Source organism: Streptomyces sp. NPDC002884, assembly GCF_040295245.1.
Classification (GTDB): domain Bacteria; phylum Actinomycetota; class Actinomycetes; order Streptomycetales; family Streptomycetaceae; genus Streptomyces.
The window spans coordinates 114,107-343,712 of sequence record NZ_JBEOVB010000001.1; the positions used below are offsets into that span (position 1 = coordinate 114,107).

A 229,606-nucleotide genomic window follows, 5' to 3' on the forward strand; every position below is an offset into this window, starting at 1 on the left:
GGGCGCGGCCTTCCGGCCGTCCAGTTCCCTGAGCCGCCAGGCGAGTTCGACGTCGCCCCAGACCGGTACACCGGCCTCGTGGGCCGCCGTGAACAGGGGCTTGTCGGGCTTCCAGCCGGGTGCGGTGACGATGAGTTCGGTGCCCTCGGGCAGGGTCGCCCCGTCACCGAGGCGCACGGTGACGCCCAGCGCCTCCAGCTCGGCGGCCTGCTCACGGGCGCGGGCGTCGTCGCCGTCGTTGACGACGGTGACCTTCGCGCCGAGCCCGTGCAGCACCTTGGCCGCCGGGATGCCGGAGACGCCGAGCCCGGCGACGGTGACGTTCTTCCCCTGCCAGTCGGTCACTTGTCCGCTGCCCATCCCGCGTAGAAGATGCCCAGTCCGACGATCACACAGATGCCCTGGATGATCCAGAAACGGACCACCACCAGGACTTCGGACCAGCCCTTGAGTTCGAAGTGGTGCTGCAGTGGCGCCATCCGGAAGACGCGCTTGCCGGTGAGCTTGAAGGAGCCGACCTGGATGACCACCGACATGGTGATCAGCACGAACAGGCCGCCCAGCAGGGCGATCAGCAGCTCGGTGCGGGAGCAGATCGCGAGACCCGCGAGCACGCCGCCGAGCGCCAGCGAACCGGTGTCGCCCATGAAGATCTTGGCCGGCGAGGTGTTCCACCACAGGAAGCCGAGGCAGGCGCCCATCAGCGCGGAGGCGATGACCGCGAGGTCCAGCGGATCGCGTACCTCGTAACAGGCGCTGGGGTTGGTCAGGGTCTCGCCGTTGGCGCAGGACTCCTGGAACTGCCAGACACCGATGAACGTGTAGGCGCCGAAGACGAGGACGGAGGCGCCGGTGGCGAGGCCGTCCAGACCGTCCGTCAGGTTCACGCCGTTGGACATCGCGAGGATCATGAACAGCGCCCAGACGACGAACAGCACCGGGCCGATCGTCCAGCCGAAGTCCGTGATGAACGACAGCTTGGTGGAGGCCGGGGTGTTGCCGCGCGAGTCGGAGAACTGGAGCGAGAGCACCGCGAAGGCGATACCGACGATCAGCTGGCCGGCCATCTTCGCCTTGGCCCGCAGGCCCAGCGAGCGCCGCTTGACGATCTTGATGTAGTCGTCCAGGAAGCCGACCAGGCCCATGCCGCACATCAGGCCCAGCACCAGCAGACCGGAGTAGGTCGGGGGCTTGCCCGTGATGACCTTGGACAGGAAGTACGCGGCGACCGTCGCGAAGATGAAGGCGATGCCGCCCATGGTCGGCGTACCGCGCTTGCTGGCGTGCTCGCGCGGGCCGTCGTCGCGGATGTACTGGCCGTAGCCCTTGCGCGCCAGCAGCTTGATCAGCAGCGGCGTACCGCCCAGCGTCAGGAAGAGGCCGATCACACCCGCGAAGAGGATCTGATTCATCATCGGGCGGAGACCTCACCCTCGGTGCCGGTCGCGAGCAGCGCCTGCGCGACACTCTCGAGGCCGACCGAACGGGACGCCTTCACGAGCACGACGTCCCCCGGGCGCAACTCGCTGCGCAACAGGTCGACCGCCGCCTGTGCGTCGGACACGTGCACCGACTCCTCACCCCACGAACCCTCGTTATATGCGCCCAGTTGCAGCCAGGCGGCTTCCCTGCCCCCGACCGCGACGAGCTTGCCGACATTGAGCCGGACGGCGAGCCGTCCGACCGCGTCGTGCTCGACGAGCGCCTCGTCCCCGAGCTCGGCCATCTTGCCGAGCACCGCCCACGTCCGGCCCCCCTTGCCCATGGCCGCGAGCGCGCGCAGAGCGGCTCGCATGGACTCGGGGTTCGCGTTGTAGGCGTCGTTGACGATCGTCACGCCGTCCGGGCGCTCGGTGACCTCCATCCGCCAGCGGGAGAGGGAGCCCGCCTCGGAGAGCGCGGTGGCGATCTCTTCCGCGGACATGCCCAGCTCATGGGCGACGGCGGCCGCTGCGAGCGCGTTCGACACGTGGTGCTCACCGTACAGGCGCATGGTCACATCGCTGCACCCGGAGGGTGTGTGAAGGCTGAAGGCGGGCTGTCCGCTGTCCGTGAGTCGCACGTTCTCGGCCCGAACGTCCGCTTCGCCGGACTCTCCGAAAAAGACCACCTTCGCCTTCGTACGGGAGGCCATGGCCCGCACCAACGGGTCGTCGGCGTTGAGGATCGCGGCGCCGCCCGCACCGGCCGGCGGCAGGCTCTCGACGAGCTCGCCCTTTGCCTGTGCGATCTGTTCACGGCCGCCGAACTCACCGATGTGCGCGGTGCCGACGTTGAGCACGAGGCCGATCTTCGGGGGCGTCAGATCGGCGAGGTAGCGGATGTGGCCGATCCCGCGGGCGCCCATCTCGAGCACGAGGAACTTCGTCTCCTCGGTCGCGGACAGGGCGGTCAGGGGCAGCCCGATCTCGTTGTTGAGCGAGCCCGGTGTGAAGACGGTGGGCGCCTTGCGCCGCAGCACCTGCGCGATGAGGTCCTTGGTGCTGGTCTTGCCGGCCGAGCCGGTGAGCGCGACGAGGGTCGCGCCGAGCTTCTGCACGACGTGCCGGGCGAGGGCGCCCAGGGCCGTCTGGACGTCGTCCACGACGATCGCGGGGACGCCGACGGGGCGCGAGGCCAGTACGGCCGCCGCGCCCGCCTCGACGACCGCGGCCGCGTAGTCGTGGCCGTCCACGCGTTCGCCGACGAAGGCGACGAAGAGGCTGCCGGGCACCACTTCCCGGGAGTCCCGGACGACCGGTCCGGTGACTTCCGCGGACGGATCCGGTATGTCGTACGTCTGCCCGCCGACGACTGCTGCGATCTCGGCGAGGGAGAGGGCGATCACAAGTTCATCCCTGGGTCTGCTGGATAGCTTCGCGAAGCACCTGGCGGTCGTCGAACGGACGGACCACCCCGGCGATGTCCTGGCCCTGCTCGTGGCCCTTGCCCGCGACCAGCACGGTGTCCCCGGCGTGCGCGCGGGCCACGACCGCGGAGATCGCGGCGGCCCGGTCCTCGAACAGCAGGACGTCACCGCGCTCGTGCGCGGGCACGGACGCCGCGCCCTGGAGCATCGTCGCGAGGATCGCGAGCGGGTCCTCGGAGCGGGGGTTGTCGGAGGTCAGTACGGCGGTGTCGGCGAGCCGGGCCACGGCGGCGCCCATCGGGACGCGCTTGGTGCGGTCCCGGTCACCGCCGCAGCCGAGGACGACGTGCAACCGGCCCTTGGTGACCTTGCGCAGCGCCTTCAGGACCGACTCGACGGCGTCCGTCTTGTGGGCGTAGTCGACGACCGCGAGGAAGGCCTGCCCGGCGTCCACCCGCTCCAGCCGGCCCGGCACGCCCGGCACCGCGGCGACGCCGTCGGCGGCGGTCCGCGGGTCGATGCCGGCGACCGCGAGGGAGACGATCGCGGCGAGGGTGTTCGCGACGTTGAAGGAACCCGGCAGCGGCGCCCTGGCGGCGACCCGCACCCCGTCCGGGCCCACCACGGTGAACGTCGAGTCCATCGGACCGATCTCGACGTCGACCGCGCGCCAGTCGGCGTCCGGGTGGCCCTCGGCGGAGAAGCTGACGACCGGGACCTCGGCCTCCCGGATCAGCCGGCGGCCGTACTCGTCGTCGAAGTTGACCACGCCGAGTTTGCTGCGTTTCCGCGTGAACAGCTGCGCCTTGGCCTGGAAGTAGTCCTCCATGCCGGAGTGGAACTCCATGTGCTCCGGGCTGAGGTTGTTGAAGACGGCGATGTCGAAGACACAGCCGTCGACCCGGCCGAGGACCAGGGCGTGGCTGGAAACCTCCATGGCGACCGCCTCGACACCGCGCTCGCGCATGACCGCGAACAGCGCCTGGAGGTCGGTGGCTTCGGGGGTGGTGCGCTCGGACTTGATCCGCTCGTCGCCGATGCGCATCTCGACGGTGCCGATCAGCCCGGTGGACCTGACCGGCTTGAGGCCGCCCTCGATGAGATACGCGGTGGTGGTCTTGCCGGAGGTGCCGGTGATACCGATCTGGAGCAGGTCGCGGCCCGGGGCGCCGTAGATCGTGGCAGCCAGACCGCCCATCCGCGCGCGCGGGTCGTCGGCCACCAGGACCGGCAGGCCGGTCGCGGCGGCGCGTTCCGCGCCGGTGGGGTCGGTCAGGACGGCGACCGCGCCCAGGCCGGCGGCCTGGGTGACGAAGTCGGCGCCGTGCAGGCGGGCGCCCGGCAGGGCGGCGTACAGGTCGCCGGGGCGGACCGCGCGCGAGTCGTGGGTGATGCCCGTGACCTCGACGGCGGCGCTCTCCGGCTGCTCGGCACCCAGCTGATCGGCGAGCTCCGCAAGGGGTGTGGCGGAGACCTGGGCCGGTCGCGGCGGTCCCGGATATGTCACGGAAGCGCCCTTCTGGGTGGTTTGGGACTGATCAGCGTGTGGCACGGCGGTGAGCGTACCGGGCGCACCCGCCTGCGGGCGAAGCGAGGGCGGGGCCGCGGACGACGGTGCGGGCGGTGCGGGCTTCCCGGGCTCGGGAGTGATCATGGTCACGGGCTGGTTCCTGGCTTGTTCGGCGCTGAACAGTGACGGGACGGGGGTCGGAGGCGGGCGGGGCGGGACGGTCAGGGGGTGAAGGTGACCGGGAGGCTCGCGGCCTTGGCGCCGGTCGGTGGGATCTGGAGGGTCTTCAGGGCGAACTCCATGACCTGCTTGAAGACGGGACCGCAGATCTGGCCGCCGAAGTAGCTGCCCTTGGTGGCGTTCTGGATGGCGCAGTACACGGTGACCCGGGGGTTGTCGGCGGGCGCGAACCCGGCGAACGACGAGGTGTATCCCTTGTAGGTGCCGGTGGCCGGGTCCACCCGGTTGGCGGTACCGGTCTTGCCCGCGACGCGGTAGCCGGGGATACGCGCCTTGGCGCCCGTACCCTCCTCGTCGTCCACGACCGACTCCAGCATCCGGGCGAGGGTCTTCGCCGTCTTCTGGCTGACGACGCGGGACTTCGCGGGCGCCTCGGCGGGGCTGAAGCGCCCGTCCGGGCCCTTGGTGCCGCGCACCAGGGTGGGCTCTACGCGGACCCCGCCGTTGGCGATCGTCGAGTACACGGAGGCCGCCTGGAGCGCGTTGAGGGACATGCCCTGCCCGAAGGGGATCGTGTACTGCTGCGAGGTCGACCACTTGCCGGGCTGGGCCAGGATGCCCTTAGTCTCGCCGGGGAAGCCGAGCCCGGTCTGGCTGCCGATGCCGAACTTGCGCAGGTACGAGTAGAGCACCTGGTTGGCCTGGGCCTGCGTCTTGCCGAGCTGGCCGGTGGCCAGGATGGTGCCGATGTTGCTGGACTTGGCGAGCACGCCGTTGAGCGTGAGGGACCAGGTGGGGTGGTCGATGTCGTCCTGGAAGAGCCGGTCGCCGCGGTGCAGCCGGTTGGGCACGGTGACATGCGTCAGCGGTGTGGCGGCGTTCTCCTCCAGCACGGCGGCCATCGACATGACCTTGGCCGTGGAGCCGGGTTCGTAGGCGTCCTGGACGGAGGCGTTGCCCATGTCCGCGGAGTCGGCCTGCGCGAGGTCGCCCGGGTCGAAGCCGGGCGAGTTGGCCATGGCGAGGATCTCGCCGGTGCGGTTGTCCTGGACGATGACGTAGCCGCGGTCCGCCTCGGACTCCTCCACCTGCTCGGTGATGGCGTTCTGCGCGGCCCACTGGATGTCCCGGTCGATCGTCAGCTCGACGTCGGAACCGGGCACCGCCGGGGTCTCGGTGGAGCCCACGGTGGGCACCTGGCGGCCGCCGGACTGGGCGTAACGGATCTTGCCGTCCTCGCCGGCCAGGGTCGACTCCAGCTGCTGCTCGACCCCGCCGCCGCCCTTGCCGTCGGCGTTGACCCAGCCCAGTATCCCGGCGGCGAGGTTCCCGTTGGGGTACACGCGCTTGCTGCTGGGAACGGAGAAGACGCCGGCGAGGACGTTGACGGTGGAACCGTCCGTCTCCGCCTTGGTGGACAGGGCGGACCTCAGATCCTTGATCTGCTTCCAGACCTGCGGGGTCTGCCGGCCGGCCAGCTTGACGTAGCGCAGGCCCGCGTCCTTCGGCCGCAGCTTCTTGACGAGCGCGGACTGCTCCTGGCCGAGGATCGGCGCGAGGAGGGCGGCCGCCTGTTCGGGGGCGTCGCCGATCTTCAGCTGGCCGCGCGTGAACATCGTGGGGTCGGCCGTGATGTCGTAGGCGTCCACGCTGGTCGCGAAGGCCACGCCGGCGCGGTCGGTGATCTCGCCGCGCTCGGCGGCCAGCACCTGGCCGACGTACCGGTTCTGCTCGGCCTTGGCGGTGTAGGCGCTCGCGTCGACGGCCTGCACCTGGAGGAGACGGACGACGAAGGCGATCAGCACCAGGGCCAGCGCGAGGCCGACCATCCGCAGTCGGGGGCGCGGGTTGCCGAGCCGGATGGCACGCGCGGCCGCCGGGCGGGCGGGGGGTGCGGTCGGGCGGCGGGCGGGACGGGCGCCGGGGCCCGGGCGCCGCTGGGCGGACACGGGGCGGGAGGGCCGGGCGGGGCCGGGCACGCGCCGGCGCGGCGGTTCCCTGTCGGACACTTCCGTCACCTGCCGGGGGTCTCGGGGATGGCTTCGGTCGGGGCGGCGCTCGGGGCCGGGGGCTCACTCGGCTCGGAAGGGGTGCTCGGCGTGGGCGCCGCGGGGGACGGCGGCGCCTGGATCGTCCGGGAGAGCGGGAGGGCCTCCGGCGGCCGTACGGCGGCGGGCGCGTCCTCCAGGGACTGCTGGGCGGCGGGCGAGGGGACGCCCTTCACTGTGCCGTCGGGATTCAGGAAGGCCGGGTCCCCGCCGGGGACCATGCCGAGTTCACGCGCGCGGCGCTGGAGGGCGTCGGGGGCGGAGTAGGAGTCGATGTCCCGCTGGAGCGCCTGCTGCTCGTCGGTGAGGCTCTTGGTGTCCTTCTGGAGATCGTCCATCTTGAACGAGCCCTCGCTGAGCGCGGAGTTCAGCACGAGCAGTCCGATGAGACCGCCGCCCAGGAGGAGGACGACGAGGAGGACGAACGGGGTACGGGCCGCCTGCCGCGGGCCGGCCGGGAAAAGCCGTGCGAGCCGGGCAGCCCTCCCCTTCAGTTCGGGTTTCCTACTCACTCGGCCTCCCCCGGGTCGGAATTCCGAACCCTCGGCTCACGCCCGTCATTCGATGGACTCCCTGATCCGCTCGGCCCCGCGCAGGCGCGCCGGGGCGGCGCGCCGGTTCTCGGTGACCTCTTCCTCGGTGGGAAGTTCGGCACCGCGGGTGAGCAGCTTGAGCCGGGGCTGATAACGCTCGGGGACGACCGGCAGCCCGGGCGGCGCGGTGTTGGCGGCGCCGGCCGCGAACACCTGCTTCACGAGCCGGTCTTCGAGCGAGTGGTACGACAGGACGGCGATCCGACCGCCCACGTCGATCGCCTCCACCGCCGCCGGGATCGCCCGCTCCAGGACGGAGAGTTCGCCGTTGACCTCGATGCGCAGCGCCTGGAAGGTGCGCTTGGCGGGATTGCCGCCGGTGCGCTTGACGGCCTGGGGAAGGGCGTTGCGAATCAGCTCGACGAGCCGCGCGCTGTTGGTGAAGGGCTCCTTGTCGCGCTCGCGCACCACCGCGGAGACGATCCGCTTGGCCTGCTTCTCCTCGCCGTACGCCCGCAGGATCCGCACCAGTTCACCGGGCGGGTAGGTGTTGAGGACCTCGGCGGCGCTGACGCCGGTCGTCTGGTCCATCCGCATGTCGAGCGGGGCGTCCTGGGCGTAGGCGAAGCCGCGGTCGGCCTCGTCGAGTTGCATGGAGGAGACGCCGAGGTCGAACAGGACGCCCTGCACGCGCGCGATGCCGAGCCGGTCCAGCACCTCGGGCAGCTCGTCGTAGACGGCGTGCACGAGGGTGGCGCGGTCGCCGAACGGGGCGAGGCGCTCGCCGGACAGGCGCAGCGCCTCCTTGTCACGGTCGAGGGCGACGAGGCGGGCCTCGGGGAACCGGGTCAGCAGGGCCTCGCTGTGGCCGCCGAGGCCGAGCGTGCAGTCGACGACCACCGAGCCCGGCCGCTGGAGGGCGGGGGCCAACAGGTCCAGGCACCGCTGGAGCATCACCGGGACGTGTCGACTGTGACTCAAGGGGCCCTCTCAGATCCGGCGGGTGTACGCAGCGCCGGGTCCCCGCCCCCTGAGGAAGGGAAGGCCTGCCGGCGCCGCGGGGAGATCTCCGGCGGCCGGGCCGGGGTCTCACGGGTTCAGTCCAGCAGGGAGATCGTCGCCTCCCGCTTCGCGTCACTTTAGTCCACGGTGTCTCGCGGTCAATCAACCGGCCTGCGCGGCGCGGCCCGACGGGAGCCCTCCCCCCGCCTCCTCTGTGGCTTACCTCACAAAGAGCACGTGATGACACTCTTTTTCCGTTCTCACAGCAGGCCCGGAACGCACGTGACCAGTACCGTCATAGGTATGACGACCTCTGCATCGGTTCCCGCACGGCCCGCAGGTGCCATAACCGACGGCACCGTCACCGACCGCCTCGTCGAGGCGAACGAGCGGTACGCGGCCGCCTTCTCCGACCCCGGCATGGACGCCCGCCCCGTCCTGCACGTCGCGGTCGTGGCCTGCATGGACGCCCGTCTCGACCTGCACGCGGCGCTCGGTCTCGAACTCGGCGACTGCCACACGATCCGTAACGCCGGCGGCGTGGTCACCGACGACGTGATCCGCTCGCTCACCATCAGCCAGCGCAAGCTGGGCACGCGCAGCGTCGTGCTCATCCACCACACCGGCTGCGGCCTCGAGGCGATCACCGAGGACTTCCGCACCGAGCTGGAGATGGAGGTCGGCCAGCGTCCGGCCTGGGCGGTGGAGGCCTTCCGGGACGTCGACCAGGACGTACGGCAGTCGATGCAGCGGGTGCGCACCTCTCCGTTCCTGCTGCACGCCGATGACGTGCGCGGCTTCGTGTTCGACGTGAAGACGGGCCTGCTGCGCGAGATCGACCCCGCGTAAGCGCCTCCGCGGCCCTGTGCGACCGTTCACCGACGCCGTCGTTCGCTGTCGTTTCGCTGTTGATTTCCGTGCCTCGGACGCCCAAATAGTCATAACACCGACATATCGCGGACAGTTGTCCACAGGCGAGTGACACGAATCGGTAACGGCAGCAAGAATGCGGGTGTGACGTCACGCTGAGCAGTTCAGGCACGGCGTCCGTGATTCGGGGTGGGCCGGTTTGCCGCACAGAGCGTCGGCCCGGAGAAAGTTTGGGCCGAGGAGGGCCGGGTGACGACCTATGACGAGCGAGCGAGCCTCACAGATCTGACCGCCACTGTGGAGCGTGTCCGCAGTTCGGTGGAGGGAGTGATCGAGGGCAAGCCCGAGGTCGTACGGCTTTCGCTGACCGTGCTCCTCGCCGAGGGGCATCTGCTGATCGAGGACGTGCCGGGCGTCGGCAAGACGATGCTCGCCAAGGCGCTGGCGAAGTCCATCGACTGCACGGTGCGCCGTATCCAGTTCACGCCCGACCTGCTGCCCTCGGACATCACCGGGGTGTCCATCTGGGATCAGCAGCGCCGGGAGTTCGAGTTCAAGCCGGGCGCGATCTTCTCGCAGATCGTGATCGGCGACGAGATCAACCGCGCCTCGCCCAAGACGCAGTCGGCGCTCCTGGAGTCTCTGGAGGAGCGCCAGGTCACCATCGACGGGACGACGTACGAGCTGCCCAGCCCCTTCATGGTGGTGGCCACCCAGAACCCGGTCGAGATGGAGGGCACCTATCCGCTGCCCGAGGCCCAGCGCGACCGCTTCATGGCCCGTGTCTCCATCGGCTACCCGAGCCCGGAGGCCGAGCTCCAGATGCTCGACGTCCACGGCGGGGTCAGCCCGCTGGACGACCTCCAGCCGGTCGCGCACGCCCACGAGATCGTGAAGCTGATCGACGCCGTCCGCGGTGTCCACGTCGCCGACTCGGTCCGTCGCTACGCGGTCGACCTGGTCTCCGCCACGCGCAGTCACCCGGACCTCAGACTCGGCGCCTCCCCCCGCGCGACGCTGCACCTGGTGCGCGCGGCCAAGGCGACCGCCGCCCTCAGCGGCCGGGACTACGCGCTCCCGGACGACGTGCAGAACCTCGCCGTGGCCGTCCTGGCCCACCGTCTGCTGCCCACCGCGCAGGCACAGCTGAACCGCCGCACGGCGGAGCAGGTCGTCGAGGAGATCATCCAGCGCACCTCGGTGCCCGCGACCCCCCAGCAGCACGGGTACGGACTGGGCCACGGAACACAGGCGTACGGCCAGCAGCAGTCGCGGAGGCTGTGATGACCACCGGGGGTGCCGGGCAGCCGTCCGCGGGCCACGGGGAGAAGGGCGAGAAGGGCGGCGCACGCACGGCCCTGGCCGGTCTGACCACCCGCGGCCGCTCCTTCCTCGCCGCCGGCATCGCGGCCGCCATCTGCGCCTATGTGCTCGGACAGCCCGACCTGCTGCGGGTCGGACTGCTGCTGGCCGCACTGCCGCTGATCTGCGCGGCCGTCGTCTACCGCACCCGCTACCGGGTCGCCGGCAGCCGCCGGCTCTCTCCCGCGCGGGTGCCCGCCGGCAGCGAGGCCCGGGTCCATCTGCGGATGGACAACGTCTCGCGGCTGCCCACCGGTCTGCTGATGCTCCAGGACCGGGTGCCGTACGTGCTCGGACCGCGCCCCCGCTTCGTCCTGGACCGGGTCGAGGCGGGCGGCCGCCGCGAGGTGTCCTACCGGGTCCGCTCCGACCTGCGCGGCCGCTATCCGCTGGGCCCGCTCCAGCTGCGCCTGAGCGATCCCTTCGGCATGTGCGAACTCACCCGGGCCTTCTCCACCTACGACACGCTGACGGTGATCCCGCGGGTCGAGCCGCTGCCCCCGGTCCGCCTGAGCGGCGAGGCCAAGGGGTACGGCGACGGGCGGCAGCGCGCGCTGGCGCTGGCCGGCGAGGACGACGTGATCCCGCGCGGCTACCGCTACGGCGACGACCTGCGCCGGGTGCACTGGCGGCTGACCGCCCGCTACGGCGAGCTGATGGTGCGCCGCGAGGAGCAGCCGCAGCGCTCCCGCTGCACGGTGCTGCTGGACACCCGGGGTCTCGCCTACCAGGGCGCGGGCCCGGACTCCGCCTTCGAATGGGCGGTCTCGGGCGCCGCGTCCGTGCTGGTGCACATGCTGGAGCGGGGCTTCTCGGTGCGGCTGCTGACGGACACCGGCAACTCGGTGCCCGGTGAGGGCTCCGACGGGTTCGCCGGCGCGAGCCAGGAGTCGGCGGACGCGGCCGGACTGATGATGGACACCCTCGCGGTGGTCGACCACTCCGACGGCACGGGCCTGTCCCGGGCCTACGACGTGCTGCGCGGCGGCAACGAGGGACTGCTGGTGGCCTTCCTCGGCGATCTCGACGAGGAGCAGGCGGCGGTGGCCGCGAAGATGCGCCAGCGCAGCGGAGGCGCGGTCGCCTTCCTGCTGGACGGCGCCGGCTGGGCGGGTGAACCGAACGGCGCACCCGATCCGATGAACAGGCAGGAGGAGCGGCTGCGGATGCTGCGCGAGGCGGGCTGGACGGCCCTGAGCGTGCCGCGGGGCGCTCCGCTGAACGAGTTGTGGCGCCAGGCGGACCGCGAGCGGGCGGGCGTGATGACGGCGAGCGGGGCGAGCGGCGGGGAGGGACGGTCATGAGCGGGCGGGCTCGACTGACGCTGTGCTCGGCGGCGGCGACACTGCTGGCCTCGTGCGCCCTGCTGCCCCTGGTCACCCCGGCGACCTGGCTCCTCCAGGCGGCGTTCCTGCTGGCCGTCCAGTCCGGAGTGGGCGCGGCGACCCGGCGGGTGCCGCTGGCCCGGCCGTTGACCGCGGGTGCCCAGGCCCTGGTCACGCTGGTGCTGCTGACCCTGCTCTTCGCCCGGGAACACGCCCTGATCGGCCTGGTCCCCGGCCCGGAGGCCTTCCGCCACTTCGGCGACCTGCTCCAGACGGGCACCGACGACGTGAGCCGGTACGCGATCCCGGCCCCGCTCTCCGACGGCATCCGGCTGATGGTGATCGGCGGGGTGCTGGTCATCGGCCTGGCGGTGGACACCCTCGCGGTGACCTACCGCAACGCGGCCCCGGCCGGCCTGCCCCTGCTGGCGCTGTACTCGGTCGCCGCGGGCCTGTCCGAAGGCGTGACCGACTGGCTGTGGTTCCTGGTCGCCGCGGCCGGCTATCTGATGCTGCTGCTCGCCGAGGGCCGGGAACGGCTCTCGCAGTGGGGCCGCGTCTTCGGCGGGGCGCCGCGCGGTCCTGGCGGACAGCCCGGCCCGGTCGCGCCGGTGCGCACCGGCCGCCGCATCGGCATGGCCGCGCTGGGCGTCGCCCTCGTGGTGCCGCTCCTGCCGCTGCCCGCGATACAGGGCGGCCTGCTGGACGGGGCGGGCACCGGCGTGGGCGCGGGCAACGGCAGCGGGGGCACGATCTCCGCCGTCAACCCGCTCGTGTCGCTGCGCGACAGCCTGAACGTGGACGAGGACCGCACGGTCCTGACCCTGCGCACCACCACGAGCAACCTCTCGGACATGTACCTGCGGATCGTGTCGCTGGACGACTTCGACGGCACGACGTGGAAACCGGCGAAGCGTCACATCATCGCCGTGCCGGACGAGTTCCCCTCGCCCACCGGTCTGGGCCAGGACGTCAAGCGCACGGAGATCACGACCCGGATCGCGGCCGCCACCGGTTACGGCCAGGACTGGCTGCCGATGCCGTACCCGCCCAGCAGCGTGCAGATCAAGGGCAACTGGCGGTACGAGCCGGTCGGCATGACCCTGGTCGGCGACCACGGCCAGAAGACCAGCGGCAAGACGTACCAGGTGACGAGCCTCGACGTGCAGCCGACGGCGGAGCAGCTGGCCTCGGCGCCCGAGGCGCCCGGCTCGGTGAAGAGCACCTACACCAAGGTCCCGGACTCCCTCCCCGCGGTGGTGGCACAGCGGGCCCGGGAGATCACCAAGGGCGCCACCAGCGACTACGAGAAGGCCGTCGCGCTCCAGGACTACTTCGCGGTGACGGGCGGCTTCGAGTACGACACCGAGGTCGAGGTCGGCAGCGGCCCCAACGCGATCGCCCGCTTCCTGAAGGACAAGCAGGGCTTCTGCGTCCACTTCTCGTTCGCGATGGCCGCGATGGCACGCACGCTGGGGATACCGGCGCGGGTCGCGGTGGGCTTCGCTCCGGGTTCCCCGCAGGCGGACGGTTCGGTGGCGGTGGGTCTGAAGGACGCGCACGCCTGGCCGGAGCTGTACTTCGAGGGCGTCGGCTGGACCCGTTTCGAGCCGACCCCGACCCGGGGCAGCACGCCCACGTACACGCTGCCGGACAGCTCGGGCACGACCGTCCCCGACCTGCCGCAGGCCACCCGCTCGGCGGACGCGGCGCCTTCGACCGAGCCCTCGGCGAGCACCAGCTGCTCGGCCCAGGACAAGAAGCTCGAGGGCTGCGCCGCCGCGCTGCCGCTGGACCCGACGGAGCAGGACGGCGGCGGTACCCCCTGGTACGCGGTCGCCGGATGGACGCTGCTGGGGGCGGCGGCACTCGCCCTGCCGCTGCTGCCGATGCTGTGGCGGCTGAGACGGCGTTCGGTGCGGCTGGCGTCCGCCCAGCACTCCGCGTCCTCGCCCGCCGGTGCGCCCCCGCGCGGACGCGAGGACGGCGGCGACGGCCGGCGGCCGGGCGACCCCGCTCCCGCGGTGCTGTTGGACGTGCCGCCGCAGGAAGCCGGTGAGGCGGCCGTCGGGCATGTGCTGGCGGTGTGGCGCGAGCTCACCGACACGGCCTGGGACTACGGCATCGAGCCGGACGACGCGCTGACCCCGCGGCGGGCAGCCGCGCGGATCGTCCGGATCGCGGAGCTGGACGAGACGGTGGGCCGTTCGGTGCACCGGGTCGCGGGCGCGGTGGAGCAGGTGCTGTTCGCTCCGGAGCCGAGGGCCGAGGCCGGCCTGGCGGACGACGTGCGCACGGTGCGGGGGGCCCTGCGCGAGCAGGTCGGCTGGACCACGCGCGTGCGCGCCGTCGTGGCGCCGCGTTCGGCCATCCGCGCGGTCTGGGACGTCAACGACCGCTGGACGGCCCTCAAGGCGTCCTGGGCGGCCCGTCTGGCGACGCTCGTGCGGCGGCCGTCCGAGCGGCAGGGCCAGCAGCAGGGCGGCTGAGGCGGCGGGGCCGAGCCGGCGTCCAGGTGGCGCCGAGCTCGGCCCGAGCAAGGCCTGAGCAGCCAGCGAGTACGGGCTGAGTACGGGCCGGGCACCGGGCCGGGCACGGGCCCGGATTCGTGCCGAGGAGGAACTGTGCGGGGGCTCGTGGAAGCTCCGCGAAGGCCGGGGACGCGCGACGGTGAGGGCACGACGTTGAGGGGGCGACCACCCGGCCGGGTGGTCGCCCCCTCAACGTTTCTTCGCATGGGGGTGCTGCCGCGGTGTCAGTGACCGCCCTGCTCGTCACGGCGGCGCTGCCAGCGCTGCTCGATCCGGTCCATCATGGAGCGCTTCTGCCGGCCCTGGCCTCGACCCTGCGGGGTACCCGGGGCTCCTGCGGCTCCTGCCGCGGGCTGCTCGCCCGGCTTGGGCGCCTTGCGCCAGCCGGTCACGGCGAGAACCGCGCAGCCCAGCATGACGAGGAAGCCCACCACGCTCAGCCAGACCTGCTTGGCGACCATACCGGCCATGAGGAGCGCGATACCCACGAGGAAGCCTGCGACCGCCTGGTAGACCCGCCGCCGGGTGTACGTACGCAGCCCGCTTCCCTCGAGCGCCGACGCGAACTTGGGATCTTCGGCGTACAGCGCTCGCTCCATCTGCTCGAGCATGCGCTGCTCGTGCTCCGAGAGCGGCACGGAGTCCTCCTCATCGTGCAGTCGCCGGGGCGACCCGGGGGGTCCCTTCAGGATAGGCAGGGAATCGCCCCCGTGAAACCCGCCCCTCTACGCCAATTGGCCAACCGGAGCCCGTCATGGACGTCCCGGCCCGCTGAGGATTCCATTCCCCAGGAGCCGACCCGTCATGCCGGGCGGTCTCCCTCGATCATACGGCGCACTGCGCCCGAACGGGGGGCCTGTGGCGTACTCCATGCGCAGCCAAGCCCCTGATCAGCGGTGCACCACAGGAGGCGCTCAGGTCCCGTCGGCCCCCCGCGTCTCCCCCAGCACGTGAAGCTGGGTCGCCACGGAGTGGAAGGCGGCGAGTTCGGCGGCGGCCTCCTCGAGCTTCAGCAGGGCTTCGAGGGCGCCGGGCTCGGTGTCCACGAGCACACCCGGGACGAGGTCGGCGAAGACGCGCACGCCGTGCACCGACCCGACCCGCAGACCCGCGCCCTCGACCAGTGCCGTGAGCTGCTCGGCCGTGAAGCGGCGCGGCACGGGGTCGCCCTCGCCCCAGCGGCCGTCCGGATCGGTGAGGGCCTGCCGGGCCTCCTTGAAGCGGCCGGCGAGGGCGCGCGCGAGCACGGCTCCGCCGAGACCGGCGGCGAGCAGGCTGAGGACACCCTCGGAGCGCAGCGCGGCCACCACGTTGCGAACGCCCTCGGCCGGGTCGTCCACGTACTCCAGGACGCCGTGGCACAGGACCGCGTCGTAGCCGCCCCGTTCGACCACGTCGAAGAGCCCGTGGGCGTCGCCCTGGACGCCCTTCACCCGGTCGGCGACGCCGGCCTCGGCGGTGCGGCGCTCCAGGGCGAACAGCGCGTTGGGGCTGGGGTCGACGACGGTGACCCGGTGCCCGAGGAGTGCGACGGGCACCGCGAAGTTGCCGCTGCCGCCGCCGGTGTCGAGGACGTCGAGCGATGCACGCCCGGTCGCCTTGACCCGGCGCTCCAGTGCCTCCTGGAGGACCTCCCAGACCACGGCCGTACGGAGCGCGGCGCGGGGCCGAGGGGGGTCGGCGCGTGGCGGCGTCGGGTGCGGGCTGTGGGGGGAGACGGGCGGGCGCATCGGGTCCGACACGGCAGTTGACTCCTCGGCGCGGCACCGCCTCTTGCGCGGCGGGGCGAACGGGCTGCCTTCCCGGCCTGATCCGACCTGCCCGGTGGGCGGGCGGACGGGCGGAGGGAAGGCTTCAGGCGTCTTCCACCCTATTGCCTCCGGCGCGTTTGCCCGGTCACGGTGGTACGCCCCGGCGGCGGCGCATGTCAGCCCGCGTCCGGCAGGTCGCGCCCCGTACCGGGGCCGGCCGGATCGTCCCCCTCCTGGCGCGGCTGCGGGAGCACCGGCTGGAGCACCAGCATGCGTTCGACGAGGCGCAGGAACATCGCCACGTCGCGGATCAGGTCGTCGGCGTCCCGGCGGGTGGCCGCGCCCTGGATGCCCGCCTCGGCCCGGGCCCGGCGCGGGGCCCCGGAGGCGAACAGCGCGCTCCACTCGGTGAGTTCGGGCGCTATCTCGGGGAGCACTTCCCAGGCGCTCCGGATGCGGGCCCGGCGGCGCGGGGAGGGATCCGGGCGGCCCCGGGCTGCGAGCACGGCCGCCGCGGTGCGCAGGGCCGCCAGATGAGCCGTGGCGTAGCGCTCGTTGGGGGTTTCGAGGACGGCCACCTCGTCCAGCCCGGCGCGGGCCTGGGCGAGCAGGTCGAGGGCGGCGGGCGGGGCCGTGGTGCGGCGCAGCACGGGGTGCACGTCGTTCGCAGGGCCGTTCAGTGAGGGGGCAGGGCCGGTGGCGCGGCGCCGGTTTGCGGCGGCTGCGTGGTAGGTGGCCATGACGAACCTCCTGTCGTCTGTGTGACGGCACGCCCTGATACGGGCTGCCGTATGTGCCCATCGTGGGGTATGGCACTGACAATCCGTTCTGACCTGGGCTTTTGCTTCGATCGAAGGTTCGGGCTAGTTTTTGCACTGACCAGTCAGTTCAAATAGTTGTCAACCAGGGGGACCTGTGGACGGAGTCGGTGTCACCGCCGACGGCTTCGGGCTCCGAGGCCCACGCGGATGGGCGTTCCGGGGCATCGGCGTCGACGCGGAACCGGGCTCGCTGATCGCCGTCGAGGGGCCGTCCGGCTCCGGCCGGACCAGCCTGCTGCTCGCCCTCACCGGGCGGATGAAGGCCACCGAGGGGACGGCGGCCGTGGGCGGGGCGCGGCTGCCGAAGCAGTTGGCCGCCGTGCGGCGCGTCAGCGCGCTCGCGCACGTCGCCGGCGTGACCGACCTCGACCCGGCCCTGACCGTCGGGGAGCACCTGCGCGAACGCGCGCTGCTGGAGCGGCGGTTCGGCGGGCCCGTACGGGAGTTGCTGCGACCTCGCGCGGAGCGGGCTGCCGGGGTGGGGCTGCGGATCGACACCGCGCTCTCCGCCGCCGGGCTCGACCGGGAGGCCCTGCCCAAGGGGTCGCGGACCGCCGTCCGCGATCTGGAGCGCCTCGAAGCGCTGCGGCTGTCCGTGGCGCTGGCGCTCATCGGCCGCCCCGGGCTGCTCGGCGTCGACGACATCGACCTGAAGCTGACGGACGCCGAGCGGGAGGAGGTCTGGGCGCTGCTCAGGTCCCTCGCCGGGGCGGGGACGACCGTCCTCGCCGTGTGCGGGGAGGCCCCCGAGGGCACCGTCACGGTCTCCACGGGCCCGGAGACCGTCCCGCTCGGCCGGGAGGACGCCGTCGAGACCCCCGCCCGGGAGGACACCGCCGAGGACCCGGCCGAGCCCGCCGCCGGATCCGCCCAGGAGACAGCCGGGACCACGAAGCCCACCGAGGCCACCGAGCCCGCCGAGGCCACCCGGCCCACCGAGCCCACGAAGGCCACCGGGACGACCGGGACCACCGAGGCCACCGGGACCACCGGGACCGAGCAGGAAGAGGAGAAGGCGGATGCGATCGCCGAGACTGGCCGCGCTTGAGCTGCGGCGCTTCGGCCGGGGCAAACTCCCCCGGGCCGCCCTCGTCGCGCTCCTGCTGCTGCCCCTGCTGTACGGCGCCCTGTACCTGTGGTCCTTCTGGGACCCGTACGGCCGCCTCGACCGCATCCCCGTGGCGCTCGTGAACGACGACAAGGGGGCCACCGCCGACGGGAAGAGGATCAGCGCCGGGGACGACATCACCAAGGGCCTGCGCGACAGCGAGGTCTTCGACTGGCACGAGGTGAGTGCCGCCGAGGCACGCGCGGGCGTGGAGGACGGCAGGTACTACCTGTCGCTGACCATGCCGGCCGACTTCAGCGGGCGGATCGCGTCCAGCGCCGGCGACTCGCCCGAGACGAGCGCCCTCCAGGTGCGCACCAACGACGCCAACAACTACATCGTCGGGCAGATCTCGCGAACGGTGTTCAGCGAGGTGCGCACGGCCGCGTCCACGAAGACCTCTCGGTCCTTCCTGGACAAGATCTTCGTCTCCTTCTCCGACATCCACGGAGCGACCGCGAAGGCCGCCGACGGGGCCGACGACCTCACCGGCGGCATCGGGAAGGCCGAGAAGGGCTCCAAGGACCTCGCCGACGGGCTGAGCGACGCCAAGGACGGCAGCGGCGAGCTGGCGAAGGGCCTGAAGAAGCTCGACAAGGGCGCCGACAACCTGGAGGACGGTTCGCAGAAGGTCGCGGACGGCACCCAGACGCTCGCCGACAAGGTCAACGGGGTCGCCGACGCGCTGGGGCCCTTCGTCGAGGACAACGAGAAGACCATCGGCGACACCGCCCAACTGGTGGCCGACTCGGCCAAGGTGATCCGCGACAACCTCGCCACCCTGGTGAAGCTGGCGCCGACCGCCGCCGAGGGCGCCCACACGGCCTCGGACACCCTCGCCGCCGTCCACGAGGCACGCTGCGAGACGCCGGTACTGCCCGACCCCGCGTGCGCCGACCTGAAGAAGGCCAAGGACGCGGCCGCCGACGTGGTGAAGGTCGCCGACGACCTCGACACGCTGGTCGCCGACCAGGACGGCGACCTGAAGACGCTCCGCACGAACCTCGCCACCCTGCAGAAGCAGGCACAGTCGCTCGCCGACAGCGCCCCGCACCTCTCCGAGGACCTCGACGACGCCGTGACCAAGGTCAACGCGCTGAACACGGGCGCCTCGAAGGTGGCCAAGGGCGCCAAGAAGCTGCACACCGGGCTCGGCACGGCCAAGACGGGGTCGGTCGACCTCGACGAGGGCGTCACCAAGCTCGAGACGGGCGCCCAGGACCTCAACGGCGGCATCTTCAAGCTCTCCGACGGCTCCGGAAAGCTCGCCGACGGCCTGCACGACGGCGCCGCGCAGATCCCCGACTACGACGCACGGCAGCGCGACGCGCGCACCGCCGTCATGGCCGACCCCGTGCAGCTCGCCTCCCAGGACCTGCACAAGGCGCCCAACTACGGCACCGGCTTCGCCCCGTACTTCATCCCGCTGTCGCTGTGGGTGGGCGCGATGGTGGCGTACATGCTGATCGCGCCGATGAACCGGCGCGCGCTCGCCGCGGGCGCCCCGGCGTGGCGGATCGCGCTGGCGGGCTGGCTGCCGGTGGTCGCGATCGGGGTGCTCCAGACGACGGCCCTGATGGCCGTGCTGCACTGGGCGATCGGCCTGGAGATGGCGCGGGCGGCCGGCACGGTGGGCTTCCTGTTCCTGGTGACGGCGTGCTTCGCGGCCCTCGTGCAGTGGCTCAACGCGCGCTTCGGGGCAGCGGGCCGGATCCTCGTACTCGCCCTGCTCATGCTGCAGTTGACGTCGGCGGGCGGCACCTATCCCGTGCAGACCAGCCCCGGCTTCTTCAACGCGATCCACCCCTACCTGCCGATGAGTCACGTCGTCGAGGCGCTCCGGAGGCTGATCACCGGCGGCGGTCTGGCACCGGTGTGGCACGCGTGCGTGGTGCTCGTCGCCTTCACCGCGGGCGCCCTCGCGCTGACCGCGCTGTCGGCGCGCCGCCGCCAGGTGTGGACCCTGGACCGGCTGCACCCGGAGCTGAGCCTGTGAGGATCCGGCGTCCGGCGGGCCCGGTTCCTGTGACAATCAGGACCATGGAAAGCAGCACCACCCCGGGCGGCCGCACCCGCCGCGAGGCCACCCGGCAGAAGCTCTACGAAGCGGCCGTCACCCTCATCGCCGAGCAGGGCTTCTCCGCGACGACAGTGGACGAGATCGCCGAACGGGCCGGCGTCGCGAAGGGCACGGTCTACTACAACTTCGCGAGCAAGTCCGTCCTCTTCGAGGAACTGCTGAGGCACGGCGTGGGCCTCCTCACCGCCTCGCTGCGGGAGGCGGCCGAGCGCACCGCGCGGGACGGCGGCAGCAAGGTCGACGCCCTGGACGCGATGGTCCGCGCGGGCCTTGTCTTCATCGACCGCTACCCGTCCTTCACCCAGCTCTACGTGGCCGAACTGTGGCGCACCAACCGGGCCTGGCAGTCCACCCTCATGGTGGTCCGGCAGGAGGCGGTGGCCGTCGTCGAGGGGGTGCTGCGCGAGGGCGTCGAGAACGGCGAGTTCAGCGACGAGATCGATGTCCAGCTGACGGCGGCCGCCCTGGTGGGCATGGTGCTGGTGGCCGCGCTGGACTGGCAGGCCTTCCAGCCGGAGCGGTCCCTGGACGACGTCCACTCGGCGCTGTCCCGGCTGCTCCAGGGGCGGGTGAGCGGTCGCCGGTAGCGCGCACGCGCGGGTGCGGCACCGAACCGCGTCGCCGCTGCGCGCGTGGGCGCACGAAAGCGCCGGTCCGTGGTGGCCACGTCCCCCGTGGGCCGCCTCGAACCGGCGCTTCCTCGTGCTCCCCCGTTCCCCTGTTCCCCCGTTCCCTCCCCCGTTGTCCCCCGTTCGGTCGTTCCCCCGGGGTGCCCCCCGCGCCTCACTCCCGCCGAACCGGCCGGCGGAAGGAGCGGATCGAGGGCCGCTCCGTTCCGGCGCCCCGTGTCGCCGGTGCCGGAGCCGCGCCTCTTTCCGTGCCACCACTGTCTCGTTCGCGCAGGTCCGCCCCCATCCGCGCGCGTACTCAACTCACCCACTAGGTACGTGTACTCAGCTCTGCGTACTCATCCCCAGGACGCCGGGCGGCCGACTGGCTACGATCGCGTCCGTGTCCGTACTCCCCCTCGTGTTCACCAGCGGCTGGGCCAGCGGCATCAACGCGTACGCGGTGGTGCTGCTGCTCGGCGTGTTCGGCGCGACCGGCCTGAGCGACGACGTCCCCGAGACGCTCCAGCGTCCCGAGGTGCTCATCGCCGCGGGCGTCCTGTTCCTGTGCGAGGCGGTCGCCGACAAGATCCCCTACGTGGACTCGGCCTGGGACACCGTGCACACGGTCGTCCGGCCGGCGGCGGGTGCCTGGATCGGGGCGGTGCTCGCCGGGCAGAGCGGTTCGCTCTCCGACGCGGCGGCCGGCCTGCTCGGTGGTTCGACGGCGCTGGCCAGCCATGCCGTCAAAGCCGGCACCCGGATGGCGGTGAACTCCTCCCCCGAGCCGTTCAGCAACGTGCTCGTGAGCCTGGCCGAGGATCTCGGGGTCGCCGGGATCGTGACGTTCGCGATATTCCATCCGGTGGCCGCCTCGGTCATCGCGGGGGCGCTGCTGCTCGCCGGTCTGACGGTCCTCTTCCTCCTGGTCTCCCGGATCCGCCGGTTTCTGCGGCGCAGGGCCCAGCGACGGGAGGAACGCAGGCTCACACGGCTCCCCTGGCCGCCGCCACCGGGCTGACGGCGTGACTGTCGGTGGCGGCCGATAAAGTCGCGGGCATGGCACGGATTGCGGTGATCGGCGCCGGGACGGGCGCGCTGACGGCGGCCGCCCGGCTGGCCGTCGCGGGCCACCGGGTGACGGTGTACGAGCGTACGCAGACGTACGGCGGAGCGGTGCGCCGCTTCGAGCGGGACGGGTTCGGGTTCGACACCGGACCCGGTCTGCTGCCCCTCCCGGCCGTCTACCGCGACCTCTTCGTCAAGACCGGCAAGGAGCCGCTGGAGGCCTGCGTCGAGCTGGTCCAGGTCGATCCCAGCGCCCGGCACGTCTTCGCGGACGGCACCGAGGTGGCGCTGCCGAACGCCTCGCGCGCGGGGGTCGTCACGGCGCTGGACGAGGCGCTCGGGGCACCCGCCGGACAGCGCTGGGGCGACTTCCTGGTCCGGGCCCGCGAGGCCTGGGACCGCACCCGCCGTCCGCTCCTGGAGGAGCCCCTGTGGGACGACTGGTCGGTGCTGGCCGCCCGCGAGCCCTACCCGGCGGTCCCGCACAAGCGCCTGCTGCGCACCCGCCGGGCGGGCACCCTCGCCGAGGTCGGCGCCTGGGAGCTGCGCGACCCCCGGCTCACCGCGCTGCTCGAGGGCCACGCGCTCGCGTACGGCCTTGACCCGCGGGTCACCCCGGCGAGCGCGGCCGTGCTGCCGTACATGGAGCACGCCTTCGGCACCTGGTACGTGCGCGGGGGGATGCGGGAGCTGGCCCGCGCCCTCTACGAGCGGTGTCTGGCCCGCCGGGTGGAGTTCGTCTTCGGCGCCGAGGTCACCCGGGTCCTGGAGAAGGACGGCCGGGCGGTGGGCGTGGAACTCGCCGAGGGCACCGCCCAGGCCTTCGGCTCTGCGGCAGGTGCGGTGCGGGAGGCGGACTTCGTGGTCGCTCCCGGGAGCGCCGGCGGTCTGCCCGCCCGCGCGAACGGCGAGGTCGCGCCCCAGCGGGGCCTGCCGAGCCGGCTGACCGTACTGCTCGCGCTGCGCGGCGCCCGGCCGGACGGGACCGCGCACCGGACGGTGGTGCACACGGTGGACCGCGACGGCGAGTTGGAGAGCCTCTTCGGTACGGCGCCGTCCGTGCCCGCGCGGCCGACGGTGACGGTTCTGCGGCCCGGCGACCCGGCCCTGGTCCCGGACGGCGACCATGAGGCGGTCACGCTCGGTGCGGTGGTCCCCGCGGGGGCGGAGGTGCGCGGGGAGCACGTGGACGCGCTGGTCGCGGTCGCCGAGCGAGCCGTCCCCGGTCTGCGCGACCGCGTCCTGTGGCGCGAGGTGCGCACCCCGGCCGACATCGCGCGGGAGACCGGCGCGGCGGGCGGCGCGGTCCCGGCGCCGGCGCTGGCCGCGGCCGGGGGGCGGCTGCTGCATCCCGCCAACTCCACGCCTCTGCAAGGCCTGTTCACCGTCGGCGGCTGGTCGCACCCGGGCGGCGGACTGCCGCACGCGGGGATGTCGGGCGCGCTGGTCTCCGGGCTGATCGTGGAGGGCCCGCGGTTCCGGGGCTCACAGTGAGCGTCCGGTGCTCCAGGCGCCTCCGGCAGGAGGCGTGCCCGGGAAGACGCGGCCGTCAGAACCGATACTGCTCGTCGTAGCCCGTGCCCTGACCGTGCCCCTGCTGCTGCCCGTCGCCCTGGTACGGGTACTGCTGCTGCTCGGGCGGGAGTTCGCCGCCCAGCGGGTCGTCGGTGCTGCGCTGCTGCGGGACCCAGACGCCGCCGGCCGGGGTCTCCCCGTAGCCGCCGGTGCCGTACTGCTCCTGACCGTAGCCCTGCTGCCCGTACTGCTGCTGGCCGTAGCCGGCGTCGTAGGAGCCGCCGCCGTAGGTCTGGGTGCCGATGTACGGGTCGGAGTAGGCGGCGTACTGCTGCTCGCCGTTGGCGTCGTACCCGTACTGCTGCTGGTGGTAGCCGGAGTACGTGTCGTAGCCGTAGTTCTGGTCCGCGCCCTGGGCGGCCGTCGCGTACTGGTCCTGGGGCTGGCCCTGCGACTGGCCCTGGCCGGTCGCGGCCGCGTACGCGGTGTCGCTGTACACGCCGTAGGAGCCGGTGTCGTCGGGCAGGGGCTGCGGCTCGTACACGGACGTGGTCTCGGCGGCCGAGGGGTCGGCGGTGCGGGCCGCGGGGGTGAAGACGTCGTCGCGGTCGTAGTCGTCGTCGCCGTAGGCGCCCTTGTCGCCGAAGGCGTTCGTGTCGTGGCCGAACGCGACGCCGTCGGTGCCGTACTGCGGGTCGGCGCCGAAACCGGCCTCGCCCGCCTCGAGGCCGGAGACCTCGAGCGTCGGGTCCTTGCGCTCGGCCTTGCCGCGGCGGCGCTTGGGAACGGCCGCGCCCTCACCCTCCGTGTCCGCGTCCCCGCGCCGGAAGGCCCAGCCCTCGGCGAATCCGCGCCGGAACGACAGCGTGACGTAGGTCTGGCCGACCGCGAAGGCGGCAGCGCCCAGCGCGATGACGACGACCGACGGGATCAGGACACCGAGGACGACGCCGAGGAAGCCCACGAAGGCCAGCAGTCGCCAGCGCAGCCGCGCCTTGTACTGAAGCAGCACCTCGCCGAGCAGCCACAGCGCGACGATGCCGAACGCGATGTAGAGGACCGTCCAGCCCATGTACGCCCCTCTCCCAGTGGCCGCTACGCAGTGTGTCGTATGTGGATGCGACCGGTCTAGGCCTGCGGCGGATGGTGCAGGCCCAGGTTCTCGTAGATTTCCAGCGTCGCCGTGGAGTTGTTGAGCGTGATGAAGTGCAGTCCGGGCACTCCCTCGGCCAGCAGCCGTGCGCAGAACTCCGTGGCGAAGTCGATGCCAATGGAGCGTACAGCGGCCGGATCGTCTTTGGCTGTGAGGATCCGCTCTTTCAGGGCGGCCGGGAAGTGGGCGTTGCTGAGCCTGGGCAGGCTCTCCAGCATCTTCACACTCGTCACCGGCAGGACCTCGGGGATGACCGGAGTCACACAGCCGGCCGCCTCGACCCGGTCGCGCAGCCGCAGATAGGACTCGGGCTCGAAGAACATCTGCGTAATGGCGTAGTCGGCGCCGGCCCGGCACTTGTCGACGAAGTGCGCGACGTCCGTGTCCCAGTCGCCGGAGCGCGGGTGCATCTCGGGGAAGGCGGCGACGCCCACGCAGAAGTCGCCCGACTCCTTGATGAGTCGCACGAGTTCGGCGGCGTACGTCAGCCCCTTGGGGTGCGGTACCCACGCGCCCATGGGGTCGCCGGGCGGGTCTCCGCGCACGGCGAGCATGTTGCGGATCCCGGCGTCGGCGTACTGGCCGATGATGTTGCGCAGCTCGGCGATGGAGTGGTCCACGGCGGTGAGGTGCGCGACCGGCGTGAGGGTGGTGTCGACGACGATCTGCTGGGTCTCCCTGACCGTCGTCGCCCGGGTGGAGCCGCCGGCACCGTACGTCACCGAGACGAAGTCGGGGGCGACCGCCTCGACCCTGCGCAGCGCGTTCCACAGGCTCCGCTCACCCTTGGGCGTCTTCGGCGCGTAGAACTCGAACGAGTACGTCGTCTTGCCGGTCGCCAGGATGTCGCGCACGGTGCGCGCGCGGTCCGTCCTGGTGGATGCGGTTCCTAGGGCCATACCCGCAGGTTAGTCAGGGGCGGGCGGTCCCCCAACCGGATGCGGGAAATTTGCCCGCATTGTCGACTTGTTGTCCACCCCTTGGACGTCACGCCCCGCGCAGCCGCTCGGCGAACTCCGCGGCCGCGGCGCCCGGGTCGTCCGCCTCCGTGATCGCCCGGACGACGACGACCCGGCGGGCGCCCGCCGCCAGCACCTCGTCCAGGTTGCCGAGGTCGATGCCGCCGATGGCGAACCACGGGCGGTCGGTGCCCAGGGCGGCCGTGTGCCGGACCAGGTCGAGGCCGGGGGCGGACCGGCCGGGCTTGGTGGGGGTGGGCCAGCACGGGCCGGTGCAGAAGTAGTCGACCCCCTCCTGGACCGCGGCGGCCTCGGCTTCCGCCTCCGTGTGCGTGGAACGGCCGATGAGGACGTCCTCGCCGAGGATCGCGCGGGCCGCGGGGACCGGCAGGTCGCCCTGGCCGAGATGGAGCACGCCGGCGGCGGCCGCGTGCGCGACGTCCGCGCGGTCGTTGACCGCGAGCAGCCTGCCGTGCCGGGCGCAGGCGTCGGCGAACACCTCCAGGCGCTCCAGTTCCTCGGCCGCCTCGATGCCCTTGTCGCGCAGCTGGACGATGTCGACACCGCCCGCGAGGACCGCGTCGAGGAACTCCGGGAGGTCGCCCTGACGGGTACGGGCGTCCGTGCAGAGGTACAGCAGGGCGCCGGCCAGGCCGGTGCGGGCGGTGTCGGGCATACGAAGGTCCCCCCGGGGCGGTGGCGTACGGGAGCGAGCGCCCCCGTACGCCGGATGTGTCGGTTCGAATACGCGGTTCAGACGGCGAGCGCCTGGGCGCGGCGCTTCACCTCCGTGCCGCGATTCTCACTCAGGGCCTGCGCGGGCGTGCCGGGCAGGCTCGGGTCGGGGGTGAAGAGCCACTCGAGCATCTCTTCGTCCTTGAAGCCGTCGTCCCGCAGCAGCGTCAGGGTCCCGACCAGGCCCTTCACCACCTTGTCCTCGTCGATGAAGGCGGCGGGGATGTGCAGCGCACGGTTCTCCCCCCGGCGTACGGCGATGAGCTGGCCGTCCTTGATCAGCTGTCGCACGCGGATCACGTCGACATCGAGCATCTCCGCGATGTCCGGCACGGTGAGCCAGGCGGGGACGAGAGCATCGGTCTTTGCGTCAATCTCGGTCACGGGAACAAGCCTGCCATCTGCCACTGACAGTCGGAAGCCGGGCCGGTCCGACCAGGGAGTCAGGCCGCGGCCGTGGCCGCCTTCATCGGCCTCGCCGGGTCCGCGAGGAGCCGCGGGTTCATGGTCGTGCCGGCCAGGATCAGCCGCCTGCCCTGGGCGAGGTCGCGCGCCCGGCCCACGGCCAGCAGGGCGACCAGCCGGTCCTCGCGCAGCCAACACACCGACCAGGCCGGTCCCGAGGGGTCGCCGCGCCACAGGACGCGGTCGGCGTCGGCGTGGTGCCCGGCGTACTGGACGAAGCGGCCGAACTGCTCGGACCAGAAGTACGGGACGGGGTCGTAGACGGCCAGGGGTTCGTCGGTGGCGGCGCCGACGATGTTCGCCGCGACCGTGCGCGGCCCCTGGAGGGCGTTGTCCCAGTGGTGGACGAGGAGCCGCTCGCCGTACCGCCCCGAGGGGAAGGAGGCGCAGTCGCCGACCGCGTAGACATCCGCCACGGAGGTCCGCAGCTGGGCGTCGGCCACGACCTCGTGGTGGGCGCCGAGCGCGACGCCCGAGCCGGCCAGCCAGGCGGTGGCGGGGCGGGCGCCGATGCCCACCACGACCGCGCCCGCGGGCAGCCGGGAGCCGTCGTCCAGGACGACCGCGCCGGCCTCGACGCGCTCCACGCGCGCGTGGGTGCGCAGATCGATGCCGCTGTCGGCGTACCAGGCGGCCATCGGGGCGGCGACCTCGGCGGGCAGGGCCCCGGCCAGCGGCCGGTCGGCCGCCTCGACGACGGTGACCGCGCAGCCGGCCTCCCGCGCGGCCGTGGCGAACTCGGCGCCGATCCAGCCCGCGCCGACGACCACGACGTCGTGCTGCCGGGCGAGCACGGGCCGCAGCCGTTCGGCGTCGTCCAGGGTGCGCAGCAGATGCACGCCGGGCACGCCCTCGGCGCCGGGGAGCCGGATCGGTTCGGCGCCGGTGGCGAGGACGAGGACGTCGTACGGGACGGGCCCGGCCTCGGTGTCCAGCTCGTGGTCGGCGGGACGGAGGCCGCTGACCTCGCGGCCGAGCACCAGCTCGATGCCGAGGCCCTCGAAGTCGACGTCGAAGGCGGAGCCCTCGGCGTTGCCGAGCAGGACGGCCTTGGACAGCGGGGGCCGGTCGTAGGGCTGATGGGGCTCCGCGCCGATCAGCGTCACGGTGCCGTCGAAGCCCTGTTCCCGCAGCGCGACGGCGGTCTGCACCCCGGCCATGCCCGCGCCGACGACCACCACGCGCCGCCCGGCCGGGCCGCCTTCTTCCTGCCTCTGCTCACTCACCTGATCACCTTAGGCGGCTGACGAATCGTCAGTCAGTGGTCGTGCGCCGTGACCTGCTCCACAACGCTGGTGCCGCTGCCCTCCTGCGACTCCCACGCCCAGGTCTCCTCGAGCCGCACCCGTCCGTCCGCGAGCTCCACGACCGTCGAGACGCAGTGCCCCGAGGACGTCGTCCCGTCGTGCTTGAGCTGTACGTACCGGAAGTCGAGGCGGTTCCCTTCGCGGGTACCCACCAGATGCCCGCGTACGACGTCACCGCCCGTGTACTCCGCCCAGATCTCGCCGCCGCGCTCGTGGTACGTGAAGCGGGTGCGGGTGCCGACCTGGCCCGGGGCCTGGTCGGCGACGGGTGCGAGGACGAGGCCGTCCAACGAGCGGGGCATGACGAAAGGCTCCCTTACAGACGTGCCGGACCACGGGCTAGGGTGGCCAACCTAGAGCACACGCGGGAGTCCGGACGTACCGGGCTGAGAGGGAGGCTGGCGGCCTCCGACCGTCGAACCTGATCCGGGTCATGCCGGCGAAGGGAGGGGCTGGACGCCCATGTCGTCTCCACGTACGTCAGACGTCCTCGTCATCGGGGGCGGGATCATCGGCCTTGTCACGGCCTGGCGGGCCGCGCAGCGCGGCTTCACCACGGCGGTGGCCGACCCGGCGCCGGGCGGCGGGGCCGCCCAGGTGGCGGCCGGGATGCTGGCCGCCGTCACGGAACTGCACCACGGCGAGCAGACCCTGCTCGGCCTCAACCTGGCCTCCGCCCGCCGCTATCCGGACTTCGCGGCCGAGCTGACGGAGCTGACCGGGCACGACCTCGGCTACCGGCGCTGCGGCACGCTCGCGGTCGCGCTGGATTCCGACGACCGCGCCCACCTGCGCGAACTGCACGCCCTTCAGCAGCAGTCGGGGCTGGAGTCCGAGTGGCTGTCCGGGCGCGAGTGCCGCCGCCTGGAGCCGCTGCTGGCGCCCGGGGTGCGGGGCGGGCTGCGGGTGGACGGCGACCACCAGATCGACCCGCGGCGGCTGACCGGGGCGCTGGTGGCCGCGTGCGAGCGGGCCGGGGTGGTGTTCCACCGGGTGCGCGCCGAGCGGCTGTCCGTCGTGGGCCGGCGCGCCCGGGGGGTCGTCACGGGGGACGGTACGGCCCTGGAGGCGGGGCAGGTGGTGCTCGCCGGCGGCAGTCTGAGCGGACGGCTCGCGGGGGTGCCGCAGGACGTGCTGCCTCCCGTACGGCCGGTGAAGGGCCAGGTGCTGCGGCTGACCGTGCCGCCGCGGTACGCGCCGTTCCTGAGCCGGACCGTGCGGGCCGTGGTGCGCGGCAGCCAGGTCTACCTGGTCCCCAGGGAGAACGGCGAGCTGGTCGTGGGCGCGACCAGCGAGGAGCTGGGCTGGGACACGACGGTGACGGCGGGGGGCGTGTACGAGTTGCTGCGCGACGCCCATGAGCTGGTGCCGGGGATCACCGAGCTGCCGCTCACGGAGACGCGCGCGGGGCTGCGTCCCGGGTCCCCGGACAACGCGCCGCTGCTCGGGCCCACGGAGCTGGCGGGGCTGCTGCTGGCCACCGGGCACTACCGCAACGGCGTGCTGCTGACGCCGGTGACGGGTGACGCGATGGCGCACGCCCTGGCCACCGGGGAGCTCCCGGACGAGGCCCGTCCCTTCACGCCCCGGCGCTTCGCCGCCGCCGCACTCTCGGAGCAGCCCGCATGAACGCCCAGGCAAACGCACCGGGGAACGCCCCCGTGAGCGTCTCGGTGAACGGGGAGCGGCGCGAGTTCGCTCCCGGTACCGCGCTCGACAGCGTCGTACGGTCCCTGACGCCGGCGCCCTCCGGGGTGGCCGCCGCGCTCAACGAGACCGTCGTCCCGCGCACCCAGTGGCCGTCCACCGCGCTGCGCGACGGCGACCGGGTGGAAGTCCTCACCGCGGTCCAGGGAGGCTGAGCCATGGCCGACGATCCCTTCGTCCTCGGAGGCAGGTCCCTGTCGTCCCGTCTGATCATGGGTACGGGGGGTGCGCCCAGCCTGGAGGTGCTGGAGCGGGCACTGGTGGCGTCCGGGACCGAGCTGACGACGGTCGCGATGCGCCGGGTGGACCCCTCGGTGCACGGCTCCGTGCTGTCGGTGCTGGAGCGGCTCGGCATCCGGGTGCTGCCGAACACGGCGGGGTGCTTCACCGCCGGGGAGGCCGTGCTGACGGCCCGGCTGGCGCGGGAGGCGCTGGGCACCGACCTGATCAAGTTGGAGGTCATCGCCGACGAGCGCACGCTGCTGCCGGACCCGATCGAGCTGCTGGAGGCGGCGGAGACGCTGGTGGACGACGGGTTCACGGTGCTGCCGTACACGAACGACGATCCGGTGCTGGCCAGGAAGCTGGAGGACGTGGGGTGCGCGGCGGTGATGCCGCTGGGCTCTCCGATCGGCTCCGGCCTGGGCATCCGCAACCCGCACAACTTCCAGCTGATCGTCGAGCACGCGCGCGTGCCGGTGATTCTGGACGCGGGGGCGGGCACCGCGTCGGACGTGGCGCTGGCGATGGAGCTGGGGTGCGCGGGGGTGATGCTGGCGTCGGCGGTGACACGGGCGCGGGAACCCGAGCGGATGGCGTCGGCCATGCGGGCCGGCGTGGAGGCGGGGAGGCTGGCGAGGCTGGCCGGGCGGATCCCGCCCCGTTACTTCGCGGAGGCGTCCTCGCCCGTGGAGGGCCGGGCCGTGCTGGACCCCGAGCGCCCCGCGTTCTGACCGCCGCCCGCGCTACCGTCCGGTCTCCGGATACGGGAGTCGCGGGACCCGTGGGTTGCGTCACAGGTCGGCTCCAGTAGCGCTGCGATCGCGGCGGAACCGGCGGAGGTGTCAGCGGCGGCTCGTACACTCACCTGCGTGGACACGACCCTTCAGGACCCTCTGGTCGGGCAGCTGCTCGACGGCCGGTATCGCGTAGAGGCGCGGATCGCGGTCGGCGGGATGGCCACGGTCTACCGGGCCGTGGACACCCGCCTGGACCGCGTGCTCGCGCTCAAGGTGATGCACCCGGCGCTCGCCGCCGACGGGGCGTTCGTCGAGCGGTTCATCCGGGAGGCCAAGTCCGTCGCCCGGCTCGCACACCCGAACGTCGTTCAGGTGTTCGACCAGGGTGCCGACGGGTCGTACGTCTATCTCGCCATGGAGTACATCGCCGGGTGCACGCTGCGTGATGTGCTGCGGGAGCGCGGGGCGCTCCAGCCGCGGGCCGCGCTCGACATCCTGGAGCCCGTGCTGGCCGCGCTCGGCGCCGCGCACCGGGCCGGGTTCGTGCACCGGGACATGAAGCCCGAGAACGTGCTCATAGGGGACGACGGGCGGGTCAAGGTCGCCGACTTCGGACTGGTGCGGTCCGTCGACACCGTGACCAGCACCACGGGAGCCGTGCTCGGCACCGTCGCCTATCTCGCTCCCGAGCAGATCGAGCAGCCCGGCGCCGCCGACCCCCGCGTCGACGTGTACGCGTGCGGGGTGGTGCTCTACGAGATGCTCACCGGTGAGAAACCTCACGACGGCGACTCCCCCGCGATCGTGCTCTACAAGCACCTCCACGAGGACGTTCCGGCGCCGTCCGCCCTCGTTCCCGGGCTGCCGTTCGAACTGGACGAGCTCGTGGCGTCGGCCACCGCCCGCACCCCCGACGTCCGGCCGTACGACGCCGTCGCGCTGCTCGGGCGGGTGCGGGAGGCGCGCGCTCCGCTCAGCGTGGACCAGCTGGACGCGCTGCCGCCGCAGGCCGTCTCCGCGGCACACGACAACGCGGAGGACCGCACGAGCGTGATCCCGCGCTCGCTCACCGTGCCCCGCCCGCTGCCCGTCAACGAGGACGACCCCGCCGACGGCGAGGACCCGCTCAACCGCACCTCGCGCTTCCAGAGCGGGCCGCCCCTGCCGCCCCGGCGCCGTTCCGCGCGGCCCCGGCGCGGGGTGGTCGCGCTCATCGCCGCCGTCCTGCTGGTGTTCGGCGTGGGCGCCGGTGTCTGGTACATCAACTCCGGCCAGTTCACCAAGGTCCCCGCGGTGCTGACGCAGAAGGAGGCGGAGGCCAGGACCCGGCTGGAGGCCGCGGGGCTCGAGGTCGGCAAGGTGCGGCACCAGCACAGCGACACCGTGAAGCGCGGCACCGTCATGGACACCGACCCCGACCCGGGCGCCCGGATCCGCAAGCACGACTCCGTGACGCTCACCGTCTCCGACGGCCCGGAGATCGTGAAGGTGCCCGATGTGGCGGGCTCCCGGCTGGACAAGGCCGAGGAACTGCTGAAGACGGACGGCCTGGAGCCCGGTCTGGTCACCAAGGCGTTCAGCGACGATGTCATCAAGGGCTTCGTGATCAGCACCGACCCGGAGGCGGGCACGGAGCGCCGCGCGGGCACCGCGGTCGCGATCGTGGTCAGCAAGGGCAGCCCGGTCGACATCCCGGACGTCACCGGTGACGCCCTGAACGACGCCAGGGCCGAGCTGGAGGAGGCCGGCCTGAAGGTGAAGGTCGCCACCGGGCAGGTCAACTCCGAGTTCGACAAGGGCCTGGTCGCGACGCAGACCCCGGAGGAGGGCAGCGAGGCCGCCGAGGGCGACACGGTGACGCTGACGGTGTCCAAGGGGCCGGAGATGGTCGAGGTGCCGGACGTGGTCGGCGCGAGCGTCGACGACGCCAAGTCGCTCCTGGAGCAGTCCGGGTTCGAGGTCGACGAGGACCGGGGACTGCTCGGGATCTTCGGCGACACCGTGAAGAGCCAGTCCGTGGACGGCGGCGACACGGCCCCCAAGGGATCGACGATCACGATCACCATCAGGTGACCGGGCGGTGCGGGGCGGTGCGCGGGGCATGACACCCTGAACGGGTGAGTTCTCGAGCCCCCTTCCCCTCCCGCAACCCCGTCGGCGGTCACGTCCCCGTGGCCGGCGGTCTGCACGACGTGGGCATGTCGTACGCGCACGATCTCGGTGCCGAGACGGTCCAGGTCTTCGTCGCCAACCCGCGCGGCTGGGCCACCCCCGTCGGCAACCCGCGGCAGGACGAGGCCTTCCGGGAGGCGTGCGCGACGCGGTCGGTCCCGGCGTACGTCCACGCGCCGTACCTGATCAACTTCGGCTCGCACACCGAGGCCACGGCCGAGCGGTCGGTGGAGTCGATGCGGCACTCGCTGCGTCGCGGGCGGGAGATCGGCGCGCTGGGCGTGGTCGTGCACACGGGGAGCGCGACGGGCGGGCGGGACCGGTCCGTGGCGCTGAAGCAGGTGCGTGAGTACCTGCTGCCGCTGCTGGACGAGCTGACCCACGACGACGACCCGTTCCTGCTGCTCGAGTCCACCGCCGGACAGGGCGCCTCGCTCTGCTCCCGGACCTGGGACTTCGGGCCGTACTTCGAGGCGCTGGACGCCCATCCCAAGCTGGGCGTCTGCCTCGACACCTGCCACATCTTCGCGGCCGGGCACGATCTGACCGGCCCGGCCGGCATGCACCAGACCCTCGATCTGCTGGTGGACACGGTCGGCGAGGGGCGGCTGAAGCTGATCCACGCCAATGACTCCAAGGACGTGGTCGGCGCCCACAAGGACCGGCACGAGAACATCGGCGCGGGTCACATCGGCGAGGACCCGTTCCGGGCGCTGATGACCCACCCGGCAACCGCGGGCGTACCGCTGATCATCGAGACGCCCGGCGGCAAGGAGGGGCACGCGGCCGACGTGGAGCGGCTGAAGAAGCTCCGGGACGGCTGACGCTCCCGCCGTACCGGAGGGGGGATCAGAGCTCCGGGCCGTCGCCGGGCCCCTCCTGGTACGAGTAGCGCTGTTCCTTCCAGGGGTCGCCGAGGTTGTGGTAGCCGCGCTCCTCCCAGAAGCCACGGCGGTCGGCGGTCATGTACTCGACGCCGCGGACCCACTTGGGGCCCTTCCAGGCGTAGAGGTGCGGAACGACCAGCCGCAGCGGGAAGCCGTGCTCGGCGGTGAGCAGCTCGCCGTCCTTGTGGGTGGCGAAGATCGTGCGCTCGGCGGCGAAGTCGGACAGGCGCAGGTTCGAGCTGAAGCCGTACTCGGCCCACACCATCACATGGGTGACGTTCGGGGCGGGCGGGGCGCTCTCCAGGATGGTGCGGGCCGGGATCCCGCCCCACTCGGCGCCGAGCATGCTGAACTTCGTCACGCAGTGCAGATCGGCCACGACGGACGCGTACGGAAGGGCCGTGAACTCCTCGTGGTTCCAGCAGCGCTTCTCACCGTCGGCGGTGGCGCCGAAGACCCTGAACTCCCAGCGTTCGGGCCGGAACTTGGGCACCGGACCGTAGTGCGTGACGGGCCATCCGCGCTGGAGTCGCTGTCCCGGCGGAAGCTCGGACACTGCTTCTTCTCCAGATTCGCGCTCCACCGGCTGACCCATGACTCCATCCTGACAGACCCCGGACGGTGCACATGACCAGCGATGACCGGGCATATCCCGAATCGGGCAACTGCTACTAAGCATGCACTAACTTACTAAGTACGCACTTACTGGACGATCTTCGACACCGGTGCAATCATTCGGCGGCAGCCTCCCCGATTCCCCATCCTGATCCCCATGCGGAAGGAGCCTCTGCGATGCAGGGCGACCCCGAGGTCATCGAGTTCCTCAACGAGCAGCTCACCGGCGAGCTCACCGCGATCAACCAGTACTTCCTGCACGCCAAGATGCAGGAGAACTTCGGCTGGACGAAGCTCGCCAAGTACACCCGGCACGAGTCGTTCGACGAGATGAAGCACGCCGAGGTGCTCACCGACCGGATCCTGTTCCTGGACGGGCTGCCGAACTACCAGCGGCTCTTCCATGTGCGGGTCGGCCAGACGGTCAAGGAGATGTTCGAGGCCGACCGCCAGGTGGAGGTCGAGGCGATCGACCGGCTGAAGCGCGGGATCAAGGTGATGCGCGAGAAGGGTGACATCACGTCCGCGAACATCTTCGAGTCGATCCTCGAGGACGAGGAGCACCACATCGACTACCTCGACACACAGCTCGACCTGGTGGAGAAGCTCGGCGAGGCTCTGTACCTCGCGCAGCTGATCGAGCAGCCGGAGAGCTGAGGCCCTGCCTAGGCGGCTTCGTCGAGCTCTTCGAACTCCTCGAACCGCTCGATTCCGGCGAGGACCGTCCTGCCCTGGTCGGCCAGGTCCCGGCGCGAACCGGCGCCCCGGCCGAGGATCGCCTGGATGCGACGGACGCACGACCCGCAGTCCGTGCCCGCCTTGCAGGCGGAGGCTATCTGGCGGGGTGTGCAGGCTCCGTTGTCCGCGTGCTGCTGGACCTGCGCCTCGGTCACGCCGAAGCAGCTGCATACGAACACGCGGATTCACCTCCCGCCGAGATCAATAAGGCTAACCTAACCTTACCCGGCGACCGGTGGACGCAAAAGTGCGGTGGGGCGCGGATCGTATGTGATCCGCGCCCCACCGCCATGACCGAAGGTCACTGGTCCCGGTACATCTCCGCCACGAGGAAGGCCAGGTCCAGGGACTGGCTGCGGTTCAGGCGGGGGTCACAGGCCGTCTCGTAGCGCTGGTGCAGGTCGTCGACGAAGATCTCGTCGCCGCCGCCCACGCACTCGGTGACATCGTCACCGGTCAGCTCCACATGGATGCCGCCCGGGTGGGTGCCGAGGCCCTTGTGGACCTCGAAGAAGCCCTTGACCTCGTCGAGCACGTCGTCGAACCGGCGGGTCTTGTGACCGGAGGCCGCCTCGTAGGTGTTGCCGTGCATCGGGTCGGTGATCCAGGCCACGGTCGCGCCCGAGGCACTGACCTTCTCGACCAGCTCGGGCAGCTTGTCGCGGACCTTGTCGGCGCCCATACGGACGATGAAGGTCAGCCGGCCCGGCTCACGGTCGGGGTCGAGGCGCTCGATGTACTTCAGCGCCTCCTCGGCCGTGGTCGTCGGGCCGAGCTTGATGCCGATCGGGTTGCGGATCTTCGAGGCGAACTCGATGTGCGCGTGGTCCAGCTGCCGGGTGCGCTCGCCGATCCACACCATGTGCGCCGAGACGTCGTACAGCCGCCCCGTGCGGGAGTCGACCCTGGTCAGGGCGGACTCGTAGTCGAGCAGCAGCGCCTCGTGCGAGGAGAAGAACTCGACCGTCTTGAACTCCTCCGGGTCGGCCCCGCAGGCGTGCATGAAGTTCAGTGCCTGGTCGATCTCACGGGCGAGCTGCTCGTAGCGCTGACCGGACGGGGACTGCCTCACGAAGTCCTGGTTCCAGGCGTGCACCTGGCGCAGGTCGGCGTAGCCGCCGGTGGTGAAGGCACGCACCAGGTTGAGCGTGGAGGCGGACGCGTTGTACATCCGCTTCAGCCGCTCGGGGTCCGGGATACGGGACGCCTCGTCGAAGTCGAAGCCGTTGACCGAGTCGCCCCGGTACGTCGGCAGGGTCACGCCGTCGCGGGTCTCGGTGCCCTTGGAGCGCGGCTTGGAGTACTGGCCGGCGATCCGGCCGACCTTGACGACCGGCACCGAGGCCGCGTACGTCAGCACGGCGCCCATCTGGAGCAGCGTCTTGAGCTTGTTGCGGATGTGATCGGCGGACACGCCGTCGAAGGCCTCGGCACAGTCGCCGCCCTGGAGAAGGAACGCCTCTCCCTTGGCGACGGCCGCCATCCGGGCGCGCAGCTGGTCGCACTCGCCCGCGAAGACGAGCGGCGGATACGACTCGAGGTCCGCGATCACTGCGCGCAGAGCCTCGGTGTCGGGGTACTCGGGCTGCTGCGCCGCGGGAAGGTCTCGCCAGGTGTTGCCAGCGCTCGCGCTGGTCTTAGCGTTCACGGTCACGCCCTCAACATTACGGGGTCGTGTCGAGTCGTTTTCGCCCGGCTCGACAGGTGAGACGCCCTCCCGCTCAGGTGCGCGTGGGATAGGGTGCGTCGCATGTTCGCGCTTTCGACCCAGAACTGGTGGTGGACCGCTCATCCGGCGGCCCACTGAACTGCGCGTACGCAAGACTTCGCGAAGGCCGCCCGAGGGGCGGCCTTCGGCGTGTCCGGGGCCGTTCCTCACCGATACCGACATCGATCGTGACCGAGATCGACGGAAGAGGAACCCATGGACCTGGCACGGCTGCTCCACGACGACCGCCCGTTCGCCCTGCTCCGCCGCCGCACCCCCGGCCATGACGCGGACACGGTGGAGGTGCTGCTCGGCCCGGTCGGTACGTACGACCGGCTCGCCGACCTGCCCGAGGAGTGCCTGGCGCTCATCCCCTTCCGGCAGATCCGCGAACGCGGCTTCGACGTCCGCGACGACGGCACCCCGCTGGCGGTGCTGGTTCCCGAGGAGACACACGTCCTGCCCCTGGCGGATGCCCTGGCCCAGCTACCGGCCCGGGACGTACGCGTCGAGGACGGTGGCTTCGACGTGGCCGACGAGGAGTACGAGGAGATCGTCGGGCGGGTGCTGCGGGACGAGATCGGCCGGGGCGAGGGCGCGAACTTCGTGATCCGGCGCACGTACCAGGGGCGGATCCCGGGGTTCGGCCGGGCCGACGCGCTGGCCCTCTTCCGGCGGCTCCTCGAGGGCGAGCGGGGCGCCTACTGGACGTTCGTCGTGCACACCGGGGACCGGACGCTGGTGGGAGCCAGCCCCGAGGTGCATGTGCGGATGTCCGGCGGCACGGTCGTGATGAACCCGATCAGCGGGACCTACCGGTATCCCGCGGAGGGTCCGACGCCCGAGCGGCTGCTGGACTTCCTCGCCGACGGCAAGGAGATCGAGGAGCTGTCGATGGTCGTCGACGAGGAGCTCAAGATGATGTGCACCGTCGGTGACATGGGCGGGGTGGTGATCGGCCCCCGGCTGAAGGAGATGGCGCATCTCGCGCACACGGAGTACGAGCTGCGCGGCAGGTCCTCGCTGGATGTGCGGGAGGTGCTGAAGGAGACGATGTTCGCGGCGACCGTCACCGGCTCGCCCGTGCAGAACGCCTGCCGGGTCATCGAGCGGTACGAGCCCCTCGGGCGGGACGGTGTCGGGCGGGGTTACTACGCCGGCGCGCTGGCGCTGCTGGGCCGGGACCCGGGCGGGGCGCAGACCCTCGACTCCCCCATTCTCATCCGCACCGCCGACATCGACGCGGCCGGACGGCTGCGGGTGCCGGTGGGCGCCACGCTCGTCCGTGGGTCGGATCCGGCGGGCGAGGTCGCGGAGACGCACGCGAAGGCGGCGGGCGTCCTGGCCGCGCTCGGTGTCCGGCCGGGCAGGCCGCGCACGGACGACGCGCGGCCCCGGCTGGCCGACGACCCCCGGGTGCGGGCGGCACTGGACGGACGGCGGTCCTCGCTGGCGCCGTTCTGGCTGCGGATGCAGGAGCGGACGGAGGAGCTGACCGGTCACGCGCTCGTCGTGGACGGCGAGGACACCTTCACCGCGATGCTCGCCCATGTGCTGCGGTCGAGCGGTCTCGAGGTGAGCGTCCGGCGCTACGACGAGCCCGGGCTGACCGAGTCGGTGCTCGCGCACGAGGGGCCGGTCGTGCTGGGCCCCGGCCCCGGTGACCCCCGCGACCTGACCGATCCGAAGATGCGGTTGCTGCGGGACCTGACCGCGCGGGTGATCCGGGAGCACCGGCACGGTGTCCTCGGGGTCTGCCTCGGGCACGAGCTGATCGCGGCGGAGCTGGGGCTGGACATCGTACGGAAGGAGGTGCCGTACCAGGGGGCGCAGACGACCGTGGACCTGTTCGGGCGGCCGGAGACCGTCGGGTTCTACAACAGCTTCGTGGCGCTGTGCGACGACGAGGCGTTCCGGGAGCTGGCCGCGCACGGCGTGGAGGTGAGCCGGGCCGCGAACGGTGAGGTGCACGCGCTGCGCGGGCCGCGGCACGCCGAGGGCGCCCCCCTCAACGCGGTCGCCGGGGTGCAGTTCCATCCGGAGTCCGTGCTGACGCTGAACGGGGCGTCCGTGGTGCGGGAGCTGGTGGCCCGGGTGTGCGCCGAGCCGCGGCCGGCCCGCTAGCGGTCCGTCAGCCGAAGAACACGCCGACCTCCGTGTACAGCTCCGGGTTCACCGTCTTCAGTCTCGCGGTGGCCTCGGCGATCGGTACGCGGACGATGTCCGTGCCGCGCAGGGCGACCATCTTGCCGAAGTCGCCCTCGTGGACGGCGTCGATGGCGTGCAGGCCGAAGCGGGTGGCGAGCCAGCGGTCGAAGGCGCTCGGCGTGCCGCCGCGCTGGACATGACCGAGGACCGTCGTACGGGCCTCCTTGCCCGTACGGCGCTCGATCTCCTTGGCGAGCCACTCGCCGACGCCGGACAGCCGGACGTGTCCGAAGGAGTCCAGCGACCCGTCCTTCAGCACCGCGTCGCCGTCCCTGGGCATCGCGCCCTCGGCGACGACCACGATCGGGGCGTACGAGGCCCGGAAGCGGGAGGTCACCCAGGCGCAGACCTGCTCGATGTCGAAGCGCTGTTCGGGGATGAGGATGACGTTGGCGCCGCCGGCCAGGCCCGAGTGCAGGGCGATCCAGCCGGCGTGACGGCCCATCACCTCGACGACGAGGACGCGCATATGGGACTCGGCGGTGGTGTGCAGCCGGTCGATGGCCTCGGTCGCGATGCCCACGGCGGTGTCGAAGCCGAAGGTGTAGTCGGTGGCGGACAGGTCGTTGTCTATCGTCTTCGGGACCCCGACGCAGGGCACCTGGTACTCGTCGCAGAGACGGGCGGCGACCCCGAGGGTGTCCTCGCCGCCGATGGTGATGAGGGCCCCGATCCCCTGCCGGGCGAGGGTGTCCTTGATCCGGCGGATGCCGTCCTCCTCCTTGAGGGGGTTGGTCCGCGAGGATCCGAGGATCGTGCCGCCGCGGGGCAGGATGCCGCGCACGGCACGGATGTCGAGGCGGATCGACCTCCCCTCCAGGGGGCCCCGCCAGCCGTCGCGAAACCCGACGAACTCATGGCCGTACTCCTGGACGCCCTTGCGGACGACCGCCCTGATGACGGCGTTGAGGCCGGGGCAGTCCCCGCCTCCGGTCAGTACTCCGACGCGCATGGAAGTGTCCCTTCGCCGCGGTTGGCCGACGAAGGTCACGGTAATGGTGATCCAGGTCACACAGATATGGCTGGGCGGGTCCAATTCCGCTGAATCACCCGGGGATTGACCGCGGCGCCCTCACTCGTCGTCGAGGCCGCGCTCTATCGCGTACCGGACCAGTTCCACCCGGTTGTGGAGCTGGAGCTTGCCGAGGGTGTTCTGGACGTGGTTCTGGACCGTGCGGTGGGAGATGACGAGGCGTTCGGCGATCTGCTTGTAGCTCAGACCCTTGGCGACCAGCCGCAGCACCTCGGTCTCCCGGTCGGTCAGCCGGGGCGCGTCGGGTTCGCCGGCGCCGCCGGCGGCGGGGCCGGGGTCGGAGGCCAGCCGGCGGTACTCGCCGAGGACCAGTCCGGCCAGGCCCGGGGTGAACACCGGGTCGCCGACGGCCGTGCGGCGCACCGCGTCCAGCAGCTCCTCCGTGGACGCCGACTTCAGCAGGTAGCCGGTCGCGCCGGACTTCACCGCCTCCAGCACGTCGGCGTGCTCACCGCTCGCCGACAGCACCAGGACCCGCAGGGCCGGGTTCGCGGCGACGACCTCCTTGCAGACCTGGACGCCGGGCTTGGCCGGCAGGTTCAGGTCCAGCACCAGCACATCGGGCATGGTGGCCTTGGCCCGGCGCACGGCCTGCTCGCCGTCGCCCGCGGTGGCGATGACGTCGAGGCCGGCCTCGGCGAGGTCCCGGGCGACGGCGTCGCGCCACATGGGGTGGTCGTCGACCACCATGACCCTGATCGGATCCTGCTGCCTGCTCATCGCTGTCCCGCCTTCCCCCGTCGCACGTTCTTCTCCTTCGGCACCGTCAGTTCGACCTCCGTGCCCTGCCCCGGGGTGGAGATCAGCTCGGCGCTGCCGCCGAGGTCACGCAGCCGGCCCCGGATCGACTGGGCGACCCCGAGCCGCCCCTCGCCCTCGGCCTGCGCGAGCCGCCCCTCGGGGATGCCGGGCCCGTCGTCCCGCACGGTGATGATCACCTCGTCGGGCTCGTCCTCCACCAGGATCCAGGCCCGGGCGTCCTCCCCGGCGTGTCTGCGTACGTTGTCCAGGGCGGCCCCGACCGCCGCGGCCAGCTCCTTCGCCGCGGGCGCGGGCAGCAGCACCGGGGCGCCCGGCTCGGCGAGATGGACGCGGGCGGCGGCGAACGAGGCGAGCAGCGAGCGCAGGTCGACCGGACCGGTCTGTTCCGCCGGCTCCTCCACCACCCGTACGACGGCGCCCTCGGCCGCGTCCTGCGACACCCGCGAGACGGGCACGAGACCGCCGGCGACCAGGGTGCGCAGCGCGACCTCCTGCTCGCCGGCCATCCGGCCCAGTTCGGCCGCCTCACCGCCGAGGACCGCGCCGCGCCGCTGCACCATGGCCAGCACCTGGAGCACACCGTCGTGGATGTCCCGGGCGAGTCGCTCCCGCTCCCGGGTCGCGGCCTCGATCTCCAGCGCGCGGGCGAGAGTGCGCTCGGAGGCACGGGCGACCTCGACTACGTAGCCGATGGCGATGGAGGCGACCCAGACCAGGATCACGTTGTGGATGGTGTCGCGGGCCGGGGTGCCGCGCTCGACCAGGTTGGCGACCGCTACGGCCGTGGACGCGAACGCGGCCCAGCGCCAGCCGCCCTTGATGGCGAACGCCAGGACGGAGCCGGCCGTCCATATCGACGGCAGCGTCGGGCCGCCCGACTGGATGCGCTCGTGGGTGTCGGCCACGGTCGTGAGCATGATGCCGGTCAGCGCGATGGTGAGGTCGGCGGCGAGGAAGCGCTTGGTGCAGCTCGCCGCGCTCGCGACCTTGGGCAGGGTGGCCACGGTCCAGACGAACAGGACGCAGTAGTAGCCGACGGCCACCCAGGGCCGGGCGAACCCGTCGTAGGCGGTGGCGAAGAAGCCCACCGCGTACAGCATGGTGAGCACCCGGTAGCCGGCGAGCGCACGCCACAGCGGCAGCTCCACCGACATCGTCATGACTCTCTCGCGCCTGGCCATCCGTCCCCCGCCCCCGGGCCCCGCCTGCTGACCGCCACCCACCGACCTACTGCTCTTTGTCCTTCTTCGCCTGGTCCTTCTCGGCCTGCGCGAGCGCCGCCTTCGCGGCCTTCTCCGCTTCCTTGTCGGCCTTCGCCGCCTCCGTGATCTGCCGCTTGGCAGCGGTGGCGTAGATGTCGACGTACTCCTGGCCGGAGAGCTTCATGATCTCGTACATGACCTCGTCGGTCACGGCGCGCAGCACGAAGCGGTCGTGGTCCATGCCCTGGTACCGGGCGAACTCCAGCGGCCTGCCGATGCGGATGCCGGGCCGCATGACCTTCGGCAGCACCTTCCCGGGCGGCTGGATCTTCTCGGTGTCGATCATCGCGACCGGGATCACGGGCGCGCCGGTGGCGAGCGCCACGCGCGCGAGACCGCCCGGCTTGCCTCGGTAGAGCCGGCCGTCGGGCGACCGTGTGCCCTCCGGGTAGATCCCGAACAGCTCGCCCCGCTCGAGCACCTCTATGCCGCTCCGGATCGCCGCCTCGCCGGCCCCGCGACCGCCGGAGCGGTCCACCGGGAGCTGGCCGACGCCCTTGAAGAAGGCCGCCGTCAGCCGGCCCTTCACACCGGGCGTGGTGAAGTACTCGGCCTTCGCGATGAAGGTCACCTTGCGGTCGAGGACAGCGGGCAGGAAGAACGAGTCCGAGAAGGACAGGTGGTTGCTCGCCAGGATCGCGGGGCCCTCGGCGGGAATGTTCTCGAGGCCTTCCACCCAGGGCCTGAAGGTGACCTTCAGCGGTCCCCCGATAGCGACCTTCATCGCGCCGTACAACAAGCGAGTGCCTCCTGTTTGTGTCGCACAGACCTTAACCCGGAGTGGCCGCAAAGGCTCCGACGACCCTGGTCGGTGTCAGTGCGGTCGCGTACGGTGAAGCAGACGTCCCTCCCACGAAGAACAGACGAAGACAGGAGACCGAAGGTGCCGGTCCTTCCTGGAGCCGAGCCGTACCGCCATGAGGGCGGAGAGGTCGGGGTGCTCCTCTGTCACGGCTTCACCGGTTCCCCGCAGTCGCTGCGCCCCTGGGCGCGGTACCTGGCCGGGCAGGGCCTGACCGTCTCGCTGCCGCTGCTGCCCGGACACGGCACGCGCTGGGAGGACATGGCGCTGACCGGCTGGCCGGACTGGTACGCGGAGGTGGACCGCGAGCTGCGCGCCCTGCGCGACCGCTGTTCCCGGGTGTTCGTGGCCGGTCTGTCCATGGGCGGCGCGCTGGCCCTGCGGCTCGCCGCGAAGCACGGCGAAGGGGTGGACGGCGTCATCGTCGTCAACCCGGCGAACAAGGTGCACGGCCTGTCCGCGTACGCCCTTCCGGTGGCCCGCCATCTCGTCCGCACGACGAAGGGGATCGCCAGCGACATCGCGAAGGAGGGCGTGCTGGAGAACGGGTACGACCGGGTGCCGCTGCACTCGGCGCACTCCCTGCGCACCTTCCTGGCGAAGGTCGACGGTGAACTGCCGCAGGTCACGCAGCCGCTGCTGCTTCTGCACAGCACCCAGGACCATGTCGTGCCGCCCGCCGACTCGGCCCGGGTCCTCGGCCGGGTCTCGTCGGCGGACGTGACCGAGATCCTGCTGGAACAGAGCTACCACGTGGCAACGTTGGACCACGATGCGGACCGGATCTTCGAGGAGAGCTACGCGTTCATCGCCCGGATCGCGCCCAGTGTCGGCAAGGAAGGGACGGCCGTAGGTGGCTGAGCACGACTCCGACCGTGAGGACCGGGAGAACCGGGACGAACGGGACGGCCCGGAGGGCCGCGCGCCGGAGGAGCAGAGCGTGCCCTTCGACGAGGCCGCCGCGTGGGCGGCGATCGTCGCGGGATACGGCGAGGAGCCGGCGGACCCGCCGGGCGCCAAGCCGTTCAAGTCGGTCGAGGACCTGGCGCTCCTCGAGGTCGAGACGAACGACGGGGAGTCCGTCGCGGAGTCCGGGGCCCGGTCCGGCGCGGAATCCGGCAAGGAACCCGCGAAGGACGCCGCCGAGGAGCCCGACGAGGAGAAGGAACCGGCCAAGCCGCTGGGCAGCTCGATCGCCTTCGCGCCCGGGGTCGGCCCGCGTGACTACAAGGCGCCCGAGCCGACGGAGGAGGACTTCGACGGGGACGACGAGGGCCACTTCGTCCCGCCGGAGCCGCCGCCGCTGCCCGCCGCCGACACCACGGCCAAGTTCGCCTGGCTCGGGGTGATCGGCGGGCCGTTGCTGCTCCTGCTCGCGGTGCTGCTGGGCTGGGAGATGACGTGGTGGCTGTCCACCGTCGGCATCGGCGGTTTCCTCGGCGGCTTCGCCACGCTGGTGATGCGGATGCGCACGGAGGACGAGGAGGACGGGGATCCGGGGCGGGGAGCGGTCGTCTAGGGCCTGTTCCTGCGGATCACACCGCGGACGCGGGGATCCTGAGGGCGGCGAGGACCGGAAGGTGGTCCGTGGCCGCCCTCAAGTCGCTCCCGGTGACTCCGGGAAGCCCGATCGGCACCCCGCAGCCCAGCACCTCCACGGACTTCGTCACGAAGATCCCGTCGATCCGGCGGTTCGGCCCGGTGGAGGGGAAGCTGTCCTCGGCGCCCCAGGGGGCGGCGGTGCGGCAGTCCCGGAGGGCGGTGGTCAGCCGGCCGAAAGTACGGCCGCCGGGGCTCTCGTTGATGTCGCCGCCGGCGACCGCGTGCTCCACACCCATCCCGGCGAGGCGGTCGAGCAGCATGCCCGCCTGCTCGTAACGCTCGGCTGCCGTCAGACCGAGGTGGCAGCCGGCCACGCCGAGCCGGGCGCCCCCGAAGCGGACCACGGCGGTCGCGAACCCCCGGCGGTGCTCACCGGGGGTGAGCGGCAACAGGACGTCCTCGGTGCGCTCGACGGTCGCCCGCAGCGAGCACAGGACGGCCGGACCGGCCGCCGTGCCGCCGCCGGTGAGGATCACCTGGCCGGAGGCGGCCGCGAGTCGGGCGAGCTTCTTGCGCCAGCGGAAGAAGCGGGGGGCCTCCTGGACGAGGGTCAGGTCGGGGGCGCAGGCCGTGATGACCCTGGCCAGGGCACCGGTGTCGTCCCGCAGGGAGCGGATGTTGTAGCTGAGGACCCGGATGACGGCCGAACCGTCGGGCTCGGTGCGGGAGTTGGGTAGCGGCGAGGTCGTCGGCATAGCGATCAAGATACGCCGCTCCGTCCCCTACGTCCGGAAAAGCGAACGGGGGCCGCGAACGGCCCCCGTGTTGACGCCATGTGCAGTACGACCGGCCGTACAAGGAGCAGTACGACCAGCCGTACGAGATGTGCGATACATACGAGATGTGCGAGATGTGCGAGATATGAGCAGTACAAGCAGTGCGAGCAGTACGACTACATGATCGGGTCGGGTTCTCTCGCCAGGTCCGCCGCCCCCACCAGGCCCGCCTTGTTGCCCAGCCGGGCCGCGATGACATCGGCCACCGGGCGCCAGTTGCCGCCGACCAGCCAGCGCTTGTAGGACTTCCGGATCGGGTCGAGGACCAGCTCGCCCTCGTCCGAGAGACCGCCGCCGACGATGAACGCGGACGGGTCGAACAGGGACGCCAGGTCGGCGAGGCCGGCGCCGGCCCAGCGGGCGAGCTCGCGGTAGGAGTCGACGGCGACCGGGTCGCCCTGGCGGGCGGCCATCGAGATGTGCTTGCCCTCGATGCCGTCGGGGTTGCCGTCACCCAGCGACAGCAGGATCTCGGCGTTCTCGGGGGTGGCGTTGGCGCGCTGCTTGGCGTAGCGCACGAGGGCGCGGCCGGAGGCGTACTGCTCCCAGCAGCCCTGCGAGCCGCAGCCGCACAGCAGGCCGTCCGGCACCATGCGGATGTGGCCGAACTCGGCGGCGACGCCGAAGTGGCCGCGGCGCAGCTTGTTGCCGATGATGATGCCGCCGCCGAGGCCGGTGCCGAGGGTGATGCAGATGACGTTGCGGTGGCCCTTGCCCGCGCCGAACTTGTACTCGCCCCACGCCGCGGCGTTGGCGTCGTTCTCCACCACGACGGGGAGACCCACGCGGGCCTCTACCTCGTTCTTCAGCGGCTCCTGGCGCCAGTCGATGTTGGGCGCGAAGTAGACCGTCGAGCGCTGGCGGTTGACATAGCCGGCGGCGCCGATGCCCACACCGACGATGTCGTGCCCGGCACGCGCTCCCTCCACGGCGGAGGCGATGGCGTCCACGATGCCCTCGGGCGTGCCCGGGGTCGGCACCTTGTGGGTCGAGAGGATGTTGCCTTCCTCGTCGACCACGCCGGCCGCGATCTTCGTGCCGCCGATGTCGACGCCGATGGTGAGTCCCATGAATCCCTCAGTTTCGGTCGAGCCCCGCTACGGCCAACCGTACCCGAGGCCCTGCCCCCGGAGGGCTTCAGTCCAAGTCGATGCGCTGGCCGGGACCGGTGTCGTCGCCGTCGCGGCCCGGGTCGCGCGGGGTGTTCCCCGGGTCGTTCGCTCCGGTCGTCCAGCGTTGTTCCTGGGCCTGGACGGCGGAGCGGTACGCGGCGAGGAGTTCGGTGCCGGCGGCCGCGAGGTGGTCGAAGACATCCGGGTTGCGCTCGATGACGGGTTCCACGGCGGCCTTGGCCTGCTGGACGACCTGGCGGACCACCTGCTGGGCGGCGGGTCCGGCGACCGCCCCGAGCAGCGGGGACTGGAGCGAGGACAGCTTGTCGCCGACGGCGTCGACGAGCTTGCGCAGTTCCTCGGCGGCCGAGCCCGGCGGCCGGTCGTCCTGGGCACGGCGGCGGGCCTTCTCCGCCGCCAGGTCCTCGGCGGCGGCGGTGGCCCAGGCGTCGGCGTCGGTCGCGCGGGGCTGCTCGTCGAAGCCTGCTGTCCCGGCGGGCTCCCCGGCGGCGTCGGGCGTGGGGCGCTCTTCGCTCATGACGGACTCCTGATGACTCCTGGTCGACGACGCCTGATGACGGCTCGTCCCTACGACGGTACCCGAACGGCGGAACGTCGTTCAGTGGCTCCGTGGCCAGAGCCCGGGATCCGGCGCGAACCGCACGCACAGCTCGCCGTCGCGCAGCGCGGCGCCGTCGACGGTGCAGCGGCGCAGCACGGAGGGCAGCGCGACGATACGACGGAACGGTCCGGCGGTGACCACCAGTTCGTCGCCGCGCCGGACGAGGTCGAGCTCGTCGCGTATGGCGCCGGGCAGCGGGAGGTGCCAGACGAGCACGCCGTCCTGCGCGAGCCGGTCGGCCACGGGCCACTCGACCGGGGAGGTCGCCGGGTTGACGGCGGGCACGGCGAGCGCGGCGAGGTCGTCGGCGCCGCGGGGGTCGTGCCCGAGGTGGGCGACGGGGCGGGCCCCCTCGTCCCACTCCCCCAGGGCCTTGCGCTGCTGGGTGACGAGCCGGCCGAGCAGACCGTCGTCGTCGCCGGCCGCCTCCGGCAGGACGCGGTTGGCGACGAGCGACTCGACGGGCAGGGCACGCAGGGCCAGGCCGAGGCGGGCGTCGCGGACGGCGTCGGCACCGGCCGGTCCCGGCTCGGCGACCAGGCGTACGGCGGTGCCGGGGTCGGCGAGGACGGCCTCGACGGCGGCGAGCTCCATGTCCCAGCGGGCGGTCGTCTCGTACAGCCACTCGGCGGGCATCGGCACCCCGGCGAGACGGCCGAGCATCGGGCGCAGGGCGCGGGCCGCCTGCCGTTCCGGCGGGAGCAGGCGGCGCAGGTAGCGGCGCAGTTCCTCCGGGAGGGCCAGCAGGGCGAGGGCCTGCGGGACGGGCGGCAGGTCGACGACGAGGAGTTCGTGCAGCTCACCGCCGTCGGCGAGGGCGGCGTCCCGCAGCGCGCGCAGCAGGGTCAGTTCCTCGGCGCCGGGGAGCGGGGTGACCTCCTCCGGGTCGAGCCGGGAGGCGCCGAGCAGGTCGAGGACGGTGGAGGCACGGTCCTGGAAACCGGTGAGGTCGTCCCGGAAGCCGGCGGTGGCGTCGGGACGCCAGGCGGTCAGGCGCGGGGCGACCGGGACGGGGCTCGCGCCGGTCCGCACTCCGAGCGCCGCGCCGAGGGTGTCGGTGCGGTCGGCGCTGAGGACGAGGGTGCGGGTGCCTTCCGCTGCCGCGCGCTGTGCGGTGGCGGCCGCCACGGTCGTGCGTCCGCTGCCGCCAGGGCCGGTGATCAGGATGGTGCGCATGAGGGTGAACCGTAACGGAGGTCGGAGCAGCGCCCCGACCTCCTCACCCCGCCCCCGGACCTGCCGGCTCCCGGGACCCGCGGCCGGCGCTACTTCTCGGGCGCCTCGATACCGGCCTCGCCCGACTCCACGCGCTTCTTCAGGCCGGCCAGTGCGCGGTCGATGATGACCTTCTCGGCCTTGCGCTTGATCATGCCCAGCATGGGGATCTTGACGTCCACGGTCAGCTGGTAGGTGACCTCGGTCGCGCCGGCGCCGGCCGGCTTGAGGAGGTAGGAGCCGTCGAGCTGGCGCAGCATCTGGGACTTGACCAGCGTCCAGGACACCTCGTGCGCGCCGGTCCAGGTGTAGCCGAGGACCTGGTCGTCCTTGATGGCGCCGGCGTCCATGACCAGGCGGACCTGTTCGGCCCTGCCCTGTCCGTCCGTCCCGAGGACCTCCGCCTGCTTCACCTCTCCGGTCCAGTCCGGGTAGCGGGCGAAGTCGGCGATCACCGCCATGACCTCGTCCGGTGCCGCCTCGATCGTGATGCTCGAGCTGGTGTGTTCCGCCATCGCCGTGGCTCCTCCAGATGCGGGCCGGTAAAGGTAGAGAAGAGGACACCGTGCGCCAGCCGCCGCGCACGTGTGTGCAGCGTGAAGGCTACCCCGCGCCCGACCTGCCGCCTTCACCCGGAGTCGGGCCGCCGTCCGGACGGCACCGGGTCACCACTCCAGCGCCCACGGCTTCCCGCTTCCGGCGAAGTGCCCCACGTTGACGCACTCGGTCGCGCCGACCCGCATCCGGCGGGCGAGCGGCTGGTGTACGTGCCCGAAGAGCGCGTAGCGGGGCCGGGTGCGGCGGATGGCGTCCAGCAGCGCCCGGCTGCCCCGCTCGAAGCGGCGGGCGACGGTGTCGTAGACGAGTTCCGGCACCTCCGGCGGGATGTGGGTGCACAGCACGTCCACCTCGCCCACGGCCTCGATCTTCGCCGCGTACTCCTCGTCGCTGATCTCGTACGGCGTGCGCATGGGGGTCTTCAGGCCGCCGCCGACGAAGCCGAAGACCCGGCCGCCGATCTCCACCCGTTCCCCGTCCAGGACGGTGGTGCCGGGTCCGGCGAACTCGGGCCACAGCCTCGGCATGTCGACGTTGCCGTAGGTGGCGTACGTCGGGTTCGGGAACGCCGGGAACAGCTCGGCGTACTGCTTGCGGACCGCCTGCTCGATCAGCGCGGCCCGGTCGCCGCCGATGCCGCCCCACAGGCGGGCGCCGAGCTCACGGGCCTCGTCGAAGCGGCGGGCGGTGCGCAGTTCGACGATGAGGTCGGCGTTCTCCACGCCAAAGAGGTCGGGGAAGATCCCGCGGGAGTGGTCCGCGTAGTCCAGGAACAGGACCAGGTCGCCCAGACAGATCAGTGCGTCCGCGCCCTCTCCGGCCCGGGCCAGGTCGCGCGCGTTGCCGTGCACGTCGCTGACCACGTGGATGCGTGTCCGGCGGTTTCCGGGCGGTGTGGATGCCATGTCGATCAAGGGTAGGCGTGTGCGGCATACGTGAACAGTGGCGACCGGGATACCGGTTACTGGCCAGTCAGTAAAGCGGTGGACTACTGTCGGCCGGGAAACACCAATCTGTGTGACGCAGCGAACATCTCGTCGGACCCCCCTGTCGAAGACGCCATACCGACGGGTAACGTCCGGGCAGTCCAGTCGTGCTCAGGATTTCAACCATCGAGATCCACCGAGGTCCCGAGCACAGTCCCGAGCCTTGGACCGCATCGTCGCAGCACACAACGTCGTGGCGCCGGCGCCCTATGAGGAGCAGCAGTCTTGCGCGAGTTCAGCCTTCCGGCTTTGTACGAGGTCCCTGCGGACGGCAACCTGACCGACATCGTCCGCAGAAACGCCGCGCAGCATCCCGACGTCGCCGTCATCGCCCGCAAGGTGGGCGGCGCCTGGCAGGACGTGACGGCCACCGCCTTCCTGGCCGAGGTGCACGCCGCGGCCAAGGGCCTCATCGCCTCCGGCGTCCAGCCCGGCGACCGGGTCGGCCTGATGTCGCGCACCCGCTACGAGTGGACGCTGCTCGACTTCGCGATCTGGTGCGCGGGCGCGGTCACGGTGCCGGTGTACGAGACCAGCTCCCCCGAGCAGGTGCAGTGGATCCTCTCCGACTCGGGCGCGACCGCCGTCGTCGTCGAACTGGACGGCCACGCGGCGGCCGTGGAGTCGGTGCGCGAGTCGCTGCCGGCGCTGAAACACGTCTGGCAGATCGAGGCCGGGGGTGTCGAGGAGCTCGGGCGGCTCGGCAAGGACGTCTCCGACCAGACGGTCGAGGAGCGCGGCTCGCAGGCCAAGGCCGACGACCCGGCGACCATCGTGTACACGTCCGGTACGACCGGCCGCCCCAAGGGCTGTGTGCTGACCCACCGCAGCTTCTTCGCCGAGTGCGGGAACGTCGTGGAGCGGCTGCGGCCGCTGTTCCGCACGGGCGAGTGCAGCGTGCTGCTCTTCCTCCCGCTCGCGCACGTCTTCGGCCGGCTGGTGCAGATCGCCCCGATGATGGCGCCGATCAAGCTGGGCACCGTCCCGGACATCAAGAACCTCACCGATGAGCTGGCCGCCTTCCGGCCGACGCTCATCCTGGGCGTGCCGCGGGTCTTCGAGAAGGTCTACAACTCGGCGCGCGCCAAGGCGCAGGCGGACGGCAAGGGCGCGATCTTCGACAAGGCGGCCGACACCGCGATCGCCTACAGCAAGGCGCTGGAGCTCCCGGCGGGCCCGCCGCTCGGTCTGAAGATCAAGCACAAGGTCTTCGACCGGCTGGTCTACAGCAAGCTGCGCGCGGTGCTGGGCGGCAAGGGCGAGTACGCGATCTCCGGCGGCGCCCCGCTGGGCGAGCGCCTCGGCCACTTCTTCCGCGGCATCGGCTTCACCGTCCTGGAGGGCTACGGCCTGACGGAGTCCTGTGCCGCCACCGCCTTCAACCCGTGGGACCGGCAGAAGATCGGCACGGTCGGTCAGCCGCTGCCCGGCTCGGTCGTGCGGATCGCGGACGACGGGGAGGTGCTGCTGCACGGCGAGCACCTGTTCAAGGAGTACTGGAACAACCCGGCCGCGACCGCCGAGGCGCTGGCCGACGGCTGGTTCCACACCGGTGACATCGGCACCCTCGACGAGGACGGCTACCTCCGGATCACCGGGCGCAAGAAGGAGATCATCGTCACCGCGGGCGGCAAGAACGTCGCGCCGGCCGTGATCGAGGACCGGATCCGGGCGCACGCGCTGGTCGCGGAGTGCATGGTGGTGGGCGACGGGCGGCCGTTCGTGGGCGCGCTGGTCACCATCGACGAGGAGTTCCTGGGCCGTTGGGCTTCCGACCACGGCAAGCCGACGGGCTCGACCGCGGCGTCGCTGCGCGGTGACGCCGACCTTCAGGCCGCCATCCAGTCGGCGATCGACGACGGCAACGCCGCGGTCTCGAAGGCGGAGTCGGTGCGGAAGTTCCGCATTCTCTCCGCCCAGTTCACGGAGGACTCGGGCCACCTCACGCCGTCGCTGAAGCTCAAGCGCAACGTCGTGGCGAAGGACTACGCGGGCGAGATCGAGGCGATCTACGCCAAGTAGCTGCTGCGACAGCGGCGTTGACAGCTGCTGCGCAAAGCCGAAGCCTCCTGACGGAGCGTCATGGCGCGGAGTCCTCCACGAGGACCCGCGCCATCGTGCGTTCGGCGAGCGCGGCGATGGTGACGAACGGGCTCACCCCGATACCGCCGGGCGTCGGGCGCCGGCGAGCCGTCGGCGAAGACGGGCGCGGCCGCCGTGCGGAGTGCCGCCCCGCCCGGGATGTGACGCCCCGGCAGCAGGCCACCAGCCACCGGCCATCGGCGATCGGCCATCGGTCACCGGCCACCGGCCGCTCCATCGGTTCCGGAAAGCTAGAGCAGCGTCTTCAACTTCTCCGCCAGCAGGTCCCAGCGCCACTTCTCCTCCACCCAGGCCCGCCCCCGCTCCCCCATCCGGCGGCGCAGCTCCGCGTCACCGAGGAGGGCGATGATGCGTTCGGCCGCGTCGGCCGGGGAACCGCCCGGCACGACCCACCCCGTCTCCCCGTCGAGCACCGCGTCGGGCGCCCCTCCCGAGTCCCCGGCGACGACGGGCAGCCCGGTCGCCGACGCCTCCAGGTAGACGATCCCGAGCCCCTCGACGTCGAGTCCGCCCCGCCGCGTCCGGCACGGCATCGCGAAGACGTCCCCGGCGCCGTAGTGGGCGGGCAGCTCCGACCAGGGCACCGACCCGGTGAAGCGCACCGCGTCCGCCACCCCGCGCTCATGGGCGAGCCTGCGCAGGTCCTTCTCGTACGGCCCGCCCCCGACGACCAGCAGGACCGCCTCCGGCTCGGCGGCCAGGATCCGCGGCATGGCGTGGATCAGCGTGTCCTGGCCCTTGCGCGGCACGAGCCGCGAGACGCACACCACCACCGGCCGGTCGGTCAGCCCGAGCCGCGCCCGTACCTCCTCGCCGCCCGATCCCGGGTGGAAGGTCTTCTCGTCGACGCCCGGCGGCAGCTGCACCATCCGCCCGGCCGCCCCGGCGCTCAGCGCGGTCGCGATCCGCGAGCGGGTGTACTCGCCCAGGTAGGTGATCGTGTCCGTGCTCTCGCCGATCCGGCCGAGGAGCTGCCGGGCGGCGGGCAGCTGCGCCCATCCGGCCTCGTGCCCGTGGGTGGTGGCCACCAGCCGCTCGGCGCCCGCCTTCCGCAGCGCCGGAGCCATCAGTCCGAGCGGCGCGGCCGCCCCGAACCACACCGACGTGCACCCGTGCTCCCGCAGCAGCCCGACGGCCCGGCGGGTCGCCCCGGGGGTCGGCAGCAGCATCGTCGTGGAGTCCCGTACGACGGTGAAGGGCTGCTCGGCGTCGAAGGCGGCCGTCGCCTCGGCACCCTCGCGGGAACGCTTCCAGGTGGACGCGTAGACGACGAGCCGGTCGGGGTCGAGCCGGAGTGCCATGTTGTGCAGGAACGCCTGGATGCCGCCCGGGCGGGGCGGGAAGTCGTTCGTCACGATCAGGGTCTTGTGCATCGCAGCCGACCCTATCCAAACGCCATTCACAGCCGCGTCCGGCCGCGCCTCACAGCCCGGCGGGAGAACATGTGGGCCATGGAGACGACGCCCGCGGGACGGCCCCTGACCTGCCTGCTGACGACCTGGGGCGTGACCCGGCTCGTGCTGCTGCTCTTCGTCTTCAAGGTGTTCCTCTTCCCCGGCCCGGACGTCACCAGCGACATCTGGGTCACCTACCAGGGGTGGTACGAGGTGCTGCGCACCGGCACGTTCCCGGCCGCCGACGTCACCTGGCAGTACCCGCCCGCCGCCGCCCTCGCCGTCCTCTCCCCCGGCCTGCTGCCCTTCCTCGACTACGCGTCGGCCTTCTTCGTCCTGGCCTTCCTCGCCGACCTGGCCGTCCTCATGCTGCTGCTGAACACGGGCCTGCGCCCCGGCCGGTCGCTGCGCGGCGCCTGGATGTGGGTGGCGGGCGTGCCGCTGCTCGGTCCCACGGTCTACTCCCGCTACGACGTGATGGTGACGGCGGTCGCGGTCGCCGCGCTGGTCGCCGGCGTCCGGCGGCCCCGGGTGATGGGCGCGCTGACGGGGTTCGCGGTGCTGCTGAAGGTGTGGCCCGTGCTGCTGCTGGCGGGCGCCGTGCGCAGGCGGGCCTGGGGCGCGGCGGCGGTGACCGTCGGCGCCCTGGCCGCGCTGTTCGCCCTGGCCATGCCCGGCGCCTTCGCCTTCCTGACCTTCCAGCGCGACCGGGGTACGGAGGTGGAGTCGGTGGGCGCCCTCGCCCTGCATGTGGCCCGGCAGTTCGGCTGGCAGGGCCAAGTGCGGATGAACTACGGCTCGCTGGAGTTCCTCGGCCCGTACGTCGGCGTGGTGAGCGACGTGGCCCTGGGGCTGACGGCGGTCGCGTTCGGCTGGCTGCTGCTGTGGCGGCTGACGGCGAGGCGGTTCGCGCCGCAGACGCTCGCGGAGGCGGCCTTCACGGCGGTCCTGCTGTTCACCGTCACCAGCCGGGTGATCAGCCCGCAGTACCTCGTGTGGCTGATCGGCCTCGCGTCGGTCTGCCTGTGCTTCCGCGCCGGCCGGATGGCCCTGCCCGCGGTCCTGGTCCTGGCCGCTTCCTTCGTGACCGTGCTGGAGTTCCCCGTCTTCTTCGCGGACGTCGTCGCGAGCAGCCCGCTCGGCGTCACCCTCCTGTTCCTGCGCAACGGCCTGCTGGTGGCCGCCGCGCTCACCGCGGCCGTCCGGCTGTGGCGTTCGACGGTGCCGAGGACCGCCCCCGCTCCCCCGGCCGGTCGGGCCGCCCGCACCCACGAGCCCGCGGTCTCTCCCTGACGCCTGGTGCGGGAACAGAGCAACGCCACTCGAAGGAGTGATCCATTCAGGCGAACCGATCTCAGGCGAAGTGATCCGTTCAGGCGAGCCGCTCCTTCAGATACCCCTGCCAGTCCGCCGTGAACTCCGCGAGGGAGAGGCCCAGCACGCTCTTCAGCGCGCCCTCCACCGCGCCCGGCCGCTTCCGGTGCTCCCCCACCGCCCGGTAGAACGCGTCCAGCTTCACCTCGCCCCACCGCTCGGCGATCATCCGGCAGGCCAGCCAGCCGCCCTCGTACGCCTGGGCCAGCCGGTCGGCGTCGCCGGAGAAGCCGAAGTCGCCGTCGGCCGGCAGCGCGGCCGGCACGGCGCCGTCGGTGACGGCGTGCTGGAGCTCGGGGGCGACCTCGGAGGGGGTGCGGCCGGTGCCGCGGTAGCCCACCCAGTCGGCGTACCCCTCGGACAGCCACAGCGGGGTGGCCGCGTTGGTGTGGGCGCGCGTGGCGACATGGGTGGCCTCGTGGGTGAGGACCACCTGCCGGCCGACCCGGCCGAGCATGCCGTACGAGTCCGGGTTGACGATGATCCGGTCCGCGGGCGTCCTGGCCCCGCCGCCCGTCTCACCCGTGGTGACGGCGGCGATCCCCCGGTAGGAGGAGGCGGGCGAGCCCAGCAGCCCCGCCATGCCCTCCAGCGACTTCGGCACGAGGACGACGAGGCGCCCCGCCCAGTCGGTGCCCCAGGCCGCCGAGACCTCGGGGACGGCGTCGTCGGCCAGCTCGGCGAAGGACCGCAGCCGCGTGTCGGACTGCCCGACCCCCAGCACGAGACTGTGCGCGCCCCGTACGACGCTCACCGTGCCCTGGTCCCACAGCTGCTCGCCGGCCTTCGTCGCGGGCCTGTCGGAGGTCACCGACCACCGGCCGGACCCGTCACGGGTCAGGCGCAGGACGCGGGCCGTGGTCACCGGGGCCATGTCGTGGCCGTCGACGCGGTAGCTCAGCTCGGCGTCGGCGATGGCGGTGTCCCCGCTGCGATGGAGGGCGGTCACGCGGTAGGACCAGGCCGCCAGCGGAACCGCCCGTACCGCGGCGTACCCGGTGGCGGCGCCGGTGGCCGCGTAGGCGCCCTGGTCGTGACCGAGGACCGCGGCGGCCCGCCGGTCGAGGACCCGTTGCACAGCGGCCTTCGCGTCGTCCGCCGTGGCCCGCCCGCCGCAGCCGACCAGACAGCCCAGCAGCGATACGAGCAGCAGACAGAGCCCCAGCACCCCGGGTCCGCGCGCCCGCCCTCGACCAGCCATCCTCCCGATCCTACGGCTGCGGCCCCGCACGGGCTCCGCTCAAGGCCTGGTGACGGACGAGACCGGCATCATCCCGACCGGGTCGTAGCGCACCGGCGCGCCCGGATAGGGGGCGTGGACGACCTGACCGTTGCCGACGTACATGCCGACATGGCTGGCGTCCGAGCGATAGGTGACGATGTCGCCGGGCCGGGCCTGGGAGAGCGGCACCCGCCGGCCCGCGTGCGCCTGGGCCTGCGAGGTCCGCGGCAACGAGATCCCGGCCTGCGCGTACGACCACTGCACGAGGCCCGAACAGTCGAAGCCGGTGGGCCCGTTGGCGCCCCAGACGTACGGCATGCCGAGCGCGGAACGCACGGCGGCCACGGCGGCGGCCGCGCGGCCGGAGGCCGGCACGGCGCCCGAGGAGAGGTCGGCCATGGCGCCGCGGCCGGAGCGGGAGGCCCGGTCGAAGGCGGCGCGCTCGGCGGACGGCAGGGCGTTGAGCAGTTCCCGCGCCCTGGCGAGCTTCTCCTCCACGGTCCGCTTGTGCCGCACCACGGCCTTGCGGCTCTTCTCCAGCTCGGCGAGCCTGTCCGCGGCCTCGGCGCGCTCCTGGGTGAGTTCCCGCATGGCGCTCTGGAGCTCCCTCAGCTCACCGGCCTGGTGGGCGGTGATCCGGTCGAGGACGGACGCCTTGGCGAGGTAGTCCTCCGGGTCGTCGGAGAACAGCAGCGCCAGGGAGGGGTCGAGGCCGCCGGAGCGGTACTGGGCGCCGGCCAGCGAACCGAGCTGCTCGCGCAGCCCGTTGATGCGCTCCTGCTGCCGGGCGATGTGGTCCTGGGCCACGCCGGCCTGCCCCCGCAGGGTGTCGGCGCGCTCGTCGGCCGTGTTGTAGGCCTCGGTGGCCTTCTCCGCCTCCTCGTAGAGACGGTCCACCTCGGCGCGGGTGTCGTCGTGCGGAGCGGCCGTGGCCGGTACGGCGGACACGGCGCCGAGTGCGGCGGCCGCGACGGACAGCACGCTCAGGGCGCTGCCGGCGCCCCGGTCGAACCCGGACTGTGCAAGGCGGCGATGGGACCCCACGGGAAGCCGCGCTCCTTCCACTGGCGGACAGGGAAACGCGGCAGACAGTAGCCCCGTGACAGGGGGTGGGCCAAAGACCTCGGCGGCAACGCACAGTGACGCCCCACCGCTGACGCAGGTCACCGGCGGGGCGTGGGGTCACTTTTGGTTGTCACGATTCGCCCGTTCGGGCGGCGTGGTGTCCCGATCTTGAGACGGATCAGATCCGGACGCCGAACTGGAACGGCATGTTGTTGATCGACTCGTAGCGCACGACGGTGCCGGTGCGCGGGGCGTGCAGCACCTGGCCGTTGCCCGCGTAGAAGCCGACGTGGTGCTGGTCGCCGTAGAAGATGACCAGGTCGCCGACCTTGAGGGCGCTCTGGGAGTAGATGCGCGTGCCGGCGTTGGCCTGGGCCTGCGAGGTGCGCGGGATGGAGACGCCGGCCTGGGCGTAGGCCCAGGAGGTCAGACCCGAGCAGTCGTACGTGGCGGTGCCGGTGGCGCCGTACTGGTACGGCTTGCCGAGCTGGCTCTGCGCGGCCTGGAAGGCGGCCATGGCACGGCCGGAGCCGGTCGGCGAGTCGCCCAGGTCCACGCGGTCGCCGGCGTCGCGGCTGGCGCGGGCGTCGGCGGCGGAGAGGGCCGCCTGCTCCTTGGCCGTCAGCGTGTTGAGGAGCTTGCGCGCCTCGGTGAGCTTGCCCTGGACTTCCTTCTTCTTCTTGCCCAGTTCGGTACGGGTGGTGGCGAGGTCCTTGAGCTTGGTGGAGGCCTCGCTGCGCTCCTGGGCGAGCTCGCGCTGCTTCTCCTGGATCTTCTTCAGCGCCTCGACCTGCTGGGCGCTGAGCTGGTCGGCGGCGGACGCCTTGTCCAGGTAGTCGTCCGGGTTCGAGGAGAGCAGCAGCTGCAGGGAGGGGTCTATGGACCCGGTGCGGTACTGGGCCGCGGCCGCCAGACCCATGGAGTCACGCAGCTCGTTGAGGTCGGCCTGACCCCGGGCGACGTTGTCCTGGATGGTGGAGATCTCCTTCTGGAGCTTCTCCTGCTTCTCCTTGGCGCCGTTGTACGTCTCGGTGGCCTGCTCCGCCTCTTCGTAGAGCTTGTCGACCTTGGTCTTGACCTCGTCCTTGGTGAGCTTCTCGCTGGGCGCCGCGTTGGCGGCCTGCGAGCTCAGAACAACGGCAGCGGCGGCTGCGGTGGTCAGCACGGTCACGCGCGCGCGACTCGGCTGCTTCGGTCGACGGTGGGACGCCACGGAGACGGGCTCCTTCTTTTGAGTGATCACCCGTTTGGAGATACGAGCCCTGACCTTAGTGACCTCGCCGTGATCAGTTCAAATCCTCAGAAGAAAAAAACACATCACGCAACGCAGTTTTTTCATACAACTCACGTGCAGTCATGCTCGATTGACGCTACGTTGCGTGACGATCCCGCCAATTCGGTCATTAAACCCGCAACTTCTACGTTCAGGACAGTCGCTTCAGAAGTACCGCGGAAGCCACCGGTCGGGCACCCGCCTTGGCGATCCCGTCGGCCACCTCGCGGTCCGTCGAGGCGACGATGACCGGCCGGCCCGGCGGCTCGGCACGCACCAGCTGACGGATCAGCTCGTCGGCCGTGACACCCGGCTTCGAGAACAGCACCCGCACCCCGCGCGGCGGCGCGAGCAGCACCGGAGCGGCCAGTTCGGCCCCGTCGAAGACACAGGTGACCTCGGCGCCGGTCTGCGCGGCGAGTTGCGAGAGCTGCCCGAGAAGCCTGAGCCTCTGCTTCTCCAACGGCATCTGCGGATAGCCGGTCTTGGTGACGTTGTAGCCGTCGACCACGAGATGGGCCTGGGGCAGCGCGAGCAGCTGGTCGAGAATGGCCGGATCGTTCTCCGACAGGGCACGCGTGGCGATGTCCTTCGGCGTCATCCGTCCCGGTTCGACCGCGTCGACGGTCTCCGCCGGACGCACCGACACCGGCGGCAACGCCAGCTCCCGCCGCAGCCCTTGGGCCGCGTCGAGCACCGTGTCCAGCAGCAGCCGCACCCGCATGTCCTCGACGCTGCGGCCCTCGCGCGCCGCCCGCCGGGTGGCCTCGAGCGACGCCTCCACCTCGCCGAGCCGCCCCTTCAGACGCCGGGCCTCGCTCTCCGCGGCGGACACCTGGGCCTGCCCCTCGGCGCGCACGGTCTCCAGCTCGCCGCGCACCTTGCGCAGCGCGGCCTCGCCCCGCTTGACGTCGCTGAGGGCCGAACGCAGCTTGCGGTGGAGCGACTCGGCTTCCTTCCGCGCCGCGTCCAGTTCGGTGCGCAGCCCCTCGGTGCCCGCCCGGGTCTGCTCACGGGCCCGGTCGAGCTCCTCGCGCAGCCGCTCCAGTTCGGCCCGGCTCTCCTCGCCGGCGCGCTCGGCGTCCGCCCGCTGGGCCTCCTCGCCGGCCGCGGTGACGAGCTTCACCCAGCCGGTGGGCCGCAGTACGTAGGCCGCGGCCGCAACTTCGTGCGGGTCCGCGGCCGGGGTCGGCGAGCCGGAGTCGAGGGCGCCGGCGAGTTCCGGCTGGGTCTCTCTGAACTTCTCGGCGATGCGCTGCCGGAAGAGCGGATCGGTCTCCAGCGCGGCCGCCATCGCGTTGCCCGCGAACTTGGCCCGCCGGTTCGGCGCGAACCGGGCGTACTGCCGCAACTGGGCGGGCAGTTCGCCGACGGTCAGTCCGCCGAAGCCGTCGGAGACGATCTGTACGACCCTGCGCCGCACGCCGTCCGGCAGCGGACGGTCGAGCATCTCGGCGGCGCCGTCGCCCGGCCCCCCGCCTGCGCTCTCCACCATCCGTCACACCCCAATACTGTGCGAGGTCCGCCCCGCCCTCGACTTCGCTCGAGCGGGGGGACCCCCGTCGTCAGGAACCGGCGCCCGGCCGATCCACGAGTTCCACCTGGTCCACGGCGTTGCACCAGCGGCACCGCACCGACTCGATGGTCTCACTGACCACCTCGCGCTCCTCGACCTTCGGCTCACCGGCGAGGTCGAGGTGCACGTACTCGACGACCTTCGACGAGCGCGTCACGTCGAACCGCGTCAGGTTGCCGCAGAGCGTGCAGCGCCACCGCGTCGCGGCGGTCGGCAGGGGAACCGTCATCGTGGCTTTCCGCTTCCTTCTAGTGTCGTGCTTCCGGTTGTGGGGGTCGGGCCGGAGGCTCCCCCGCGCGTATGGCTCGTAACCCTACGGCCTGGCGGGTACTCGCCGCCCACCCGTCCGCGGCGGCGAGGCGGTCCGGGCGAGTGCGTCCGGTTACGTCATGCTTTGTTCCCGTGATCGGCAACTGGAACGGGACGGTAGGCAGGGCGGTCCGCGACCGCCCTGCGCCGGTGATCTACGCACTGATCGCCCTGTGCTGCCTGATCTTCCTGATCGGGCCCGCCTCGGGCTTCAATCCGGCGTACGGCTCCGGCGACGAGCTGCTGGCCGCGCAGCGCGCCTACTTCCGGCGCTGGGGCGTGGTGCCCGGCGAGCTCTTCGAGGGCGCGCCACGAGCCGCCCTGACCCCGGCCACGGCCCTCTTCGTCCACGGCAGCTGGGTGCATCTGCTGGGCAACATGCTCTTCCTCTACGTCTTCGGGACGATGGCCGAGGACCGGATGGGCCGTGTCGAGTTCACGCTCTTCTACCTCGGCTGCGGCTACCTGGCCCTGCTGGGCTACGCCGCCGCCAACGCCGAGTCGTCGCAGTCCCTGGTGGGCGCCTCCGGGGCGATCTCCGCGGTCCTCGGCGCGTTTCTGTACCTGTTCCCCCGAGCGCGGGTGACCAGCCTCCTGCCGTTCCTGTTCTTTCTGCCGCTGCGCTTCCCCGCGTGGGTCGTGCTGCCCTTCTGGGCGGCTCTGCAGTGGGTGGCGGCGGGGCAGGCCGCCCAGGGGCCCGGGGTGGCCTATCTGGCGCACCTGGTGGGCTTCGGCCTGGGGCTCCTCTACGCGTGGGCCCGTTTCGGGAGCAGGCGGGGCCGGAAGGGCGGCCCCGGGAGGGCGGCGGTGCGAGACGGGCGGGCGGCTAGAGTGAAGCCCGCCCCAGCTCCGGCTCCCGAGGGAGAGAACCAGCCGTGATCACCGCGATCGTCCTCATCAAGACCAGCGTGGACCGGATTCCCGAGATCGCGGAGCGGATCGCTTCGCTGGACTCCGTCAGCGAGGTCTTCTCCGTCACCGGGACGTACGACCTGATCGCCATGGTGCGGGTGAAGGAGCACGAGGACCTGGCGGAGGTCATCCCGGGCAGCATCAGCAAGATCCCCGGGGTGGAGGGCACGGACACGCACGTCGCCTTCCGTACCTACTCGCAGCACGACCTGGAGGCGGCGTTCGCGATCGGGCTGGACTCCTGACCGCCTGACCACCGCCTCCGGCGGGACCGTCGCTCAGACCGCGGGCACGCAGCGGCCGTCCTCCGTCCGGTACTGCCACTGCGCGCCCTCGCTGACCAGCTCGCGCACCGCGTTCACGAAGCGCTCCACGTGCTCGTCCGGGGTTCCCGCGCCGAAGCTCACCCGGATCGCGTTGAGGGACTTCTCTCCGGGAGCCGCCTCCGGGGCGCCGCACTCGCCCTGGGTCTGGGGGTCGCTGCCCAGCAGGGTGCGGACCAGCGGGTGGGCGCAGAAGAGGCCGTCGCGGACCCCGATGCCGTACTCGGCGGAGAGGGCGGCGGCGAAGTGGGAGCTGTTCCAGCCCTCGACGACGAAGGAGATCACTCCGACCCGCGGGGCGTCGTCGCCGAACAGGGAGAGCACCTTCACCTGCGGGACCTCGGCCAGACCGTCCCGCACCTTCGCGATCAGGTACTCCTCCCGGGCGACCAGGCTGTCGAAGCCCGCCTCGGTGAGGGCCTTGCACGCCGAGGCGATGGAGTAGGCGCCGATCACGTTCGGGGAGCCGGCCTCGTGGCGGGCGGCGTTCTCGTGCCACTCCACGTCCACTCCCCCGTCCTCGCGCCGCGTGACCTTGCGGCTGGCGCCGCCGCCCGCGAGGTACGGGTCGGCCGCCACCAGCCAGTCGGCGCGGCCGGCCAGCACACCGGCGCCGAAGGGCGCGTACAGCTTGTGCCCGGAGAAGGCCACCCAGTCGACGTCGAGCTCCTGGACGGAGACCGGGTGGTGCGGGGCCAGCTGGGCCGCGTCCAGGACGATCCGGGCGCCGTGCGCGTGCGCGGCGGCCGCCAGTTCGCGTACCGGCCACAGCTCGCCGGTGACGTTCGAGGCGCCGGTGACGCAGACCAGGGCAGGACCGTAGGGGTCACGCCCGGCGAGGGCCCGCTCCAGCGTCTCGACGGCCTGGCGCGGGGTGCGCGGGGCGTTGAGGTAGGTGACCCGGGCGTCCTTCCACGGCAGCAGCGAGGCGTGGTGCTCGGTCTCGAAGACGAAGACCTGGCAGCCGGCGGGCAGGGCGCGCGCCAGCAGGTTGAGGGAGTCCGTCGTCGAGCGGGTGAAGACCAGCTGGTCGTCGGGACGGCAGTCCAGGAACTCGGCCACCGTCCTGCGGGCGTTCTCGAAGAGGTCCGTGGACAGCTGCGAGAGGTAGCCGGCGCCCCGGTGGACGCTGCCGTAGTACGGGGCGTAGGCCGCCACGTCGTCCCAGACCCGCTGGAGGGCGGGGGCGCTGGCCGCGTAGTCGAGCGCCGCGTAGCTGACCTCGCCGCCCGTCACGAGCGGGACCGTCACATCCCGGCCGAGAACGGGCAGCTGTGCACAAACGGTACGGGCGGCGGCAGCGGTGGGGACAGACATGGCGAACTCCCGTGAGAGGCAAGGGGGAACCGCCGTGCGAGCGGATACGGCTCGAGCACGGAGGAAAGTGAAAGGGGTACGCGGAGGCGGGGCTCTACGCCCTATCGCATTCGCTTGCTCACGGAAGGCTCCCTCGACGACCAGGACCCCTGGCGGTACTCACTCAGAAGAGTGCGAGGGGTCCGCGCTTGCCGTAGACCTCGCTGCCTACGGCCTGGTCTTCACCCGGGGCACCCCGCCACGGACGGAGGGTTGCCGGACAGTCGGCCGGGGCCTCATGACTGTCACTCATGACCTGACACAGGAAAGTACGTGAAGTGATCGCCGTCCCGCAACCCGTGTCCGGATCGCGGGACGGTCGTCGGGGACGGCGCTACGCGTTGCTGGCGGCCACCCAGCGCTCCAGGGCCCGCTTGGCGGCGCCCGAGTCGATCGACTCCGCCGCCCTGTCCATCCCGGCCCGCAGCTGCTCCGCCAGCGTCCCGGTGCCCGGCTCCAGCGCCACGAGCGCCGCCGCCGAGTTCAGCAGCACGGCCTCGCGCACCGGGCCCGCCTCGCCCTCCAGGAGCCGGCGGGCGACCTCCGCGTTGTACGACGGGTCCCCGCCCCGCAGGGCCTCGACCGGGACCAGCTCCAGCCCGACGTCACGCGGGTCGAAGGACTCCTCGGTGACCTTGCCGTCGCGGACGACCCACACGCGGGACGTGGCCGTCGTGGTCAGCTCGTCGAGGCCGTCGTCGCCCCGGAAGACCAGGGACGAGTTGCCGCGCTCGGCGAAGACGCCCGCCACGACCGGCGCCATGCGCGGGTCGGCGACCCCGACCGCCTGGGCCCGCACCTTGGCGGGGTTGGTCAGCGGGCCGAGCACGTTGAACACCGTGCGGATGCCCAACTGACCGCGCGCTGCGCCCACATGACGCAGCGCCGGGTGGAACTTGACCGCGAAGCAGAAGGTGATCCCGGCCTCCTGGGCCACCTCGGCCACCCGCCGCGGGGTCAGCTCCAGATTGACGCCGAGCTTCTCCAGGACGTCCGAGGCGCCGGACGCGGAGGACGCGGCCCGGTTGCCGTGCTTGACGACCGTGGCACCCGAGCCGGCCACGACGATCGCCGACATCGTGGAGATGTTGACCGTCTTCGCGCCGTCGCCGCCCGTGCCGACGATGTCGACGGTCGGGCCGGGCACCTCGATCAGATTGGCGTGCTCGTACATCGCCCGGACGAGCCCGTTGATCTCCGCGACGGTCTCGCCCTTGGCCCGCAGCGCCACCACGAACCCGGCGATCTGCGCGTCGGTCGCCTCGCCGCGCATGATCCGGTCGAGCGCCCAGAACGTGGCGTCGGCGTCTTGGTCACGGCCGTACAGCAGACCGTTCAGCACCTCGGGCCAGGAACGGCCCGCCGCGGTGTCGCCTCCAGCGGGGGTCACAGCGCTCATAGCCGCTCCTGCGTGTGTCGTCGTGTGCGTCGTATGCCGTCGTGCGCCTCGTGACAAGGCGCCACCCCACCCTATCCAGCCTGTGGGCACGGCAAAGGACCCCGTCCGAAGACCGGACGGGGCCCTTTCCTGTGGCGTGGCGACGCCTCAGCGATCAGTGGTGGCCGTGGCCGCTCGTGATCTCCTTGTACTCCTCCACGGTGGGCTTCGGAATCTGCTGGTCCTCACCGAAGTACGCCCCGCTGATCTTGGCGCGCAGCTTCTCCTTGCTCTTCACCTTGCGCTCGACACCGTTCTCGTCGACAGCGGCGCCGATCGCGGCCGGCTCGTACTGCTCGTGCGACGTGAGGGTGTGCAGCTGCTCCTGGCTGAGCGGCTCGTGGATCTCGATGAACTCACCGTGCGGCAGGCGCTTGATGGTGCCGGTCTCACGACCGTGCAGCACCTTGTCCCGGTCCCGGCGCTGGAGGCCGAGGCAGATCCGCTTGGTGAAGACGTACGCGATGACCGGTCCGACGAAGAAGAAGATCCGGACGAACCAGGTGATCGCGTTGATCGACAGGTGCAGGTGCGTGGCCCACAGGTCGTTGCCACCACCGACCAGCGTGATCATGTACATCGTGACCCAGGCGACGCCCAGCGCCGTACGCGTGGGCGCGTTGCGCGGACGGTCCAGGATGTGGTGCTCGCGCTTGTCGCCGGTGAGCCAGGCCTCGATGAAGGGGTACGCCGCCAGCGCCGCGAGGACCACACCGAAGAGCACCAGCGGGATGAACACGCCCAGGACCAGCGTGTGACCCCAGTAGTTGATCTCCCAGCCCGGCATGAAGCGGATCAGGCCCTCGGCGAAGCCCATGTACCAGTCGGGCTGGGCGCCGGTGGACACCTGGTCCGGACGGTAGGGGCCGATGGCCCAGATCGGGTTGATCTGCGCGATGCCCGCGATGGCCGCGATCACGCCGAAGACCAGGAAGAAGAAGCCTCCGGCCTTCGCCATGTAGACCGGCAGCAGCGGCATGCCGACGACGTTCTTGTTGCTCTTGCCGGGGCCCGCGAACTGCGTGTGCTTGTGGTAGAAGACCAGGATCAGGTGGCCGACCACCAGCCCGAGCATGATGCCCGGCAGCAGCAGGATGTGGATCGAGTAGAACCGCGCCACGAAGTCGTGGCCCGGGAACTCCCCGCCGAAGAGGAAGAACGAGATGTAGGTGCCGACGATCGGCATCGACAGGATCGCGCCCTGGGTGAAGCGGACACCGGTGCCGGAGAGCAGGTCGTCCGGGAGCGAGTAACCGGTGAAACCGGTGAACATGCCCAGGACGAACAGCAGGAAGCCGAACAGCCAGTTGACCTCACGCGGCTTGCGGAACGCGCCCGTGAAGAACACCCGCATCATGTGCACGAACATGCCGGCGAGGAAGATCAGCGCCGCCCAGTGGTGGATCTGCCGGATCAGCAGACCGCCGCGCACGTCGAAGGAGATGTGCAGGGTCGAGCTGAACGCCTCCGACATCAGCTGTCCCTGGAGCGGGACATAGGTGCCGTGGTACTCCACCTCGTTCATCGACGGGTGGAAGAACAGCGTCAGGTACACACCCGTGAGGATGATGATGATGAAGCTGTAGAGGCAGATCTCACCCAGCATGAACGACCAGTGGTCGGGGAAGATCTTGCGCATGTTGGCCTTGGCGAGGGAGTAGATCCCCAGCCGGCCGTCGGCCCAGTCGGCGATCCGCTCGCCGGCCGGAGCCTTCCCGCGGTCACGGGACTCGTTGCTCTCGGTGTACTCGTTCGTGCTCATCCGCGCTCCCAGAAAGCAGGACCGACGGGCTCTTCGAAGTCGCCGAGCGCCTCGAGATAGCCCTCGTCGTTCACACCGATGCGCAGCTGCGGCAGGGCGTGGCCGGCGGGACCGAAGATCACTCGGGCACCGTCGGAGAGGTCGAAGGTGGACTGGTGGCAGGGGCACAGCACGTGGTGCGTCTGCTGCTCGTACAGCGAGATCGGGCAACCGACGTGGGTGCAGATCTTCGAGTACGCCACGATGCCCTGGTAGGACCAGTCGAGTTCCTGCTTGTCCTTGATGTTGTCCGGCTGGAGCCGGACGATCATCAGGGCCGCCTTGGCGATCTCGTTCTGGAACTCCTCGTCGTGCTCCTCCAGGCCCTCGGGCTTGGCGAAGGTGAGCGAACCGACGGCGACGTCCGAGGGACGCAGCGGCTCGTTCGTGTTCATGTTGACGAGCAGCTTGCCCTTGGCCCACAGCGTGTGACGCAGCTTGTCCTCGGGCAGCGGGCCGAGGTCGCGCAGCAGCACGACACCCGACAGCGGCACCAGGGCGAGCGCGCCGAACATCGTGTTGCGGATCAGCTTGCGACGGCCGAGCGCGGACTCCTGGGCACCCTGCTTGAAGTCCGCGTGGACCTTCGCACGGACCTCGGGGGGCGCGGCGATCGCGTGCCGCTCGTCGGCGACCTCCACGTCGGACATCAGGGTGCGGGCCCAGTGGACCGCGCCGGCGCCGATGGTGAACAGCGCCGTGCCCAGCGTCAGACCCAGCGCGAAGTTCAGCGCGCTGAGGTGGCCGATCGGGAACACGAAGATCGACTTGTCGGCGGGGATCGCCACGTACGCGGCGATGAAGCCGACCGTGGCGAGCATCGACAGCGTGAACAGGAAGGCGACCGCACGCTCGGACCGCTTGGCGGCCCGCTCGTCGATGTCCTGGATGCGGTGCTCGTGGGGCGGCAGCCCCGGGTCCGCGAACGGGTTCTGCTCGTCCGCGACGCCTACGGCGCTGCCGTGTGCGTGGCCCTGCTCAGCGGGCAGGTTCTCTTCTGGAGTGTCTTGGCTACTCATGACTTCTTGGCCTTTGCGGTCCGAGCGGCGACCCAGACGGCGACCGCGATCAGGGCACCGAGACCGAAGATCCAGGCGAAAAGTCCCTCACTGACCGGCCCGAGGCCGCCCAGTTCCAGACCACCGGGGTTGTTCGTATCGTCGCTGTTGACCGCGTGCAGGTACGCGATGATGTCCTTCTTGTTCTGCTCCGACAGGGTGGTGTCGGGGAAGGAAGGCATGTTCTGCGGGCCGGTCTGCATGGCCTCGTAGATGTGCTTCGGGTCCACGTCCTCGAGGGTCGGGGCGTACTTGCCCTTGGTGAGGGCGCCGCCCTTGCCGGTGAAGTTGTGGCACTGCGCGCAGTTGGTGCGGAACAGTTCGCCACCCTTGGCGATGTCCGCGCCTTCCGGGCCGTACTCGGCGTCGGTCGGGACGGACGGGCCGGCGCCCAGGGAGGAGATGAACGCGGCGAGCTGGTCGATCTCGGCCTGCGTGTAGATGACCTTCTTCGCGGGCACCTGGGCGCCCTGGGAGGTCGCCGCGGGCATACGCCCGGTGCCGACCTGGAAGTCGACGGCCGCGGCGCCCACGCCGACCAGGCTCGGACCGTCGGAGGTCCCCTGACCGCCGGTGCCATGGCAGCTGGCGCAGCCGACGGCGTAGAGCTTCTTGCCCTCGTCGATGGCGAGGGACTGGGCGGTGTCGTCTGCCTGCGCCTTGCTCGCGGGCGCGAACGCGGCGTACAGCCCCCCGGTAGCCGCCAGCGCGAGGAGTAGGACGACGAGCGCCGCCAGCGGATGGCGTCGTCGTGCGGAGAGCTTTTTCACGGATTACCCCGGTGTCAGGATCTTCTGCGTCGATGCGTGGGATGTGCGGGAGCGAGCGTGCCCGGCTACTTGATCATGTAGATCGTGGCGAAGAGGCCGATCCAGACGACGTCGACGAAGTGCCAGTAGTAGGACACGACGATGGCCGCGGTCGCCTGCTCGTGGGTGAACCTCTTGGCCGCGTAGGTGCGCCCGAGGACGAACAGGAAGGCGATGAGGCCGCCCGTCACGTGCATGCCGTGGAAGCCGGTGGTCAGGTAGAACACCGAGCCGTACGGATCGGAGGAGAGCGAGAGCCCGTCCTTCTTCACCAGCTCCGTGTACTCGAAGATCTGACCGCCGATGAAGATCGCACCCATGATGAAGGTGACGATGAACCACATCCTGAGCTTCTTCACATCACCGCGCTCGGCGGCAAAGACGCCGAGCTGGCAGGTGAGGGAGGAGAGCACCAGGATCGTGGTGTTGGTGGCCGAGAACGGGAAGTTCAGGGCCTCGGCCATTTCCTTCCAGTGATCAGGACCCGTCACTGATCGCAGGGTGAAGTACATCGCGAAGAGGGCCGCGAAGAACATCAGCTCGGAGCTCAGCCAGATGATGGTTCCGACGCTGGTGAGGTTCGGCCGATTGACCGACGGGTGCGCGTGCCCGGTTTCTACTGTCGTTGCTGTCGCCACGACCGACATTATGTCGGTCCCTTATCCCGCCCTCACTCCGGGGGGTGCCGTTCGGAGTGTTCGCACCGTGTGTACTGCCCGTATGGCCCATCGAAGTGGTGTTCCAAGCGGTGTTGACGACGTGTCCGAGGGAGTAGCATCCGCGACATCGGTTCTGTCCGTACGACGCTGATGTCACGGAGGAAGCATGCAGGCGACCGCCACGGTGCTGGTCTACAGCGACGACGCCAACCACCGCGAGCAGGTCCGGCTCGCGACCGGGCGCAGGCCCGCGCCGGACGTCCCCGTGGTGGAGTTCCTGGAGTGCGCGACGCCTGCGGCGGTGCTGCGGGAGCTGGACAGGGGCGGCGTCGACGTCGTCGTCCTGGACGGCGAGGCCGCGCCCATGGGCGGCATGGGGCTGTGCCGGCAGATCAAGGACGAGGTGTTCCAGTGCCCGCCGGTGCTGCTGCTCATCGGGCGGCCCCAGGACGCCTGGCTCGCCACCTGGAGCCGCGCTGAAGCGGCTGTGACGCTGCCTGTGGAGCCCGTGGAGTTCGCTGCGGCCCTGGCGTCCCTGCTGCGGCGCAAGAGCCTTCAGCAGAGCGCCTAGCGGGGGCGGAGGGGCGTGGGGTTCCCCCGCGCCCCCGGTCGTGCCTAGACGGCCGCGGGCCGCAGCCTCGACGTGTCCTGCTCCGCCTTCTGCTTGCCGCCGGTCAGCGCGCTGCCCTTGCTCCACTTCTTCCAGTCCAGGTTCCAGTCGCCGAAGCCGTTGCCGAAGGTCTCCATCGTGTCGCCGTAGCTGTTGACGACCTGGACGACGTCGCCCTGGCGGATGTTGTCGAAGAACCACTCGGCGTTGGACGTGCTCATGCCGGTGCAGCCGTGGCTGACGTTCGCGTACCCCTGTGAGCCCACGGACCAGGGGGCCGCGTGGACGTACTCGCCGCTCCAGGTGACGCGGGTGGCGTAGTACACGGGCAGGTCGTAGGACTCCGAGGAGCCTTCCGCGATGCCGACGCTGGTGCCGCGCATCCGTACGAAGTACTCCTTGCCCAGGACGACCTTGACGCCGTTGCGGGTCTCGAAGCCGGGCTTGCCGGTGGTGACCGGGATCTGGTTGATCTCCTCGTTGTTCTTGAAGACCGTCATGGAGTGCGACGACGCGTCCGTGACGGCGATGACCCGGTCGCCGATCGTGAGCTTGAGGTCCTTCGTGGGACCGCCCCACAGCCGGTCGCTGATCTTGATGCCGTCCAGGTTGCTGTGCACCCGCAAGGTGGCGTGGGCGGGCCAGTACTCCTGGGGCCGGTAGTGGAGTTCCTTGTCGTCCACCCAGTGCCAGCCGCCCTGCACGGACGGTGTGGAGTCGACCTTGAGGGCGCGTTCGACGACGGCCCGCTGGGCGGGGTCCTTGATGGGCTGGTCCAGCTTGGCGGTGACGGGCTGGCCGACGCCGTACTCGCCCGCGTCGGGGCCGAACTCGACCGCCAGGCGCTTCTTCGAGGTGGGCTTGCCGGTGTCGAAGGTGAGCACCCGGCGGCCGGGGGCGCCGTCGTCGTCCTCGGTGCTCACGCGGACCGTGTAGTGGGCGTTCGCGGCCAGCGGCTCGGTGCTGTGCCAGCGGCTGCCGTCGGCGGCGAGTTCGCCCGCCACGTAGCGGCCCGCGCCGTCCACGGCGGTGACGTCCGTGATGCGGTCGTCGTCCTCCGCCGTGACCTCCAGGGGCTTGTCCGGGTCGGTCTTCTTTCCGTCGCCGGCGAGGTTGTTGAAGGAGATCTGGTCCGTCGCGTCGTAGGGGCGCGCGGAGAGCGGGTTGCCGTCCGAGCCGCAGGCGCTGGCGACCGCGCCCAGGGCGATCACCAGCAGGGTGCAGCCGACGACGGTGCGAGGGCGGGGTTGGTGGCTCATGGCTTCACGCTAGGGAGCCGTGTCGGCGGCGGCGCGCTGAGTGACACGGACGGAGGAGCCTCGTTGCGGCAAAAGCGTGAGCCCGGACGCTCCTGACGGAGTGTCCGGGCTCAGCCTGCGTCCGGCGCGTGCTACTGGGTGCGGCTCTCACCGCGGTAGTACTCGAAGACCCAGCCCCAGAGACCGATGAGGATCAGCGGCAGGGAGAAGTACAGCAGCCACCAGCCGACAGCGACCCCCAGGAAGGCGAGGGCGCCGCCGATGCCCAGCGACAGCGGCTGCCAGCTGTGCGGGCTGAAGAAGCCCAGCTCGCCGGCGTCGTCCGCGACGTCCGCCTCCTTGTTGTCCTGCGCGCCCGCGTCGACCCGCCGGGCGGTGAAGCCCAGGTAGAAGCCGATCATGATGCACAGGCCGAAGGCCAGGAAGAGGGCCGTGGTACCGGCCGGCTCCTTCGACCACACGCCATAGACGATCGCCATGACGAGGACGAAGACGCTCAGCCAGACGAACATCTTGCCCTGGATCTTCACTTGCCGGCCTCCTTGCTGCCCGAGATGGCACTGGCACCGTGGCCGGCGTGCTCCAGCTGCTCGAGCGCGGCGATCTCGGGGTGGTGCAGGTCGAACGCCGGGGATTCACTGCGGATCCGCGGCAGGGTGAGGAAGTTGTGGCGCGGCGGCGGGCAGGAGGTCGCCCACTCCAGGGAGCGGCCGTAGCCCCACGGGTCGTCGACGCCGACCGGCTTGCCGTACTTGGCGGTCTTCCACACGTTGTAGAGGAACGGCAGGACGGACAGACCGAGGACGAACGAGCTGATCGTCGAGATCGTGTTCAGGGCGGTGAAGCCGTCGGCCGCCAGATAGTCGGCGTACCGGCGCGGCATGCCCTCGGCGCCCAGCCAGTGCTGGACCAGGAAGGTGCCGTGGAAGCCGACGAACAGCGTCCAGAAGGTGATCTTGCCGAGGCGCTCGTCGAGCATCTTGCCGGTGAACTTCGGCCACCAGAAGTGGAAGCCGGAGAACATCGCGAAGACGACGGTGCCGAAGACGACGTAGTGGAAGTGCGCCACCACGAAGTACGAGTCGGACACATGGAAGTCCATCGGCGGCGAGGCCAGGATGACGCCGGTCAGACCACCGAAGGTGAAGGTGATGAGGAAGCCCGTCGCCCACAGCATCGGTGTCTCGAAGGACAGTGAGCCCTTCCACATCGTGCCGATCCAGTTGAAGAACTTCACGCCCGTCGGGACGGCGATGAGGAACGTCATGAAGGAGAAGAACGGCAGCAGTACGCCACCCGTGACGTACATGTGGTGAGCCCACACCGTCACGGAGAGACCGGCGATCGAGATGGTCGCGGCGATGAGGCCCATGTAGCCGAACATCGGCTTGCGGGAGAACACCGGGATCACTTCGGAAATGATCCCGAAGAACGGCAAGGCGATGATGTACACCTCTGGATGGCCGAAGAACCAGAAGAGGTGTTGCCACAGCAACGCGCCGCCGTTGGCCGCGTCGAAGACATGGGCACCGAACTTGCGGTCCGCCTCCAGGGCGAACAGCGCGGCCGCGAGGACCGGGAAGGCCAGCAGGACCAGGACACCGGTCAGCAGGACGTTCCACGTGAAGATCGGCATCCGGAACATCGTCATGCCGGGCGCGCGCATGCAGATGATCGTGGTGATGAAGTTGACCGAGCCGAGGATGGTGCCGAAGCCGGAGAAGGCCAGACCCATGATCCACATGTCGGCGCCGATGCCCGGGCTGCGGACCGCGTCCGACAGCGGGGCGTAGGCGAACCAGCCGAAGTCGGCGGCACCCTGCGGGGTGAGGAAGCCGGCGACGGCGATGAGCGAGCCGAACAGGTAGAGCCAGTAGGCGAACATGTTCAGCCGCGGGAAGGCGACGTCCGGCGCGCCGATCTGGAGCGGCATGATCCAGTTCGTGAAGCCGGCGAACAGCGGCGTCGCGAACATCAGCAGCATGATCGTGCCGTGCATCGTGAACGCCTGGTTGAACTGCTCGTTCGACATGATCTGCAAGCCCGGCCGGGCGAGCTCGGCGCGCATGAGGAGCGCCATCACGCCACCGATGCAGAAGAACGCGAACGACGTGACCAGGTACAACGTACCGATGGTCTTGTGGTCGGTGGTCGTCAGCCACTTCACCACGACGTTGCCGGGTTGCTTGCGCCTGACCGGCAGCTCGTTCTCGTACGAGTCCTCAGCTGCGGCGGCACCCTGGGGTTCGTTGAGGATGCTCACAGGTTGTTCGTCTCCCGGTTCTTCTCGTGGCTCGTCTGCTCGATGCCCGCGGGAACGTAACCGGTCTGCCCCTTCTTCACGAGGTCCTTGAGGTGCTGCTCGTAGCGCTCCTGGGAGACGACCTTCACGTTGAAGAGCATCCGCGAGTGGTCGACGCCGCAGAGCTCGGCGCACTTGCCCAGGTAGGTGCCCTCCTTGTTGGGGGTCACCTGGAAGGAGTTGGTGTGGCCCGGGATGACGTCCTGCTTCATCAGGAACGGCACCACCCAGAAGGAGTGGATGACGTCACGCGAGGTGAGGACGAAGCGGACCGTCTTGCCCTCAGGGAGCCAGAGGGTCGGGCCGGGGTTGTTGGTCTGCGGGTTCCGCTCACCGGGAGTACCGCAGGTGTAGACGCCGCCGGCGTTGTCGGGGAAGTCCGTCTTGAACCGGTCCGGGATCGCGGCCAGGTTCTTGTCGGTCTTCGCGTCCCCGTCGGAACCGTCGACGTTCTCGATGTAGTTGAAGCACCAGCTCCACTGGAAGCCGACCACGTTCACCGTGACATCGGGCTTCTTGTCGAGGCTGAGCAGCTTCGATTCGTCACGGGCCGTGAAGTAGAACAGCACCGAGACGATGATGATCGGAACCACCGTGTACAGCGCCTCGATGGGCATGTTGTACCGGGTCTGCGGAGGAACTTCGACCTTTGTGCGGCTGCGCCGGTGGAAGAAAGCACTCCACAGGATCAGGCCCCACACCAGCACGCCGGTGGCCAGCGCGGCTGCCCAGGAGCCCTGCCACAGGGAGAGGATCCGCGGAGCCTCTTCTGTGACGGGGGTGGGCATACCAAGGCGGGGGAAGTCCTTGTATGTGCAACCGGTGGCGGTCGCCAGGACCAGGCCCGCGGTCATTGCCTGGAGCAGCTTCCGCCGCATCGGGCGCCGCGGCGAGCGGTCGGAGCCGTTGGGACTCACGTAGCGCCTTCCCGAGAGTCTCGCCCGCGCGGTTGGCTGCGGCCTGCCTTCTCGCGGGTCGGTCGCCGCCCTGCGTCGGGCAGGGGTTTGGATGTTTATGCGGACCAAACCCTAGCCGACGCCCTCCGGGGGTTCGCGGGGAGGGTGGCATACGCGCCGCGGGTCACCCCGAAGGGGTGGGGAGAGCGCCTGATAGCGCCTAATAGCTCGTCAATGCGGCTTGTATGGCGGCTACCGGCCCCCTGCGGCTGTCGCGCAGATCCCGCGCCCCCGGGCTGCTCGCCCCACCGTCGCCTTACCGTTGGCGTGTGTCCTACTTCGACGCTGCATCCGCCGCTCCCCTGCATCCCGTCGCCCGTCAGGCGTTGTTGGCCTCGCTCGACGAGGGGTGGGCCGATCCCGCCCGGCTGTACCGGGAGGGGCGGCGGGCGCGGATGCTGCTGGACGCCGCCCGGGAGGCGGCCGCCGAGGCGGCCGGTTGCCGACCGGACGAACTGGTCTTCACCTCCTCGGGCACCCGGGCCGTGCACTCCGGGATCGCGGGCGCGCTGGTCGGGCGCCGGCGGGTCGGACGTCACCTGATCGTGTCAGCCGTCGAACACTCCTCGGTACTCCATTCGGCCGAGGCGTTCGAGGCGGAGGGCGGGACGGTGACCCGGGTGCCGGTGGTCAGGACCGGCGCGGTCACCGTCGAGTCGTACGCCGACGCCCTGCGGCCGGACACCGCGCTCGCCTGTCTCCAGTCGGCCAACCACGAGGTGGGGACCGAGCAGCCGGTGGGCGCCGTGGCCGAGCTGTGCCGGGAGGCGGGGGTGCCGCTGCTGGTGGACGCGGCCCAGTCGCTGGGGTGGGGGCCCGTGGAGGGTCCCTGGTCGGTGCTGGCGGCGAGCGCGCACAAGTGGGGCGGGCCGTCGGGCGTCGGTCTGCTCGCGGTGCGCAAGGGGGTGCGGTTCGCCGTCCAAGGGCCGGTGGACGAGCGGGAGTCGGGGCGCGCGGCCGGGTTCGAGAACCTTCCGGCCATCGTGGCCGCGGCGGCCTCCTTGCGGGCGGTGCGGGCGGAGGCGGCGGCCGAGGCGGTACGGCTGCGGGAGCTGACGGCGCGGATCCGGGCGCGGGTGGGGGCCGTCGTACCGGATGTGGAGGTCGTCGGGGATCCGCTGCGGCGGCTGCCGGGGATCGTCACCTTCTCCTGTCTGTACGTCGACGGGGAGGCGCTGCTGCACGAGTTGGACCGGGAGGGCTTCTCCGTCTCCTCCGGCTCGTCCTGCACCAGCAGCACGCTGACGCCCAGCCATGTGCTGAAGGCGATGGGGGTGCTGAGTGAGGGCAACGTGCGGGTTTCGTTGCCGATGGGGGTCGCCGAGGAGGACGTCGAGCGGTTCCTCGCCGTGCTGCCGGGGGCGGTGGCGGGGGTGCGGGAGAAGCTCGGGGCGCCCGTCGCGGTGGCCGATGCCGCCGTACGCGGCGACGCGCTCGTCGTGGACGCGCTGGGCAAGCGGTGTCCGATTCCCGTCATCGAGCTGGCGAAGGTCATCGGGGAGGTGCCGGTCGGGGGCACCGTGCGGGTGCTGTCCGACGACGAGGCGGCCCGCCTGGACATCCCCGCGTGGTGCGAGATGCGGGAGCAGGAGTACGTGGGTGAGGAGCCGGCGGACCGGGGCTCGGCCTATGTGGTCCGCCGGCTCTCCTGAGTCACGCCAGGTGCTTGCGGACCTCGGTGGCGGCCTCGTCGCCGTAGGCCTTGGTGAAGCGGTCCATGAAGTGGGCGCGGCGCAGCTGGTACTCCTGGGTGCCGACCGTCTCGATCACGAGGGTGGCGAGCATGCAGCCGATCTGCGCGGCACGCTCGTGGGAGACGCCCCAGGCCAGGCCGGAGAGGAAGCCGGCGCGGAAGGCGTCACCGACGCCCGTCGGCTCGACCTTGGCCTCCTCCTCCGGGCAGCCGACCTCGATCGGGTCCTCGCCGGCCCGCTCGATACGGACGCCGCGTGAGCCGAGGGTGGTGACGCGGTGGCCGACCTTGGAGAGGATCTCGGCGTCGCTCCAGCCCGTCTTGGACTCGATGAGGCCCTTCTCGTACTCGTTGGAGAACAGGTAGGTCGCGCCCTCCAGCAGTATCCGGATCTCGTCGCCGTTCATACGGGCGATCTGCTGGGAGAAGTCGGCCGCGAAGGCGATCGAGCGGGTGCGGCACTCCTCCGTGTGGCGGAGCATCGCCTCCGGGTCGTCGGCGCCGATCAGGACCAGGTCCAGGCCGCCCACGCGGTCGGCGACCGTCTTCAGCTCGATGAGGCGGGCCTCGCTCATCGCGCCGGTGTAGAAGGAGCCGATCTGGTTGTGGTCGGCGTCGGTGGTGCACACGAAGCGGGCCGTGTGCAGGGTCTCGGAGATGCGGACCGACCCGGTGTCGACGCCGTGCCGGTCCAGCCAGGCCCGGTACTCGTCGAAGTCCGCGCCGGCTGCGCCGACCAGGATGGGGTCGGTTCCCAGCTGTCCCATGCCGAAGGCGATGTTCGCGCCCACGCCGCCCCGGCGCACGTCCAGGTTGTCGACCAGGAAGGAGAGCGAGACCGTGTGCAGCTGGTCCGCGACGAGCTGGTCGGCGAAGCGGCCGGGGAACGTCATGAGGTGGTCGGTGGCGATGGAGCCGGTGACTGCGATGCGCACGGCGTGGACTCTCCTGTGGGGAGGGGGATTGACAGTTCACGCTACCCGGTGGACCCGCGCCACTGAAGCAGTGGAAACTACCCGATAGTAGATCTTTCTTCGCGGGCTCAGGCGTGCATACGGTTCGGCTATGACGAACCTCAAGGTCCACGCCCCCTCTCCGGCCGACCTCGACGGCGACCTGGCGTCGCTGCGTGGTGACTGCGCCCGGATGGCGCGGCACTGGGCCGCCCCGGAGAAGATCACTTCCCGCCCTGTCTCCCCGTCACTCATCCTCGGCGTGACCGTCCCGGCGGCGTCGGCGCGGCTGCTGGAGGCGATGCCGGACTACGGCAACTAGGGGTAATCCCTTCGATTTCCTTCGGACGGCGCTCGGGAGGGAACCGTGCGCTCCCCCGTCGCGTCCCATCGCCGTCCCCCGTAAAGGGGACGTGAGGTACGCCACCAGGGCAGCCGAAGGAGCGATGCGGTGAACACCGAGCGACCCGAGAACGACGACGCCGCGCGCGAGCCGGAGGAGACGGGTTCGGAGACGGCCGAGGCCGAAGAGGCCGAGGGCCGGAAGACGCGGGCCGAGGACGCGCGGGCCGAGGACGCGCCGGTCAAGGACGCGCCGGCCGGCGAGGCCGGCGTCCCGGAGAAGGAGGCCGGCCTGCCCGGCACTCCCGTGGGCTCCGACGCCGCGGCTCCCGCCGTTTCCGAGACCGACGCCACCGCCGACGCCGGTCCGCGGGCCGCCGCGGCCGAGGCCGACGCCCCCGTCGACACCACCGCCGGCACCGACGAGGCGCCCGCCGATCCCGACTCCGGGGCGGACGAGCACCTCGTCGCGCCGGTGGCCGAGGACGCGCCCCCGGCCCACCCGCGGCGCCGCTCCCCCGTGCTCATCGCCTCCGTCGCGGCCGCCGTGCTGCTGGTGGGCGGGGGCGGGGCCTATCTGACCTCCAGTGCGGTCGGCGGCTCCGGCGGGGGTGCGGGCTCCGGGTCTCCGTCCGGGGGCGGCACGCCCGCGGCGCTCCCGCTGGACGACTACGCCGGGGGTACGGGTACCCCCGAGGGCGGTACGAGCGGCATCGCGCCCGGTGAGCCGAACCCCTACGGGGTGACCTACACGGCCGACGGCGCCCTCCCCGACGGTCCCGGCTCCGCGCCCGTCTACTGGGCGAAGGGCGAGGTCACGAAGGACGAGGTGGCCCGGCTGGCGAAGGCGCTGGGGGCCGAGGGGACGCCGGTCGTCGACGGGGAGGCCTGGAAGGTCGGCGCCGGGAACGACGGCTCGGGCCCGGTGCTGCGGGTGAACCGGCAGGCGCCGGGCATGTGGACGTTCACCCGGTACGCGCCCGGCACCGACAACTGCACGGCCGGCACCGACAAGTGTGCCGTGGAACCCGCGACCCCGGCCGCCGTCCCGGTGAGCGAGGCGGCCGCGAAGAAGGCGGCGGCGCCGGTCCTGAAGGCCGTCGGACTGGACGGTGCCCAGACGGACGCGAGCCAGGTCATGGGCAGCCAGCGGATGGTGAACGCCGACCCGGTGTTCGGCGATCTGCCCACCTACGGCTGGACGACCGGGATCGGCGTCGGCGCCCAGGGCGAGGTCGTCGCCGGGAACGGGCAGCTGGAAACGCCGGTGAAGGGCGACACGTACCCCCTGCTGAGCGCGCGCGAGGCGCTGGACGCGTTGAACGCGGCGGCGGGGACGGACCACCGGATGGGCATCGGCGGCTGCGCCAGTCCGGTGCCGCTGAAGGACCGGCTGGAGAGCCCGTGCGGTGCGTCCACGACCGCTTCCCAGGCGCAGACGGCGACCGTCGAGGACGCGGTGCTCGGGCTCGCCCCGCACACCTCCGGCGGACGGCAGGTGCTCGTACCTTCCTGGCTGTTCGACGTGAAGGCCGCAGGGGTCGCGGGCGGCTGGACGGTGACGCAGCCGGCCGTCGAGCCGGCGTACCTGAAGTCCGCCACGACACCCACGCCGACGCCGAGCGCCTCCTCGGGAACGCGTGACGTGAAGGTGGACGGCTACAGCGTCGCGGGCGAGGAGCTGACCGTGAGCTTCACCGGCGGGGTGTGCGGCGACTACAAGGCCACGGCGGCGGAGAGCGGCGACGAGGTGAAGGTCACCGTGACCGAGACGCCCTGGCCGGACAAGATCTGCATCCTGATCGCCAAGGAGTACCACCAGACCGTGCACCTGGACGAGTCCCTGGGCAGCCGGAAGGTGGTCGGGTCGGACGGCGGCGCGATCCCGCTGGAGAAGCCGGGGGCGCGGCTGCCGCAGGCCCGGTAACGCCCGGCGGCAGCGGTTCGCGCGGCGCGAACGCGAAGGCGGCGGCCCCCTTGGAGGGGACCGCCGCCTTCGTGTCGTTCAGCGGTGCGAACGGGCGACCCAGGGCCTCTCCGGCAGATCATGCCGCAGACGCGGGACCCGTCACGCCGATCTGTGGCGTTGTCGTCGGTTGCCAACGCTCCGCGTTGACGCCCTCCTCCGCCTTGCAGCTCGACGCACCGAGCCCCGCTCACCCGCGATGATGAGGCGCCGTCGATTCCCTGCAACCTGATCCGCCGGACAGGCCCTAGCTGAAGGAGTCGCCGCAGGCGCAGGAGCCCGTCGCGTTCGGGTTGTCGATCGTGAAGCCCTGCTTCTCGATGGTGTCGACGAAGTCGATGGAGGCGCCGCCCAGGTACGGGGCGCTCATGCGGTCGGTGACGACCTTGACGCCGTCGAAGTCCTTCAGCACGTCGCCGTCGAGCGAACGCTCGTCGAAGAAGAGCTGGTAGCGCAGGCCGGAGCAACCGCCGGGCTGAACGGCGACGCGCAGCGCCAGGTCCTCGCGGCCTTCCTGGTCGAGCAGGGCCTTGACCTTCGCCGCGGCGGCGTCGGACAGGAGGATGCCGTCGCTGACAGTGGTCTTCTCGTCCGATACGGACATCTACATCTCTCCCGGGTTGTACGGAGACTGCTTGCCGACGTTTCCAACCGTCGGGGCCGCGGATTCATTCCGGGCCGAGGAGTCGTGTTTCCAATTCTTCCTCTTCTTGCCTTTCATGCTCGCACACGTGCGATGCGGCGAACAGCGGCCTTCGAAGCGGCGCCGGTCGGGCGGCGGGATTCACGTCACATCGACGCGATGACCATCGTCAAAGTGACATGAAGCGGGTTATGATAGATAACGTCAGATCGACGAAAAGTAGAAAGGGTGCGTGCCGTGACCACCGCCCAGACCACGGAGCTCGACGTACAGCCGACTCCGCTCGCCCTGTTGCTGCTCGGCCGTGAGGCCGACCCGAAGAGCGAGCGGGGCGTCGAGTGCCCCGGCGACCTGCCCTCGCCCTCGGACCCGGACCTGGTCGCGCGCGCCCGCGCCGCCAAGGAGAAGCTCGGTGACAAGGTCTTCGTGCTCGGCCACCACTACCAGCGCGACGAGGTCATCCAGTTCGCCGATGTCACGGGCGACTCCTTCAAGCTGGCCAAGGACGCGGCCGCCCGCCCGGAGGCCGAGTACATCGTGTTCTGCGGTGTGCACTTCATGGCCGAGTCCGCGGACATCCTGACGTCCGACGACCAGAAGGTGGTCCTCCCCGACCTCGCCGCCGGGTGCTCGATGGCCGACATGGCCACCGCCGAGCAGGTCGCCGAGTGCTGGGACGTGCTGACCGAGGCCGGCATAGCCGAGCAGGTCGTGCCCGTCTCGTACATGAACTCGTCCGCGGACATCAAGGCGTTCACGGGCAAGCACGGCGGCACGATCTGCACCTCCTCCAACGCCCAGCGGGCCCTGGAGTGGGCGTTCGAGCAGGGCGAGAAGATCCTGTTCCTGCCCGACCAGCACCTCGGCCGCAACACCGCCGTCCGGGACATGGGCCTGTCCCTGGAGGACTGCGTCCTGTACAACCCGCACAAGCCCAACGGCGGGCTGACCGCCGAGCAGCTGCGCGACGCGAAGATGATCCTGTGGCGGGGCCACTGCTCGGTGCACGGCCGGTTCAGCCTGGAGTCGGTCGAGGACGTCCGCGCCCGGATCCCCGGCGTGAACGTGCTCGTGCACCCCGAGTGCCGGCACGAGGTCGTGGCCGCGGCGGACTACGTCGGCTCGACCGAGTACATCATCAAGGCGCTGGAGGCGGCCCCGGCCGGCTCGAAGTGGGCCATCGGCACCGAGCTGAACCTGGTGCGCCGGCTGGCGAACCGCTTCGCGCCGGAGGGCAAGGAGATCGTCTTCCTCGACAAGACGGTCTGCTTCTGCTCGACGATGAACCGCATCGACCTGCCCCACCTGGTCTGGACCCTGGAGTCCCTCGCCGAGGGCAAGCTGGTCAACCGGATCGAGGTCGACCAGGAGACCGAGGCGTTCGCGAAGCTGGCCCTGGAGCGGATGCTGGCGCTGCCGTAGCAGCACCCGCCCTGGCCCGCCGGCACCCGACGTCGCCGGACGCCGTGGGCCCGGATCACCCCGACAGCGGCTCCTGGTCGGGGTGGGCCGGGTCCAGCGTGAAGACGGTCCCGTCGGGGGCGAGCACCACCAGGGCGCCCTCGTCGCGGAACACCCGCGCGGTGTGGAAACTCGTCGGGAAGACCTGCTCGGCACGCGCCGGGGACTCCCACAGCAGCCGGCCCGTCGCCGTGTCGAGCGCGGCCACCCGCCCGGCGGCGCTGGCCGCGAACAGGGTCCGGCCCCGCGCGTCGGGGACGGGCCTGCCGGGCTGCTGAAGAGTGGTCGAGGTGGCCCACACCCTCTTTCCCGTCCCGGGCTCGTGCGCGGTCACCAGGCCGCTGGAGGCGGCGAAGCAGAGCACCCCGCCGACCAGCGCGGCCTCGCCCCGTGGGCTGCCCGGCAGGTTCTTGCGCCGCACGGCCCCCGTCTCCGGGTCGATCAGCAGGACCTCGGTGTACGTCGAGTCCCCGGACATCGGCTCGTCCCGTCCACCGAACGCCAGGAAGACCAGATCACCGTCGACGTCACCGACATGCTCGAGGTCGCCGTCCGGCACGCTCACCTTCCGGGTCGAGCCGTCCGCCGGGTCCACGGCGTAGAACACGGTGCGCGACGGCGAGCCCGCGTCGCCGCAGCCGGCGTACGGGAGGCCGCCGATGTCGTGGAACTCGCAGGAGTAGGTCGGCCCGGCGGGCAGGTCCGTGGTCCAGCGCGCGGTTCCGTCGCGCGGGTCGCGGGCCGTCACCCGTCGGCCGTCCGGGGTCAGCAGCAGATCACCGACCACGGCGGGCTGGACGGCCCGGCTGTCCATGGGACGCGACCAGAGCCGCTCACCGGTGCCGGAGTCGAGGGCCACTACCTTCATCGTCGTGTCGTCGCCGGTGCTGCTCACGACCGACTGCCTGACCAGCAGCACACCGTCGTGCTCCCCGAGGACCGCGCTGTCGTACTCCTCCCGTCGCACCCCCGAGGGCACGGAATCCGCGCGCCAGGCGAGCCGACCGGTGGTCGCGTCGACGCGCACGGGGAGGACACCGTTGCCCCCGCAGTACAGGGCGCCCTCGCCCGTCGCGCAGGACAGCGTGGTGCCGTAGGAACTCCCGTCGCCGTTCATCGGCTGGGTCACGCCGGAGAGCGCGGCCCCGTAGACCGAGGTCCGCCACGGCTTCCAGTCGGCGGGCAGCGGGTCCCAGCGGGAGGTCCTCGGGGCGGTGCCGTCGGACGCCGCGCTCGCGTCCCCGCGCCGGAACGGGTCGAGCAGGAGGTATCCGGTGAGCGACACGGCCAGGACGCCCGCCACTCCGGCCAGGACCGGCCACCGGCGCAGCCGGGAGCGGCGGCCGGTGTGGGACGGGGCGGCGGCCGGCCCCGGCTCCTCACTCGCCGCGGGCACCGGCGCGGGCGGCAGCCGCAGGGTCACCGTCTCCGGGTCGCCCGCCGCGGCTTCGGGCAGCGCCTCCGCGAACTCCCCGGCCAGCTCGTCAAGTCCGGGCCGGTCCGCGGCGTCCTTGGCCAGGCATCGGGTCAGGACCGCGCGCAGCGGCTCGGCGACCGCGTCCACCGTCGGTTCCTCGTGCATCACCCGCCACGCCGTCAGATAGGGGCTGTCGGCGTCGAAGGGACCGCGGCCGGTCGCCGCGAACACCAGCAGCGCGCCGAGGGAGAAGACGTCCGAGGCGGGGCCGACCGAGCGGGCGTCCTTGAACTGTTCCGGGGACATGAACGGCGGGGTGCCGATCGCGTGCCCGGTCTCGGTGAGGGTCTGGTTCTCGGTGGCGCGGGAGATGCCGAAGTCGATGACCCGGGGGCCGTCCTCGGCCATCAGGACGTTGGCGGGCTTGAGGTCGCGGTGGACGACCCCGGCCCGGTGGATGTCGCGCAGCGCCTCCACCAGGCCCAGGGCCAGTCGGCGCAGCTCCGCCCCCTTCAGCGGGCCGGCGCCCCGGATCCGGGCGGAGAGCGCCGGTCCCGGCACGTACTGGGTGGCCATCCAGGGCCGTACGGCCTCCGGGTCGGCGTCCACGACCGGCGCGGTGAAGGCGCCGCTCACCTTGCGGACGGCGTCGATCTCCTGCCGGAAGCGGGCCCGGAAGACCTTGTCCTCCGCGTACTGGGCGTGCACCACCTTGACGGCGACCTCACGCCCCGAACGGGACCGGCCCAGATAGACGACGCCCATGCCACCGGATCCGATCCGGTCGACGATCCGGTATCCGCCGAGCGCCTTCGGGTCGTCCTTGTGCAGCGGCAACGCCCGGTTCCCTTCCCCCGTCGAGCACATCCGAGTTCACAGGATATGAAACCCGAACGGGGGAAGGACACCGGCGCGGCGGCGTCAGACTCCGGCCGGTTCCGGGGTCTTCTCGGGTTGTGCGGGCTGCCGCTTCGCGGCACGCTTCCTCGCCCGGCGCTCCTTGCGGAGTTCGAGCATCGCGTACAGCGTGGGGACGAGCAGCAGGGTGAGCAGGGTCGAGGTGATCAGACCGCCGATCACGACCACCGCCAGCGGCTGGGCGATGAATCCGCCTTCGCCGGTGACGCCCAGGGCCATCGGGAGCAGGGCGAAGATGGTCGCCAGCGCCGTCATGAGGATCGGGCGCAGCCGGTGCCGGCCGCCCTCGATCACGGCCTCGACCACGCCGTACCCCTGCTTGCGGTACTGGTTGACGAGGTCGATCAGGACGATCGCGTTGGTCACCACGATGCCGATGAGCATCAGCATGCCGATCATCGCCGGGACGCCCATCGGGGTGCCGGTGACGAGCAGCAGGCCGATCGCGCCGGTCGCCGCGAAGGGGATGGAGACCAGCAGGATCAGCGGCTGGACCAGCGACCGGAAGGTCGCCACCAGCAGCATGAAGACGATCGCGATCGCCGCGAGCATCGCCAGGGCGAGGTTCTTGAACGCGTCGTCCTGGTCCTGCGAGACCCCGCCGATCTCGGCCGTGGCGCCCGCCGGGAGCTTCAGCGCGTCGAGCTCGGAGCTGAGGTCGGCGCTCACCGCGCCGGTGTTGTCGCCGGTCGGCTTGGCGGTGATGGTGGCCGCCCGCCGGCCGTCGATGCGGGTCATCGAGACGGGGCCGTCGACCAGTTCCACGGTGGCGATGTCACCGAGCCTCACCTTGCCGAGGGGCAGGTCCTGGAGCTGGGCGAGCGTGGTGGCGGGCTTCGCCGAGGTGATGACGACATCGCGCTCGGTGTCGTCCAGGATCGCCTTCGCGGCCGTCGTCCCGCGGACCGCCTGGGCGACCGCCGCACCGAGCGTCTGGTCGTCGAAGCCGGCCGCGGCGGCCTTGGCGTCGGCCCGGACCGAGATGCGCGGCACGCTCTGCGAGAGGTCGCTGGTCACGTCGGTGACCTCGTCGAGGCCGGCCACGGCCCCGCGGACCTGCTCGGCGGCCGTGCGCAGCACACCTGCGTCGGCCGCCTTCACGACGACGCGCAGGTCCTGGCTGCCGAAGCCGTCACCGGCGGCGACGGTGGTCGTGCCGATGCCGTCGAGCTTCTTCAGCCCGGCCTCGATCCGCTCCTGGACGTCCTCGTACGAGGCGGAGTCCTCGATCATCACCTGGTAGGAGGCCTGGTTGGTGTCGGTGCCGCCGCCGAAGGCCGCCATGAAGCCGGAGGAGCCGATGGTGACCTGATAGTCCTTCACGCCCTCGGTGCCGGCGAGCAGCCGCTCGACCTTCTTCGCCTGGGCGTCGGTCGCGGCCAGACTGGTGCCCGGCTTCAGCTCCTGCTTGACCGTCAGGACCTGCTGCTCGCCCTGGTCGAAGAAGTTGGTCTTCAGCAGGGGCGCCATCGCGAAGGTGGCGATCAGCACGACGGCCGCGATCGCCACGCTGGTGAGGCGGCGCCGGGTGGCGAAGCGCAGGACGGGGACGTAGACGCGCTGGAGGCGGCTCTTCGCCTCCTTCTCCTCGGCCGCGCGACGGGCTTCCTCGGCGTCCTCGGGGGTGCCCTTGGGGGCGCGCAGGAACCAGTACGACAGGACAGGGACGACCGTCAGCGACACCAGCAGGGAGGCCAGCAGGGCCGCCGTCACGGTGAGGGAGAACGCGCCGAACAGGGCGCCCACCATGCCGCCGACCAGGCCGATCGGCAGGAACACGGCGACCGTGGTGAGGGTGGAGGAGGTGACCGCGCCGGCCACCTCGCGGACGGCCGTGATGATCGCGGACTGCCGCTCCTCGCCGTAGCCGAGGTGGCGCTTGATGTTCTCCAGGACGACGATCGAGTCGTCGACGACCCGGCCGATCGCGATGGTCAGCGCGCCCAGCGTCAGCATGTTCAGCGAGAGGTCCCGCGTCCACAGGACGATCAGCGCCAGCACCACGGAGAGCGGGATGCTGACCGCCGTCACCAGCGTCGAGCGGATCGACGCCAGGAACACCAGGATGACGAGAACGGCGAAGAGCAGACCGAGGGCGCCCTCCGTGGTCAGGCCCTCGATGGCCTTGGCGACGGCCGGACCGTTGTCGCTGACGACGGTGATCGTCGCGCCCGGGCCGAGGTCCTGGCGCAGGTCGGCCAGCTCGGCGTCGACGGCGTCGGAGATGGCGACCGCGCTGCCGTCGTGGTCCATGGTGACCATCACGGCGAGGCTGGGCCTGCCGTCGGTGCGGGTGAGGGAGTCGGCCGGGGCCTCCTCCTGCCGCACCGCGGCCACGTCACCGAGCCGGACCGGCTTCCCGCCGCCGAGCCCCGGGATCCGCAGGTCCTCGATCTGGGCGACGGTGGTGTAGCCGCCGCCGACCCGGACCGTGCGGTTGCTGCCCGCCTCGTCGAAGGAGCCGGCCGGGACGGTCGCGCCGCCCGCCTGGAGCGCCTGGGCGAGGGACTGCGTGGTCAGTCCGGCCTTCGCCAGCTTCGCGTCGTCCGGGGTGACGGAGACCTGGAGGTCCCGGACGCCGGTGACGGTGACCTGGCCGACGCCGTCGATGTCCCGCAGCGCCGGGACGACGCTCCGGTCGAGCCGGTCGGCGAGGGCCTGCTGGTCCTTGTCGGAGGTGACCGCGAGGACGACGGTCGGCATGTCGTCCGTGGAACCGGCGACGACCTGCGGGTCCACGGCGTCGGGGAGCTGGACGCGGGCCCGGTTGACGGCCTGCTGGACGTCGGCGACGAGCTGCTTGGTGTCGTTGCCGTAGTCGAAGGACGCCACGATGACGGCGTTGCCCTCGCTCGCCGTGGAGGTGACGCCGGTGATGCCGTCAACTCCCTCGAGGTTGTCCTCGATCGGCTCGACGACCTGCTTCTCGACGACGTCCGGGGAGGCGCCCTGGTAGGGCGCGAGGACGGAGACCATCGGGAGTTCGATGGTGGGCAGGAGCTGTTGTTTCAGTTGCGGGATCGCGATCGCGCCGAAGGCGATCGCGACGATGGACATGAGGCCTATCAGGGCCCGTTGCGCGAGGCTGAAGCGGGACAGCCAGGACATGGGTACGGGTCTCGTCTCTGTGAGCGGCAGAAGCGGTGCCAGGCGTGGCGGGTGTGGGACACGTGTGACAGGTGCGACAGGCGTGACGGGTGTGACACCTGTGGCCTCTTCACCCTGGGCCATGCCGGTACGGCGATCCGTACGCTCCAGGTCTATTTACTTATCCCGCGCATACTCCGGGTGCAGTACGGGAGCGCGGGGCTCACTCCACCCTCGGACGTACCAGCCCCGACTCGTACGCGATCACCACGAGCTGCGCCCGGTCGCGTGCGCCCAGCTTGGCCATGGCCCGGTTGACGTGCGTCTTCACGGTGAGCGGGCTGACCTCGAGGCGTTCGGCGATCTCGTCGTTGGAGTGGCCGCCCGCGACCTGCACGAGGACCTCGCGCTCGCGCACGGTGAGCGCGTCCAGCCGGGCCGAGCGGGCCGGGTCGTGGTCGTCGTCCAGCGCGCCGCCCTGGGCCAGGAAGCGGGCGATCAGGCCTTTGGTGGCGGCCGGCGAGAGCAGGGCCTCCCCGCCGGCGGCGACCCGTATCGCGCTCAGCAGCTCCTCCGGCTCGCTGCCCTTGCCGAGGAAGCCGGAGGCGCCGGCCCGCAGCGACTGCACCACGTAGTCGTCGACCTCGAAGGTCGTCAGGATGACCACCCTGACATGGGCGAGGGAGGGATCGGCGCTGATCATCCGGGTCGCGGCGAGACCGTCCGTGCCGGGCATGCGGATGTCCATCAGGACGACGTCGGCGCGCTCCTGCCTGGCCAGCCGGACCGCCTCGGCGCCGTCGGACGCCTCGCCGACCACCTCCATGTCGGACTCGGAGTCGACGAGCACGCGGAACGCGCTGCGCAGCAGCGCCTGGTCGTCGGCGAGCAGGACACGGATGGTCATGCGTTCTCCCCCGTGGTGGTCGTGCGGGTCTTGACCGGCAGGATCGCATGGACGCGGAAGCCGCCTCCGTAGCGGGGACCGGTGGTGAGGGTGCCGCGCAGGGCGGTGACCCGCTCGCGCATGCCGAGCAGACCGTGGCCGCCGCCGGCCGCCGGGGGCCCGTCGTCCGCGGGATGCCCGTTGTCGAGGACCGTGACCTCGATGTTCGGTCCTACGCGCACGACGCTGACCTCGGCCTTCGCCTCGGATCCCGCGTGCTTCTGGACGTTGGTGAGCGCTTCCTGGATGACCCGGTAGGCGGCCAGGTCGACGGCGGCCGGGAGCTTGGTCCCGTGGTCGGTGCGGGCCACCTCGACCTGGAGGCCGGCGCTGCGGAAGGTGCCGGCCAGTTCGTCGAGCCGGTCCAGGCCGGGTGCGGGTTCGGTGGGCGCCTCGGGGTCGCCGGACTGACGCAGCAGGCCGACCGTGGCCCGCAGTTCGTTGAGCGCGGAGCGGCTGGCCTCGCGGACGTGCGCGAGGGCCTCCTTGGCCTGGTCCGGCCTCTTGTCCATGACGTGCGCGGCGACTCCGGCCTGGACGTTGACCAGGGCGATGTGGTGGGCGACGACGTCGTGCAGGTCGCGGGCGATGCGCAGGCGCTCCTCGGCGACCCGGCGGCGGGCTTCCTCCTCGCGGGTGCGTTCCGCGCGCTCCGCGCGGTCCCGGATGGCCTGGACGACGGCCCGGCGGCTGCGGACCGCGTCGCCGGCGGTGGCGCCGATGCCGGTCCAGGCGAGGATCCCCAGGTTCTCCTGGGCGTACCAGGGCAGCGGTCCGGCGAGCATGGCCGCGCCGGTGAGGACCGTCATGGTGAGCAGGCCGGCGCGCACGGTGGTGGGGCGGTCGGTGCCGGCGGCGACCGTGAAGAGGGCGATCACGGCGGACATGGCGACGGGGGCCCGGGGGTCGCCGGTGACGGACTCGGTCACGGAGGCGGCGCCGGTGAGGGCGAGGACCGTCATGGGGGCGCTGCGGCGGAAGACGAGGGCGACGGCGGAGAGGGTCATCAGCAGCAGGCTCAGCGGGTCCGGGCTGCGGATGCTCCAGCTGACGCTGTGCTCTCCGTGCGGGTCGACGAAGGAGCCGGCCAGCATGCAGAGCAGTACGCCTGCGGCGAGCGCGGCGTCCAGAGCCAGGGGGTGGGCCCTGAGCCTGCACTCGGCCCGGGAAAGGAGGGTCACTTTTTAGTTGCCGTCGCTTTCCTCGCCGTAGCTGGGGGCTGCCGCCCCCAGACCCCGTTGTCGGCCCTGCACGGGCCTCGTCCTCGATCGCCGGACGGGCCGGAAGCCCGTGCCCGGCGCTGAGAGGCCGGCGCCCTCAGCCCGGGATCAGCCCGTCGTCGCTCAGCATCTCCCGGACCTCCTCCAGGCTCGCGTCCGGGGCCGGGAGGATCAGTTCCGAGGGTTCCAGGGCGTCGTCCGGCAGGGGCTCGCCGAGGCGGCGGACGGCGTCCAGGAGGCCGCCGAGGGTGCGGTGGAAGCCGTCCTCGTCGCCGCTCTCCATCTCCGCGAGCAGTTCGTCGTCCAGCGTGTTCAGTTCGACGAGATGGGAGTCGGCCAGCGTCCACTGGCCCTCCCCCATGATCCGAACGATCATGTCGCCCTCCTCGGCTCCGGTCCCCGGCGCCGGGCTACTGCTTGTCGAAGCGCGGGGTGTCCTGCGGCTGCTGCTGGGACTGCGACTGCTTCGCGCCGCCTTCGATGGCCTGCTGCCCGGCCGAGCTGCCTCCCCCAGAGCCAATGGCCTGGGAGGTGCCCCCGGCGAGCTCGGCCTTCATGCGCTGCAGTTCCAGCTCTACATCCGTACCACCGGAGAGCCGGTCCAGCTCGGCCTGGAGGTCGTCCTTCGCGATGCCCGTCGGGTCGTCCAGGGCGCCGGACGCCATGAGCTCGTCGAGGGCGCCCGCGCGGGCCTGGAGCTGGGCGGTCTTGTCCTCGGCGCGCTGGATGGCCAGGCCGACGTCGCCCATCTCCTCGGAGATGCCGGAGAAGGCCTCGCCGATGCGGGTCTGGGCCTGGGCGGCGGTGTAGGTGGCCTTGATGGTCTCCTTCTTCGTACGGAAGGCGTCCACCTTGGCCTGCAGGCGCTGGGCCGCGAGGGTGAGCTTCTCCTCCTCGCCCTGGAGCGTGGAGTGCTGCGTCTCGAGGTCGGTGACCTGCTGCTGGAGGGCCGCACGGCGGGAGAGCGCCTCGCGGGCGAGGTCCTCACGGCCGAGGGCGAGCGCCTTGCGGCCCTGGTCCTCGAGCTTGGAGGACTGCGACTGCAACTGGTTCAGCTGGAGTTCCAGGCGCTTGCGCGAGGTCGCGACGTCGGCGACGCCGCGGCGGACCTTCTGGAGGAGCTCCAGTTGCTTCTGATACGAGTAGTCGAGGGTTTCGCGCGGGTCCTCGGCCCGGTCAAGGGCCTTGTTCGCCTTCGCGCGGAAGATCATCCCCATACGCTTCATGACACCGCTCATGGGCTTCGCGCGCCCCCTTCTGACGTCCAGCTCCAGCTCTGCGACAGAACCCACAGTACGGGCCCTGCATCCATTGACGCACTGTTCGGGGACGGATGCGCTCATCCCCAAGGACGACTGACCACGACCTTGCTCCGGCGTAGGGAGTAGGTGACCTTCAGGGTGAGCGATAGGTCACCCTGCGCCCCCTCTTCCCTGCTCCTGTCCCGGTCTGTCCCCTGTACAGACGACTGGTGTTGCCGGATCGTTCCCGTCCGGGCTGGGGTCCATGCCCGCGAGCGCTTACCCTTGGGTTTTGTGTTCCGTAGCCGTGCCAAGGAAGAGAAGGCCCCCGCCGACAAGGCCGTGGTGACCGACTCCATGCAGCCCCGTGACCCGCAGGCCAAGAAGGGCAGGCCCACGCCCAAGCGCAGTGAGGCCCAGTCCCAGCGCCGCAGCGTCGCCAACACCTCGACGTCCCGCAAGGACGCCGCCAAGCGTCAGCGCAGTGAGCGCCGTGCCCAGATGGACAGGCAGCGCCAGGCGCTGGCCGGCGGGGACGAGCGGTATCTGCCGGTCCGCGACAAGGGCCCCGTCCGCAAGTTCGCGCGCGAGTTCATCGACTCCCGGTTCAACGTGGCGGAGTTCTTCCTGCCGATGGCCGTGGTCATCCTCGTGCTGAGCATGGTGCGGGTGGGCTCGCTCCAGACCATCGCGCTGCTGCTGTGGCTGGTCGTGATCGTGCTGATCGTGCTGGACTCGTTCGTCACGAGCTTCCGGCTGCGCAAGCAGCTCGCCGAGCGCTTCCCCGACCAGAACCGGCGGGGCGCGGTGGCCTACGCGCTGATGCGCTCCCTCCAGATGCGTCGGCTCCGGCTGCCCAAGCCGCAGGTCAAGCGCGGAGCGCGGCCCTGAGCACTGCGGCTTTCTCCGGGGGAGCGGCCGAGGCCTGGCTGAACAGGCTGGGTGGGCTGCGTGACGTCGTACGACAAGAGCTGGTGGCCCGGCAGCTCGACGAGCAGATAACGGGCCGCTACCCGGTCGGGCAGCGGCTGCGGGTGCTGGACGTGGGAATGGGCCAGGGCACGCAGGCGCTGCGGCTGGCCCGGCTCGGGCATCAGGTCACCGGGCTGGAGCGGGACGCGACGATGATCGCCGCGGCCCGTGACGCGCTGTGCGGCGAGCCCGAGGGCATCCGGGAGCGGATGCGGATCATCGAGGGCGACGGCCGGGACACCGGGGTGCACTTCCTGCCCGGCAGTTTCGACGTGGTGCTGTGCCACGGCGTGCTCATGTACGTCGAGGAGCCGGACGCGCTGCTCGCGGGGCTCGCGCGGATGCTGGCCCCGGGCGGGCTGCTGTCGCTGCTGGTGCGCAACGCGGACGCGCTGGCCATGCGGCCGGGGCTGTCCGGCGACTGGGCGGGCGCGCTCGGCGCCTTCGACACCGTCGCGTACCGCAACCGGCTGGGGCTGGACGTGCGGGCGGACCGGCTGGTGACGCTGACCGGCGCGCTGGCCGGGATCGGGGCGCCGCTCCAGGCCTGGTACGGCGTGCGGGTCTTCACGGACACGGCACCGGACGGGACGGAGATCCCGCAGGACCCGCAGCAGCGGGAGAGCCTGCTGTCCGCCGAGGAGCGGGCCGGCCGGACCGACCCCTACCGGCAGGTGGCGGCGCTGCTGCACCTGTGCGGAGTGCGCGGCTGAGCCGGACCGGCGTTCTTCACTCGTCCGGGTGAGCGGTGGCCGGGGTGGCCGTACGGCGACCACCCCGACGGAGGGCTACGCCTCGTTCGCCTGCAGGCTCATCGGGCCGTAGATCTCGGTGGAGTCCTCGAAGAGCCGCACCTGGTCCGCGCCGCCTTCGAGGAGGTCCTTCCACACTTCCCCGATCCAGGACTCGGCGTCCCCCTGCGTGGTGAACTCCTCGGGCTCCACCGCTGGTTGGACCTCCGTCCCGTCGGCCTTCTCGAACCGCCACGTCCATGCCGCCATGTACGCCTCCCAGCTGTGACCACGTGCAGAGCAGAAGCCGGATCTTGGTCCGGCTTCTGCTGTGCAGCCTAGTCGGATGCGCAAGACCTGGTCAGACACGCGAAAATCAGCTCCGTGGAAGTCACTCTGCTCGGTACCGGCGCCCCCGCGGGACTACCCCGCCCCGACTGCTCCTGCGCCGTGTGCGCGACCTCGCTGGGGGCTGATGCGCGGGCGGCGACCGCGCTGCTCGTCGACGGGGTCCTGTTGCTCGATCTGACGCCGGGTGCGGCGTTCGCGGCCGCGCGGGCGGGCCGTTCGCTGGGCGGGGTGCGGCAGGTACTGCTGACGCACCCGCACGACGGGCCCCCGGTGGAGGTGCCGGCCGGGCTGCCGCAACCCGGCCGGGTGCCGGACGGGCGGGAGTCGGCGCTGCTGACGGGGCATCGGGTGCGGGCGGTGGCGATGGACTCGCCCGGCACCGGGTACGCGGTGGCCGGCCCGGACGGGCAGCGGCTGCTGTACCTGCCGCCCGGTGGCGCGCCGGCCGGCCTGGAGGAGGGGTCGGAGCCCGCCGAGCGGTACGACATGGTCCTGGCGGATCTGGTGGGGCGCCCGGACGCGCTGGCGAAGCTGCGGGCGGTGGGCGCGGTGGGGCCGACGACCGACGTGGTCGCCGTCCATCTGGACCACGGCGTGCCACCGGGCGCGGAGTTGCGCCGACGGCTCGCGGCGGCCTGCGCGCGGGCGGTGCCGGACGGTTCGACCCTGATGGTGGGGGTGTACGAGGACGTGCCGGACGTGCCGCGGCGGACGCTGGTGCTGGGCGGGGCCCGGTCGGGCAAGTCGGTGGAGGCGGAACGCCGGCTGGAGTCCTTCCCGGACGTGCTGTACGTGGCGACCGGCGGGACCCGGGGCGGCGACACCGAGTGGGCGTCCCGGGTCGCGACGCACCGCGACCGGCGGCCGGGCTCGTGGCGGACCGTGGAGACCTGCGACCTGGTGCCTCTGGTGGCGCGGGACGGTGCCCCGCTGCTGATCGACTGTCTGTCGCTGTGGCTGACGGACGTCATGGACTCCGTCGGGGCGTGGGACGACGCGCAGTGGGCGGACGGCGGCGAACGGGCGCTGCGCGCGCGGGTGGTGGAACTGGCGGAGGCGGTGCGCTCGGCCCGGCGGACCGTCGTGCTGGTCTCGAACGAGGTGGGCTCGGGGATCGTGCCGGCCACGGCGTCGGGCCGCCGGTACCGGGACGAGCTGGGGCGGCTGAACGCGGCCGTCGCCGCCGAGTGCGAGGAGGTGGTCCTGGTGGTGGCGGGCCAGGCACTGGTGCTGCGGGGGACGGCGGGCGGCGCCTGACGGTCAGTTCCTGCGCGCGATGACCTGGTAGGCGTTCGAGAAGCGCGTGCGGCGCAGGGCGGGGGCCAGCAGGTGGTCGAGTACGGCGGCCAGGGCGGTCAGGGGCGCGGCCGTCCGGCGCAGCCGGGTCCTGTTCAGGCAGAGCGAGGCGGCCGTCGCCAGGTCGTGCGGGGTGTGCGGGGTCCGGCGGTCCGTCACGACGATCTCGCAGCCCTGGGCCTCGAGTTCGGCCCGGAGGTTGGCCATCGGGATCAGGTGGAGGTGGCGGGGCTGGTCGTAGGAGTGCCACCACTTGCCCAGGACGGCCGCGGACGCGCTGGCGGGGTCCGGGAGCTGCACGAGGAGGTGGCCGCCCGGCCGCAGGGCCGTGAGCGCCGCCGCGAGTTCGCGCTTCGGGTCCCGGGTGTGTTCCAGGTGGTGGAGCATGCTGACCACGTCGTAGCGGCCGTGCAGGCGGGACAGCACCTCCGGCGCCGTCAGCGGGCCCAGGTGGGCCTCGTCGAGCCGGCCCGCCGCTCGCGCGCGCTGCACCCTCGGGGTCGGGTCCACCCCGTCGAACGCCGTGTAGGCGAACACCTCCCGCGCCGCCTCGGGGAAGGCCGCGTCCCCCGTGCCCACGTCCAGCCAGCTCTCCGGCTCGGGGAAGGGCAGCATCGCCCGGGCCGTCGCCCTGAGGTGCCCGCGGTCGGACCGCTTCTCGCCCTCGGCGCCGTACAGCGCCAGGCCCTCGGCGGTCAGGCGGGGGTTCTGGAAGGCGTGCGCGCAGTCCCGGCACTCGTCGACCACGAAGGTGCCCGGCCTGCGGTGGCGCAGGTCCGGTGCGCGCAGCCGGGTGCGCAGGCGCTTCGAGCCGCACCAGGGGCAGTCGTCTCGGCGCGGCTCGTGGACGGGCCTGGGGGGCATGAGCGGCTCCGGGGATGACATCGAGAACGAACGACAATTAGCTGCAAAACGGAACGTATGGGATCCCGATCTTGGGTGCAATGACGTCACGCGGGTGTGGTGGCGATGTGGCGCGGAACCGTTCGATCGGTGCCGGTACTGTTCGGCGAATGAGCTCGCTTAATCTCGACGACTTCACCGATCTGATCGAGCGCCCCGACGGTGGGGTACGCCGCGACGCGGAGGCGCGTCGGGAACGTCAGATCGTGCCGCCCGGATCGCTGGGGCGCCTGGACGACCTGGGTGAGTGGCTGGCGGCGGCGCAGGGCTCGTCGCCCGTGCGGCCGGTCGAGCGGCCGCGGGTGGTGCTGTTCGCCGGCGACCACGGCATCGCCGAGCTCGGCGTCTCCGCCCGACCGGCGGGCAGCGCCTCGGAGTTGGTGCGCGAGGTCATCGAGGGCGGCCGTCCGGTCTCCGTGCTCGCCCGTCGCCTCGGCGTGCCCGTGCGCGTCGTGGACATGGCACTGGACTGCGATCCGGACACGTTCCCCGAGGACGTCGTACGGCACCGGGTGCGGCGCGGCAGCGGCCGTATCGACATCGAGGACGCCCTGACGCTCGAGGAGGCCGAGGCGGCCTTCCGGGCGGGCGTGGCCGTCGCGGACGAGGAGGCCGACTCCGGCACGGACCTGGTCGTGCTCGGCGACATCAGCGTCGGCGGGACGACGGCCGCGGGTGTGCTCGTGGCCGCGCTGTGCGGGACCGACGCGTCCGTGGTGACCGGGCGGGGCGGCGAGGCGATCGACGACCTGGCGTGGATGCGCAAGTGCGCGGCCGTCCGGGACGCGCTCAGGCGGGCGCGGCCGGTGCTCGGGGAGCAGTTGCAACTGCTGGCGACGGTGGGCGGGGCCGACCTCGCCGCCATGACGGGCTTTCTGCTCCAGTGCGCGGTACGGAAGTTGCCCGTCGTCCTGGACGGCGTCGTGGCCGCGGCGTGCGCGCTCGTCGGCCAGCGGGTCGCGTTCCGGGCGCCGGACTGGTGGCTGGCCGCACACAAGAGCGGTGAACCGGGACAGGCGAAGGCGCTGGACCGGATGGCCCTGGAACCGCTGCTGGACCAGGGCGTGAAGGTCGGAGAGGGCGCCGGCGCCCTGCTCGCGCTCCCGTTGGTGCAGGCCGCCGCCGCACTGGCGGCGGAACTCCCCGAGCGGCCCGAGAAGCCGGAAGAGCCCGAGGAACCCGAGGAGCCCGAGCAGCCGGCAGCGTCCGGGGCATCCGCCGCCGCCGAAGCCACCGAGGTGACCGAAGCCACCGAGGTGTCCGCGGCCGCCGAAGTGGCCGACGGGAAGCGGGAAACGGAGTAACCGAGCGGCCGAAAGGGACAGGCGGCGCCAAAAGAGCGGATTCCCTGAAGTGCACCCATATGATCACCACTCATGGGCAACACCCGGGGCGCCGCCGCCTTCGCCGTCTGGTACCTGCGTGCCGTCGCGTTCGTCAACTTCCTCAGTGCGGTGTGGGTCTCCCTGGGGCAGGACGTCCGGCGGCACAACCAGGAGAACCTCTTCACGCCGTATCTGCTGACGGCCGGCTTCGCCTCCGGGGTCTTCACCGCGTTCCTGGCCGTCACGATGCGGCGCCGCAAGCGGGCCGCGTGGATCCTGAACCTCGGTCTGAGCGGGGCGTTCCTGGGGCTGTTCATGCTGGCCATGGCGTTCCCGGAGATCCGGCGGCACCCGCAGAACTGGGTCTCGCTCGTGCTGACCGCCGCCTTCGTCGTCGCGCTGCTCGCCGGCCGGGGGGAGTTCTACGCGAAGGGCGACCGGTCCAATCCGAGGCTCGCCGCGGCCGTCGGCGCCGGCGGGCTGCTGGGCGCCTCGCTGCTGGCCGCGCTGCTGGTGACGGTCACCGACCGGGCGTCCGTCCCCTCGACCTTCCTCGAACGCTGGCGCTACGGCACGCTGCGGCTGGTCTCCGTGGCCGCCGACGAGTACCGCGTCCCCGGGATCGCCCCGCCCACCTGGGTCGACGTCGCCGTCAACGTGCTGAGCACGGCGCTCGTCCTCGCCGTGCTGTACGCCGCCTTCCGCTCCCGGCGGGCCGTCGACCCGCTCACCGAGGACGACGAGAAACGGCTGCGGGAGCTCCTCGACCTGCACGGTGAGCGGGACTCGCTCGGCTACTTCGCGCTGCGGCGGGAGAAGAGCGTGTGCTGGTCGCCCACGGGCAAGGCGGCCGTCGCCTACCGCGTCGTCGGCGGGGTGTCGCTGGCCTCCGGGGACCCGCTCGGGGATCCGGAGGCCTGGCCGGGGGCGATCGTGCCGTGGCTCGCCGAGGCGCGGGCGCACGGGTGGATCCCGGCGGTGATGGGCGCGAGCGAGGAGGCCGGCACCGTCTACGCCCGGCACGGACTGGACGCGCTGGAACTCGGGGACGAGGCCCTGGTCGAGGTCGCCGAGTTCACCCTCGAGGGGCGGGCCATGCGGACCGTCCGGCAGGCCTACAACCGGGTCCGGCGGGCCGGGTACACGGTCCGGGTACGACGGCACGAGGACATCCCGGCCGACGAGATGGCATCACTGCTCCGCCGCGCCGACGCCTGGCGCGACGGGGCCACCGAGCGCGGGTTCAGCATGGCGCTGGGACGGCTCGGGGACCCGGAGGACGGGCGCTGCGTGATGCTGGAGTGCGCCGACGCCCGCGGTGAACTGAGGGGCCTGCTCTCCTTCGTGCCCTGGGGGCCGCACGGGCTGTCCCTCGACCTGATGCGCCGGGACCGCGACTGCGACAACGGGCTGACGGAGTTCATGGTCATCGAACTCCTCCGGCGCGCCCGGGAGGACCGGGCGGTCCGGGTCACGCAGGTCTCGCTGAACTTCGCCGTGTTCCGCTCGGTCTTCGAACGGGGCGCGCGCCTGGGCGCCGGACCGGTGCTGAGGCTGTGGCGGTCGCTGCTCAGCTTCTTCTCCCGCTGGTGGCAGATCGAGTCGCTGTACCGCGCCAACGCCAAGTACCGGCCCATCTGGGAACCCCGTTTCCTGCTCTTCGAGAAGAGCGCGGACCTGCCCCGCATCGGTGTCGCGTCGGCGCGGGCGGAGGGATTCCTGGAGGCGCCGGGGCTGCCCGAGTGGCTGCGCCGGGGGCGCCTGGAGACCCACCGGTGAACGTGGTCGCCCGCCGGGCCCGCGCCGAATGGGGGCCGCTGTACGAGGCCGTACGCACCCCCTTGGCGCGGCGGCGGTGGCGGGCGGTCCCGATGACCCTCGGGGCGGTGTGTCTGACATCGGTGACCCAGGTCGTGCAGAACCGGCCGTGGGGCTACGGACCGGTCCAGGCGGCCGGAGCGGTACGGGCCGAGGACCCCCTGTGGCTCGCCCTGCTGCGCACCCCGCTGTCCCTGTTCGTGCCCGCGCTCGACCTGCCGGTCTGGGGCGCGCTCGCCCAGATCCTGCTGGTGTTCGGGATCGCGGAGCTCTGTCTGGGCTGGTGGCGGACCCTGGTCATCGCCTACGCCGCCACGCTCGCCGGCACCCTGTACGCGCGCGTGGGCATCGCCCTCGGCCCCGGCAGCCCGTTCGGGCTGCCGGCCGCCGACGCCCGGATCGTGGACACCGGCCCGTCGGCGGCCGTGGTCGGCCTCGCGGTGTTCCTGGGCTGGCGCTACCGCGCCCATGTGACGGCGGGGGCGGTGATCGTCGCGATGGTGGTGGAGGTCCTGCTGAAGGACAACCTGGCGGGCAAGGAGCATCTGGCGGCGATCGCGGCGGTGCTGGTGCTGTGCGCGGTGGCCGAGACCCGCCGGCGCTCGCGGGGGCCCGGGCGGCCCGCCCGGGGGCCGCGGGGCGGCACCGGCGCACGGCTCCGCCGGGGGACGCGGGGCGGGGGTACCGGTTCACGGCTGCGCCACGGGGCGCGACCGGCCACGAAGCCCCGCAGCCGTCGTACGGCCCACCCGTCCGGTGCGGACCGGGTCGCTCAGTTCCGCTCCTCGGACTGAGCGAGCTCCGCGGTCGTCTTCCCGCCCAGCCAGTCCCCCACGACCCGGCGCGGGCCCGCCCAGCGGCGGTCGTGGCGGTAGGCCCGCAGCACCGACTTCGCCCGGGCCCGCGGCCGCCGCCGGTAGAGCCGCCGGGCCCACGGCGAGCCCGGCCTGGCCACCCGTACCAGGCCCACCAGGCCCAGGAACGGGATGAAGACGCTGAACACGGCCATCTTGGCCTTGCCCTTGCTCAGCACCGCCAGGGAGAACAGGAGGTTGAGCACGACGGTCGAGATGACGCTGCCCCGGTCCTGGAGTTCGTCCTGGGTCATGTCGTTGACACCGAACGGCGAGAAGCCCACCAGCAGCAGTCCGCCCAGCGCCGCCGTGAGGACCACGGCCTCCACGCTCTTGCGGCCCGCCTCGGTCCAGTACACGTCGTCGAGATGCAGGATCAGCGCGAACTCGTCGAGGACCAGGCCCGTGCCGATACCGAAGACCACCGCGAAGGCGACCGCCCCGAAGCCGTACCGGCCGCTCGCCACCGCGCCGAAACCGCCCGCGACGGTCAGGACGACGCCGGGGACCACGTGGTGGATGTGCACCCCGCCGGAGCTGATGTTGCCGAAGGGGCCCTTGCCCGCCCGGATGAGACGCGTGATGACCCGGGTGATCAGAAAGGTGAGGACGAACGCCGTCAGGGCGACGAGCAGCGGGACCTTGCCCGGTTCGACGATGTTGCGCTGCACCCACTCGCCCATGTCGCCAGTCTCCCGGGGCGGGGGGCGGGCTGCCTCGTGGGCGGGGCGTCCGGGCTACTCTGCCGCCGTGTCCCAGACCTCGCCCCTCGACGGCCTCCGCTTCTCCTTCGGCACCCTCACCGTGCTCCCGGTCAGGGTGACCCGCTGGGACCGGGAGGCCGCGCGCGGGGGCATGCTCGGCGCCCCCTTGGTCGGGCTGGTCGTCGGCGGCTGCGCGGCCGGCCTCGGCCTGCTGCTGCTGTACCTGGGCGCGAGCCCGCTGCTCGCCGCCGTCGCCTCCGCCGCCGTGCCCGCCGTCCTCACCCGCGGTCTGCACCTCGACGGGCTGGCCGACACCGCGGACGGGCTCGGCAGCGGCAAGCCCGCCGAGGACGCGCTGCGGATCATGAAGCAGTCCGACATCGGCCCGTTCGGCGTGCTCACGCTGCTCCTCGTGCTGCTCGCCCAGGTGGCCGCGCTGACACAGCTCTACGACACCTCGTGGGCGCTGGGCGCGGTGGCCGCCGTGGTCTCGGCGGCCACCGCCCGGCTGGCGCTGACCCTGGCGGCCCGCGCCGGGGTGCCGGCCGCGCGGCCGGAGGGGCTAGGGGCGGCGGTCGCCGGTGTGGTCCCGGTGCGGGGCGCGGTGCTCACCGCGGTCGCCGTCACGCTGGCGGCGGCGGTCGCGGGAGCGTGCTGCGGACCGTACGAGGGCGGTGTCGTCGTCCTGATCGGGCACGTCGGGCCGGGCCCCCTCTTCGAGCCGTACGACGCCGTCCAGCCGGCGCTCGCGGTCCTCGCCGCCCTCGCCGTCGCCGAACTGCTGCTGCGCCACTGCACGCGGCGCTTCGGCGGGGTCACCGGGGATGTCTTCGGCGGCCTCGCGGAGACGGCGGCGACCACCGCGCTCGTGGTGTTCTGCCTGGGGCGCTAGCGGGTCAGCACGCCTCCCGCCACACCCCCGGCTCGTACTTCTTCAGCAGTGAACTCAGGCGCAGTCTGCGGGAGTCGGCGCAGAACTCGCTCATGGGGAGTTCGTACTCGGCGCACTGTTCGTCGACCGCGAAGTCGAAGTCGTCGACGAGTTCCGGGATCTGGCCGAGGTCGTCCTTCAGTCCGACCGACACGCCCCGGTCGTGGGCGAGTTCGGCGATGAGGCGGTTCAGCGGAGCTGGTCGGCGACGGTGACCCGCCGACCGGCGCCCTCCTCGTCCGACCCGCCGCCCGACCCGCCGCCCGACCCGCCGCCCGGCCCTCCGCCCGGCCCGCCGTCCGGCACCCCACGACGATCGCCCATGTCCGCCGCCCGCCGTCTCCCCGGTCCGACCCGACGGGTGTGCCCCGGCTCATGGAATGCGAGGATCGAGAAGTGGCTACGACGCCACCGACAGGTGAACACGCGCGTGCATGAGCGACCGCACACGCACGCGTACGCTCATTCCGGGATTCGCCACGCCGGTTCGCCGCGCCGGTGAGGCACACCCCCGGATACGACCGCACCCACGACCCGGATCTAGGGTCGGTTGTCGGGCCCGGTCGACCCACACATTCCGGCCACCGCAACTCCACATCGGAAGCGAGATTTCACCACCGTGACTGCTCTCACTCTCAGCACCGCCGCGGCGCCCGGCCTCCGGGCCGACGCGATCGTGATCGGTGTCGCCAAGGGCGCGAAAGGCCCGATCGTTGCCCCAGGCGCCGAAGCCCTCGACAAGGCCTACGACGGCAGGCTCGCCGGCATCCTGGAAACCCTCGGTGCCTCCGGCGCCGAGGGCGAGGTGACCAAGCTGCCCGCACCGGCAGGTTTCAAGGCACCGCTCGTGCTCGCGGTGGGGCTCGGCCAGGAGCCCGGGACGGACGCCGGCTTCGACCCCGAGGCGCTGCGCAGGGCGGCCGGCGCGGCCGCCCGCACGCTCACCGGCGCCAAGAAGGCCGCCTTCGCCCTGCCGGTGACCGACGCCGCCGACATCGGCGCGATCGGCGAGGGCGTGGTGCTCGGCGCGTACTCCTTCGACACGTACAAGCAGAGCGGCAACGATGCCAAGGCCAAGAACGGCAAGGCGCCGCTCGCCGAGGCCGCCCTGCTCGGCGGGAAGCCGCGCGACGCCGCCCACAAGGCCGCGCTGCTGCGTGCCGCCGCCGTCGGCGAGGAGCTCAACCGCGCCCGCGACCTGATCAACATGCCGCCGAACGACCTCGACCCCGAGGCGTTCGCCGCTCTCGCCCAGACGGCGGCCAAGGAGCACGGCATCAAGGTGACGGTGCTCGACGAGAAGGCCCTCGCCAAGGGCGGCTACGGCGGCATCCTCGGCGTCGGCTCCGGCTCGGCCTCGGCCCCGCGCCTGGTGAAGCTCTCCTACACCTCCTCCAAGGCCAAGAAGAACCTGGCCTTCGTCGGCAAGGGCATCACCTACGACTCGGGCGGCATCTCGCTGAAGCCGGCCGGGCACAACGAGACGATGAAGTGCGACATGAGCGGTGCCGCGGCGGTCTTCGCCGCGGTCGTCGCCGCCGCGCGGCTCGGGCTCGAGGTGAACGTCACCGGATGGCTGGCGCTGGCCGAGAACATGCCCTCCGGCTCCGCCACCCGCCCGGGTGACGTGCTGCGCATGTACAGCGGCAAGACCGTCGAGGTCCTCAACACGGACGCCGAGGGCCGGCTGGTCCTCGCGGACGCGCTGTGGGCGGCCTCCGCGGAGAAGCCGGACGCCATCGTCGACGTCGCGACCCTGACCGGCGCGATGATGCTGGCGCTGGGCAGCCGGACCTTCGGGATCATGGCGAACGACGACGCGTTCCGCTCCGTGCTGCACGAGGCCGCCGAGGAGGTCGGTGAGCCGGCGTGGCCGATGCCACTGCCGGAGCACCTGCGCAAGGGCATGGACTCCAGCGTCGCGGACATCGCGAACATGGGTGAGCGGATGGGCGGCGGGCTGGTGGCCGGTCTCTTCCTGCGCGAGTTCGTGGGCGAGGGGATCACCTGGGCGCACCTGGACATCGCCGGGCCCGCGTTCAACGAGGGCGGACCCTTCGGGTACACGCCGAAGGGCGGCACCGGTACCGCTGTGCGGACGCTGGTGCGGCTGGCCGAGCTGACCGCCTCCGGCGACCTGGGCTAGTCCCTCGGGAGCAGGGGACTGTGCGCCTGATCACTCGGGCCGCATCCGTCATGCGGCGGGTGCGGCCCGATCGTGGCCGGTCGCGCAGTTCCCCGCGCCCCCGGGCGGGGCCGGTCCCCCTGTCACAAGTGAGCGTGGGGTGTCTCACACCCCGGCCCCGCGTCTCGTTCGCCTCCCGCAAGTGCGAAGATGGGCCTCGGCAGGACAGGGCCCCCACCACAGGGCCGAAGAAAGAGCGGCCGGACACCAGCCGCCGGCGGTCAGCGACGACCGGCGCACGGCACACATGCATGGAGGACGTGACGTGGCGAACGACGCCAGCACCGTTTTCGACCTAGTGATCCTCGGCGGTGGTAGTGGCGGGTACGCCGCGGCCCTGCGCGGGGCGCAGCTGGGCCTGGACGTCGCCCTGATCGAGAAGGACAAGGTCGGCGGCACCTGCCTGCACCGGGGTTGCATCCCCACCAAGGCCCTGCTGCACGCGGGCGAGATCGCCGACCAGGCCCGCGAGAGCGAGCAGTTCGGCGTCAAGGCCACCTTCGAGGGCATCGACGTCCCCGCCGTCCACAAGTACAAGGACGGTGTCATCTCCGGTCTGTACAAGGGCCTTCAGGGGCTGATCGCGTCCCGCAAGGTGACGTACATCGAGGGTGAGGGCCGTCTGTCCTCCCCGACCTCCGTCGACGTGGGCGGACAGCGCGTCCAGGGCCGTCATGTGCTGCTCGCGACCGGCTCCGTGCCGAAGTCGCTGCCGGGCCTGGAGATCGACGGCAACCGGATCATCTCCTCGGACCACGCCCTCGTCCTGGACCGCGTACCGAAGTCCGCGATCATCCTGGGCGGCGGCGTCATCGGCGTCGAGTTCGCCTCGGCGTGGAAGTCCTTCGGCTCCGACGTGACCGTGATCGAGGGCCTGAAGCACCTCGTCCCGGTCGAGGACGAGAACTCCTCCAAGCTTCTTGAGCGCGCGTTCCGCAAGCGCGGCATCAAGTTCAACCTGGGCACCTTCTTCTCCAAGGCCGACTACACCGCCGACGGCGTCAAGGTCACGCTGGCGGACGGCAAGGAGTTCGAGGCCGAGGTCCTGCTCGTCGCGGTGGGCCGCGGGCCCGTCTCCGCCGGTCTCGGCTACGAGGAGCAGGGCGTCGCCACGGACCGCGGCTACGTCCTGGTCGACGAGTACATGCGTACCAACGTCCCGACCATCTCCGCCGTCGGCGACCTGGTCCCGACCCTCCAGCTCGCGCACGTCGGCTTCGCCGAGGGCATGCTGGTCGCGGAGCGTCTGGCCGGTCAGAAGGTCGTCCCGATCGACTACGACGGTGTCCCCCGGGTGACGTACTGCCACCCCGAGGTCGCCTCCGTGGGCATCACCGAGGCCAAGGCCAAGGAGATCTACGGCGCGGACAAGGTCGTCGCTCTGAAGTACAACCTCGCGGGCAACGGCAAGAGCAAGATCCTCAACACCGCGGGCGAGATCAAGCTCGTCCAGGTGAAGGACGGTGCCGTGGTCGGCGTCCACATGGTCGGCGACCGCATGGGCGAGCAGGTCGGCGAAGCCCAGCTGATCTACAACTGGGAGGCGCTGCCCGCCGAGGTCGCGCAGCTCATCCACGCCCACCCGACGCAGAACGAGGCGCTCGGCGAGGCCCACCTGGCCCTGGCGGGCAAGCCGCTGCACTCGCACGACTGACCCTCGGTCGACCAAGCGACGACTCAGACTTCCGCAATTCGTAAGGAGCAACCGAAACCATGGCGGTTTCCGTAACCCTTCCGGCGCTCGGCGAGAGCGTCACCGAGGGCACTGTCACCCGCTGGCTGAAGGCCGAGGGTGAGCGCGTAGAGGCCGACGAGCCCCTGCTCGAGGTGTCGACCGACAAGGTCGACACCGAGATCCCCTCCCCCGCCGCCGGCATCCTGGCCTCCATCAAGGTCGCCGAGGACGAGACGGTCGAGGTCGGCGCCGAGCTGGCCGTCATCGACGACGGCACCGGCGCCCCGGCCGCCGCCCCGGCTCCGGCCGCCGAGGAGGTCGCGCCGCCGGCCCCCGAGCCGGCCCCGGCCGCCCAGCCCTCCACCGAGCAGGCGGCCCCGGCCCCGGCTCCCACCGCCGAGGCCGCAGCCGGCGGCGGCTCCGCCGAGGGCACGGACGTCGTCCTGCCCGCGCTCGGCGAGTCCGTCACCGAGGGCACCGTCACCCGCTGGCTGAAGCAGGTCGGCGAGGAGGTCACGGAGGACGAGCCGCTGCTCGAGGTCTCGACCGACAAGGTCGACACCGAGATCCCGGCGCCCGTCTCCGGTGTGCTGCTCGAGATCACGGTCGGCGAGGACGAGACCGCCGAGGTCGGCGCCAAGCTCGCCGTCATCGGCGCCCCGGGCGCGGCTCCGGCCGCCGCCCCGGCCCCCGCCGCTCCGGCCCCGGCCCCCGCCGCCGCTGCCCCGGCGCCCGCCCCGGCACCGGCTCCGGCCGCCCCCGCTCCGGCTCCGGCCGCTCCGGCGCCCGCCCCGGTCGCCGCCGCCCCGGCTCCGGCCGCCCCGGCCCCCGCGCCGGTCGCTCCGGCTCCGGTCGCCCCGGCCGCCCCCGCGCCCGCCGCTCCCGCGGGTGACGACGGCGCCTACGTGACCCCGCTGGTGCGCAAGCTCGCCGCCGAGAACGGCGTCGACCTGGCCGCCGTCAAGGGCACCGGTGTCGGCGGTCGTATCCGCAAGCAGGACGTCCTCGCCGCCGCCGAGGCCGCGAAGGCCGCCGCCGCGGCTCCGGCTCCGGCTCCGGCCGCCGCTGCCCCGGCAGCCAGGAAGACCCCGACGCTGGAGGCCTCTCCGCTCCGCGGCCAGACGGTCAAGATGCCTCGCATCCGCAAGGTCATCGGCGACAACATGGTCAAGGCGCTGCACGAGCAGGCGCAGCTGTCCTCGGTCGTCGAGGTCGACATCACCCGGCTGATGAAGCTCCGCGCGCAGGCGAAGGACTCCTTCGCGGCCCGCGAGGGCGTCAAGCTCTCCCCGATGCCGTTCTTCGTGAAGGCGGCGGCCCAGGCACTGAAGGCCCACCCGGCCGTCAACGCCCGGATCAACGTGGACGAGGGCACGATCACCTACTTCGACACCGAGAGCATCGGTATCGCGGTGGACTCGGAGAAGGGCCTGATGACCCCGGTCATCAAGCACGCGGGCGACCTGAACATCGCCGGCATCGCCAAGGCCACGGCCGACCTGGCGGGCAAGGTCCGCGCGAACAAGATCACCCCGGACGAGCTGTCCGGTGCGACCTTCACCATCAGCAACACCGGTTCGCGCGGCGCGCTGTTCGACACGATCATCGTGCCGCCGAACCAGGTCGCGATCCTCGGCATCGGCGCCACGGTCAAGCGTCCGGCCGTCATCGAGACGGAGGAGGGCACGGTCATCGGCGTCCGCGACATGACGTACCTGACCCTGTCCTACGACCACCGTCTGGTCGACGGCGCCGACGCGGCCCGTTACCTGACCGCGGTCAAGGCGATCCTGGAGGCCGGCGAGTTCGAGGTCGAACTCGGCCTCTGACCTCCCAGGGCTCGACAGCGGGTGCCCCCGTCCGGAACTCTCCGGGCGGGGGCTTCCGTCTGTCCGCTCCGGGCGGGACCTGTCCGGTACTGGTCTTTACAGGCAAGTCCCGGTGTGAACGTGTAAGTCTCGTCTCACCTGCTCGAAAGCGCCCCCGTGCGCCTCTCCTGCGCGGGCCCCCGGCCGTATTGTCTAAACGTCAAACGCCCCCGGAGGCCCGTGCGGCCCCTCTTCGAAGGAGCCTTCATGACCGCGCCCGTCGTCCACTCGCTGCGCGAACAGATCCGCGAGCACATCGTGGAGGGGATCGTCAGCGGGCGCTGGAAGCCGGGCGAGCGGATCGTGGAGCGCCGGATCGCGACCGAGCTGGAGGTCAGCCAGACTCCGGTGCGGGAGGCGCTGCGCGAGCTGGAGTCGCTGCGGTTGATCGAGTCCGCGCCGAACAAGGGCGTGCGGGTGCGCAACCTCACGGCCGCCGATCTGGAGGAGAGCTACCCCGTCCGGGCCGGTCTGGAGGCGATCGCGGCGGAGCTGGCCGCGCAGCGGCTGGCCGAGGACTGCTCGGCCCTCGAACCGCATGTCGCCGCGCTGTACGAGGCGGACCGCGCCGCGGACGGCACCGGCCAGGTGCGGCACACCGTCGGTTTCCACCGGGAGCTGGTCCGGGCGGCCGGCAACTCGGTGCTGCTGCACACCTGGGAGGGCCTCGGCATCGAGGTGTTCACGGCGCTGTCGATCCGCTGGCTGGGGACCGTGCAGCAGTCGTACGCGGAGGAGCACGAGGAGCTCGTCCAGGCGTTCCGGCGGCGGGATCCGAGGATCGCCGAGCTGGTGAAGGCGCATGTCCTCGGGTGTGCTCCCCGGGCGTAGGCCCCGCCCTGGTTCAGTGGAGCGTACACGCGCTCATACGTGGGCTCCGACCTGCGAGAACCGCTGATTTAGGCGGCACGGGGTGCCTGCCCGAAAGGCACCCCGTGCCTACTTTCTCGCAATCGAGAGGTTTTGCCCTTCAACCCTTTGATCGATCATCGATCAGGGGGTTACAGTCGCCGACGGGCCACGGACGGAGCCACACACGGCGCCGCACCGAAGCCCCACGCCCTGTCCTGCCAAAGACCAAGGGCACCCCCGAAACACCTCACAGGGAACCCCCTTCGACTGAGGAAGGCGGCGACATGACCGACCCCCAGGCCATCCAGCCGAGCGCGCTCGACCAGCTCCCCGACCGGGACCCGGAGGAGACCGCCGAATGGCAGGCCTCCCTGGACGCGGTCGCCAAGGCGGCCGGGCCGCACCGTGCGGCATACCTGATGCGCCGCACGCTGGAGCGTGCCGAGGGCAACGGCATCGCGCTGCCCAAGCTGCTCGAGACGGACTACGTCAACACCATCCCCACCGCCGCCGAGCCGTCCGCGCCCGGTGACGAGGGCATGGAGCGGCGGATCACCGCGTGGAACCGCTGGAACGCGGCCGCGATGGTGACCCGGGGCAGCAAACACGGCGTCGGCGGCCACATCGCCACCTTCGCCTCCGCCGCCTGGCTCTACGAGACCGGCTTCAACCACTTCTTCAAGGGCAAGGAGGCCGACGGCTCGGGCGACCAGCTCTACATCCAGGGCCACGCCTCCCCCGGCATCTACGCCCGCGCCTTCCTCGACGGCCGGCTGACCGAGCAGCACCTCGACAACTTCCGCCAGGAGGCGGGCGGCGAAGGCCTCCCGTCGTACCCGCACCCGCGCCGGCTGCCCTGGCTGTGGGAGTTCCCGACGGTGTCGATGGGCCTCGGCCCGCTCTCCGCCATCTACCAGGCGCGCTTCAACCGCTATCTCACCAACCGCGGCATCAAGGACGTCTCCGCGTCCCACGTGTGGGCGTTCCTCGGTGACGGCGAGATGGACGAGCCCGAGTCGACGGCGGCACTCGCACTCGCCTCCCGCGAGGGTCTCGACAACCTGACCTTCGTCATCAACTGCAACCTCCAGCGCCTCGACGGCCCGGTCCGCGCGAACTTCAAGATCGTGCAGGAGCTGGAGGCCCAGTTCCGCGGCGCGGGCTGGAACGTGATCAAGTCGCTGTGGGGCTCCGCCTGGGACGAGCTGTTCCAGCTCGACACCACCGGCGCGCTCGTGCGCCGGCTGCGCGAGGTACCGGACGCCCAGGTGCAGACGTACCAGACGCGTGGCGCGGCCTACATCCGCGAGGACTTCTTCGGCAAGGACCCGGCGCTCGCCGAACTGGCGAAGCTGCTGAGCGACGACAAGATCCTCGAGTGTTTCCACCTCTCCCGCGGTGGTCACGAGGCGCGCAAGGTGTTCGCGGCCTACAAGGCGGCCGTGGAGTTCAAGGGCGCCCCGACGGTCATCCTGGCCCAGACGGTCAAGGGCCACACCCTCGGCGAGGGCTTCGCGTCGAAGAACGCCAACCACCAGATGAAGAAGCTCTCGGTGGACGAGTTCAAGGCGATGCGCGACCTGCTGGAGCTGCCGATCCCGGACAGCCTGTTCGTCGACGGCGTGGTCCCCTACGGCCACCCGGGCGCCGACTCGCCCGAGGTCCGCTACCTCCAGGAGCGCCGCGCGGCCCTCGGCGGCCCGGCCCCGGCCCGCCGTACGCACGCGCTCGCCCCGCTGCCGGCCCCCGCCGACAAGACGTTCGCCTCCTTCGACAAGGGCTCCGGCGCGCAGAACATCGCCACCACCATGGCCTTCGTCCGGCTGGTCAAGGACCTGGTCCGCGACAAGGAGACGGGTAGGCGCTGGGTGCCGATCGTCCCCGACGAGGCACGCACCTTCGGCATGGAGAGCCTGTTCCCGTCGCTCGGGATCTACTCCCCCAAGGGCCAGACGTACGAGCCGGTCGACCGCGACCAGCTGATGTACTACAAGGAGGCCAAGAACGGCCAGATCCTCAACGAGGGGATCACCGAGGCCGGTTCGATGGCCGACTTCATCGCCGCGTCCACCGCGTACTCCACGCACGGTGAGGCGATGATCCCGTTCTACATCTTCTACTCGATGTTCGGCTGGCAGCGCACGGCCGACCAGATGTGGCAGCTCGGCGACCAGCTCGGCCGCGGCTTCCTCGTCGGCGCCACGGCCGGCCGTACGACCCTGACGGGCGAGGGCCTCCAGCACGCCGACGGCCACTCCCCGGTCATCGCCGCGACCAACCCGGCCGCCCTCAGCTACGACCCGGCGTTCGCGTACGAGATCGCGACGATCGTCAAGGACGGTCTGCGCCGGATGTACGGCGAGGCGGCACCGGGCGAGGACCCGAACGTCTTCTACTACCTCACCGTCTACAACGAGCCGATGCCGCAGCCGGCCAAGCCGTCCGCGACCGGTGTGGACGAGGGCATCCTCAAGGGCCTGTACCGCTTCAACACGGCGGAGTCGGCGGGCGTGGAGGTGGCGGCGGCCAACGCGCCGCGCATCCAGCTCCTCGGCTCCGGCACGGCGATCCACTGGGTCCTGAAGGCACAGCGGCTGCTCGCCGAGGAGTGGGGTGTGGCCTCCGACGTATGGTCCGCGACCTCCTGGACCGAGCTGCGCCGCGACGCGCTGGAGGCCGACGCGGCCCTCCTGCGCGGCGAGGAGCGCCTGCCGTACGTCCGTCAGGCCCTCCAGGGCGCCGAGGGCCCGGTCCTCGCGGTCTCCGACTACATGCGCCAGGTCCCGGACCAGATCGCGCAGTGGGTCGAGCAGGACTGGTCCTCGCTGGGCGCGGACGGCTTCGGCCTCTCCGACACCCGTGAGGCGGCCCGCCGCCACTTCGGCGTCGACGCGCAGTCGATCGTCGTCGCGGCCCTGGCCCAGCTCGCCCGCCGCGGCGAGGTCAAGGCGACCGCGGTGAAGGAAGCGCGCGAGCGCTACGGGCTGTAGGCCCAGAGGGTTTCGATGGTGAAGGGCCCGGCGGCCGAAACCCGCCGGGCCCTTCGCCTTTCCCCCGACCGGACGGTGGCGGGCCCGATGCGGCTGGTCGCGCGGGTCCCCGCGCCCCCCGAAGGGGCACGCCGGGCGGGCCTGTTCCGCGGTGGCGCGGGCCACTGTGCGACACAGCCCCGGACAGGCGCACCCGACCACCGGCAAGATGAGCGCATGCGCGCTGCCCGCCTCATCAAGATGGTGCTCCTCCTCCAGTCCCGGCCCACCATGACCGCGTCCGAGCTGGCCCGGGAGCTGGAGGTGTCGGAGCGGACCGTCACACGGGACGCGCAGGCGCTGTCCGAGGCGGGCGTGCCGGTGTACGCGGAGCGGGGGCGGGCGGGGGGTTACCGGCTCGTCGGGGGATACCGGACGCGGCTCACGGGGCTGGGGCGCGGCGAGGCCGAGGCGCTGTTCCTGAGCGGGGTGCCGGGGGCGCTGCGGGAGATGGGACTCGAGGACATCGCGTCGGCCGCGCGGCTGAAGGTGTCGGCGGCTCTGCTGCCCTCCCTGCGGGACGCCCCGCGTACGGCGGCGCAGCGGTTCCATCTGGACGCGCCCGCCTGGTTCAGCGAACCGGCGGCGCCGGCCCTGCTGCCGGTGATCGCGGACGCGGTGTGGGACGACCGGTGTGTGAGTGCCCGCTACCGGCGCGGGGAGAGCGAGGTGGTGCGGGAGCTGGAGCCGTACGGGCTCGTGCTCAAGGCAGGGGTCTGGTACCTGTGCGCCCGGGTCCGCGGGACGGGGACAGGGGCGGGCACGGGGACAAAGGCGGGGACAGGAACGGGGACGGGGGCGGGCACGGGGACGTTCCGGACCTACCGCATCGACCGGTTCGTCGGGGCCGACGTCCTGGAGGATCGTTTCAGCAGAGACGACGACTTCGATCTGCCCGAGTTCTGGGGCGCGCAGGCCGAACGGTTCGCGCGGTCGATCCTGCGGACCGAGGTGGTCCTGCGGCTCTCCGCGGCGGGGGTGCGCGACCTGGCGTACGCCGTGGACCCGGTGGCCGCCCGGGACGCGCTGGCGAGTGCCCAGGAGCCGGACGGGACGGGCTGGGTGACGGTCGCCCTGCGGGTCGAGTCGGAGGAGGTGGCGCGCACACAGCTCGCGGCGCTGGGGCCGGAGGCCGAGGTGCTCTCCCCGGCCACGCTGCGGGAGCGGTTCGCCGCGGAGGCGATACGGCTGACGGAGCTCTACGGGCGTCGGGAAGGGTGAGGATCCCGCTGGAATACCCGGCACTCCGGGTGCGTGGCGCCCTGCGAGGCACGATGCTGGACGCGTGATGGACGAGACGGAGTTCTGGGAGTTGGTCGACGCCTCCCGCGAGGCCGCCGGGGGCGACCCGGAGGAGCAGGCGGATCTGCTCGTGGAGCGGCTGGTCCGGCTGGACCCGGAGTCCGTGCTCGACTTCGCCCGGCACTTCGAGTCCCGCTACAACCGCGCCTACCGCTGGGACCTGTGGGGCGCTGCCTGGCTGCTGCTGGACGGGGCCAGCGACGACGCCTTCGACTTCTTCCGGTGCTGGCTGATCGGACAGGGCCGCGAGGTCTTCGAGGGGGCCCTGCACGGCGACCCGGACTCGCTCGCCGATCTGCTGGACGACTTCGACGAGGAGATCGACGGGGACGCCGAGGAACTCGGCTACGCGGCCGACGAGGCCTACGAGCAGCTCACCGGGACCGTCGCCCCGGACCTGGGCATTCCGCCCGCGTCCGCCGAACCGGAGGGCACGCCGGTCGCCTTCGAGAACGAGGGAGCGCTGGCCGAGCGGTATCCCCGGCTGTGGCAGCGCTTCAAGGAGTGACCCGGGCGACCCGGGCCGGAGGTCACGCGGCGAGCCTGCGGCGGGTGCTGTCCGTCGGGATGTACGCCTGCGACTGATCGACCCGCACCGCGTGGTGCATCGGCGCCTTGTTGGCCTGTTCCAGGGCGGAGGCGGTGGTCGCGGCCGGACCCAGGACGACCGCGGCGACGGCGCAGAGCACGGTCCAGGGGCTGCGCGCGGCCCTGGACCAGCCCGGGCTCTGCTCGGCGGTCCCCGCGCCGCCCGCGGTCCCCGCGCCGCCCGTGCTGCCCGTGGCTTCCGTGTTCCCGAAGTGCCCCGTGCTCCCCGAGTGCCCCGTGTTCCCCGTGTTCCCCGTGTTCCCCGAGTTTCCTGCGGACCGGTGGTTACGACTGCTGTTCATGATCCCCGCCTCCAGTCGGCTTGTGTTGTGCATGACCGTAGGACGCGGGGATGGGAGAACCCTGAACGCCGCCTAAGGCGTTCCTGTGAGACTCCGGACGGCCCGGGCGGCCGACCTGCCCTGGAGCCGGGCCGCCGTTTCACGGATCTCCGGCAGCCGCGCGGCGAGGGCGGCCCCGGGGCAGCTGGTCATGTAGCCGTCCCGGTGACCGGCCAGCGCGGGGAGCGTGGCGGTGATGCCGACGGCGAACCGGCTGCGGCTGTTGCTGGAGGTGAGCCGGACGTCCGCGCGCGGGTCGACGTCGGACAGCCCGAGCTTCCACGCGGTCAGGGCGGCGATGGCGTCGACCATCACCTGCGGCACCGGTACCCCGGCGGTGAACGTGCCGAGAGCGGCGATCCCGGCCGTGCGGTGGTTGAAGCCCTGGGTGTGGGCGCCGGTGACGGCCCGGTCCACGCCGCCCGCGCGGCCCTCGTAGATGGTGCCGCAGCGGTCGACGAGGAAGTTGTAGCCGATGTCGTCCCAGTCCCGGGCGCCGGTCTGGCCCGCGTACAGGGAGCGGATGATCCGGGGCGCGTCGGCGCAGGCATAGCCGTTGGGCGAGTCGGTGTGGTGCACGAAGACGGCGACGACCTTGTCGTCGTAGCGCGGGGGCGGCTGCGCCTGCCGGGCGAGGTCGTCGAGCCAGGCGGCGCGGGGCACGACGGGCGGCCGGAGCGCCGGGTGGGCGGCGGCGGGCCTGGCGGCCGGCGGGCGGGCTCCCGACGCGGCCGTGGCCGCGTGGTCGACACCGCCCGCGCACAGCCCCAGGGCGGCCACGGCGGCGAGCCCGGGCAGGCAGCCCAGGAACACGAGGAGCGGGCCCGGTATCCGCACCGGGCGCCGTCCTCTCGTTCCCCGCGCGCCGCGGGCGGCCGGTCGGAGGGGACACATGAACCCACTGTCGACCGGTTCCGGTCCGCCCGCGATGTGTGCTGTGCCACCCGGTGGAACCATCCTCCCGGTCCACGACGTTTTTCGGGGTACACGCACGCGTGGCCGATTCGGACGGTCACGCGCGCGTGATCGATGGGTAGCTGATCACTGGGCCCTTCCCGCACGTACTCACCGACCAGGGGCTCCGAGAGAAAGGCGGCCGTGTGGACCTGCTCGACATCCTGCTGGTGCTGGTGATCCTGGCCTACGCCGGTTCCGGCTACCGGCGTGGACTGGTGGCCGGCTGCGTCTCGCTCGCCGGGTTCGTGGGCGGCGCGGTGATCGGCGTGTGGGTCCTGCCGTGGCTGATGGATCTGGTGACGCCGGGGACCACGGCGGCGACGGTGACGGCGGTGTTCACGGTGCTCCTCCCCGCGGTGGCCGGCCACGAGCTGGCGGGACGGCTGGCGCTGCGGTTGCGGCGCGAGCTGGACCGTGGGCCGCTCAGGGTGGCCGACGGGGTCGGCGGGGCGGCGGCGAACGCGGTGGCGGTACTGATCGTGGCGTGGGTCGCGGCGAGCGTGCTGGGCGCGTCCTCGTCCCCGGTGGTCACGTCGTCCATACGGGACTCCCGGCTGCTGGGGGCCGTGCAGGACGCCATGCCGGACACCACGCCCACCTGGTTCGCGCGGGCCACCTCGGCGCTGACCCAGGCGGGCTTCCCGCAGGTCTTCAACCCCTTCGAGAACGAGTCGACGGCCGAGGTCGCCAAGCCCACCGGCGACAGCGTCACGCCGAGCGCGACCGAGGCGGCCAAGCGGAGCACGGTGAAGATCGAGGGCGTCTCGGGCGACCAGGGCCGCGAGGGCAGCGGCTTCGTGTACGCGAGCGAGCATGTGATGACCAACGCGCACGTGGTGGCGGGCATCGACGACCCGACCGTGCGGATCGGCGGCGTGGGCCGGTCGTACGACGCGCGCGTGGTGCTCTTCGACCCGGACAAGGACGTGGCCGTGCTGTACGTGCCGGACCTGAGGGCACCGGTCCTGAGCTTCGACGACGCCGCCTCGCGCGGGGACTCCGCGGTCGTCGCCGGCTATCCGCAGGACGGTGACCTGAACCTCCAGGCGGCGACGGTCGCGAACCGGGTGAAGGCGACCGGCCGGAACATCTACAACGACGAGATCGTCACCCGGGAGATCTACTCGATCCGCTCCACCGTCCGCCCCGGCAACTCCGGCGGCCCCCTGCTGACCACCGCGGGCCGGGTCTACGGCGTCGTCTTCGCCCGCTCCACCTCAGACGACGAGACGGGGTACGTGCTCACGGCGGCCGAGGTGGCCGGCGACGCCGAGCGGGCGGCGAAGGCGACCGAGCCGGTGGACACGGGGAGACTGACGACCTCCTGAGCCGCGCGCGGCGCTCTACAGCGGGCGCCCCATGAACACGTCGTCCACGTACTCGCCGCCCAGCCAGAACTCCTGTGGCAGGACGCCCTCCACCACGAACCCCTCGGACTCGTAGAGCCGCCGGGCCGGGGTGTTGGGGCCGAGGACGCGCAGGGTGATCCGGCGGGCGCCCTGCCGGCGGGCCTCCTCCAGGGCGGCCCGGATCAGCGCCCGTCCGACGCCCCGGCGGCGCCCCTCGTCGAGGACGGCGAGGCCCTGTATCTGCCGGACGTGCGCGTTGCAGGCGAGCGAGGTGGACAGGGCGAGGCGGACGTAGCCGACGACACGGCCGTCCAGCTCGGCGACCAGATAGTCCCCGGGGACGTGGCGCTCGTCGAAGAAGGGGTCGTACGGCGGCTCCGGCTCGGGCATGACCGCGTGCAGCGGGGACCAGGTCAGCCGGTCGACGAGGGCCAGCGACTCGGCGTCGGCGGGCCGTGCGGTACGGATGCGGGGCGCGGAGGGTTCGGGCATGGCCGTCACCCTATGGCGGGGAGCCGGTGGCCGGACCGGGGTTTTCTCCGGCCACCGGGCAGGATGGCCGCATGGAACGTGAGCGAATCGCGGTGGCCGGTGCTTCCGGCCTGATCGGCAGCGCCCTGGTGCGGTCCCTGACCTCGGACGGGCACCGGGTGGTACGCCTGGTGCGGCATGCGCCCCGGGGCGCGGACGAGGTGCGCTGGGATCCCGAGCGGGGGCAGGTGGACACGGCCGGGCTCGCCGGGTGCGCCGCCGTGGTCAACCTGGCCGGGGCGGGGGTCGGCGACCGGCGCTGGAGCGAGGCGTACAAGAAGCGGATCCACGACAGCCGGGTGCACGGTACGACGGCGCTGGCGAAGGCCGTCGCCTCGCTCGACGAACGGCCGCGGGTCTTCGTGAACGGCAGCGCGATGGGCCTGTACGGCGAGACGGGCGAGCGGGTCGTGGACGAGGACTCGCCCGCCGGGAGCGGCTTCCTGCCGGAGCTGTGCGTGGAGTGGGAGGCCGCCGCGGACCCCGCCCGGGAGGCGGGCGTCCGTACGGTCCTCACCCGGACCGGGCTGGTCGTGGCGCGCGGCGGCGGGGCCTGGGGCAAGCTGTTCCCGCTCTTCACGGCCGGGCTCGGGGGACGGATGGGCGACGGCCGGCAGTACTGGTCGTACATCGCGCTGCACGACGAGGTGGCGGCGATCCGGCATCTGCTCGGCCGGGACGATCTGTCGGGACCGTTCAACCTGACCGCGCCCGAGCCGCTGACGAACCGGGAGATCACCGAGGCGATGGGGCGGGTGTTGCGCCGGCCGACGCTGTTCGCGGTGCCGGCGCCGGTGCTGCGCTCGGTGCTGGGCGAGATGGCCGGGGACGTGCTGGGCAGCGCGCGGGTGGTGCCGAAGCGGCTGCTGGAGTCCGGGTTCACCTTCGCGTTCCCCGGGATCGAGGACGCCATCCGGGCAGCCTGATCCTTCACGTGACCGTATGCGACCGGCGTGCGACCGTGCCCTGTCCATGCGCGACTGTTCCTGACCGATCACGGCCCTAACCTCGACCCGAACTCGGGTATCCGGGACGGCTGTTGGGGGCATGACGTCTCCACCGGCCGCGCAACCTCGAGGAGGGGCACGTGCTTGAGCCCGCGTATCAGGCAGACGTCGTCGTAGTGGGAGCCGGTGTCGCCGGACTCTCCGCCGCGCACCGACTGGCCAGCGCAGGAGTAACGACCGCAGTCCTGGAGGCCGCTCCTTACGTGGGCGGCCGTATGTCGACGGAGAAGGTCGACGGGTTCCGGCTCGACCGCATCGGGCAGCTGCTGTCCACGGCGTATCCGGAACTGGCCGGGACACCGGGGCTGGACGCGCTCGTGCTGCGTCCGTTCGCGCCGGGGGTCCTGCTGCACAGCGACGGGCGCCACCACCGCGCGGGAGCGCAGGCGGGCGCGGGGAGCGCAAGGGGCGCATTGCACGCCGTACGCGCCCTGGCGAGCGTTCCCCGGCCGGGCGCGCTGCCCAGACCGCGCGCCGGCGGCTCCCCGGCGGCGCAGGTACGGCCGGCGCCCCCGCCCAGGGTCCGGGCGGGCGCGCCGCTGGGCACCGCCGTGGACCAGGCCCGGCTGGGCGCCGCGCTCACCCGGCTCGCGGTCACCCCCGCCGAACGGCTGATGCGCCGCCCTGAGTCGGCGGCCGCCCAGGCCCTCGCGGCCCGTGGTCTGCCCGCCCGCACGATCGACGGCTTCCTGCGTCCGCTGCTCGCCGCGCTGCTCTGCGACCCGGACCTCACCACCTCCAGCCGGTGCGCGGACCTCGCGCTGCGCGCGTTCGCGGCCGGCCGGCTGGCGCTGCCGGAGGGCGGGGCCGAGGTGCTGCCCGAGCTGCTCGCGCGGACGCTGCCGCCGGGCACCGTGCACACCGGGGTGCGGGTCACGTCGGTCTCCACGACCTCCGTGACCACCGCCGAACACGGCGAGTTCCGCTGCCGCGCCGTGCTGGTCGCCACCGACGCGCGCACCGCGGCGGTGCTGCTGCCCGGGCTGCGGGTGCCCGACTTCCATCCGGTGACGGTCGTCCACCACACGACGGACGACCCGCCCGCGACCGGTGCGTCGCTGCTCCTCGACGCCGACCGGGGCGGGCCGGTCGCGCACACGGCCGTGGTCAGCCGCGTCGACCCCAGCCGCGCGCCCGCGGGACGCGCGCTGATCTCGTCCACCGTCCTAGGCACACCGCCGCCGGGCGTCGACACCGCCGTACGCATGCATCTGTCCCGGCTGTACGGCACCTCGACCGCGCGCTGGGAGACGCTGGCCGTGCATCACACCGCCGAGGCGGTGCCGGCGATGCGGGCGCCGCACGACCTGCGGCGGGCGGTGCGGTTGCTGGCGGGCCTGTACGTGTGCGGCGACCACCGGGACACCAGCACCGTGCAGGGCGCGCTGCACTCGGCGCACCGGGCCGCGACGGCGATCGTCTGCGATCTGGGCGCCGCCGGTTCCCTGCACGCCGCCGAACCGTTGCCGACGGCCCGCCAGGAGCGGGCCGCGGCATGACCGGCCCCGGCCCCGGGGGCTCCGGCCCCGGGGCCCCGGCCGAGACCGCCCACCACCCGACCCCGTAGGTCGCAAGGCAGCGTCAGGACACGTGAGCCCGACCGGCGTTCGGGGGCCTGGGGACGGCGGGGGGCGGCGGGGCGGGGCCCCCTCGGGTCGGCGGGGCCCCCTCGGGGCCGGGTGGGGGTCAGCCCAGGGCCGCGACCTTGTCGCGGTAGGTGCGGGCCGGGGCCGCGTCCTTGTACGGCTCCAGTCTGCGTTCGAAGTCCCGGACGTACTCCAGCGCCCGGACGGACCGCATCTCCGCGGCCTGCCCGGCGGCCTCCGCGGCCAGCTGGCAGGCCTGGTCGAGTTCGCCGAGGCCGAGCCGGGCGGAGGCGAGGACGACCCGGCAGAACAGCCGGCTGCGGGCGTGCGCGGCGGGACGCAGCTGGAGCGAGCGTTCGGCGTGCTGGGCCGCCGCCCGGAACTGCTGAAGGTCGCGATGGCAGTGCCCGAACTCGTCGGCGAGCTGCGCCTCGTCGAAGAAGCGCGCCCAGTGCGGCACCTCGTCGCCGGACTTGGCGGCCTCCAGCGCCCGTTCGGCGCGGACGAGGGCGGCGGTCGAGGCACGCACCTCGCCGAGCACCCCGTGCCCGCGCGCCTCCGCCGCGTGCAGCAGCGCCTGCACGACGGCCGGGGCGCCCGTGCCGACCCCCTGCTGGGCCACCCGCGCGAGCTGCACGGCCTCGCGCCCGTGGCCGAGATAGACGGCCTGGCGGCTCATGGTGACGAGCACGAAGGAGCCGTACGCCCGGTCCCCGGCCGCCTGGGAGAGGCGCAGGGCCTGGACGAAGTAGCGCTGGGCCAGACCGTGCGCGGCGATGTCGAAGGAGGTCCAGCCCGCGAGGCGGGTCAGGTCGGCGGCCGCGCCGAACAGACGTCGGCCGGTCTGCTCGCCGTAGGCGCCACGCAGCATCGGCTCGCACTCGTGCTCCAGGTAGCGCACGAGGGCCTGGCGGGCGTGACCGCCGCCGTACCGGTCGTCGAGGGTGCGGAAGAGCTCGCCGACCGAGCGGAGCGCGGAGATGTCGCCGCCGGTGACCCGCTGGCCGAGGCCGCGGTCACTGCCCTGGCCGCGCTGCCGGGGGACGGCCGCCGGACCCGGCAGCACCTGGACCGGCGCCACCGTGGGCTGCGTGGACGAGGGCTGCTGGAGCACGGCGGGCCGGTGCGCCGGACGGCCCTGGACGGGTACCCGGGCGGGCGGCTCGCTGCGGGCGACCTTCTCGTCGGCCCGCCCGATCAGCCAGTCGCGGCTCGGCACGACGAGCCCCGCCGGGGTGAAGGCGATCTTGCGGAGCTCGGCGTGGCTGCCGGAGTCCTTGCGCCACAGGCCGCCGACGATGTCGATGGCCTCCTCGGGCGTGCCGGCGAACTCCAGGCCCGCGTAGACGGGGGCACAGGCGTCCAGGCCGAGGTCCTGGGCGGTGAGGCGCCGGCCCAGACGCCGGGTGAAGACCTCGGCGATGAGCGCGGGGGTGGTGCCCCGGGGCTGCTGCCCACGCAGCCACCGGGTGACGGACGTCTTGTCGTATCTGAGGTCCAGCCCGTGTTCGAGGCCGAGCTGATCGACGCGACGGGCCAGTCCCGCGTTGGAGAAGCCCGCTTCTGCGATGAGCGCGGCGAGCTGGCGGTTGGGCGTGCGCTGCGCGGGTCGTTCCGTCATCTGCGGTGCGGTCTCCTGCCTCCCGGGCCTTTGACGTGCCCGGATGAAGTGCCCTGCTGCGGTGAGCAGCCCTTTTGGCCTCGTGAACGGCGCGAATGTAGCGGAGCGTAAGCAGCCGGTCGCACATATCGACGTTCATTCATCCGATCGTGTGAGGATTGACCCCAGGGCTGACGCGGGGCGCGCGGACGTACAGTGGCGTGGGCGCGTTACGTGCCTGACGACTTTCCAGGGAGGCGCTTGCCGTGAGCGAGCTGCGGTTCGTCCGGATGGGGTTCGGCGGGGACGCCGTCGAGTACCAGGAGGCGTGGGACGAGCAACGCCGCGTGCACGCGGCGCGGTTCACCGACGAGGTTCCGGACACCGTGCTGCTCCTGGAGCATCCCCCGGTGTACACCGCGGGCCGGCGCACCGCCGATGACGAGCGCCCCCTGGACGGCACCCCGGTCGTGGACGTGGACCGCGGCGGCAAGATCACCTGGCACGGGCCGGGACAGCTGGTGGGCTACCCGATCCTGAAGCTGCCGCGGCCGGTGGACGTCGTCGCCCATGTGCGGCGTCTGGAGGACGCCCTGATCCGGGCGTGCGCGGAGTTCGGCCTCGAGACCTCCCGGGTCGAGGGCCGCAGCGGCGTGTGGGTGCTCGGCGATCCGGTGGAACAGCGCCCCTCGCTCGGCGGCCTGTCGCTGGACTTCGACCCCCGGCTCACCGACGAGGAGTTCGATCCGCGGCTGAACGGCCCCGAGTACGCCCCCTCGAACGCGGGCCAGCGACGCGAGGACCGCAAGATCGCGGCGATCGGGATCCGGGTCGCCAAGGGCGTCACGATGCACGGCTTCGCGCTCAACGTGAACCCCGACAACAAGTGGTTCGACCGGATCATCCCGTGCGGGATCCGGGACGCGGGCGTCGCCTCGCTGGCGAACGAGCTGGGCCGGGACGTCACGATCCACGAGGTGCTGCCGGTGGTGGAGCGGCACCTGGAGGACGTCCTCGGCAACGCGGAGCCCAAGCCGCGGGAGATCGAGAAGGCGACCGTCTGACGGGAATGGCCCCCTCGGCTCTGAGGTTGGCCTCACAGCAGGGCTCGGTAAGCACGGGCGTACCCTGGTGTACGCCGAAGAATCGAAAGTCTAAGCAGACAGGCAGGGAGCCGACGTGTCCGCAGTCGCACCCGACGGACGCAAGATGCTGCGCCTGGAGGTCCGCAACAGCCAGACCCCCATCGAGCGCAAGCCCGAGTGGATCAAGACCCGGGCGAAAATGGGTCCCGAGTACACGAAGATGCAGAACCTCGTGAAGAGCGAGGGACTGCACACCGTGTGCCAGGAAGCCGGCTGTCCCAACATCTACGAGTGCTGGGAAGACCGTGAGGCGACCTTCCTGATCGGCGGCGACCAGTGCACCCGGCGCTGCGACTTCTGCCAGATCGACACCGGCAAGCCCGAGGCGCTGGACCGTGACGAGCCGCGGCGCGTCGGTGAGTCCGTCGTCACGATGGACCTGAACTACGCCACCATCACCGGCGTGGCGCGCGACGACCTGGCGGACGGCGGGGCGTGGCTCTACGCCGAGACCGTCCGGCAGATCCACCTGCAGACCGCCGAGCGGGAGGCCGGGCGCACGAAGGTGGAGCTGCTCGCCCCCGACTTCAACGCCGTTCCGGAGCAGCTGGCCGAGGTCTTCTCCTCTCGGCCCGAGGTCTTCGCGCACAACGTCGAGACCGTCCCGCGGATCTTCAAGCGGATCCGGCCCGGCTTCCGTTACGAGCGTTCACTGAACGTCATCACGGCGGCCCGCGACTACGGGCTCGTCACCAAGTCGAACCTGATCCTCGGGATGGGCGAGACCCGCGAGGAGGTCAGCGACGCTCTCCGGCAGCTGCACGAGGCCGGCTGCGAGCTGGTCACCATCACGCAGTACCTGCGGCCCTCCGTGCGTCACCACCCGGTGGAGCGCTGGGTCAAGCCGCACGAGTTCGTGGAGCTGAAGGAGGAGGCCGAGCAGATCGGCTTCTCCGGCGTGATGTCGGGCCCGCTGGTACGGTCCTCCTACCGTGCCGGGCGCCTGTACCAGATGGCCGTCGAGAAGCGTGGTGCGTTCATCGCCTCGCAGGCCGTCTGACGCCACGTCAGCTTCCTTGCTCCGTACGGCCGCGGGCCGAGTGTGTGAATTCACGCACAAGCTGCTACTCGCCAGTAGTGACCGATTCGACGCGGCTCCGGCCGTCCTCGCAGATGAGGGCGTACGCCGGGGTCGCGTCAGCGTTTCGGCCCTGCGCATCAAGGTTTCATTCGTGTTTGACCGGTCGGTCACGCCCTGGTAACACCGAACAGTGACGCTGCTATCACGTCACGCAGAACACAGCCCCGTACCCGAAGCCGTCCGAGGGGGACATCCACCATGCAGGCCGCGCCCGTTCGCGCCACCGCGATCCCGACCTTCAGCACCGCACTGCGCGCCGTCGAGTCGCTGCTCATGAGCAGTGGCCAGCGCACCGCCCGTCGCAACGCCTGGACCTCCGTCCTGGAGGACCGCCGTCGCGCCAAGGACCGGGTCGAGGCGCAGCGCGTCCTCGAAGCGGTCACCTCCGCCCGCCCCTGACCCACCCCCTCCCCACACTCCCCACACCTCCCCTCCTGCCGTCGTAGGCGCTTCCGGGGCCACGTAGACTTCGTGGCATGGCGAGAAGTGACAGTGCGGCGGACGCCGCTAACCCCGGGCGACTGAAGCAGATCGCCCTGACGTTCAAGATGACCCACAAGGCCGACAAGACGATCGGTTTTGTCCTCGCGGGCGTCTTCCTCATCACCTTTGGCGTCTTTCTCGCGATCGGTTTCCTGATCGGTCACCCGGTCTACCTGGGCATCCTGGGCTTCCTGCTCGCCTTCCTCGCGACGGCGATCGTGTTCGGACGCCGGGCCGAGCGGGCCGCATTCGGCCAGATGGAGGGCCAGCCGGGCGCCGCCGCGGCCGTCCTCGACAACATCGGCCGGGGCTGGACGACCACCCCCGCGGTGGCGATGAACCGCAGCCAGGACGTGGTGCACCGGGCCGTCGGCAAGGCCGGCATCGTCCTGGTCGCCGAGGGCAACCCGAACCGGGTGAAGAGCCTGCTGGCCGCCGAGAAGAAGAAGATGAACCGCATCGTCGCGGACGTGCCGGTGCACGATGTGATCGTCGGTACGGGCGAGGGCCAGGTCGCGCTGAAGAAGCTGCGCACCACCCTGCTGAAGTACCCGCGGGTCCTGGCCGGCCCCCAGGTGACCGCCACCAACGACCGGCTGCGCGCCATGGGCGACCTGATGAGCAACATGCCGCTGCCGAAGGGCCCGATGCCGAAGGGCATGCGCCTGCCGAAAGGCGGCGGCAAGGCCCGCTGAATCGCCTCCCCACGTCACGAAGGGGGCGCCCGGATCACTCCGGGCGCCCCCTTCGTCGTACGAACGCCTCGGCCGTGCCGGGAGCCCTTCGCCCTGCCGAAGGCTCTTCGGCTGTGCCGGGAGCGCTCGCCCTGCGGGAGGCCCCTCGGCTGTGCCGGAGTCCCTCGGCCGCACGGGAAGCACTCGCCCTGCCGGAGTCCCTCGGCCGCACCGGAAGGCGCTCGCCCAGCCGAAGGCTCCACGGCTGTCCCGGAGTCCCCCGGTCGCACGGGAAGCACTCGCCCTGCCGGAGGCCCTCGCATGTGCCGGGAGCCCTTCGCCCTGCAGGAGGCCCCTCGGCTGTGCCGGAGTCCCTCGGCCGCACGGGAAGCACTCGCCCTGCCGAAGGCCCTCGCATGTGCCGGAAGGCGCTCGCCCTGCCGAATACTCCTCGGCCGCGCCGGGGGCCTCTCGGCCTTGCGGGAGACTCCCGGTCCTACCAGGGACCCCTGGCCCTACCGGAGGCCCCCCGTTCCGTACCGGAGACACCCGGTCCTACCGGAGGCCTCTCCGCCGCGCGGTCGGAGGCCCCTCGGTCGCGTCGGGGGCACCTCGGCCGCGGGTCGGAGGCTCCTCGACCGTGCCCGAGGCCCGTCGGCCCTGCCGGAGACCCCGGCCCCGCCGAAGACCCTTAGGCCCGGCCGGAGGCTCAGATGCGGACTTCCACCGTGCGGGCCAGGCGGTCGTGCAGGCCGCGGCCGTCGCGGTCCCAGATCAGGGCCGGGAGGGCCAGGCAGAGCAGGATCGTGCGCGCCACGGAGCGCAGGGGGCTGACCGTGCCGGTCTCGACGGACACCACACGCAGACCGAACAGACGCTTGCCCGGGGTGGAGCCGATCGTGCCGACCGTCAGGACGCTCAGCACGAAGAAGACGAGCAGAGCCCAGTTGCTCGTCGCCGGGCGGTAGCCGTCCGTGATCAAGCTGTATGCGATCAAGACGCCGAAACCCCAGTCCACGGCCAGCGCTCCGAGCCGTCGGCCGGGGCGGGCGATCGAACCCGGCCCGTGCTCCGGCAGACCGAGCTGCTCGCCCCTGTATCCGAAGTCGACACCGGCTTCCTCGGCGGCCGCGCGGGGGCCCGAGAGCCACGAGCCGATTGCATCCCTGTTGTCCACCCGACCACGGTACTGCGCCCGTTTCGCGATACGGACAGGTGGGGTACACCGGGCTGGCTCCGGTTAACTTGTGCGAAACAAATGGGTCACGCCCGAGAAATCACCCGTCCCTAGGGTCGATGACAGCGTGTGCCACCGCACTGGCCGCACGAACGAACTACCACCCCGGCTCGACGGCCGGGAGTAGGAGGAGCTGGATGTTCCAGAACGCCGACGAGGCCAAGAAGTTCATCGCGGACGAGGACGTCAAGTTCGTCGACGTCCGCTTCTGCGACCTGCCGGGCGTGATGCAGCACTTCACGCTGCCCGTCGAGGCGTTCGACCCGGACGAGGAGCTGGCCTTCGACGGCTCGTCGATCCGCGGTTTCCAGGCCATCCACGAGTCCGACATGGCGCTGCGCGCCGACCTGTCGACCTCGCGCGTGGACCCGTTCCGCCGTGACAAGACGCTGAACATCAACTTCTTCATCCACGACCCGATCACGGGCGAGCAGTACTCCCGTGACCCGCGCAACGTGGCGAAGAAGGCGGAGGCGTACCTGGCGTCGACCGGTATCGCCGACACCGCGTACTTCGGCCCCGAGGCCGAGTTCTACGTCTTCGACAGCGTGCGCTTCCAGACCTCGGCGAACGAGTCCTTCTACCACATCGACTCCGAGGCCGGCGCCTGGAACACCGGTGCGGTCGAGAACAACCGCGGTTACAAGGTCCGCTACAAGGGCGGCTACTTCCCGACCCCGCCGGTCGACCACTTCGCCGACCTGCGTGCGGAGATCTCCCTGGAGCTGGCCGCGTCCGGCCTCCAGGTCGAGCGCCAGCACCACGAGGTGGGCACCGCCGGCCAGGCCGAGATCAACTACAAGTTCAACACGCTGCTCGCCGCGGCCGACGACCTCCAGCTCTTCAAGTACATCGTGAAGAACGTCGCCTGGCGCAACGGCAAGACCGCGACCTTCATGCCGAAGCCGATCTTCGGCGACAACGGCTCGGGCATGCACGTCCACCAGTCGCTGTGGACCGCCGGCTCCCCGCTCTTCTACGACGAGGCCGGTTACGCGGGCCTGTCGGACATGGCCCGCTACTACATCGGCGGCATCCTCAAGCACGCCCCGTCGCTGCTGGCCTTCACCAACCCGACGGTGAACTCCTACCACCGTCTGGTCCCGGGCTTCGAGGCTCCGGTCAACCTGGTGTACTCGCAGCGCAACCGCTCCGCGGCCATGCGTATCCCGATCACGGGCTCCAACCCGAAGGCCAAGCGCGTCGAGTTCCGCGCGCCCGACTCCTCCGGCAACCCGTACCTGGCGTTCTCCGCCCTGCTGCTCGCCGGCCTGGACGGCATCAAGAACAAGATCGAGCCGGCCGAGCCGATCGACAAGGACCTCTACGAGCTGGCCCCCGAGGAGCACGCGGGCGTCGCGCAGGTCCCGACCTCGCTCCCGGCCGTCCTCGACCGCCTCGAGGCGGACCACGAGTTCCTGCTCGCCGGTGACGTCTTCACGTCCGACCTGATCGAGACGTGGATCGACTACAAGCGCACCAACGAGATCGCCCCGCTCCAGCTGCGTCCGCACCCGCACGAGTTCGAGCTGTACTTCGACGTGTGATATCGCCCCAGGTCGGAGCGGGTTCCCGCTCCCCTGGGCCGTCTGTGGGCCGTCGGCCGCGCTCTTCCCACTCCGGGAAGCGCGCGGCCGGCGGCCTTTCGCGCTCACGGCCCGGGAGACGCTCCCTCGCCGAACACCGGGTCGATGGCCCGACGCGCCCGGTCCCCGCTGTTCGGCATCAGGCGTGCGTACGTCCGCAGCGTGGACCCCGGGTCCGAGTTACCGCGGTACTCGGCCAGGGCCTTGACCTTCTCCCCTGCGTCGACGGGTGCTTGACTTCGCGCATGATGCCCACGATCTACGTCTTACTCGGCTGGGCGATCGGGACAGTGCTCGTGGCACGGCGAGCCCGGCGGGCTGCCGCGCGGGCTGCGGCAGGTGAAGCGGTTCTCTTCCTGGTTGGGGCCAACCGGCCGGACGAGGGACGCCGATACAGCGTTGGCCGGGTGCGAACCGGACGCGAGTTCCGATGGGAGCCTCGCTGGGCGTGGACGCGGCTGCGCGAACTCCCGACAGATCTGCGCTATGTCCGCACACGTCATGCGACGTCCGGCGAAGCGTGGTGGATCGCGCCGGGCGCGCTGGTGATCGAGTGTGAATCGTCTCGAGGGCCGGTACGGCTGTGGGCCCGCGCGCAGCAGGCGGTGCAGGTTGTGGAGATGATCCGGCGTACAGGTGCCCCGGACTTGTCGAGGCCTTATCCAGACTGCCCATGACGACAGCCCCGACCGATTCGCCTGGTCAGGGGCCGTTCACCCGCGGTGGGTGTTACGCGCGTCGCCCGCCTCGCTGATCGGTATCCAGCGCTTCCCGAGCAGCCTGCCGAAAGCCTGCTCTGGGAGCTTGAATCGCTTCCATCGCGGTATCAAATCTCACCTACCGCGCCCAGTGCCGCGCCGCACACTGCCGCTATCCCGGAATCCACGGCGGGCCATTAGATCGCCGGAGGGAGGCTTGTCGCAAGATCGCATCAGGACTCGGTCGGTTCCGTACAGCAGCGAAGTACAGCAGCCCCGCTGCCCCCATTTCCTGTTTTTCAGGGACGGGGGCGTCGTCGTATGGTTCCTGGCACTGCTGTTCGACGGGAAGACCTCGACAGAGGTGACGGGGGAGATACGGGAATGTCCGAACAGGACGATGTGGAGCGGGAGTTCGACCTGAAGTGGGCCGACGGGGCGGCGCACAAGGAGCCGTCGGCGCGGGCCCGGATGCTGGCCGCCCGCTGGAAGGAGAACCCACCGGGGCCGGTCCCGTTCCGCGGCGGCCCGGACCGGGTGGCATCGCCCCGGTCGTCATGGCTGTCGACGGCACTCGTCCTGGGCTGCGTGGCCGCGGTGATCCTGCTGCTGGGATACGCGCGGTTCCGGGCGCCGTACTAGAGGGGCGGCGGGGGTGCGGGAGGACAGGCGGGGCGCGGAGGCGGCGGCGGTGCGGCTCGCCGGGGGCATGCCCCTGAGGAACGCGGTCGTCGTCGCCGATCCACGGGCCTGGCTCGCGTTGGACGAGGCGGCGCGGGTGGTGTTCCCACACCATCTCGAAGATCTGCCGCAGTGGGAGCAGGCCGCCCAGCTGCCGGCCGATCTGTCGCTGCTCGACGAGCCCCGGCTGGCACTCGCCCTCTGTCATCGTGACGGTTGGACACGTGAGGCGGCGCTGGGGCCGGCGGCTCGGTACCCCGACCTGCTGCCGCTGGTCGTCCTGCGCTGCGGCGACTGGGTGACACCGGTGCGCGAGCGCGCCCGGAAGGTGCTCCGCGAGGCGCTCGATCCTGGTGCCGCCGTCGCTCTCGCGCCGCTGATCCTGCTCCTCGGGCGCCGGCACCAGGGCGCCTTCGCGACGGAGTTGCTCGCCGAGGTACTCCGTGGGGCGCCCCCGGAACGGCTCGCGTGTCTGTACCCGCACGCCGATCGCGTCGTACGTCGGTTCGCGTACCGGCTCGCGATCGAGCAGCGGCTCCTCTCCCCCGGTCGGCTCGCCCGGGCTGCCGCCGGCGACTTCGACACCGTCGTCCAGAACCTGTGCGCGGACGCCGCTCTGGCCGCCCTGGCCGCCGTCGCGGACGGGGACGTCGACGACGTGCTCCGGCCGTTGCTCACCGCGCGCAACTCGCGGGTCCGGTCCGCCGGGGTGACCGCGCTGCGGCGGGCCGGGCGGGCGGAGCGGGCCGTGGAGTTCCTGGCCGACCGGGCGGGGCTCGTGCGGGCCTGCGCGCGCTACGTCGTCCGGCAGCACGGGGGCGATCCGCTGTCCTGGTACCGGGAGCGGTGCGCGGAGCGGGGCGGTCACGCCCTGCCGCCGGGTGCCGTCGCCGGGCTCGCGGAGTGCGGGGACCGGGGTGACGCCGAGGTGCTGTGGTCGCTGGTCGGGCATCCGGCCGCCGGTGTGCGGGCGCGGGCCGTGGGCGGGCTGCGCGTGCTGGACGCGGTCGACGTGCGGCGGCTGTTCCCGTTGCTCGACGATCCCGCGCCGGGAGTGGTGCGGGAGGTGACCGCCGCGGTGCTGCCCTCGGCGGGGCTGGTGCCCGAGGAGTGGCTCGTCGAGCGGCTCGGCGCCGGTTGGCCCCGGCCCGTGCGGATCGCCGCGTTCCGGCTGCTCGCGGAGCAGGGCGGAGCCGCGGAGCAGCGTGCCCTGATCGCGCTGCGGAACGATCCCGACGAGGAGCTGCGGCGGCGGGCGACGCGGCCCGCACGGCGCTGAGGCCGGAGTGCGGGCGCGCCGGTGTTCGCGGCATGCGTTCACAGGGAGCTTTTGCTCCGCCTAGGTCCGTTCGGGGACCGTTCATGGGGGTGCGGCGGTGCACACTTGCAGTGGGACGAGTGCCTGACTGCGGGGTGATGCAGATGCAGAGCCGTTTCCGGAGCGACCGGCGGCTGACCGTGCGGATGACGGTCACGTTGTTCCTGCTCGGGCTGTTGTACGTGGCGTTCGTCGCCGCGTTGATCGTGTTGCTGAAGTCGTGGGTGCTGGTCGCGGTCGTCGCGGTGGCGATGCTGGGCGCCCAGTACTGGTTCTCCGACCGGGTCGCCCTGTTCGCGATGCGTGGGCGGGTCGTGGAACGCGAGGAGTATCCCGAGCTGCATGCCGTGATCGACCGGCTGTGCGCGCTCGCGGACATGCCGAAGCCGGTGGTCGCCGTCTCCCAGATGGGCATGCCGAACGCGTTCGCGACCGGGCGGAATCCCGACCACGCGGTGGTGTGCGTGACGACCGGGCTGCTGGGGCGGCTGGAGCCGGCCGAGCTGGAGGGTGTGCTCGCGCACGAGTTGTCGCATGTGGCGCACAAGGACGTGGCGGTGATCACGGTCGCGTCGTTCCTGGGTGTGATCGCGGGGCTGATCGTGCGGTTCGCGTTCTACTCGCAGGTGTTCGGCGGCGCGCGCAGGGACCAGAACGCCGCGGTCGTGTTCGCCGCCGTGATGGGTGTCTCGGCGGCCGTGTACGCGATCAGTTTCCTGCTCATCCGGGCCCTGTCCCGGTACCGGGAGCTGGCGGCGGACCGGGCGGCGGCACAGCTGACCGGCCGGCCCTCGGCGCTGGCCTCCGCGCTGACGAAGGTCTCCGGCGACCTCGCCCGTATCCCCACGAAGGACCTGCGGACGGTCCAGGCCTTCAACGCCTTCTACTTCACCCCGGCGCTGGGCGCCGAGCCCGGTGTGGCGGGACTGTTCTCGACCCACCCGAGCCTGGAGCAGCGGCTCGAGCAGCTGGGGCGGATCTCCGCCGAGCTGGGCGAGGCGGCCGCTCCGGGGAAGGCGGGCTGATCATGGGGCTGCTGGACATCCTGCTCGGCCGGACCAAGCCGGTCGTGCCCGATCTGGACCAGCTGTTCGCGCTGCCCTCGGCGGCGGTGACGCTGGAGGCGGCGGCCGGGTTCACCCCGACCGGGCAGGGTGCCGTGTGCTTCGCGACCGTCGAGGGCTCGGCCTTCGACCAGACGCACCGCGAGGTCCAGGCGCTCCTCGACGCGGACACCGAGCGCACCGGTGCCCCGGTGCGGCTCGTGCGGGACGACTACGGGTACTCCTGGCTGGTCTCGCAGCGCACCCCCGACCAGCTGCCGCTCCTGGTCAACGACCTGCACGCGGTGAACAGCGCGATGGAGGTCAACGGCTTCGGGCCGCAGTTGCTGTGCTCCCTCGCCGGGTTCGAGGAACAGCGGGGCGGGGCGCGGGAGCCGGGCGGTCGCCGGCTGGCGCTCGTGTACCTGTACAAGCGCGGGGCCTTCTACCCGTTCGCGCCGCTGCCCGGTACGGGGCAGCGGCGCGACGGCGCACTGGAGCTGCAGGTGCAGGCCGCCCTCGCGAGCGACCTGCGGATCGAGCAGGACCTGGGCCGCTGGTTCCCGGTGTGGGGAGCCCCCGGCCTGTAGGCGGATCGGGCTTGCCTGCTTGCCTGCCTGCCACTTGCCTGCCTGCTGCTTGCCTGCCTGCTGCTTGCCTGCCTGCTGCTTGCCTGCCTGCTGCTTGCTATTTGCTGCGCTCGCGCTCCTGGCGGCGGGACTCCAGGGGGCGCTCGCGACGGTAGCGGCGCTCCCACTTGGCCTGCTTGTCACGGCGGTCGCGGTACGCCTTGTACGACGTCGGCGGGGTTCCCGCGCCCGGCGCGGGGCCGGCGGGCGAGGACGACGCGGACGACGCGAGCCCGTACCGCACGTACAGGAACAGCACGGCGGCCGCGGCGAGCCAGTAGAGCGGGTTTCCGAATCCCAGGACCACCAGGACGACGGCCCCGGAGAGAACGACGGTGCCCATGGTGTACCTCCTTCCTGGGCAGGGACGGTGACTGAGCGTGGTGAGAGGGGCGGGGGGATGCCTTCAGCGTACGGAGTCCGTCACTCAACGTGCATCTCCTTTTCGGCGGACCTAGAGTCGGGCCAAACGGACTCAACAGTTCATCGACTGCCATGAGGGGTGCCCGGATGAGCAATCTCTTCGTCGTCGCCTACGACGACCTCGCCACCGCCAACCAGGTGCGCGAGAAGCTGTTCGAGCTGTCGAAGGAGCATCTGGTCGAGCTGGAGGACGCGGTGGTCGTCGAGCGGCGCGGCGACGGCGGGATCAAGTTGCACCAGGCGGTGAACCACACGGCGGTGGGCGCGGCCGGCGGCGCCGTGTGGGGCGGGGTGATCGGGCTGCTCTTCCTGGCGCCGCTGCTCGGCGCGGCGGTGGGTGCGGCGGCCGGCGCGGCCGGGGGCGCGCTCACCGACACGGGCATCAACGACACCTTCATGAAGGACCTCAGCCAGAACCTGCGCCCGGGCGCCGCGGCCCTGTTCGTCCTGGTGAAGCACGCCGCCGAGGACAAGGTCATCCCTCAGCTCACGCCGTTCGGCGGCCAGTTGGTGCAGACCTCGCTGAGCAAGGTCGAGGAGGACCACCTCCGCGAGGCGATCAAGGCGGCCCGGGCGGAGACCGCCCCGGAGTGAAGCCCAGGGATGCCGCGTGAAACCCAGGGGTGCCGCGTGAAGCCCGTGGGTGCGTCAAGCCCGTGAGTGAATGGGTCCCATGAGCGAACTGTCCCCTTTCACGCACGAGTACGACGGTGAACGGCTCAGCGGGGTGCACGGCGGTGGTCCGGCAACGGTCACCGCCGTTCTGCTGCACGGCGCCGGCAACGGCAGCAAGGAGCGGCTCCTGCCGCTGGCCCACGAGTTCGCCGTCCACGGCTGCCGCGTCCTCACCCTCGACTTCTCCGGCCACGGCGAAAGCAGCGGCGAACTGCGGGAGTTGAGCCTGCGTCGACGCTTCGAGCAGGCGGTCTCCGTGATCGACGCGCGTGTCCCCGCGGACGGGACGCTGGTGCTCGTCGGGTTCAGCATGAGCGGGCAGACGGTGGCCGACCTGGCCGCGTTCTACCGGGACCGGGTGACGGCCCTGGGCCTGTGCGCGCCCGCGGTGTACGCGGCCCGGGCGTGGGACGTCCCCTTCGGCTCGGGAGACGGGGAGTTCAGCGCGATCATCCGCAGGCCCGGGAGCTGGCGGGAGGCGCCCGCACTCGACGTGCTGCGCGCGTACGAGGGCCGGGCGGTGCTCGCCGTGCCGGGCACGGACACGGTGATCCCGCCGCAGGTGACCGAGGCGGTCCAGGACGCACTCGCCACCCGCGCCCGGTACACGAGGTTCGAACTGCCCGCCGCGGGACACCGGTTGGGCCTGTGGTTCCAGGACCACCCGGACGACCGGCGCGCGTTCGTGACCGCCGTGCTGGCCGGCCCGGACGAGCGCGGGCGGACGGCGACGCGGTCCTGAGCGGCCGGGTGACGGGCGGCGGGCGGCCGGGCGGCCGGAGGCGTCAGACGCCCGGCGCCGCGCTCACCACGCCCGCCGCGACCGCCGCGCCCAGGGTGGCGTGGTCGGCGGCGGTCCGGTCGGCGTAGGCCACGGCGAAGTCGGCGACGGAGCGTTCGAAGGTCTCGGCGCCGCCGAGGTAGCCGGCGATGGCGATCCGGTCGCCGGACCGGGCGTGGGCGCGGGCCAGGGCGGTGCCGCACAGCCGGGCGTACGCCGCGAGGTCGGCCGGGGACATCCCGGCGACGCCCGCGGAGCTCTTCGGGTCGCGCAGCTGACGCCAGTAGAAGGCGCGGCTCTGCGGCCCGGTCATCCAGCCCAGGAAGACGTCCCCCGCGGCCTGGAGCAGCCGCTGCCCGGCGACGACCCGGTGGCCGGGATGCGCGTAGGGGCCGCTCGGCAAGTACTCCTCCAGGACGGACGCGCGGGCCTCCTTGATCTGGAGGAACAGCGGGTCGTCGGTGTCGCGTCCGGCGAGCAGCACGATGAAGCAGCGGGTGCCGACGCTGCCCACGCCGACAACCTTGCGGGCGGCGTCGACGAAGCGGTAGCGGTCCAGCAGCAGGCGGCGCTCCTCGGTGAGGGTGGAGCGGTAGTCGCTGAAGATCTTGCGCAGGGCGGCGCTGTCGGAGGCGCCGGCGGGTTCGATCAGCGGTGGGTCGTGGATGATGCGGCGGCGTCCGTCGACGACCTCCGTGAGTTTGCCGAGGGCCTGGAGGCTGGTGCGGCGGCGGGCGCGGGTGAGGCTGCCCTCGGCCCGTCCGCGGTGCCGGGCGGAGCGCAGCAGGGGCAGCAGTTGTTCGGCGTCGATGCGCTCGTACCAGACGGCGAGCTCGTCGAGCCGGGACAGCCGCCGCACGGCGGTGCGGTAGGCGGCCGCGGCCTCCTGGGCGGCGCGGTGCACCTTCGGCTCGGGGTGGCCGTTCTCGCGGGCGGCCACCGCGACGGAGGCGGCGAGCCGTTTGACGTCCCACTCGAAGGGCCCGGGGAACGTCTCGTCGAAGTCGTTGAGGTCGAAGAGCAGCCCCCGCTCCGGGGAGGCGTACAACCCGAAGTTGAGCAGATGGGCGTCGCCGCACAGCTGGACCGTCAGCCCGGTGTGCGGCTGGGACGCCAGGTCGGCGGCCATGACGGCGGCCGAGCCGCGCAGGAAGGCGAAGGGCGAGGCGGCCATCCGCCCGTACCGGATCGGCAGCAGCTCGGGGAGCCGGTCCCGGCCCTGCCGCTCGAGCACGGCGACGGGGTCGGGCCGGTCGACGGACGGGAGCCAGAGGGCGTGGGCGGAACGGGCGACGCGCTTACGGGCGTCCCGGCCGCGCCCGGCACGGTCGGTGGGGGTGGTCATCCGCGTCGCCTTCGCACCACATCCGCCTCCCGGTCCACGACACTTCCCGGTTCACGACACTTCCCGGCCTCCTGTTCGCAGTGAAGGCCGCGAGGGGAGCGTCCGCATGTCGGGTACGTCGAACGGGTGACACGGGCGGCGGGACCCGATTGTCAGTGGTGTCGGTCAGGATGGCGGGAAGGGACGAGTGCCGGACGGCGACAGAGCCACGGGGCGACGGCGACGGCGGCGACGACGGGTGGAGGCCGGCAATGGGCGACGGGCTGCGGTACATCGGTGTGGCGGAGCGGCGGGCGCGGCTGGCCCTGCGGCACCGGCTGGCCCCCGAGGCGCGGGTCGCGACGCCCGAGGCGGTGGCCGGCGCGCTTGTCGCCCTGCACGGCTCGGACCCGGCGACGGTGTACCTGGCGGTCGGCGCCCGCCTCGCCGACCCGGCGGCGACGGTGCCGGAAACCGACCGGGCGCTGTACGCGGACCGGACCCTCGTCCGGATGCACGGGATGCGGCACACCGTCTTCGTGTTCCCGACGGAGTCGACGGCGGTCGTGCACGCCTCGACCGGCCTCGCGGTCGCCGCGCGGGAGCGGGCCGGCCTGGTCAAGGACATGGCGAAGGCCGGCGCTCCGGACGCGGCCTGGCTGAAGGAGGTCGAGGAGTCGGCGCTGGCCGCGCTGGCCCGGCTCGGCCAGGCGACGGCGGCCGAACTGGCCCGCGAGGAGCCGCGTCTGCGGGAGCAGTTCGTGTACGCGGCGGGCAAGCCCTACGAGGGCGTCCACACCGTCGTGACGCGGCTGCTGAGGGTGCTGGGCGTGGAGGGCAAGGTGATCAGGGGGCGCCCCCTGGGCTCGTGGACGTCGAGCCAGTTCCGCTGGGCCCTCGCCCCCGCGCACGCCGAACTGCCGGTGGCGCAGGCCCAGTCGGAGCTGTTGCGGCGCTGGCTGACGGCGTGCGGCCCGGCCACGGAGGCCGATCTGAAGTGGTGGACGGGGTGGAAGGTGACGGACGTACGCCGGGCGCTGACGGCGATCGGGGCGCGGGCGGTGGCCCTGGACGAGGGGACGGGGTACGTCGTCGAGGACGACGTGGAGGCCGTGCCCGCCCCCGGCGGACCGTGGGCGGCCCTGCTGCCCGGCCTCGACCCGACGGCGATGGGCTGGCAGGGCCGGGACTGGTATCTGGCCCCGGAACTGCGCCCCGGCCTGTTCGACTACAGCGGGAACGTGGGCCCGACGGTGTGGTGGAACGGCCGGGTGGTGGGGGGTTGGGCCCAGCGGGCCGACGGCGAGATCGTGTGGCGGATCCTGGCCGGCGAGGGCGGGGGGAAGCCCGACGGCGAGGGCGAGGGCCTGGGCGGCGAGGCGAGGGCGGCGATCGGGGCGGAGGCGGCGCGGCTGGAGGCGTGGCTGGGGACGACCCGGGTGACACCGAGGTTCCGCACGCCGGTGGAGAAGGAACTGGTGAGCTGACTCCTCGGCCCGCCCCGGCCCGGCGCCCGGCCCGGCGTCTGACCCGGCCTCTGCTCTCTTCCCCGCCCCCGTCCCGACCCCGGCCCCGGACGGGGGCGCCGACGCCGGATGCCGTCACCTGGGACGGCACCCGGCGCCCGGTTCACCGTGAGTACCGCAGCAGCGCCCGCACCATGTGGCACGTCGTGTCCGACGGCGCGTGAACGCCGATCAGCTCCGCCGTGCTGCGGATCTTCTCGTTGCGGGCCTGGTTCGGCATATACACGCCCAGGTCGAGCAGGGCGATGGCGAGACGCATCGCCTTGAGGCGACGGTTGTGCGTGGCGTACCACTCGCGCGGACGCCCGGGCGGCAACGGCCGCTTCTCGACGGGCACATAGGGCAGATCGAGCTGGACGGAACGCTTCGCGGTGGACTGGGTCGGCAACGGCTTCGGCTTCAGTGCGGCAGCGGGCACAGGCATCCTCCTGTCGCGGTCAGGGCCCGGTCCGGAACCTCCGGCGAACCCTCGAACACTGCTTCTATTCTACCGCCCACCACTGACAAACGCCCCTGATCACAGGGGTTTTCGCCGCCTCGAACGGCTACCGTGTGCCGCATGGAGATCTGGATCAACCCCGCCTGTTCCAAGTGTCGCAGCGCCCTCACGCTCCTCGACGCCGAGGGCGCCGACTACACCGTCCGCCGCTACCTGGAGGACGTGCCGAGCGAGGACGAGATCGCGGCCGTGCTCGACCGGCTCGGCCTGGAACCCTGGGACATCGCCCGCACCCAGGAGGCCGTGGCCAAGGAGCTCGGCCTGAAGGACTGGGCGCGGGACGCGAGCACGCGCGGACGCTGGATCACCGCGCTCGCCGCGCACCCCCGGCTCATCCAGCGCCCCATCATCACGGCGGACGACGGCACCGCGCTGGTGGCCCGCACCGACGAGGCCGTACGGGACGCCTTGTCCCGGTAGGACCCGCCCTGGCCGGACAGCCGACGGTTCGTCCGGCGGCGGGAGCCCGCGCACCGGGCACTGCTACCCTCCGCCGCCATGACCTTCGGTGATCAAGGACTCGGGTCCCCTCCGGGGCAGCGGCGCACACGACGGCGCCGGCCGACCCGGCGCTCGGCGGCCGTCGGGTCCTGCGTGGCCCTCGTCGCCGCCGTCGCCGCCGGCACCGCGCTGATCGCGGACGAGGACGACGGCCACCGGCCCGGGTCCGCTCCCCCGGCGACGGCGTCCGCGACCGCCTCGGGCCTCGCGGCCGTGCCGTCACCGGACGCGGGCCTCCCGTACGACGCCCCGAGCGCGCTCCGTTCCCTGCTCGCCCGCCCGGTCGTCCGGCCGGAACAGGCGTTCCCCTCGACGAGCGTCCGGCTGAAGGACGGCTCCCGGTACGCCCGCGTCGACCTGGTCACCACCGTCGACTGCGCACGGGGCACCTCGCGCGGCCTCGCCCGGTTGATCGAACAGGGCGACGGGTGCGCCCGGTCGACGGCGGCCCTGTTCACGGACACCGAACGGCGCTCGCAGGTGACGGTCACCGTGCTGAGCTTCGAGCGGGTGGCGGACGCCTCCCGCGTGTTCACGATGGCCTCGACGGACCCGGTGACGTACGGGGTGGTCCCGCTGGATCCGCCTCCGCAGGCCGGCCTGCCGACGGTCCCGTCGGGTTCGGCCGGGGTCCTCCGGCGGACGATGACGATCCGGTCGGTGGTGTTCGCGAACGGGCGGTGGGGCGACGGCACGGAGACCGACGAGGCCGAACTCGCGGCCCGGACCGAGGGGTTGCTCCAGCGCGCCGACGACACGGTGACGGCGTACGAGGAGGGGAGGAGCTGACTCCGGCCCTCCGCCCCGACTCGGGTGTGACGCACGCCACTTCGATTGACTCCCGTAACCGCTGAGTAACCTCGTTCGGTATCTCGTACATAGCGGCGTACGCTCCCCTACCCCTCAGGAGGCGCGCATGTCGCGCAGGAGAAGTCTCGGCCCGAAGAAGAAGATCGCGCTGCTCGTCAGCGCCGCGGCGGTGGCGGGTGCCGGGGCCTTCGCCATGGCGTCCACCTCGAACGCCTCGCAGGACGCGCAGAACGCCAACACGCTGTCCGCCGGGGACTCGACCGTCTGTGCGGGACTGGCCACTGCCTTCGGCAACAACGAGAAGTTCATCGAGGGCCAGAAGACGAACCCGGACGCGCAGTCGGCGGCCCGGATCGCCAACCGCGAGGCGGTCCTCGCACAGATCAAGGTCCAGCAGCAGGCGTCCGGCTGCGTCGTTGGGGAGTCGGCTCAGGACTCCCAGGCGACCCAGCCGTCGCAGGCCGCTTCCGCACCGGCGGCTTCCGCCCCGGCCGCTTCCGCACCGGCCGGGAACACGGGCAACGCGGGAAACACGGGTAACGCGGGTAACGCGGGAAACGGCGGCGGTGCCGCCTCCGGCCAGCAGGTCTGCAACGGTTCCACGGTGACGCTCTCCGGCGAGGGCGGTGCCCCGGCCGCGTCGAGCAACCAGTTCCCGGCGGGGACCAAGCTGAAGGTCACCAACCTGGACAACAACAAGTCCACGACCGTCGAGGTGACCTCGGTCTCCGGCAGCTGTGCCCTGCTCAACAACGCGGCCTTCGAGCTGGTCCGTGAGCCCGGCAAGTTCCTGATCCGCCGGGCCCTGATCGAGAAGGTGGGCTGAGGCTCCGCCGCCGGGCACCTCGGTGAACCGGCGGCGGCGCCTTCCGGCGCATCCCGACAAGGGTGTACGTGTCATCCGGTCCTGCTGCTCGCGGCCACGAGCAGCAGGACCGGTGCGTTCCGGACCCGCGGCGCCCTCGCGCACGAACCGCCGAGGTGCCGCTCACACCGTGAGCCTCACCACAGAACCACCAGGTAACACGGGGTTCACATTCGAGCAATGACCGGGAAATCGCCTGTTGACAGTCTGCCCGGCAGACAAGGCGGCGCCCCAGTGCCGCAGCGCCGCAGCACCCGCAAGTGCGTCAGACACACCCCGAAGGAAGTGGCCCGTGACCTTCAAGGCTGAGTACATCTGGATCGACGGCACCCAGCCGACGGCGAAGCTCCGTTCCAAGACGAAGATCATCGCGGGCGAGCCCGCCGGTCTCGACGCGCTGGGGATCTGGGGCTTCGACGGATCGTCGACGAACCAGGCCGAGGGGCACTCCTCGGACCGTGTCCTCAAGCCGGTCTTCACCTGCCCCGACCCGATCCGCGGCGGCGACGACATCCTCGTCCTGTGCGAGGTCCTCAACATCGACATGACGCCGCACGAGTCCAACACGCGTGCCGCGCTCACCGAGGTCTCCGACAAGTTCGCGTCGCAGGAGCCGATCTTCGGCATCGAGCAGGAGTACACGTTCTTCCAGGACGGTTACCCGCTCGGCTTCCCCAAGGGCGGCTTCCCGGCCCCCCAGGGCGGCTACTACTGCGGTGTCGGCGCGGACGAGATCTTCGGCCGTGAGGTCGTCGAGGCGCACCTGGAGAACTGCCTGGCCGCCGGTCTCGCGATCTCCGGCATCAACGCCGAGGTCATGCCCGGCCAGTGGGAGTTCCAGGTCGGCCCGGTCTCCCCGCTCGAGGTCTCCGACCACCTGTGGGTGGCCCGCTGGCTGCTCTACCGCACCGCCGAGGACTTCGGCGTCGCCGCCACCCTCGACCCGAAGCCGGTCAAGGGCGACTGGAACGGCGCCGGCGCGCACACCAACTTCTCCACGAAGGCGATGCGCGAGGGCTACGACGCGATCATCACCGCGTGCGAGTCGCTCGGCGAGGGCTCGAAGCCGCTCGACCACGTGAAGCACTACGGCGCCGGCATCGACGACCGTCTGACGGGTCTGCACGAGACCGCCCCGTGGAACGAGTACTCCTACGGTGTCTCCAACCGTGGCGCCTCGGTCCGCATCCCGTGGCAGGTCGAGAAGGACGGCAAGGGCTACATCGAGGACCGCCGTCCGAACGCCAACGTCGACCCGTACCTGGTGACGCGTCTGATCGTCGACACCTGCTGCTCGGCGCTGGAGAAGGCCGGCCAGGTCTGATCCGGACCGAACCCGGTTCCTCCCGGAATTCCCGGAAGGGGCGCCCGCCGACTCGGCGGGCGCCCCTTCCGCGTTTCCGCGCCGCCACGACGAACGACCGCCCGGGGCCTGCGCCGACGTCGACTTCACGCCAGGAAACGTCCAAGCTGTGAGAGGAGGCTCCTGTAACGGGCGGGTGTCTGCTTCAATGGGGCCATGGCCGGATTCAAGAAGTGCAGCGCGACAGGTCGCCACGACCTCGAGCCCTTCTGGCCTTCCCGTCAGCACCATGACTTCGACCGGGTGTGTTGCCGCGCGATGAACGCGCCGGCCCTCTAAAGCCGTACACCCCGGCCTTCGGCCAGCGCGCACGACGTACGTCCTCGACGAGCCCGACCACGAATCGCGGCCGTCGTCCTCCCGACGAACTTCTCGCGCGAAAGAGCTGACCTCTCATGGCGAACACTCGTTCCCTCTCCTCCGCTCCCAGCCTCACCGCCGCCACCCCGAACGGCACCGCCCGCCACCGACTGCGGGCCGTCGACCGGGACGAGGTGGTCGACGTCGCCGACTTCCTGCCGCCGGGCGCGACCTGGCTGCCCGCTCCCCCGCACACCCTGCCCACCCTGCCGGGCCAGCCGCCGATGGTCGGCTACCTCGTGCTCGTCCCCGCCGACCAGCAGCCGCCGTTCCTGCCGGTGGCGGTGCCGGACCGGCCGGCGGCCGAGGAGGCCCCCGAGGCGGAGGGCGCCGGGCGTCCGCTCGTACGGATCGACCCCGTACAGCGCACGGCCGCCGTGGACGGACAGGAACTCGACCTCACCTACCTGGAGTTCGAGCTGCTGGCGCACCTGGTCGCGCACCCGAACCGGGTGCACACCCGCGACCAGCTGGTCACCACGGTGTGGGGCTACGGGCACGTGGGCGACGGCCGCACGGTCGACGTCCACATCGCCCGGCTGCGCCGCAAGCTGGGCGCACAGCACCGCCAGTCGATCCAGACGGTGCGCCGGGTCGGCTACAAGTACACCCCGCCGACCGCCGACTGACCCGCTTCGTCTGCCGACGGCAGAGCGCGGTTCCGCCCCGCGTCCGGACCGGGCACAGTCACCGGTATGAGACTTCTGGTGCTGGGTGGTACGGAGTTCGCGGGACGGGCCGTCGTCGAGGCGGCCCTCGGGCGCGGCTGGGACGTGACGGTCTTCAACCGAGGGCGGCACCCGACCGCCCCCGGCACCCGGTCCCTGACCGGTGACCGCACCGCGCCCGGCGGCCTCGACGCCCTGGCCGAGGGCGACTGGGACGCCGTCGTCGACACCTGGTCGGCGGCGCCCTGCGCGGTGCACGAGGCGGCGCGGCTGCTGCGGGGCCGCGCCCGCCGCTATGTGTACGTGTCGAGCTGCTCGGTGTACACCTGGGCCCCGCCCGCCGGGTACGGCGAGGACGCGCCCGTCGTCGAGGGCGCCGAACCCGACGCCGGACAGAGCGACTACGCCCGCGACAAGCGCGGCGGCGAGCTGGCCGTCGTCGACGCCTTCGGCGCGGAGGCCTCCGTCCTCGTACGGGCCGGGCTGATCCTCGGCCCGTACGAGAACGTCGGCCGGCTGCCCTGGTGGCTGACCCGGATCGCCGCCGGCGGCCCGGTCCTCGCGCCCGGCCCGCGCGAGCTGCCCCTGCAGTACGTGGACGTCCGCGATCTCGCCGAGTGGATCCTCGGCGCGGTCGAGCGGGAGCTGAGCGGGCCGTACAACCTGATGAGCCCGCAGGGCCACGCGACCATGGGCGAGCTGCTGGAGGCGTGCGCGCGGGCCACCGGCTCGGACGCCGAACTGCGGTGGACGGCGCCGGAGGTCATCCTCGGCGCGGGCATCGAACCGTGGACCGAACTGCCCGTGTGGGTGCCGCCGGGCACCGACCTGCACGACGCCCTGCACGCGGCCGACGTCTCGCGGGCGGTGGCGGCGGGGCTGTCCTGCCGCCCCGTCGGGGAGACCGTCGCCGACACCTGGGACTGGCTGAGGTCGATCGGCGGTACGGCGCCCCAGCGCCCCGACCGCCCCCGCAAGGGCCTGGACCCGGAGGTGGAGGCGAAGGTACTCGCGGCGGGCTCCGGCTGACCGGACCCCGCGGGTGTACCTGGCACCACCCTCCGACCGGGGGCGTCGGGCCAGTGACCGCCGGTCGACGGCTCGGCCAGACTGACGCCATGAACACCAACACGAAGAGCGGCGACGGCGGTTCGAGGGCACGGGGGATGGCTCTCGCCGCCGTACGGGGGCTCGCGCTGGCCGTCGGGTCGCTGCCGCTGAGCATCCTGGGCTTCTGCCTCTCCCTCGTGTCCATGGCGCTGATACCGATCGGGGTCGGGGCCCTCACCACGCCCTACGTGGTGAAGGGCGTGCGCGCCTACGCCGAGTGGCGGCGGGCGCTCGCCGAGCGGTGGGGCGGGGTGCGCATCCCGTCGGCGTACCGGCCCGCCCCCGAGACCCTCAACCCGTTCACGCGCACCTTCGCGCTGCTGCGCGACCCGGCGACCTGGCGGGACCTGCTGTGGCTCCTGGTGGACATGCCGGCCGGCTTCCTGACCGCGCTGCTGCCGGCCGTCCTGGTCCTCTATCCGGTGGAGGGGCTGGCGCTGCCGGCCGGGCTGTGGCGGGTGTACGTCGAGACGCCCGGCGTCGCGTACTGGTACGGCTTCGTACCGGTCACCGGCCAGGCGTCCGCGTTCGGCGCCGCGGCCCTGGGCGCGGTCCTCCTCGTCGTCGCCCACCGCTACGCCGTGAGCGCCCTCCACGTCCACTTCCGCCTCACCCAGGCCATGCTCACCCCGAGCCAGGCCGAACTGGCCGAGCGCGTGAGGGTGTTGACGGAGACCAGGCGGGACGCCGTGGACACCTCGGCCGCCGAACTGCGCCGCATCGAGCGGGATCTGCACGACGGCGCCCAGGCCCGGCTGGTGGCGATGGGCATGGATCTCGGCACTGTCGAGATGCTCGTCGACAAGGACCCGGAGAAGGCCAAGGCCCTGCTCGCGCAGGCCCGCCGGTCGTCCGCCGATGCGCTCGCCGAGCTGCGCGATCTGGTGCGCGGCATCCACCCGCCGGTGCTGGCCGAGCGTGGACTCGGGGACGCCGTACGGGCGTTGGCGCTGCGACTGCCGGTCACCACCGAGGTGAGCGTCGAGCTCGAGGGCGGCCGGGTGGACGCGCCCGTGGAGTCGGCGGCCTACTTCGCGGTGAGCGAGCTGCTCACCAACGCGGTCAAGCACTCCGGCGCCGGCCGGATCTGGGTCGACCTCCATCACGGGTCGGGCCGGCTGCGGATCTCGGTCACCGACGACGGCTCGGGCGGAGCGGCGATCGGGGCGGGCTCGGGCCTCGCCGGCGTCGAGCGGCGACTGGGTACATTCGACGGCGTCCTGGCCGTCAGCTCTCCCGCGGGCGGTCCCACCATGGTGACCATGGAGATCCCTTGCGTGTTGTCCTAGCCGAGGACCTCTTCCTGCTGCGGGACGGTCTCGTCCGGCTGCTGGAGGCCTACGACTTCGAGATCGCCGCCGCCGTCGAGAGCGGGCCCGAACTGGAGCGGGCGCTCGCCGAACTGGAGCCGGACGTCGCCGTGGTCGACGTCCGGCTCCCGCCCACGCACACGGACGAGGGCCTCCAGTGCGCGCTCCGGGCCCGCCGCAGGAGACCCGGGCTGCCGGTGCTCGTCCTCTCCCAGCACGTCGAGCAGCTGTACGCGCGCGAACTGCTCGCCGACGGCACCGGCGGGATCGGCTATCTACTGAAGGACCGGGTGTTCGACGCGGAGCAGTTCGTGGACGCCGTCCGTCGGGTCGCGGCCGGCGGTACGGCGATGGACCCGCAGGTGATCCAGCAGCTGCTGGCCCGGCGCTCGGGTGACGGTCAGGGGCCGGTGGACCGGCTCACCCCGCGCGAGCGGGAGGTGATGGAGCTGATGGCACAGGGCCGGTCGAACGCGGCGATCGCGGGCAAACTGGTCGTCACCGAACGGGCCGTCGCCAAGCACACCGCGAATATTTTCGTGAAGCTGGGTTTGGAGGTCTCGGACGACGACAACCGCAGGGTGCTGGCGGTTCTGGCGTATCTGGACCGGGATCGATGACCCGGGCAACTGGTGTGTCGTGTGAGGGTGTTGGGGTTGTTTTGTCGTACGGAGCTCTCATCAATTTCTGAGCGGGCTGAACACCTGTGAGGCGAGGTGCGTAAAGGAGGGGGCAGCTTCAGCTTCACTCCTGTCGGGCGCCTCGATGCTGCCCCGCAAGGAAGTCAGAGGAGTTCCATGGGACGCAACATACGTAAACGCCGTTCGTCGATGGCCACGAAGGCCGTGGCAGCATCGGCGGCCCTAGCGCTCGGCGGGGGCGGGCTGATCTGGGCAAACTTCTACGCTTCGGCGCACGAGTCGAACTCGGGCCAGAACTCGACCAAGGCCGCCACGGCGGCCGCCCAGGTCGCCACCATCTCCTGCCCGGATGTGGGGCAGAAGCTGACGAATGTACCCCAGGGTGCGAAACAAGGTGTCGCGACCGAGCTGGCCAACCTCGACAAGCAGATCACCGAGGCCTACACCCGGCTCGCCTCTACGCGTCAGGCCCAGACGAACGACGCCAGCTTCGTGCAGAACGCGATCACCGGCCCCCTCAAGGAGAAGCGCGCCGCCACGATCGACCGGATCCGGATCAACATCCAGCGCTCCGGTGGCCAGTTCAACAGCTCGCTGAGCCAGTTGGCGGCCTGCACCACGCAGGCGGCGAACACCAACGCGGGCCAGGCGGGCAACGGCCAGCAGAACAACAACAACGGCCAGAACAACAATGGCCAGAACAACAACGGCAACCAGAACAACGGTGGCCAGAACACCGGCAACGCCGGTCAGAACAACGGCGGCCAGCAGAACAACGGCAACGCCGGCCAGGCGCAGAACGGCCAGGGCGGCAACGGCCCGGTCGCCGCGGACTTCGTGGACATCACGAAGGTCCAGGCCAACGCGCAGCTGGGCGTGGGCGCGAACGGCGTCGCCGCCAACGGCAACAGCGGCTCCCGGGGCACCTTCACCTCGAGCTGCGGCACCAACGGGAACGACAACCACAACACGGACAACGTGATCGTCGCCCCCGGTGTCACCAACGGCGCGCACCACCTGCACGACTACGTCGGCAACCAGAACAACGACGCCTTCGCGAGCGACCAGGAGCTGGCCGGCGCCGGCACCAGCTGCCAGAACCAGGGCGACAAGTCCTCGTACTTCTGGCCGGTGCTGCGTGTCCAGGACGGCAGCCAGGACTTCGACCAGAACAACGACGGCGGTGGCAAGGAAGGCAACGTCGGCAAGATCCTGCAGCCCGCCCAGGCGCAGATCAAGTTCGTCGGCAACAAGAAGGGCAAGGTCGTCGCGATGCCGACGGCCCTGCGCATCATCACCGGTGACGCGAAGGCCTTCGTCAACGGCAACGCCAACGCGAACGTGAACTGGAGCTGCACCGGCTTCGAGAACAAGGTGCAGCTGGAGACCCAGTACCCGATCTGCCCGCAGGGCAGCCAGGTGGTGCGGACGACCAACTTCCAGAGCTGCTGGGACGGTCAGAACATCGACAGCGCCAACCACCGCACGCACGTGGCGTTCGCCGCGGCCGACGGCACCTGCGCCAACGGCTTCAAGGCGATCCCCCAGCTCCAGGTCCGGCTGGTCTACAACGTTCCGGCCCCGAAGCTCCAGAACGGGACGGTCGTGAAGCCGTACGCGGTGGACAGCTTCCCGGAGAACCTGCACAAGCCGATCACCGACCACAACGACTTCATCAACTTCTTCTCCACGAACCTGATGAACAAGATGGTCAACTGCATCAACACCGGCAAGAAGTGCAAGTGACCCGCTGAGCGGGACACCCGGTGAAGCCGACCGGTAGACCGGAACGGTGAAGCCGACCGAGAAGGCCGGCGGTGAGGATTCCTCACCGCCGGCCTTCTGGTGTGCTCCGGGTGCGCGGGGCGCGTCGCCCGCGCGGGGTGCGCGGGTCCGGTCAGTGACCGGAGTGCGAGGCGCCTTCGGAGGGCTCGCCCGACACATGCGCGGAGTGGTCCGTGCCCTCCTCGATGTCACCGCCGAGGGTCTTGCGCAGCGCCGTCACGGTGCTGGTCTCCTCACCCACGGCGATCCACTTGCGGCCGACCAGGTAGTGGCCGCCGTAGTCCTTGGCCCCGTTGATCCACTCGCGCTGACCGCGGTCGGTGGCGAAGGTCAGCAGGATGAACTTGCCGTCGGCGTTCTTGCAGAGCGCCTGGCGGAGTTCGTCGGCGTCGGTCTGCATGTCGGGCGTGCACTTCACCTCGGCGGCCAGGTGTTCCAGGCTGCCGGTCGCCGTCACCGGGACGGTCTCCTCGGCCCCGTCGGAACCACAGCCCGTCAGCACCAGCGCCGCGGCGGCGGCGGCCACCGCGAGCATCGGTCGGGTCATCTTCATCCGTTCCTCCCTGCAAGAGCCTCGCACTGGATACGGCTCTCACGCGCGGTGCGCTCAAAATACCCGTGCCCGGTGGGGACACCCGTGCGAGAGTGTGCCGGTGAACCAAGACTGGGAAGATCGCGTGACCGCCGCCTGGGCCGGCTTCGACGAGTATCCGCAGGAGCGGGCGGCGGAGTTCCGGGCCGTGATCGACGAGCTGGTCGCCGAACTTCCCGAGGACAGTCCGCTGGGTCCGTTCGAGCGGGCCTGCGCCTGGGACTCGACCGGCCACTCGGACCGGGCCGCCCCGCTGTACCGGGACGCGCTCGCGCGCGGACTCAGCGAGGTGAGCGGCTACAAGGGCAGGCGGGCCAAGATCCAACTGTCCAGCTCCCTCCGCAACATCGGACAGGCGGAGGAGGGCGTCAAGCTGCTGACCACCGAACTGAACGCCCCGTCCGACGAGTTGGACGACGCCGTACGCGCCTGTCTGGCCCTGTGCCTGTCGAGCCTCGGCCGCGACCGCGAGGGCCTGTCCCTGGTGCTCGGCGCCCTGGCCCCCCATCTGCCGCGCTACCAGCGGTCGATGGCCAACTACGCGAAGGCGCTCCGGGAGGACTGACCCGGCCGGGGTGACCATCCACCGTTTCGCTCGTTCTGCTGGACGTGCAGTCACAGGATGTCGCCCCGCGCCCCGCACCCCGGTCCTCCGCCGACCGGATCGTCGACGTCGAGCAGGCCGAGGCCGCGCTCGTCGAGCACTACCCGCGGCTCGTCCGGCTCGCCTACCTGGTGCTGCCGCCCGGCCTCGGCCGCAGTCGGCGCGTCCTGACCGCGCACGCCCTCGCCCAGCGCGCCCTGCCCCGCGGCAGCGCCTCGACCCCCGTCATCCCAGCCCAGAACGGGGGCGCGGGGGACGGCCGTGACGGCGACCCCGGGTACGCCTACATCCGCCTTCAGGTGGTGCGTACGGCGCTGGAGGCGGGGCTGCCGCTGAGGCTCCTGGCGCGGCCCAAGCGCGCGCAGTTCCCGCCGCTGCTCCCCCAGGTCTGGGGCCTGCGCCTGTTCCCCCGCTCCGGCGGCGCCGACGAGCTCGCCCTGGACCAGCGCCTGGGCGCCCTGTCGGGCCCGGCCCGGGCCGCCTACGTGCTGCGCGGACTGGAGCGGCTCCCCGACGGCGACGTCCGCGAGGTGCTCACCGGCTCCGGCGTCGCGGCCGCCGAGGTGACGGCGGCCCTGCGCGAGGCGGGCCAGATCCCCGCCGCCCGGTACGCGCTGCTCGACTCCCCCGAGTTCGACGCCTGCTCGCTCCAGGCCCGGCCCACCGATCTGATGCGCCGCCGCCGGTACACCAGGGCCGCGCTGGCCGCCGCGGCCGCGCTCGCCGTGTGCGGCACCCTGGTCGCGCTGCCGGGCGGCGGCTGGGGACCCGACGGCGCGGCGGCCCCGCCGTACGCGCAGAACGCGGCCGCCGAGGCCGCCCTCGACCCCGGGCGGCTGGTGAAGGTGTCCCCCGCCGCCTGGAAGACCTCCGCGCGCACCGACTTCTCCGTCTGGCCCGCGCGCGGCCCGCTCACCCGCGACAGCGCGCTGCTGCGCCGCGCTCTCGCCGTCTGGGCCCGCCCCGGGAAGGCCGTGCACGTCTCCGCCACCCCGGACACCCCGTCGGGCGGCCCCGCGGGACCGCCCCAGCTCCTCTACGCGGGCGAGGTCGACAACGCGCGCGTGGTGATCCTCTACGACGGTCTGCGCATCGCCCGCTACGCCGAGCCGCAGGACGGCACCGCCGGGGCGGCCCTCGACTTCGCGCGGGTCGACGGCGCGACCGGCGCCGAGGCGGCCGCGCTGGTGCTGGGCCGGGCCGACGGCAACGTCCGTTATCTGACGGCGCCCTGGGTGACGAAGGCCGGCGAGCGGGACCTGTCGAAGCCGGGCGCCGGGGTGATGGACCTGACGCTGACCGACGGGATCACCTCGCCGCTGGCCAGCCCGGCCACCCACACCGGCACGTGCACGACGTGGAACGTGCTCCAGCTGACGGACGCCTCCGGCACCCACCTGCTCAGCGACCTCGGCGAGCTCGTCCCCGCCCGCCTCACCGCGGGGCGCCCGAACGCCCCCGAGGAGGCGAGCGGCGCTGCGGCGCTGCGGACCTGGGCGCCGTTCGCCTGCTCGCTGGCCGACGCCCGCGGACAGGGCGTACGGACGGTCAACGCCTGGGGCTACACCCGGCAGCAGCTGCCGGACGCGAGCGGGGCGGCGACCTGGGTGTGCACCAGGGCCGAGACCTGGCGGGGCGACGGGAGCAGGGTGCTGGCCCAGTTCCACACGCCGGGCGGGCTGTGGGGGGCGGCCGTGGCGAAGGCCGGGGACGTACCGGCGTGCGGGCCGCGTGATCCTCATGTGCTGGCCGGGGTGCTGTGGAAGTCGAAGGGCGGCGACTGGTACCTCCTCGCCGCCGGCGACAAGGCGACGGCCTCCATCCGGGCGACCGGCGGGGTGACCGGGTCCGGGCAGGGCCATCTGCTGGCGGTGCCGACGAAGCAGGGCGCGCAGGCGAGCCTGGAGGGCAGGCTGAAGGACGGGCGGTCGGTCAGCGGACTGCGCTGAGCCGTCGGCGGGCACCTCGCGGGCGGGCCCACCGGGCGAACCTGTCGGGTGGACATACCGGGCGGGCCCGTCGCGCTGGGCGGCCGGGCGGGGGAGCCGGCCGGCCACGTCGTGCGGGCGAGTTGCCGCACAGGGCTTCACCCCCGCCCTACCCGTCAGTACATTGACGTCATGTCTAACAAGCCCGAGGGGCGGCCGGACGAGCGTGTCACGCTCAAGGCGCGCAAGGTGTCCTTCTCCTGGGAGGGCACCCCGCTGCACTGGGTGCCGGGGGACCCGTTCGCCACGCACACCATCAACGTGCTGCATCTGCTGCTGCCGGCCGGTGAGCGGTGGTTCGTGCACGTCTACAAACAGGTGCTGCCGCACATCCGGGACGAGCGGCTGCGCGAGGACGTCATCGGGTTCATCGGGCAGGAGGCGATGCACTCCCAGGCCCACGACGAGGTGCTGCCGCATCTGCGGGAGCAGGGGCTCGACCCGACGCCGTACACCGCGCAGGTCGACTGGTTCTTCGAGAAGCTCCTCGGTGACCGGACCCTGCCGCCGGGCCGGGCCCGGCGCTGGTGGCTGATGGAGCGGGTGGCGCTGATCGCGGCCATCGAGCACTACACCGCGTTCCTCGGCGACTGGATACTGAACGCGCGGGAGCTCGACCGGCGGGGCGCCGACCCGACCATGCTGGACCTGCTGCGCTGGCACGGGGCCGAGGAGGTCGAGCACCGGTCCGTCGCCTTCGACCTCTTCACCCACGTCGACGGCGGCTACCGGCGGCGGGTGCGGACCTGGGCGACGGCGTTCGCGGCGCTGCTGTTCCTGTGGCAGCGCGGAACCCGGTTCTTCATGGAGAACGACCCGACCCTCGTCGACGGCCGCGCCTCCTTCAAGGACTTCTACGTCCGCGGCAGACGGGGCACGCTGCCCGCGACCGGCGACCTGCTGAGGTCGGTCCCGCGCTATCTGAGCCGCGCCTACCACCCCTCACAGGAGGGCTCCACCCGGCAGGCGGTCGCCTACCTCGCCTCCTCCCCCGCCGCGCTGGCCGCGCTCGCCGCGGAGGAGAGGGCCTCGTGACGCCGAAGCCGCTGACCGCCGTGGCCGTCGCGGGTGCGGCGCTGCTCGTCCGGCGGGCGCTGCGCCGCCGGATCCGGTCCTCACCGCTGTGGCCGATGCCCGCGCTGGCGGAACCCGTCTCCGGCCGGCCCCGGTCGCGGGCGCTGCGGCTGCAGGTCACCGCCCGGCGGACGGTCGCCGACGGCGTCGTCGAACTGCGCCTCGAGGGGCGCGAGTTGCCGCGCTGGGAGCCGGGGGCGCATCTCGACCTGGTGCTGCCGTCGGGTCTGGTGCGGCAGTACTCGCTGTGCGGGGACCCGGAGGACGCCTCTTCCTACACCGTCGCCACGCGGCTCGTCACGGACGGGCGGGGCGGCTCGCGCGAGGTGCACGAACAGCTGCGGGAGGGGACGGAGGTCGAGGTGCGGGGGCCCCGGAACCGTTTCCCGCTGGTGGAGGCGCCCTCGTACGTCTTCGTCGCCGGGGGCATCGGCATCACACCGATCCTGCCCATGCTGCGGGCCCTCGGCGAGGGCGCCGAGTGGCGGCTGCTCTACGCCGGCCGGACACGGGCTTCGATGCCGTTCCTGGAGGAGGTCGTCGAGCTCGGCGGGAAGGACCGGGTGACGGTGGTGGACGGACGGCCCGATCTCGACGCGCTGCTCACGGATCTGCCCGAGGGGACGGCCGTGTACTGCTGCGGCCCGCAGGGGCTCATGGCGGCGGTGGAGGAGCGCGTGCCGCACGTCCGCCTCGAGCGGTTCTCGGCGCGCACCGTCCGCGACGGCGATCCCTTCGAGGTCGAACTCAGGCGCTCCGGGCGGGTGGTGACGGTCGCCGCCGACTCGACCGTGCTGGCCGCCGTGCGCGCCGAACTGCCGGACACCCTCTACTCGTGCGAGCAGGGTTTCTGCGGGACCTGCCAACAGCGGGTGCTGGCGGGCGAGGTGGAACACCGGGACGAGCTGCTCACCGACGCGGAGCGCGACGACTCCATGCTGATCTGTGTCTCGCGGTCGCGCGGCGAACGCCTGGTGCTGGACATGTGAGACGTGCGACGGGGGGGCGCGCCCCGGCCCGCGCCCCATCGCATGAATCGGCGCACGACCCAGCCCATGACCCAGCCCATGACTCGGCACATGACTCGAAAGGCGATGCGAAAATTGACTGACATGTGACCGGACAAGTAGCCGGAAAAGTGATGGATCGGGTGAACGTCCGCACCGGTCCGGTCCGTTCTGGGCCGGAACCGATCGGTAAGGTGTTCGCATGACTACCGGGGTTCGTCGCAGAATGGGAGTCGAGGAGCGTCGGCAGCAGTTGATCGGCGTCGCCCTCGAACTGTTCGCCCAGCGCTCGCCCGACGAGGTCTCCATCGACGAGATAGCCGCGGCCGCGGGCATCTCACGCCCCCTCGTCTACCACTACTTCCCCGGCAAACTCAGCCTGTACGAGGCCGCGTTGAAGCGGGCCTCCGAGGACCTGGCGGGCCGGTTCGCCGAGCCGCACGAAGGACCGCTCGGCTCCCGGCTGCTCCGCGTGATGCGCCGCTACTTCGACTTCGTCGACGCGCACGGCCCGGGTTTCTCCGCCCTCATGCGCGGCGGCCCGGCGGTCGGCTCCTCGACCACGAACGCCCTCATCGACTCCGTACGCCAGAAAGCGTACGAGCAGATCCTGTCGCACCTGGGGATCACCGACGCGCCCCCGCGCCTGGAGCTGATCGTCCGCTCCTGGGTCTCGCTCGCCGAGTCGACCGCGCTGATCTGGCTGGACGGCCGACGCATCCCCCGCGAGGAGCTGGAGGTCCAGCTCGTGCAGGACTTCGCCGCGCTGACGGCCGTCGGCGCGGCCCACGACGACGAGCTGCGCACACTGCTGCGCCCCGTGCTCGGCGACGAGCCGGCCGACGGGCCGTTCGGCGACCTGGTCACCCGGCTCATCGCCCTCGCCTCCTGAGGCCGCCCGGGCACCGTCCCGGCTCCCGCCCTGGCCCTGGCCCTGGCCCTGGCCCTAGCCCTGGTCCTAGCTCTCGTACTTGCGGTACGACGGGTCGAGGTCGCGCACCTCGGCGGAGACGTGCAGCGCGAAACCGTCCTGCGCCACGTGCTCGCGCACCAGCTCCAGTACGGCCTCGGTCAGCTTCGTCTTCGTCTCGTCGGTACGCCCGGCCAGGAGCCCCAGCGTGACGTGGACGATCGCGTGCCCCCGCTCCTCGGGGTCGTCGTAGCCGAACGCGGTGAACTCGGCGGGACGGAACAGGGTCTTGCAGGCTTCCGGCTTGGCGGCCGCGATCTCGACGACCGAGGTGTGCAGGGCCCGCGCGAACCCGTTCCGGTCGAAGGCGGACGCCATCGTGGTCGAGTAGTCGACGGTGATCTGCGGCATGGGCGCACTCCTGTTCCGGGGAAACAAGGATCAGCCTAAGTCGTCAGCCGCAGGGCCAGCATCGCGATGTCGTCCTCCCGGTCGTGGCCGAAGCTGGTGAGGAGCGTGTCGCAGAGCGCGTCCAGGCCCGGCATGGCGCCGATGGCCGCCGCGCGAAGGTGCTCCATCGAGACCGCGAGATCGACGCCGCGGGTCTCGATCAGACCGTCGGTGACCATGAGAAGCCGGTCGGCGGGCTCGAGGAACAGCTCGGTGGGCGGCGGGTGGGGCACGCCGAGGCCGAGCAGCGGGCCCGCCGCCTTGGCGTAGTCGGCGCCCTGGGTGTCCCGGACGATCAGCGGCGGGATGTGCCCCGCGTTGGCGATGCGGGTGCGCCCGGTGGCGGGGTCGATCAGGACCAGACAGACGGTCGCCGTGACCTCGGGGTGGTAGAGCTGGAGCATCCGGTCGAGGCGCTCGGCGAGCACGGCCGGGTCGCTCTCGTCGACGCAGTAGGCGCGCAGCGCGTGCCGGATCTCGACCATGACGGTGGCCGCCTCGAGCGAGTGCCCCACGACGTCCCCGACCGCGGCCAGCACCCCGTCCCCGGTGCGCAGGGCGGCGTAGAAGTCGCCGCCGATCTCCGTCTCCCGGGACGCGGGCACGTACCGGACGGCGACCTCGACCCCGGGCAGCTCGGGCAGTTCGTGCGGCCGCGGCAGGAAGCTGTGCTGAAGGGTGAGCGCGACGTGCCGCTCGACCTGGTACATGAGCAGCGGCTCGGCGGCGAGCGCGGTGGCCTGGGCGAGCCGGGCCAGCCGGGACTCGGTCTCGGGGTCCACCCGGCGGACACCGCGGGTGGGGGTGGCCAGACACACCGAGGATCTGCCGTCCTGGGTGGGGATGAGCACCAGACGGGCGTCGTGCGGCACCCCGGGCCGGAAGAACCCGGCGGGCCACAGCGGCGCGGGCACCGTGGTGATCCGCACCCCCGCCTGGCTGTGGGTGAGCCGTCGCAGCAGTGCCACGACGACCTGGTGAGCGTCCTGGTCCGGCAGCGCGAGCGAGGTGCGGTTCCGGGAGGTGCCGCGGTGCAGCGCGTCGTCCGGGCCGAGGACGAAGGCGGCGGCGGGCGCGCCGGTGAGCCGTGCGGTGCCCTCGGCGGCGGCGTCGGCGAGTTCCTGCGGGGAGCGCGCCGCCTGGATGCCGACGATCGCCTCCGACAGCAGTGACAGCCGCCGTGCCGCGGCCTGGTCGTCGGCGCGCAGTCGCGCGGCCCGTACGGCCGCCCGGACCACCGCGTCGATCTCCTCGGGCTCGGCGGGCATCGCCAGGTGTGCCTCACCGCCCGCGTCCAGCCCCTGCCCGCGGTCGCCCGGGGCCACGTCACCGGCCGAGAAGTGCACGACGGGCAGCCCGGCCATGTGCGGCCGGGCCTTGAGCCGGCGGCACAGTTCGAAGCCGCTCATGTCCGGCAGTTCCACGTCGACGAGGGCCACGTCCGGCAAGGCGCCCTTGCGCCGCCGTACGTCCAGTTCGACGAGTGCCTCGTGGCCGGTGCCGACCGCGACGACCTGGTGGCCGGCGCGGCGCAGCACCACGCCGAGGGCGAACCGGCCGGCCGCCGTGCGGTCCACGACCAGCACGGTCGTGTCCGCCCGTCTGTCGTTGACATCCATCTGACGACCCTCGGACTCACCGGTGGAGCAGACCGGCCACAAGGTCTGCTCCACCAAGGTAATGCCCCTGTCTAGGGGGTCGTCCGGGAGAACACCGCGACGGTCCGGCCCGGCACGGCGAACGTGCCGGACTGCGTCACGTACGACGCGGCCCTGACGGTGGGGTCCGACCCCGCCGCCTGCACCGGGTGCAGCCGGTATCCCGTCCCGGCGAGCGCGTCGACGGTCTGCTTCGCCGCGGTCGGCGTCGCGTTGAACACGACGACCAGGTCACCGAGTTCCATGGTGATCACCCCGGGCGTCTCGTCCTTCCCGGACAGCGGGAAGGAGAGCGCCGACTGCACCTGCTCGGCCGTCCCGAGGGAGAACGCCTTCTCGGTGGTACGGATCCTCAGCAGATCCTGATAGGCGGCGGAGGCCGAGGTGATCTGCGGGCAGCCGACCCCGACGGCGGTCAACAGGGGTTTGGCGTAGGGCCACTTGGTGGCGTTGTCGACGGCCGGCGGCAGTCCCCGGCCGAAGCCGTTGCCGGCGGCGCAGTTCCAGTGGATCGCGTTGAACCAGTCCCCGCTGTCGTAGGAGTTGCGGTCCAGGGACTTGGAGCGCAGCAGGTCGGTGCCGGCCTGGGACAGGGCCGGGCCCTGAGAGAGCTCGGCGGTGGCCATGGCGAGGACCTGCATACGGGAACGGTCCGCCGCCGAGGTGTCCTTGGGCAGTTTGTACGCCAGCGCGTCGAACAGCGACTCGTTGTCGTGCGCGTCGACATAGGCGAGGGCGTCGCCGGGAGCGGCCGCGTAGCCGGCCGGGGCGCCGTTGTAGTCGACCTCGGCGCCGGTGACCTTCCTGCCGTCGGTGTCCGTGAAGCCGTACGAGGCGAGGTTGCCGCTCAGGCCGACCTTGATCAGATCCTGGTAGTGCAGCAGCCGGGCCTTCTGTTCGGCCGAAGTGCCGTTGCCGGTGGACGAGTTGGGGTCGGTGTAGAGCCCGGACGCGAAGCCCTGGACGCCCGGGTCCTCGTCGAAGGGACCGCCGCCGCGCACGGCGTCACGCGCCCGGTCGGAGAAGGTCGCGACGCCCGTGCCCGCCATGTTCTTCTGGGTGGCCTGGACGAACCGGGCGTCGTCGGCGACCTCGCCGAAGTTCCAGCCCTCGCCGTAGAGGATGATCTTCTTGCCGTCGACGCCGTCCTTGGCGGGGGTCAGCGCGTCCAGCGCCTTGCGCACCGCCAGGATGTTGGCCTTGGGGTGGTGGCCCATGAGGTCGAAGCGGAAGCCGTCGACCTTGTACTCCTTGGCCCAGGTGACGATCGAGTCGACGACCAGCTTGCCCATCATCGCGTTCTCGGTCGCGGTGTTCGCACAGCAGGTGCTGTTCGCCACCGAGCCGTCGGCGAGCAGCCGCTGGTAGTAGCCGGGGACGATCCGGTCGAGGACGCTGGTCGCCGCCTGGCCGCTCGCCGCCGTGTGGTTGTAGACGACGTCCATGACGACCCGGAGGCCCTCCTGGTTCAGCGACTTCACCATCCGGCGGAACTCGACGGTACGGGCGGTCCCGTCCGGGTCACTGGCGTACGACCCCTCGGGGACCGTGTAGTGGTACGGGTCGTATCCCCAGTTGTAGGCGTCCTTCGCGGCGGCCGCGGCCACGCACTCCTGCTGCTTCTCGGAGTCGGCCGGATAGGACGCCAGGTCGCAGCCGGGGGTCGACTGCGCGGCCTTGTCCTCGGCGATGGTGGCGATGTCGAAGACGGGCAGCAGATGGACGTACGACGTGCCCGCCGCCGCCAGCTCCCGCAGATGCTTCGAGCCGTCGCTGCCCTGGTCGGTGAAGGCCCGGTAGGTGCCCCGGTCCTCGGCGGGGACGGTCGGGTCCGCGACGGAGAAGTCCCGGACGTGCAGCTCCTGGATCCGGGCGTCCTTCAGCGGGACGGCCTTCGGCTTGGTGAGCGTGGACCAGCCGCCGGGGGCGAGGGCCTTGTCGTCGAGGTCGACGACGAGACTGCGCGCCGAGTCGGTGGTGAGGGCGACCGAGTAGGGGTCGGTGACCTTGTTGGTGACGACCTTGCCGACACTGGGCGCCCACACCGTCACGACGTACCGGTAGGGCTTGTTCTTCCAGGACCTGGGGCCGGTGACGGACCAGACGCCGGTGGTGTCGTTCCGCTTCATCTTCACGGTGGAGCCGTCGAGCTCCAGGGAGACCTGCTGGGCCGTCGGGGCCCAGACGGCCAGGGTGGGCCGGCCGTCGCGGAAGGTCGGACCGAGCCGCGCCTTCGTCGCACCGGGGTACAGGTCGTCGAGCACGCCCGCGATCTGTACGCCCGTCGCGGCCAACACCGCTCCGGTCATGGCCCGCTGCGAGGCGACAACCTGACCGCTCAGCGCCTCACGCACCCGGTCCCGGTCGCGCGGGTCCACGGACCAGGCGGTGTAGGCCTTGAGGTGCGGGTACGCGGCCTTCTGGGCGTCGGTGAGGGTGGTCTTCGTCAGCCGCAGCCACCGGGCCTCCCCGGTGAGGGTGCCGTCGGTGACCGCGATCGAGCCCTTCCGGCTGTACAGCAGCTGGGTCGAGGCGGCGGCCTCCGAGCCGTTCCAGGCGACGGTGTTCCGGTCGATCCAGACCGCCTTGGACGTGGTCAGGTCGAGGGCCGCAGCGGAGCCGGCCGGCTGCGGGAGCAGGTACTTCTCCTGGCCGTTCAGCAGCCACACCTCGTGCCCGTTGCCCGTGAGGTCCAGCGACTGATCGGTCGGGAGATCCTTCTCGTCGCCCTTGTGCAGGATGTAACTCAGGCTGGTGGCCCCGGCGGTGAGCGGCACCTCGAAGACCGCCCCGTACGCGTCGGTCGTGGCCGGCTTCAGCGGGTTCGACCACTCGGTGGGGTTCGCGGCGCCGGTCCAGGTGTGCAGACCCCAGCCGGTGTAGTCGCCGTCGGCGCGGTGGTAGTGCAGGACGGCCTTGCCGGTGTCCTGGGCCGGGTACTCGGGCTTCTCCGTGAGGAGGCCCTCCTTGCCCTGCTCGATCCAGACCTCGCCGGTCTTCGTGACGTCGATCGTGCGGTCGGCGGAGACGTCCTTGTTTCCGTCCTTGTCGATGACGAGGAACCCGACGGACGAGGCGCCCGGCTTCAGCTTGACGTAGGCGAAGGCTCCGTACGCGTCCCGCCCGGCGAAGGGATGGCTGTCCGGCCAGGTGGTCGACTCGCCGTCGGCGAGGTCACCCCAGGCGTAGAGGCCCCAGTCGGCGTAGTCGCCGTCGGTGCGCTTGTAGTGGACGATCGCGTAGTCGCGCGAGGAGGCGGTGGGGGTCTCCTCGGCGGGCGGGGTGCCGGTGACGGAGGCCGCGGTGGCGCTCGCCGTGTGTCCGGCGGAGTCGACGACGACCGCCTTGTAGCGCAGGGCCGTGCCCGCGGGCACCTCCGCGCCGAGGGTCTGGGTGACCCGGTAGGGGGCGTGGTCGGCGGAGCCGAGGGTCTGCCACGTGCCGTTGCCGGTCTGGGCGGCGAAGACGACCCGGTTCAGCCGACCGCCTTCCACGTCGGCGCTCAGCTCGACGGTGCCGGTGGCGCCGGCGGCGGGGGCGTGCAGGGTGACGGTCGGCCCGGTGGCCGGGGCCGGCAGCTTGCGGGCGGCCTTCAGGACGACGGCCGAGCCCGCGGGAACGGTCACCGTGATTTTCTTGTCGGCGCCGGCGGCAACCGTCTTGTCGGTGCCGTAGATCCCGCGGAACGCGGTGTTCGCGGAACCGGTTTCGAAGGTCGCTTCCTGTGCCGTGCCGGCGTTGTTGAAGGCGACGACGTACTCGGTCGTGTCCTTGCCGGTGCCGTTGCGGGAGAAGGCGTAGACGCCGGCGCCGTCGGCCGCGTAGCGCTCGGTCTGGACGCCGTCGGTGAGCGCGGGGTTCGCCTTGCGGAGCTTCGCGAGCGCCGCGATCTGCCGGTACAGCGGGGCGCCGGTGTCGTAGGCGTCGCTCGCGTGGGTGCGGTCGGTGCCGAGCTCGTCGTCGTCGAGGTAGTCGGCCGTCTTCGACGCGAACATCGTCTGACGGGCGTCCTTGTCGCCGCCGGAGCCGGTGAAGCCCTGCTCGTCGCCGTAGTAGACGACCGGGTTGCCGCGGCTGAGGAACATCAGCTCGTTGGCGAGCTTGTCCTTGGCGAGGAGTTCGGCGTCGGTCGCCTTGGGGTTGTCCTGGTTCAGGAAGTACCCGATGCGGCCCATGTCGTGGTTGCCGAGGAAGGTGACCTGTTCGTAGGCGTTGGCCTTGTCGGTCGTGTACTTGTAGTCGTCGGCGAAGACGGAGGCGAGCTTCTGCGCGCTGCCGCCCTGGGAGGCGTACTGGCGGGCCGCCTCCTGGAAGGGGAAGTCGAGCGTGGCGTCGAGGCGGCCCTGGGTGACGTACGGGGACGTGATCGAGGTGTCGGCGGAGTAGACCTCGCCGAACATGAAGAAGTCGTCCCGGCCCTGCTTGGCCGCGTAGGCGTCGAGGGCCGTGGCCCACTGGGTCCAGAACTCCATGTTCACGTGCTTCACGGTGTCGATCCGGAAGCCGTCGATGTCGAAGTCCCGCACCCAGCGCTGGTAGATCTTCTCCATCCCGGTGACGACCTCGGGGCGCTCGGTCCACAGGTCGTCGAGCCCGGAGAAGTCTCCGTACGTGGTCGACTCGCCGGCGTAGGTCGAGTCGCCGCGGTTGTGGTACATCGTCGGGTCGTTGAGCCAGGACGGGACCTTCGCGGTCCGCTGGGCGGCGGTGACCGTCGGGGTGCGCGGGAAGGAGTCGGCGTCCACGGCCGGGAACTTCGTGCCGCCGTCCGCGTAGTCGGCGTCGTCGAAGGGCTCGCCGTCCTTCGTCAGGTACGGGAAGGCGCCCTTGGACAGGTAGTCGTAGGACTTCTCCTCGTAGTCGACGACGTCGGCGGTGTGGTTGGTGATGACGTCGAAGAAGACCTTCATGCCCTTGGCGTGCGCCTTGGAGATGAGGGTCTCCAGGTCCTTGTTGGTGCCGAAGTGCGGGTCGACCTGGGTGAAGTCGGTGATCCAGTAGCCGTGGTAGCCGGCCGAGGCGTTGCTGCCGGTCCCCTGCACGGGCCGGTTCTTGAAGATCGGCGCCATCCAGATGGAGGTGGTGCCGAGGCCCTTGATGTAGTCGAGCCGCTGGGTCAGGCCCTTGAGGTCGCCGCCCTGGTAGAAGCCCTTGTCGGTGGGGTCGTAGCCGGAGGTCAGGCGTGAGCCGGTCAGTCCGCCCTTGTCGTTGGCGGTGCTGCCGTTGGCGAAGCGGTCCGGCATGACGAAGTAGAACTGCTCACGGGTGTCGTCGTGGCGGGCCGGGGCGGCGGCCAGCTTCGCGTCGGACGGCGGTGCGGGCGGGCTGTCCGCGTGCGCCGCGAGGGGCTGCACGAGGGCTGCGGCCAGCGCGGCCACGGCGACGGCCGCGCCCCGTCGGGCGGGTGGCGCGATGCGGCGCGTCGAAGGCGCCGGGGGCGCCGGCCATCTCGATATCACAGGCGGGAACTCCTTGCGATTGCGGCTCTCTTGGGTCCGACCCCAACGCCGCGGGACGGCTTCGTCGCCGGGCGCCCGCGTGACCGTATCGCTGACGAAAGGTTTACAGCAAGAGGCTTGCAACTCACAGCAAGAACTTTCACCAGGACCTTGACGGTCCCTTCCCGACTGGCCCACTCTCACCCCTTGTTGAAACCCGAACCCTCGAGGAAACCCCTTTCGGAGCCGCAGATGACCACCGGACACCGCCCCCCGGGTGTTTTACGGCGCACCGCCGCCGCCACGGCCGCCGCCGCACTCGCCCTGGCCGGAGCGATCGCCCTGCCCGCCACCGCCGCCCACGCGGACACCACGACCTCCGGCGATGTGATCGCCAACCTGTGGGAGTACAACTGGAACTCCGTCGCCTCCGAGTGCACGGACGTGCTCGGCCCGGGCGGCTACGGCGCGGTGTGGGTCGCCCCGCCCGCCGAGTCCCTGAAGCAGACGAACTCCTACTGGTGGGACGTCTACCAGCCCTACTCCTCCAGCCTGAACGGCCGCTTCGGCACGGCGGCCCAGTTCGCGTCGATGGTCACGGCCTGCCACGACGCCGGCCTCAAGGTGTATACGGACGCCGTGATCAACCACACCGCCGCGCAGACCGGCGTCGGCTACAACGGCACGGCGATCAGCAACAAGTACGACACCCCGGACTGGGACCCGGACGACTACCACACGTCGGCCGAGTGCAACGACTCCGACCTGATCATCGACGACTGGTCGAACCTGAGCGAGATCCAGAACTGCGAACTGCTGGGCCTGCCCGACCTGGAGACCGAGGACGACGACGTCCGCTCGGGCATCGCCGCCTACCTGAACAAGCAGATCGCCCTGGGCGTCGACGGCTTCCGCATCGACGCCGCCAAGCACATCCCGGTCGGGGACCTCAACGCGATCTGGGCGAAGCTCGACAACACCGCCTCGGGCGCCGACCCGTACGTCTTCCAGGAGGTGTACCCGGGCTCGACCCCGGCGGCCTCCGACTACTACTCCTCCGGCGACGTCCTGGACTTCACCTACGCGAGCAGGCTGAAGTCGGCGTTCCAGGGGAACGTGAGCGACCTGTCCTCCCTGGAGAGCAGCGGCATCCTCCCGGCCGCGAACTCGGTGTCCTTCGTGACCAACCACGACACCGAGCGCAACGGGCTGCACATGAGCTACAAGGACGGCGACACCTACCGGCTCGCCAACGTCTTCGAGCTGGCCTACAAGTGGGCGACCCCGACGGTCTACTCGGGCTTCGAGTGGTCCTCCTCCGATCAGGCCCCGCCGAACGCGAACGGCTTCGTCACGGACACGAACTGCTCCTCCGGCTGGTACTGCCTCCAGCGCGACACCGCGATCGCCGGCATGGTGAAGTGGCACAACGCGGTCGGCTCGGCGGCGGTCACCAACTGGTCGACGAAGTCCTCGAACGTGATCGGCTTCGCCCGCGGGACCAGCGGCTACATCGCGATCAACAACGGTTCCTCGGCGGCCACGTACACCTTCGCCACCGGCATGGCCGACGGCACGTACGCCGACGTCGTCGACAACGGCGCGACGACCGTGACGGTCTCGGGCGGCAACGCCACGCTCACCGTCCCGGCGAAGAGCGCGATCGCCTTCCACGACGGCGCCTTCACCCCGTGCACCACCTGCGAACCCGACGACGGCGGATCGACGTCCACGGTGAGCGCGACCTTCAACGCGTACGCGTCGACCACGAGCGGCACCAGCGTCCACGTCGTCGGCTCGATCGCGGCGCTGGGCGGCTGGGACACCTCCAAGGCGGTCCAGCTGTCGTCCGCCGGCTACCCGATCTGGTCGGGGGCGGTGAGCGTGCCGATCAACACGTCCTTCGAGTACAAGTACATCAAGAAGGACTCGGCCGGGAACGTGACCTGGGAGTCCAACGCCAACCGGGCCGCCACGAGCGCAACTTCGGCGCTCACCCTCGACAACTCCTGGAACCTGGCGAACGCGAGCGCCACCGACGCGACCTTCAACGTCACCGCGACGACGAGCCTCGGCACCGACGTCTACGTCGTCGGGTCCGTCGCCTCCCTCGGCTCCTGGAACACCGCCGACGCCATCCCGCTGTCGCCGGCGGCGTATCCGATCTGGAGCCGGAAGGTGATCGTCCCCAGGAGCACGGCCTTCGAGTACAAGTACGTCAAGAAGGACGGCTCCGGGAACGTGACCTGGGAGTCCGGCACGAACCGCTCGTACACGACCGGCAGTTCGTCCGGCTACTCCACGAGCGACACCTGGAAGTGAGCGGTCCCGGCCGCCACGGGAGCGCAGGTGCGCTCCGGTGGCGGCCGGGGAGGGAGCTCAGCAGCTCGACTTGCCCGCGTAGACCGCCAGCGCCGTGTTGGCGGCGAGGGTCGCCGTGAGCTGGCCCGAGCCGTTCACGGTCACGGTCGTGTTGTTCTGCACGTTGCAGTAGGTGCCGGCGGCGAGGGACGTCTGGTACGTCCGGCTGAGGGATCCGCTCTCGTGGTTGATCGCGACGTACCCCTTGCTTCCCCGCCCGAAGGCGATCGCGTCGCCCCCGTTGTCCCACCAGTCGGTCATCGACGCGCCCCGCGTGGCGTTGCGGAACGCCACCATGCGCAGGATCTCCGGCCAGGCGTGCTGGCACTTCCAGCCGTTCTGCCAGCAGGCGCTGACCGCACCGCCGTTGGGTGGCCCGGCATCCGCGTCGGACCACTCGTACCCGGAGTTGATGTCCGGGGCGCCGTAGGGATACGCGAGCATGAAGACGTTGGCGAGCGTGTAGTTCGCGCCGTCCTTGTAGGTGAGGGTCGAACCGTTGCGCTCGGTGTCGTGGTTGTCGACGAACACACCCGCGGCGGAACCGCTCAGATACCCCCAGCCCTCGCCGTAGTTCTTCAGGTAGGCGAGGTTCTCGTTGTTGAAGACCCGCTTGAGGTCGTAGGCGTAACGGAACTCCTGGACGTCGCCGTTGCCGGTGTACTCGGTCGGCTGGACGGCCTCTCCGCTGCCGTAGATGACCTCCTGCTTCCAGTACACGCCCGGGTTCGTCAGCCGCGACTTGATGTTGGCGAGGTCGGCGGTGTCGATGTGCTTGGCCGCGTCGATGCGGAAGCCGTCGACCCCGAGCGTGAGCAGGTCGTTCATGTACCCGGCGACGGTCTTGCGGACGTACTCCTCGCCGGTGTCCAGGTCGGCGAGGCCGACCAGTTCGCAGTGCTGGACGTTCCAGCGGTCGGCGTAGTTCGTGATCTGGGACGTGCAGTCGTCGAAGTCGTACGAGGAGTACAGGCCCGGGTAGTCGTACTTCGTGTACGACGAGCCGCCGGTGCCGGTGCCGCTGCCCGCGGCCATGTGGTTGACGACCGTGTCGACGACGACCTTCACACCGGCCGTGTGGCAGGTGTTCACCATGCTCTGGAACGCCGTGCGGTCGCCGAGCCGGCCCGCGATCCGGTAGCTGACGGGCTGGTACGACGTCCACCACTGCGAGCCCTGTATGTGCTCGGCGGGCGGGGAGACCTGCACGTAGCCGTATCCGGCCGGGCCGAGGGTGTTGGTGCATTCCTTGGCGACCGAGGCGAAGTTCCACTCGAAGAGGACGGCGGTGACGTCCTTGGTGCCGGGCGGGGTGGCGGACACGGCGGTGGGGGCCATGACGACAGCCGCGGCGGCCAGAGCGAGGGCACCCGAAAGTGGTCTGCTGCTTGCCATGTGGGGAAGTCCTTCTCCGTTGAAGGCTCTTGCTGAAACATTTCAGCAAACTTGCGGTGACGGAGATGTTAAAGGCCCGCTGCCTGAAAAGGCAGCGGGCCGTGTGAAGTTGATGCAAGAACTTTCAGAGGCGTCGTCAGACGGCCGTGAACCACACCGTCGTGTCCGCCGGGAGCTTCGCCTCGCCGTCGTTCGTCTCGGTCACCTCGTCGCTGGCGAGCAGCACCCGTCCGTAGGCCGGGGTCGTCACCGACTCCCCCGTCGTGTTCGCCACGCACACGAACTCCCCGCGGCGGAAGGCCAGTACGCCCGCCGGAGCCTTCAGCCACTCCACCGAGTCGCCCGCGCCCAGGTCGGGCCGCGCGCGGCGGATGCCGAGTGCGGAGCGGTACAGCTCCAGCGTCGAACCGGGCACCCCCTGCTGGGCCTCCACGCTCGACTCGCCCCAGCCGTCCGGCTGGGGCAGCCAGCTGCCGCCGTCGCCGAAGCCGTACGACGAGCCCTCTCGCGTCCACGGGATCGGGACGCGGCAGCCGTCGCGGAAGCCGTCCTGGCCGGCGCCGCGGAAGTACGCCGGGTCCTGGCGCACCTCGTCGGGCAGGTCCACGACGTCCGGGAGGCCGAGTTCCTCGCCCTGGTAGACGTACGCCGAGCCGGGCAGCGCCAGCATCAGCAGCGTGGCCGCCCGCGCCCGCCGCAGACCGACCTCGCGGTCGCCCGCCGTGCGGATCTGGGTGCCGAGGCCGGGCGGGTTGGCGAAGCGGGTGGCATGCCGTGTCACGTCGTGGTTGGACAGCACCCAGGTGGCGGGGGCGCCGACCGGGCGCATCGCGTCCAGGGTGCGGTCGACGACCTCGCGCAGCTGCTCCGCGTCCCACTCGGTGGCCAGGTACTGGAAGTTGAAGGCCTGGTGGAGTTCGTCGGGGCGGACGTAGTTCGCGGTGCGCTCGACGGTCGGGGTCCACGCCTCGGCGACGAAGATGCGCTCACCCGAGTACTCGTCGAGGATGAGCCGCCACTGGCGGTAGATCTCGTGGACGCCGTCCTGGTCGAAGAACGGCATGACATCGTTGCCCAGCAGCTTGAGTTGCTCGTGCGAGCCGAGGTCCGGCAGGCCCGCCGCCTTGACCAGGCCGTGGGCCACGTCGATACGGAAGCCGTCGACGCCCATGTCCAGCCAGAAGCGCAGGACGGAACGGAACTCGTCGCCCACCGCCGGGTGTTCCCAGTTGAAGTCGGGCTGCTCGGGGGCGAAGAGGTGCAGGTACCACTCGCCGGGGGTGCCGTCCGGCTCCGTGACCCGGGTCCAGGCGGGGCCGCCGAAGATGGACTCCCAGTCGTTGGGCGGGAGTTCGCCGTCCGCGCCCTTGCCGGGCCGGAAGTGGTAGCGGTCCCGGAGGGAGGAGCCGGGGCCTTCCCGCAACGCCCGCTTGAACCACTCGTGCTGGTCGGACGAGTGGTTGGGGACCAGGTCGACGATGATCCTCAGGCCCAGTTCACGGGCGTCCCGGATGAGCGCGTCGGCGTCCAGGAGGTTGCCGAACATGGGGTCGACCGCGCGGTAGTCGGCGACGTCGTAGCCGGCGTCGGCCTGCGGGGAGGCGTAGAAGGGGCTGAGCCACACGGCGTCCACGCCGAGGTCGCGCAGGTACGGGAGACGGGAGCGTACGCCTTCCAGGTCGCCCATGCCGTCGCCGTTGCTGTCGGCGAAGCTGCGCGGGTACACCTGGTAGATCACCGCGTCCCGCCACCAGTCACGGCGCTCGGTGACGGTGGCGACAGCCGAGGTGGGGGTGGGGGCCGGGGCTGCGGGCTGCTGGCTCATGGCTTCCTTGGGGCGATGGGGGTCCCCTCGCTCGAGCGCATTCGAGAGGGGGGAAGGGCTGCTGACAGGGGGCGTAGGGGCTCGGCTTCGTCGTCGGGGGCGAGTGGTGTCGAGGCGGTGGATGAGGCGGCCGCGGTGCCGGCGGGGTCGGATGGACACCGCGGCCGCCACCCGCGCGCCTCGCGGCGCGCGGGAGTCTCGTACCGGCTCAGCCCTTCGTGCCGCCCGCGGTGAGGCCGGTCACCAGGTTCTTCTGCACGAGGTAGAAGAACACGGCGGCGGGTATCGCGATCAGCACCGCGGTGGCGGCCATGAGGTTGCGCTGGGCGTCGTGCTCGCTGACGAAGGACTGCAGACCGACGGCAAGGGTGTACTTGTCGTCGCTGAGCATGAACGTCGAGGCGAAGGCGACCTCGCTGAAGGCGGTGAGGAAGTTGTAGAAGGCGGCCACCGCGAGACCGGGCTTGGCCAGCGGCAGGATCAGCCGGAAGAAGGTGCCGAACGGGGTGAGCCCGTCCACGCGTCCCGCCTCGTCGATCTCGAAGGGGATGGTGTCGAAGTACCCCTTGAGCAGCCAGGCGCTGTACGGGATGACCGTCGTGCAGTAGACGAGGACCAGGCCGAAGTAGTTGTCGATGAGCTGCAGGTCCGAGAGGATCTGGTACATCGGCACCATCAGCACCGCGACCGGGAACATCTGCGTGACCAGCAGGATCCACATGAACTTCTTGTAGCCGGGGAAGCGCATCCGCGAGACGGCGTAACCGGTGGTGGCGGCGATGAGCACGCCGATGGCCGTGGTGCCCAGCGTGACGATGAGCGAGCTCTTCAGCCAGTCGAAGAACTGGGTGTGCTGGAGGACGAACGTGTAGTTGTCGAACGTCATCTTGTCCCAGATGCCGCCCGGGTGCAGATAGTCGTCCGTGTCCGGGCCGAGGGACAGATAGACCAGCCACCCGATCGGGAAGAGCGCGATGACGCTCGCGACGATCAGGACGCCGTGGGAGGCGAGGGAGCCGGCGAAGCTGTTCTCGCCGCGGCGCCGGGGACGGCGCGGGGTCTTGGAACGCTGCTCGCTCACGGGGGCGGAGGTCTCGGCGGTGGTGCTACTCATGGGAACTCCTGCCTCAGATCGCGAGCTGCTGCTCGTTGCGGTTCAGCCAGCGGCGGTAGAACGAGGTGAAGACGATCAGGATGGCCAGCAGCAGGATGCCGTAGGCGGCGGACTGGGCGAAGTCACGTGGCTGCTGTCCGAAGCCGAGGTAGTACGCCCAGGTGACGAGGATCTGCGCGTCGGGTGCGGTGTTGCCGAACAGCAGGAAGATCACCGCGAACTGGTTGAAGGTCCAGATGATGCCCAGCAGGACGACGGTGGAGCTGACGGACCGCAGCCCCGGCAGGGTGACGAACCGGAAGCGCTGCCAGGCGCTGGCGCCGTCCATCTCCGCGGCCTCGTAGAGGGAGGCGTCGATGGCCTGGAGGCCGCCGAGCAGCGAGATCATCATGAAGGGCACACCGCACCAGGTGTTGACCATGATCGCGGCGAACCGCTGCCAGAAGGTGTCCTCGAGCCACAGGGGCGAGGGCAGGTGCAGGGCGTCGAGCGCGGAGTTGATGATGCCGCCGTCGGCGAGCATGAACCGCCAGCCGAAGACGGTGACGAAGGTGGGCACCGCCCACGGCAGCACCAGGATCAGCCGGTACAGGGTCCGCCCGCGCAGCTTCTGGTTGAGCAGCAGCGCGAGGCCCAGGCCGATGCCGTAGTGCAGGGCGACACAGGCCGCCGTCCACACGATCGTCCAGATGAAGTGCGACCAGAAGCGGTCGTAGGCCGTCGGGCCCCAGAGGATGTCGGCGTAGTTGTCGAGGCCGATGAACTTGTAGGTGGCGTCGATGTGGTTGACGCCGATCGTGCGCGCGGTGTTCAGGCTGTTGGCGTCGGTCAGCGTCAGGTACAGGCCGTACACCAGGGGGTACAGCACGAGCACGCCGAGGACGACCGCCACCGGGGCGATCATGACGTAGGCGTACCAGTGCTTCTGGTAGCCGCGCCTCAGGCGCCCGGCGGGCCCGGGCTTCGGCTCACGGTCACCGCGGCGCTTGCCGGTCGCGCGGTCGATGGCGACTGTCATGGTTCGACACCTTCTGGATCTTCACGCTGGATCGTCGAGGGGGGTACGGCTCACAGGCCGGTGGCCGCCGGATCTCTCCCCCCAGGTGTGCGGGAGATCCGGCGGCCACTCGGGCTCACTTGCTGAAGTCCGGCACCAGCTTGGCGATGGCGAGTTCAGCGGCGCTCAGGCCCTTGTCGAGGCTCTCCTTGCCGCCCGCGATCTTGGGCAGTTCGGTGTCGAGCGGACCCCAGAGGGAGCTGTACTCCGGCAGCGCCGGGCGCGGCTGGGCGGCGGACAGGACCGTCTGGTAGCCGGCGATGCCCGGGTCGGCCTTGACGGCAGCGGTGTAGGCGTCGTCGCGCGTCGGCAGCGTGGAGTTCTTCTGGGCGATGGTCGCCTGGCTCGACGCGGAGGTCATGAAGTTGACGAACTTCAGCGCGGCGGCCTGGTGGGCCTTGTCCGAGCCGGCGTAGACCGAGAGGTTGTGGCCGCCGGTCGGGGCGCCCGCCGTACCGGCGGAGCCGGCCGGGACGGTGGCGATACCGAGGTTCGTCTTGTCCGTGAAGGCGCTGCCCTTGTAGAAGTTCGTGATCTCCCAGGGCCCCTGGACGATCGCGGCGACCTTGCCGTTGACGAACGCGTCCTGGATGTGGGCGTACGCGTCGGCGGTGGTGTCGGCCTTGTGCAGGCCCTTGCCGTCGAAGAGGCCCAGCCAGGTGCCGTACGCCTTCTTCGCCTCCGCCGAGTTGACGGTGATCTTCTTGGCGTCGGCGTCGACGGTGTCGGTGCCCTCGCCGTAGAGGAAGGACTGGGCGTAGTAGGCCTGGGTGGAGCCCCAGTAGCCGTCGACGCCGGTCTTCGCCTTGATGGTGGCGGCGGCGGTCTTCAGGTCGTCCCAGGTCTTGGGCGCCTCGATGCCGGCCTTCGCGAAGAGGGCCTTGTTGTAGACCAGCGCGAGGGTGTCGGTGACGATCGGCACGCCGTACGTCTTGCCCTCGTACTTGGCCTGCTCGATCAGGTTCGACTTGAACTTGGCCTGGTCCTTGAGGGCCTCGGTGCCGTCCAGCGGCAGGAAGAAGCCCTTCTTGGCGAAGGCGGGGGTCCAGCCGACCTCGGAGCGCAGCACGTCCGGGGCGCCGGAGGCGCCGGCCGCCGTGTCGAACTTGTTCTGCGCCTGGTCGAAGGGCACGTTGACGTACTTGACCTTGACGTCCTTGTTGGCGGCCTCGAACTGCTTGACCAGGGCCTGGTACGTCGGCGCCTCATTGGTGGCGTTGGAGGTGTCCCACCATGTGATGGTGACCGGCCCGGACGAGTTGTCGCTGCCGCTGTCGTCTCCGCCGCAGGCCGTCGCCGCGAGGGCGAAGGACGCCACCAGCGCGGTGGCCGCTATGCCACGCCGCATGAGTTTCTCCTTGAGGGTGAGAGCCCGTTTAGCTACAGGAAGCGGTCCCGTCCGCTGTCCTGCCGACTCCGACCGCGCCGTTGCTGCCGTCGGGCGACGTGAACGTAACAGCGATGTAAGCGGCACGAAAGACCTTGCAGAAAAAAAGTGCAAGAGAACGCCGAAGTTATCCGCACGTGACCCGTGCGTGACCTCCCCTCGACCGCTGTGAGACCGTAGTTGTCGCGGTTGAGGGGCCTCACAGCGAGGCACGGGGCCGCTGTGCAAGACTCTGCAAGCTCTTGCCATCACTTTCATGAGGGAGCGCGATGACGCAGCAGCCCGCGGGCCGTTCAACAGGTCGCCCACGGCGTCCGATTGGTGTGCAAGGCAGCACCCGACCGGTACAGTCCACCCCTGTGACCACACGGCTTGCCGACATCGCTGCGCAGGCGGGGGTGAGCGAAGCGACCGTCAGCCGCGTTCTCAACGGCAAGCCCGGTGTCGCCGCCACCACCCGTCAGTCCGTGCTCGCCGCTCTGGACGTCCTGGGCTACGAGCGCCCCGTCCGCCTGCGCCAGCGCAGCGCGGGGCTCGTCGGCCTCATCACGCCGGAGCTGGAGAACCCGATATTCCCGGCCCTGGCCCAGGTCATCGGCCAGGCACTGACCCGCCAGGGCTACACCCCGGTCCTCGCCACCCAGACCCCGGGCGGTTCCACGGAGGACGAGCTGACCGAGATGCTGGTCGACCGCGGGGTCGCCGGCATCATCTACGTCTCGGGCCTGCACGCGGACACCACGGCCGACATGCAGCGCTACGAGCAGCTGCGGGCGCAGGGCGTGCCCTTCGTGCTGGTGGACGGCTTCTCGCCGAAGGTCCAGGCGCCGTTCATCTCCCCCGACGACCGGGCGGCGATGACCCTGGCGGTCACCCACCTCGTCTCGCTCGGCCACACCCGGGTGGGGCTGGCGCTCGGCCCCAAGCGTTTCGTGCCGGTCCAGCGCAAGATCGAGGGCTTCGTCAGGACGGTCCAGGAACAGCTGGGCCTCGCCCCGGAGACGATCGAGGCCGACCTGGTCCAGCACTCCCTCTACACCCTCGAGGGCGGCCAGGCGGCGACCACGGCCCTGATCGACCGGGGCTGTACGGCGATCGTCTGTGCCAGCGACATGATGGCGCTCGGCGCGATACGGGCGGCCAGGCAGCGCGGTCTGGCGGTGCCCCAGGACATCTCGGTGGTCGGCTTCGACGACTCCCCGCTGATCGCCTTCACGGACCCGCCCCTCACGACCGTCCGCAAGCCGGTCCCGGCGATGGGCCAGGCCGCCGTCCGCACCCTGCTGGAGGAGATCGGCGGCACTCCGGCGCCGCACAGCGAGTTCGTGTTCATGCCGGAACTGGTGGTGCGCGGTTCGACCGCTTCGGCGCCCGGGGACCGGAATCGTCCGTAGGGCGGAGACACCCGGGCACCCACCGGTCCGCCGGCAGTAGACGCGGCGCTCCCACCGTCGTAGAAAGTGCGGGCCGAACCCGACCGAGGGATGATCGGGCCAAGAGGTCTTTTCTGGCAGACTTTGTGTCCATGGGTGAATCGACTGTGACGCCATTGGAAGGCCGTGACCAGGCCCTTCCAGACCCCGTCACGGCCGTGCCCCGGCAGCGCCGCCTCGACCGGCTGCGCAGCCCCCGACGCCCCCGCCTCTGGTTCGAGATCCTTCTCATCGCGGTGAGCTACTGGACGTACTCACTGGTGCGCAACGCGGTCCCGGAACAGCGCGCCGAGGCGCTGCGCAACACGGACTGGATCTGGCGCGTGGAGCACAGCCTCGGCATCGCCGTGGAGGAGTCCGTCAACCACGCGGTGAACTCGGTGACCTGGCTCATCGTGGGCATGAACTACTACTACGCGACGCTGCACTTCATCGTCACGCTGACCGTCCTGGTCTGGCTGTACCGCAGCCATCCGGGGCGCTACGCGGCGACGCGCCTGGTGCTCTTCGCCACCACGGCCGTGGCCCTGGTCGGCTACTACCTGTACCCGCTGGCGCCTCCGCGGCTGATGCCGGGCGGTGACTTCGTCGACACGGTGATGGTCCACCAGACCTGGGGTTCGATGGCCTCCGGCGACCTCAAGCACATGTCGAACCAGTACGCGGCGATGCCGTCCATGCACATCGGCTGGTCCCTGTGGTGCGGTCTGACGGTGTTCGCGCTGGCCAGGCTGCCCTGGGTGCGCATCCTGGGCCTGCTCTACCCGACGGCGACCCTGGTGGTGATCGTCGCGACGGCCAACCACTTCTGGCTGGACGCCGTGGGCGGCTTCCTCTGCCTCGCGTTCGGCTTCGCGGTGGCCCGTGTCTGGTACGGAACCATGCCGTACGCCCTGCCGAGACGGGTGCCGCCGAAGGGGCAGGGCAGGCCCCTGCTCCCCACCAAGGCGTGACGCTCGGCGCAGTGGATTGACGCTCGGCGCGGTGGTCCGACGCTGGGCACCATGGATCGACGCTGAGCACCATGGCTCGACGCTGGGCGCCGCGGCTCGGCGCCATGGCTCGGCGCTCAACGCCACGGCTTCGGTCACCGCGCCCCGGCTCCGACCCTCGGCACCCCGACTCCGACCGTGCTCGTCGCGGCTTCGACACTGCGTGCCACGGGCTCTGCCCTGCGCACCCGGGTCCGACGCTCAGTGCTCTCCCCGGTGCACCACGTGTCCCCCGGTCACCGTGAGCCGCACCGGCGCCTCGGCCACCTCGTCCGCCGGGGCCGCGACCGGGTCGAGACCGAGCGCGGTGAGGTCGGCCCGGAAGCCGACGGCGACCCGGCCCGCCGATCCGCCCTCCCCCGCGGCCCGGGCGGCATGCGTGGTGCATCCCTCCAGCGCCTCCAGCCCGGTGAGCCCCGCCCGCGCCGAGGCCGCGCCCCGGGGCGCACGGGCGTCGGCCAGCACGCCCCGCACGTCGTACGGGGCGATGGGCCAGTCCGAACCCAGGGCGACCGTCGCGCCGGCGTCCCGCAGGTCCCGCAGCCGCCAGGCCCGCCCGGCCCGGCCCGCGCCCAGCCGACGGGACCACTCGTCGGTGCCGTCGGCCCGGGTGTACGCGGTGTGCGGCGGCTGCATCGACGCCGCCACGTCCAGCTCGGCGAACCGCGGCAGCAGGGCGTCGGGGACGGTCTCGATGTGCTCGACCCGGTGCCGTCCCCGGCCGCTCTCGCCGAGCCCGGCCACCACGTCGAGGACATGCCGGACGGCGGCGTCCCCGATGGCGTGGGTGGCGGTCCGTACGCCGGCCGCGTGCAGCTGCCGTACGGCGGCGGCGTAGGCGTCGGGGTCCGGCCAGAACGCGGCCGTCCCCTGTCCGTGACAGTCCGCGTGCTCCAGCCAGGCGGTGCCGCCCTCGACGGTCCCGTCCATGAAGAACTTGACCCCGTCGACCACCCAGTGCCGCCCGCCCCGCCCCTGCCGGGCGACGAGCTCCGCAAGGCCTGCTCCGTCGACCCCCGGCATGCACCAGGGCGCGAAGCGCAGCCGCAGCGGCAGGACGGTCTCCCGGGCCACCGCCGCGACCAGTTCCGGATCCCCGGCGTCCATGACGTGCGCCCCGGTCAGTCCGGTGGCCGCCATCGCGGCGAGCAGCTCGACCAGCCGCTCCCGCCGGACGGCGTAGGACGGCCGGGGCACGGCCCGCGCCACCAGATCCATCGCGGCGTGCTCGACGAGGTGCCCGGTGGGCCGTCCGCCGGCGTCGCAGACCACCTCCGAACGCTGGGCGAAGGTCCGCGCCCCGGTCACGCCGGCCATGGCGAGCGCCGCGCCGTCGGCGAGCGCGGAGTGCCCGTCGTACAGCCGCAGAAAGGCCGGAGCGCCTCCGAGTACGTCCTCCACGAGCGCCCGGTCGACGGCCCGCCCCTCGAACGCGTTGTGGTCGAGCCCGAACCCGACCACCCACCCGTCGACCCGCTCGGCACCGGCGAGGACCGACCGCAGCCCCGCCAGGTCCGTCACGCCCGACAGATCCACGCCGGTCGCCATGTCCAGCCCCCACACGGGATGGCTGTGCGCGTCCACCAGCCCGGGCACCAGGTGCGCGCCCGCCAGCGGGACGACCTCGGTGTCCGGCCCGCGCCAGTCGCGTACGTCGCTCTCGTCGCCGACCGCCACGATCGTCCCGTCGCGTACGGCGACGGCGGTGGCGTACGGCCGGGCGGGATCGAGGGTACGGACCTCGGCGCCGGCGAGGATCAGGTCGGGGGCGGTCATGACTCGGTGAACTCCTTCGCGGCGGGCGGGACTACGGACGGGGCGGGCTCCGCGGACTCCGCGGGCTGGACAGGCTCGGCGGGCTGGACAGGCTCGGCCGGCTCGGCCGCGAAGTTCGCGTAGACGAGGGGCCGTTCGCGGCGCAGCCACCACGCCAGACCGAGCCCCGCGACGAACACGGCGGGCGCGAGCACGATCAGGACGGTGTTGACCGCGCTGGAAGCCCCGGTGAACAGGTCGATATGGGTGACGACCAGCCCTGTCGCGGTGGCGAGCAGCGCGGCGGCGACGACCGGGGCGACGACCGTCCGCAGCACGCCCTCCTGGTGCCGCACCCGCCGGAAGTAGCAGGGCACGGCGATCGCGGCGAGCAGCTGGAGCACGAACAGCCCGATCATTCCCGGGGTGTTGACCCACAGCAGCAGCTGCCCGTACGGATCGGCGCCCGCCGCCCAGAACGCGAGCACGACGACCGCGCCGAGCACGGTCTGGGCGATGCCCGCCGCGTACGGGGAACGGTGCCGGGGGTGGATCCGCCCCAGCGCCCCGGGCAGGACGCCCTCCTCGGCGAGGGCGAGCGCGTACCGGTTGATGGCGTTGTGGAAGGCGAGGAGCGAGGCGATGACGCTGGTGACGATGAAGAGGTGCATGAGGTCGGCCGCCCAGCCGCCGACGTAGGTGGTGATGGCGGAGAAGAAGAGCCCGCCGGGGTCCTTGGCGGCGGCCGCGATCACCTCGTCGTTCCCGAAGGCCTGGATGACGATCCACACGATGAAGGCGTAGAAGAGCCCGAGGAAGGCGACGGCCGCGTACGTGGCGCGCGGCACCGTCCGCTCGGGGTCACGGGCCTCACGGCGGTAGATGACGGTCGACTCGAAGCCGGTGAAGGCGGCGAAGGCGAAGGCCAGGACGACGGCCGTGCCGGACACGAACACACTGCTCGGGGCGAACGACGCCCCCGACAGCCCGTGCGCGCCTCCCTTGACCAGCACACCTCCCGCGAGCAGCACCAGGATCCCGGTCTCGGCGACGAGCAGGACGCCGAGCAGCTTGGCGCCGAACTCGACGGAGCGGTAGCCGCCGTAGCCGATGAGCAGCAGGCCGGCGAGGGAGATCGGCAGCCAGGGGACGTCGGCGCCGAAGATCGCCTGCGCGGTGTCCCGGCCGGCGGTGCCGAGGAGGCCGTAGACGCCGATCTCCATGCCGTTGTAGCCGATCAGCGCGAGCAGCGCGGCGCCGATGCCGATGGGCCGGCCGAGGCCGCGGGTGATGTACGCGTAGAACGCGCCGCCGCTCTTCACATGGCGGCTCATGGTGGTGAAGCCGACGGCGAAGACGGCGAGGGTGATGCCGGCGATGAGGTAGCCGGCCGGCGCGCCGATGCCGCCGAGCAGGATCGCGAGCGGGGCGACGCCCGCCATGACGGTGAGCGGGGCGGCGGCGGAGACGACGAAGAAGGCGATGTCGGAGGTGCCGAGCGAACCTGAGCGGAGGGTGGCCGCGGGAGGCGGCGTTCTCCGCTCGGGGGTGGAGTCGGACATGGGGAAGCCCTTCGAGCGCGGCGGGACAGGAGGGTTCCGGGCGTGCGGGATGACCGGCGTTCCCGGGGCGGACGGAGTGCTGGGGCCGCCCCGGACCCGTAAATCTAAAGGCTTTCGGTTTCGGCAATGTAGCCTCCTCCTGGGCATCCGGGAAGCCCTTCTCGGACCTTCAGGGGGAGAGCACATCCATGGGACGGCCGCGCACACCGCTTCTCGACCGCGAGCGCATCACCACGACCGCGCTGCAACTCGTGGACGAGCAGGGCGACTTCAGCGTCCCGCAGATCGCGAAGCGGCTCGGGGTGCAGACCGGTTCGGTGTACCACCACGTGGACGGCCGGGACGGCATAGTGGAGCTCCTGCGGGAACGGGTCGCGGCCGCGATCGACCCGAAGACCCTGGACACCACCCCGTGGGACGCCGCCCTGGAGTCCTGGGCCCGCTCCTACCGGGCCGCGTTCGCCGCGCACCCCCGGGCGATCCCGCTCCTGATGACCTCACCGGTGCGGGCGCCCCGCGTCCTGGAGCAGTACGAAAGGGCGGTGACGCTCGTGCTGGACGCGGGTTTCGCGCCGCGCTCCGTGATGCCGCTGATCATCGCCCTGGAGAACCTGGTGCTGGGCTCGGCCCTGGACCTGGCGGCCCCCGAGACGATGTGGGAGCTGACCGAGGAGGGCGCGACCCCGCACCTGGCCGAGGCGCTGGCCGCGGTGGCCGACGGCCGGGCGGACCAGGCCTTCGAGGTGGGCCTGACGGGCCTCATGAACCACGCGCGGACCCTGCGGGCGGCCGCGACCGGGGCCGCATAGGCCAACCGGCCCGGCCCGGCCCGGCACGGCCACCGAGGCAGGCCGCCCGGCCGCCCGGCCGCACGGCACGGCCGACGAGGCAGGCCGCCCGGCTGCACGACCCGGCCGGCCACACGGCCCGGCCGACGAGGCACGGCCCGGCCCGGCCCGGCCGACGAGACATGCCCTCGCCGGCGGAGCATGGCCTCACCGGCGGCGCGCAAACCGTCGGCGCGCGGCCGGACCGGCTCCGCACGGCCCCTCACGACGCCCCCGCGGCCCCCTTCAGCGCGTCGATGAACGCGTCCAGCGCGGGTTGCGCGGGCGCCGTCTCCCGGACCACCGCCTGGATGGCCCGTACCGGCACCGGATCACGCACCTCCCGGACGACGACCCCCGGATGCCGGCTGCCGAGCCCCAGCCGCGGCACCAGACTCACGCCGAGCCCGGCGGCGACGAACCCCTGGGCGGTCACGTAGTCCTCGCTGTGCACCACGAACCGGGGCCGGAACCCGACCGCGGCACACGCGTCCAGCTGGGCGTCGAGGCAGGGCCCGGGCCACTCGCTCCCCACGAACGCCTCCTCGGCCAGCTCCGCCAGCCGCACACTCCGCCGCCCGGCGAGCCGGTGCCCGCGCGGCAGGACGGCGAGATAGGGATCGTCGAGCAGGTGCAGCAGCCGTACGCCGTTGGCCTGCCGCCCCTCCCGGCTCACCAGCAACGCCAGGTCGGCCCGCCCTTCGCGCACCTCAGCCAGCGGGTCCTCGGGATCGACCATCAGCTTCAGCTCGATCCGGACACCGGGATGCGCCTCGCGCAGCCGCGCCACGGCCGGCGCCACCAGCCCGGCCCCCGCGGTCGCGAAGTACCGCACCCCCAGCCGCCCGGTCCGCCCGGCGAGCAGGTCGGAGAGCGCCGTCTCGGCCTCGGCGACCTGCCGCCCGATGGCATCCGCGTACTCGGTGAGCAGCAGTCCGGCAGCCGTGGGCCGTACGCCCCGCCCGACCCGCTCCAGCAACGCGGCCCCCGCCTCCTTCTCCAGGGCGGCGATCTGCTGACTGACGGCGGACGGCGTGTACCCCAGCACCGCCGCGGCCCCCGTCACGGACCCGTTCCCCACGACCGCCCGCAGCACCTGCATCCGTCGCACATCAAGCATGCAGTACAGCTTAACGAATCATCCAGAACATTTCACTTGTCCTCACAGGTCGGGCGGACCACCGTAGGGACATGCCCCTCGCCTCCACGCTCCGCATGGCCGTGCTCGCCCTCTTCTGGGGCTCCGGCTTCCTCTGGATCAAGCTGGCCCTGACCCACGGCCTGACGCCCGCCCAGATCACCGTCGTCCGGTGCGCCCTGGGCACGGCCGTCCTGCTGCTCCTGGCCCGGCGGGCGGGCCAGCGCCTCCCCCGGTCCCGGACCACCTGGGGCCATCTCGCCGTGGCCGCCCTGTTCTGCAACGCGCTGCCCTTCGCCCTCTTCGCGCTCGGCGAGCAGCACCTCGACTCGGGCATCGCGGGCGTCCTCAACGCCACGACCCCCCTGTGGTCGCTCCTCATCGGCATCGGCCTGGGCACCGACCGCGCCCTGCGCCCCGTACGCCTGACCGGCCTCGTCCTGGGCTTCGCCGGCACGGTCCTGATCTTCGCCCCCTGGCACCACGAGGGCCTGCTCAGCCTGCCCGCCCTGTATCTGCTGGCCGCGGCGGCCAGCTACGCCGTGGCCTTCGCCTACATGGCCCGGCACCTGACGGCCTCGGAGACCCCCATGGCCATGTCGGCGGCCCAGCTCCTCGCCGCCACGGCCTGGAGCACCCTGGCCCTCCCCGCGGCCGGCCCCTTCCGTCCGGACGTCACCGCCCTGCTCGCCGTCGCCGCGCTCGGCGTCCTCGGCACGGGCGTGACCTTCTACCTCAACTACCGCCTGATAGCGGACGAGGGCCCCACCACGGCGGCGACGGTCGGCTACCTGCTCCCGGTCGTGTCGGTCGCGCTGGGCGCGGCGGTCCTGGACGAGCAGATCGGCGGACGCGTTCTCGCGGGCATGGCGGTGGTGCTGGTGGGCGTGGGACTGACCCGGCGGAACACGGCGCCGCGCACGCGCGGGTCGGCCGGTGCGCGACACGACGACGCGCCGCACGAAGCGCCGCACGACGCACATACGTCCGGGCCCGCCGGTGGGCCGTACGGCGGGATGACGGAGCCTGTCGCCCCGTTCCGTCGGCGGAGCTGAGCGACGGGGCGCGGTGTGCGACTCAGCCGCTGTAGAACAGCTCGTCCACCACGCCCCGGGCCCGGCGCGCGGTCCTGCGGTAGTCGTCGAGCATGTCGCCCACCCGGCCGGGCCCGTACCCGAGGTATCGCCCCACCGCGAGCAGTTCCCGGGGGCCGGACGGGAAGGTGTCCCCGGCCCGCCCGCGCACCAGCATCACCGCGTTGCGCACCCGGGTCGCCAGCACCCACGCCTCGTCCAGCGTCGCCGCGTCCTCGCCCGAGACGAGCCCGGCGTCGCGCGCGGCGGCGAGCGCCTCACGGGTGCGGGTGGTCCGCAGCCCCGGATGCGTGGAACCGTGCCGCATCTGGACCAGTTGCACCGTCCACTCGACGTCGGACAGGCCGCCCGGCCCGAGCTTGGTGTGCAGCTTCGGATCGGCGCCCCGGGGCATCCGCTCCGACTCCATCCGCGCCTTCAGCCGCCGGATCTCCCGCACGGCGTCCTCGCCGAGCCCGTCCGCCGGATACCGCAGAGGGTCGATCAGTTCGATGAAGCGACGCCCCAACTCCTCGTCCCCGGCGACGGCTTCGGCCCGCAGCAGCGCCTGCGACTCCCAACCGAGCGACCAGCGCCGGTAGTAGGCCTCGTACGACTTCAACGTGCGCACGAGCGGCCCCGACTTGCCCTCCGGACGCAGGTCGGCGTCGATGAGCAGCGGCGGATCGGCGCTGGGGATCTGGAGCAGCCGGCGCATCTCGGAGACGACCTTGTTCGCGGCCTCCGCCGCCTCGCGCTCGTCGACGCCGTCCCGGGGCTCGTGCACGAACAGGACGTCCGCGTCGGAGCCGTAGCCCAGTTCATGACCGCCGAAGCGGCCCATGCCGATGACGGCGAAACACGTCGGAAGGGTGTCGCCCCAGCCGTCCCGCACGACCGCGCGCAGCGTGCCGGCCAGCGTGGCCGCCGTGAGGTCGGAGACGGCCCCGCCCACCAGGTCCACGAGCGCGCCCTGATCCGCCTCGACCGGCTGCGCCTCCGTGCCGTAGGAGGCGACGATGTCGGCGGCGGACGTACGGAACAGCTCACGGCGGCGGACCCCACGCGCCGCGGTGACCGCCTGCACCACGCCGTCGGCCCGTCGCACCGCGGCGAGTATCTCCTGCTCCAACTGCGCCCGCCCGCGCGGCTCGAGCCCCCCGCCGTCCCCGTCGCCGAGCAGCGCCACCGCCTCCGGCGCACGCATCAGCAGATCGGGGGCGAGCCGCCCGGCGGACAGCACCCGCGCGAGGTTCTCCGCCGCGGCGCCCTCGTCCCGCAGCAGGCGCAGATACCAGGGCGTCTTGCCGAGCGCGTCCGACACCTTGCGGAAGTTGAGCAGACCGGCGTCCGGGTCGGCGGAGTCCGCGAACCAGCCCAGCAGAACCGGCAGCAGGGTGCGCTGGATGGCCGCCTTGCGCGTGACACCCGAGGCCAGCGCCTCCAGGTGACGCAGCGCGGACGCGGGGTCGGCGTACCCGAGCGCGACCAGCCGCTCCCGGGCCGCCTTCGGGCTCAACCGGGTCTCACCGGGGGCGAGTTGGGCGACCGCGTCGAGCAACGGCCGGTAGAACAGCTTCTCGTGCAGCCGACGCACCACGGCGGCGTGCCGCTTCCACTCCTGGCCGAGCTCGGCGACCGGGTCGGTGCGCAGTCCGAGCGAACGGCCCAGCCGCCGCAGGTCGGTCTCGGCCTCGGGGACCAGATGGGTCCGCCGCAGCCGGTAGAGCTGGATCCGATGCTCCATGGACCGCAGGAACCGGTACGCGGCGTCCAGTTGCTCGGCGTCGGCGCGTCCGACGTATCCCCCCGCGGCGAGCGCCTGGAGGGCGTCGAGCGTGGTGCCGCTCCGCAACGACGCGTCGGCCCGCCCGTGCACGAGCTGCAACAGCTGCACGGCGAACTCGACGTCCCGCAGCCCACCGGGCCCGAGCTTCAGTTCCCGCTCGACCTCGGCGACCGGGATGTTCTCGACGACCCGCCGCCGCATCTTCTGCACGTCGACGACGAAGTTCTCGCGTTCGGCGGCCTGCCACACCAGGGGCCCCACGGCGGCGACGTACTCGGCCCCGAGTGCCAGGTCGCCGGCCACCGGCCGTGCCTTCAACAGGGCCTGGAACTCCCAGGTCTTGGCCCACCGCTGGTAGTAGGCGAGATGGCTGGACAGCGTCCGCACCAGCGGCCCGTTGCGCCCCTCGGGCCGCAGATTGGCGTCGACGGGCCAGATGGACCCTTCCACGGTGGTCTCGGAGCAGATCCGCATCAGATGCGCGGCCAGTTTGGCGGCGGCCCGCAGCGCCTTGCCCTCGTCGGCCCCGTCGACGGCCTCCCCCACGAAGATCACGTCGACGTCGGACACATAGTTCAGCTCATGGCCGCCGCACTTGCCCATCGCGATGACGGCGAGCCGGCACAACGCGGCGTCCTCGGGCGCGGCGGCCCGGGCGAGGCCCAGGGCGGCCCGCAGTGTGGCGGTGGCCAGATCGGCGAGCTCGGCGGCGGTCTCGGCGAGCTCGGTCGTCCCGCACACGTCACGGGCCGCGATGGACAGCAGGCAGCGCCGGTAGGCGACGCGCAGCGACACGGGGTCCCCGGCCTCGGCCAGGCCCCGCTCGAACTCCTCCACGCCGGGATGCAGGTCCCGCGGCTCGTACGTGACCAGCACCTCCCAGTCCCGGGGATGCCGGGCGAGGTGGTCGGCGAGGGCGGCGGACGCCCCCAGCACCCCCAGCAGCCGGTCGCGCAGCGGCTTGGCCGCTATCAGCGTGTCGAGCAGCTCCCGGCGGGCGGTGGGCCCGGGCTGGGCCTCCAGCAGCCGGACGAGACCGTGCAGGGCGAGATCGGGATCGGCGGTGCCGCCGAGGGCCTCCAGCAGAAAGGGATCGTTGCGCACCGGCGACAGCTCGGGCCCGTCCAGGAGCCGCTCGGCGGCGGAGGGGTCGGTGAAGCCGTGCCGCAGCAGCCGTGTGAAGGTGCTGCTCCTGCGCCCCGGCGCCATCATCCCCGGCCCTCCCTCGGATCAAGGTCGTACGCACCTGAGCGTAACCCGCGCCTTTCGGTGGCGCCCCGGCCCGGTTTCCGGTTCTGTGGTACTTCGGGTTCTGCGGGACTCGGATTCTGCGGGTTCCTGCGGAGCCTCGGGTACTGCGGGGCTCGGGTCCTGGGGAGCTTCGGGTCCTGGGGAGCTTCGGGTCCTGCGGGGCTTCGGTTGGGTGAAGAGCGACGGCCGCGACAATGGAGTCAAGGGAGTCACACCATGGACATGACCCTAGAGGTGATCCTGCTGCCGGTGTCCGATGTGGACCGGGCCAAGGAGTTCTACCGCGACAAGGTCGGCTTCCACGTCGACCTCGACGGCGAGGTCATGGAGGGCGTACGGATCGTCCAGCTCACCCCACCCGGCTCCGGCTGTTCGATCGCCCTGGTCGACGGCCTCCAGGTCCCGACGGGAACCCCGCAGCCGGGCACGTACCACGGCATGCAGCTCTGCGTGACGGACGCGAAGGCCGCGCACGAGGAACTGACGGCCCGCGGCCTGGACGTCACGGAACCCCAGCAGTTCGCCCCGCAGGACGGAGCGACCTTCATGTACTTCAAGGATCCCGACGGCAACGGCTGGGCGATCCAGGAGTACCGCCGCCGGGAGACGGAACCGCTCCACCAGGTCCTGGCGCGGCTGAAGGCCCAATAGGACCCCGGCAAGGACGCGGGGCCGTGCCGACCGATCCGAGGACGGTCCTCCGGCAGGCGCGCCAGGGGCCGGTGCCGGAGGACTGGCGCGTCTTCACCAAGAAGCGCGGGAAAGTCTCCGGGTTCCTGCGCGGGACCTCGCACGACCCGGACCCGTTGCTGGTCGTCACCCCGGACGGCGCCATCGAGTACGCGAGCGAGGACAAGCCGCTGACGATCGTCGATTTCCGTGATCTGACCGGGATCACGCTCCGAGTGAACGGACAGAGCTTCTCGGACAGTTCCCGGGTGAGTCTCGCCGTATGGATCGACCTGGCCCACCGCGACGGCAGGAAGACGAAGTGGCGCTCCACGTCCTTCGCGAACGACCTGCCGTCGATCCAGGCCTTCATCGAAGCGTACGGCGCCCACCAGGCCCTCCGAACCCGCTGAGCCCCGGTGGTCCAGGGGCGGTGTGACGCCACGAGGGGCCGACGGTTCGTGACCGTCGGCCCCTCGTGGTGTCGTGGCGGGGAAACCGCGCTGACCTGTGCTTACAGCACCGGCAGGTTCTTGCGGAGTTCGAAGGCGGTGACCTCGCTGCGGTACTCCTCCCACTCCGCCTTCTTGTTGCGGAGGAAGAAGTCGAAGACGTGTTCGCCGAGGGTCTCGGCGACGAGGTCGCTGCGCTCCATCAGGCCCAGGGCCTCGCCGAGGTTCTGCGGGAGGGGCTCGATGCCCATCGCGCGGCGTTCGGCGTCGGACAGGGCCCAGACGTCGTCCTCGGCGCCCGGCGGAAGCTCGTAGCCCTCCTCGACGCCCTTGAGGCCGGCGGCGAGGAGCATGGCGTACGCCAGGTACGGGTTGGTGCCGGAGTCGAGGGAGCGGACCTCGATGCGCGCGGAGCCCGTCTTGCCGGGCTTGTACATCGGCACGCGGACCAGCGCGGAGCGGTTGTTGTGGCCCCAGCAGATGTACGACGGCGCCTCGCCGCCCGCACCGGCCGTGCGCTCGGAGCCGCCCCAGATGCGCTTGTAGGAGTTGACCCACTGGTTGGTGACGGCGGCGATCTCGGCGGCGTGCTTCAGCAGGCCGGCGATGAAGGACCGGCCGACCTTGGAGAGCTGGTACTCCGCGCCCGACTCGTAGAACGCGTTGCGGTCGCCCTCGAAGAGGGAGAGGTGCGTGTGCATTCCGCTGCCCGGGTACTCCGAGAACGGCTTCGGCATGAAGGTGGCCTGCACGCCCTGCTCCAGCGCGACCTGCTTCATGATCAGCCGGAAGGTCATGATGTTGTCGGCCGTGGAGAGCGCGTCCGCGTAGCGCAGGTCGATCTCCTGCTGGCCGGGGGCGCCCTCGTGGTGGGAGAACTCGACCGAGATGCCCATCGACTCGAGCATGGTGATCGCCTGGCGCCGGAAGTCCTGGCCGACGTTCTGCGGGGTGTGGTCGAAGTAGCCGGAGTTGTCGGCCGGGGTCGGGCGGGAGCCGTCGGTCGGCTTGTTCTTCAGCAGGAAGAACTCGATCTCGGGGTGCGTGTAGAACGTGAAGCCCAGGTCGGAGGCGCGCGCCAGGGCGCGCTTCAGCACGTACCTCGGGTCGGCGAAGGACGGGGAGCCGTCCGGCATAAGGATGTCGCAGAACATGCGGGCCGTACCGGGGGCCTCCGCCCGCCAGGGCAGTACCTGGAAGGTGGACGGATCCGGCTTGGCGATCATGTCGGACTCGTAGACCCGGGCGAAGCCCTCGATCGCGGAGCCGTCGAAGCCGATGCCCTCGTCGAAGGCCTGTTCGAGCTCGGCCGGGGCCACGGCGACGGACTTGAGGAAGCCCAGCACGTCCGTGAACCACAGCCGTACGAACCGGATGTCGCGCTCCTCCAACGTCCGGAGCACGAACTCCTGCTGCTTGTCCATCTTGCGCTTCCCCATCCTTGCTGGTCAGGCCGCCTGTTTCCCGTCCCACGGAGAGGCGGTCGGGCACCTGAGCATCACACCACAACACCATTTCGTGCGCGTTGCCGACCATGATCGCCTCGGCGACCCGGGCCTGAACGCCTCACGTCCGGCAGATGTACCGCCTTCACGACAGGTGTACTGCTCTGCCGCCCATCTTGCCTGCTCGCACCGACATCCGTAATGCCCCACCCCCTCCGTCCCTCCTCGCCCATTTAATTTGCATCTCAGATGCAACTTTAACTAGCGTGCCGGACAGCAGAACACCGAGTGAGCTTTGAGGAGCCCCGATGCTGTCCGAACAGTCCGCTGCCACCGTCCGCGCGACCCTCCCCGCCGTGGGCGCGGCCATCGGTGAGATCACCGAGCGCTTCTACGCCGGCCTCTTCGCGGCGCATCCGGAACTCCTCCGCGACCTGTTCAACCGCGGCAACCAGGCGGCGGGCACCCAGCGCCAGGCGCTGGCCGGGTCCATAGCCGCCTTCGCCACGCGTCTCGTCGAGCCCGCGCCGGATCGCCCTCACGGCGACGCCGGGAGCCGTCCGCAGGACCGCCCCGACGCGATGCTCACCCGTATCGCCCACAAGCACGCCTCCCTCGGCATCGCGCCCGAGCAGTACGAGGTCGTCCACGAGCACCTCTTCGCCGCCATCACCGACGTCCTGGGCGAGGCGGTCACCCCCGAGGTCGCCGCGGCCTGGGACGAGGTCTACTGGCTGATGGCGAACGCGCTGATCGCGATCGAGCGCCGCCTGTACGAGGAGAGCGGGGGCGACGCGTGGCGCGAGTGGGAGGTCGTGGAACGCGTCCGGGAGACCGAGGACGTCGTCACCTTCGGCCTGCGCCCGGTCGACGGCGCGCCGGTGCGGGACTTCCGCGCGGGCCAGTACGTGTCCGTCCGCGCCCAGCTGCCCGACGGCGCACACCAGATACGGCAGTACAGCCTGTCCGGCGCACCGGGGGCCGAGGTGCGCCGGATCAGCGTCAAGCGGGTGTCCGGCGGGGCGACGACACCGGAGGGCGAGGTCTCGAACCACCTCCACGCGCGCGTGCGTGAGGGCAGCGTGCTGGAGCTCTCCGAGCCGTACGGCGACCTCGTCCTCGACGACGCCCCGGGAACCCCGCTGCTCCTCGCCTCGGCCGGCATCGGCGTCACCCCGATCGTGGCGATGCTCGCCCACCTCGGCGCCACCGGCCACGACGCGCCGGTCACGGTCGTCCACGCCGACCGCTCCCCCGCGGACCACGCCCTGCGCACGGACCACGAGGCGTACGCGGCGAAGCTGCCGGACGCCTCGGTGCACCTCTGGTACGAGCGGGAGGCCCCGGCACACGCCCGGACGGGCCTGGCCGACCTCACGGACGTCACCGTCGCGCCGGGCACGCGCGCGTACCTGTGCGGTCCGCTGCCGTTCATGCGGGCCGTGCGGGCGCAGCTGATCGAGAAGGGGGTCGCCCCGGCGGACGTGCACTACGAGGTGTTCGGCCCGGACCTGTGGCTGGCCCGGGCCTGAGCCACGTGAGCGGCGGCCCGGCTCAGCTCCACGCCCGCGACAGGCTCCGTGTGACGACCGCGCTGAGGATCCGCACGCCGTGCGTCGAACCGGGGTCGAGGCCGGTGAGCTCCCGCACCCGGCGAAGGCGGTAGTCCAGGGTGCGCGGGTGGACGTTGAGGGCCGTCGCCGCAAAGCCGCGGTGCATGTCGTGGCGGTAGTAGGCGTCGAGGGTGACGAGCAGGTCCGGGCCCGGCCGCAGGTTCCGGGCCACCGCACGGAGCCATTCGTCGACGAACGGCACGTCCGCGACCGTGAGTTCGACGAAGACGTCCGCGAGGGTGTGCGGCCGCAGCCGGGTCGACGCCCGCCGCAACGGGGCCGCCCTGCTGATCCGCCGGGCCAGGTCAAGGGCGCCGGAGAGCTCGGACAGGGGGGCGGCGGCGGTACCGGCGGCGCAGGGGCGGCCGAGGGCCTGGGCGAAGTCCCGCAAGAGGCCGGGGACAAGATCCGGTACCAGGTCGTCGGATCGAGGGGCCTGCGCGAGGACGGGCGGCGGGGCCGGCACGAGGTCGGGCAGGCGGGACGACGGTTCGGAGTCCGGCGGGCGGGACGACGGCACGAGGTCGCGCGCAGGGTCAGGCGCGAGGCCATGTGTAAGCCCGGGTGCGGCGTGCGGCCCTGCGGGACCGGCAGGACCTGCGGGATCGGCGGAACCGGTACCGGCAGGACCGGCGAGACCGGTACCGGCAGAACCGGCGGAACCCGTACCGGCAGGACCGGCGAGACCGGTACCGGCAGAACCCGTACCGGCAGGACCGGCGGATCCGATACCGGCGGGACCGGGAACCAGGACGATCAACTCGCCGCCCCCGCCTCCTCTCCCGCCTCCTCTCCCGCCTCCTCCCCCGCCTTCTCCCTCGCCCCTGCCCTCGCCTCCGCCTCCGCCCCCGCGCTCCGGGCACCAGGTGACCGGCACCCCGTGCGTCTTCACCAGCGCCTCGATCTCGTTCTCCAGGTCGCGGTCGCCGGCCGGGCGGTCCGGCACCCGGATCACCGTCACCGTGTAGTGGTCGGCCAGTTCCATGCCCGCGACCAGGGCGAGCTCCTCCGCCGCGGGGTCCTCGGCCAGCAACGACCGCGCCAGCAGCGAGACCTGCTCGACGTAGGGCATCCGGCGCCGCAGCACCGTCACGAAGCCCTCGCGGTAGGCGCCGATGCCGCGCTCGCCCTGCGGGGCGAACCAGCTCATGATCCGCATGAGTTCCTCGACGTGGCCGCCGCGCTGGGCCTCCGTCGCCTCGTTGATCTCGCGCAGCATGAGCGCGGTGTGCACGCGCAGTACCCGCTGGCGCGACTCCAGCGACATGCCCGACCCGGCGCGTGCCGCACCCATCGACGTGATGTAGCCGAGGTCGTCCTCGGTCAACCCGCCGTTCTCCGGTGCCAGTTCGACCGTGCGGCGCCTGAACCACACCGCGTACTCCAGCGTCTCGGCCCTGGCCCGGGAGTTCATGTCCAGGGACCCGAGCTCCGGAATCTCGCGCACGTATGTCTCCACCTCGCGGCGCGCGTTGGCCGTCGCCTGCCGGGCCAGCTCGCCGAAGAGACTCCCCATGGGCGTGAGCATGCCATCGCAGTCGTGAGCGTCGACAGACGAAAACCGGACGGGCGTTTATCAATCCGGGTGAATTGATGAAGGATGTGCCGACGTCACGTTTGTCACTCTTCACAAAGTTCCTGAATCAGGGCGTACTTGTCGCCGGATCCGCTTGTGAGGCCGCCGCGGCCTGGGCTTAATGGGAACCGCGCGGCCGCCCACGGGGGATCACTTCGGTCCGGCGGACAGTTCGGCACGACGGTCGACGCAGTCGGCACCGTCGGCGCAAACCACGTGGTCAACGCATTCCATCGCTGTTCAGCGACGCCCAGGACGCCTTATGACGCTGCCGTTTCACCGCCCGTTCCGCAACAACTCGGCAGCCACGCGGCAGCCACTCTGCATTGACTCGACAGCGACTCGAGGTAATGACGTTCTTTCAAACGGGAGGAAGACAAAAGTGAAAGCAGGGACCAGAAAGAAATTGGCGGCGACGGTCGCCATGATTTCCGCGGCGACCGCGCTCATGGTCGGCGCGCCCGGCTCCGGCTCCGCCGCCGGCGCCGTCCCCAGCCTGCGGGCGTTCGGGATCACCGGGGACGGCACGCTGATGGCCACGTTCACCACCGACAAGCCGCAGGTGCTCGACTGGGTCCGGCTCGTCACCGGGCTCAGTGGCGACACCAAGCTGCTCGGGATCGACCACCGGGTGCAGAACGGCCTCCTGTACGGCCTCGGCGACAAGGGCGGGATCTACACGATCAAGACCCCGCCGGCCACCACCGACGTCGTCGTCACCAAGGTCTCGCAACTCCAGGTCGCGCTCTACGGCACGACCTTCGACATCGACTTCAACCCGGCGGCCGACCGGCTCCGGGTGATCAGCGACTACGGCCAGAACCTGCGGCACAACCTCAACGACCACACCACGGCCGCCGACACCGCCCTGAACATCCCGCCGGCCACCGCGACGGTGCAGGGCGTGACCGCCGCGGGGTACACCAACAACGACCTGGTGGGGTCCACCGGGGCGACCCTGATCGACGTCGACACGCTCAACGACCAGGTCGTCATCCAGTCGCCGCCCAACGAGGGCAACCTCGTCACGACCGGTCTGCTCGGCTTCGACGCCGGTGTCAACGCGGGCCTGGACATCTTCAGCTATCTGACCAACGGCAAGACGACCTCGTACGCCGCCTTCGCCACGCTCACGCCGTACGGCGCGAGCACTCCGTCGCTGTACAGCCTCGACATCCTCACCGGCGACACGACGGCCGTCGGCCAGTTCCCCCTGAACATCACGGACCTGGCCATCACCATCTCCGGGACCTGATCCCACCCGGACGACCGGCCCGGACGACCCACCCCGGACGACCGACCCGAACGACCCGCCCGACGACCGGCCCCGGACCACCCGTCCTGCGCCCTGCCCTACGCCCGTCCGTCCTCGTCCGCCCTCGCCGCGGCCCGGCTGCTCCCGGACCGCGGCGAGCCCGTGCTCGCGTCGAGCGGGGAACGGCCGGGGCGTGACGCGCGCGGCCCGGCTCAGTACGGCCGCGGTATCTCGTGCTCGTCCAACGCGGTGCCGTAGCGCTCCAGCATGGCGTCGAGGCCGGCCAGCAGAAGCCCGGCGGTGTCGCGGGCGTCGCCCAGGTCACCGCGGTCGCACGCCTCGACCAGCTCGGCCATGTCGGTGCGGAGGATGTGCAGGGAGTCGCCCTGCACCAGAACCCCGGGGAAGCGCCGGCCGGGCAGGCGGACTACGGCGTTGTTGCCGCCGGCGGTGAAGAGCTCTGCTTCGATGCGTTCCATCGGGCCATCCAATCCGGCCCGGCGATGCGGCTACAACCGCATTGCAGGGGGAAAGCGTGAAGGACGGGGCGGACAAGGCCCGGAAACCGTGGCTGACGTGGGGGGGAGTCACGGATCCCCGCCGCCCCGCGCGACGCCGGTGGAATCAGGCGAACCTCGAGATCCCCAGCAGCAGCGGCCCCGTGGGTTCCGCCACGATGTCCGCGACCGTGATCGGGTCCAGGGACGCGAAGAACGCCTCCTGGGCCTGACGCAGGGCGCCGCGCAGCCGGCAGGCCGAGGCCAGGGGGCAGGGGATGGCGCCCTCGCAGTCGACGACGTCGCCGTCCCCCTCGAAGGCGCGGACCACGGTACCGACGGACGCCGCGCGGCCCCGGTCGGTGAGAGTCAGGCCGCCGCCCCGGCCGCGACGGGCCTCCAGCAGGCCCATGTGCTGCAGCTCGGCCACGACCTTGGCCGCATGGGTGTAGGGCACCTCCATGGCGGCCGCCACATCACGGGTCGTCGGGGTGGCTTCCGGGGTGTCGCCCGCCACCGCGAGTCGCATGAGGACGCGCAGTGCCAGGTCGGTGGATCGCAACAGCCGCATGGGAGGAAGCGTAGATAATGCGCATCTCCCGTTCAAATTATCCGCCCGCCCGCCCCGGCCCGGCCCGCCCGACCCGGCCCGCTCGCCCCGGCCCGCCCGGCCCAACCCGCTCACCCCGGCCCACGCAAGCCTGCCCCCTCACCCTGCTCCCTCACCCCGCCCCCTCACCCCCCGCCACCTCGCCCCGCCCCCTTGGCCGTGACCGTCGCCCTTCTCTTGGCTGTGACCTGTCTACGGCTTTCCCGTCGCCCCCATTACGATCAGCGGACTCGAACACCCCGACCGTCCCGCCCCTTTTCCCGAAGGACAGGCCTCATGGGTTCCGCCAACACGACCGGCAACGGCAACGCGGCGCGCAAGGCGCGCATAGAGGAGATGCGGCGGGCCGAGCAGGTCCGGGAGCGGCGTAACCGGTTTCTCATCATCGGCGGCAGTGTCGTCGCCGTGGTCGCGCTGGTCGCCGGTGGCGTGTTCGTCGTGAAGTCGCAGTCCGGCGACGACAAGGACACCGCAGCCGACGGCAAGGCGGCCTCGGGGCACTTCGTCACGGGTGCGGACGGGGTCAGGACGTGGAAGGGCACGCTCGGGCGTACCCACGTCACCAAGACCGTGAAGTACCCGACCGAGCCCCCCGTCGGCGGGGATCACCACCAGGTCTGGATGAACTGCAACGGTGACGTCTACACCAAGGCCGTCGACAACATGAACGCCGTGCACTCGCTCGAGCACGGCGCGGTCTGGGTGACGTACAACAGCAAGGCGGCCAAGGCCGACGTCGAGGCCCTCGCCGCCAAGGTCAGGAAGACGCCCTACACGCTCATGAGCCCGGACGACGCCCAGGCCGACCCCGTCATGCTCACCGCGTGGGGGCACCAGCGCACGGTGACGGGCGCGGGCGACGCGAACCTGGACAAGTTCTTCGAGAAGTTCGTGCAGGGCGAGCAGACCCCCGAGCCGGGCGCCGCGTGCACGGGTGGTCTGTCGCAGTGAGGTACGCGGGAGTGGCGGTAGCCGTGGCCGGAGTGCTCGTCGCCGCCGGGGCCGTCACCTGCTCCGTCGCCGAGGACGGCGCGGCGGACACCGCGCCGCCCGCCGCCGGCTCGGCCGACGCCGGGTTCGCCCGGGACATGGCGGTGCACCACCAGCAGGCTGTCGAGATGTCGTACATCGTGCGGGACCGGACGGCCGACGAGGACGTCCGGCGGCTCGCCTACGACATCGCGCAGACGCAGGCCAACCAGCGCGGCATGCTGCTCGGGTGGCTGGACCTCTGGGGCCTGCCGAAGGTGTCGTCCGACGGGCCCATGTCCTGGATGGGCATGGGCGGGAGGGGTGGCGAGGACGGTGCGCTCATGCCCGGCATGGCCACCGACACCGAGCTGAGGAAGCTCGGCACGCTCGACGGCAGGCAGGCCGAGGTCCTCTACCTCCAGCTCATGACCGACCACCACAAGGGCGGCATCCACATGGCCGAGGGGTGTGTCGCCCGGTGCACGGTCACGGTGGAGAAGCGGCTCGCGCAGGGCATGGTCGAGGCGCAGCAGTCGGAGATCGACCTGATGACGGACATGCTGAAGGCGCGAGGGGCCAAGCCGTAACGCCGGTCCCGGCGCGGCTCGTCACGCACACCTCGACCCAACCCATAGGGTTTTCCCTCGATTTCACGGACGTTTCCGTCAAATCAGCCCAGCAAGCGGTCACTTGGGCGCTTCTTGGTTTTCGCATTCCCCTGGCATGAAGCGTTCGTCGCAAGAGTGGCCCGCACGTCGAGTGATCTACTCGCGTCGAACCACATACAGGGGGTCCTATGAGATCCAACCGCGCCGCGCTGCGCGCCGGAGCGAGCATGGCAGCGACACTGCCCATGATCGCCGGCGCGCTGGCGCTCGGCATACCCGCCGCGCACGCCGCGGACGGCCCGACCCGTGACACGCTGGCCGGGACCAGGCCCGCGTGGGCCACGGCCAAGGCGGACAAGGGCTCGACCTCGGACAGCGCCCAGGTCTCCGCCCGCGTCTACCTCGCGGGACGGGACGCCGCGGGCCTCGCCGCGTACGCGAAGTCCGTGTCCGACCCCGCCTCGCCCGCCTACGGCACGTATCTCTCCGCCCAGCAGGCCCGGTCCCGCTTCGGCGCGACCGCGGCCCAGGTGGCGGCGGTCAGGTCGTGGCTGACGGCGGCCGGTCTGAAGGTCACCGGCACGACGCAGCACTATGTGTCCGTCAGCGGTGACGTGGCCGCCGCCGAGAAGGCGTTCGGCACCCAGCTGCACAACTACACCAAGGGCAGCAGGACCTACCGCGCGCCGTCGAAGTCGGCCTCGGCTCCCGCGAGCCTGGACGGCGCCGTCCTGACCGTCACCGGCCTGGACAACGCGCCGCACAAGGCCGCGGCCAAGGAGCAGCTCCCGCCGCCGGACGCGGTGTTCAAGAACTCCGGGCCGTTCTCCTCGTACTACGGCTCCAACACCGCGAGCACCCTCCCCTCGGCGTACGGCAAGAAGATCCCGTACGCCGTGCAGGGGTACACCGGCAAGCAGCTGCGGGCCGCGTACGGCGCGGGCGGCTACACGGGCAAGGGGGTGCGCGTCGCCATCACCGACGCGTACGCCTCGCCGACGATCGCCTACGACGCGGCCACCTACGCGAAGGCGCACGGCGACGCGCGCTGGAAGACCGGGCAGCTGACCCAGGTCCTGCCGGCGGACTACACGCGGACCGAGGAGTGCGGGGCGGCCGGCTGGTACGGCGAGGAGACCCTCGACGTCGAGGCCGTGCACGCGGTCGCGCCGGCCGCGAACGTCACGTACGTGGGCGCCGCCTCCTGCTACGACGACGATCTGCTCGACTCGCTCAGCAAGATCGTCGACAACCACCTGGCCGACATCGTCTCCAACTCGTGGGGAGACATCGAGGCCAACCAGACGCCGGACCTCGCGGCCGCCTACGACCAGGTCTTCCAGTTCGGCGCGGTCGAGGGAATCGGTTTCTACTTCTCCTCCGGCGACAACGGCGACGAGGTCGCCAACACCGGCACGAAGCAGGTCGACACCCCGGCCAACTCCGCGTGGGTGACGGCGGTCGGCGGTACCTCGCTGGCGGTCGGCAAGAACGACAAGTACCTGTGGGAGACCGGCTGGGGCACCGACAAGGCCTCGCTGTCGGCCGACGGCAAGAGCTGGACGGACTTCCCGGGCGCGTACACCTCGGGTGCGGGCGGCGGCACGAGCAGGACGGTCGCCGAGCCGTATTACCAGAAGGGTGTCGTCCCGAAGGCGCTCGCCACGGCGAACAGCGCCGCCGGCAACCGCGTCGTCCCGGACATCTCGGCGATCGCCGACCCGAACACCGGGTTCCGGGTCGGCCAGACCCAGACCTTCGCGGACGGGACCGAGCAGTACAGCGAGTACCGGATCGGCGGCACCTCGCTGGCCGCGCCGGTCATCGCGGCCGTGCAGGCCCTGGGCCAGGAGGCGCGCGGCGGCAGGGCGATCGGCTTCGCCAACCCGTCGATCTACTCCAAGTACGGCTCGCGGGTCTACCACGACGTCACGGACAACCCGACCGGGTCCGGGCTCGCGGTCGCGCGCGTCGACTTCACCAACGGCTACGACGCGACGGACGGGCTGCTGACCTCCGTCCGCAGTCTCGGCAAGGACAGTTCGCTGTCCGCCGTGAAGGGCTATGACGACGTCACCGGTGTGGGTACACCCGCAAGCGGTTACGTGGAGTCGTACCGCCGGCGCTGAGCAGGTCGTCCGCGTGCGGTGCGTGTGACGCGGACGACGGGGGGCGTGGGGTATCCGACACCCCGCGCCCCCCATCGCGTCGCATTGACGATTACACTGATGCGCGTGCCTCAACTTCGTCTCGCTCTGAACCAGATCGACTCGCGCGTCGGCGACCTCGTCGGCAACACCGAAACGATCCTCCGCTGGACCCGGCACTCCGCCGAGCAGGGAGCGCATCTCGTGGCGTTCCCGGAGATGGCGCTGACCGGGTATCCCGTCGAGGACCTCGCCCTGCGCTCCTCGTTCGTCGAGGCCTCCCGCACGGCCCTGCGCGAGCTCGCCGTCCGCCTCGCCGACGAGGGCTTCGGCGAACTGCCGGTGGTCGTCGGCTTCCTCGACCGGTCCGAGGGCGGCCGGCCCAAGTTCGGCCGCCCGGCCGGCTCCCCGCGCAACGCGGCGGCGGTGCTGCACGGCGGCGAGGTGATCCTCTCCTTCGCCAAGCACCACCTGCCCAACTACGGCGTCTTCGACGAGTTCCGCTACTTCGTGCCGGGCGACACCATGCCGGTGCTGCGGGTGCGTGGCGTCGACGTGGCCCTCGCGATCTGCGAGGACCTCTGGCAGGACGGCGGCCGGGTCCCCGCGGCGCGCTCCGCCGAGGCCGGTCTGCTGCTGTCCATCAACGCCTCCCCCTACGAGCGCGACAAGGACGACACCCGTCTGGAACTGGTCCGCAAGCGGGCCCAGGAGGCCGGCTGCACCACCGCCTACCTCGCGATGATCGGCGGGCAGGACGAGCTGGTCTTCGACGGCGACTCGATCGTCGTCGACCGCGACGGCGAGGTCGTGGCGCGGGCGCCGCAGTTCTCCGAAGGGTGCGTGGTCCTGGACCTCGACCTGCCCGCGGCCTCGGCCGACGCGCCCACCGGCGTGGTGGACGACGGTCTGCGCATCGACCGCGTCGTGGTGTCGCAGGACCCCGTCGCGGCGTACGAGCCCGAGCTGAGCGGCGGGTACGCGGAGCGGCTCGACGACGCCGAGGAGATCTACTCGGCGCTGGTCGTGGGACTGCGCGCGTACGTCGCGAAGAACGGCTTCCGTTCGGTGCTCATCGGCCTGTCGGGCGGTATCGACTCGGCGCTCGTCGCGGCGATCGCGTGCGACGCGCTGGGCGCGCAGAACGTGTACGGCGTGTCGATGCCGTCGAAGTACTCCTCCGAGCACTCGAAGGGCGACGCGGCGGAGCTGGCGCGCCGGACGGGCCTGAACTTCCGCACGGTCCCGATCGAGCCGATGTTCGACGCGTACATGGGCTCGCTCGGCCTGACCGGTCTGGCGGAGGAGAACCTCCAGTCGCGGCTGCGCGGAACCCTGCTGATGGCCGTCTCCAACCAGGAGGGCCACATCGTCCTCGCCCCCGGCAACAAGTCGGAGCTGGCGGTCGGCTACTCGACGCTGTACGGCGACTCGGTCGGCGCGTACGGCCCCATCAAGGACGTCTACAAGACGTGGATCTTCCGGCTCGCCGAGTGGCGCAACCGAGCCGCGGCGGAGCGGGGCCAGACCCCGCCGATCCCCGAGAACTCGATCACCAAGCCGCCGAGCGCGGAGCTGCGCCCCGGCCAGGTCGACACCGACTCGCTCCCGGACTACCCCGTCCTGGACGCGATCCTCGAGCTGTACGTCGACCGGGACCAGGGCGCGGACGCGATCGTCGCGGCGGGCTACGACCGTGAGCTGGTCGTCAAGACCCTGCGCATGGTGGACACCGCCGAGTACAAGCGGCGCCAGTACCCGCCGGGCACGAAGATCTCGGCGAAGGGCTTCGGCAAGGACCGCCGTCTGCCCATCACGAACGGCTGGCGCGAGTCGGTGTGACCGCCGCCCCCGGAGCCGCGAAACAGGTTGCGGCCGACCCGGGCGGTGCCTCTACGGTGGCGCGGTGACGACTCAGGTGATCGTGCTGAACGGCGGCTCCAGCTCGGGCAAGTCCGGGATCGTCCGGTGTCTCCAGGCGGTCCTGCCGGATCCGTGGCTCGCCTTCGGGGTGGACTCGCTGGTCGAGGCCCTGCCCCCGGCCATGCGGGCCTCGGACGCGGGGATCGGGTTCACGGCGGACGGCGGGGTGAACGTCGGGACCGGGTTCCGGACGCTCCAGACGGCGTGGCAGGAGGGGGTCGCCGCGACGGTCCGGGCGGGCGCCCGGGTCGTCGTCGACGACGTCTTCCTCGGCGGAGCCGCGTCCCAGCGGGAGTGGCGGAAGGCCCTCGCCGGGCTGGACGTGCTCTGGGTGGGCGTCCGGTGCGAGAGCGCGGTCGCCGCGGGCCGCGAACTCGCCCGCGGGGACCGGGCCCCGGGCATGGCGGCGTCCCAGGCGGACCTGGTCCACCGGGGCGTGCTCTACGACCTCGAGGTGGACACCACCCGCACCGAGTCCCTGGACTGCGCGCGGGCCGTCGCCGCCCTGACCACCTGACCCACGGCGCCGGTGCCGGCCGCGGACAGCGGGCTGTCCCGGGCGGCGGCGCGGACCCGATGCGCCGATCGCGGGGGTGTCAGCGCAGGGCTGCCTCGCCCGCGCGTACGGCGCGCAGGGCGCGGTCGGCCGTCTCCTGGTTCTCGCCGACCGGAGCCACGTAGTCGAGGACGGCGCGCGCGGCGTCCTCGCCGAGCGTCCGGGTGATCACCCATGTGGCGAGGTACTGCGACGCCAGGCAGCCGCCCGCCGTGGCGATGTTCCCCTCGGTGTGGAACGGCGTGTCCAGCACGGTGACGCCGCAGGCCTCGACGAAGGGCCGGCTCTTGCTGTCCGTGCAGGCCGGCATGTCACCCAGCAGCCCGAGCCGGGCGAGCACCAGCGCCCCGGAGCACTGCGCGCCGATGAGCTGCCGCGAGGGGTCGAGCGGCAGCCTGGAGACGATCCGGTCGTCGGCGACCACGTCCCGGGTCCGCACCCCGCTGCCGATCAGCACGACGTCGGCCTCGGCCACGAACTCCATGGGGCGCTGCCCGCTCACCTCGACGCCGTTCATCGACGTGACCACCGGCGTCGGCGTCGTGACGAAGGCCTCCAGGCCGTCCCGACGGCACCGGTTGATCAGCGCGGAGGCGATGAAGCTGTCGAGCTCGTTGAACCCGTCGAAAGTGACCACGGCTACCTGCATGTCGACTCCTCCGCACCCGGGAACGGACCGTCAGTCTTTCCTGGGGTGCCGCAGCCGGTCGAGGGCCGATCGGCGGCCGGTGGCCTGGCCGTCACCGACGTCGCCGCCACCGACGTCAGTGACGCACCCCCGCCTCCGCCGTCCGCGGCACATGCGTCGCGACGACGCGCTCGCGGCCGGTGGTCCGCGGGGTGCGGCGGGCGTCGACCGCGGCGGCGATGCCCGCCACGGCCAGGCCCAGGGCCGCCAGGACCGCTCCCGCGAGCGCGGGTGAGGTCGCGCCGAAGCCGGCCGCGAGGGCCAGGCCGCCGAGCCAGGCACCGCCGGCGTTGGCCATGTTGAACGCGGCCTGGTTGGCGGAGGAGGCCAGCGAGGGGCCCGCGGCGGCCTTCTCCATCACCATCAGGTTGAGCGGCGAACCCGTCACGAACGCCGCCACGCCGAGCAGGACCACGGCCAGCGCGCCGCCCCACGCCGTGGTCATCAGCAGCGGGAACAGGGCCAGGACGACCACCAGGGACGTCAGGCCGGCGAACAGGGTCGGGCGCATCGCGTGGTCGGCGAGGCGGCCGCCCAGCAGGTTGCCGATCGTCGCGCCGACGCCGAACAGCGCGAGCAGCAGCGTCACGCTGGAGTCGGCGTAGCCGGCGGAGTCGGTCAGCATCGGGGTGATGTAGCTGTAGGCGGAGAACAGGGCGCCGAAGCCGGCCACGGTCGTGCCGAGGGCCAGCCATACCGGCAGCGAGCGCAGGGCCGCCAGCTCGCGGCGCAGCCCGACGGCGGGCGCGTGGGTGTGGTCGCGCGGGATGAGCAGGGCCAGGGAGGCGATCGCCGCCAGGCCGATCACGCCGACGCCGAGGAAGGTCGCGCGCCAGCCGAGGTGCTGGCCCATGAGGGTGGCGACGGGGACGCCCGCGACGTTGGCGACGGTGAGGCCGAGGAACATCAGCGACACCGAGCGGGCCTTGCGCTCCGGGGCGACCATGTTGGTGGCGACCACCGCGCCGACGCCGAAGAACGCGCCGTGCGGGAGACCGCTGAGGAAGCGGGCGGCCAGCAGGGAGTCGTAGCCGGGGGCGAAGGCCGACAGGGCGTTGCCCACGACGAACAGCCCCATCAGGGAGATCAGGACGGTCCGGCGGGACATCCTCGCCGTCACCGCGGCCAGCAGCGGCGCGCCGATGACGACGCCGAGCGCGTAAGCGGAGACGAGGTGTCCGGCCGTCGGGATCGAGACATGCAGGTCGTCCGCGACGTCGGGCAGCAGGCCCATCATCACGAACTCCGTGGTGCCGATTCCGAAGGCACCCACGGCCAGGGCGAGCAGGGCCAGGGGCATGGAGAACTTGCCTTTCAGGGAGGGTGGGTTCCGTTCATCATACGTTTCGTATGTTCAAGTACGGAACAAAGTCTCCCCGGCCCGCTATTCCAGCGGGTGACCCCCTGATTAAGGTGTGGTGACCTTCACACGCGCCGCCACCGGCAGGTGGTCGCTGCCCGTCTGCGGCAGCGTCCAGGAGGTGACCGGTTCCACGCCCTTCACCATGATCTGGTCGATCCGCGCCATCGGGAACGACGCGGGCCAGCTGAAGCCGAAGCCGCTGCCCGCCGCGCCCTGCGTGGAACGCATCTGGGAGGTCACGGCGTTCAGCGAGCGGTCGTTCATGGTGCCGTTGAGGTCGCCGAGCAGGACCACCCGGGTCAGCTTCTCGTCGGCGATCGCCTCGCCCAGCGCGTCCGCGCTCTTGTCGCGCTGCCGGGCGGTGAACCCGGCCTGGAGCTTCACCCGCACCGACGGGAGGTGGGCCACGTAGACGGCGACCTGCCCCTCCGGCGTCGCGATCGTCGCCCGCATCGCGCGCGTCCAGCCCAGCTTGATGTCGACGGGCTTCACCCCGCTCAGCGGGTACCTGCTCCACAGACCGACCGTGCCCTGCACCGAGTGGTACTTGTACGTCGCCGCCAGCGCCTTCTCGTAGACCGGCACCGCCGTGGCGGTCAGCTCCTCCAGGGCCAGCACATCGGCCTCGGACGCGGCCACGTCACGGGCGGTGCCGGCCGGGTCCGGGTTGTCGGCGTTGACGTTGTGGGTGGCGACGGTGAGATCGCCGCCGCTGCCGGTCCGGTCGACGAGGAGGCCGCCGAAGAGGTTCGTCCAGACCACGGCCGGCAGCACGACGGCGATCAGCGCGGTCGCCGACCTGCGCACCAGCGCCAGCACCAGCAGCACCGGCACGAACAGGCCGATCCAGGGCAGGAACGTCTCCGTGAGACTGCCGAGGTTGCCGTAGCGGTTGGGGATGCGCGAGTGCACTCCCATCACCAGCGCGAACACCAGCGCGAACCCGGTGAGGACCAGACCCCGCCGCCAGATGCGCGGATCACCGCGCCAGCCCGCGCCGATCCGGCCGAGCAGAGTGCCGATCAGGCGCCGGAGCCGAACTCCCCGAGGCTCGGGACCCGAGCCTCCGTTGTCGTCCGTCTCCGTCATGTACGCCTGCTGCGCCATACCGTCGCCTCACTGCCTGCCTTGCACACCGTCCGTTCCCCCGGGTACGACCCTAGGGGATGATCGGCTTTGTTCTCGCCGTCCCGTGACGGCCGTACGGGCACGAGGACGACCGGGGCGGTCCCGCGGGTTCCGGTCCCGGGGCACAGGGCCCGGTCTGTGACGAAACGCGCACATTCGGGTTACCCGGTCGCGGAACTGACGGGGCGTAGTCCGTCGAGGAGCGTGTCGACGATGCGCGCGGGGAGGTCCTCGGGAAGGTCGGCGTCAGGACGCATGATCGCGCGGACGAGCATGGGCCCCACGAAGATGTCGTTCAGCAGTTCCACATCCAGGTCGGCGCGCAGTTCGCCGTTCTCCTGACCCCGGCGCAGGACCTCGACGGCCATCCTGCGCCGGGGTTCTATCGCCGTGTTGTGGTACGCCGCCCAGATCTTCGGGCTGCTCTTCATCTGGGCGTGGACGTTGTGCAGGATCGCCGAGGAACGGTTGGCGAGGCCGCGCAGCCGCAGCGCCTCGAGGAGCATGATCAGGTCGTCGCGCAGGGACGTGCCGGGGAGTTCGGGATCCTGCGGTTCGGCGGCGCGCAGCACGTCGACGAAGAGCTCCTCCTTGCCGCTCCACCGGCGGTAGATGGCGGCCTTGCCGACGCCGGCGGTACGGGCGATGCGTTCGATGGAGATCTCGGCGAGCGAGACGCCGTCCTCCAGCAGCTTCATCGTGCCCTCGATGATGGCCCGTTCCACGGCCTCGCTCCGGGGCCGCCCCCGCACGGGCTGCTCCCCGCCCACGCCCATGTCCCCGACGGTGGTCCCCCTGTCGGCGAGGCTCACGTGTTCGATCCTTTCGTCACAGTGCGGGAATTGTCGCCCAGGGGGCGGGTGGGGCGGCGATTCCCGGCCGCCCCGGACACCGCCCCTACGGCTTCGTCCGCACCAACTCCCCCTCCTCCGCCGCGTCCTTGGGCGCGGACTTCGGCCTGCCCGGCAGGAACACGGCCACCACGACCGCGCCCACGGCCGCGACCCCGGCCCCGCACAGGGCGGTGACGTGCATCGCGTGCAGGAAGGCGTCGTTGGCGGGGGTGATCAGCACCTTGCCCTGGTCGCCGAGTTTCGCGGCGATCCCGAGAGTCGCCTCGATGGACTCGCCCGCCGTGTCGCGCAGGGCCGCCGGCAGCGTGCCGAGGTGGCCCTCGATGCCGCTGCGGTACGACGCCGACAGCACCGAGCCGAGTACGGCGATGCCGAGCGCGCCGCCGAGCTGGCGGAAGGTGTTGCTGAGCGCGGAGGCGGAGCCGGCCTTCTCGCGGGGCAGGGCCTGCATGATGACCACGCTGGTGGGGGTCATGACGTGGGCCATCCCGGTGCCCATGCAGAAGAAGACGATCTCCAGGAGCCAGATCGGGGTGTCGGCGTCCAGCGTGGCGAACGCGGCCAGGGTCGCCGCGAGGACGACCATCGCCGCGGTGGTCGTGGCCCGCACCCCGAAGCGGTCGACGACCAGCCGGGCGCGCGGCGCGAAGACCAGCTGGGCGGCGGCCAGCGGCAGCAGGAGCAGGCCGGACTGCAGCGGGGAGTAGCCGCGCACGCTCTGGGTGTAGAAGACCGAGAAGAAGGTGACGCCCATCAGCGCGAAGAAGACCAGCGTGATGACGGCCATCGCGGCCGAGAACACCTTGTTCTTGAAGTAGTCCATGTCGACGGACGGATGGTCGCTGCGCTTCTCGAACACCACGAACGCGACGAGGACGAGCAGACCGGCCCCTATGGTCGCCAGCACGGTCGGGTCCGTGAAGTCGGCCAGCTCGCCGCCCTTGATGATGCCGTAGACGAGCAGCACCAGGCCGACGACCGACAGGACGACGCCGACGAGGTCGACGCGGCCCGGGTTGGGGTCGCGGGACTCGGGCACCAGCCACAGCATCAGCCCGAACGCGAGCAGCACGATCGGCACGTTGATCAGGAAGACCGAGCCCCACCAGAAGTGGTCGAGGAGGAGACCGCCGGTGATGGGGCCGATGGCGATGGCGAGCCCGACACCGCCCGCCCAGATACCGATCGCCTTGGGCTGCTCCTCGCGCTCGAAGACGTTCATCAGGACGGCGAGGGTCGCGGGCATCACGAAGGCGGCCCCGACGGCCATCAGCGCGCGGAAGGCGATGAGCTGGGCGGGCGAGCCGGACTCCGCGGCGAGCGCGGAACCGATGCCGAAGACGGCGAGTCCGCCGAGCAGGACCTTCTTGCGGCCGAGCCGGTCACCGAGGAGACCCGCGGTGAACAGCAGTCCCGCGAAGACGAGCGTGTAGGAGTTGATCGCCCACTCCAGCTCGCTCTGGGTGGCTCCGAGGCCGGTCGGGGCGGGTGTCGAGATCGTCTTGATCGCGACGTTCAGGATCGAGTTGTCGAGCACCACGATCAGCAGGCTCAGCATCAGGACACCGAGGATCGCCCAACGACGCCGGTGCACCGCTTCCGGTATCCGCGGAGCGGTGGGGACGGCAGGAGTAGTCATGGCGTCGAGCGTAGGGCATTTCCGATACGAGACCGTCTCGTATCGATTCCTCTTACCGTTTTTCTTACTGAGGCTTTACCCACAGGAGGCGCTCTGGCTCTCCCTGGCACGAGGTGCCACCATGGGTGGTGGTCCGGGGACGCCGTGAGGGCGCCTCGAGATGACGTAAGGAGCCGTTGCAATGACGCAGCTTTCGGCTGCCCACACCAATGCCCCCGACGGCAGCAAGGCGCTGTACGGAGGCAAGGGCACACGCCGTATCACCGTCCGCGACATCGCCCTCGCCAAGGAACGCGGCGAGAAGTGGCCCATGCTCACCGCCTACGACGCGATGACCGCCTCCGTCTTCGACGAGGCCGGGATCCCCGTGATGCTGGTGGGCGACTCGGCGGGCAACTGCCATCTGGGGTACGAGACGACCGTGCCCGTCACCCTCGACGAGATGACCATGCTGTCGGCGGCGGTCGTACGGGGCACCACCCGTGCGCTGATCGTCGGCGACCTGCCCTTCGGCTCCTACCAGGAGGGACCGGTGCAGGCGCTGCGCTCGGCGACCCGTCTGGTGAAGGAGGCCGGGGTCGGGGCCGTGAAGCTGGAGGGCGGTGAGCGCTCGCACCGCCAGATCGAGCTCCTCGTCGAGTCCGGCATCCCGGTCATGGCGCACATCGGCCTCACCCCGCAGTCCGTGAACTCGATGGGCTACCGCGTGCAGGGACGCGGCGAGGAGGCGGCCCAGCAGCTGCTGCGCGACGCGAAGGCCGTGCAGGACGCGGGCGCGTTCGCGGTGGTGCTGGAGCTGGTTCCGGCCGAGCTGGCCGCCGAGGTCACCCGGGTGCTGCACATCCCGACCGTCGGCATCGGCGCCGGGCCGGAGACGGACGCCCAGGTACTGGTGTGGACCGACATGCTCGGGCTGACCGGCGGACGGGTGCCGAAGTTCGTCAAGCAGTACGCGAACCTGCGCCAGGTCATGGGCGACGCGGCGAAGGCGTTCGCCGAGGACGTCGTCGGCGGAACGTTCCCGCTGGACGAGCACAGCGTCCACTGAGCCATTTCCGCACCACCGCAGCCCGCCGATCTTCCCCCGTCGGCGGGCTGCGCTCTTTCCCCCGGTGACTGTCGGGAGGATGTCGGTGCTGTCGGCGTCCTGTCGGTGGTTTGTCGGTGGGGGTCGGCAGAGTTCCTGTCATGACGCGAATCGACAAGAACCCCAGTGGCGCGGGAAGCGCTGTAACCGTTCGGGGGTTGGTCAAGCACTACGGCGAGACCAAGGCACTGGACGGCGTCGACCTCGATGTACGGGCCGGAACCGTGATGGGGGTGCTCGGGCCGAACGGCGCCGGGAAGACGACCCTCGTGCGGATCCTGTCCACCCTGCTGGCCGCCGACAGCGGGCAGGCGACCGTCGCCGGCTACGACGTCCTGCGCCAGCCCCGGCAGCTGCGCCGGGTGATCGGACTCACCGGGCAGTACGCCTCCGTGGACGAGAAGCTCCCCGGGTGGGAGAACCTCTACCTCATCGGGCGGCTGCTCGACCTGCCCCGCAAGGACGCCAGGACCCGCGCCGACGAGCTGCTGGAGCGGTTCTCGCTCACCGAGGCGGCCAAGCGGCCCGTGAGCACGTACTCCGGCGGTATGCGGCGCCGGCTCGACCTCGCCGCGTCGATGATCGGCCGGCCGCAGGTGCTGTTCCTGGACGAGCCGACCACCGGGCTCGACCCGCGCACCCGCAACGAGGTGTGGACCGAGGTCAAGGCGATGGTCGGGGACGGGGTCACCGTCCTGCTGACCACCCAGTACATGGAGGAGGCCGAGCAGCTCGCCTCCGAGCTGACCGTCGTCGACCGGGGCAAGGTCATCGCCGGCGGCGGCATCGAGGAGCTGAAGGCCCGGGTCGGCGGCCGGGCGCTGCGGATACGGCCCGCCGACCCGCTTCAGCTGCGGCCGCTGGCGAGCTGGCTCGACGATCTCGGCATCACCGGGCTCGCCACCACCGTCGTGGACACCGAGCGCGGTTCCGTGCTGGTGCCGGTGCTCAGCGACGAGCAGCTCACCGCCGTGATCGGCGCGGTCAGCGCGCGCGGGATCACGCTCACCTCCCTCACCACCGAACTGCCCAGCCTGGACGAGGTCTTCCTGTCCCTCACCGGCCACCGCGCGAGTGCCCCGCAGGACGCCCGGCCCACCGAGACCCGCGAGGAGGTCGCCGTATGAGCGCGGCCACGATCGACATCAGCACCACAGCCGACGCGCGCATCCCGTTGCGCAGCCACCTCCGGCACACCGGCGCCCTGATCCGCCGCAACCTGCTGTGGATCCGGCAGGACCCGGAGTCGATGTTCGACGCCGTCCTCTTCCCGGTGATCTTCACCCTGCTGTTCGTGTACGTCTTCGGCGGCTCGATCGGGCAGTCGCTGGGCGGCGGGCAGGAGGCGTACGTGCAGTACGTCATTCCCGGGCTGCTGGCCATGATGGGGATGAACATGGCGCAGGGCGTCGGCACCGGCTTCAACACGGACTTCAACTCCGGGGTCATGGACCGCTTCCGGTCGCTGCCCATCGGACGCGGCTCGGTGCTCTTCGCCAAGATCGTCGTCGAGCTGATGCGCATGCTGGTCGCCTGCGTGATCCTCATGGTGGTGGCCGTCCTGGTGGGCTTCGACATCACCCACTGGCCCGGTCTGTTCGCCGCCGTGGGGCTGGCCACGGTGTTCGGCTCGGCGCTGATGTGGGTGTTCCTCACCCTCGGCGTGGTGATGAAGAGCGCGCAGTCCGTGCAGGCGATGGGCTTCCTGGTGCTGATGCCGCTCCAGTTCGGCTCGTCGATCTTCGCCCCGACCCGGTCCATGCCCGGCTGGCTCCAGAACTTCACCGAGTACAACCCGCTGTCCTCGCTCGCGGACGCGGCGCGCGGACTGATGGTGGGCGGACCGGTCGCGCACGGACTGTGGGTGACGCTGGCCTGGTCGATAGGGCTCACCGCGGTGATGGCGCCGGTCGCGATCCACAAGTTCCGCACGAAGACCTGAGCCGGGGCGCCGGGCGGCTGACGGCCGCACGCGTCACGGCCGGTCGCGCCGGCACGCGTCACAACAGGGCGGTGGCCTCCTCGTAGGAGAGGCCGCCGCCCTCGGCGTACGCGCTCTCGAACTCCGCGTCGCCGAGCGCATCGCGCGTCCTGGCCACCGCCAGGTCGCGCGCCTCGCGCTCCACCCTCGGGGGGACGTGCCGCGGCGACAGCAGGGTGTCGGCGGCGCCCAGGCAGCGGGCCGCGTCGGCGGCGCGGCCGCCGCCGTCGACGCCGGAGAGGGCGGTCGCGGCGATGAAGAGATAGAAGGAGCGCATCTGCGGGGCCATGGCCACGGACAGTGGATCCGTGGCCCGTTCCAGGGCGGTCCGGATGCCGGTCAGGGCCTGCGCGGACAGGCCGTCGAGCGCGTCCAGCCAGGCCTGCGCGCCCAGGATGAACGCGTCGAAGACGGCGAAGTGACCGAGGTCGAACTGCTCGCGCAGCAGGCTCAGTTGCTCGCGGGCCTCGACGCGGCGCCCGGTGGCGCCCAGCCAGCCGGCGAGGAAGAGCCGGGCGAAGTGCATGGCCTCGTTGACCCCGCGCTCCTCGCCGGCGATCGCCTCGCGCAACATGCGCTCACCCCGCTCCTCGTCACCCGCCTCCAGCAACGCGCTGCCCAGCCGGGCGGTGAGAACCGCCGACTGGGAGCGGGCGCCGAGCCGTTCGGCCTGCTCGATGGCGCCCTCGTAGTCGGCGGCGGCCTCACGGTAGGACCCGAGGCGTTCATGGGCCTCGGCACGGGCGGAGAGAGCCTCGGCGGTGCCCCAGGCGTCGCCCAGGCGCTGGAAGATCTCCAGGGCCTCGGCCGCGTCACGGAACGCGCTGCCGGCCCAGTCGGCGCGGTTGGCGAGGATGTTGGCGCGCATCTGGAGGCAGGAGGCGAGCTCCCACTCGTAACCGGGCGTCCGGCGGCAGGTGTCGACGTTGGCGTCGATGATCTCGCGGATGCGGTTCGGGTCGCCGGTCATCATCACGGCGAAGAACCAGAGCATCCCGGGTGCGCGGCAGGTCTGCGGCAGGCCGGGCTCGTAGGCCGCGGCGATCAGGCGCAGCTTGGCCTGCGACGTCGCGGTCTGCCAGGCCTCCATCTCGGTGTCCATACAGGCCAGATGGGCCAGGTGGACACCGCGCCGGGCCTCCTCGAGGATCTCGCCGGTCATCGGCGGCGGGGCGTCGATGCAGGACTTCCACACCGGCGCGGCCGGGCGCAGGGGTTCCGCGAACGGGTCGGGGCCGAGGGCCATGACCTCGACGCACCAGGTGCGGGCCTCTATGCGCAGGTCGCGCATCTGCCAGTACCAGACGAGGGACAGGGTCAGGCAGAGCGCCTCCTGCTCGTCCCGTGCCGCGACGGCTCGGCCCAGCGCGGTGCGCAGGTTCTCGTACTCCAGCTGCAGGCGGTCGATGGCGTCCCGCTGACCGGGGCCGCGCAGCAACGGATCGGTGGCACGGGCGAGTTCGCGGTAGTACGTCAGATGCGCACGCTCGGCGGCCGCCCGCCGCCCCGACTCGTCCAGCCGCTCGCCCGCGTACTCGGCGACGGTCTCCAGAAGCCGGTAGCGCATGTCGCCGCGGGGCCCCGGAGCGGCGACGACGAGCGACTTGTCGACGAGCGAGGCGAGCACGTCGAGGGCGGCGAGGGAGTCGTGGCCCGCGCGGGAGCCGGCGATGGCCGGGCCGCACACCGCTTCGACGGCCGCGAGGTCGCAGCCGCGGGCGAAGACCGACAGGCGGGCCAGGACGTCGCGTTCCTCCTCGTCGAGCAGGTCCCAGGACCAGTCGACGACGGCGCGCAGGGTCTGCTGGCGGGGCAGGACGGTTCGGCTGCCGGAGGTCAGGAGGCGGAACCGGTCGTCGAGCCGGTCGGCGATCTGGCGGGGCGTCAGCATCCGCAGCCGGGCGGCGGCGAGCTCGATGGCGAGCGGCAGACCGTCGAGCCGGCGGCAGATCTCCGCGCAGGCCGCCGCGGTCTCCTCGTCGGCGTCGGGCCGGAAGCCGGGACGGGCGGCCGCGCCCCGGTCGGCGAGCAGTCGCAGCGCCATCCGCTCCGGCAGCGGGGCCAGCGGACGCAGCACCTCCCCGGGCACGCCGAGCGGTTCACGGCTGGTGGCCAGCACCGTCACCTCGGGGCAGCGCGCCAGCAGCTCCTCGACGAGCCGGGCGGCTGCCTCGACCACGTGCTCGCAGTTGTCGAGGACGATCAGCATGCGGCGTCGGGCGCAGTGCTCGACCAGACGCTCCAGGGGGTCGTCGTGGCGCTCGGCGGCGACCCGCATCTCCTCGGCGCCCGCGCCGTACAGCACGGTCTCGCGGGCCCCCACGGCGGTGAGGACGGCCTGCGGCACCGCGTCCGGGTCGGCGACGGGCGCGAGCTCGGCCAGCCAGACGCCGTCGCGCGCGGTGTCCCGTACGGTCTCGGCGGTCTCCTGCGACAGCCGGGTCTTGCCGGCCCCGCCGGGCCCCAGCAGCGTGACGAGCCGCGCGTTCGCGAGGTCCCCCCGGATGGCCGCGATGTCGTCCTCCCGGCCGACGAAGGAGGTGAGGCGGGCCCGGAGGTTGCCGAGGGGCGGGGACGGCGGGGCGGGACGATCCGGCGAGGGCGCCCGGCCCGGGGTCGCGGACAGGACGGGACCGGACGGTCCCCCGGCGGCGCCCGGATCGCCGGCGTCGAGCAACTCCGCGTGCAGGGCGCGCAGTTCGGGGCCGGGGTCGGTGCCGAGGCGATCCGCGAGCAGCCGCCGGACCTCGTCGTAGGCGACCAGCGCCTGAGCGGTGCGGCCCGCCTCCCGCAGCGCGCGCAGCCGCAGGGCCTGGAGGGGCTCGTCGAGCGGGTGGGCGTCGCACAGGGCGGTGAGTTCGGGCACCGACCGCTCGGCCTGGCCGAGGGCGATCGCGGCGGTGTGCCGGGCGCGCACCGCGTCGAGGCGGCGGGCCTCCCGGCGGGCCGCCTCGGCGGCGCGGTCGGGCAGGTCGGCGAGGGCCGGGCCCTGCCACAGGGCGAGGGCGTCGTCGAGGACGACGGCCGCCTTGGCGGGGTCCCCGTCGGCGAGCGCGCGGATGCCGTCGGCGGTCAGCCGCTCGAAGCGGTGCAGGTCGACGTCGTCCGGGGCGGCGGCCAGCCGGTAGCCGCCCTCGGCGGAGTCGATCGCGCCCGCCCCGAGGGCCCGGCGCAGCCGGCCGACCAGTGCCTGGAGCGCGCCCGGCGCGTCGGCGGGCGGGTCGCCGGCCCACACCTCCTGCACGAGCAGCCCGGCGGGAACGGTCCGGCCGGCCCGCAGCGCCAGCACGGCCAGCAGGGCGCGCAGCCGCGCGCCGCCGACGGCGACGGGGACGCCGTCCGGACGCAGTGCCTGGGTGGTGCCGAGAATGCGGTAGCGCACGGGGTCCATTCTCTCCGGTGGGATCGAGGTCGGTCACGGGGTTTCGGCGGGGTGGCGCGAGCCGGTTCCCGCACGTTTCGTGTCCCCGGAACCGGGGGCCGGCCACGAGACGTTTTCCCGGTATGCCCGGGCCGGGTACGGTCGGGCAGTTCCACACCCGCGTACGACCTCAGGGGGCCCCATGACCACCGCCACCACCCGCAGCGCCGAGCGGAGGATCAGCCCCGTCTTCCTCGGCATCCTGGCCGTGACGGCGGTCACCGGCTGGGCGACCTGGACGGGGTTCGCCGAGCAGCCGGGCGTGGCGGTGTTCCTGTTCGTGACGGCCGCCTGGATCGTGTCCCTGTGTCTGCACGAGTACGCACACGCCCGTACCGCCCTGCACAGCGGTGACATCTCGGTCGGCGCCAAGGGATATCTCACGCTCAACCCGCTGAAGTACACGCACGCCCTGCTCAGCGTGGTGCTGCCGGTGCTGTTCGTGATCATGGGCGGGATCGGTCTGCCGGGCGGTGCGGTCTTCATCGAGCGGGCGCGGATCCGGGGGCGGTGGCGGCACAGTCTGATCTCGGCGGCCGGCCCGCTGACGAACGTGCTGTTCGCGGTGGTGTGCACGGCGCCGTTCTGGCTGGACGCGCTGGACGGCGTGCCCGCCGACTTCCGGTTCGCGCTCGCCTTCCTCGCCCTGCTCCAGGTCACGGCGGCGATCCTGAACTTCCTTCCGGTGCCCGGCCTGGACGGCTACGGGGTCGTCGAGCCCTGGCTGTCGTACGACATCAAGCGGCAGGTGGAGCCGTTCGCGCCGTTCGGCCTGCTCTTCGTGTTCGCGCTGCTGTGGGTGCCGGCGGTGAACGGGGTCTTCTTCGACATGGTCGACGCGGTGCTGCGCGCTCTCGGGATCGGCGACCTCGAGACGTACTGCGGCCAGTCGCTGTACCGCTTCTGGCAGGGCACGAACGAGTACTGCGCGGTCAGCCGCTGACGTCGGCCCCCGCGGCCCTGCGCGCCTTCTCCCGCTTCATGTAGTACCAGGTCATGTTGGAGGACAGGCCCGCGAGCAGTACCCACACGACGCCCAGGAAGCTGCCCTGGACGAAGGAGACGACCGCCGCGGCCACGGCGAGTACGCAGACGACGAGGGTGTAGAGGGCGAGTCGCCGGGTGGGGCTGGGCGGGGGCAGGGGGGACATGGGTCCGGTTCTCCTGTCGGGGGGACACTGCTGGGCCGGCTCCGATGGGCCGACTACGACCAGTGTCCCCCATGCGCTCATACGTCCGTGACGCGCAGGCCCGCGTGGGCCTTGTAGCGGCGGTTGACGGAGATCAGGTTGGCGACCAGGGACTCCACCTGGTGGGCGTTGCGCAGCCGCCCGGCGAAGACACCGCGCATCCCGGGGATCCGGCCCGCCAGCGCCTGCACGAGCTCGACGTCGGCCCGCTCCTCGCCCAGCACCATCACGTCGGTGTCGATCTCGTCGATCTCCGGGTCCTGGAGGAGGACCGCCGAGAGGTGGTGGAAGGCGGCGGCGACGCGGGAGTCCGGCAGCAGGGCGGCGGCCTGCTGGGCGGCGCTGCCCTCCTCCGGCTTCAGCGCGTAGGCGCCCTGCTTGTCGAAGCCGAGCGGGTTGACGCAGTCGACGACCAGCTTGCCGGCCAGTTCCTCGCGCAGGGATTCCAGGGTCTTGCCGTGACCGTCCCACGGCACGGCGACGATCACGATGTCGCTGCGGCGCGCGGTCTCGGCGTTGTCGGCGCCCTCGACGCCGTTCCCGAGCTCGTCGGCGGCGGCCCGGGCACGGTCGGCGGCACGCGAACCGATGATCACCTTCTGGCCGGCCCTGGCGAGCCGGTAGGCGAGACCCTTGCCCTGCGGGCCGGTCCCACCGAGCACGCCGACGACCAGTCCGGAGACGTCGGGAAGGTCCCACGGGTCCTTGGCGGGAGCCTTCGCCGGGGCGGCCGCGGAGGCGTTCTGTGCACTGTCGGTAGAGGTCATGGGCCGACTTTACGTGGGCGTGCGGAGCGGCCCTTCGTCATGTCGGGTGAACGAGGGGCGAACCCCGGGCGGACGGCGGCCGGTTGCGGCACGATGCGGCCGCATGGACGCCGTACGGGTCGCGCTGCTGCGTGAAGTGCTCGCCGGGACCGAGTGGCTGGGGGCCACCCGGAGGTTCGCCGGCGTGCTGCGCGGGTCGGTCGTGTCGCACGGCGGCGGGCTGCTGCTGGTGGGCACGGCGGCGTACGAGCCCTGGCACCTCGCGGCGCATCTGGTGGACGAGGCCGCGTGGTCGGGCACGCCGGAGCTGGCGCCGACCCTCGTACGGCATGACGCGCGTCCGTCCGACCCGGCGCATCTCGCGGTCGGCCTGGGCCGGATCGAGGCGGCCCGGCGGGGCGAGACGCTGCTGGTGGCGTCGCCGTCGGGGGACGCGCCGCTCCTCGACCGGGTGTCGGACGCCCGGCGGGCCGGTGTCATGATCCTGGCCCTCGGTCCGGGCGAGGGGGAGCTGACGGCCCTGGCCCACGAGACGCTGGCCGTGCCGGACGGCTCCGAGCTGGACCTGGACACCGTGCAGCACCTGGTGAGCGCGGCCGCCGGCGAGACGCTGCCCCCGGCGCGAGGGCGCCGGCGTTTCGCCGACCGGCTCTCCCACCTGGCCGAACGCCTGACGGCACCGCCCCCTCCCCCCTGGTGACCTGCCCACCCGCCGGCCGACCCGCCGGCCGGCCCGCCGACCCGCCGGTGCCGCCGAAAAGCAGTTGCCCGGCGCTCCGGTCCCGCCCGAGCATGGCCTCTCGTGACCGACGACGCCGTCCCCTCCCCCGCGCCTCCCGCTCCCTCCGGTCTGCGGGCCCTGCTCCCGGATCTCGCCCCCTGGCGGGCCTCGCGGGACTTCCGGCGGCTCTGGGTCTCGGGCACGGTCTCGACCTTCGGCAGCTTCCTCACCTTCGTGGCGCTGCCGGTGCAGTTGAAGGAGCTGACCGGGTCGGCCGCGGCGGTGGGGGCGATCGGGGCCGTGGAGCTGGTGCCGCTCGTGGTGTTCGGCCTGTACGGCGGGGCCCTCGCGGACGCGTGGGACAAGCGCCGGCTCATCGTGTGGACGGAGGCCGGGCAGGGACTGCTCAGCGCGGTCCTCCTGGTCAACGCGCTGCTGCCGGGGCCCGCGGTCTGGCCGCTGTACCTCGTCGCCGCGCTCTCCTCCGCCCTCGTCTCCGTGCAGCGGCCCGCGCTGGACTCGCTGTGGCCACGGATCGTCGCCCACGAGCAGCTGCCGGCGGCGGCCGCGCTGAACGCGTTGCGCTGGACCGTGGGCGGGGTCGCGGGACCGGCCGTCGCCGGTGTCGTCGTCGCGTACGCGGGCCTCGGCTGGGCCTACGCCGCCGACCTCCTCACCTTCGTCGTGTCGGTCGCCCTCGTGGTCCGCATCGCCGCCTCCCCGGCCGCCCACGAGGCGGCGAAGCCCTCCCTCCGGGCCATCGCCGAGGGCGCCCGGTACGCCTGGGGCCGCAAGGAGCTCCTCGGCACGTACGCCGTCGACCTCGCCGCGATGTTCCTCGCCATGCCGCTCGCCGTGCTGCCGTTCCTCGCCGACGAACTCGACGCGGAGTGGTCGCTGGGGCTGATGTACGCGGCCGTGCCGGCGGGGGCGTTGGTGGTGAGCCTGACCAGCGGCTGGACCTCACGGGTGCACCGGCACGGGCGGATGGTGGTGCTGTCGGCCGCGCTGTGGGGCGGGGCGATCGCCGTCGCCGGACTCGCCGGCAACGTCTGGCTGGTGCTGCTCTGCCTGGCCCTCGCGGGCGGCTTCGACATGGTCAGCGGCATCTTCCGCGGGGTCATGTGGAACCAGACGATCCCGGACGAGCTGCGCGGACGGCTCGCCGGGATCGAGCTGCTGTCCTACTCCGTGGGGCCGACGGTCGGCCAGGTGCGCAGCGGCGGTCTGGCGGCCTGGCTGGGGGTGCGGACGTCCGTGTGGTCGGGCGGGGTGCTGTGCGTGGGCGCGGTGGGGCTGCTGGCGCTGTGCCTGCCGGCGCTGATGACGTACGACGTGCGTACGAACGAACACGCGGCGCGGCTGCACGCCAAGAGGTCGGCAGCCGCACCGGCAGTGGACGTGTGACGGGTCGGGCGACCGGCCGGGCGATCGCCGGGGGGGTCAGTCGTCGTCCGTGGCGCCGGCCGCCGGGGCGTCGTGCCACTTGGGGTCGTTCTCCCACTCGAGGTTGCGCTCGCGGGCGGTCTGCATCGCGTGCTCGGCCTCCGCGCGGGTGGCGTACGGGCCGAAACGGTCCTTGGCCGGGCACTCCGGCCCCTCCTCGACCTTCTTGTGCTCCAGGCAGTAGTACCACTCGCCCGGTTTCCCGACGGTCCGCTTCTTGAACAGGGGCATGACGGCTCCTCTCGCCATCGACATGTTCCCCCATGGCCGCTCGTTAGACTCACTGGCATGTCTGGCCAGTCGCTGCTCGTCCCGGGGGAGCTGTCCCCCCTCCGTTCGGTGCCCGGAAACATCCGCCGCCCCGAATACGTCGGCAAGCCCGCCCCGACGCCGTACACCGGGCCGGAGGTGCAGACGCCCGAGACGATCGAGGCGATGCGCCGGGCCGGCCGGATCGCGGCGCAGGCGATGGCGGAGGCCGCGAAACTGATCTCACCGGGGGTCACCACCGACGAACTGGACCGGGTGGCGCACGAGTACATGTGCGACCACGGCGCCTATCCGTCGACGCTGGGCTATCGCGGCTTCCCGAAGTCCCTGTGCACGAGCGTCAACGAGGTCATCTGCCACGGCATCCCGGACTCGACGGTCCTGCGCGACGGCGACATCGTCAATCTCGACGTGACGGCGTACATCGGCGGGGTGCACGGCGACAACAACGCCACGTACCTGGTCGGGGACGTGGACGAGGAGTCGCGGCTGCTGGTGGAGCGGACCCGGGAGTCCCTCGAGCGGGCGATCAAGGCGGTCCGGCCCGGCCGGCAGATCAACATCATCGGGCGGGTCATCGAGTCGTACGCCAAGCGGTTCGGGTACGGCGTGGTGCGGGACTTCACGGGGCACGGGATCAACTCGTCGTTCCACTCCGGGCTGATCATCCCGCACTACGACAGCCCGCACGCGACGACCGTCATCCAGCCCGGGATGACGTTCACGATCGAGCCGATGCTGACGCTCGGCACGCACGAGTACGACATGTGGGACGACGGCTGGACGGTCCTGACGAAGGACCGCAGGCGGACGGCCCAGTTCGAGCACACGCTGGTGGTGACCGGGACGGGGGCGGAGATCCTCACACTGCCGTAACGGAATCCGGAGGCCCGTTCCCTGCTGGGGGCGGGTCTTTTCTTGTACGCTTTTACCGACACAGCGTCGGCAAACCCATTGACTTAGGTAAGCCTTACCTTAAAGGATGTGGGCATGGACTCGTTCTCGACACTCATCCGCACGGCCTCCCACGAGCAGCACGTGGAGGCCGAGACCTCGACGTTCATGAGCGACCTCCTCGGCGGCCGGCTCGGTGTCGAGGCGTACGCGCGCTACACCGAGCAGCTCTGGTTCGTCTACGAGGCGCTGGAGGCAGGCGCCGAGCGGCTGGCCGCGGACCCGGCGGCCGGGCCCTTCATCCAGCCCGAGCTGTTCCGGCTGCCGGCCCTGGAGCGGGACCTCACGCATCTGCGGGGCGCCGGATGGCGGTCGGGCCTGTCGGCCCTGCCGGCGACCGAGGCGTACGCGGCGCGGGTGCGGGAGTGTGCCGAGCGGTGGCCGGCCGGATACATCGCCCACCACTACACGCGCTACCTGGGCGACCTCTCCGGCGGGCAGATCATCCGCGACAAGGCGGAGCGGACCTGGGGCTTCGAGCGCAAGGGCGACGGCGTCCGCTTCTACGTCTTCGAGGAGATCGGCAACCCGGCGGCGTTCAAGCGGGGTTACCGGGAGCTGCTGGACGGGGTGCGCGCGGACGACCTGGAGAAGCAGCGGATCGTGAGCGAGTGCAAGCGCGCCTTCGCGCTGAACACCGACGTCTTCCGGGCCCTGGGCGAGGAGTTCCCGCTCTCGGCGTGAGCCGGTGGCCGGCCTCGCGGGCGGACGCGGACGGGCCGGGCCCCCTCGCTCACGACGAGGGGGCCCGGCACCGGATCAGAAACGGTCGCAGTGCTTGCCGGCCCAGAAGATGTCGGCCGAGACCGTGTCGACCGCGCCGATGTACGGGCTGCAGACACCCTTGTCCTCGCCGAAGTGGTGGTGCTGGCGGGAGTCCTCGTGGTGCTGACGGGGACCCTCGTCGGCGGTGGCGGCCGTCGCGCCGGTGGCGGCAAGGGCGACACCCAGGACGGTGGCGGCGAGGACTGAACGGATACGCATGGCGTTCCTCTCACGGGGCTCAGTGGTCACGCCCAGAGGTCCCCGTTCGTCCCCTCCCGCACGCGCCACACCACCCGTACGGCCGTGCAGAAGTACGCGAACGCCCGCGACCGGCCCTAAGGTTCAGCGCTCCAGGAACACCCGGCCGCCCACCTCCACCCACCCGTACGGCTGCGGAGCCGTCAGGATCTGGGAGCCCGCGCCCTGGGTGATGTTCAGGGCACGGCCGAGCCGTTCGGTGAGCAGCAGCGCCGGCGCGCCCGCCGCCTCGACCTCGTCGATGCCGTCGCCGCGGCCGGGGAAGCCGCGGGCGCGGATCCGGCCGGCCGGCTCGTCCTCCCAGGCCCAGGCATAGATCCAGTCGCCGGCCGGCGGCACGGGCAGGTCGTCGACCTCGGCGGCGGTGGCGTACCGGTGGAACACGCACGGCGGGGCCCACTCCGCGCGCGCCTCGATCCAGGTGAACTCCCCGTCCAGGCGGGTGCCCACGGCGCCGGCCGGCGTGACGAGTTCGGGGACGTCGAGCAGCCAGGCGACGCCCACGCACGAGTGGTCCGCGAAGGACAGGCGGCCCGTGGGCGTGTAGACGTCGATGATCCCGCGCTCGGGATCGTCGACGAACACCGTCTCGCCGAAGCCGAGTTTCGCCGCGAGGTCCTGCCGGTCCTCGCGGTCCGGCAGCACCGAACCCTCGCGGACCACGCCCAGTTCATTGCCGTAGCCGCCGTTCGGCGCGCAGAAGACGCGGAGCACGTCGTAATCAGTCACCGGGGAATTGAAGCATCGTCGGGCAACCGATCCATGGCGGGTGAAGGTTAGGCTAACCTAAGCTTCGGCCATGACCGTCCTGGACAAGCCCGCCGGCACCGGTGGCTCCGCCGACACCGCCGCCCCCGCTCCCCCGGCCGGCCGGAAGAGACACGGCGCCGCCGGGCTGCTGACCGCCGGCCTGGTCCTGACGCTTCTCGTGCTCGTGCCGGTGGCCGGCGGACTCGGCGCCTATCCAGTCCCGCTCGGGGACGTGCTCTCCTCCGTGCAGCACCGAACGGGCCTCGGGGGGCACGAGTTGGACCGGGTCGCGGAGTCGGTGCTGTGGAACGTACGTTTCCCGCGCATCGTGCTCGCGCTGCTCGTCGGCGCCTCACTGGGGTGCGCGGGCGCGCTGATGCAGGGCGTGTTCGGCAACCCGCTCGCCGAGCCCGGCGTCATCGGGATCTCCTCGGGCGCGGCCGTCGGCGCGGTCGCCTCGATCGCGTTCGGCCTGGACTTCCTCGGCAACTGGACGGTGTCGGCGTTCGCGTTCGCCGCCGGGCTCGGCACGGTCCTGCTGGTGTACGTGATGTCGCGCTCCGGCGGCCGCACCGAGGTCGTGACGCTGATCCTCACCGGGATCGCCGTGAACGCCTTCGCGGGGGCGCTGATCGGGCTGTGCCTGTTCTTCGCGGACACGGCGGCGATCCAGCAGATCACCTTCTGGCAGCTCGGCTCGCTGTCCCAGGCGACCTGGCCGAAAGTGCTCGCCGTACTGCCCTGTGCGGCGCTGGGGCTCGCGCTCGCGCCCCTGTACTCGCGCCGTCTCGACCTGCTGGCGCTCGGCGAACGGCCGGCCCGGCACCTGGGCGTGGACGTGGAGCGGCTGCGGATCGTGCTGATCCTGGTCGTGGCGTTGCTGACGGCGGCCGCGGTGAGCGTGTCCGGGATCATCAGCTTCGTCGGGCTGGTGGTCCCGCATCTGCTGCGCATGGCGGCGGGGCCGGGGCATCGCTTCCTGGTGCCGGGCAGCGCGTTGCTGGGGGCGGTGGTGTTGCTGGCGGCGGATCTCGCGGCCCGCACGGTCGCCGTCCCGGCCGAGCTTCCGCTCGGTGTCCTGACGGCCCTGCTCGGCAGTCCGTTCTTCTTCTGGCTGTTGCGCAGGACACGGCGCCGCCAGGGCGGTTGGGCTTGAGCTCCGCCCTCCCCGGGCTCAGCTCCTCTCCTGTCGCACGGGTGCCGGCCGGCCGTGGCCGGTCGCGCGGTTCCCCCCGCCCCTCAGGTGCGAGCCGCGCCCGGCCCCCCGGCCCCCGCACCACCAGCAACTCGTCCGTGCGGCGTTCGGTGATCGGCGTCGCCTTCTCAAGGGGTTCGTTCATGAGACTTCTCCGTCGTCGGTCCTCGCCTCCCGGGGGTGTGGCGCCCGGCGATCTGCTGGCCGAGGCCGCAGGGCTGCATGTGCGGCTCGGGGGGCGGGAGGTGCTTCGGGGGGTGGATGCCGAGGTGCGGGCCGGTGAGGTGCTCGCGCTGGTCGGGCCCAACGGGGCCGGGAAGTCGACGCTGCTCGGGGCGCTCGCCGCCGATCTGCCGGCCGCGCGGGGTGTCGTACGGATCCTGGGCCGTCCGGCCACGGAGTGGACCGCGCCGGAGCTGGCCCTGCGGCGGGCCGTGCTGCCCCAGGCGGCCGCGCTCTCCTTCCCCTTCACCGTGGAGGAGGTCGTCCGGATGGGGCGCGCGCCGCACGCCTCCTCCCCCGCCGAGGACGACCGCACGGTCGCCGGGGCGATGGCGGCCACCGAGGTGAGCGGCTTCGCCGAGCGGCCCTTCTCCGCGCTGAGCGGCGGCGAGCGGGCCCGGGTCGCGCTGGCCCGGGTGCTGGCGCAGCGCGCTCCGCTGCTGCTCCTCGACGAGCCGACCGCCGCCCTGGACCTGAGACACCAGGAACTGGTGTTGCGGCTGTGCCGGGAAAGGGCGCGTGAGGGGGACGCGGTGGTCGTGGTGCTGCACGATCTGGGGCTCGCCGCCGCCTACGCGCACCGGGTCGCGATCCTGTGCGCCGGACAGGTGGCGGCGGACGGTCCGCCGGGCGAGGTGTTCACCGAGCGACTGCTCTCGGAGGTCTACGACCAGCCGGTCGAGGTGCTTGCGCACCCCCGGACGGGAGCCGTGCTGGTGACCCCGAAGCGGAATCTTTGAATCTCCTTTGACCATCCCTTGGGGTCCGTTTTGAGTCACCGTGATCGGCTCGTGCTCATACGGCGTCTATGAGAGGTGAATCACTGCACGGGCGGGTATTACGCAGGTAAGCCTTGGATAAGTTAGGCGAGGCTCACCAAACCCTGTGAGCCGCGTCACGCCATTATTCAGCCATCGCTGGGAGCCCGAATGCGAGCCGCCAGACTGTCCGTCGTCACCGCCGTCACCGCCGTGACCGCACTGACCGCCGTCACCGGCTGCACCTCGAAGAGCGACGCGAAAGACGGCGACCGCGTCATCAGCGTGACCGCCACCGACGCCAAGTGCGTGACCTCCAAGAAGGAGATCTCCGCCGGACACGTCGAGCTCGCCATCGAGAACAAGGGCTCCAAGGTCACCGAGGTCTACATCCTCTTCCCGGACGACCGGATCGTCAGCGAGCGGGAGAACATCGGCCCCGGCACCAAGCAGCGGGTCACCGCCGAGGTGAAGGCCGGTTCCTACCAGATCGCCTGCAAGCCCGGCATGAAGGGCACCGGCATCCGCCAGGACCTCAAGGTCACCGGTGGCTCGGTCGCCAAGCGTGACCCGCGCCTGGACAAGGCCGTCGCCGCCTACCGCGAGTACGCGCAGGAGCAGGCCGACGCCACGCTGCCGCTCGTCGCGACCTTCGTGGCGGCCGTCAAGGCCGGCGACCTCGAGGCGGCCAAGGCGGCCTACGCGCCCTCCCGCATCGGCTGGGAGCGCACCGAGCCGGTCGCCGAGTCCTTCGGCGACATCGACCCGAAGGTCGACGTCCGCGCGGACGGCCTGGAGGCCGGCCAGACCTGGACCGGCTGGCACCGGCTGGAGAAGGCCCTCTGGCAGGACAAGAAGATCACCGACGCGGAGAAGACCCTCGCCGGCCAGCTCACCACCGACCTGACCGACTGGCAGAAGCGGGTCGGCAAGGCCGAGATCACCCCGACCTCCATGGCCAACGGCGCCAAGGAGCTCCTCGACGAGGTCGCCACCGGCAAGGTCACCGGCGAGGAGGAGCGCTACTCGCACACCGACCTCGTCGACTTCAAGGCCAACGTCGAGGGCGCCCAGAAGTCGTACGAGCTGCTCAAGCCGGTCGCGAAGGAGAACGACGCGGCCCTGGTCACCGAGCTGGACAAGCAGTTCGCCGCGCTGAACACGCTGCTGGACAAGTACCGCCCGAACACGTCCTCGTACGCGTTCACCTCGTACGAGAAGGTCGGCGCCGCCGACCGCAAGGAACTGTCCGACGCGGTCAACGCGCTCGCCGAGCCGCTGTCCAAGCTCGCCGCCGCCGTCGCGAAGTAACGGAGGGGCCAGGACATGACCGAGACCCAGGGCAGCGTGCCGACCCGCCGATCGCTGATCGGCTGGGGCGGTGCCGGGCTCGCGCTCGGCGCCGCCGCGGCCGGCGGCGCGGTCGCCATGACCCGCACCGGCGACGACGTCGACCCGGCGGCCGCCGACGCGGGCGCCGCGGTCGGCTTCCACGGCAGCGTCCAGGCCGGCATCGCCACGCCCGTGCAGGACCGGCTGCACTTCGCCGCGTTCGACGTGACGACGACGGACCGCGCCGAGTTCGTCCAGCTGCTGAAGGACTGGACGCGGGCGGCCCGCCGGATGACGGCGGGGAAGGCCGTCGGCGAGGGCGCGTACGGCGGGCTCGCCGAGGCGCCGCCGGACGACACCGGCGAGGCCCTGGGTCTCAAGCCGTCCCGGCTGACCCTGACGGTCGGCTTCGGGCCGTCCCTGTTCAAGAAGTTCGACCTCTCCGGCCGGCGGCCCGACGCGCTCGTCGACCTGCCCACGTTCGCCGGGGACGCGCTCGACGCCGCCCGCAGCAACGGCGACCTGTGCGTCCAGGCCTGCGCCGACGATCCGCAGGTCGCCGTGCACGCGATCCGCAACCTGGCCCGGATCGGCATGGGCAAGGTCGTCATCCGCTGGTCGCAGCTCGGCTTCGGCAAGACCTCGTCCACGACGCCCGACGCGCAGACCCCGCGCAACCTGATGGGCTTCAAGGACGGCACCCGCAACATCGCGGGCACCGAGACAGACCGGCTGAAGAAGTTCGTCTGGGTCGACGACAAGGACGTCGACGCCGACTCGGCCTGGATGGTGGGCGGCTCCTATCTCGTCGCCCGCCGCATCCGCATGCACATCGAGACCTGGGACCGCACCTCGCTCCAGGAGCAGGAGGACATCTTCGGCCGCGACAAGGGCGAGGGCGCTCCGGTCGGCAAGGCCAAGGAGCGCGACGAGCCGTTCCTGAAGGCGATGAAACCCGACGCGCACGTACGGCTCGCGCACCCGGACTCCAACCACGGGTCGACGATCCTGCGCCGCGGCTACTCCTTCACCGACGGCACCGACGGCCTCGGCCGCCTCGAGGCCGGCCTGTTCTTCCTCGCCTACATGCGGGATGTGGGCGAAGGCTTCGTCCGCATCCAGCGCAACCTCGCGTCCGACGCGCTCAACGAGTACATCCAGCACGTGGGTTCGGCCGTCTTCGCCGTCCCGCCGGGCGTCCGCGACAAGGACGACTGGTGGGGCCGGACGCTGTTCTCCAAGGAGGCGTAGCCCGTGTTCTCCAACTACCTGATCGGACTGCGCGAGGGCCTGGAGGCCAGCCTCGTCGTCTGCATCCTCATCGCCTACCTGGTGAAGACGGACCGCAGGGACGCCCTCAGGCCCATCTGGATCGGCATCGGCGTCGCCGTCGCGCTCGCGCTCGGCTTCGGCTGCGTCCTCGAATTCGGCTCCCAGGAACTGACGTTCCAGGCGCAGGAGGCGCTCGGCGGCTCCCTGTCGATCCTCGCGGTCGGCCTGGTGACCTGGATGGTGTTCTGGATGCGGCGCACCGCCCGGCACCTGAAGTCCGAACTGCACGGCAAGCTGGACGCGGCCCTCGCGATGGGCACCGGCGCCCTGGTCGCCACCGCGTTCCTCGCCGTCGGCCGCGAAGGCCTGGAAACCGCCCTGTTCGTGTGGGCGTCGGTGCACGCGGCCGGCGACGGCACCCCGCGCCCGCTGATCGGCGTGGCCCTCGGCCTGGCGACGGCCGTCCTGCTGGGCTGGCTGTTCTACCGCGGGGCGCTCAGAATCAACCTCGCGAAGTTCTTCACCTGGACCGGCGGCATGCTCGTCGTGGTTGCCGCGGGCGTGCTGGCCTACGGCGTCCACGACCTCCAGGAGGCCGACCTGATTCCCGGCCTGAACAGCCTCGCCTTCGACATCAGCGCCACGATCCCGCCGGACAGCTGGTACGGCACCCTGCTGAAGGGCGTGTTCAACTTCCAGCCCGACCCGACCGTTCTCCAGGTCACGGTGTGGCTGCTGTACCTGGTCCCGACGCTCGCGCTGTTCCTCGCCCCGGTAGGGTTCGCCTCCGGGAAGGGGAAGGTGAAGTCGCCTGATGAGCAGGGAACGCAGCCTGACGACCGGGGTGCCGCGCAGTCGAAGGCTCCGCGCACGTGACCGGTACGCACTCGTAGCGGCGTCACTCACCGCCGTCTCGCTCCTGGCGAGCGGCTGCGTGGTGGTCCACGGGGAGCTCGAGCTGCTCCCGGCGGCCACGAAGGCGGAGGCCGTGAAGGCGGTCGAACGGTTCACGTCCGCGTACAACAAGGCGGACGCGGCCTACGACAGTTCCCTGGACGCCGACTACACCACCGGTGCCCTCGGGATCATCGACGAGGCGCGGCTGAAGGCGGGCCGCGCCAACAACCCGGACGGCAACCCCCAGCACACACCGCTCGTGCTGTCGGACGTGAAGTACACGATCGTCGAGAAGGCGGGCTGGCCGCGCTGGTTCGTCGCCGACGCGAAGGGCAACAAGGGCGGCGACTCACGCTGGTTGATGGTCTTCACCCGGGGCGAGCGGGCGGAGCCGTGGCAGGCGACGTATCTGACGCTGGTGGCGCCGGGCTCGGTACCGGCGTTCCGGCAGGCGGGCAAGGACGGCCACGCCGAGGCCGTGCCGGCCGACTCCGCCGAACTGGCCGTCGCTCCCGAGGACTTGAGCAAGGACTACACGGCGTACCTGCAGAGCGGCAAGGGCGCCTTCGCGGACGGCGCGTACACCGGCACGCTGCGCGCCACCCGGGCGAAGAACGCGACCAAGCCGGGCCTGGCCACGCAGTACATCGACGAGCCGCTGACCGGTGGCGACTACGCGCCGCTGGCGCTGCGCACCGCGGACGGCGGGGCGCTGGTCTTCTTCACCACGCACCACTACATGAAGCAGACGGCCGCGACGGGCGCCGCCGTGCCCACCCCGAACAAGAACGTGGCCGCGCTGACGACCGGTGAGATCAAGCAGTCGCTGACCATGGAGTTCGTCGCCAACGAGGTCGCCCTGGCCCCGGCGAAGGGCTCGGGGGCCGGCAAGGTGTCGATGCTCAGCCGCCTGGAAGGCCTGACGGCGGCGAAGGGCGCGTAGCGCTCCGCGGGGAGCCTGGTGAGCCACCGGCGGGTGGCTCGTGCACCGCGGGTGCGTCGTGGCCGGGCGCGCGGTTCCCCGCGCCCCTTTCGGGGCGCCACCGCGCCCCCCCGACCTCCCCGCGCCCCTTATGGGCGGGAGGGCCAGGCCGTGCTCGCGTGGTCGGAGTCCTGGCCGGCGTGGCGGGCGCAGGCGTCCGTGAGCGTTTCGAGAAGGGTCAGCGGGTCGGGCAGCTCGTGCTCGGGTCCGCGCAGCCAGTGCACGGAACGGCCGTCGTCGCCGGGGAGCCGGGCGGGCGGGACCAGGACGTAGGAGCCGCGGCAGTGCCAGCGCAGGCCGGGGTGCTCGTCCATCGTCTCGGGGTGGCAGTCCAGCTCGCACGGCCACCACTCGTCCTCGTCCTCGGGGGTGCCGCGGGTGAGGGTGAAGAACAGCATGCGGCCGTCGTCGCTCCCGGCGACCGGGCCGACCTCGATGCCGGCGTCGAGCAGCCGCTCCAGGGCCTGCCGGCCCGCCTCCAGCGGCACGTCGAGGACGTCGTGCGTCATGCCGGTGGCGGTGATGAAGTTGGCCTGCGGCTGGTGGCGGGCCCAGCGCTCGATCTGCGCGCGGTCGGTGGTGGACTGCGTCTGCCAGGCGAAGGACACCGGGTGCCGGGCGGGGGTCGGACAGCCGACCCGGTCGCAGGAACAGCCGTAGCCGGGGGCCGGGTGCGCGGCGGGCGAGAGCGGGAGCCCCGCTCCGGCGGCGGCCAGCAGCAGGGCCTCACGGTCACCGCCCTCGGCGGCCTCCGTCGGGCCGCTCGTGCGCAGCCACTCCGAGATCTTGCCCCACAGGCCGGTCCGGCCGCCGAACTCCGCGCTCATCTGTCCCCTCGCCTCGCTGTGGTGCGGACAGCATGCCTCATGGTCCCACCATCCTGCGCATCGGGGGGCCCTAGCCGTGAATCGGGGCAGGTGGGACGGGTGGGGCCAGAGTGACCCATGTGGTGCGAGGTCAGCGCGGGGCGAGGCCGTGGAGGGCGTAGTCGACGAGGGTGTCGGTGTACTCGTAGGAGATCGGACCCGTGTACTGGAGCCAGCGCTGGGCGAGCGGGGAGATGAAGAACTCGAGGGCGATGCGCGGGTCGAGGTCGGCGCGGACCTGGCCCGCCTGCTGGGCGGCGCGCAGCCGGTCGACGTACAGCTGGATGGAGGGTTCCATCAGCTTGGCCGTGAACTCGCGGCCCACCTGTTCGTTGACCACGCCCTCGGCGGCCAGGGCCCGGGAGGGCGCCTCGAACCTGGGGTCCGTGAGCTGGTCGACGGTGGCCCGCAGGACGGCCTTGATGTCGGTGGCCAGGTCGCCGGTGTCGGGGATGACGTACGGCTCCTCCGGCGACGCCCCCGCGTCCCGGGCCGCCTGTTCGCTGAGGTCGAGGAAGGCCTCCAGCAGGACGTCGGCCTTCGACCCCCACCAGCGGTAGATGGTCTGCTTGCCGACGCCCGCGCGGGCGGCGATGCCCTCGATCGTGGTCTTGGCGTAGCCCGTCTCCGCGACGAGGGCGAGGGCGGCGTCGTAGATGGCGCGCCGGGACCGCTCGCTGCGGCGGGCGGTGTCGGGGGCCGGCTTTCCGGACTGGGTGACCATGGGTCGACGGTACCAAGCGGGTGAGACGGGACGTCTCGTGAGCCGCTACGCGTCCTCGCCCGGGTAGCGCACCCCGATCCGCTCACGCACCGCGTCGAGGGTCCGCATGACCGCGAGGCTGCCGTCGAGCGGGACCAGCGGGGACTCGGTCTCGCCGGCCCGCAGCGCGCGCATGACCTCACGGGCCTCGTGCCGCAGCGTCGTACGGGGTCCGTCGGCCGGGTCGGCGGCGAACTCCTCGGGGTCACGCCCGTCGCGGTGCAGGACGAGGCGGTCGGGGTGGAAGAAGCCGGACGGGATGTCGATGCGGCCGCGCGAGCCGGTGACGGAGGCGGTGGTGCCCGTACCGCCGACGAGGGAGCAGTGCAGGGCGGCGAGCGCGCCGGAGTCCCAGGACAGGGCCAGGACCGTCTGGAGGTCGACACCCTCGGCGGAGAGGACCGCCCGGGCGGCGATGCCCGAGGGCGCGCCGAGCAGGAAGTGGGCGAAGGAGACCGGGTAGACGCCGAGGTCGAGGAGGGCGCCGCCGCCCTGCGCGGGGTCGCGCAGCCGGTGCGAGGGCGGGAAGGGCCCTTCGAGGCCGAAGTCGGCCTGCACCGTGCGGACCTCGCCGATCGCGCCGTCGTCGACGAGGGCCTTGAGGCGGCGGACGACCGGGTTGCAGTACATCCACATGGCTTCCATGAGGAAGCGGTCGTGCTGCCGGGCCAGCGCGACCAGTTCCTCGGCCTCGCGCACGTTCAGCGTGAACGCCTTCTCGCACAGCACGTTCCGCCCGGCCTCCAGGCAGAGTCCGGCGGCGGAGCGGTGGGCGGCGTGCGGAGTGGCGACGTAGACGACATCGATGTCCTCGTCGGCGGCGAGAGCGGCCCAGTCGCCGTACGCCCGGGGGATGCCGAACCGGTCGGCGAACGCCTTCGCGGAGGCCTCGGAGCGCGAGGCGACCGCGACGACCTCCGCGTCGGGCAGGTCGATCAGGTCCGCCGTGAACGCGGCGGCGATCCCGCCGGTCGCCAGGATCCCCCACCGCACCGTGTCCGTCGTCATACCCTGCCCCGCCCTCGTGCCGTCCCAGCAGTGTGTTCGAGCTGAGAGCATAGGTGGCACAGATGTCGGAGAGGGAGGGGCGGCCGGATGCCGGAGGGCGGGGCCATACCTGACGCGGCGCCGAAGGCCGTGACGGACCGGGGCACGAGCACGGGCGAGGGAGCGGGGCCGGCACTGGCCGCCCGGCGCCGGACGGGGCTGCTCGTCACCCTCGTCCTGGGCGGGCTGACCGCCACTCCCCCGCTCTCGATGGACATGTACCTCCCGGCGCTGCCGGAGGTGACCCGCTCCCTGCACGCGCCCGCCGCGACCGTGCAGCTCACGCTGACCGCGTGCCTGGCCGGTATGGCGCTGGGCCAACTGGTGGTCGGCCCGATGAGCGACCGGTGGGGGCGCAGGCGCCCGCTGCTGGCCGGACTCGTCGCCTACGTCGTGGCGACCGCCCTGTGCGCCCTCGCGCCCACCGTCGAGCTGCTGGTCGCCTGCCGGCTGGTGCAGGGGCTCGCGGGCGCGGCCGGGATCGTCATCGCGCGGGCCGTCGTACGCGATCTGTACGACGGCGTGGCGATGGCCCGCTTCTTCTCCACCCTGATGCTGATCTCCGGGGTCGCCCCGGTCGTGGCGCCGCTGATCGGCGCGCAGATCCTGCGGGCGACGGACTGGCGGGGCGTGTTCGTGCTCCTCACCGGGGTGGGGCTGCTGCTGACCGTGGTGGTGTGGACCCGGCTGCCGGAGACGCTGCCGGCCGCCGAGCGCCACGCGGGCGGGGTCGGCGAGGCCCTGCGCTCGATGCGCCGGCTGCTCGGCGACCCGCACTTCACCGGATACATGCTCACGGGCGGCTTCACCTTCGCCGCGCTGTTCGCGTACATCAGCGCCTCGCCGTTCGTGGTGCAGGAGATCTACGGCGCCTCCCCGCAGACGTTCGGCCTGCTGTTCGGCGTGAACTCGATCGGGCTGGTGCTGATCGGCCAGCTCAACGGCCGGGTGCTGGTGGGCCGCGTCCGGCTGGACCGGGTGCTGGCCGTCGGTCTCGGGGTGGTCGTGCTGGCCGCGGCCGCCCTGCTGCTCATGACGACGGGGGTGTTCGGCGAGGTCGGGCTGGTGCCGGTGGCCGCCGCGCTGTTCGTCCTGATGTCCGCGATGGGCGTCACGCTGCCCAACGCGCAGACCCTCGCCCTGCTGCGGGTCCGGCACTCCGCCGGTTCCGCCTCCGCGCTCCTCGGTACGTCCTCCTTCCTCATCGGCGCGGTCGCCTCGCCGCTCGTCGGGATCGCCGGCGAGCACACGGCCGTCCCGATGGCCGTCGTCCAGTTGGCTGCCGCACTGGTGGCGGCGGCCTGCTTCGTGGGAATGTGCCGTCCCTGGACCAAGGCGGGCGCGGAGGGAGAAGGGAACTGAGCGCACCGAGACTGCGCGTCGACACACCGGAACGGGCCGGGCTCGATCCGGCGGAGACGCGGCTCCTCGTCCGTGACGTCGTGGACCTCACCACCGGCGACCGGCCCTGGGCCGCGGGCGCCGTCGTGGTCGCCGGGCGCGGTCCGGTGATCGCCGTGCGGGAAGCGGTCGGCTGGGCGGTGCGGTACTCGGCGTACGACCCGGCCGCCGACGCGGGGGTGGAACTGCCGCCCGCGGCGCGGATCCCGATGACCGTCGACACGCCCTTCGACCTGGCGTCCCTCACCAAGCTGTTCACCTCGGTGGCGGCGGTGCAGCAGATCGAGCGCGGCACCCTCGGCATCGACGCGCGGGTGGGCGCCTACCTGCCCGACTTCCACGCGGCCGCCGCCCACGGCATCACCGTCCGCCAGCTCCTCACCCACACCTCCGGGCTGCGCCCCGAGCTGCCCCTGTACGAGTGCGCGGACGACACCCGGCGGTGGGAGCTGCTACGCGCGGAGACGCCGGTCGGCGCACCGGGCACGTACGTCTACTCGGACCTGAACATGCTGCTGCTCCAGCAGCTCCTGGAGCGGCTGACCGGCCGCGCCCTCGACGTTCTCGTGCGGGACGGGATCACCCGGCCGCTGGGCATGACCTCGACCGACTTCGGCCCGTGCCCCGGCGCGGCGGCGACCGAGGACCAGCGGCGGCCGTGGGCGAAGGCGGACCGGGGGATGCTGCGGGGCGTGGTGCACGACGAGAACGCCTGGGCGCTGGGCGGGGTGGCCGGTCACGCGGGCCTGTTCTCCACGGGCCACGACCTCGCGGTGTTCTGCCGCACCCTGCTGGCGGGCGGTTCGTACGGTCCCGCCCGCATCCTCGGCCCCGACTTCGTGGAGCTCCTGCTGACCCCGCCGGGCCTGGGCTTCGCGGTGGACCAGTCATGGTTCATGGGCGAGCTGGCCGGCGAGGGCGCGGCGGGGCACACGGGGTTCACGGGGACCTCGCTGGTGCTGGATCCGGCGACGGACACGTTCGTGGTGCTGCTGGCGAACACGGTGCACCCGAGGAGACGGGTACCGGACAGCGGACCGCGGGCCCTGGTGGGGACACGACTGGCGATGGCGGTGCGCTGAGGGCGCCCCATGGTGAGCGGCCCGGTCAGGGCCGGGCGGTGGGGACAGTGGCCGGGCGGTGGGGGCAGTGGCCGGGACCTGAGAAAATCCGGGGGTGAACGTCTCCGTATCCGTTTCCGAGACCCTCCGCGGCGCCCTGACGGACCTGCTCGACGGGCTGCCGCCCAAGCAGGCCGGGCAGGCCGTCGAGCGGCTCATCGCCAACTACCGCGGCGCCACCCCCACCGACGCCCCCATCCTGCGCGACCGGGCGGACGTGGTCGCGTACGCCGCGTACCGGATGCCGGCGACCTTCGAGGCGGTGCGGTCGGCGCTGGAGGCGTTCGCGGACGCCGTACCGCAGTGGTCGCCGGGCAGCCACGTGGACGTCGGCGGCGGCACGGGGGCCGCGACCTGGGCGGTGAGCTCCACCTGGGACGGGACGCGCCCGGTGACCGTGCTCGACTGGGCTGAGCCCGCCCTCGCCCTCGGCCGCGAGGTCGCCGCCGCCAACCCGGCGCTGCGCGAAGCCCGCTGGCAGCGCGCCCGCATCGGCACGGCCCTCGCCCTGGACCCCACGGACCTGGTCACCGTCTCCTACGTCCTCAACGAGCTGGCCGCCCCCGACCGGGCCGTGCTGGTGGACGCCGCCGCGTCGGCCGCGCAGGCCGTGGTGATCGTCGAGCCGGGCACCCCGGACGGCTACGCCCGGGTGATCGAGGCCCGCGACCGGCTGATCGCCGCCGGGTTCCGGATCGCCGCGCCCTGCCCGCACAGCGCGGCCTGTCCGATCGTGCCCGGCACGAACTGGTGCCACTTCTCGGCGCGGGTCAGCCGCTCCTCCCTGCACCGGCAGGTCAAGGGCGGCTCGCTGCCCTACGAGGACGAGAAGTTCAGCTATGTCGCGGCCGCCCGCTTCCCCGTCTCCCCCGTCGCCTCCCGGGTGGTCCGGCGGCCCCAGATCCGCAAGGGCCAGGTGCTCCTCGACCTGTGCGAGGCCGAGGAGCGGCTGAGCCGTACGACGGTGACGAAGAAGCACGGCGACCTGTACCGGGCGGCCCGGGACGCCGACTGGGGCGACGCCTGGCCGCCGGCCCCGTGAGCCTGGTGACCCGGGCGGGTCCTAGGCGGGCTTGAGCCCCTGGTCGCCGACCTCCGTCACGAAGGAGGCGGCCGTGGTGAGGGGGGCGCCCTGCGTGGTGACGTAGGGGACAGTCTTGAAGTCGGCGCGGGCGAGGTCGCGGCCCAACGAGACGGTCGCGTAGCCGCGCAGGCCGTTGTAGAACCTCAGGTGCGGGTTGGCGGCCATGAAGGCGGCCCAGTTGGCGGGCTTCGCCGAGCCGTTGCCGCCGCTGGAGATCGACGAGGTGACGATCTCCGTGCCGAGGGTCTTCGACGCCTGGTCGTCGAAGTCCTTCTTGATGTCGAAGCCGTAGTGCACATGGACGTCACCCGTGAGGACCATCAGGTTCTCCACACCCGATGCCTGCGCGCCGGCCAGGATCCGCTCCCGGGAGGCCGGGTAGCCGTCCCAGGAGTCCATGGAGACCTGGGCGGGCGCGGTGGCGGAGTTGTACCGCCGGGCGAAGGTGACCTGCTGCGGGACCACGTTCCACAGGGCCCGCGAGCGGTGCCAGCCGTCGATCAGCCACCGCTCCTGGGCGCCGCCGGTGAGGGTGCGGGCCGGGTCCTCCGACTCGGGTCCGGGGACCCGCCAGCCGTCGCCGTACGCCTGGTCGGAGCGGTACTGGCGGGTGTCGAGGACGTCGAACTGGGCGAGCCGGCCCCAGTGCAGTCGCCGGTAGAGCCTGAGGTCGGGGCCGTCGGGGAGCTGGGGGCGGCGCAGCGGCTGGTTCTCCCAGTAGGCGCGGTAGGCGGCGGCCCGGCGGATGAGGAACTCCTCGGCGGGGTCGTCGTTCTCCGACACCGCGCCCGCGTAGTTGTTCTCGGTCTCGTGGTCGTCCCAGGTGACGACGAACGGATGGGCGGCGTGCGCGGCCAGCAGGTCGGGGTCGGACTTGTACAGCGCGTACTTGAGGCGGTAGTCGTCCAGCGTCACCATCTCGTGGCCGTAGACGGCCGGCACGGTTCCGGCCGGGTAGGCGCGGGCGCCGCCGACACCGCTGACGGCGTACTCGTAGAGGTAGTCGCCGAGGTGCAGGACGAGGTCCACGTCGTCCTCGGCGAGGTGCTTGTACGCGGTGAAGTAGCCCTGGTCGTAGCGCTGGCAGGAGACCACGCCGACGGTGAGGGCGGCCGCCCGGGCGCCGGGGGCGGGGGCGGTGCGGGTGCGGCCGGTGCGGCTGATCCAGGTGCCCGCCTTGAAGCGGTAGTAGTACACGCGGTCGTTCTCGAGACCGTCGACCTGGACGTGCACGCTGTGGCCGAACTCCGGGTGCGCGAGGGCGGTGCCGCGCCTGAGGGGCCGGCGGAAGGTCTCGTCGCGGGCCAGTTCCCAGTGCACGGTGATCCGCTCGGCGGGCAGTCCGCCGTCCGCCTGGTACGGGGTGGGCGCGAGGCGGGTCCAGAGGAGGACGGAACCGGGCAGCGGGTCGCCGGAGGCGACGCCGAGGGTGAAGGGGTCGTCGGTGAGCCGTGCCGGGTCGAGTTCGGAGGCGGCCGCGGTGCCGGCGGCCGGCAGGTTCACCGTGAAGGCGAGCGCGGCGGCGGCCGCGGTGCCGGTGAGGAAGCGGCGGCGCCCCAAGTGGCGGGCGGTGGCGCGGAGTTCGGGGGTGTGCTGGGACTGGCGGGCTGCGGGTGTCATTCCGGTCCTCCCCAGAAGAATGGCGACACGAGGCATTGGAGTGGCCGGAGACGGCTCGCGGGCGTCATCGGGTTGGCGCGTACACAACAGTCGGATGTCGGACGGGCGCGTTCCGCATGCCGGATCCGAGGAGCGGGGCTCACGTACGCTGCGGGGCCATGGATGCGAACCTCACTGCCGGACGAACGAAGATCGCGATCGTCACCGGCGCCGGTTCCGGGATCGGACGCGCGGTGTCCGTGGAACTGCTGCGCGCGGGCTGGTCGGTGGCCCTGGCCGGACGGCGCGCCGAGACCCTGGAGGCGACGGCCGCGCTGGCGCCCGAGGGCACGGGTCTCGCCGTGCGGACGGACGTCTCACGCCCGGAGGAGGTGACCGCCCTCTTCGACGCCGTGCGCGACCGCTTCGGGCGGCTGGACCTGCTGTTCAACAACGCGGGCACCTTCGGGCCGGGCGGCGTGCCGTTCGAGGAACTCCCCTACGACGCCTGGCGGCACGTGGTGGACACCAACCTCAACGGGGCGTTCCTGTGCGCGCAGGGGGCGTACCGGCAGATGAAGGAGCAGGATCCCCGGGGCGGCCGGATCATCAACAACGGGTCCGTCTCGGCGCACACGCCCCGCCCGCTGTCGGCGCCCTACACGGCGACCAAGCACGCCCTCACCGGCCTGACGAAGTCCCTTTCGCTGGACGGCCGGGCGTACGGCATCGCGGTCGGCCAGATCGACATCGGCAACGCGGCCACCGACATGACGGCACGGATGCGGACGGGCGCGCTGCAGGCGAACGGGGAGACCGCGCCGGAACCGGTGATGGACGTCGCCGACGTGGCGCGCACGGTGCGGCACATGGCGGAGCTGCCGCTGGAGGCGAACGTGCAGTTCGCGACGGTACTGGCGACGGCGATGCCGTACGTGGGCCGGGGCTGAGGGCACACGCCGAGGGCCGAGCGCGGGCACACCGACGGCCGGTCGCGGGCACACCGACGGCCGGTCGCGGGCACACCGAGGGCCGGCCGTGGGCGGCGCACCGGCCGCCCACAGGTCGTCAACTCCTCAACCTGCACAAGCGGAGTTTCTCCGTCCGCACCATTGCGGCCGGTGGCGGACTTATGCTCAACTCTTCTCCACGAGAACTTCACACTTGAGGCACGACAGTTCCGCACCGGACGACCGCAAGCCACACCGAGGGGGAGGGGCAGCCGTCCCATGGCACCGGGTGGGGGTGGACCTCGCTGGGACCGCGAGGTACGCACCGGAGCCGTGGGACGGCTGCCGCACCATCAACTCGCGGGCGGCACCTCGCCCGAACGCCGCCGACGCCGGCGCAGCGCGTACGCCCCGCCCGCCAGCAGCCCCACCGCGCCCGCGGCCCCGCCGAGCACGCCCCAGCCGTCCGGACCGCCGCCGGATCCCGCCGACGAGGCCTCGGCCCCGGCATGCGGCGCCGCCTTCCCCGCGGACGGCCCGCTCGCCCTGGTCCCGCCCTCGCTCAACGCCTCGACCAGCGTCCCCACCGCCCGCGCCGAACTCCCTTGCGCGAAGCCCCAGTCGAGCAGCGCGGCCGTCTCCTCGTAGACGGCGTTGTGACCGCTCTCGGGATGCAGCACGGTCACGACGAGGGTGCGCCCCGCGCGGGTCGCGGCGCCGGTGAAGGTGTTGCCCGCGTTGCTGGTGAAGCCGTTCTTCACACCGATCAGGCCCGGGTACGGCGTCACCCCGTACGTGCCCGACAGCAGCCGGTCGGTGTTCTCGATCCGGTGGGTCTTCCCGCCCCCGGCCGGGAACCGGGCGGTCCTGGTGCCGCAGTAGGCGCGGAAGTCGGCGTCGCGCAGACCGTGCCGGGCGAAGAGGGCGAGGTCGTACGCGGAGGACAGCTGACCCTTGTGGTCGTAGCCGTCGGGGCTGACCACACGGGTGTCCAGCGCCTGGAGGTCGACCGCTCTCGCCTGCATCTCGGCGACCGTCTTCGCGACCCCGCCGTTCATCCGGGCGAGCACCTGCACGGCGTCGTTGCCGGAGCGCAGGAACACGCCCTGCCACAACTGCTCGACGGTGTAGGTGACCCCGGCCTCGACGCCGACCAGGCTGGAGCCGGACGGGATGCCGGCCAGGTCCGCGTCGGTCACCAGACGGCGCTCGGTGCGCTCGAACCTGTCGAGCAGGGTGTCCGCGAACAGCATCTTCAGCGTGGAGGCGGGCGCGACCCGCAGATGCGCGCGGTAGGAGGCGAGCACCTCGCCGCTGTCCTGGTCGGCGAGCAGCCAGGCCCGGGCGGTGAGCTTCCCCGGCAGGGCGCCGCCCCCGTTCACCTGGACGCCGTCGGCGACGAGCCGCGCACCGCCGACCACCACGTCGGACGCGGCCGCGGCCGGTGTCGCGGCGAGCGGCGCGGCGGTCAGTGGCGCGGTGGCCGCGAGGGCCAGCAGGGAGCGCCGGGACAGGCGCGGGGAGGGGCGCGAGAATGCGTGCACTGCGGGACCGTACAAGGGGATTCGGGGAAAATGGAAATCCCCATCCAACCGCTGCCACCTGGGAAAAGCCCCTCCACAGCCTAGGAATCAGCTGTCTCAAGGAATTCTGATCCGACCGCCCGCATTCTCAGTTCTTACACATCCTTTACTCAGGATGACTCAAAGGTTTCTCCCTAGGTTGTGGCCGCGCCCACAGCGGGCGCCAAGAACCTTAGGGAACGGGATGTTTGGCATCTATCTCAAGCGTGAACTGGGCCGGCGCAAGAAGGCCGCCCTGGTCATCGCACTGGGTCTGGCGCTCGGAATCGCGCTGGTCATCACCGTCAACTCGGTGTCGGCCGGCATGACACAGGCTCAGGACAAGGTCCTGCAGTCGCTGTACGGCCTCGGCACCGACATGACCGTCACCAAGGCCCGTACGGCGCCCACGGCCAACAGTTCCGGCGGCCCCAGATTCGAGTTCGACGCCAAGGGCGAGGACGACGACGACTCGGAGCAGAGCTCGGACCGGGTGTCGACGCAGGGCGGTCAGGTCCTGAAGGCCGCGCTCGTCACGCAGGTCGCGGACCAGAAGGGCGTGGCGGCCGCGGTCGGCGCGCTCACCCTGAACGTCACCAAGGTCGACGGCTCCTTCACCCAGGGCAAGGCGCAGAGCTCCAGCGGAACCAGCGGCAACAGCGGCCAGGGCGGCGGCCCCGGCGGCGGCAGCGGCGGCGGGTCCACCGCGGCCCCGCAGGTACAGGGCGGCGGCGCCTCCTTCGACGTCAACTCGTACGCCGTGGCCGGTGTCGACGTCACGAACCAGGACCTCGGCCCGCTGGCGAGCTCGAAGATCTCCTCGGGCGTGACGTTCACGGCGGCGCAGAGCAACGCCAAGGTCGCCGTCGTCAGCAAGTCGTACGCCAAGGAGAACTCGTACAAGGTCGGTTCGACACTGACGATCTCCAGCACCAAGTACAAGATCATCGGCATCGCCACCCCCGACAGCAGCGACTCCACCACGGACGTCTACCTGCCGCTGAAGCAGGCGCAGACCCTCGGCGACGCGGCGAGCCAGGTCACCACGATCTACGTCAAGGCGACCGACTCCCAGCAGATCGACACCGTCAAGGCGACGATCCAGAAGAA

Annotated in this window: 200 protein-coding genes, 2 pseudogenes and 2 riboswitches (2 of these 204 cut by a window edge); of the genes and pseudogenes, 104 read left to right on the top strand and 98 right to left on the bottom strand. The window is 71.8% G+C overall.

All coding sequences use genetic code 11. The features are described 5' to 3' along the window. The 7 genes from murD to rsmH all read right to left on the bottom strand — a co-directional run. Window positions 1-360 carry the 5' end (the start) of a UDP-N-acetylmuramoyl-L-alanine--D-glutamate ligase gene (gene murD, locus ABT070_RS00520; protein ID WP_351752599.1) on the bottom strand. It extends 1,068 nt beyond the left edge of the window, so only the first 360 of its 1,428 coding nucleotides appear in the window; its start codon is at window positions 358-360; its stop codon lies beyond the left edge, outside the window. Next, on the bottom strand, window positions 342-1,415 hold the full coding sequence (gene mraY, locus ABT070_RS00525) for a phospho-N-acetylmuramoyl-pentapeptide-transferase (RefSeq protein ID WP_351752602.1): 1,074 nt from the start codon (window positions 1,413-1,415) through the stop codon (window positions 342-344). The genes murD and mraY overlap by 19 nt, the downstream gene beginning before the upstream one ends. After that, window positions 1,412-2,827 (bottom strand): UDP-N-acetylmuramoyl-tripeptide--D-alanyl-D-alanine ligase, encoded by a 1,416-nt coding sequence (locus tag ABT070_RS00530; protein WP_351752604.1) that lies wholly within the window; start codon window positions 2,825-2,827, stop codon window positions 1,412-1,414. The genes mraY and ABT070_RS00530 overlap by 4 nt, the downstream gene beginning before the upstream one ends. 4 nt (window positions 2,828-2,831) lie before the next feature. Continuing rightward, on the bottom strand, window positions 2,832-4,508 hold the full coding sequence (locus ABT070_RS00535) for a UDP-N-acetylmuramoyl-L-alanyl-D-glutamate--2,6-diaminopimelate ligase (protein WP_451099358.1): 1,677 nt from the start codon (window positions 4,506-4,508) through the stop codon (window positions 2,832-2,834). 71 nt (window positions 4,509-4,579) lie between these two features. Continuing rightward, window positions 4,580-6,547, bottom strand: a complete 1,968-nt coding sequence (locus tag ABT070_RS00540; RefSeq protein ID WP_351752608.1) for a peptidoglycan D,D-transpeptidase FtsI family protein — start codon at window positions 6,545-6,547, stop codon at window positions 4,580-4,582. Between the two features lie 5 nt (window positions 6,548-6,552). Continuing rightward, complete coding sequence (gene ftsL / locus ABT070_RS00545; protein WP_351752611.1) at window positions 6,553-7,098, bottom strand: cell division protein FtsL; 546 nt, start codon at window positions 7,096-7,098, stop codon at window positions 6,553-6,555. Between the two features lie 45 nt (window positions 7,099-7,143). Beyond that, on the bottom strand, window positions 7,144-8,100 hold the full coding sequence (gene rsmH / locus ABT070_RS00550) for a 16S rRNA (cytosine(1402)-N(4))-methyltransferase RsmH (RefSeq protein WP_351752614.1): 957 nt from the start codon (window positions 8,098-8,100) through the stop codon (window positions 7,144-7,146). A gap of 261 nt (window positions 8,101-8,361) precedes the next feature. On the opposite strand from rsmH, the gene ABT070_RS00555 reads away from it, so the two are divergent. The 4 genes from ABT070_RS00555 (at window position 8,362) to ABT070_RS00570 (ending at window position 14,167) form a co-directional block, all read left to right on the top strand. Then, the gene (locus ABT070_RS00555) at window positions 8,362-8,970 is read left to right on the top strand and encodes a beta-class carbonic anhydrase (RefSeq protein ID WP_451099354.1); all 609 of its coding nucleotides are present in this window, start codon (window positions 8,362-8,364) and stop codon (window positions 8,968-8,970) included. Between the two features lie 270 nt (window positions 8,971-9,240). After that, complete coding sequence (locus tag ABT070_RS00560; protein WP_351752619.1) at window positions 9,241-10,275, top strand: AAA family ATPase; 1,035 nt, start codon at window positions 9,241-9,243, stop codon at window positions 10,273-10,275. Next, window positions 10,275-11,657, top strand: a complete 1,383-nt coding sequence (locus tag ABT070_RS00565; protein WP_351752622.1) for a DUF58 domain-containing protein — start codon at window positions 10,275-10,277, stop codon at window positions 11,655-11,657. The genes ABT070_RS00560 and ABT070_RS00565 overlap by 1 nt, the downstream gene beginning before the upstream one ends. Beyond that, window positions 11,654-14,167, top strand: a complete 2,514-nt coding sequence (locus ABT070_RS00570; protein WP_351752625.1) for a transglutaminase TgpA family protein — start codon at window positions 11,654-11,656, stop codon at window positions 14,165-14,167. Before ABT070_RS00565 ends, ABT070_RS00570 begins: the two co-directional genes overlap by 4 nt. Before the next feature lie 266 nt (window positions 14,168-14,433). Here ABT070_RS00570 and ABT070_RS00575 read toward each other — a convergent pair whose 3' ends face one another. From ABT070_RS00575 to ABT070_RS00585, 3 genes are all read right to left on the bottom strand, one after another. Continuing rightward, window positions 14,434-14,847, bottom strand: coding sequence for an SCO2097 family morphological protein (locus ABT070_RS00575; RefSeq protein WP_351752627.1), 414 nt, complete (start codon window positions 14,845-14,847; stop codon window positions 14,434-14,436). 276 nt (window positions 14,848-15,123) lie between these two features. After that, a complete protein-coding gene (locus ABT070_RS00580; protein WP_351752630.1) occupies window positions 15,124-15,951 on the bottom strand; it encodes a methyltransferase in 828 nt (275 codons plus the stop codon). A 185-nt stretch (window positions 15,952-16,136) separates the two neighbouring features. Continuing rightward, window positions 16,137-16,700 carry an SAV_6107 family HEPN domain-containing protein gene (locus ABT070_RS00585; RefSeq protein ID WP_351752632.1) on the bottom strand — a complete coding sequence of 188 codons (564 nt, stop codon included), beginning with the start codon at window positions 16,698-16,700 and terminating at the stop codon, window positions 16,137-16,139. A 175-nt stretch (window positions 16,701-16,875) separates the two neighbouring features. Here ABT070_RS00585 and ABT070_RS00590 point away from each other — a divergent pair, with 175 nt between their 5' ends. The 5 genes from ABT070_RS00590 to ABT070_RS00610 all read left to right on the top strand — a co-directional run bounded on the left by ABT070_RS00590 (window position 16,876) and on the right by ABT070_RS00610 (window position 23,139). Next, a complete protein-coding gene (locus ABT070_RS00590) occupies window positions 16,876-17,829 on the top strand; it encodes an ATP-binding cassette domain-containing protein (protein WP_351752635.1) in 954 nt (317 codons plus the stop codon). Continuing rightward, on the top strand, window positions 17,801-19,885 hold the full coding sequence (locus tag ABT070_RS00595) for a YhgE/Pip family protein (protein WP_351752637.1): 2,085 nt from the start codon (window positions 17,801-17,803) through the stop codon (window positions 19,883-19,885). The genes ABT070_RS00590 and ABT070_RS00595 overlap by 29 nt, the downstream gene beginning before the upstream one ends. A 44-nt stretch (window positions 19,886-19,929) precedes the next feature. Next, entirely contained in the window at window positions 19,930-20,556 is a 627-nt protein-coding gene (locus ABT070_RS00600; protein WP_351752640.1) for a TetR/AcrR family transcriptional regulator, read from the top strand. A gap of 424 nt (window positions 20,557-20,980) precedes the next feature. Next, window positions 20,981-21,598, top strand: coding sequence for a DUF4126 domain-containing protein (locus tag ABT070_RS00605; RefSeq protein ID WP_351752643.1), 618 nt, complete (start codon window positions 20,981-20,983; stop codon window positions 21,596-21,598). Window positions 21,599-21,636: 38 nt separating this feature from the next. Continuing rightward, window positions 21,637-23,139, top strand: coding sequence for a phytoene desaturase family protein (locus ABT070_RS00610; RefSeq protein WP_351752645.1), 1,503 nt, complete (start codon window positions 21,637-21,639; stop codon window positions 23,137-23,139). 55 nt (window positions 23,140-23,194) lie between these two features. Here the strand turns inward: ABT070_RS00610 and ABT070_RS00615 are convergent, their stop codons facing one another. From ABT070_RS00615 to ABT070_RS00640, 6 genes are all read right to left on the bottom strand, one after another. Beyond that, window positions 23,195-24,232: an SCO2102 family sporulation regulator gene (locus tag ABT070_RS00615; protein WP_351752647.1), complete on the bottom strand. Its 1,038-nt coding sequence runs from the start codon at window positions 24,230-24,232 to the stop codon at window positions 23,195-23,197. A gap of 56 nt (window positions 24,233-24,288) precedes the next feature. Next, on the bottom strand, window positions 24,289-25,212 hold the full coding sequence (gene metF, locus ABT070_RS00620; RefSeq protein ID WP_351752649.1) for a methylenetetrahydrofolate reductase [NAD(P)H]: 924 nt from the start codon (window positions 25,210-25,212) through the stop codon (window positions 24,289-24,291). 88 nt (window positions 25,213-25,300) lie between these two features. Then, window positions 25,301-25,948, bottom strand: a complete 648-nt coding sequence (gene thiE / locus ABT070_RS00625; RefSeq protein ID WP_351752652.1) for a thiamine phosphate synthase — start codon at window positions 25,946-25,948, stop codon at window positions 25,301-25,303. 77 nt (window positions 25,949-26,025) lie between these two features. Then, window positions 26,026-26,391 carry an Rv2175c family DNA-binding protein gene (locus ABT070_RS00630; RefSeq protein ID WP_054242848.1) on the bottom strand — a complete coding sequence of 122 codons (366 nt, stop codon included), beginning with the start codon at window positions 26,389-26,391 and terminating at the stop codon, window positions 26,026-26,028. A gap of 59 nt (window positions 26,392-26,450) precedes the next feature. Continuing rightward, complete coding sequence (locus ABT070_RS00635; RefSeq protein ID WP_351754373.1) at window positions 26,451-27,653, bottom strand: NAD(P)/FAD-dependent oxidoreductase; 1,203 nt, start codon at window positions 27,651-27,653, stop codon at window positions 26,451-26,453. Window positions 27,654-27,730: 77 nt separating this feature from the next. Further along, on the bottom strand, window positions 27,731-28,081 hold the full coding sequence (locus tag ABT070_RS00640) for an avidin-fold protein (protein WP_351752655.1): 351 nt from the start codon (window positions 28,079-28,081) through the stop codon (window positions 27,731-27,733). Window positions 28,082-28,133: 52 nt separating this feature from the next. Continuing rightward, a riboswitch (TPP riboswitch) is annotated at window positions 28,134-28,244 on the top strand. Between ABT070_RS00640 and thiO the strand changes: the two genes are divergently transcribed. From thiO to ABT070_RS00665, 5 genes are all read left to right on the top strand, one after another. After that, entirely contained in the window at window positions 28,242-29,408 is a 1,167-nt protein-coding gene (thiO, locus tag ABT070_RS00645) for a glycine oxidase ThiO (RefSeq protein ID WP_351752658.1), read from the top strand. It overlaps the preceding riboswitch by 3 nt. A gap of 32 nt (window positions 29,409-29,440) precedes the next feature. Next, a complete protein-coding gene (thiS, locus tag ABT070_RS00650) occupies window positions 29,441-29,641 on the top strand; it encodes a sulfur carrier protein ThiS (RefSeq protein WP_351752661.1) in 201 nt (66 codons plus the stop codon). Window positions 29,642-29,644: 3 nt separating this feature from the next. Next, window positions 29,645-30,439, top strand: coding sequence for a thiazole synthase (locus tag ABT070_RS00655; RefSeq protein WP_351752663.1), 795 nt, complete (start codon window positions 29,645-29,647; stop codon window positions 30,437-30,439). Window positions 30,440-30,577: 138 nt separating this feature from the next. Beyond that, the gene (pknB, locus tag ABT070_RS00660; RefSeq protein ID WP_351752665.1) at window positions 30,578-32,518 is read left to right on the top strand and encodes a Stk1 family PASTA domain-containing Ser/Thr kinase; all 1,941 of its coding nucleotides are present in this window, start codon (window positions 30,578-30,580) and stop codon (window positions 32,516-32,518) included. 44 nt (window positions 32,519-32,562) lie between these two features. Further along, a complete protein-coding gene (locus ABT070_RS00665) occupies window positions 32,563-33,441 on the top strand; it encodes a deoxyribonuclease IV (protein ID WP_351752668.1) in 879 nt (292 codons plus the stop codon). 25 nt (window positions 33,442-33,466) lie between these two features. Here the strand turns inward: ABT070_RS00665 and ABT070_RS00670 are convergent, their stop codons facing one another. Further along, on the bottom strand, window positions 33,467-34,099 hold the full coding sequence (locus ABT070_RS00670) for a sulfite oxidase-like oxidoreductase (RefSeq protein ID WP_171396755.1): 633 nt from the start codon (window positions 34,097-34,099) through the stop codon (window positions 33,467-33,469). 197 nt (window positions 34,100-34,296) lie between these two features. Here ABT070_RS00670 and bfr point away from each other — a divergent pair, with 197 nt between their 5' ends. Then, a complete protein-coding gene (bfr, locus tag ABT070_RS00675; protein WP_020129964.1) occupies window positions 34,297-34,776 on the top strand; it encodes a bacterioferritin in 480 nt (159 codons plus the stop codon). Window positions 34,777-34,784: 8 nt separating this feature from the next. Here the strand turns inward: bfr and ABT070_RS00680 are convergent, their stop codons facing one another. Continuing rightward, window positions 34,785-35,036 carry a (2Fe-2S)-binding protein gene (locus tag ABT070_RS00680; RefSeq protein WP_351752671.1) on the bottom strand — a complete coding sequence of 84 codons (252 nt, stop codon included), beginning with the start codon at window positions 35,034-35,036 and terminating at the stop codon, window positions 34,785-34,787. Between the two features lie 122 nt (window positions 35,037-35,158). After that, window positions 35,159-36,511, bottom strand: a complete 1,353-nt coding sequence (locus tag ABT070_RS00685) for a class II 3-deoxy-7-phosphoheptulonate synthase (protein ID WP_351752673.1) — start codon at window positions 36,509-36,511, stop codon at window positions 35,159-35,161. Window positions 36,512-36,607: 96 nt separating this feature from the next. Here ABT070_RS00685 and ABT070_RS00690 point away from each other — a divergent pair, with 96 nt between their 5' ends. After that, window positions 36,608-36,664 (top strand): trp operon leader peptide, encoded by a 57-nt coding sequence (locus ABT070_RS00690; RefSeq protein ID WP_078912442.1) that lies wholly within the window; start codon window positions 36,608-36,610, stop codon window positions 36,662-36,664. A gap of 117 nt (window positions 36,665-36,781) precedes the next feature. Continuing rightward, window positions 36,782-38,689 carry an anthranilate synthase family protein gene (locus ABT070_RS00695; RefSeq protein WP_351752676.1) on the top strand — a complete coding sequence of 636 codons (1,908 nt, stop codon included), beginning with the start codon at window positions 36,782-36,784 and terminating at the stop codon, window positions 38,687-38,689. Window positions 38,690-38,696: 7 nt separating this feature from the next. Here ABT070_RS00695 and ABT070_RS00700 read toward each other — a convergent pair whose 3' ends face one another. The 4 genes from ABT070_RS00700 to ABT070_RS00715 all read right to left on the bottom strand — a co-directional run bounded on the left by ABT070_RS00700 (window position 38,697) and on the right by ABT070_RS00715 (window position 42,554). After that, window positions 38,697-39,725, bottom strand: a complete 1,029-nt coding sequence (locus ABT070_RS00700) for a 6-phosphofructokinase (protein WP_351752678.1) — start codon at window positions 39,723-39,725, stop codon at window positions 38,697-38,699. Window positions 39,726-39,845: 120 nt separating this feature from the next. Then, window positions 39,846-40,526 carry a response regulator gene (locus ABT070_RS00705; RefSeq protein ID WP_351752681.1) on the bottom strand — a complete coding sequence of 227 codons (681 nt, stop codon included), beginning with the start codon at window positions 40,524-40,526 and terminating at the stop codon, window positions 39,846-39,848. Then, the gene (macS, locus tag ABT070_RS00710) at window positions 40,523-41,749 is read right to left on the bottom strand and encodes a MacS family sensor histidine kinase (RefSeq protein WP_351752684.1); all 1,227 of its coding nucleotides are present in this window, start codon (window positions 41,747-41,749) and stop codon (window positions 40,523-40,525) included. Before macS ends, ABT070_RS00705 begins: the two co-directional genes overlap by 4 nt. Before the next feature lie 46 nt (window positions 41,750-41,795). Then, window positions 41,796-42,554, bottom strand: a complete 759-nt coding sequence (locus ABT070_RS00715) for a lysophospholipid acyltransferase family protein (protein ID WP_351754376.1) — start codon at window positions 42,552-42,554, stop codon at window positions 41,796-41,798. Between the two features lie 159 nt (window positions 42,555-42,713). On the opposite strand from ABT070_RS00715, the gene ABT070_RS00720 reads away from it, so the two are divergent. Continuing rightward, window positions 42,714-43,493, top strand: coding sequence for an alpha/beta hydrolase (locus ABT070_RS00720; protein WP_351752687.1), 780 nt, complete (start codon window positions 42,714-42,716; stop codon window positions 43,491-43,493). Then, complete coding sequence (locus tag ABT070_RS00725) at window positions 43,486-44,151, top strand: hypothetical protein (protein ID WP_351752690.1); 666 nt, start codon at window positions 43,486-43,488, stop codon at window positions 44,149-44,151. The genes ABT070_RS00720 and ABT070_RS00725 overlap by 8 nt, the downstream gene beginning before the upstream one ends. Before the next feature lie 16 nt (window positions 44,152-44,167). Here the strand turns inward: ABT070_RS00725 and ABT070_RS00730 are convergent, their stop codons facing one another. From ABT070_RS00730 to ABT070_RS00755, 6 genes are all read right to left on the bottom strand, one after another. Beyond that, complete coding sequence (locus tag ABT070_RS00730; protein WP_351752692.1) at window positions 44,168-44,929, bottom strand: endonuclease/exonuclease/phosphatase family protein; 762 nt, start codon at window positions 44,927-44,929, stop codon at window positions 44,168-44,170. Window positions 44,930-45,126: 197 nt separating this feature from the next. Further along, complete coding sequence (locus ABT070_RS00735) at window positions 45,127-46,080, bottom strand: ROK family glucokinase (RefSeq protein WP_351752695.1); 954 nt, start codon at window positions 46,078-46,080, stop codon at window positions 45,127-45,129. 67 nt (window positions 46,081-46,147) lie between these two features. Beyond that, entirely contained in the window at window positions 46,148-46,660 is a 513-nt protein-coding gene (locus ABT070_RS00740) for a DUF5304 domain-containing protein (RefSeq protein WP_351752698.1), read from the bottom strand. 81 nt (window positions 46,661-46,741) lie between these two features. After that, window positions 46,742-47,920 carry an ArsA family ATPase gene (locus tag ABT070_RS00745; RefSeq protein WP_351752700.1) on the bottom strand — a complete coding sequence of 393 codons (1,179 nt, stop codon included), beginning with the start codon at window positions 47,918-47,920 and terminating at the stop codon, window positions 46,742-46,744. Between the two features lie 89 nt (window positions 47,921-48,009). Further along, window positions 48,010-48,474 carry an SRPBCC family protein gene (locus ABT070_RS00750; RefSeq protein ID WP_351752703.1) on the bottom strand — a complete coding sequence of 155 codons (465 nt, stop codon included), beginning with the start codon at window positions 48,472-48,474 and terminating at the stop codon, window positions 48,010-48,012. 150 nt (window positions 48,475-48,624) lie between these two features. Continuing rightward, a complete protein-coding gene (locus ABT070_RS00755) occupies window positions 48,625-49,380 on the bottom strand; it encodes a metallophosphoesterase family protein (RefSeq protein ID WP_351754378.1) in 756 nt (251 codons plus the stop codon). Window positions 49,381-49,728: 348 nt separating this feature from the next. On the opposite strand from ABT070_RS00755, the gene ABT070_RS00760 reads away from it, so the two are divergent. Further along, entirely contained in the window at window positions 49,729-51,525 is a 1,797-nt protein-coding gene (locus ABT070_RS00760; protein WP_351752705.1) for an AMP-dependent synthetase/ligase, read from the top strand. A 311-nt stretch (window positions 51,526-51,836) separates the two neighbouring features. Here ABT070_RS00760 and ABT070_RS00765 read toward each other — a convergent pair whose 3' ends face one another. Continuing rightward, a complete protein-coding gene (locus ABT070_RS00765) occupies window positions 51,837-52,979 on the bottom strand; it encodes a glycosyltransferase family 4 protein (RefSeq protein WP_351752708.1) in 1,143 nt (380 codons plus the stop codon). A 78-nt stretch (window positions 52,980-53,057) separates the two neighbouring features. On the opposite strand from ABT070_RS00765, the gene ABT070_RS00770 reads away from it, so the two are divergent. Then, complete coding sequence (locus tag ABT070_RS00770) at window positions 53,058-54,293, top strand: glycosyltransferase 87 family protein (RefSeq protein WP_351752711.1); 1,236 nt, start codon at window positions 53,058-53,060, stop codon at window positions 54,291-54,293. A gap of 79 nt (window positions 54,294-54,372) precedes the next feature. Here ABT070_RS00770 and ABT070_RS00775 read toward each other — a convergent pair whose 3' ends face one another. The 5 genes from ABT070_RS00775 to ABT070_RS00795 form a co-directional block, all read right to left on the bottom strand. Continuing rightward, window positions 54,373-55,575, bottom strand: a complete 1,203-nt coding sequence (locus tag ABT070_RS00775) for a hypothetical protein (RefSeq protein WP_351752714.1) — start codon at window positions 55,573-55,575, stop codon at window positions 54,373-54,375. 39 nt (window positions 55,576-55,614) lie between these two features. Next, window positions 55,615-56,640 carry a C40 family peptidase gene (locus tag ABT070_RS00780; protein WP_351752717.1) on the bottom strand — a complete coding sequence of 342 codons (1,026 nt, stop codon included), beginning with the start codon at window positions 56,638-56,640 and terminating at the stop codon, window positions 55,615-55,617. Window positions 56,641-56,839: 199 nt separating this feature from the next. After that, entirely contained in the window at window positions 56,840-57,874 is a 1,035-nt protein-coding gene (locus tag ABT070_RS00785) for a C40 family peptidase (protein ID WP_351752720.1), read from the bottom strand. Window positions 57,875-58,085: 211 nt separating this feature from the next. Further along, window positions 58,086-59,429 (bottom strand): NYN domain-containing protein, encoded by a 1,344-nt coding sequence (locus tag ABT070_RS00790; protein WP_351752723.1) that lies wholly within the window; start codon window positions 59,427-59,429, stop codon window positions 58,086-58,088. Window positions 59,430-59,499: 70 nt separating this feature from the next. Continuing rightward, window positions 59,500-59,739 (bottom strand): hypothetical protein, encoded by a 240-nt coding sequence (locus ABT070_RS00795; protein WP_020129990.1) that lies wholly within the window; start codon window positions 59,737-59,739, stop codon window positions 59,500-59,502. A gap of 173 nt (window positions 59,740-59,912) precedes the next feature. Here ABT070_RS00795 and ABT070_RS00800 point away from each other — a divergent pair, with 173 nt between their 5' ends. Together ABT070_RS00800 and ABT070_RS00805 are read left to right on the top strand one after the other, a co-directional pair. Next, the gene (locus ABT070_RS00800; protein ID WP_351752726.1) at window positions 59,913-60,698 is read left to right on the top strand and encodes a rhomboid family intramembrane serine protease; all 786 of its coding nucleotides are present in this window, start codon (window positions 59,913-59,915) and stop codon (window positions 60,696-60,698) included. Then, a complete protein-coding gene (locus ABT070_RS00805) occupies window positions 60,695-60,976 on the top strand; it encodes an Lrp/AsnC family transcriptional regulator (protein ID WP_020129992.1) in 282 nt (93 codons plus the stop codon). The genes ABT070_RS00800 and ABT070_RS00805 overlap by 4 nt, the downstream gene beginning before the upstream one ends. 33 nt (window positions 60,977-61,009) lie before the next feature. Here the strand turns inward: ABT070_RS00805 and ABT070_RS00810 are convergent, their stop codons facing one another. From ABT070_RS00810 to ctaE, 6 genes are all read right to left on the bottom strand, one after another. After that, complete coding sequence (locus ABT070_RS00810; RefSeq protein ID WP_351752730.1) at window positions 61,010-62,371, bottom strand: aminotransferase class V-fold PLP-dependent enzyme; 1,362 nt, start codon at window positions 62,369-62,371, stop codon at window positions 61,010-61,012. 179 nt (window positions 62,372-62,550) lie between these two features. Further along, window positions 62,551-62,667, bottom strand: a riboswitch (SAM riboswitch). Window positions 62,668-62,744: 77 nt separating this feature from the next. Continuing rightward, a complete protein-coding gene (trpD, locus tag ABT070_RS00815) occupies window positions 62,745-63,809 on the bottom strand; it encodes an anthranilate phosphoribosyltransferase (RefSeq protein WP_351752732.1) in 1,065 nt (354 codons plus the stop codon). A 154-nt stretch (window positions 63,810-63,963) separates the two neighbouring features. Continuing rightward, window positions 63,964-65,610: a cytochrome bc1 complex cytochrome b subunit gene (qcrB, locus tag ABT070_RS00820; protein ID WP_351752735.1), complete on the bottom strand. Its 1,647-nt coding sequence runs from the start codon at window positions 65,608-65,610 to the stop codon at window positions 63,964-63,966. Continuing rightward, window positions 65,607-66,668 (bottom strand): cytochrome bc1 complex Rieske iron-sulfur subunit, encoded by a 1,062-nt coding sequence (qcrA, locus tag ABT070_RS00825; protein WP_351752738.1) that lies wholly within the window; start codon window positions 66,666-66,668, stop codon window positions 65,607-65,609. The genes qcrB and qcrA overlap by 4 nt, the downstream gene beginning before the upstream one ends. Next, complete coding sequence (qcrC, locus tag ABT070_RS00830; RefSeq protein WP_351752740.1) at window positions 66,665-67,477, bottom strand: cytochrome bc1 complex diheme cytochrome c subunit; 813 nt, start codon at window positions 67,475-67,477, stop codon at window positions 66,665-66,667. Before qcrC ends, qcrA begins: the two co-directional genes overlap by 4 nt. A gap of 65 nt (window positions 67,478-67,542) precedes the next feature. After that, window positions 67,543-68,163, bottom strand: coding sequence for an aa3-type cytochrome oxidase subunit III (gene ctaE / locus ABT070_RS00835; protein ID WP_020129998.1), 621 nt, complete (start codon window positions 68,161-68,163; stop codon window positions 67,543-67,545). Between the two features lie 178 nt (window positions 68,164-68,341). On the opposite strand from ctaE, the gene ABT070_RS00840 reads away from it, so the two are divergent. Then, window positions 68,342-68,746, top strand: coding sequence for a response regulator (locus tag ABT070_RS00840; protein ID WP_351752742.1), 405 nt, complete (start codon window positions 68,342-68,344; stop codon window positions 68,744-68,746). Window positions 68,747-68,790: 44 nt separating this feature from the next. Here the strand turns inward: ABT070_RS00840 and ABT070_RS00845 are convergent, their stop codons facing one another. The 4 genes from ABT070_RS00845 to ctaC all read right to left on the bottom strand — a co-directional run bounded on the left by ABT070_RS00845 (window position 68,791) and on the right by ctaC (window position 73,263). Beyond that, complete coding sequence (locus ABT070_RS00845; protein WP_351752744.1) at window positions 68,791-70,044, bottom strand: L,D-transpeptidase; 1,254 nt, start codon at window positions 70,042-70,044, stop codon at window positions 68,791-68,793. 131 nt (window positions 70,045-70,175) lie between these two features. Beyond that, entirely contained in the window at window positions 70,176-70,574 is a 399-nt protein-coding gene (locus tag ABT070_RS00850) for a cytochrome c oxidase subunit 4 (protein ID WP_020130001.1), read from the bottom strand. Beyond that, a complete protein-coding gene (gene ctaD / locus ABT070_RS00855) occupies window positions 70,571-72,307 on the bottom strand; it encodes an aa3-type cytochrome oxidase subunit I (RefSeq protein WP_351752747.1) in 1,737 nt (578 codons plus the stop codon). The genes ABT070_RS00850 and ctaD overlap by 4 nt, the downstream gene beginning before the upstream one ends. Further along, a complete protein-coding gene (gene ctaC / locus ABT070_RS00860; RefSeq protein WP_310430342.1) occupies window positions 72,304-73,263 on the bottom strand; it encodes an aa3-type cytochrome oxidase subunit II in 960 nt (319 codons plus the stop codon). Before ctaC ends, ctaD begins: the two co-directional genes overlap by 4 nt. 308 nt (window positions 73,264-73,571) lie before the next feature. On the opposite strand from ctaC, the gene ABT070_RS00865 reads away from it, so the two are divergent. Beyond that, window positions 73,572-74,954, top strand: coding sequence for a cysteine desulfurase/sulfurtransferase TusA family protein (locus ABT070_RS00865; protein ID WP_351752750.1), 1,383 nt, complete (start codon window positions 73,572-73,574; stop codon window positions 74,952-74,954). A 1-nt stretch (window position 74,955) separates the two neighbouring features. Here the strand turns inward: ABT070_RS00865 and ABT070_RS00870 are convergent, their stop codons facing one another. Further along, a complete protein-coding gene (locus tag ABT070_RS00870) occupies window positions 74,956-75,930 on the bottom strand; it encodes a carbohydrate kinase family protein (protein ID WP_351752753.1) in 975 nt (324 codons plus the stop codon). A 130-nt stretch (window positions 75,931-76,060) separates the two neighbouring features. Between ABT070_RS00870 and ABT070_RS00875 the strand changes: the two genes are divergently transcribed. Continuing rightward, the gene (locus ABT070_RS00875; protein ID WP_351752755.1) at window positions 76,061-76,270 is read left to right on the top strand and encodes a hypothetical protein; all 210 of its coding nucleotides are present in this window, start codon (window positions 76,061-76,063) and stop codon (window positions 76,268-76,270) included. Between the two features lie 129 nt (window positions 76,271-76,399). Continuing rightward, a complete protein-coding gene (locus tag ABT070_RS00880) occupies window positions 76,400-78,217 on the top strand; it encodes a hypothetical protein (protein WP_351752757.1) in 1,818 nt (605 codons plus the stop codon). A 286-nt stretch (window positions 78,218-78,503) separates the two neighbouring features. Here ABT070_RS00880 and ABT070_RS00885 read toward each other — a convergent pair whose 3' ends face one another. Next, complete coding sequence (locus ABT070_RS00885; RefSeq protein ID WP_351752758.1) at window positions 78,504-78,860, bottom strand: iron-sulfur cluster assembly accessory protein; 357 nt, start codon at window positions 78,858-78,860, stop codon at window positions 78,504-78,506. Window positions 78,861-79,136: 276 nt separating this feature from the next. Between ABT070_RS00885 and nadA the strand changes: the two genes are divergently transcribed. Then, window positions 79,137-80,321 carry a quinolinate synthase NadA gene (nadA, locus tag ABT070_RS00890; protein ID WP_351752761.1) on the top strand — a complete coding sequence of 395 codons (1,185 nt, stop codon included), beginning with the start codon at window positions 79,137-79,139 and terminating at the stop codon, window positions 80,319-80,321. 55 nt (window positions 80,322-80,376) lie between these two features. Here nadA and ABT070_RS00895 read toward each other — a convergent pair whose 3' ends face one another. From ABT070_RS00895 to ABT070_RS00920, 6 genes are all read right to left on the bottom strand, one after another. Then, window positions 80,377-82,614: a serine/threonine-protein kinase gene (locus ABT070_RS00895; protein WP_351752764.1), complete on the bottom strand. Its 2,238-nt coding sequence runs from the start codon at window positions 82,612-82,614 to the stop codon at window positions 80,377-80,379. An 84-nt stretch (window positions 82,615-82,698) separates the two neighbouring features. Further along, on the bottom strand, window positions 82,699-85,803 hold the full coding sequence (locus ABT070_RS00900; RefSeq protein WP_351752766.1) for an efflux RND transporter permease subunit: 3,105 nt from the start codon (window positions 85,801-85,803) through the stop codon (window positions 82,699-82,701). A gap of 202 nt (window positions 85,804-86,005) precedes the next feature. Further along, window positions 86,006-86,689, bottom strand: a complete 684-nt coding sequence (locus ABT070_RS00905; RefSeq protein WP_351752768.1) for a response regulator — start codon at window positions 86,687-86,689, stop codon at window positions 86,006-86,008. Continuing rightward, complete coding sequence (locus ABT070_RS00910) at window positions 86,686-87,909, bottom strand: sensor histidine kinase (protein ID WP_351752770.1); 1,224 nt, start codon at window positions 87,907-87,909, stop codon at window positions 86,686-86,688. The genes ABT070_RS00905 and ABT070_RS00910 overlap by 4 nt, the downstream gene beginning before the upstream one ends. A gap of 136 nt (window positions 87,910-88,045) precedes the next feature. Further along, window positions 88,046-88,324, bottom strand: coding sequence for a PspA-associated protein PspAA (pspAA, locus tag ABT070_RS00915; protein ID WP_351752773.1), 279 nt, complete (start codon window positions 88,322-88,324; stop codon window positions 88,046-88,048). 34 nt (window positions 88,325-88,358) lie between these two features. After that, window positions 88,359-89,186 (bottom strand): PspA/IM30 family protein, encoded by an 828-nt coding sequence (locus tag ABT070_RS00920; protein ID WP_351752776.1) that lies wholly within the window; start codon window positions 89,184-89,186, stop codon window positions 88,359-88,361. 297 nt (window positions 89,187-89,483) lie between these two features. Between ABT070_RS00920 and ABT070_RS00925 the strand changes: the two genes are divergently transcribed. Continuing rightward, complete coding sequence (locus ABT070_RS00925; RefSeq protein WP_351752778.1) at window positions 89,484-90,080, top strand: DUF3043 domain-containing protein; 597 nt, start codon at window positions 89,484-89,486, stop codon at window positions 90,078-90,080. An 83-nt stretch (window positions 90,081-90,163) separates the two neighbouring features. Next, window positions 90,164-90,874, top strand: a complete 711-nt coding sequence (locus tag ABT070_RS00930) for a class I SAM-dependent methyltransferase (protein WP_351752780.1) — start codon at window positions 90,164-90,166, stop codon at window positions 90,872-90,874. A gap of 75 nt (window positions 90,875-90,949) precedes the next feature. Here ABT070_RS00930 and ABT070_RS00935 read toward each other — a convergent pair whose 3' ends face one another. Continuing rightward, the gene (locus ABT070_RS00935; protein WP_351752783.1) at window positions 90,950-91,162 is read right to left on the bottom strand and encodes a hypothetical protein; all 213 of its coding nucleotides are present in this window, start codon (window positions 91,160-91,162) and stop codon (window positions 90,950-90,952) included. Window positions 91,163-91,276: 114 nt separating this feature from the next. Between ABT070_RS00935 and ABT070_RS00940 the strand changes: the two genes are divergently transcribed. Beyond that, window positions 91,277-92,500, top strand: coding sequence for a bifunctional adenosylcobinamide kinase/adenosylcobinamide-phosphate guanylyltransferase (locus ABT070_RS00940; RefSeq protein ID WP_351752785.1), 1,224 nt, complete (start codon window positions 91,277-91,279; stop codon window positions 92,498-92,500). A 3-nt stretch (window positions 92,501-92,503) separates the two neighbouring features. Here the strand turns inward: ABT070_RS00940 and ABT070_RS00945 are convergent, their stop codons facing one another. Further along, window positions 92,504-93,403: a class I SAM-dependent methyltransferase gene (locus tag ABT070_RS00945; protein WP_351752788.1), complete on the bottom strand. Its 900-nt coding sequence runs from the start codon at window positions 93,401-93,403 to the stop codon at window positions 92,504-92,506. Between the two features lie 149 nt (window positions 93,404-93,552). Here ABT070_RS00945 and cobT point away from each other — a divergent pair, with 149 nt between their 5' ends. The 3 genes from cobT (at window position 93,553) to ABT070_RS00960 (ending at window position 97,379) form a co-directional block, all read left to right on the top strand. Then, entirely contained in the window at window positions 93,553-94,746 is a 1,194-nt protein-coding gene (cobT, locus tag ABT070_RS00950) for a nicotinate-nucleotide--dimethylbenzimidazole phosphoribosyltransferase (protein WP_351752790.1), read from the top strand. Between the two features lie 72 nt (window positions 94,747-94,818). Next, window positions 94,819-96,546, top strand: a complete 1,728-nt coding sequence (locus tag ABT070_RS00955) for a phosphatidylglycerol lysyltransferase domain-containing protein (RefSeq protein WP_351752793.1) — start codon at window positions 94,819-94,821, stop codon at window positions 96,544-96,546. Next, a complete protein-coding gene (locus ABT070_RS00960; RefSeq protein ID WP_351752795.1) occupies window positions 96,543-97,379 on the top strand; it encodes a hypothetical protein in 837 nt (278 codons plus the stop codon). The genes ABT070_RS00955 and ABT070_RS00960 overlap by 4 nt, the downstream gene beginning before the upstream one ends. Here the strand turns inward: ABT070_RS00960 and ABT070_RS00965 are convergent. Beyond that, window positions 97,358-98,122, bottom strand: coding sequence for a hypothetical protein (locus tag ABT070_RS00965; RefSeq protein ID WP_351752798.1), 765 nt, complete (start codon window positions 98,120-98,122; stop codon window positions 97,358-97,360). The two genes, ABT070_RS00960 and ABT070_RS00965, sit on opposite strands and share 22 nt — an antisense overlap. Before the next feature lie 67 nt (window positions 98,123-98,189). On the opposite strand from ABT070_RS00965, the gene ABT070_RS00970 reads away from it, so the two are divergent. After that, entirely contained in the window at window positions 98,190-99,035 is an 846-nt protein-coding gene (locus ABT070_RS00970) for an adenosylcobinamide-GDP ribazoletransferase (protein WP_351752801.1), read from the top strand. A gap of 4 nt (window positions 99,036-99,039) precedes the next feature. On the opposite strand, the pseudogene ABT070_RS00975 reads toward ABT070_RS00970, so the two are convergent. After that, window positions 99,040-99,299 (bottom strand): annotated as a pseudogene (locus ABT070_RS00975) (endo alpha-1,4 polygalactosaminidase); the annotation flags it as partial. A 394-nt stretch (window positions 99,300-99,693) separates the two neighbouring features. Here ABT070_RS00975 and ABT070_RS00980 point away from each other — a divergent pair. From ABT070_RS00980 to ABT070_RS01010, 7 genes are all read left to right on the top strand, one after another. After that, on the top strand, window positions 99,694-101,220 hold the full coding sequence (locus ABT070_RS00980) for a leucyl aminopeptidase (RefSeq protein WP_351752803.1): 1,527 nt from the start codon (window positions 99,694-99,696) through the stop codon (window positions 101,218-101,220). 304 nt (window positions 101,221-101,524) lie between these two features. Continuing rightward, a complete protein-coding gene (gene lpdA / locus ABT070_RS00985) occupies window positions 101,525-102,913 on the top strand; it encodes a dihydrolipoyl dehydrogenase (protein ID WP_351752805.1) in 1,389 nt (462 codons plus the stop codon). Window positions 102,914-102,972: 59 nt separating this feature from the next. Next, window positions 102,973-104,763: a 2-oxoglutarate dehydrogenase, E2 component, dihydrolipoamide succinyltransferase gene (gene sucB / locus ABT070_RS00990; protein ID WP_351752808.1), complete on the top strand. Its 1,791-nt coding sequence runs from the start codon at window positions 102,973-102,975 to the stop codon at window positions 104,761-104,763. Between the two features lie 246 nt (window positions 104,764-105,009). After that, a complete protein-coding gene (locus ABT070_RS00995) occupies window positions 105,010-105,633 on the top strand; it encodes a GntR family transcriptional regulator (RefSeq protein ID WP_314222705.1) in 624 nt (207 codons plus the stop codon). 305 nt (window positions 105,634-105,938) lie between these two features. Then, on the top strand, window positions 105,939-108,644 hold the full coding sequence (gene aceE, locus ABT070_RS01000; protein ID WP_351752811.1) for a pyruvate dehydrogenase (acetyl-transferring), homodimeric type: 2,706 nt from the start codon (window positions 105,939-105,941) through the stop codon (window positions 108,642-108,644). Window positions 108,645-108,860: 216 nt separating this feature from the next. Then, entirely contained in the window at window positions 108,861-109,904 is a 1,044-nt protein-coding gene (locus ABT070_RS01005; RefSeq protein ID WP_351752814.1) for a helix-turn-helix transcriptional regulator, read from the top strand. A gap of 67 nt (window positions 109,905-109,971) precedes the next feature. Further along, window positions 109,972-110,493 carry a DUF4240 domain-containing protein gene (locus tag ABT070_RS01010; protein WP_351754381.1) on the top strand — a complete coding sequence of 174 codons (522 nt, stop codon included), beginning with the start codon at window positions 109,972-109,974 and terminating at the stop codon, window positions 110,491-110,493. Window positions 110,494-110,515: 22 nt separating this feature from the next. Here ABT070_RS01010 and ABT070_RS01015 read toward each other — a convergent pair whose 3' ends face one another. Both ABT070_RS01015 and ABT070_RS01020 read right to left on the bottom strand, forming a co-directional pair. Beyond that, window positions 110,516-110,875 carry a hypothetical protein gene (locus ABT070_RS01015; RefSeq protein WP_351754464.1) on the bottom strand — a complete coding sequence of 120 codons (360 nt, stop codon included), beginning with the start codon at window positions 110,873-110,875 and terminating at the stop codon, window positions 110,516-110,518. A 72-nt stretch (window positions 110,876-110,947) separates the two neighbouring features. Then, the gene (locus ABT070_RS01020) at window positions 110,948-111,727 is read right to left on the bottom strand and encodes a peptidoglycan recognition protein family protein (RefSeq protein ID WP_351754383.1); all 780 of its coding nucleotides are present in this window, start codon (window positions 111,725-111,727) and stop codon (window positions 110,948-110,950) included. Window positions 111,728-112,014: 287 nt separating this feature from the next. Here ABT070_RS01020 and ABT070_RS01025 point away from each other — a divergent pair, with 287 nt between their 5' ends. Further along, window positions 112,015-113,199, top strand: a complete 1,185-nt coding sequence (locus ABT070_RS01025) for a MarP family serine protease (protein ID WP_351752817.1) — start codon at window positions 112,015-112,017, stop codon at window positions 113,197-113,199. A gap of 15 nt (window positions 113,200-113,214) precedes the next feature. Here ABT070_RS01025 and ABT070_RS01030 read toward each other — a convergent pair whose 3' ends face one another. Then, window positions 113,215-113,712, bottom strand: a complete 498-nt coding sequence (locus tag ABT070_RS01030; protein WP_351752820.1) for a GNAT family N-acetyltransferase — start codon at window positions 113,710-113,712, stop codon at window positions 113,215-113,217. 71 nt (window positions 113,713-113,783) lie between these two features. Between ABT070_RS01030 and ABT070_RS01035 the strand changes: the two genes are divergently transcribed. Both ABT070_RS01035 and ABT070_RS01040 read left to right on the top strand, forming a co-directional pair. Beyond that, window positions 113,784-114,677: a TIGR01777 family oxidoreductase gene (locus tag ABT070_RS01035; protein WP_351752822.1), complete on the top strand. Its 894-nt coding sequence runs from the start codon at window positions 113,784-113,786 to the stop codon at window positions 114,675-114,677. 161 nt (window positions 114,678-114,838) lie between these two features. Further along, window positions 114,839-116,257 carry an NAD(P)/FAD-dependent oxidoreductase gene (locus ABT070_RS01040; RefSeq protein ID WP_351752825.1) on the top strand — a complete coding sequence of 473 codons (1,419 nt, stop codon included), beginning with the start codon at window positions 114,839-114,841 and terminating at the stop codon, window positions 116,255-116,257. Window positions 116,258-116,444: 187 nt separating this feature from the next. Here the strand turns inward: ABT070_RS01040 and ABT070_RS01045 are convergent, their stop codons facing one another. After that, window positions 116,445-117,965 carry an NsdA family TPR-like regulatory protein gene (locus ABT070_RS01045; RefSeq protein WP_351752827.1) on the bottom strand — a complete coding sequence of 507 codons (1,521 nt, stop codon included), beginning with the start codon at window positions 117,963-117,965 and terminating at the stop codon, window positions 116,445-116,447. A gap of 245 nt (window positions 117,966-118,210) precedes the next feature. Between ABT070_RS01045 and lipB the strand changes: the two genes are divergently transcribed. The 4 genes from lipB to ABT070_RS01065 all read left to right on the top strand — a co-directional run bounded on the left by lipB (window position 118,211) and on the right by ABT070_RS01065 (window position 121,348). Further along, window positions 118,211-119,008: a lipoyl(octanoyl) transferase LipB gene (gene lipB, locus ABT070_RS01050; protein ID WP_351752830.1), complete on the top strand. Its 798-nt coding sequence runs from the start codon at window positions 118,211-118,213 to the stop codon at window positions 119,006-119,008. 115 nt (window positions 119,009-119,123) lie between these two features. Further along, window positions 119,124-120,089, top strand: coding sequence for a lipoyl synthase (gene lipA, locus ABT070_RS01055; RefSeq protein ID WP_351752833.1), 966 nt, complete (start codon window positions 119,124-119,126; stop codon window positions 120,087-120,089). Window positions 120,090-120,368: 279 nt separating this feature from the next. Then, window positions 120,369-120,569, top strand: a complete 201-nt coding sequence (locus ABT070_RS01060) for an SCO2195 family GlnR-regulated protein (RefSeq protein WP_171396819.1) — start codon at window positions 120,369-120,371, stop codon at window positions 120,567-120,569. Between the two features lie 77 nt (window positions 120,570-120,646). Next, window positions 120,647-121,348, top strand: a complete 702-nt coding sequence (locus ABT070_RS01065) for a DUF4191 domain-containing protein (protein ID WP_171396820.1) — start codon at window positions 120,647-120,649, stop codon at window positions 121,346-121,348. A gap of 688 nt (window positions 121,349-122,036) precedes the next feature. Here the strand turns inward: ABT070_RS01065 and ABT070_RS01070 are convergent. Then, complete coding sequence (locus ABT070_RS01070) at window positions 122,037-122,504, bottom strand: RDD family protein (RefSeq protein ID WP_351752836.1); 468 nt, start codon at window positions 122,502-122,504, stop codon at window positions 122,037-122,039. 197 nt (window positions 122,505-122,701) lie between these two features. On the opposite strand from ABT070_RS01070, the gene glnA reads away from it, so the two are divergent. From glnA to pspAB, 5 genes are all read left to right on the top strand, one after another. Continuing rightward, window positions 122,702-124,111 carry a type I glutamate--ammonia ligase gene (glnA, locus tag ABT070_RS01075; RefSeq protein WP_351752838.1) on the top strand — a complete coding sequence of 470 codons (1,410 nt, stop codon included), beginning with the start codon at window positions 122,702-122,704 and terminating at the stop codon, window positions 124,109-124,111. A 1,121-nt stretch (window positions 124,112-125,232) separates the two neighbouring features. Beyond that, complete coding sequence (locus tag ABT070_RS01085; protein WP_351752841.1) at window positions 125,233-125,490, top strand: SCO2583/SCO2584 N-terminal domain-containing protein; 258 nt, start codon at window positions 125,233-125,235, stop codon at window positions 125,488-125,490. Between the two features lie 13 nt (window positions 125,491-125,503). Next, window positions 125,504-126,808: a hypothetical protein gene (locus tag ABT070_RS01090; protein WP_351752844.1), complete on the top strand. Its 1,305-nt coding sequence runs from the start codon at window positions 125,504-125,506 to the stop codon at window positions 126,806-126,808. Window positions 126,809-126,951: 143 nt separating this feature from the next. After that, complete coding sequence (gene htpX / locus ABT070_RS01095) at window positions 126,952-127,872, top strand: zinc metalloprotease HtpX (RefSeq protein ID WP_351752847.1); 921 nt, start codon at window positions 126,952-126,954, stop codon at window positions 127,870-127,872. Window positions 127,873-127,874: 2 nt separating this feature from the next. After that, window positions 127,875-128,480, top strand: a complete 606-nt coding sequence (gene pspAB / locus ABT070_RS01100; protein WP_351752850.1) for a PspA-associated protein PspAB — start codon at window positions 127,875-127,877, stop codon at window positions 128,478-128,480. Between the two features lie 97 nt (window positions 128,481-128,577). Here the strand turns inward: pspAB and ABT070_RS01105 are convergent, their stop codons facing one another. Further along, the gene (locus ABT070_RS01105; RefSeq protein ID WP_351752853.1) at window positions 128,578-128,862 is read right to left on the bottom strand and encodes a hypothetical protein; all 285 of its coding nucleotides are present in this window, start codon (window positions 128,860-128,862) and stop codon (window positions 128,578-128,580) included. A 167-nt stretch (window positions 128,863-129,029) separates the two neighbouring features. Here ABT070_RS01105 and ABT070_RS01110 point away from each other — a divergent pair, with 167 nt between their 5' ends. Together ABT070_RS01110 and ABT070_RS01115 are read left to right on the top strand one after the other, a co-directional pair. Further along, window positions 129,030-129,536: a DUF1269 domain-containing protein gene (locus tag ABT070_RS01110; protein WP_351752856.1), complete on the top strand. Its 507-nt coding sequence runs from the start codon at window positions 129,030-129,032 to the stop codon at window positions 129,534-129,536. A gap of 79 nt (window positions 129,537-129,615) precedes the next feature. Next, window positions 129,616-130,356 (top strand): annotated as a pseudogene (locus tag ABT070_RS01115) (alpha/beta hydrolase); the annotation flags it as partial. Between the two features lie 46 nt (window positions 130,357-130,402). Here ABT070_RS01115 and ABT070_RS01120 read toward each other — a convergent pair. Beyond that, a complete protein-coding gene (locus ABT070_RS01120) occupies window positions 130,403-131,743 on the bottom strand; it encodes a DUF2252 domain-containing protein (RefSeq protein ID WP_351752859.1) in 1,341 nt (446 codons plus the stop codon). A gap of 251 nt (window positions 131,744-131,994) precedes the next feature. Here ABT070_RS01120 and ABT070_RS01125 point away from each other — a divergent pair, with 251 nt between their 5' ends. Next, the gene (locus ABT070_RS01125) at window positions 131,995-133,209 is read left to right on the top strand and encodes a winged helix DNA-binding domain-containing protein (RefSeq protein WP_351752862.1); all 1,215 of its coding nucleotides are present in this window, start codon (window positions 131,995-131,997) and stop codon (window positions 133,207-133,209) included. A gap of 142 nt (window positions 133,210-133,351) precedes the next feature. Here ABT070_RS01125 and ABT070_RS01130 read toward each other — a convergent pair whose 3' ends face one another. Next, the gene (locus ABT070_RS01130) at window positions 133,352-133,666 is read right to left on the bottom strand and encodes a hypothetical protein (protein ID WP_351752865.1); all 315 of its coding nucleotides are present in this window, start codon (window positions 133,664-133,666) and stop codon (window positions 133,352-133,354) included. A gap of 141 nt (window positions 133,667-133,807) precedes the next feature. Between ABT070_RS01130 and ABT070_RS01135 the strand changes: the two genes are divergently transcribed. The 9 genes from ABT070_RS01135 (at window position 133,808) to ABT070_RS01175 (ending at window position 143,121) form a co-directional block, all read left to right on the top strand. After that, a complete protein-coding gene (locus ABT070_RS01135; RefSeq protein ID WP_351752868.1) occupies window positions 133,808-134,167 on the top strand; it encodes an arsenate reductase family protein in 360 nt (119 codons plus the stop codon). Window positions 134,168-134,245: 78 nt separating this feature from the next. Continuing rightward, complete coding sequence (locus ABT070_RS01140; protein WP_351752871.1) at window positions 134,246-135,037, top strand: hypothetical protein; 792 nt, start codon at window positions 134,246-134,248, stop codon at window positions 135,035-135,037. Window positions 135,038-135,164: 127 nt separating this feature from the next. Further along, the gene (locus ABT070_RS01145; RefSeq protein ID WP_351752874.1) at window positions 135,165-135,884 is read left to right on the top strand and encodes an SCO2207 family protein; all 720 of its coding nucleotides are present in this window, start codon (window positions 135,165-135,167) and stop codon (window positions 135,882-135,884) included. 331 nt (window positions 135,885-136,215) lie between these two features. Then, on the top strand, window positions 136,216-137,247 hold the full coding sequence (glnII, locus tag ABT070_RS01150; protein ID WP_351752877.1) for a glutamine synthetase: 1,032 nt from the start codon (window positions 136,216-136,218) through the stop codon (window positions 137,245-137,247). A 434-nt stretch (window positions 137,248-137,681) separates the two neighbouring features. Then, window positions 137,682-138,275 carry a winged helix-turn-helix domain-containing protein gene (locus ABT070_RS01155; RefSeq protein ID WP_351752880.1) on the top strand — a complete coding sequence of 198 codons (594 nt, stop codon included), beginning with the start codon at window positions 137,682-137,684 and terminating at the stop codon, window positions 138,273-138,275. 66 nt (window positions 138,276-138,341) lie between these two features. Beyond that, window positions 138,342-139,343, top strand: coding sequence for an NAD-dependent epimerase/dehydratase family protein (locus tag ABT070_RS01160; protein WP_351752883.1), 1,002 nt, complete (start codon window positions 138,342-138,344; stop codon window positions 139,341-139,343). A gap of 89 nt (window positions 139,344-139,432) precedes the next feature. Further along, a complete protein-coding gene (locus ABT070_RS01165) occupies window positions 139,433-140,713 on the top strand; it encodes a sensor histidine kinase (protein WP_351752886.1) in 1,281 nt (426 codons plus the stop codon). After that, a complete protein-coding gene (locus ABT070_RS01170; RefSeq protein WP_307162938.1) occupies window positions 140,698-141,354 on the top strand; it encodes a LuxR C-terminal-related transcriptional regulator in 657 nt (218 codons plus the stop codon). The genes ABT070_RS01165 and ABT070_RS01170 overlap by 16 nt, the downstream gene beginning before the upstream one ends. A 177-nt stretch (window positions 141,355-141,531) precedes the next feature. Continuing rightward, window positions 141,532-143,121, top strand: coding sequence for a DUF1996 domain-containing protein (locus tag ABT070_RS01175; protein WP_351752889.1), 1,590 nt, complete (start codon window positions 141,532-141,534; stop codon window positions 143,119-143,121). A 151-nt stretch (window positions 143,122-143,272) separates the two neighbouring features. On the opposite strand, the gene ABT070_RS01180 is transcribed toward ABT070_RS01175, so the two are convergent. Then, window positions 143,273-143,713: a hypothetical protein gene (locus ABT070_RS01180; protein WP_351752892.1), complete on the bottom strand. Its 441-nt coding sequence runs from the start codon at window positions 143,711-143,713 to the stop codon at window positions 143,273-143,275. 124 nt (window positions 143,714-143,837) lie between these two features. Here ABT070_RS01180 and ABT070_RS01185 point away from each other — a divergent pair, with 124 nt between their 5' ends. The 5 genes from ABT070_RS01185 (at window position 143,838) to ABT070_RS01205 (ending at window position 149,317) form a co-directional block, all read left to right on the top strand. Beyond that, a complete protein-coding gene (locus ABT070_RS01185; protein WP_351752895.1) occupies window positions 143,838-144,317 on the top strand; it encodes a tetratricopeptide repeat protein in 480 nt (159 codons plus the stop codon). Between the two features lie 44 nt (window positions 144,318-144,361). Further along, window positions 144,362-146,305, top strand: coding sequence for a hypothetical protein (locus tag ABT070_RS01190; RefSeq protein WP_351752898.1), 1,944 nt, complete (start codon window positions 144,362-144,364; stop codon window positions 146,303-146,305). A gap of 171 nt (window positions 146,306-146,476) precedes the next feature. After that, a complete protein-coding gene (locus ABT070_RS01195) occupies window positions 146,477-147,379 on the top strand; it encodes a metal-dependent hydrolase (RefSeq protein ID WP_351752901.1) in 903 nt (300 codons plus the stop codon). Further along, window positions 147,376-148,407 (top strand): PDR/VanB family oxidoreductase, encoded by a 1,032-nt coding sequence (locus ABT070_RS01200; RefSeq protein ID WP_351752904.1) that lies wholly within the window; start codon window positions 147,376-147,378, stop codon window positions 148,405-148,407. Before ABT070_RS01195 ends, ABT070_RS01200 begins: the two co-directional genes overlap by 4 nt. A gap of 220 nt (window positions 148,408-148,627) precedes the next feature. Next, window positions 148,628-149,317, top strand: a complete 690-nt coding sequence (locus ABT070_RS01205) for a TetR/AcrR family transcriptional regulator (protein WP_351752906.1) — start codon at window positions 148,628-148,630, stop codon at window positions 149,315-149,317. Window positions 149,318-149,383: 66 nt separating this feature from the next. On the opposite strand, the gene ABT070_RS01210 is transcribed toward ABT070_RS01205, so the two are convergent. The 3 genes from ABT070_RS01210 to pulA form a co-directional block, all read right to left on the bottom strand. Continuing rightward, window positions 149,384-149,746: a 5-carboxymethyl-2-hydroxymuconate Delta-isomerase gene (locus ABT070_RS01210; RefSeq protein WP_351752908.1), complete on the bottom strand. Its 363-nt coding sequence runs from the start codon at window positions 149,744-149,746 to the stop codon at window positions 149,384-149,386. 35 nt (window positions 149,747-149,781) lie between these two features. Beyond that, on the bottom strand, window positions 149,782-151,404 hold the full coding sequence (locus ABT070_RS01215) for a SpoIIE family protein phosphatase (protein WP_351752911.1): 1,623 nt from the start codon (window positions 151,402-151,404) through the stop codon (window positions 149,782-149,784). Between the two features lie 71 nt (window positions 151,405-151,475). After that, window positions 151,476-156,902: a pullulanase-type alpha-1,6-glucosidase gene (pulA, locus tag ABT070_RS01220; protein WP_351752914.1), complete on the bottom strand. Its 5,427-nt coding sequence runs from the start codon at window positions 156,900-156,902 to the stop codon at window positions 151,476-151,478. Between the two features lie 231 nt (window positions 156,903-157,133). Between pulA and ABT070_RS01225 the strand changes: the two genes are divergently transcribed. Next, entirely contained in the window at window positions 157,134-159,203 is a 2,070-nt protein-coding gene (locus ABT070_RS01225; RefSeq protein ID WP_351752917.1) for a carbohydrate-binding module family 20 domain-containing protein, read from the top strand. A 57-nt stretch (window positions 159,204-159,260) separates the two neighbouring features. On the opposite strand, the gene ABT070_RS01230 is transcribed toward ABT070_RS01225, so the two are convergent. From ABT070_RS01230 to ABT070_RS01250, 5 genes are all read right to left on the bottom strand, one after another. Continuing rightward, complete coding sequence (locus ABT070_RS01230; protein WP_351752920.1) at window positions 159,261-160,637, bottom strand: alpha-amylase; 1,377 nt, start codon at window positions 160,635-160,637, stop codon at window positions 159,261-159,263. A 136-nt stretch (window positions 160,638-160,773) separates the two neighbouring features. Next, window positions 160,774-162,462 carry a glycoside hydrolase family 13 protein gene (locus tag ABT070_RS01235; protein ID WP_351752923.1) on the bottom strand — a complete coding sequence of 563 codons (1,689 nt, stop codon included), beginning with the start codon at window positions 162,460-162,462 and terminating at the stop codon, window positions 160,774-160,776. A gap of 208 nt (window positions 162,463-162,670) precedes the next feature. Then, window positions 162,671-163,576: a sugar ABC transporter permease gene (locus ABT070_RS01240; RefSeq protein WP_351752926.1), complete on the bottom strand. Its 906-nt coding sequence runs from the start codon at window positions 163,574-163,576 to the stop codon at window positions 162,671-162,673. A 13-nt stretch (window positions 163,577-163,589) separates the two neighbouring features. Next, window positions 163,590-164,594, bottom strand: coding sequence for a carbohydrate ABC transporter permease (locus ABT070_RS01245; protein ID WP_351752928.1), 1,005 nt, complete (start codon window positions 164,592-164,594; stop codon window positions 163,590-163,592). Window positions 164,595-164,709: 115 nt separating this feature from the next. Next, a complete protein-coding gene (locus tag ABT070_RS01250; protein WP_351752930.1) occupies window positions 164,710-165,981 on the bottom strand; it encodes an extracellular solute-binding protein in 1,272 nt (423 codons plus the stop codon). Window positions 165,982-166,379: 398 nt separating this feature from the next. On the opposite strand from ABT070_RS01250, the gene ABT070_RS01255 reads away from it, so the two are divergent. Then, the gene (locus ABT070_RS01255; protein WP_351752932.1) at window positions 166,380-167,414 is read left to right on the top strand and encodes a LacI family DNA-binding transcriptional regulator; all 1,035 of its coding nucleotides are present in this window, start codon (window positions 166,380-166,382) and stop codon (window positions 167,412-167,414) included. 131 nt (window positions 167,415-167,545) lie between these two features. Then, complete coding sequence (locus tag ABT070_RS01260; RefSeq protein WP_351752935.1) at window positions 167,546-168,406, top strand: phosphatase PAP2 family protein; 861 nt, start codon at window positions 167,546-167,548, stop codon at window positions 168,404-168,406. A 240-nt stretch (window positions 168,407-168,646) separates the two neighbouring features. On the opposite strand, the gene ABT070_RS01265 is transcribed toward ABT070_RS01260, so the two are convergent. Both ABT070_RS01265 and ABT070_RS01270 read right to left on the bottom strand, forming a co-directional pair. Further along, a complete protein-coding gene (locus ABT070_RS01265; protein ID WP_351752938.1) occupies window positions 168,647-170,221 on the bottom strand; it encodes an amidohydrolase in 1,575 nt (524 codons plus the stop codon). Beyond that, entirely contained in the window at window positions 170,218-171,762 is a 1,545-nt protein-coding gene (locus ABT070_RS01270; protein WP_351752941.1) for an APC family permease, read from the bottom strand. The genes ABT070_RS01265 and ABT070_RS01270 overlap by 4 nt, the downstream gene beginning before the upstream one ends. 188 nt (window positions 171,763-171,950) lie before the next feature. On the opposite strand from ABT070_RS01270, the gene ABT070_RS01275 reads away from it, so the two are divergent. Then, window positions 171,951-172,571 (top strand): TetR/AcrR family transcriptional regulator, encoded by a 621-nt coding sequence (locus tag ABT070_RS01275; RefSeq protein ID WP_351752943.1) that lies wholly within the window; start codon window positions 171,951-171,953, stop codon window positions 172,569-172,571. Between the two features lie 241 nt (window positions 172,572-172,812). On the opposite strand, the gene ABT070_RS01280 is transcribed toward ABT070_RS01275, so the two are convergent. Then, window positions 172,813-173,709: a LysR family transcriptional regulator gene (locus ABT070_RS01280; protein WP_351752946.1), complete on the bottom strand. Its 897-nt coding sequence runs from the start codon at window positions 173,707-173,709 to the stop codon at window positions 172,813-172,815. A 71-nt stretch (window positions 173,710-173,780) separates the two neighbouring features. On the opposite strand from ABT070_RS01280, the gene ABT070_RS01285 reads away from it, so the two are divergent. Beyond that, window positions 173,781-174,782, top strand: a complete 1,002-nt coding sequence (locus tag ABT070_RS01285; protein ID WP_351752949.1) for a DMT family transporter — start codon at window positions 173,781-173,783, stop codon at window positions 174,780-174,782. A gap of 22 nt (window positions 174,783-174,804) precedes the next feature. Here the strand turns inward: ABT070_RS01285 and ABT070_RS01290 are convergent, their stop codons facing one another. Continuing rightward, window positions 174,805-177,801, bottom strand: a complete 2,997-nt coding sequence (locus ABT070_RS01290) for a bifunctional [glutamine synthetase] adenylyltransferase/[glutamine synthetase]-adenylyl-L-tyrosine phosphorylase (protein ID WP_351752951.1) — start codon at window positions 177,799-177,801, stop codon at window positions 174,805-174,807. A 255-nt stretch (window positions 177,802-178,056) separates the two neighbouring features. Between ABT070_RS01290 and ABT070_RS01295 the strand changes: the two genes are divergently transcribed. Further along, on the top strand, window positions 178,057-178,491 hold the full coding sequence (locus ABT070_RS01295; RefSeq protein ID WP_351752954.1) for a VOC family protein: 435 nt from the start codon (window positions 178,057-178,059) through the stop codon (window positions 178,489-178,491). Window positions 178,492-178,514: 23 nt separating this feature from the next. Then, on the top strand, window positions 178,515-178,922 hold the full coding sequence (locus ABT070_RS01300; protein ID WP_351752957.1) for a hypothetical protein: 408 nt from the start codon (window positions 178,515-178,517) through the stop codon (window positions 178,920-178,922). A 101-nt stretch (window positions 178,923-179,023) separates the two neighbouring features. On the opposite strand, the gene glnA2 is transcribed toward ABT070_RS01300, so the two are convergent. Continuing rightward, the gene (gene glnA2 / locus ABT070_RS01305; RefSeq protein ID WP_351752960.1) at window positions 179,024-180,385 is read right to left on the bottom strand and encodes a gamma-glutamylpolyamine synthetase GlnA2; all 1,362 of its coding nucleotides are present in this window, start codon (window positions 180,383-180,385) and stop codon (window positions 179,024-179,026) included. Between the two features lie 329 nt (window positions 180,386-180,714). On the opposite strand from glnA2, the gene ABT070_RS01310 reads away from it, so the two are divergent. Continuing rightward, window positions 180,715-181,938, top strand: coding sequence for a globin domain-containing protein (locus tag ABT070_RS01310; protein WP_351752963.1), 1,224 nt, complete (start codon window positions 180,715-180,717; stop codon window positions 181,936-181,938). Between the two features lie 22 nt (window positions 181,939-181,960). On the opposite strand, the gene ABT070_RS01315 is transcribed toward ABT070_RS01310, so the two are convergent. Continuing rightward, window positions 181,961-183,535, bottom strand: coding sequence for a PucR family transcriptional regulator (locus ABT070_RS01315; RefSeq protein ID WP_351752966.1), 1,575 nt, complete (start codon window positions 183,533-183,535; stop codon window positions 181,961-181,963). Between the two features lie 484 nt (window positions 183,536-184,019). Between ABT070_RS01315 and ABT070_RS01320 the strand changes: the two genes are divergently transcribed. After that, window positions 184,020-184,850 carry a DUF4394 domain-containing protein gene (locus tag ABT070_RS01320; protein WP_351752969.1) on the top strand — a complete coding sequence of 277 codons (831 nt, stop codon included), beginning with the start codon at window positions 184,020-184,022 and terminating at the stop codon, window positions 184,848-184,850. Window positions 184,851-185,062: 212 nt separating this feature from the next. Here the strand turns inward: ABT070_RS01320 and ABT070_RS01325 are convergent, their stop codons facing one another. After that, a complete protein-coding gene (locus tag ABT070_RS01325) occupies window positions 185,063-185,329 on the bottom strand; it encodes a DUF6959 family protein (RefSeq protein WP_351752971.1) in 267 nt (88 codons plus the stop codon). Between the two features lie 145 nt (window positions 185,330-185,474). Beyond that, window positions 185,475-185,918 (bottom strand): RrF2 family transcriptional regulator, encoded by a 444-nt coding sequence (locus tag ABT070_RS01330; protein ID WP_351752973.1) that lies wholly within the window; start codon window positions 185,916-185,918, stop codon window positions 185,475-185,477. Between the two features lie 315 nt (window positions 185,919-186,233). Here ABT070_RS01330 and ABT070_RS01335 point away from each other — a divergent pair, with 315 nt between their 5' ends. The 5 genes from ABT070_RS01335 to cpt all read left to right on the top strand — a co-directional run bounded on the left by ABT070_RS01335 (window position 186,234) and on the right by cpt (window position 192,124). Further along, window positions 186,234-186,908, top strand: a complete 675-nt coding sequence (locus ABT070_RS01335; protein WP_351752976.1) for a thioredoxin-like domain-containing protein — start codon at window positions 186,234-186,236, stop codon at window positions 186,906-186,908. 11 nt (window positions 186,909-186,919) lie between these two features. Beyond that, on the top strand, window positions 186,920-187,516 hold the full coding sequence (locus ABT070_RS01340) for a DUF305 domain-containing protein (protein WP_351752979.1): 597 nt from the start codon (window positions 186,920-186,922) through the stop codon (window positions 187,514-187,516). Window positions 187,517-187,725: 209 nt separating this feature from the next. Continuing rightward, window positions 187,726-189,666, top strand: coding sequence for a S53 family peptidase (locus ABT070_RS01345; protein ID WP_351752982.1), 1,941 nt, complete (start codon window positions 187,726-187,728; stop codon window positions 189,664-189,666). A 105-nt stretch (window positions 189,667-189,771) separates the two neighbouring features. Continuing rightward, entirely contained in the window at window positions 189,772-191,526 is a 1,755-nt protein-coding gene (locus ABT070_RS01350) for an NAD+ synthase (RefSeq protein WP_351752985.1), read from the top strand. Window positions 191,527-191,590: 64 nt separating this feature from the next. Next, window positions 191,591-192,124 carry a chloramphenicol phosphotransferase CPT gene (gene cpt / locus ABT070_RS01355; RefSeq protein ID WP_351752987.1) on the top strand — a complete coding sequence of 178 codons (534 nt, stop codon included), beginning with the start codon at window positions 191,591-191,593 and terminating at the stop codon, window positions 192,122-192,124. Window positions 192,125-192,203: 79 nt separating this feature from the next. Here the strand turns inward: cpt and ABT070_RS01360 are convergent, their stop codons facing one another. The 5 genes from ABT070_RS01360 to ABT070_RS01380 all read right to left on the bottom strand — a co-directional run bounded on the left by ABT070_RS01360 (window position 192,204) and on the right by ABT070_RS01380 (window position 197,835). Continuing rightward, on the bottom strand, window positions 192,204-192,812 hold the full coding sequence (locus ABT070_RS01360; protein ID WP_351752990.1) for a DJ-1/PfpI family protein: 609 nt from the start codon (window positions 192,810-192,812) through the stop codon (window positions 192,204-192,206). Window positions 192,813-192,927: 115 nt separating this feature from the next. Continuing rightward, a complete protein-coding gene (locus ABT070_RS01365) occupies window positions 192,928-194,151 on the bottom strand; it encodes an MFS transporter (protein WP_351752993.1) in 1,224 nt (407 codons plus the stop codon). A 108-nt stretch (window positions 194,152-194,259) separates the two neighbouring features. Then, window positions 194,260-195,321, bottom strand: coding sequence for an endonuclease/exonuclease/phosphatase family protein (locus ABT070_RS01370; protein WP_351752996.1), 1,062 nt, complete (start codon window positions 195,319-195,321; stop codon window positions 194,260-194,262). Between the two features lie 182 nt (window positions 195,322-195,503). Next, window positions 195,504-196,118, bottom strand: coding sequence for a TetR/AcrR family transcriptional regulator (locus ABT070_RS01375; RefSeq protein ID WP_351754386.1), 615 nt, complete (start codon window positions 196,116-196,118; stop codon window positions 195,504-195,506). Window positions 196,119-196,239: 121 nt separating this feature from the next. Continuing rightward, window positions 196,240-197,835, bottom strand: a complete 1,596-nt coding sequence (locus ABT070_RS01380) for an MFS transporter (RefSeq protein ID WP_351752998.1) — start codon at window positions 197,833-197,835, stop codon at window positions 196,240-196,242. Window positions 197,836-198,016: 181 nt separating this feature from the next. Between ABT070_RS01380 and panB the strand changes: the two genes are divergently transcribed. From panB to ABT070_RS01395, 3 genes are all read left to right on the top strand, one after another. Further along, the gene (gene panB, locus ABT070_RS01385) at window positions 198,017-198,883 is read left to right on the top strand and encodes a 3-methyl-2-oxobutanoate hydroxymethyltransferase (protein ID WP_351753000.1); all 867 of its coding nucleotides are present in this window, start codon (window positions 198,017-198,019) and stop codon (window positions 198,881-198,883) included. 140 nt (window positions 198,884-199,023) lie between these two features. After that, on the top strand, window positions 199,024-200,049 hold the full coding sequence (locus ABT070_RS01390) for an ATP-binding cassette domain-containing protein (protein ID WP_351753002.1): 1,026 nt from the start codon (window positions 199,024-199,026) through the stop codon (window positions 200,047-200,049). Then, on the top strand, window positions 200,046-200,864 hold the full coding sequence (locus ABT070_RS01395; protein WP_351753005.1) for an ABC transporter permease: 819 nt from the start codon (window positions 200,046-200,048) through the stop codon (window positions 200,862-200,864). Before ABT070_RS01390 ends, ABT070_RS01395 begins: the two co-directional genes overlap by 4 nt. Before the next feature lie 58 nt (window positions 200,865-200,922). On the opposite strand, the gene ABT070_RS01400 is transcribed toward ABT070_RS01395, so the two are convergent. Further along, window positions 200,923-204,294 (bottom strand): ATP-binding protein, encoded by a 3,372-nt coding sequence (locus ABT070_RS01400; protein WP_351753007.1) that lies wholly within the window; start codon window positions 204,292-204,294, stop codon window positions 200,923-200,925. A gap of 172 nt (window positions 204,295-204,466) precedes the next feature. Between ABT070_RS01400 and ABT070_RS01405 the strand changes: the two genes are divergently transcribed. Continuing rightward, the gene (locus ABT070_RS01405) at window positions 204,467-205,267 is read left to right on the top strand and encodes a site-2 protease family protein (RefSeq protein WP_351753009.1); all 801 of its coding nucleotides are present in this window, start codon (window positions 204,467-204,469) and stop codon (window positions 205,265-205,267) included. Here the strand turns inward: ABT070_RS01405 and ABT070_RS01410 are convergent. Together ABT070_RS01410 and npdG are read right to left on the bottom strand one after the other, a co-directional pair. Beyond that, complete coding sequence (locus ABT070_RS01410; protein WP_351753012.1) at window positions 205,257-205,475, bottom strand: hypothetical protein; 219 nt, start codon at window positions 205,473-205,475, stop codon at window positions 205,257-205,259. The two genes, ABT070_RS01405 and ABT070_RS01410, sit on opposite strands and share 11 nt — an antisense overlap. Window positions 205,476-205,552: 77 nt before the next feature. Then, entirely contained in the window at window positions 205,553-206,281 is a 729-nt protein-coding gene (npdG, locus tag ABT070_RS01415) for an NADPH-dependent F420 reductase (protein ID WP_351753014.1), read from the bottom strand. Window positions 206,282-206,384: 103 nt separating this feature from the next. Here npdG and ABT070_RS01420 point away from each other — a divergent pair, with 103 nt between their 5' ends. Then, on the top strand, window positions 206,385-206,981 hold the full coding sequence (locus ABT070_RS01420) for a hypothetical protein (protein ID WP_351753017.1): 597 nt from the start codon (window positions 206,385-206,387) through the stop codon (window positions 206,979-206,981). Window positions 206,982-207,083: 102 nt separating this feature from the next. Beyond that, a complete protein-coding gene (locus tag ABT070_RS01425; RefSeq protein ID WP_351753020.1) occupies window positions 207,084-208,409 on the top strand; it encodes an MFS transporter in 1,326 nt (441 codons plus the stop codon). Between the two features lie 36 nt (window positions 208,410-208,445). Here the strand turns inward: ABT070_RS01425 and ABT070_RS01430 are convergent, their stop codons facing one another. Next, entirely contained in the window at window positions 208,446-208,679 is a 234-nt protein-coding gene (locus ABT070_RS01430) for a hypothetical protein (protein WP_351753022.1), read from the bottom strand. A 57-nt stretch (window positions 208,680-208,736) separates the two neighbouring features. On the opposite strand from ABT070_RS01430, the gene map reads away from it, so the two are divergent. Next, on the top strand, window positions 208,737-209,594 hold the full coding sequence (gene map, locus ABT070_RS01435; RefSeq protein ID WP_351753025.1) for a type I methionyl aminopeptidase: 858 nt from the start codon (window positions 208,737-208,739) through the stop codon (window positions 209,592-209,594). A gap of 114 nt (window positions 209,595-209,708) precedes the next feature. Beyond that, window positions 209,709-210,356 carry a biliverdin-producing heme oxygenase gene (locus tag ABT070_RS01440; RefSeq protein ID WP_351753028.1) on the top strand — a complete coding sequence of 216 codons (648 nt, stop codon included), beginning with the start codon at window positions 209,709-209,711 and terminating at the stop codon, window positions 210,354-210,356. 75 nt (window positions 210,357-210,431) lie between these two features. Here ABT070_RS01440 and ABT070_RS01445 read toward each other — a convergent pair whose 3' ends face one another. Then, window positions 210,432-210,656, bottom strand: a complete 225-nt coding sequence (locus ABT070_RS01445; protein ID WP_351753031.1) for a hypothetical protein — start codon at window positions 210,654-210,656, stop codon at window positions 210,432-210,434. 123 nt (window positions 210,657-210,779) lie between these two features. Continuing rightward, a complete protein-coding gene (locus ABT070_RS01450; protein ID WP_351753034.1) occupies window positions 210,780-211,424 on the bottom strand; it encodes a PhzF family phenazine biosynthesis protein in 645 nt (214 codons plus the stop codon). A 70-nt stretch (window positions 211,425-211,494) separates the two neighbouring features. Here ABT070_RS01450 and ABT070_RS01455 point away from each other — a divergent pair, with 70 nt between their 5' ends. The 6 genes from ABT070_RS01455 to ABT070_RS01480 all read left to right on the top strand — a co-directional run bounded on the left by ABT070_RS01455 (window position 211,495) and on the right by ABT070_RS01480 (window position 218,064). Next, entirely contained in the window at window positions 211,495-212,601 is a 1,107-nt protein-coding gene (locus ABT070_RS01455; RefSeq protein WP_351753036.1) for a FecCD family ABC transporter permease, read from the top strand. A 182-nt stretch (window positions 212,602-212,783) separates the two neighbouring features. After that, complete coding sequence (locus tag ABT070_RS01460; protein WP_351753039.1) at window positions 212,784-213,602, top strand: heme ABC transporter ATP-binding protein; 819 nt, start codon at window positions 212,784-212,786, stop codon at window positions 213,600-213,602. Window positions 213,603-213,791: 189 nt separating this feature from the next. Further along, window positions 213,792-214,931 (top strand): iron uptake system protein EfeO, encoded by a 1,140-nt coding sequence (efeO, locus tag ABT070_RS01465; protein WP_351753042.1) that lies wholly within the window; start codon window positions 213,792-213,794, stop codon window positions 214,929-214,931. A 15-nt stretch (window positions 214,932-214,946) separates the two neighbouring features. Continuing rightward, window positions 214,947-216,203, top strand: a complete 1,257-nt coding sequence (efeB, locus tag ABT070_RS01470; protein WP_351753045.1) for an iron uptake transporter deferrochelatase/peroxidase subunit — start codon at window positions 214,947-214,949, stop codon at window positions 216,201-216,203. Window positions 216,204-216,206: 3 nt separating this feature from the next. Next, window positions 216,207-217,100 (top strand): iron uptake transporter permease EfeU, encoded by an 894-nt coding sequence (gene efeU / locus ABT070_RS01475; protein ID WP_351753047.1) that lies wholly within the window; start codon window positions 216,207-216,209, stop codon window positions 217,098-217,100. Next, window positions 217,039-218,064 carry an SCO2278 family lipoprotein gene (locus ABT070_RS01480; RefSeq protein ID WP_351753049.1) on the top strand — a complete coding sequence of 342 codons (1,026 nt, stop codon included), beginning with the start codon at window positions 217,039-217,041 and terminating at the stop codon, window positions 218,062-218,064. Before efeU ends, ABT070_RS01480 begins: the two co-directional genes overlap by 62 nt. A gap of 128 nt (window positions 218,065-218,192) precedes the next feature. Here the strand turns inward: ABT070_RS01480 and ABT070_RS01485 are convergent, their stop codons facing one another. The 3 genes from ABT070_RS01485 to ABT070_RS01495 form a co-directional block, all read right to left on the bottom strand. Continuing rightward, complete coding sequence (locus tag ABT070_RS01485; protein ID WP_351753052.1) at window positions 218,193-218,930, bottom strand: bifunctional DNA primase/polymerase; 738 nt, start codon at window positions 218,928-218,930, stop codon at window positions 218,193-218,195. 130 nt (window positions 218,931-219,060) lie between these two features. Continuing rightward, window positions 219,061-219,693, bottom strand: coding sequence for a TetR/AcrR family transcriptional regulator (locus ABT070_RS01490; protein ID WP_351753054.1), 633 nt, complete (start codon window positions 219,691-219,693; stop codon window positions 219,061-219,063). 45 nt (window positions 219,694-219,738) lie between these two features. Beyond that, on the bottom strand, window positions 219,739-220,740 hold the full coding sequence (locus ABT070_RS01495) for a Gfo/Idh/MocA family protein (protein ID WP_351753057.1): 1,002 nt from the start codon (window positions 220,738-220,740) through the stop codon (window positions 219,739-219,741). An 87-nt stretch (window positions 220,741-220,827) separates the two neighbouring features. Between ABT070_RS01495 and ABT070_RS01500 the strand changes: the two genes are divergently transcribed. The 3 genes from ABT070_RS01500 (at window position 220,828) to ABT070_RS01510 (ending at window position 224,343) form a co-directional block, all read left to right on the top strand. After that, window positions 220,828-222,141 (top strand): multidrug effflux MFS transporter, encoded by a 1,314-nt coding sequence (locus ABT070_RS01500; RefSeq protein ID WP_351753060.1) that lies wholly within the window; start codon window positions 220,828-220,830, stop codon window positions 222,139-222,141. Next, on the top strand, window positions 222,096-223,262 hold the full coding sequence (locus ABT070_RS01505; RefSeq protein WP_351753063.1) for a serine hydrolase domain-containing protein: 1,167 nt from the start codon (window positions 222,096-222,098) through the stop codon (window positions 223,260-223,262). Before ABT070_RS01500 ends, ABT070_RS01505 begins: the two co-directional genes overlap by 46 nt. Before the next feature lie 94 nt (window positions 223,263-223,356). Next, a complete protein-coding gene (locus ABT070_RS01510) occupies window positions 223,357-224,343 on the top strand; it encodes a small ribosomal subunit Rsm22 family protein (protein WP_351753066.1) in 987 nt (328 codons plus the stop codon). Window positions 224,344-224,364: 21 nt separating this feature from the next. Here the strand turns inward: ABT070_RS01510 and ABT070_RS01515 are convergent, their stop codons facing one another. Continuing rightward, window positions 224,365-226,005 (bottom strand): alkaline phosphatase D family protein, encoded by a 1,641-nt coding sequence (locus ABT070_RS01515; protein WP_351753069.1) that lies wholly within the window; start codon window positions 226,003-226,005, stop codon window positions 224,365-224,367. A 158-nt stretch (window positions 226,006-226,163) separates the two neighbouring features. Here ABT070_RS01515 and ABT070_RS01520 point away from each other — a divergent pair, with 158 nt between their 5' ends. After that, the gene (locus tag ABT070_RS01520) at window positions 226,164-226,934 is read left to right on the top strand and encodes an SDR family oxidoreductase (RefSeq protein WP_351753072.1); all 771 of its coding nucleotides are present in this window, start codon (window positions 226,164-226,166) and stop codon (window positions 226,932-226,934) included. A gap of 353 nt (window positions 226,935-227,287) precedes the next feature. Here the strand turns inward: ABT070_RS01520 and ABT070_RS01525 are convergent, their stop codons facing one another. After that, window positions 227,288-228,478, bottom strand: coding sequence for a D-alanyl-D-alanine carboxypeptidase family protein (locus tag ABT070_RS01525; protein ID WP_351753075.1), 1,191 nt, complete (start codon window positions 228,476-228,478; stop codon window positions 227,288-227,290). Between the two features lie 223 nt (window positions 228,479-228,701). Between ABT070_RS01525 and ABT070_RS01530 the strand changes: the two genes are divergently transcribed. Then, on the top strand, window positions 228,702-229,606 hold the 5' portion of the coding sequence (locus ABT070_RS01530) for an ABC transporter permease (RefSeq protein WP_351753077.1). It continues 577 nt past the right edge of the window; the window shows 905 of its 1,482 coding nt (coding positions 1-905); its start codon is at window positions 228,702-228,704; its stop codon lies beyond the right edge, outside the window.

Coding starts and splice junctions, on each gene's coding strand:
- ABT070_RS01400 (WP_351753007.1), bottom strand. CDS start 204,294: ATGGACCCCGTGCGCTACCGCATTCTCGGCACCACCCAGGCACTGCGT.
- ABT070_RS01365 (WP_351752993.1), bottom strand. CDS start 194,151: ATGCCCCTGGCCCTGCTCGCCCTGGCCGTGGGTGCCTTCGGAATCGGC.
- qcrB (WP_351752735.1), bottom strand. CDS start 65,610: ATGAGCACGAACGAGTACACCGAGAGCAACGAGTCCCGTGACCGCGGG.
- ABT070_RS01430 (WP_351753022.1), bottom strand. CDS start 208,679: ATGCCCCTGTTCAAGAAGCGGACCGTCGGGAAACCGGGCGAGTGGTAC.
- ABT070_RS01375 (WP_351754386.1), bottom strand. CDS start 196,118: ATGGGCGTGGGCGGGGAGCAGCCCGTGCGGGGGCGGCCCCGGAGCGAG.
- ABT070_RS01155 (WP_351752880.1), top strand. CDS start 137,682: ATGGCGAACACTCGTTCCCTCTCCTCCGCTCCCAGCCTCACCGCCGCC.
- ABT070_RS00655 (WP_351752663.1), top strand. CDS start 29,645: ATGGCCGACGATCCCTTCGTCCTCGGAGGCAGGTCCCTGTCGTCCCGT.
- ABT070_RS00705 (WP_351752681.1), bottom strand. CDS start 40,526: ATGAGCAGGCAGCAGGATCCGATCAGGGTCATGGTGGTCGACGACCAC.
- ABT070_RS00555 (WP_451099354.1), top strand. CDS start 8,362: ATGACACTCTTTTTCCGTTCTCACAGCAGGCCCGGAACGCACGTGACC.
- ctaE (WP_020129998.1), bottom strand. CDS start 68,163: ATGTCGGTCGTGGCGACAGCAACGACAGTAGAAACCGGGCACGCGCAC.
- ABT070_RS00715 (WP_351754376.1), bottom strand. CDS start 42,554: ATGAAGGTCGCTATCGGGGGACCGCTGAAGGTCACCTTCAGGCCCTGG.
- glnA (WP_351752838.1), top strand. CDS start 122,702: ATGTTCCAGAACGCCGACGAGGCCAAGAAGTTCATCGCGGACGAGGAC.
- ABT070_RS00700 (WP_351752678.1), bottom strand. CDS start 39,725: ATGCGCGTCGGAGTACTGACCGGAGGCGGGGACTGCCCCGGCCTCAAC.
- ABT070_RS00565 (WP_351752622.1), top strand. CDS start 10,275: ATGACCACCGGGGGTGCCGGGCAGCCGTCCGCGGGCCACGGGGAGAAG.
- ABT070_RS01500 (WP_351753060.1), top strand. CDS start 220,828: ATGCCGGAGGGCGGGGCCATACCTGACGCGGCGCCGAAGGCCGTGACG.
- pspAB (WP_351752850.1), top strand. CDS start 127,875: ATGGGGCTGCTGGACATCCTGCTCGGCCGGACCAAGCCGGTCGTGCCC.
- ABT070_RS01165 (WP_351752886.1), top strand. CDS start 139,433: ATGAACACCAACACGAAGAGCGGCGACGGCGGTTCGAGGGCACGGGGG.
- ABT070_RS00695 (WP_351752676.1), top strand. CDS start 36,782: ATGGACCTGGCACGGCTGCTCCACGACGACCGCCCGTTCGCCCTGCTC.
- ABT070_RS01310 (WP_351752963.1), top strand. CDS start 180,715: ATGCTGTCCGAACAGTCCGCTGCCACCGTCCGCGCGACCCTCCCCGCC.
- ABT070_RS00885 (WP_351752758.1), bottom strand. CDS start 78,860: ATGTCCGTATCGGACGAGAAGACCACTGTCAGCGACGGCATCCTCCTG.
- ABT070_RS01215 (WP_351752911.1), bottom strand. CDS start 151,404: ATGGATGTCAACGACAGACGGGCGGACACGACCGTGCTGGTCGTGGAC.
- ABT070_RS01520 (WP_351753072.1), top strand. CDS start 226,164: ATGGATGCGAACCTCACTGCCGGACGAACGAAGATCGCGATCGTCACC.
- ABT070_RS00600 (WP_351752640.1), top strand. CDS start 19,930: ATGGAAAGCAGCACCACCCCGGGCGGCCGCACCCGCCGCGAGGCCACC.
- ABT070_RS01230 (WP_351752920.1), bottom strand. CDS start 160,637: ATGGCAAGCAGCAGACCACTTTCGGGTGCCCTCGCTCTGGCCGCCGCG.
- pspAA (WP_351752773.1), bottom strand. CDS start 88,324: ATGATCGTTCGGATCATGGGGGAGGGCCAGTGGACGCTGGCCGACTCC.
- trpD (WP_351752732.1), bottom strand. CDS start 63,809: ATGAGCGCTGTGACCCCCGCTGGAGGCGACACCGCGGCGGGCCGTTCC.
- ABT070_RS00750 (WP_351752703.1), bottom strand. CDS start 48,474: ATGGCGGAACACACCAGCTCGAGCATCACGATCGAGGCGGCACCGGAC.
- ABT070_RS01345 (WP_351752982.1), top strand. CDS start 187,726: ATGAGATCCAACCGCGCCGCGCTGCGCGCCGGAGCGAGCATGGCAGCG.
- thiE (WP_351752652.1), bottom strand. CDS start 25,948: ATGCCCGACACCGCCCGCACCGGCCTGGCCGGCGCCCTGCTGTACCTC.
- ABT070_RS00935 (WP_351752783.1), bottom strand. CDS start 91,162: ATGGCGGCATGGACGTGGCGGTTCGAGAAGGCCGACGGGACGGAGGTC.
- ABT070_RS01395 (WP_351753005.1), top strand. CDS start 200,046: ATGAGCGCGGCCACGATCGACATCAGCACCACAGCCGACGCGCGCATC.
- ABT070_RS01010 (WP_351754381.1), top strand. CDS start 109,972: ATGGACGAGACGGAGTTCTGGGAGTTGGTCGACGCCTCCCGCGAGGCC.
- ABT070_RS01195 (WP_351752901.1), top strand. CDS start 146,477: ATGTCTAACAAGCCCGAGGGGCGGCCGGACGAGCGTGTCACGCTCAAG.
- ABT070_RS00640 (WP_351752655.1), bottom strand. CDS start 28,081: ATGCCCCGCTCGTTGGACGGCCTCGTCCTCGCACCCGTCGCCGACCAG.
- htpX (WP_351752847.1), top strand. CDS start 126,952: ATGCAGAGCCGTTTCCGGAGCGACCGGCGGCTGACCGTGCGGATGACG.
- aceE (WP_351752811.1), top strand. CDS start 105,939: ATGACCGACCCCCAGGCCATCCAGCCGAGCGCGCTCGACCAGCTCCCC.
- ABT070_RS00615 (WP_351752647.1), bottom strand. CDS start 24,232: ATGGGCTGGACGGTCCTCTACATCGCGTTCGGCATCGTCGCGCTGTGG.
- ABT070_RS01490 (WP_351753054.1), bottom strand. CDS start 219,693: ATGGTCACCCAGTCCGGAAAGCCGGCCCCCGACACCGCCCGCCGCAGC.
- ABT070_RS01515 (WP_351753069.1), bottom strand. CDS start 226,005: ATGACACCCGCAGCCCGCCAGTCCCAGCACACCCCCGAACTCCGCGCC.
- ABT070_RS01245 (WP_351752928.1), bottom strand. CDS start 164,594: ATGACAGTCGCCATCGACCGCGCGACCGGCAAGCGCCGCGGTGACCGT.
- ABT070_RS00795 (WP_020129990.1), bottom strand. CDS start 59,739: ATGACGGTTCCCCTGCCGACCGCCGCGACGCGGTGGCGCTGCACGCTC.
- efeB (WP_351753045.1), top strand. CDS start 214,947: ATGACCGAGACCCAGGGCAGCGTGCCGACCCGCCGATCGCTGATCGGC.
- ABT070_RS01205 (WP_351752906.1), top strand. CDS start 148,628: ATGACTACCGGGGTTCGTCGCAGAATGGGAGTCGAGGAGCGTCGGCAG.
- ABT070_RS01260 (WP_351752935.1), top strand. CDS start 167,546: ATGGGTGAATCGACTGTGACGCCATTGGAAGGCCGTGACCAGGCCCTT.
- qcrA (WP_351752738.1), bottom strand. CDS start 66,668: ATGAGTAGCCAAGACACTCCAGAAGAGAACCTGCCCGCTGAGCAGGGC.
- ABT070_RS00595 (WP_351752637.1), top strand. CDS start 17,801: ATGCGATCGCCGAGACTGGCCGCGCTTGAGCTGCGGCGCTTCGGCCGG.
- ABT070_RS00905 (WP_351752768.1), bottom strand. CDS start 86,689: ATGACCATCCGTGTCCTGCTCGCCGACGACCAGGCGCTGCTGCGCAGC.
- ABT070_RS01335 (WP_351752976.1), top strand. CDS start 186,234: ATGGGTTCCGCCAACACGACCGGCAACGGCAACGCGGCGCGCAAGGCG.
- ABT070_RS01270 (WP_351752941.1), bottom strand. CDS start 171,762: ATGTCCGACTCCACCCCCGAGCGGAGAACGCCGCCTCCCGCGGCCACC.
- ABT070_RS01180 (WP_351752892.1), bottom strand. CDS start 143,713: ATGAAGATGACCCGACCGATGCTCGCGGTGGCCGCCGCCGCCGCGGCG.
- ABT070_RS00945 (WP_351752788.1), bottom strand. CDS start 93,403: ATGCCCCCCAGGCCCGTCCACGAGCCGCGCCGAGACGACTGCCCCTGG.
- sucB (WP_351752808.1), top strand. CDS start 102,973: ATGGCGGTTTCCGTAACCCTTCCGGCGCTCGGCGAGAGCGTCACCGAG.
- ABT070_RS01105 (WP_351752853.1), bottom strand. CDS start 128,862: ATGGGCACCGTCGTTCTCTCCGGGGCCGTCGTCCTGGTGGTCCTGGGA.
- ABT070_RS01065 (WP_171396820.1), top strand. CDS start 120,647: ATGGCGAGAAGTGACAGTGCGGCGGACGCCGCTAACCCCGGGCGACTG.
- cobT (WP_351752790.1), top strand. CDS start 93,553: ATGAGCTCGCTTAATCTCGACGACTTCACCGATCTGATCGAGCGCCCC.
- macS (WP_351752684.1), bottom strand. CDS start 41,749: ATGGCCAGGCGCGAGAGAGTCATGACGATGTCGGTGGAGCTGCCGCTG.
- metF (WP_351752649.1), bottom strand. CDS start 25,212: ATGGCCCTAGGAACCGCATCCACCAGGACGGACCGCGCGCGCACCGTG.
- ABT070_RS00610 (WP_351752645.1), top strand. CDS start 21,637: ATGGCACGGATTGCGGTGATCGGCGCCGGGACGGGCGCGCTGACGGCG.
- ABT070_RS01455 (WP_351753036.1), top strand. CDS start 211,495: ATGACCGTCCTGGACAAGCCCGCCGGCACCGGTGGCTCCGCCGACACC.
- ABT070_RS01295 (WP_351752954.1), top strand. CDS start 178,057: ATGGACATGACCCTAGAGGTGATCCTGCTGCCGGTGTCCGATGTGGAC.
- ABT070_RS00790 (WP_351752723.1), bottom strand. CDS start 59,429: ATGGTGGAGAGCGCAGGCGGGGGGCCGGGCGACGGCGCCGCCGAGATG.
- ABT070_RS01175 (WP_351752889.1), top strand. CDS start 141,532: ATGGGACGCAACATACGTAAACGCCGTTCGTCGATGGCCACGAAGGCC.
- panB (WP_351753000.1), top strand. CDS start 198,017: ATGACGCAGCTTTCGGCTGCCCACACCAATGCCCCCGACGGCAGCAAG.
- ABT070_RS01045 (WP_351752827.1), bottom strand. CDS start 117,965: ATGACGGAACGACCCGCGCAGCGCACGCCCAACCGCCAGCTCGCCGCG.
- ABT070_RS01380 (WP_351752998.1), bottom strand. CDS start 197,835: ATGACTACTCCTGCCGTCCCCACCGCTCCGCGGATACCGGAAGCGGTG.
- map (WP_351753025.1), top strand. CDS start 208,737: ATGTCTGGCCAGTCGCTGCTCGTCCCGGGGGAGCTGTCCCCCCTCCGT.
- ABT070_RS00740 (WP_351752698.1), bottom strand. CDS start 46,660: ATGAGCGAAGAGCGCCCCACGCCCGACGCCGCCGGGGAGCCCGCCGGG.
- thiO (WP_351752658.1), top strand. CDS start 28,242: ATGTCGTCTCCACGTACGTCAGACGTCCTCGTCATCGGGGGCGGGATC.
- ABT070_RS01315 (WP_351752966.1), bottom strand. CDS start 183,535: ATGGGGAGTCTCTTCGGCGAGCTGGCCCGGCAGGCGACGGCCAACGCG.
- ABT070_RS01145 (WP_351752874.1), top strand. CDS start 135,165: ATGTCGCGCAGGAGAAGTCTCGGCCCGAAGAAGAAGATCGCGCTGCTC.
- ABT070_RS01330 (WP_351752973.1), bottom strand. CDS start 185,918: ATGCGGCTGTTGCGATCCACCGACCTGGCACTGCGCGTCCTCATGCGA.
- ABT070_RS01160 (WP_351752883.1), top strand. CDS start 138,342: ATGAGACTTCTGGTGCTGGGTGGTACGGAGTTCGCGGGACGGGCCGTC.
- ABT070_RS01085 (WP_351752841.1), top strand. CDS start 125,233: ATGTCCGAACAGGACGATGTGGAGCGGGAGTTCGACCTGAAGTGGGCC.
- ABT070_RS00810 (WP_351752730.1), bottom strand. CDS start 62,371: ATGTCTGTCCCCACCGCTGCCGCCGCCCGTACCGTTTGTGCACAGCTG.
- ABT070_RS01015 (WP_351754464.1), bottom strand. CDS start 110,875: ATGAACAGCAGTCGTAACCACCGGTCCGCAGGAAACTCGGGGAACACG.
- ABT070_RS01485 (WP_351753052.1), bottom strand. CDS start 218,930: ATGAGCGCGGAGTTCGGCGGCCGGACCGGCCTGTGGGGCAAGATCTCG.
- ABT070_RS00735 (WP_351752695.1), bottom strand. CDS start 46,080: ATGGGACTCACCATCGGCGTCGACATCGGCGGCACGAAGATCGCGGCC.
- ABT070_RS01265 (WP_351752938.1), bottom strand. CDS start 170,221: ATGACCGCCCCCGACCTGATCCTCGCCGGCGCCGAGGTCCGTACCCTC.
- ABT070_RS00570 (WP_351752625.1), top strand. CDS start 11,654: ATGAGCGGGCGGGCTCGACTGACGCTGTGCTCGGCGGCGGCGACACTG.
- ABT070_RS00920 (WP_351752776.1), bottom strand. CDS start 89,186: ATGAGCGGTGTCATGAAGCGTATGGGGATGATCTTCCGCGCGAAGGCG.
- ABT070_RS00775 (WP_351752714.1), bottom strand. CDS start 55,575: ATGGCTGGTCGAGGGCGGGCGCGCGGACCCGGGGTGCTGGGGCTCTGT.
- ABT070_RS01140 (WP_351752871.1), top strand. CDS start 134,246: ATGACCTTCGGTGATCAAGGACTCGGGTCCCCTCCGGGGCAGCGGCGC.
- ABT070_RS01285 (WP_351752949.1), top strand. CDS start 173,781: ATGCCCCTCGCCTCCACGCTCCGCATGGCCGTGCTCGCCCTCTTCTGG.
- glnA2 (WP_351752960.1), bottom strand. CDS start 180,385: ATGGACAAGCAGCAGGAGTTCGTGCTCCGGACGTTGGAGGAGCGCGAC.
- ABT070_RS01235 (WP_351752923.1), bottom strand. CDS start 162,462: ATGAGCCAGCAGCCCGCAGCCCCGGCCCCCACCCCCACCTCGGCTGTC.
- ABT070_RS01120 (WP_351752859.1), bottom strand. CDS start 131,743: ATGACCACCCCCACCGACCGTGCCGGGCGCGGCCGGGACGCCCGTAAG.
- ABT070_RS01225 (WP_351752917.1), top strand. CDS start 157,134: ATGACCACCGGACACCGCCCCCCGGGTGTTTTACGGCGCACCGCCGCC.
- ABT070_RS00955 (WP_351752793.1), top strand. CDS start 94,819: ATGGGCAACACCCGGGGCGCCGCCGCCTTCGCCGTCTGGTACCTGCGT.
- ABT070_RS01210 (WP_351752908.1), bottom strand. CDS start 149,746: ATGCCGCAGATCACCGTCGACTACTCGACCACGATGGCGTCCGCCTTC.
- ABT070_RS00965 (WP_351752798.1), bottom strand. CDS start 98,122: ATGGGCGAGTGGGTGCAGCGCAACATCGTCGAACCGGGCAAGGTCCCG.
- ABT070_RS01290 (WP_351752951.1), bottom strand. CDS start 177,801: ATGATGGCGCCGGGGCGCAGGAGCAGCACCTTCACACGGCTGCTGCGG.
- ABT070_RS01125 (WP_351752862.1), top strand. CDS start 131,995: ATGGGCGACGGGCTGCGGTACATCGGTGTGGCGGAGCGGCGGGCGCGG.
- ABT070_RS01005 (WP_351752814.1), top strand. CDS start 108,861: ATGCGCGCTGCCCGCCTCATCAAGATGGTGCTCCTCCTCCAGTCCCGG.
- ABT070_RS01440 (WP_351753028.1), top strand. CDS start 209,709: ATGGACTCGTTCTCGACACTCATCCGCACGGCCTCCCACGAGCAGCAC.
- ABT070_RS00765 (WP_351752708.1), bottom strand. CDS start 52,979: ATGCACAAGACCCTGATCGTGACGAACGACTTCCCGCCCCGCCCGGGC.
- ABT070_RS01030 (WP_351752820.1), bottom strand. CDS start 113,712: ATGCCCGAACCCTCCGCGCCCCGCATCCGTACCGCACGGCCCGCCGAC.
- npdG (WP_351753014.1), bottom strand. CDS start 206,281: ATGACCTCTACCGACAGTGCACAGAACGCCTCCGCGGCCGCCCCGGCG.
- ABT070_RS00900 (WP_351752766.1), bottom strand. CDS start 85,803: ATGTCCTGGCTGTCCCGCTTCAGCCTCGCGCAACGGGCCCTGATAGGC.
- ABT070_RS01135 (WP_351752868.1), top strand. CDS start 133,808: ATGGAGATCTGGATCAACCCCGCCTGTTCCAAGTGTCGCAGCGCCCTC.
- efeO (WP_351753042.1), top strand. CDS start 213,792: ATGCGAGCCGCCAGACTGTCCGTCGTCACCGCCGTCACCGCCGTGACC.
- ABT070_RS00875 (WP_351752755.1), top strand. CDS start 76,061: ATGACGAACCTCAAGGTCCACGCCCCCTCTCCGGCCGACCTCGACGGC.
- ABT070_RS00845 (WP_351752744.1), bottom strand. CDS start 70,044: ATGAGCCACCAACCCCGCCCTCGCACCGTCGTCGGCTGCACCCTGCTG.
- ABT070_RS01275 (WP_351752943.1), top strand. CDS start 171,951: ATGGGACGGCCGCGCACACCGCTTCTCGACCGCGAGCGCATCACCACG.
- ABT070_RS01410 (WP_351753012.1), bottom strand. CDS start 205,475: ATGTCCCCCCTGCCCCCGCCCAGCCCCACCCGGCGACTCGCCCTCTAC.
- ABT070_RS00995 (WP_314222705.1), top strand. CDS start 105,010: ATGACCGCGCCCGTCGTCCACTCGCTGCGCGAACAGATCCGCGAGCAC.
- ABT070_RS01390 (WP_351753002.1), top strand. CDS start 199,024: ATGACGCGAATCGACAAGAACCCCAGTGGCGCGGGAAGCGCTGTAACC.
- ABT070_RS01460 (WP_351753039.1), top strand. CDS start 212,784: ATGAGACTTCTCCGTCGTCGGTCCTCGCCTCCCGGGGGTGTGGCGCCC.
- ABT070_RS00730 (WP_351752692.1), bottom strand. CDS start 44,929: ATGCCGACGACCTCGCCGCTACCCAACTCCCGCACCGAGCCCGACGGT.
- ABT070_RS01360 (WP_351752990.1), bottom strand. CDS start 192,812: ATGCAGGTAGCCGTGGTCACTTTCGACGGGTTCAACGAGCTCGACAGC.
- ABT070_RS01495 (WP_351753057.1), bottom strand. CDS start 220,740: ATGACGACGGACACGGTGCGGTGGGGGATCCTGGCGACCGGCGGGATC.
- ABT070_RS01480 (WP_351753049.1), top strand. CDS start 217,039: ATGAGCAGGGAACGCAGCCTGACGACCGGGGTGCCGCGCAGTCGAAGG.
- ABT070_RS00770 (WP_351752711.1), top strand. CDS start 53,058: ATGGAGACGACGCCCGCGGGACGGCCCCTGACCTGCCTGCTGACGACC.
- ABT070_RS01110 (WP_351752856.1), top strand. CDS start 129,030: ATGAGCAATCTCTTCGTCGTCGCCTACGACGACCTCGCCACCGCCAAC.
- ABT070_RS01250 (WP_351752930.1), bottom strand. CDS start 165,981: ATGCGGCGTGGCATAGCGGCCACCGCGCTGGTGGCGTCCTTCGCCCTC.
- ABT070_RS01445 (WP_351753031.1), bottom strand. CDS start 210,656: ATGCGTATCCGTTCAGTCCTCGCCGCCACCGTCCTGGGTGTCGCCCTT.
- ABT070_RS01240 (WP_351752926.1), bottom strand. CDS start 163,576: ATGAGTAGCACCACCGCCGAGACCTCCGCCCCCGTGAGCGAGCAGCGT.
- bfr (WP_020129964.1), top strand. CDS start 34,297: ATGCAGGGCGACCCCGAGGTCATCGAGTTCCTCAACGAGCAGCTCACC.
- ABT070_RS00745 (WP_351752700.1), bottom strand. CDS start 47,920: ATGCGCACCATCCTGATCACCGGCCCTGGCGGCAGCGGACGCACGACC.
- ABT070_RS01370 (WP_351752996.1), bottom strand. CDS start 195,321: ATGGCGCAGCAGGCGTACATGACGGAGACGGACGACAACGGAGGCTCG.
- ABT070_RS00670 (WP_171396755.1), bottom strand. CDS start 34,099: ATGGGTCAGCCGGTGGAGCGCGAATCTGGAGAAGAAGCAGTGTCCGAG.
- ABT070_RS00585 (WP_351752632.1), bottom strand. CDS start 16,700: ATGGCCACCTACCACGCAGCCGCCGCAAACCGGCGCCGCGCCACCGGC.
- ABT070_RS01420 (WP_351753017.1), top strand. CDS start 206,385: ATGGACGCCGTACGGGTCGCGCTGCTGCGTGAAGTGCTCGCCGGGACC.
- mraY (WP_351752602.1), bottom strand. CDS start 1,415: ATGATGAATCAGATCCTCTTCGCGGGTGTGATCGGCCTCTTCCTGACG.
- ABT070_RS01280 (WP_351752946.1), bottom strand. CDS start 173,709: ATGCTTGATGTGCGACGGATGCAGGTGCTGCGGGCGGTCGTGGGGAAC.
- ABT070_RS01405 (WP_351753009.1), top strand. CDS start 204,467: ATGACCACCGCCACCACCCGCAGCGCCGAGCGGAGGATCAGCCCCGTC.
- ABT070_RS01320 (WP_351752969.1), top strand. CDS start 184,020: ATGATTTCCGCGGCGACCGCGCTCATGGTCGGCGCGCCCGGCTCCGGC.
- ABT070_RS00840 (WP_351752742.1), top strand. CDS start 68,342: ATGCAGGCGACCGCCACGGTGCTGGTCTACAGCGACGACGCCAACCAC.
- ABT070_RS01035 (WP_351752822.1), top strand. CDS start 113,784: ATGGAACGTGAGCGAATCGCGGTGGCCGGTGCTTCCGGCCTGATCGGC.
- ABT070_RS01060 (WP_171396819.1), top strand. CDS start 120,369: ATGCAGGCCGCGCCCGTTCGCGCCACCGCGATCCCGACCTTCAGCACC.
- ABT070_RS01325 (WP_351752971.1), bottom strand. CDS start 185,329: ATGGAACGCATCGAAGCAGAGCTCTTCACCGCCGGCGGCAACAACGCC.